The organism is Brevundimonas sp. T2-11 (genome assembly GCF_055397675.1).
On sequence record NZ_AP027920.1, the window covers coordinates 228,549 to 445,278 of the forward strand.

212 protein-coding genes, 2 tRNA genes, 1 other RNA gene and 1 riboswitch (2 of these 216 only partly in view) are annotated in these 216,730 nt (G+C 68.3%); of the genes, 124 read left to right on the forward strand and 91 right to left on the reverse strand.

Annotated elements, in window-relative coordinates; translation table 11 throughout:
* The 6 genes in view from addA to ACZ5XO_RS01095 are tightly spaced (each overlapping or abutting the next) and all read right to left on the reverse strand, a layout consistent with a single transcriptional unit that may run on beyond the window.
* A protein-coding gene (gene addA, locus ACZ5XO_RS01070) for a double-strand break repair helicase AddA (protein ID WP_464163493.1) crosses the window boundary here: on the reverse strand, positions 1-1,778 show its 5' portion. Its footprint begins 1,675 nt before the window's first position; the window shows 1,778 of its 3,453 coding nt (coding positions 1-1,778); the start codon lies at positions 1,776-1,778; its stop codon lies off the left edge, out of view.
* Positions 1,775-4,855, reverse strand: coding sequence for a double-strand break repair protein AddB (addB, locus tag ACZ5XO_RS01075; protein WP_464163494.1), 3,081 nt, complete (start codon positions 4,853-4,855; stop codon positions 1,775-1,777). The genes addA and addB overlap by 4 nt, the downstream gene beginning before the upstream one ends.
* Entirely contained in the window at positions 4,855-5,568 is a 714-nt protein-coding gene (murU, locus tag ACZ5XO_RS01080) for an N-acetylmuramate alpha-1-phosphate uridylyltransferase MurU (RefSeq protein WP_464163495.1), read from the reverse strand. The genes addB and murU overlap by 1 nt, the downstream gene beginning before the upstream one ends.
* Entirely contained in the window at positions 5,565-6,653 is a 1,089-nt protein-coding gene (amgK, locus tag ACZ5XO_RS01085; RefSeq protein ID WP_464163496.1) for an N-acetylmuramate/N-acetylglucosamine kinase AmgK, read from the reverse strand. Before amgK ends, murU begins: the two co-directional genes overlap by 4 nt.
* Complete coding sequence (gene tsaE / locus ACZ5XO_RS01090; RefSeq protein ID WP_464163497.1) at positions 6,646-7,149, reverse strand: tRNA (adenosine(37)-N6)-threonylcarbamoyltransferase complex ATPase subunit type 1 TsaE; 504 nt, start codon at positions 7,147-7,149, stop codon at positions 6,646-6,648. The genes amgK and tsaE overlap by 8 nt, the downstream gene beginning before the upstream one ends.
* Positions 7,146-7,985 (reverse strand): GNAT family N-acetyltransferase, encoded by an 840-nt coding sequence (locus tag ACZ5XO_RS01095; RefSeq protein WP_464163498.1) that lies wholly within the window; start codon positions 7,983-7,985, stop codon positions 7,146-7,148. Before ACZ5XO_RS01095 ends, tsaE begins: the two co-directional genes overlap by 4 nt.
* Here ACZ5XO_RS01095 and ACZ5XO_RS01100 point away from each other — a divergent pair.
* Positions 7,984-10,179 carry a dipeptidyl-peptidase 5 gene (locus ACZ5XO_RS01100; protein WP_464163499.1) on the forward strand — a complete coding sequence of 732 codons (2,196 nt, stop codon included), beginning with the start codon at positions 7,984-7,986 and terminating at the stop codon, positions 10,177-10,179. The two genes, ACZ5XO_RS01095 and ACZ5XO_RS01100, sit on opposite strands and share 2 nt — an antisense overlap.
* Before the next feature lie 71 nt (positions 10,180-10,250).
* Positions 10,251-12,356, forward strand: a complete 2,106-nt coding sequence (locus ACZ5XO_RS01105) for a dipeptidyl-peptidase 5 (protein ID WP_464163500.1) — start codon at positions 10,251-10,253, stop codon at positions 12,354-12,356.
* Positions 12,357-12,425: 69 nt separating this feature from the next.
* Here ACZ5XO_RS01105 and ACZ5XO_RS01110 read toward each other — a convergent pair whose 3' ends face one another.
* Positions 12,426-12,758 (reverse strand): hypothetical protein, encoded by a 333-nt coding sequence (locus ACZ5XO_RS01110; protein WP_464163501.1) that lies wholly within the window; start codon positions 12,756-12,758, stop codon positions 12,426-12,428.
* Between the two features lie 203 nt (positions 12,759-12,961).
* Here ACZ5XO_RS01110 and ACZ5XO_RS01115 point away from each other — a divergent pair, with 203 nt between their 5' ends.
* The 3 genes from ACZ5XO_RS01115 to ACZ5XO_RS01125 all read left to right on the forward strand — a co-directional run bounded on the left by ACZ5XO_RS01115 (position 12,962) and on the right by ACZ5XO_RS01125 (position 16,981).
* Positions 12,962-15,130 carry a TonB-dependent receptor gene (locus ACZ5XO_RS01115; protein ID WP_464163502.1) on the forward strand — a complete coding sequence of 723 codons (2,169 nt, stop codon included), beginning with the start codon at positions 12,962-12,964 and terminating at the stop codon, positions 15,128-15,130.
* On the forward strand, positions 15,130-16,218 hold the full coding sequence (locus tag ACZ5XO_RS01120; protein WP_464163503.1) for a PepSY-associated TM helix domain-containing protein: 1,089 nt from the start codon (positions 15,130-15,132) through the stop codon (positions 16,216-16,218). The genes ACZ5XO_RS01115 and ACZ5XO_RS01120 overlap by 1 nt, the downstream gene beginning before the upstream one ends.
* A 112-nt stretch (positions 16,219-16,330) precedes the next feature.
* Entirely contained in the window at positions 16,331-16,981 is a 651-nt protein-coding gene (locus tag ACZ5XO_RS01125; RefSeq protein ID WP_464163504.1) for a hypothetical protein, read from the forward strand.
* On the opposite strand, the gene ACZ5XO_RS01130 is transcribed toward ACZ5XO_RS01125, so the two are convergent.
* Positions 16,978-17,505 carry an SRPBCC family protein gene (locus tag ACZ5XO_RS01130; protein ID WP_464163505.1) on the reverse strand — a complete coding sequence of 176 codons (528 nt, stop codon included), beginning with the start codon at positions 17,503-17,505 and terminating at the stop codon, positions 16,978-16,980. The two genes, ACZ5XO_RS01125 and ACZ5XO_RS01130, sit on opposite strands and share 4 nt — an antisense overlap.
* Before the next feature lie 111 nt (positions 17,506-17,616).
* On the opposite strand from ACZ5XO_RS01130, the gene ACZ5XO_RS01135 reads away from it, so the two are divergent.
* Positions 17,617-19,062: an AMP nucleosidase gene (locus ACZ5XO_RS01135; RefSeq protein WP_464163506.1), complete on the forward strand. Its 1,446-nt coding sequence runs from the start codon at positions 17,617-17,619 to the stop codon at positions 19,060-19,062.
* Positions 19,063-19,207: 145 nt separating this feature from the next.
* Here the strand turns inward: ACZ5XO_RS01135 and ACZ5XO_RS01140 are convergent, their stop codons facing one another.
* Positions 19,208-19,954 carry an SAM-dependent methyltransferase gene (locus ACZ5XO_RS01140; protein ID WP_464163507.1) on the reverse strand — a complete coding sequence of 249 codons (747 nt, stop codon included), beginning with the start codon at positions 19,952-19,954 and terminating at the stop codon, positions 19,208-19,210.
* 101 nt (positions 19,955-20,055) lie between these two features.
* On the opposite strand from ACZ5XO_RS01140, the gene ACZ5XO_RS01145 reads away from it, so the two are divergent.
* The 4 genes from ACZ5XO_RS01145 to ACZ5XO_RS01160 are packed head-to-tail and all read left to right on the forward strand — an operon-like array spanning position 20,056 to position 23,142.
* Positions 20,056-20,682 (forward strand): hypothetical protein, encoded by a 627-nt coding sequence (locus ACZ5XO_RS01145; protein ID WP_464163508.1) that lies wholly within the window; start codon positions 20,056-20,058, stop codon positions 20,680-20,682.
* A 1-nt stretch (position 20,683) separates the two neighbouring features.
* The gene (locus ACZ5XO_RS01150) at positions 20,684-21,001 is read left to right on the forward strand and encodes a winged helix-turn-helix domain-containing protein (RefSeq protein WP_464163509.1); all 318 of its coding nucleotides are present in this window, start codon (positions 20,684-20,686) and stop codon (positions 20,999-21,001) included.
* A 33-nt stretch (positions 21,002-21,034) separates the two neighbouring features.
* Positions 21,035-21,811, forward strand: a complete 777-nt coding sequence (locus tag ACZ5XO_RS01155; protein ID WP_464163510.1) for a tyrosine-protein phosphatase — start codon at positions 21,035-21,037, stop codon at positions 21,809-21,811.
* Positions 21,808-23,142, forward strand: a complete 1,335-nt coding sequence (locus tag ACZ5XO_RS01160; RefSeq protein ID WP_464163511.1) for an anthranilate synthase component I family protein — start codon at positions 21,808-21,810, stop codon at positions 23,140-23,142. Before ACZ5XO_RS01155 ends, ACZ5XO_RS01160 begins: the two co-directional genes overlap by 4 nt.
* On the opposite strand, the gene ACZ5XO_RS01165 is transcribed toward ACZ5XO_RS01160, so the two are convergent.
* Genes ACZ5XO_RS01165 through ACZ5XO_RS01175 form a run of 3 tightly spaced genes read right to left on the reverse strand, consistent with a single transcriptional unit; the run spans position 23,139 to position 24,673 of the window.
* Entirely contained in the window at positions 23,139-23,711 is a 573-nt protein-coding gene (locus ACZ5XO_RS01165; protein ID WP_464163512.1) for a TadE/TadG family type IV pilus assembly protein, read from the reverse strand. The two genes, ACZ5XO_RS01160 and ACZ5XO_RS01165, sit on opposite strands and share 4 nt — an antisense overlap.
* Positions 23,708-24,259, reverse strand: coding sequence for a TadE/TadG family type IV pilus assembly protein (locus ACZ5XO_RS01170; RefSeq protein ID WP_464163513.1), 552 nt, complete (start codon positions 24,257-24,259; stop codon positions 23,708-23,710). Before ACZ5XO_RS01170 ends, ACZ5XO_RS01165 begins: the two co-directional genes overlap by 4 nt.
* Before the next feature lie 15 nt (positions 24,260-24,274).
* The gene (locus ACZ5XO_RS01175; RefSeq protein WP_464163514.1) at positions 24,275-24,673 is read right to left on the reverse strand and encodes a pilus assembly protein N-terminal domain-containing protein; all 399 of its coding nucleotides are present in this window, start codon (positions 24,671-24,673) and stop codon (positions 24,275-24,277) included.
* A 283-nt stretch (positions 24,674-24,956) separates the two neighbouring features.
* Between ACZ5XO_RS01175 and ACZ5XO_RS01180 the strand changes: the two genes are divergently transcribed.
* The 10 genes from ACZ5XO_RS01180 to ACZ5XO_RS01225 all read left to right on the forward strand — a co-directional run bounded on the left by ACZ5XO_RS01180 (position 24,957) and on the right by ACZ5XO_RS01225 (position 34,463).
* On the forward strand, positions 24,957-25,154 hold the full coding sequence (locus ACZ5XO_RS01180; RefSeq protein WP_464163515.1) for a Flp family type IVb pilin: 198 nt from the start codon (positions 24,957-24,959) through the stop codon (positions 25,152-25,154).
* Between the two features lie 116 nt (positions 25,155-25,270).
* The gene (locus ACZ5XO_RS01185) at positions 25,271-25,459 is read left to right on the forward strand and encodes a Flp family type IVb pilin (protein WP_464163516.1); all 189 of its coding nucleotides are present in this window, start codon (positions 25,271-25,273) and stop codon (positions 25,457-25,459) included.
* 65 nt (positions 25,460-25,524) lie between these two features.
* Positions 25,525-26,031, forward strand: a complete 507-nt coding sequence (locus ACZ5XO_RS01190; protein WP_464163517.1) for an A24 family peptidase — start codon at positions 25,525-25,527, stop codon at positions 26,029-26,031.
* Between the two features lie 97 nt (positions 26,032-26,128).
* Positions 26,129-27,067, forward strand: coding sequence for a Flp pilus assembly protein CpaB (cpaB, locus tag ACZ5XO_RS01195; protein ID WP_464163518.1), 939 nt, complete (start codon positions 26,129-26,131; stop codon positions 27,065-27,067).
* 11 nt (positions 27,068-27,078) lie between these two features.
* Complete coding sequence (locus ACZ5XO_RS01200) at positions 27,079-28,623, forward strand: type II and III secretion system protein family protein (RefSeq protein ID WP_464163519.1); 1,545 nt, start codon at positions 27,079-27,081, stop codon at positions 28,621-28,623.
* 5 nt (positions 28,624-28,628) lie between these two features.
* The gene (locus ACZ5XO_RS01205) at positions 28,629-29,321 is read left to right on the forward strand and encodes a CpaD family pilus assembly protein (protein ID WP_464163520.1); all 693 of its coding nucleotides are present in this window, start codon (positions 28,629-28,631) and stop codon (positions 29,319-29,321) included.
* 6 nt (positions 29,322-29,327) lie between these two features.
* Entirely contained in the window at positions 29,328-30,872 is a 1,545-nt protein-coding gene (locus tag ACZ5XO_RS01210) for an AAA family ATPase (RefSeq protein WP_464163521.1), read from the forward strand.
* Positions 30,873-30,875: 3 nt separating this feature from the next.
* The gene (locus ACZ5XO_RS01215) at positions 30,876-32,462 is read left to right on the forward strand and encodes a CpaF family protein (protein WP_464163522.1); all 1,587 of its coding nucleotides are present in this window, start codon (positions 30,876-30,878) and stop codon (positions 32,460-32,462) included.
* A 5-nt stretch (positions 32,463-32,467) separates the two neighbouring features.
* Positions 32,468-33,451, forward strand: coding sequence for a type II secretion system F family protein (locus ACZ5XO_RS01220; RefSeq protein WP_464163523.1), 984 nt, complete (start codon positions 32,468-32,470; stop codon positions 33,449-33,451).
* Positions 33,452-33,476: 25 nt separating this feature from the next.
* Positions 33,477-34,463 (forward strand): type II secretion system F family protein, encoded by a 987-nt coding sequence (locus ACZ5XO_RS01225; protein ID WP_464163524.1) that lies wholly within the window; start codon positions 33,477-33,479, stop codon positions 34,461-34,463.
* Here the strand turns inward: ACZ5XO_RS01225 and ACZ5XO_RS01230 are convergent, their stop codons facing one another.
* On the reverse strand, positions 34,464-34,895 hold the full coding sequence (locus ACZ5XO_RS01230) for an SRPBCC family protein (RefSeq protein ID WP_464163525.1): 432 nt from the start codon (positions 34,893-34,895) through the stop codon (positions 34,464-34,466).
* A gap of 28 nt (positions 34,896-34,923) precedes the next feature.
* Positions 34,924-35,298, reverse strand: a complete 375-nt coding sequence (locus tag ACZ5XO_RS01235; RefSeq protein ID WP_464163526.1) for a hypothetical protein — start codon at positions 35,296-35,298, stop codon at positions 34,924-34,926.
* 82 nt (positions 35,299-35,380) lie between these two features.
* Here ACZ5XO_RS01235 and ACZ5XO_RS01240 point away from each other — a divergent pair, with 82 nt between their 5' ends.
* The 4 genes from ACZ5XO_RS01240 (at position 35,381) to ACZ5XO_RS01255 (ending at position 37,491) form a co-directional block, all read left to right on the forward strand.
* The gene (locus ACZ5XO_RS01240) at positions 35,381-36,700 is read left to right on the forward strand and encodes an amidohydrolase (RefSeq protein ID WP_464163527.1); all 1,320 of its coding nucleotides are present in this window, start codon (positions 35,381-35,383) and stop codon (positions 36,698-36,700) included.
* A 66-nt stretch (positions 36,701-36,766) separates the two neighbouring features.
* Positions 36,767-36,910, forward strand: coding sequence for a hypothetical protein (locus ACZ5XO_RS01245; RefSeq protein ID WP_464163528.1), 144 nt, complete (start codon positions 36,767-36,769; stop codon positions 36,908-36,910).
* Positions 36,911-36,940: 30 nt separating this feature from the next.
* Positions 36,941-37,282 carry a RidA family protein gene (locus tag ACZ5XO_RS01250; protein ID WP_464163529.1) on the forward strand — a complete coding sequence of 114 codons (342 nt, stop codon included), beginning with the start codon at positions 36,941-36,943 and terminating at the stop codon, positions 37,280-37,282.
* Positions 37,282-37,491: a hypothetical protein gene (locus ACZ5XO_RS01255; protein ID WP_292085260.1), complete on the forward strand. Its 210-nt coding sequence runs from the start codon at positions 37,282-37,284 to the stop codon at positions 37,489-37,491. The genes ACZ5XO_RS01250 and ACZ5XO_RS01255 overlap by 1 nt, the downstream gene beginning before the upstream one ends.
* Here the strand turns inward: ACZ5XO_RS01255 and ACZ5XO_RS01260 are convergent.
* The 3 genes from ACZ5XO_RS01260 to dapE all read right to left on the reverse strand — a co-directional run bounded on the left by ACZ5XO_RS01260 (position 37,488) and on the right by dapE (position 40,116).
* On the reverse strand, positions 37,488-38,393 hold the full coding sequence (locus ACZ5XO_RS01260) for a sigma-70 family RNA polymerase sigma factor (RefSeq protein WP_464163530.1): 906 nt from the start codon (positions 38,391-38,393) through the stop codon (positions 37,488-37,490). The two genes, ACZ5XO_RS01255 and ACZ5XO_RS01260, sit on opposite strands and share 4 nt — an antisense overlap.
* Positions 38,380-38,844 (reverse strand): carboxymuconolactone decarboxylase family protein, encoded by a 465-nt coding sequence (locus ACZ5XO_RS01265; protein WP_464163531.1) that lies wholly within the window; start codon positions 38,842-38,844, stop codon positions 38,380-38,382. Before ACZ5XO_RS01265 ends, ACZ5XO_RS01260 begins: the two co-directional genes overlap by 14 nt.
* 78 nt (positions 38,845-38,922) lie before the next feature.
* Positions 38,923-40,116: a succinyl-diaminopimelate desuccinylase gene (gene dapE, locus ACZ5XO_RS01270; protein WP_464163532.1), complete on the reverse strand. Its 1,194-nt coding sequence runs from the start codon at positions 40,114-40,116 to the stop codon at positions 38,923-38,925.
* Positions 40,117-40,165: 49 nt separating this feature from the next.
* Between dapE and ACZ5XO_RS01275 the strand changes: the two genes are divergently transcribed.
* Together ACZ5XO_RS01275 and ACZ5XO_RS01280 are read left to right on the forward strand one after the other, a co-directional pair.
* Entirely contained in the window at positions 40,166-40,642 is a 477-nt protein-coding gene (locus tag ACZ5XO_RS01275) for a cupin domain-containing protein (protein ID WP_464163533.1), read from the forward strand.
* A gap of 47 nt (positions 40,643-40,689) precedes the next feature.
* Entirely contained in the window at positions 40,690-41,943 is a 1,254-nt protein-coding gene (locus ACZ5XO_RS01280; protein WP_464164844.1) for an MFS transporter, read from the forward strand.
* A gap of 181 nt (positions 41,944-42,124) precedes the next feature.
* On the opposite strand, the gene ACZ5XO_RS01285 is transcribed toward ACZ5XO_RS01280, so the two are convergent.
* On the reverse strand, positions 42,125-43,159 hold the full coding sequence (locus ACZ5XO_RS01285; RefSeq protein WP_464163534.1) for a 2'-deoxycytidine 5'-triphosphate deaminase: 1,035 nt from the start codon (positions 43,157-43,159) through the stop codon (positions 42,125-42,127).
* A 104-nt stretch (positions 43,160-43,263) separates the two neighbouring features.
* Here ACZ5XO_RS01285 and apaG point away from each other — a divergent pair, with 104 nt between their 5' ends.
* On the forward strand, positions 43,264-43,671 hold the full coding sequence (apaG, locus tag ACZ5XO_RS01290; RefSeq protein WP_404619709.1) for a Co2+/Mg2+ efflux protein ApaG: 408 nt from the start codon (positions 43,264-43,266) through the stop codon (positions 43,669-43,671).
* A 182-nt stretch (positions 43,672-43,853) separates the two neighbouring features.
* Here apaG and gcrA read toward each other — a convergent pair whose 3' ends face one another.
* Entirely contained in the window at positions 43,854-44,396 is a 543-nt protein-coding gene (gene gcrA / locus ACZ5XO_RS01295; RefSeq protein WP_464163535.1) for a cell cycle sigma 70 cofactor GcrA, read from the reverse strand.
* A gap of 231 nt (positions 44,397-44,627) precedes the next feature.
* Here gcrA and ACZ5XO_RS01300 point away from each other — a divergent pair, with 231 nt between their 5' ends.
* The 4 genes from ACZ5XO_RS01300 to argF all read left to right on the forward strand — a co-directional run bounded on the left by ACZ5XO_RS01300 (position 44,628) and on the right by argF (position 48,675).
* Positions 44,628-45,464, forward strand: a complete 837-nt coding sequence (locus ACZ5XO_RS01300) for an ABC transporter permease (protein WP_464163536.1) — start codon at positions 44,628-44,630, stop codon at positions 45,462-45,464.
* 48 nt (positions 45,465-45,512) lie between these two features.
* Positions 45,513-46,409: a M28 family metallopeptidase gene (locus tag ACZ5XO_RS01305; protein WP_464163537.1), complete on the forward strand. Its 897-nt coding sequence runs from the start codon at positions 45,513-45,515 to the stop codon at positions 46,407-46,409.
* A 130-nt stretch (positions 46,410-46,539) separates the two neighbouring features.
* On the forward strand, positions 46,540-47,715 hold the full coding sequence (locus ACZ5XO_RS01310) for an acetylornithine transaminase (RefSeq protein ID WP_464164845.1): 1,176 nt from the start codon (positions 46,540-46,542) through the stop codon (positions 47,713-47,715).
* A gap of 42 nt (positions 47,716-47,757) precedes the next feature.
* Positions 47,758-48,675, forward strand: a complete 918-nt coding sequence (gene argF / locus ACZ5XO_RS01315; RefSeq protein ID WP_464163538.1) for an ornithine carbamoyltransferase — start codon at positions 47,758-47,760, stop codon at positions 48,673-48,675.
* Between the two features lie 102 nt (positions 48,676-48,777).
* Here argF and ACZ5XO_RS01320 read toward each other — a convergent pair whose 3' ends face one another.
* Entirely contained in the window at positions 48,778-48,990 is a 213-nt protein-coding gene (locus ACZ5XO_RS01320; RefSeq protein ID WP_464163539.1) for a hypothetical protein, read from the reverse strand.
* A gap of 222 nt (positions 48,991-49,212) precedes the next feature.
* On the opposite strand from ACZ5XO_RS01320, the gene ACZ5XO_RS01325 reads away from it, so the two are divergent.
* From ACZ5XO_RS01325 to ACZ5XO_RS01335, 3 genes are all read left to right on the forward strand, one after another.
* Positions 49,213-52,068, forward strand: coding sequence for an SEL1-like repeat protein (locus tag ACZ5XO_RS01325; protein ID WP_464163540.1), 2,856 nt, complete (start codon positions 49,213-49,215; stop codon positions 52,066-52,068).
* A 117-nt stretch (positions 52,069-52,185) separates the two neighbouring features.
* Positions 52,186-53,109, forward strand: coding sequence for a sulfite exporter TauE/SafE family protein (locus tag ACZ5XO_RS01330; RefSeq protein WP_464163541.1), 924 nt, complete (start codon positions 52,186-52,188; stop codon positions 53,107-53,109).
* Complete coding sequence (locus ACZ5XO_RS01335) at positions 53,109-53,942, forward strand: TIGR02186 family protein (protein ID WP_464163542.1); 834 nt, start codon at positions 53,109-53,111, stop codon at positions 53,940-53,942. The genes ACZ5XO_RS01330 and ACZ5XO_RS01335 overlap by 1 nt, the downstream gene beginning before the upstream one ends.
* Positions 53,943-54,132: 190 nt before the next feature.
* Here the strand turns inward: ACZ5XO_RS01335 and ACZ5XO_RS01340 are convergent, their stop codons facing one another.
* The 3 genes from ACZ5XO_RS01340 to ACZ5XO_RS01350 all read right to left on the reverse strand — a co-directional run bounded on the left by ACZ5XO_RS01340 (position 54,133) and on the right by ACZ5XO_RS01350 (position 58,987).
* Positions 54,133-56,304, reverse strand: coding sequence for a 3-hydroxyacyl-CoA dehydrogenase NAD-binding domain-containing protein (locus ACZ5XO_RS01340; protein ID WP_464163543.1), 2,172 nt, complete (start codon positions 56,302-56,304; stop codon positions 54,133-54,135).
* 16 nt (positions 56,305-56,320) lie between these two features.
* Positions 56,321-57,526, reverse strand: a complete 1,206-nt coding sequence (locus ACZ5XO_RS01345; RefSeq protein ID WP_464163544.1) for an acetyl-CoA C-acetyltransferase — start codon at positions 57,524-57,526, stop codon at positions 56,321-56,323.
* Between the two features lie 234 nt (positions 57,527-57,760).
* Complete coding sequence (locus ACZ5XO_RS01350) at positions 57,761-58,987, reverse strand: PQQ-dependent sugar dehydrogenase (RefSeq protein WP_464163545.1); 1,227 nt, start codon at positions 58,985-58,987, stop codon at positions 57,761-57,763.
* Between the two features lie 195 nt (positions 58,988-59,182).
* On the opposite strand from ACZ5XO_RS01350, the gene ACZ5XO_RS01355 reads away from it, so the two are divergent.
* Together ACZ5XO_RS01355 and ACZ5XO_RS01360 are read left to right on the forward strand one after the other, a co-directional pair.
* A tRNA-Met gene (locus ACZ5XO_RS01355) sits at positions 59,183-59,259 on the forward strand.
* Between the two features lie 242 nt (positions 59,260-59,501).
* The gene (locus ACZ5XO_RS01360; RefSeq protein WP_464163546.1) at positions 59,502-59,810 is read left to right on the forward strand and encodes a hypothetical protein; all 309 of its coding nucleotides are present in this window, start codon (positions 59,502-59,504) and stop codon (positions 59,808-59,810) included.
* A gap of 23 nt (positions 59,811-59,833) precedes the next feature.
* On the opposite strand, the gene ACZ5XO_RS01365 is transcribed toward ACZ5XO_RS01360, so the two are convergent.
* Together ACZ5XO_RS01365 and ACZ5XO_RS01370 are read right to left on the reverse strand one after the other, a co-directional pair.
* The gene (locus ACZ5XO_RS01365) at positions 59,834-60,052 is read right to left on the reverse strand and encodes a hypothetical protein (protein ID WP_464163547.1); all 219 of its coding nucleotides are present in this window, start codon (positions 60,050-60,052) and stop codon (positions 59,834-59,836) included.
* A gap of 84 nt (positions 60,053-60,136) precedes the next feature.
* A complete protein-coding gene (locus ACZ5XO_RS01370; protein ID WP_464163548.1) occupies positions 60,137-60,721 on the reverse strand; it encodes a manganese efflux pump MntP in 585 nt (194 codons plus the stop codon).
* Positions 60,722-60,802: 81 nt separating this feature from the next.
* Positions 60,803-60,897: riboswitch (yybP-ykoY riboswitch) on the reverse strand.
* A gap of 114 nt (positions 60,898-61,011) precedes the next feature.
* Between ACZ5XO_RS01370 and rlmN the strand changes: the two genes are divergently transcribed.
* Positions 61,012-62,187, forward strand: coding sequence for a dual-specificity RNA methyltransferase RlmN (rlmN, locus tag ACZ5XO_RS01375; protein WP_464163549.1), 1,176 nt, complete (start codon positions 61,012-61,014; stop codon positions 62,185-62,187).
* Positions 62,188-62,589: 402 nt separating this feature from the next.
* Here rlmN and ACZ5XO_RS01380 read toward each other — a convergent pair whose 3' ends face one another.
* Positions 62,590-63,501 carry an acyl-CoA desaturase gene (locus tag ACZ5XO_RS01380; protein WP_464163550.1) on the reverse strand — a complete coding sequence of 304 codons (912 nt, stop codon included), beginning with the start codon at positions 63,499-63,501 and terminating at the stop codon, positions 62,590-62,592.
* 90 nt (positions 63,502-63,591) lie between these two features.
* On the opposite strand from ACZ5XO_RS01380, the gene ACZ5XO_RS01385 reads away from it, so the two are divergent.
* The 3 genes from ACZ5XO_RS01385 to ACZ5XO_RS01395 all read left to right on the forward strand — a co-directional run bounded on the left by ACZ5XO_RS01385 (position 63,592) and on the right by ACZ5XO_RS01395 (position 65,320).
* Positions 63,592-63,912, forward strand: a complete 321-nt coding sequence (locus ACZ5XO_RS01385) for a metalloregulator ArsR/SmtB family transcription factor (RefSeq protein WP_464163551.1) — start codon at positions 63,592-63,594, stop codon at positions 63,910-63,912.
* Positions 63,913-64,038: 126 nt separating this feature from the next.
* Positions 64,039-64,482 (forward strand): DUF350 domain-containing protein, encoded by a 444-nt coding sequence (locus ACZ5XO_RS01390; protein ID WP_464163552.1) that lies wholly within the window; start codon positions 64,039-64,041, stop codon positions 64,480-64,482.
* A gap of 10 nt (positions 64,483-64,492) precedes the next feature.
* Positions 64,493-65,320, forward strand: coding sequence for a S1 family peptidase (locus ACZ5XO_RS01395; protein ID WP_464163553.1), 828 nt, complete (start codon positions 64,493-64,495; stop codon positions 65,318-65,320).
* Between the two features lie 41 nt (positions 65,321-65,361).
* Here the strand turns inward: ACZ5XO_RS01395 and ACZ5XO_RS01400 are convergent, their stop codons facing one another.
* Positions 65,362-68,220 (reverse strand): M16 family metallopeptidase, encoded by a 2,859-nt coding sequence (locus ACZ5XO_RS01400; protein ID WP_464163554.1) that lies wholly within the window; start codon positions 68,218-68,220, stop codon positions 65,362-65,364.
* Positions 68,221-68,337: 117 nt separating this feature from the next.
* On the reverse strand, positions 68,338-69,219 hold the full coding sequence (locus tag ACZ5XO_RS01405; RefSeq protein ID WP_464163555.1) for an isoaspartyl peptidase/L-asparaginase family protein: 882 nt from the start codon (positions 69,217-69,219) through the stop codon (positions 68,338-68,340).
* A gap of 110 nt (positions 69,220-69,329) precedes the next feature.
* Between ACZ5XO_RS01405 and ACZ5XO_RS01410 the strand changes: the two genes are divergently transcribed.
* Together ACZ5XO_RS01410 and ACZ5XO_RS01415 are read left to right on the forward strand one after the other, a co-directional pair.
* Entirely contained in the window at positions 69,330-70,331 is a 1,002-nt protein-coding gene (locus ACZ5XO_RS01410; protein ID WP_464163556.1) for an NADPH:quinone oxidoreductase family protein, read from the forward strand.
* Positions 70,328-71,053, forward strand: coding sequence for a 2OG-Fe(II) oxygenase (locus tag ACZ5XO_RS01415; RefSeq protein WP_464163557.1), 726 nt, complete (start codon positions 70,328-70,330; stop codon positions 71,051-71,053). Before ACZ5XO_RS01410 ends, ACZ5XO_RS01415 begins: the two co-directional genes overlap by 4 nt.
* On the opposite strand, the gene ACZ5XO_RS01420 is transcribed toward ACZ5XO_RS01415, so the two are convergent.
* Positions 71,050-71,454: a YkvA family protein gene (locus ACZ5XO_RS01420; protein WP_464163558.1), complete on the reverse strand. Its 405-nt coding sequence runs from the start codon at positions 71,452-71,454 to the stop codon at positions 71,050-71,052. The genes ACZ5XO_RS01415 and ACZ5XO_RS01420 overlap by 4 nt on opposite strands.
* A gap of 55 nt (positions 71,455-71,509) precedes the next feature.
* Here ACZ5XO_RS01420 and ACZ5XO_RS01425 point away from each other — a divergent pair, with 55 nt between their 5' ends.
* The 6 genes from ACZ5XO_RS01425 to ACZ5XO_RS01450 all read left to right on the forward strand — a co-directional run bounded on the left by ACZ5XO_RS01425 (position 71,510) and on the right by ACZ5XO_RS01450 (position 78,885).
* Positions 71,510-72,292: an SDR family oxidoreductase gene (locus ACZ5XO_RS01425; RefSeq protein ID WP_464163559.1), complete on the forward strand. Its 783-nt coding sequence runs from the start codon at positions 71,510-71,512 to the stop codon at positions 72,290-72,292.
* 262 nt (positions 72,293-72,554) lie between these two features.
* A tRNA-Gly gene (locus ACZ5XO_RS01430) sits at positions 72,555-72,629 on the forward strand.
* A 224-nt stretch (positions 72,630-72,853) separates the two neighbouring features.
* A complete protein-coding gene (locus tag ACZ5XO_RS01435; protein WP_464163560.1) occupies positions 72,854-75,163 on the forward strand; it encodes a TonB-dependent receptor plug domain-containing protein in 2,310 nt (769 codons plus the stop codon).
* Positions 75,164-75,351: 188 nt separating this feature from the next.
* The gene (gene lpdA / locus ACZ5XO_RS01440; protein ID WP_464163561.1) at positions 75,352-76,761 is read left to right on the forward strand and encodes a dihydrolipoyl dehydrogenase; all 1,410 of its coding nucleotides are present in this window, start codon (positions 75,352-75,354) and stop codon (positions 76,759-76,761) included.
* Positions 76,762-76,910: 149 nt separating this feature from the next.
* Positions 76,911-77,993, forward strand: a complete 1,083-nt coding sequence (locus ACZ5XO_RS01445) for a DUF5694 domain-containing protein (RefSeq protein ID WP_464163562.1) — start codon at positions 76,911-76,913, stop codon at positions 77,991-77,993.
* Positions 77,994-78,093: 100 nt separating this feature from the next.
* Positions 78,094-78,885 carry an SDR family oxidoreductase gene (locus ACZ5XO_RS01450; RefSeq protein WP_464163563.1) on the forward strand — a complete coding sequence of 264 codons (792 nt, stop codon included), beginning with the start codon at positions 78,094-78,096 and terminating at the stop codon, positions 78,883-78,885.
* Here ACZ5XO_RS01450 and ACZ5XO_RS01455 read toward each other — a convergent pair.
* The 4 genes from ACZ5XO_RS01455 to fsa form a co-directional block, all read right to left on the reverse strand.
* Complete coding sequence (locus tag ACZ5XO_RS01455; RefSeq protein ID WP_464163564.1) at positions 78,831-79,832, reverse strand: aspartyl protease family protein; 1,002 nt, start codon at positions 79,830-79,832, stop codon at positions 78,831-78,833. The genes ACZ5XO_RS01450 and ACZ5XO_RS01455 overlap by 55 nt on opposite strands.
* 65 nt (positions 79,833-79,897) lie before the next feature.
* Complete coding sequence (locus tag ACZ5XO_RS01460) at positions 79,898-80,827, reverse strand: tyrosine recombinase XerC (RefSeq protein ID WP_464163565.1); 930 nt, start codon at positions 80,825-80,827, stop codon at positions 79,898-79,900.
* Complete coding sequence (locus tag ACZ5XO_RS01465; protein WP_464163566.1) at positions 80,809-81,510, reverse strand: DUF484 family protein; 702 nt, start codon at positions 81,508-81,510, stop codon at positions 80,809-80,811. The genes ACZ5XO_RS01460 and ACZ5XO_RS01465 overlap by 19 nt, the downstream gene beginning before the upstream one ends.
* A gap of 25 nt (positions 81,511-81,535) precedes the next feature.
* Positions 81,536-82,189 carry a fructose-6-phosphate aldolase gene (fsa, locus tag ACZ5XO_RS01470; RefSeq protein WP_464163567.1) on the reverse strand — a complete coding sequence of 218 codons (654 nt, stop codon included), beginning with the start codon at positions 82,187-82,189 and terminating at the stop codon, positions 81,536-81,538.
* Positions 82,190-82,395: 206 nt separating this feature from the next.
* Here fsa and ACZ5XO_RS01475 point away from each other — a divergent pair, with 206 nt between their 5' ends.
* Positions 82,396-84,558: a primosomal protein N' gene (locus tag ACZ5XO_RS01475; protein ID WP_464163568.1), complete on the forward strand. Its 2,163-nt coding sequence runs from the start codon at positions 82,396-82,398 to the stop codon at positions 84,556-84,558.
* 195 nt (positions 84,559-84,753) lie between these two features.
* On the opposite strand, the gene ACZ5XO_RS01480 is transcribed toward ACZ5XO_RS01475, so the two are convergent.
* Both ACZ5XO_RS01480 and ACZ5XO_RS01485 read right to left on the reverse strand, forming a co-directional pair.
* The gene (locus ACZ5XO_RS01480) at positions 84,754-85,551 is read right to left on the reverse strand and encodes a glutaminyl-peptide cyclotransferase (protein ID WP_464163569.1); all 798 of its coding nucleotides are present in this window, start codon (positions 85,549-85,551) and stop codon (positions 84,754-84,756) included.
* Positions 85,552-85,553: 2 nt separating this feature from the next.
* Positions 85,554-86,381 carry a TerC family protein gene (locus ACZ5XO_RS01485; RefSeq protein ID WP_464163570.1) on the reverse strand — a complete coding sequence of 276 codons (828 nt, stop codon included), beginning with the start codon at positions 86,379-86,381 and terminating at the stop codon, positions 85,554-85,556.
* Positions 86,382-86,693: 312 nt separating this feature from the next.
* On the opposite strand from ACZ5XO_RS01485, the gene ACZ5XO_RS01490 reads away from it, so the two are divergent.
* The 5 genes from ACZ5XO_RS01490 (at position 86,694) to ACZ5XO_RS01510 (ending at position 91,603) form a co-directional block, all read left to right on the forward strand.
* Positions 86,694-87,248, forward strand: a complete 555-nt coding sequence (locus tag ACZ5XO_RS01490) for a F0F1 ATP synthase subunit delta (protein WP_464163571.1) — start codon at positions 86,694-86,696, stop codon at positions 87,246-87,248.
* Between the two features lie 67 nt (positions 87,249-87,315).
* Positions 87,316-88,848: a F0F1 ATP synthase subunit alpha gene (gene atpA / locus ACZ5XO_RS01495; RefSeq protein WP_105563148.1), complete on the forward strand. Its 1,533-nt coding sequence runs from the start codon at positions 87,316-87,318 to the stop codon at positions 88,846-88,848.
* Positions 88,849-88,878: 30 nt separating this feature from the next.
* Positions 88,879-89,757: a F0F1 ATP synthase subunit gamma gene (locus ACZ5XO_RS01500; RefSeq protein WP_312781212.1), complete on the forward strand. Its 879-nt coding sequence runs from the start codon at positions 88,879-88,881 to the stop codon at positions 89,755-89,757.
* A 37-nt stretch (positions 89,758-89,794) separates the two neighbouring features.
* Complete coding sequence (gene atpD / locus ACZ5XO_RS01505; protein WP_464163572.1) at positions 89,795-91,330, forward strand: F0F1 ATP synthase subunit beta; 1,536 nt, start codon at positions 89,795-89,797, stop codon at positions 91,328-91,330.
* 3 nt (positions 91,331-91,333) lie between these two features.
* Positions 91,334-91,603, forward strand: coding sequence for an ATP synthase F1 subunit epsilon (locus ACZ5XO_RS01510; protein WP_464163573.1), 270 nt, complete (start codon positions 91,334-91,336; stop codon positions 91,601-91,603).
* Positions 91,604-91,879: 276 nt separating this feature from the next.
* Here ACZ5XO_RS01510 and ACZ5XO_RS01515 read toward each other — a convergent pair whose 3' ends face one another.
* Complete coding sequence (locus tag ACZ5XO_RS01515) at positions 91,880-92,362, reverse strand: RNA pyrophosphohydrolase (protein ID WP_464163574.1); 483 nt, start codon at positions 92,360-92,362, stop codon at positions 91,880-91,882.
* 76 nt (positions 92,363-92,438) lie between these two features.
* Between ACZ5XO_RS01515 and ACZ5XO_RS01520 the strand changes: the two genes are divergently transcribed.
* Positions 92,439-92,840 (forward strand): Tat pathway signal protein, encoded by a 402-nt coding sequence (locus ACZ5XO_RS01520; protein ID WP_464163575.1) that lies wholly within the window; start codon positions 92,439-92,441, stop codon positions 92,838-92,840.
* Positions 92,841-92,894: 54 nt separating this feature from the next.
* Here the strand turns inward: ACZ5XO_RS01520 and ACZ5XO_RS01525 are convergent, their stop codons facing one another.
* Positions 92,895-93,869: an ABC transporter ATP-binding protein gene (locus ACZ5XO_RS01525; protein WP_464163576.1), complete on the reverse strand. Its 975-nt coding sequence runs from the start codon at positions 93,867-93,869 to the stop codon at positions 92,895-92,897.
* A 186-nt stretch (positions 93,870-94,055) separates the two neighbouring features.
* On the opposite strand from ACZ5XO_RS01525, the gene ACZ5XO_RS01530 reads away from it, so the two are divergent.
* The 5 genes from ACZ5XO_RS01530 (at position 94,056) to ACZ5XO_RS01550 (ending at position 96,484) form a co-directional block, all read left to right on the forward strand.
* Positions 94,056-94,361, forward strand: coding sequence for a hypothetical protein (locus ACZ5XO_RS01530; RefSeq protein ID WP_464163577.1), 306 nt, complete (start codon positions 94,056-94,058; stop codon positions 94,359-94,361).
* A 58-nt stretch (positions 94,362-94,419) separates the two neighbouring features.
* Positions 94,420-94,656: a zinc-finger domain-containing protein gene (locus tag ACZ5XO_RS01535; protein ID WP_464163578.1), complete on the forward strand. Its 237-nt coding sequence runs from the start codon at positions 94,420-94,422 to the stop codon at positions 94,654-94,656.
* A 3-nt stretch (positions 94,657-94,659) separates the two neighbouring features.
* The gene (locus ACZ5XO_RS01540) at positions 94,660-95,100 is read left to right on the forward strand and encodes a VOC family protein (RefSeq protein ID WP_464163579.1); all 441 of its coding nucleotides are present in this window, start codon (positions 94,660-94,662) and stop codon (positions 95,098-95,100) included.
* Between the two features lies 1 nt (position 95,101).
* Positions 95,102-95,719, forward strand: coding sequence for a DUF6655 family protein (locus ACZ5XO_RS01545; RefSeq protein WP_464163580.1), 618 nt, complete (start codon positions 95,102-95,104; stop codon positions 95,717-95,719).
* 189 nt (positions 95,720-95,908) lie between these two features.
* Positions 95,909-96,484 carry a nicotinate-nucleotide adenylyltransferase gene (locus ACZ5XO_RS01550; RefSeq protein ID WP_464164846.1) on the forward strand — a complete coding sequence of 192 codons (576 nt, stop codon included), beginning with the start codon at positions 95,909-95,911 and terminating at the stop codon, positions 96,482-96,484.
* 49 nt (positions 96,485-96,533) lie between these two features.
* On the opposite strand, the gene ACZ5XO_RS01555 is transcribed toward ACZ5XO_RS01550, so the two are convergent.
* The gene (locus ACZ5XO_RS01555) at positions 96,534-98,075 is read right to left on the reverse strand and encodes an arylsulfatase (RefSeq protein WP_464163581.1); all 1,542 of its coding nucleotides are present in this window, start codon (positions 98,073-98,075) and stop codon (positions 96,534-96,536) included.
* A gap of 292 nt (positions 98,076-98,367) precedes the next feature.
* Here ACZ5XO_RS01555 and rsfS point away from each other — a divergent pair, with 292 nt between their 5' ends.
* The 5 genes from rsfS (at position 98,368) to ACZ5XO_RS01580 (ending at position 103,226) form a co-directional block, all read left to right on the forward strand.
* Positions 98,368-98,796 carry a ribosome silencing factor gene (gene rsfS, locus ACZ5XO_RS01560; protein WP_312781196.1) on the forward strand — a complete coding sequence of 143 codons (429 nt, stop codon included), beginning with the start codon at positions 98,368-98,370 and terminating at the stop codon, positions 98,794-98,796.
* Positions 98,797-98,817: 21 nt separating this feature from the next.
* A complete protein-coding gene (gene rlmH, locus ACZ5XO_RS01565) occupies positions 98,818-99,282 on the forward strand; it encodes a 23S rRNA (pseudouridine(1915)-N(3))-methyltransferase RlmH (protein WP_312781195.1) in 465 nt (154 codons plus the stop codon).
* Complete coding sequence (locus ACZ5XO_RS01570) at positions 99,282-100,376, forward strand: murein hydrolase activator EnvC family protein (protein ID WP_464163582.1); 1,095 nt, start codon at positions 99,282-99,284, stop codon at positions 100,374-100,376. Before rlmH ends, ACZ5XO_RS01570 begins: the two co-directional genes overlap by 1 nt.
* A 133-nt stretch (positions 100,377-100,509) precedes the next feature.
* Positions 100,510-101,895: a S41 family peptidase gene (locus ACZ5XO_RS01575; RefSeq protein ID WP_464163583.1), complete on the forward strand. Its 1,386-nt coding sequence runs from the start codon at positions 100,510-100,512 to the stop codon at positions 101,893-101,895.
* 128 nt (positions 101,896-102,023) lie between these two features.
* The gene (locus ACZ5XO_RS01580; RefSeq protein WP_464163584.1) at positions 102,024-103,226 is read left to right on the forward strand and encodes a divergent polysaccharide deacetylase family protein; all 1,203 of its coding nucleotides are present in this window, start codon (positions 102,024-102,026) and stop codon (positions 103,224-103,226) included.
* Positions 103,227-103,595: 369 nt separating this feature from the next.
* Here ACZ5XO_RS01580 and ACZ5XO_RS01585 read toward each other — a convergent pair whose 3' ends face one another.
* Complete coding sequence (locus ACZ5XO_RS01585) at positions 103,596-104,033, reverse strand: SufE family protein (RefSeq protein WP_464163585.1); 438 nt, start codon at positions 104,031-104,033, stop codon at positions 103,596-103,598.
* A 167-nt stretch (positions 104,034-104,200) separates the two neighbouring features.
* On the opposite strand from ACZ5XO_RS01585, the gene ACZ5XO_RS01590 reads away from it, so the two are divergent.
* Complete coding sequence (locus ACZ5XO_RS01590; RefSeq protein WP_464163586.1) at positions 104,201-105,889, forward strand: sensor histidine kinase; 1,689 nt, start codon at positions 104,201-104,203, stop codon at positions 105,887-105,889.
* Positions 105,890-105,892: 3 nt separating this feature from the next.
* Here ACZ5XO_RS01590 and ACZ5XO_RS01595 read toward each other — a convergent pair whose 3' ends face one another.
* On the reverse strand, positions 105,893-107,377 hold the full coding sequence (locus ACZ5XO_RS01595) for a globin-coupled sensor protein (RefSeq protein WP_464163587.1): 1,485 nt from the start codon (positions 107,375-107,377) through the stop codon (positions 105,893-105,895).
* A 224-nt stretch (positions 107,378-107,601) separates the two neighbouring features.
* On the opposite strand from ACZ5XO_RS01595, the gene ahcY reads away from it, so the two are divergent.
* Complete coding sequence (gene ahcY / locus ACZ5XO_RS01600) at positions 107,602-108,993, forward strand: adenosylhomocysteinase (protein ID WP_464163588.1); 1,392 nt, start codon at positions 107,602-107,604, stop codon at positions 108,991-108,993.
* A gap of 190 nt (positions 108,994-109,183) precedes the next feature.
* On the opposite strand, the gene ACZ5XO_RS01605 is transcribed toward ahcY, so the two are convergent.
* Complete coding sequence (locus tag ACZ5XO_RS01605) at positions 109,184-110,305, reverse strand: hypothetical protein (RefSeq protein ID WP_464163589.1); 1,122 nt, start codon at positions 110,303-110,305, stop codon at positions 109,184-109,186.
* Positions 110,306-110,409: 104 nt separating this feature from the next.
* On the reverse strand, positions 110,410-112,836 hold the full coding sequence (locus ACZ5XO_RS01610) for a TonB-dependent receptor domain-containing protein (RefSeq protein WP_464163590.1): 2,427 nt from the start codon (positions 112,834-112,836) through the stop codon (positions 110,410-110,412).
* A 148-nt stretch (positions 112,837-112,984) separates the two neighbouring features.
* On the opposite strand from ACZ5XO_RS01610, the gene ACZ5XO_RS01615 reads away from it, so the two are divergent.
* Positions 112,985-113,188: a twin transmembrane helix small protein gene (locus ACZ5XO_RS01615; RefSeq protein WP_464163591.1), complete on the forward strand. Its 204-nt coding sequence runs from the start codon at positions 112,985-112,987 to the stop codon at positions 113,186-113,188.
* Between the two features lie 24 nt (positions 113,189-113,212).
* On the forward strand, positions 113,213-113,785 hold the full coding sequence (locus tag ACZ5XO_RS01620; RefSeq protein WP_464163592.1) for a cob(I)yrinic acid a,c-diamide adenosyltransferase: 573 nt from the start codon (positions 113,213-113,215) through the stop codon (positions 113,783-113,785).
* Positions 113,786-113,803: 18 nt separating this feature from the next.
* Here ACZ5XO_RS01620 and ACZ5XO_RS01625 read toward each other — a convergent pair whose 3' ends face one another.
* Positions 113,804-114,145: a hypothetical protein gene (locus ACZ5XO_RS01625; protein WP_464163593.1), complete on the reverse strand. Its 342-nt coding sequence runs from the start codon at positions 114,143-114,145 to the stop codon at positions 113,804-113,806.
* 124 nt (positions 114,146-114,269) lie between these two features.
* On the opposite strand from ACZ5XO_RS01625, the gene ACZ5XO_RS01630 reads away from it, so the two are divergent.
* From ACZ5XO_RS01630 to arfB, 8 genes are all read left to right on the forward strand, one after another.
* Positions 114,270-115,034, forward strand: a complete 765-nt coding sequence (locus ACZ5XO_RS01630) for an electron transfer flavoprotein subunit beta/FixA family protein (protein WP_464163594.1) — start codon at positions 114,270-114,272, stop codon at positions 115,032-115,034.
* Positions 115,034-115,963 (forward strand): electron transfer flavoprotein subunit alpha/FixB family protein, encoded by a 930-nt coding sequence (locus ACZ5XO_RS01635; RefSeq protein WP_464163595.1) that lies wholly within the window; start codon positions 115,034-115,036, stop codon positions 115,961-115,963. Before ACZ5XO_RS01630 ends, ACZ5XO_RS01635 begins: the two co-directional genes overlap by 1 nt.
* Before the next feature lie 94 nt (positions 115,964-116,057).
* On the forward strand, positions 116,058-116,459 hold the full coding sequence (locus ACZ5XO_RS01640; RefSeq protein WP_464163596.1) for a hypothetical protein: 402 nt from the start codon (positions 116,058-116,060) through the stop codon (positions 116,457-116,459).
* A gap of 46 nt (positions 116,460-116,505) precedes the next feature.
* The gene (locus ACZ5XO_RS01645; protein ID WP_464163597.1) at positions 116,506-116,787 is read left to right on the forward strand and encodes a DUF167 family protein; all 282 of its coding nucleotides are present in this window, start codon (positions 116,506-116,508) and stop codon (positions 116,785-116,787) included.
* A 99-nt stretch (positions 116,788-116,886) separates the two neighbouring features.
* Positions 116,887-118,380, forward strand: coding sequence for an amidohydrolase (locus ACZ5XO_RS01650; protein WP_464163598.1), 1,494 nt, complete (start codon positions 116,887-116,889; stop codon positions 118,378-118,380).
* Between the two features lie 3 nt (positions 118,381-118,383).
* Positions 118,384-119,727, forward strand: coding sequence for an amidohydrolase family protein (locus ACZ5XO_RS01655; RefSeq protein ID WP_464163599.1), 1,344 nt, complete (start codon positions 118,384-118,386; stop codon positions 119,725-119,727).
* 179 nt (positions 119,728-119,906) lie between these two features.
* Positions 119,907-120,365, forward strand: coding sequence for a YaiI/YqxD family protein (locus ACZ5XO_RS01660; RefSeq protein ID WP_464163600.1), 459 nt, complete (start codon positions 119,907-119,909; stop codon positions 120,363-120,365).
* Complete coding sequence (arfB, locus tag ACZ5XO_RS01665) at positions 120,362-120,763, forward strand: alternative ribosome rescue aminoacyl-tRNA hydrolase ArfB (protein ID WP_464163601.1); 402 nt, start codon at positions 120,362-120,364, stop codon at positions 120,761-120,763. Before ACZ5XO_RS01660 ends, arfB begins: the two co-directional genes overlap by 4 nt.
* Here arfB and ACZ5XO_RS01670 read toward each other — a convergent pair.
* Genes ACZ5XO_RS01670 through ACZ5XO_RS01680 form a run of 3 tightly spaced genes read right to left on the reverse strand, consistent with a single transcriptional unit; the run spans position 120,760 to position 123,616 of the window.
* On the reverse strand, positions 120,760-121,239 hold the full coding sequence (locus ACZ5XO_RS01670) for a hypothetical protein (RefSeq protein WP_464163602.1): 480 nt from the start codon (positions 121,237-121,239) through the stop codon (positions 120,760-120,762). The two genes, arfB and ACZ5XO_RS01670, sit on opposite strands and share 4 nt — an antisense overlap.
* 23 nt (positions 121,240-121,262) lie before the next feature.
* Positions 121,263-122,846, reverse strand: a complete 1,584-nt coding sequence (gene ubiB, locus ACZ5XO_RS01675) for a 2-polyprenylphenol 6-hydroxylase (protein WP_464163603.1) — start codon at positions 122,844-122,846, stop codon at positions 121,263-121,265.
* Positions 122,834-123,616, reverse strand: coding sequence for a class I SAM-dependent methyltransferase (locus tag ACZ5XO_RS01680; RefSeq protein WP_464163604.1), 783 nt, complete (start codon positions 123,614-123,616; stop codon positions 122,834-122,836). The genes ubiB and ACZ5XO_RS01680 overlap by 13 nt, the downstream gene beginning before the upstream one ends.
* 324 nt (positions 123,617-123,940) lie before the next feature.
* Between ACZ5XO_RS01680 and ACZ5XO_RS01685 the strand changes: the two genes are divergently transcribed.
* A complete protein-coding gene (locus ACZ5XO_RS01685) occupies positions 123,941-124,237 on the forward strand; it encodes a 4a-hydroxytetrahydrobiopterin dehydratase (RefSeq protein ID WP_464163605.1) in 297 nt (98 codons plus the stop codon).
* Positions 124,234-125,016, forward strand: a complete 783-nt coding sequence (locus ACZ5XO_RS01690) for an SDR family oxidoreductase (protein ID WP_464163606.1) — start codon at positions 124,234-124,236, stop codon at positions 125,014-125,016. Before ACZ5XO_RS01685 ends, ACZ5XO_RS01690 begins: the two co-directional genes overlap by 4 nt.
* 54 nt (positions 125,017-125,070) lie before the next feature.
* On the opposite strand, the gene thrS is transcribed toward ACZ5XO_RS01690, so the two are convergent.
* From thrS to ACZ5XO_RS01710, 4 genes are all read right to left on the reverse strand, one after another.
* A complete protein-coding gene (thrS, locus tag ACZ5XO_RS01695) occupies positions 125,071-127,011 on the reverse strand; it encodes a threonine--tRNA ligase (protein WP_464163607.1) in 1,941 nt (646 codons plus the stop codon).
* Positions 127,008-127,256 (reverse strand): membrane protein insertion efficiency factor YidD, encoded by a 249-nt coding sequence (gene yidD, locus ACZ5XO_RS01700; RefSeq protein WP_121481541.1) that lies wholly within the window; start codon positions 127,254-127,256, stop codon positions 127,008-127,010. Before yidD ends, thrS begins: the two co-directional genes overlap by 4 nt.
* Positions 127,257-127,337: 81 nt before the next feature.
* Complete coding sequence (locus ACZ5XO_RS01705) at positions 127,338-127,808, reverse strand: iron-sulfur cluster assembly scaffold protein (protein WP_464163608.1); 471 nt, start codon at positions 127,806-127,808, stop codon at positions 127,338-127,340.
* A gap of 185 nt (positions 127,809-127,993) precedes the next feature.
* A complete protein-coding gene (locus ACZ5XO_RS01710) occupies positions 127,994-128,818 on the reverse strand; it encodes a tetratricopeptide repeat protein (protein ID WP_464163609.1) in 825 nt (274 codons plus the stop codon).
* Between the two features lie 94 nt (positions 128,819-128,912).
* Here ACZ5XO_RS01710 and ACZ5XO_RS01715 point away from each other — a divergent pair, with 94 nt between their 5' ends.
* Positions 128,913-130,298 (forward strand): leucyl aminopeptidase family protein, encoded by a 1,386-nt coding sequence (locus ACZ5XO_RS01715; protein WP_464163610.1) that lies wholly within the window; start codon positions 128,913-128,915, stop codon positions 130,296-130,298.
* Between the two features lie 79 nt (positions 130,299-130,377).
* Entirely contained in the window at positions 130,378-131,190 is an 813-nt protein-coding gene (locus ACZ5XO_RS01720) for a C40 family peptidase (protein ID WP_464163611.1), read from the forward strand.
* 103 nt (positions 131,191-131,293) lie between these two features.
* Here ACZ5XO_RS01720 and ACZ5XO_RS01725 read toward each other — a convergent pair whose 3' ends face one another.
* Positions 131,294-131,974, reverse strand: coding sequence for a c-type cytochrome (locus ACZ5XO_RS01725; protein WP_464163612.1), 681 nt, complete (start codon positions 131,972-131,974; stop codon positions 131,294-131,296).
* Positions 131,975-132,119: 145 nt separating this feature from the next.
* On the opposite strand from ACZ5XO_RS01725, the gene ACZ5XO_RS01730 reads away from it, so the two are divergent.
* A complete protein-coding gene (locus ACZ5XO_RS01730) occupies positions 132,120-132,842 on the forward strand; it encodes a 3-deoxy-manno-octulosonate cytidylyltransferase (RefSeq protein WP_464163613.1) in 723 nt (240 codons plus the stop codon).
* A gap of 141 nt (positions 132,843-132,983) precedes the next feature.
* Here ACZ5XO_RS01730 and nudC read toward each other — a convergent pair whose 3' ends face one another.
* Complete coding sequence (nudC, locus tag ACZ5XO_RS01735; protein ID WP_464163614.1) at positions 132,984-133,907, reverse strand: NAD(+) diphosphatase; 924 nt, start codon at positions 133,905-133,907, stop codon at positions 132,984-132,986.
* A gap of 73 nt (positions 133,908-133,980) precedes the next feature.
* Here nudC and ffs point away from each other — a divergent pair.
* The 3 genes from ffs (at position 133,981) to ACZ5XO_RS01750 (ending at position 136,540) form a co-directional block, all read left to right on the forward strand.
* Positions 133,981-134,076, forward strand: an RNA gene (gene ffs, locus ACZ5XO_RS01740) — signal recognition particle sRNA small type.
* A 164-nt stretch (positions 134,077-134,240) separates the two neighbouring features.
* Complete coding sequence (locus ACZ5XO_RS01745; RefSeq protein ID WP_464163615.1) at positions 134,241-134,642, forward strand: DUF3597 domain-containing protein; 402 nt, start codon at positions 134,241-134,243, stop codon at positions 134,640-134,642.
* 56 nt (positions 134,643-134,698) lie between these two features.
* Entirely contained in the window at positions 134,699-136,540 is a 1,842-nt protein-coding gene (locus ACZ5XO_RS01750; RefSeq protein WP_464163616.1) for a DNA polymerase III subunit gamma/tau, read from the forward strand.
* Between the two features lie 133 nt (positions 136,541-136,673).
* On the opposite strand, the gene ACZ5XO_RS01755 is transcribed toward ACZ5XO_RS01750, so the two are convergent.
* On the reverse strand, positions 136,674-137,288 hold the full coding sequence (locus ACZ5XO_RS01755) for a malonic semialdehyde reductase (protein ID WP_464163617.1): 615 nt from the start codon (positions 137,286-137,288) through the stop codon (positions 136,674-136,676).
* A 159-nt stretch (positions 137,289-137,447) separates the two neighbouring features.
* Here ACZ5XO_RS01755 and ACZ5XO_RS01760 point away from each other — a divergent pair, with 159 nt between their 5' ends.
* The 7 genes from ACZ5XO_RS01760 (at position 137,448) to ACZ5XO_RS01790 (ending at position 143,044) form a co-directional block, all read left to right on the forward strand.
* Positions 137,448-137,777, forward strand: a complete 330-nt coding sequence (locus ACZ5XO_RS01760) for a YbaB/EbfC family nucleoid-associated protein (RefSeq protein ID WP_464163618.1) — start codon at positions 137,448-137,450, stop codon at positions 137,775-137,777.
* Positions 137,777-138,379, forward strand: a complete 603-nt coding sequence (gene recR / locus ACZ5XO_RS01765; RefSeq protein WP_464163619.1) for a recombination mediator RecR — start codon at positions 137,777-137,779, stop codon at positions 138,377-138,379. The genes ACZ5XO_RS01760 and recR overlap by 1 nt, the downstream gene beginning before the upstream one ends.
* A 245-nt stretch (positions 138,380-138,624) precedes the next feature.
* Entirely contained in the window at positions 138,625-139,842 is a 1,218-nt protein-coding gene (locus ACZ5XO_RS01770; protein WP_464163620.1) for a DNA recombination protein RmuC, read from the forward strand.
* 72 nt (positions 139,843-139,914) lie between these two features.
* Positions 139,915-140,373 carry a hypothetical protein gene (locus tag ACZ5XO_RS01775; RefSeq protein WP_464163621.1) on the forward strand — a complete coding sequence of 153 codons (459 nt, stop codon included), beginning with the start codon at positions 139,915-139,917 and terminating at the stop codon, positions 140,371-140,373.
* Positions 140,374-140,383: 10 nt separating this feature from the next.
* Positions 140,384-140,578 (forward strand): helix-turn-helix transcriptional regulator, encoded by a 195-nt coding sequence (locus tag ACZ5XO_RS01780; RefSeq protein WP_105562535.1) that lies wholly within the window; start codon positions 140,384-140,386, stop codon positions 140,576-140,578.
* Positions 140,579-140,632: 54 nt separating this feature from the next.
* Complete coding sequence (locus tag ACZ5XO_RS01785) at positions 140,633-141,574, forward strand: TraB/GumN family protein (RefSeq protein WP_464163623.1); 942 nt, start codon at positions 140,633-140,635, stop codon at positions 141,572-141,574.
* Positions 141,575-141,784: 210 nt separating this feature from the next.
* Positions 141,785-143,044, forward strand: a complete 1,260-nt coding sequence (locus tag ACZ5XO_RS01790) for a dicarboxylate/amino acid:cation symporter (RefSeq protein ID WP_464163624.1) — start codon at positions 141,785-141,787, stop codon at positions 143,042-143,044.
* Positions 143,045-143,153: 109 nt separating this feature from the next.
* Here the strand turns inward: ACZ5XO_RS01790 and ACZ5XO_RS01795 are convergent, their stop codons facing one another.
* The gene (locus ACZ5XO_RS01795) at positions 143,154-145,967 is read right to left on the reverse strand and encodes a M14 family metallopeptidase (RefSeq protein WP_464163625.1); all 2,814 of its coding nucleotides are present in this window, start codon (positions 145,965-145,967) and stop codon (positions 143,154-143,156) included.
* A gap of 209 nt (positions 145,968-146,176) precedes the next feature.
* On the opposite strand from ACZ5XO_RS01795, the gene ACZ5XO_RS01800 reads away from it, so the two are divergent.
* Complete coding sequence (locus tag ACZ5XO_RS01800; protein ID WP_464163626.1) at positions 146,177-146,644, forward strand: peptidase S1; 468 nt, start codon at positions 146,177-146,179, stop codon at positions 146,642-146,644.
* A gap of 13 nt (positions 146,645-146,657) precedes the next feature.
* Here ACZ5XO_RS01800 and ACZ5XO_RS01805 read toward each other — a convergent pair whose 3' ends face one another.
* From ACZ5XO_RS01805 to ACZ5XO_RS01825, 5 genes are all read right to left on the reverse strand, one after another.
* Positions 146,658-146,939: an HPr family phosphocarrier protein gene (locus ACZ5XO_RS01805; RefSeq protein ID WP_464163627.1), complete on the reverse strand. Its 282-nt coding sequence runs from the start codon at positions 146,937-146,939 to the stop codon at positions 146,658-146,660.
* On the reverse strand, positions 146,936-147,340 hold the full coding sequence (locus ACZ5XO_RS01810) for a PTS sugar transporter subunit IIA (protein ID WP_292035039.1): 405 nt from the start codon (positions 147,338-147,340) through the stop codon (positions 146,936-146,938). Before ACZ5XO_RS01810 ends, ACZ5XO_RS01805 begins: the two co-directional genes overlap by 4 nt.
* Positions 147,341-147,448: 108 nt before the next feature.
* Positions 147,449-147,880: an HPr kinase/phosphorylase gene (locus tag ACZ5XO_RS01815; RefSeq protein WP_464163628.1), complete on the reverse strand. Its 432-nt coding sequence runs from the start codon at positions 147,878-147,880 to the stop codon at positions 147,449-147,451.
* The gene (locus ACZ5XO_RS01820) at positions 147,877-149,487 is read right to left on the reverse strand and encodes an ATP-binding protein (protein ID WP_464163629.1); all 1,611 of its coding nucleotides are present in this window, start codon (positions 149,485-149,487) and stop codon (positions 147,877-147,879) included. The genes ACZ5XO_RS01815 and ACZ5XO_RS01820 overlap by 4 nt, the downstream gene beginning before the upstream one ends.
* A complete protein-coding gene (locus ACZ5XO_RS01825) occupies positions 149,456-150,160 on the reverse strand; it encodes a response regulator transcription factor (RefSeq protein WP_207823731.1) in 705 nt (234 codons plus the stop codon). The genes ACZ5XO_RS01820 and ACZ5XO_RS01825 overlap by 32 nt, the downstream gene beginning before the upstream one ends.
* 222 nt (positions 150,161-150,382) lie before the next feature.
* Here ACZ5XO_RS01825 and ACZ5XO_RS01830 point away from each other — a divergent pair, with 222 nt between their 5' ends.
* Entirely contained in the window at positions 150,383-152,095 is a 1,713-nt protein-coding gene (locus ACZ5XO_RS01830) for a hypothetical protein (protein ID WP_464163630.1), read from the forward strand.
* A gap of 13 nt (positions 152,096-152,108) precedes the next feature.
* On the opposite strand, the gene ACZ5XO_RS01835 is transcribed toward ACZ5XO_RS01830, so the two are convergent.
* The 6 genes from ACZ5XO_RS01835 to obgE form a co-directional block, all read right to left on the reverse strand.
* Positions 152,109-152,453: a TFIIB-type zinc ribbon-containing protein gene (locus tag ACZ5XO_RS01835; RefSeq protein ID WP_464163631.1), complete on the reverse strand. Its 345-nt coding sequence runs from the start codon at positions 152,451-152,453 to the stop codon at positions 152,109-152,111.
* Between the two features lie 140 nt (positions 152,454-152,593).
* Positions 152,594-153,808, reverse strand: coding sequence for a BaiN/RdsA family NAD(P)/FAD-dependent oxidoreductase (locus ACZ5XO_RS01840; protein WP_464163633.1), 1,215 nt, complete (start codon positions 153,806-153,808; stop codon positions 152,594-152,596).
* A gap of 38 nt (positions 153,809-153,846) precedes the next feature.
* Complete coding sequence (locus tag ACZ5XO_RS01845; protein ID WP_464163634.1) at positions 153,847-154,155, reverse strand: GNAT family N-acetyltransferase; 309 nt, start codon at positions 154,153-154,155, stop codon at positions 153,847-153,849.
* An 82-nt stretch (positions 154,156-154,237) separates the two neighbouring features.
* Positions 154,238-156,964 carry a TonB-dependent receptor plug domain-containing protein gene (locus ACZ5XO_RS01850; protein WP_464163635.1) on the reverse strand — a complete coding sequence of 909 codons (2,727 nt, stop codon included), beginning with the start codon at positions 156,962-156,964 and terminating at the stop codon, positions 154,238-154,240.
* 133 nt (positions 156,965-157,097) lie between these two features.
* The gene (polA, locus tag ACZ5XO_RS01855; protein WP_464163636.1) at positions 157,098-160,013 is read right to left on the reverse strand and encodes a DNA polymerase I; all 2,916 of its coding nucleotides are present in this window, start codon (positions 160,011-160,013) and stop codon (positions 157,098-157,100) included.
* A gap of 185 nt (positions 160,014-160,198) precedes the next feature.
* Complete coding sequence (obgE, locus tag ACZ5XO_RS01860; RefSeq protein ID WP_464163637.1) at positions 160,199-161,254, reverse strand: GTPase ObgE; 1,056 nt, start codon at positions 161,252-161,254, stop codon at positions 160,199-160,201.
* Between the two features lie 96 nt (positions 161,255-161,350).
* Between obgE and ACZ5XO_RS01865 the strand changes: the two genes are divergently transcribed.
* On the forward strand, positions 161,351-162,106 hold the full coding sequence (locus tag ACZ5XO_RS01865; RefSeq protein ID WP_464163639.1) for a hypothetical protein: 756 nt from the start codon (positions 161,351-161,353) through the stop codon (positions 162,104-162,106).
* Here ACZ5XO_RS01865 and ald read toward each other — a convergent pair.
* From ald to nepR, 5 genes are all read right to left on the reverse strand, one after another.
* Entirely contained in the window at positions 162,103-163,221 is a 1,119-nt protein-coding gene (gene ald / locus ACZ5XO_RS01870; protein WP_464163640.1) for an alanine dehydrogenase, read from the reverse strand. The two genes, ACZ5XO_RS01865 and ald, sit on opposite strands and share 4 nt — an antisense overlap.
* Positions 163,222-163,362: 141 nt before the next feature.
* Entirely contained in the window at positions 163,363-163,500 is a 138-nt protein-coding gene (locus ACZ5XO_RS01875) for an entericidin A/B family lipoprotein (RefSeq protein WP_105564547.1), read from the reverse strand.
* A gap of 44 nt (positions 163,501-163,544) precedes the next feature.
* Complete coding sequence (gene phyK / locus ACZ5XO_RS01880; protein ID WP_464163642.1) at positions 163,545-165,227, reverse strand: sensor histidine kinase PhyK; 1,683 nt, start codon at positions 165,225-165,227, stop codon at positions 163,545-163,547.
* An 84-nt stretch (positions 165,228-165,311) separates the two neighbouring features.
* On the reverse strand, positions 165,312-165,920 hold the full coding sequence (locus ACZ5XO_RS01885) for a sigma-70 family RNA polymerase sigma factor (RefSeq protein ID WP_464163643.1): 609 nt from the start codon (positions 165,918-165,920) through the stop codon (positions 165,312-165,314).
* On the reverse strand, positions 165,917-166,123 hold the full coding sequence (nepR, locus tag ACZ5XO_RS01890; RefSeq protein ID WP_464163644.1) for an anti-sigma T factor NepR: 207 nt from the start codon (positions 166,121-166,123) through the stop codon (positions 165,917-165,919). The genes ACZ5XO_RS01885 and nepR overlap by 4 nt, the downstream gene beginning before the upstream one ends.
* Positions 166,124-166,318: 195 nt before the next feature.
* On the opposite strand from nepR, the gene phyR reads away from it, so the two are divergent.
* Complete coding sequence (gene phyR / locus ACZ5XO_RS01895) at positions 166,319-167,110, forward strand: anti-anti sigma factor/receiver protein PhyR (protein ID WP_464163645.1); 792 nt, start codon at positions 166,319-166,321, stop codon at positions 167,108-167,110.
* Between the two features lie 55 nt (positions 167,111-167,165).
* On the opposite strand, the gene ACZ5XO_RS01900 is transcribed toward phyR, so the two are convergent.
* Positions 167,166-167,426 (reverse strand): hypothetical protein, encoded by a 261-nt coding sequence (locus ACZ5XO_RS01900; RefSeq protein ID WP_464163646.1) that lies wholly within the window; start codon positions 167,424-167,426, stop codon positions 167,166-167,168.
* A gap of 283 nt (positions 167,427-167,709) precedes the next feature.
* Here ACZ5XO_RS01900 and ACZ5XO_RS01905 point away from each other — a divergent pair, with 283 nt between their 5' ends.
* Together ACZ5XO_RS01905 and ACZ5XO_RS01910 are read left to right on the forward strand one after the other, a co-directional pair.
* Positions 167,710-168,732 carry an NADP-dependent oxidoreductase gene (locus tag ACZ5XO_RS01905; RefSeq protein WP_464163647.1) on the forward strand — a complete coding sequence of 341 codons (1,023 nt, stop codon included), beginning with the start codon at positions 167,710-167,712 and terminating at the stop codon, positions 168,730-168,732.
* 12 nt (positions 168,733-168,744) lie between these two features.
* Positions 168,745-169,152: a MaoC family dehydratase gene (locus ACZ5XO_RS01910; RefSeq protein WP_464163648.1), complete on the forward strand. Its 408-nt coding sequence runs from the start codon at positions 168,745-168,747 to the stop codon at positions 169,150-169,152.
* A 94-nt stretch (positions 169,153-169,246) separates the two neighbouring features.
* Here the strand turns inward: ACZ5XO_RS01910 and ACZ5XO_RS01915 are convergent, their stop codons facing one another.
* Complete coding sequence (locus ACZ5XO_RS01915) at positions 169,247-170,041, reverse strand: SapC family protein (protein WP_464163649.1); 795 nt, start codon at positions 170,039-170,041, stop codon at positions 169,247-169,249.
* 153 nt (positions 170,042-170,194) lie between these two features.
* Here ACZ5XO_RS01915 and ACZ5XO_RS01920 point away from each other — a divergent pair, with 153 nt between their 5' ends.
* Genes ACZ5XO_RS01920 through ACZ5XO_RS01930 form a run of 3 tightly spaced genes read left to right on the forward strand, consistent with a single transcriptional unit; the run spans position 170,195 to position 172,095 of the window.
* Positions 170,195-170,689 (forward strand): Fur family transcriptional regulator, encoded by a 495-nt coding sequence (locus ACZ5XO_RS01920; RefSeq protein ID WP_464163650.1) that lies wholly within the window; start codon positions 170,195-170,197, stop codon positions 170,687-170,689.
* Positions 170,690-170,694: 5 nt separating this feature from the next.
* Positions 170,695-171,579, forward strand: coding sequence for an alpha/beta fold hydrolase (locus tag ACZ5XO_RS01925; RefSeq protein ID WP_464163651.1), 885 nt, complete (start codon positions 170,695-170,697; stop codon positions 171,577-171,579).
* Between the two features lie 57 nt (positions 171,580-171,636).
* Entirely contained in the window at positions 171,637-172,095 is a 459-nt protein-coding gene (locus ACZ5XO_RS01930; RefSeq protein ID WP_464163652.1) for a hypothetical protein, read from the forward strand.
* A gap of 4 nt (positions 172,096-172,099) precedes the next feature.
* Here the strand turns inward: ACZ5XO_RS01930 and ACZ5XO_RS01935 are convergent, their stop codons facing one another.
* Positions 172,100-173,263, reverse strand: a complete 1,164-nt coding sequence (locus tag ACZ5XO_RS01935; RefSeq protein WP_464163653.1) for an aminotransferase class V-fold PLP-dependent enzyme — start codon at positions 173,261-173,263, stop codon at positions 172,100-172,102.
* 223 nt (positions 173,264-173,486) lie between these two features.
* Positions 173,487-176,339: a preprotein translocase subunit SecA gene (secA, locus tag ACZ5XO_RS01940; protein WP_464163654.1), complete on the reverse strand. Its 2,853-nt coding sequence runs from the start codon at positions 176,337-176,339 to the stop codon at positions 173,487-173,489.
* A gap of 275 nt (positions 176,340-176,614) precedes the next feature.
* On the opposite strand from secA, the gene ACZ5XO_RS01945 reads away from it, so the two are divergent.
* The 4 genes from ACZ5XO_RS01945 to ACZ5XO_RS01960 are packed head-to-tail and all read left to right on the forward strand — an operon-like array spanning position 176,615 to position 180,118.
* Entirely contained in the window at positions 176,615-177,553 is a 939-nt protein-coding gene (locus ACZ5XO_RS01945) for a peptidylprolyl isomerase (protein WP_464163655.1), read from the forward strand.
* Entirely contained in the window at positions 177,550-178,929 is a 1,380-nt protein-coding gene (argJ, locus tag ACZ5XO_RS01950) for a bifunctional glutamate N-acetyltransferase/amino-acid acetyltransferase ArgJ (protein ID WP_464163656.1), read from the forward strand. The genes ACZ5XO_RS01945 and argJ overlap by 4 nt, the downstream gene beginning before the upstream one ends.
* The gene (locus tag ACZ5XO_RS01955; RefSeq protein ID WP_464163657.1) at positions 178,929-179,708 is read left to right on the forward strand and encodes an FkbM family methyltransferase; all 780 of its coding nucleotides are present in this window, start codon (positions 178,929-178,931) and stop codon (positions 179,706-179,708) included. Before argJ ends, ACZ5XO_RS01955 begins: the two co-directional genes overlap by 1 nt.
* Positions 179,705-180,118 (forward strand): (deoxy)nucleoside triphosphate pyrophosphohydrolase, encoded by a 414-nt coding sequence (locus ACZ5XO_RS01960; protein WP_464163658.1) that lies wholly within the window; start codon positions 179,705-179,707, stop codon positions 180,116-180,118. Before ACZ5XO_RS01955 ends, ACZ5XO_RS01960 begins: the two co-directional genes overlap by 4 nt.
* Here the strand turns inward: ACZ5XO_RS01960 and ACZ5XO_RS01965 are convergent, their stop codons facing one another.
* Positions 180,119-181,003: a methyltransferase domain-containing protein gene (locus tag ACZ5XO_RS01965; RefSeq protein WP_464163659.1), complete on the reverse strand. Its 885-nt coding sequence runs from the start codon at positions 181,001-181,003 to the stop codon at positions 180,119-180,121.
* Here ACZ5XO_RS01965 and ACZ5XO_RS01970 point away from each other — a divergent pair.
* The 6 genes from ACZ5XO_RS01970 to ACZ5XO_RS01995 all read left to right on the forward strand — a co-directional run bounded on the left by ACZ5XO_RS01970 (position 181,002) and on the right by ACZ5XO_RS01995 (position 184,400).
* On the forward strand, positions 181,002-181,808 hold the full coding sequence (locus ACZ5XO_RS01970; protein WP_464163660.1) for a phosphoribosyltransferase family protein: 807 nt from the start codon (positions 181,002-181,004) through the stop codon (positions 181,806-181,808). The two genes, ACZ5XO_RS01965 and ACZ5XO_RS01970, sit on opposite strands and share 2 nt — an antisense overlap.
* 32 nt (positions 181,809-181,840) lie before the next feature.
* Complete coding sequence (gene grxC / locus ACZ5XO_RS01975; protein ID WP_207823671.1) at positions 181,841-182,098, forward strand: glutaredoxin 3; 258 nt, start codon at positions 181,841-181,843, stop codon at positions 182,096-182,098.
* Complete coding sequence (locus tag ACZ5XO_RS01980; protein WP_464163661.1) at positions 182,098-182,937, forward strand: carbon-nitrogen hydrolase family protein; 840 nt, start codon at positions 182,098-182,100, stop codon at positions 182,935-182,937. Before grxC ends, ACZ5XO_RS01980 begins: the two co-directional genes overlap by 1 nt.
* Positions 182,934-183,368 (forward strand): DUF1178 family protein, encoded by a 435-nt coding sequence (locus tag ACZ5XO_RS01985; protein WP_464163662.1) that lies wholly within the window; start codon positions 182,934-182,936, stop codon positions 183,366-183,368. Before ACZ5XO_RS01980 ends, ACZ5XO_RS01985 begins: the two co-directional genes overlap by 4 nt.
* A gap of 85 nt (positions 183,369-183,453) precedes the next feature.
* Positions 183,454-183,912, forward strand: coding sequence for a DUF6265 family protein (locus ACZ5XO_RS01990; protein ID WP_464163663.1), 459 nt, complete (start codon positions 183,454-183,456; stop codon positions 183,910-183,912).
* The gene (locus tag ACZ5XO_RS01995) at positions 183,867-184,400 is read left to right on the forward strand and encodes a GNAT family N-acetyltransferase (RefSeq protein ID WP_464163664.1); all 534 of its coding nucleotides are present in this window, start codon (positions 183,867-183,869) and stop codon (positions 184,398-184,400) included. The genes ACZ5XO_RS01990 and ACZ5XO_RS01995 overlap by 46 nt, the downstream gene beginning before the upstream one ends.
* On the opposite strand, the gene ACZ5XO_RS02000 is transcribed toward ACZ5XO_RS01995, so the two are convergent.
* The 3 genes from ACZ5XO_RS02000 to ACZ5XO_RS02010 are packed head-to-tail and all read right to left on the reverse strand — an operon-like array spanning position 184,387 to position 185,856.
* Complete coding sequence (locus ACZ5XO_RS02000; RefSeq protein WP_464163665.1) at positions 184,387-184,932, reverse strand: AAA family ATPase; 546 nt, start codon at positions 184,930-184,932, stop codon at positions 184,387-184,389. The two genes, ACZ5XO_RS01995 and ACZ5XO_RS02000, sit on opposite strands and share 14 nt — an antisense overlap.
* Positions 184,929-185,747: a bifunctional 2-polyprenyl-6-hydroxyphenol methylase/3-demethylubiquinol 3-O-methyltransferase UbiG gene (gene ubiG / locus ACZ5XO_RS02005; RefSeq protein WP_464163666.1), complete on the reverse strand. Its 819-nt coding sequence runs from the start codon at positions 185,745-185,747 to the stop codon at positions 184,929-184,931. Before ubiG ends, ACZ5XO_RS02000 begins: the two co-directional genes overlap by 4 nt.
* The gene (locus ACZ5XO_RS02010; RefSeq protein ID WP_255413100.1) at positions 185,734-185,856 is read right to left on the reverse strand and encodes a hypothetical protein; all 123 of its coding nucleotides are present in this window, start codon (positions 185,854-185,856) and stop codon (positions 185,734-185,736) included. Before ACZ5XO_RS02010 ends, ubiG begins: the two co-directional genes overlap by 14 nt.
* Between ACZ5XO_RS02010 and ACZ5XO_RS02015 the strand changes: the two genes are divergently transcribed.
* The 5 genes from ACZ5XO_RS02015 to ACZ5XO_RS02035 all read left to right on the forward strand — a co-directional run bounded on the left by ACZ5XO_RS02015 (position 185,804) and on the right by ACZ5XO_RS02035 (position 192,355).
* Complete coding sequence (locus ACZ5XO_RS02015; RefSeq protein WP_433949360.1) at positions 185,804-187,078, forward strand: aspartate kinase; 1,275 nt, start codon at positions 185,804-185,806, stop codon at positions 187,076-187,078. The two genes, ACZ5XO_RS02010 and ACZ5XO_RS02015, sit on opposite strands and share 53 nt — an antisense overlap.
* Before the next feature lie 116 nt (positions 187,079-187,194).
* Positions 187,195-189,399 (forward strand): phosphoenolpyruvate--protein phosphotransferase, encoded by a 2,205-nt coding sequence (gene ptsP, locus ACZ5XO_RS02020; protein WP_464164848.1) that lies wholly within the window; start codon positions 187,195-187,197, stop codon positions 189,397-189,399.
* Between the two features lie 103 nt (positions 189,400-189,502).
* Complete coding sequence (locus ACZ5XO_RS02025) at positions 189,503-190,558, forward strand: helix-turn-helix domain-containing protein (protein WP_464163667.1); 1,056 nt, start codon at positions 189,503-189,505, stop codon at positions 190,556-190,558.
* 64 nt (positions 190,559-190,622) lie between these two features.
* A complete protein-coding gene (ispG, locus tag ACZ5XO_RS02030) occupies positions 190,623-191,756 on the forward strand; it encodes a flavodoxin-dependent (E)-4-hydroxy-3-methylbut-2-enyl-diphosphate synthase (RefSeq protein ID WP_464163668.1) in 1,134 nt (377 codons plus the stop codon).
* 2 nt (positions 191,757-191,758) lie between these two features.
* On the forward strand, positions 191,759-192,355 hold the full coding sequence (locus ACZ5XO_RS02035; RefSeq protein WP_464163669.1) for a glutathione S-transferase N-terminal domain-containing protein: 597 nt from the start codon (positions 191,759-191,761) through the stop codon (positions 192,353-192,355).
* 5 nt (positions 192,356-192,360) lie between these two features.
* On the opposite strand, the gene ACZ5XO_RS02040 is transcribed toward ACZ5XO_RS02035, so the two are convergent.
* Together ACZ5XO_RS02040 and ACZ5XO_RS02045 are read right to left on the reverse strand one after the other, a co-directional pair.
* Positions 192,361-193,143: a sulfite exporter TauE/SafE family protein gene (locus ACZ5XO_RS02040; protein ID WP_464163670.1), complete on the reverse strand. Its 783-nt coding sequence runs from the start codon at positions 193,141-193,143 to the stop codon at positions 192,361-192,363.
* 61 nt (positions 193,144-193,204) lie between these two features.
* Complete coding sequence (locus tag ACZ5XO_RS02045) at positions 193,205-193,813, reverse strand: response regulator (protein ID WP_464163671.1); 609 nt, start codon at positions 193,811-193,813, stop codon at positions 193,205-193,207.
* A gap of 186 nt (positions 193,814-193,999) precedes the next feature.
* On the opposite strand from ACZ5XO_RS02045, the gene prfA reads away from it, so the two are divergent.
* Complete coding sequence (prfA, locus tag ACZ5XO_RS02050) at positions 194,000-195,067, forward strand: peptide chain release factor 1 (RefSeq protein ID WP_464163672.1); 1,068 nt, start codon at positions 194,000-194,002, stop codon at positions 195,065-195,067.
* A gap of 4 nt (positions 195,068-195,071) precedes the next feature.
* Here prfA and ACZ5XO_RS02055 read toward each other — a convergent pair whose 3' ends face one another.
* Entirely contained in the window at positions 195,072-196,307 is a 1,236-nt protein-coding gene (locus ACZ5XO_RS02055; protein WP_464163673.1) for a YihY/virulence factor BrkB family protein, read from the reverse strand.
* Between the two features lie 90 nt (positions 196,308-196,397).
* Between ACZ5XO_RS02055 and prmC the strand changes: the two genes are divergently transcribed.
* The 4 genes from prmC (at position 196,398) to ACZ5XO_RS02075 (ending at position 200,765) form a co-directional block, all read left to right on the forward strand.
* Positions 196,398-197,294, forward strand: a complete 897-nt coding sequence (gene prmC, locus ACZ5XO_RS02060) for a peptide chain release factor N(5)-glutamine methyltransferase (RefSeq protein ID WP_464163674.1) — start codon at positions 196,398-196,400, stop codon at positions 197,292-197,294.
* Between the two features lie 283 nt (positions 197,295-197,577).
* A complete protein-coding gene (locus tag ACZ5XO_RS02065) occupies positions 197,578-198,525 on the forward strand; it encodes a DUF4167 domain-containing protein (RefSeq protein ID WP_464163675.1) in 948 nt (315 codons plus the stop codon).
* Positions 198,526-198,607: 82 nt separating this feature from the next.
* Positions 198,608-199,951 (forward strand): hybrid sensor histidine kinase/response regulator, encoded by a 1,344-nt coding sequence (locus tag ACZ5XO_RS02070; protein ID WP_464163676.1) that lies wholly within the window; start codon positions 198,608-198,610, stop codon positions 199,949-199,951.
* Positions 199,952-200,057: 106 nt separating this feature from the next.
* Entirely contained in the window at positions 200,058-200,765 is a 708-nt protein-coding gene (locus tag ACZ5XO_RS02075; RefSeq protein WP_464163677.1) for a DUF4893 domain-containing protein, read from the forward strand.
* Here the strand turns inward: ACZ5XO_RS02075 and ACZ5XO_RS02080 are convergent.
* Positions 200,695-201,933, reverse strand: coding sequence for an ATP-binding protein (locus ACZ5XO_RS02080; protein WP_464163678.1), 1,239 nt, complete (start codon positions 201,931-201,933; stop codon positions 200,695-200,697). The two genes, ACZ5XO_RS02075 and ACZ5XO_RS02080, sit on opposite strands and share 71 nt — an antisense overlap.
* Positions 201,934-202,129: 196 nt before the next feature.
* Between ACZ5XO_RS02080 and ACZ5XO_RS02085 the strand changes: the two genes are divergently transcribed.
* On the forward strand, positions 202,130-202,534 hold the full coding sequence (locus tag ACZ5XO_RS02085) for a hypothetical protein (protein WP_464163679.1): 405 nt from the start codon (positions 202,130-202,132) through the stop codon (positions 202,532-202,534).
* A 10-nt stretch (positions 202,535-202,544) separates the two neighbouring features.
* Here ACZ5XO_RS02085 and ACZ5XO_RS02090 read toward each other — a convergent pair whose 3' ends face one another.
* From ACZ5XO_RS02090 to ACZ5XO_RS02100, 3 genes are all read right to left on the reverse strand, one after another.
* Complete coding sequence (locus ACZ5XO_RS02090; protein WP_464163680.1) at positions 202,545-203,975, reverse strand: serine hydrolase domain-containing protein; 1,431 nt, start codon at positions 203,973-203,975, stop codon at positions 202,545-202,547.
* A gap of 23 nt (positions 203,976-203,998) precedes the next feature.
* Positions 203,999-205,651 carry a serine hydrolase gene (locus ACZ5XO_RS02095; RefSeq protein WP_464163681.1) on the reverse strand — a complete coding sequence of 551 codons (1,653 nt, stop codon included), beginning with the start codon at positions 205,649-205,651 and terminating at the stop codon, positions 203,999-204,001.
* Between the two features lie 74 nt (positions 205,652-205,725).
* Positions 205,726-207,636, reverse strand: coding sequence for a BCCT family transporter (locus tag ACZ5XO_RS02100; protein ID WP_464163682.1), 1,911 nt, complete (start codon positions 207,634-207,636; stop codon positions 205,726-205,728).
* A gap of 152 nt (positions 207,637-207,788) precedes the next feature.
* Here ACZ5XO_RS02100 and clpB point away from each other — a divergent pair, with 152 nt between their 5' ends.
* On the forward strand, positions 207,789-210,377 hold the full coding sequence (gene clpB, locus ACZ5XO_RS02105) for an ATP-dependent chaperone ClpB (protein WP_464163683.1): 2,589 nt from the start codon (positions 207,789-207,791) through the stop codon (positions 210,375-210,377).
* A gap of 5 nt (positions 210,378-210,382) precedes the next feature.
* On the opposite strand, the gene ACZ5XO_RS02110 is transcribed toward clpB, so the two are convergent.
* Positions 210,383-211,189: a hypothetical protein gene (locus ACZ5XO_RS02110; protein WP_464163684.1), complete on the reverse strand. Its 807-nt coding sequence runs from the start codon at positions 211,187-211,189 to the stop codon at positions 210,383-210,385.
* Positions 211,190-211,431: 242 nt separating this feature from the next.
* Here ACZ5XO_RS02110 and ACZ5XO_RS02115 point away from each other — a divergent pair, with 242 nt between their 5' ends.
* A complete protein-coding gene (locus ACZ5XO_RS02115; RefSeq protein WP_464163685.1) occupies positions 211,432-211,761 on the forward strand; it encodes a GIY-YIG nuclease family protein in 330 nt (109 codons plus the stop codon).
* A 3-nt stretch (positions 211,762-211,764) separates the two neighbouring features.
* Here the strand turns inward: ACZ5XO_RS02115 and ACZ5XO_RS02120 are convergent, their stop codons facing one another.
* From ACZ5XO_RS02120 to ACZ5XO_RS02140, 5 genes are all read right to left on the reverse strand, one after another.
* On the reverse strand, positions 211,765-212,121 hold the full coding sequence (locus tag ACZ5XO_RS02120) for a hypothetical protein (RefSeq protein ID WP_464163686.1): 357 nt from the start codon (positions 212,119-212,121) through the stop codon (positions 211,765-211,767).
* Positions 212,122-212,356: 235 nt separating this feature from the next.
* A complete protein-coding gene (gene lpdA / locus ACZ5XO_RS02125) occupies positions 212,357-213,754 on the reverse strand; it encodes a dihydrolipoyl dehydrogenase (RefSeq protein WP_464163687.1) in 1,398 nt (465 codons plus the stop codon).
* Complete coding sequence (locus ACZ5XO_RS02130; protein WP_464163688.1) at positions 213,751-214,257, reverse strand: hypothetical protein; 507 nt, start codon at positions 214,255-214,257, stop codon at positions 213,751-213,753. The genes lpdA (ACZ5XO_RS02125) and ACZ5XO_RS02130 overlap by 4 nt, the downstream gene beginning before the upstream one ends.
* Positions 214,257-215,900 carry a 2-oxo acid dehydrogenase subunit E2 gene (locus tag ACZ5XO_RS02135; protein ID WP_464163689.1) on the reverse strand — a complete coding sequence of 548 codons (1,644 nt, stop codon included), beginning with the start codon at positions 215,898-215,900 and terminating at the stop codon, positions 214,257-214,259. Before ACZ5XO_RS02135 ends, ACZ5XO_RS02130 begins: the two co-directional genes overlap by 1 nt.
* Before the next feature lies 1 nt (position 215,901).
* A protein-coding gene (locus ACZ5XO_RS02140; protein ID WP_464163690.1) for an alpha-ketoacid dehydrogenase subunit beta crosses the window boundary here: on the reverse strand, positions 215,902-216,730 show its 3' portion. The gene runs 197 nt beyond the window's last position; 829 of the gene's 1,026 nt are visible here — the last part of the coding sequence; the start codon falls outside the window, past its right edge — the gene reads right to left on this strand; it ends in the stop codon at positions 215,902-215,904.

Genomic DNA, 216,730 nt, shown 5'->3' on the forward strand with positions numbered 1-216,730 from the left:
ACCAGAATGAGGAAGTCGCCGTAACCGCTGGCGCGCGGCTGGCGGGTATTGCGGTCATAGACGGTCGCCCCGGTCTCGACCTGACGTTTGATCTCCTGGGCCAGGGCGGCGGCCATGCGTTTCCTCGCGCCAGCGACGCTCTCCTGATCTACCGGATCGTCCCAGGCGTCGCGCTCGGGAGGGGCCTCGTCCATGAACAGGGGCCAGAGATCGACGCTGCCGCGCTGCCCGACGCGGGCGGGAAGGTGGCGGGGGATGTCGCCGGCCGCGCCTACAAGGGCGCGGGTGCGCTCGGGATCATTGAAGGCGTGATCGACAAAGGCGAGGACGTCCTCGGTCGAGCGATAGGAGGTCTCCAGCGGCACGCCCTCGAAGGCCGAGCCGGAGGCGGTGATCAGGGCGTCATAGACCTGGGCTTCCTGACGCAGGCGCTCCGGCCGGGCGCCCTGGAAGGAGTAGATCGACTGCTTCTCGTCGCCCACGGCGAAGACGGTGCGGTCGGTCGCCTCGCCCGAGAAGAACTCGCCGGTCAGGGCGCGCATGATGGCCCATTGCTCGGGCGCCGTGTCCTGGGCCTCGTCGATCAGGACGTGGTCGATGCCGCCGTCCAGCTTGTAGAGCACCCAGGCGGCGGTCGAGCGCTCCGTCAGCAGGTCGACGGTCCTGGCCACCAGATCGGAGAAGTCCAGCGCCCCGCGCTCGGCCTTGGCCGCCTCGTAGAAGGCGGCGTGGGCCACGGCCAGGGTCAGCAGTTTGACCGTGTCGGCGGCGACCTTGGCGGCGCGCACCACGTCCAGCGTGGCCAGATACTTGTCCTGCAGATCGCTCAGCCAGCCGCCAGCGTCGGGCGGGGCCTGCTTGGTCGCCATCGACTTGCGCGGCGAGCCTGAGCCGGTGAGGAAGACGACGCCGAGGCCGTGGAAGCTCCACTCATGATCCAGCGCGTGGATCAGTTCGGCGGCGCGATCCTTGTCGGTCTTGCCGCCGGTCGCCATCAGCTCGGCCATGCGGCGGACCTCGCCCCGGTCCAGCCAGCGGATGAAGTCGGCCTCGATCTCGTCGGGCGTCTGGTCAGGGTAGGCGCCGGTCAGGGCGTGGGGGCCGGGGGCCGCGCCGTCGCCGACACGGGCGACATAGTCGGTCAGATCGGCGCGTCGGGCCTCGATCATGGCCAGCAGGCTCTCGAACCGGCCCCAGTCCAGCTCGACGGCGAAATGGCTGTAGGCCTGACCGACGGGACCGTCGGGATCCTTCAGCGCGGCGCGGGCCAGCTCTTCGCGCGCGGCGTGGCTGAGGGCGATGGCGGCCTCGTTCTCCAGCACGGTGAAGCGCGGCGAGACGCCCGCCTCGATGGGGAAGCGGCGCAGCAGTTTTTCGCAGAAGGCGTGGATGGTCTGGATCTTCAGTCCGCCGGGCGTCTCCAGCGCGCGGGCGAACAGACGCCGGGCCTCGGACAGGCGGGCCGGGTTGAGGCCGGCGGGATCGCTGGCGTCCAGCTTGGCCAGTTCGGCCGACAGGGCGGCGTCGTCCATGACCGCCCACTTGCCCAGGGTCTCGAACAGGCGGGCCTGCATCTCGGCGGCGGCGGCCTTGGTGTAGGTGACGCAGAGGATGGCCGAGGCCCCGGCCCCGCCCAGCAGCAGGCGGGCCACGCGGCTGACCAGGGTGGTGGTCTTGCCCGATCCCGCGTTGGCGGTGACGAAGACCGACAGGGCCGGATCGGCGGCGCGGATCTGCGGGTCAGGGCGGGAGGTCATGTGCGGAGTGGCGATGTTCATTCGCTGTCGCCTTCCTCGCCGCTGACGACGTGCCATTCCCAGACGCGGGCCAGATGGTCGTAGTTGCCGCCGTAGTTGCCCATGAACTGGGGCGCGGCCCAGGAGACATAGGGGGTGTCGGGATGGTCGAAGCGGGCCACCCGTTTCTTCAGCCCCTCCAGCGCCGCTTCGCCCAGCGCCGCCGCTTCGGGACCGGAGGCGCGCACGGCCACCTCGCCCGCCTTCTTGCGGCCGACGACGCGGACATAGGTCAGTTCGTCGGCGGGGACGGGGCCATTGGTGTCCTTGAAGCCGCCGTCGGCGAGGATGGCGGCGGTCAGGGTCAACTGGGGCGCGAAGCCCGCCTTGACCTGCTTGCCCGACGGGACGCCGCCGGTCTTGAAGTCCATGATGGCGGCGCCGCTTGCGCCGACCTCGATGCGGTCGGCGTAGGCCTTCATGGTGAAGGGCCCGGCCGGGGCGTCGAAGGTCATGGTCCCCTGCTGCTCGATCAGCAGATTGACGCCGCGCGCCCGGCGTTCGGCCTCGAACCCGGCCAGCCAGCGGGCGCAGTTGCGCGCCAGCGGGGTCTCGCGGGCCATGGCGGCTTCTTCGAAGCCGTGGGCGGTCAGCTCCTCGATCAGCAGTTGCTCGATCTGGGCCTCGCAGTCGTCGGGCAGGACGTGGGGCCACATCAGGGTCATGCGCTCGATGGCCTTGTGCACCGCATTGCCGCGCGCCATCGCCTCGGCTGAGGCGCCGGGGCGGTCCATGATGTTCAGGCCCAGCACCCACTGGGCGTAGATGGCGTAGGGGTCGCGCACCCAGCGCTCGATGCGGGTGACATAGAGGCTGCGCGGGCGGCGCTCGACCGGCGGGCGCGGCATGGGGCGCGGGGCGAAGCGGGCGGCGCCGGGCGGCGGGGCGTCGAGCGCGCGGGTCCAGTCGGCCAGACCTTCGGGGGCTGGGATGGCGACGGGCGTCTTCTCGGCATTAGCGCCGCGCGTCAGCATCTCCAGACGCCACAGCCAGCGCGAGCGCACGGCGGGCTGGCCGCCGCGCCGTTCGCAATGGATCAGGATGGCCTCGTCGGCGCAGGCGGCCTGGACGAAGTCCTGCGCGGTCTGGCCCAGACGCCGCTCGGGCGTGGGCAGGCCGAGGGCCTTGCGCATGGGGCGCGACAGGAAGGGGTCGACGGGGGCGGGGCGAGGCCAGACGCCTTCCTCCAGCCCGGCCAGTATCATGCGGTCGGCGCGGGTCAGGCGGGCTTCGATGGCCCCCAGAATGCGCAGACGCGGATGGGTGGCGCCGCCGGTGCGCACCGTTTCCTCGCCCAGCAGACCGGCGACCAGGGCGGCGAAGTCGGCGCGGCTGACGGCGCCCAGCGACCCGCCGCCGTCGATCAGGGCGGACAGCAGGGAGGCGGCGGCCTCGCCGTCGGGACCGGCCCAGGCGTTCTGACCGGCCAGCGCCTCGATCAGGGCGGTCAGGGCGCGGGCGGCGGCGTCGGGGGCGGCGGTGGGCGTGAAGACGGACAGGGCTTCGGCGGCGAGGGCTTCCAGGCGCGCGGCCAGGGCGCGGGCGCCGGACAGGCGGGCGGCCTTCCACTCGGGCAGGGGCTGGCCGCCGCGACCGGGTTCGGCGGCTTTGAGCAGACGTTTCTGCACCTCGGCCCAGTCGCGCGGGCGCGGGCCGCGCAGGGCGTGCTCCTCCAGCGCCGATGCGGCGTCGGCCAAGGATGTGTCGTCGAGGTCGAGGCGGGTCAGCGGATGCTTGATCAGGCCCAGCAGGGTCTGGGGCTTCAGCGGCGTCTCGATGAAGCGGGCGGCGAGATCGACCAGAACCCCGGCGCTCATCCGCGACAGGGGGGCCCCGGTCGAGGCGTCGGGGATGATGCCCCAGCGCGCCAGCCGGGCCTCGACGCGGCGCGACAGGTCCAGATCTGGCGTGACGAGGGCGCAGGTTTCGCCGGGGCGCTCCAGCGTCTCGCGCATCAGCAGGGCGATGGCGGTCGCGGCCTCTTCCTCGGCGCGGACGGACAGCGCCGACAGGCCCTTCAGGCCCTCGTTGATGGGATCGGCGGCCTGACCGGCCTCGGCGGCGTCGGCGCGCAGGCGGGCGATCTCGGCGCGCCAGTCGTCGGTGGCCTCGGCGGGGCGCAGGGCCTCGTTGATCAGGCGCTGGCGAGCCAGACCGCGCGCCTCGATGCGGGGCTCGACGGCGGGCTTGAACCAGGGGCGGACCTGATCGCGCGAGATTTGGGCGCGCTCCAGCAGGGCCTTCAGCGCCGCCTGGGGATGCTGGTCGTCGATACGGTCCCAGACCCCGTCGGCCAGATCAAGGTCGAGGCCGGGCAGGACGACCACGCCCTGGGGGCTGCGGGCTACGGCGGCCAGAACGTCGGCGGCGGCGGGGACGGTGCCGGTCGAACCGGCGGCGATGACCGGCTGTTGCGGCGGGCGGGTGTCCCAGGCCTCGGCCAGACGGCGCAGCAGGGCAGCGCGGCGCCAGGCCGGATCGACCAGACCCAAGGCTTCCAGCCGTCTGGGCCAGGCCTCGACCGCGAGGCCGAGGAAGCGGGCGCTGTCCTGCCAGTGGGCGGCCAGATCCTGCTCGGCCAGCCCGGCGATGCGCGACAGGTCCGGGACCTCCTCCAGCTGGCAGGAATCGAGGAAGCCGCCCAGCGCGTCGGCCATTTCCAGCGCGCGCAGGGGCTTCATCCCCGGCTCGAATTCCTCGGCGATCATCCGCGCCATCTCGAAACGGCGCGTCAGGGCGGGGATGGCGGGGGGCAGGTCCAGACCCAGTTCGCCGGGGGCGAAGGGCGGTTCGTCCTCCTCCAGATCGCCGAGCGGGCGCACCTGGGGCAGCAGGACAGGGCGGTCGCCGGCCAGTTTGCCCAGCGCCGAGGAGAAGGCGCGGGCGGCGCGGCGGTTGGGCAGCAGGATGACAGCGTCGGTCAGGGTCTCGGGCGTCTGATCGCCCAGCCAGTTCAGCACGCCGGCCGCGAGGTCTTCGAGGAAGGGCCGCCAGGCGGGGACGGCGCGCCAGCGCGGGCCGGTTCCGGCGAACGGATCGAAGCGGCCCCCCGTGGACATCAGGCTTCTTCTTTCAGCCGCGCTTCGGCCTCGTCGCGGGCCTCGGGGTCGCCGACGTGCATCCAGTCGCCGTCCAGCACGCAGCCGAACAGGCGGCCCTCGGCGGCGGAGGCGCGCCACAGGGGGCTGAGCGAGAAGGGGCCGTCGGGGCCGTGGTCGGCGTAGCCGGGCCGGGTGATGTGGACGCCCATGTAGGCGAAGGGGGCGTGGGCCGCCTCGCCCCGGAAGGTCAGGCGGCCGTCGTCGCCGAAGAAGAAGTCGCCGCCGCCCTCGAAGCCGATGGAGCCTTCGCGTTTGGCCAGCAGCAGGGCGGCGTCCATGCGTTCGGGGTCCCACAGATGGATCAGGTCTGCGAGGGCGTCGCCCCGGTCGATCCAGACGCTGTCGATATTGGCCACGAAGACGGGATCGTCGCCGAGCAGGGGGCGGGCCTTCTTCAGGCCGCCGCCGGTCTCCAGCAGTTCGGCGCGCTCGTCAGAGATGGTGATGGCGGGGCGGGTGCGGGCGGCCAGATGGTGTTCCAACCGGTCGGCGAACCAGTGGACGTTGACCACGGCCTTCTCGACGCCTGCCTTGGCCAGCCGGTCGAGGACGTGGTCGATCAGGGCGCGGCCGCCGACTTCGACGAGGGCCTTGGGGCGGTCGTTGGTCAGGGGGCGCATCCGCGTGCCGAGCCCGGCGGCGAGAACCATGGCGGTCTTGGGGGGGCTCATCGACGGAGATCCTCGGGCACGTGGCGGTCCATCCAGCCGACGACGGCTTCGAGGCCCGGCGCCTTCAGGTTGGCGTTCAGGTGGGCCCACATGCGGGGCATGAAGGCGGCGTATTTCGGCTTGGCGTCGCGGGCGATCAGGCGGGCGAAGATACCGAGGATGCGCGCCTCGTTCAGCGCCGCCAGCCCGGCGTAGGCGGCCATGAAGGCTTCGCGGTCGGTTTCGGGGCGCAGGGTGAAATAGTGGTCGAGCGCCAGGGCTTCCAACTCGGGCGCCACGTCGCGGCGGGCGTCCTGCAACAGGGAGTGGAGGTCCCACGAGGGATGGGCCTTCACCGCGTCCTGGAAGTCGATCATGCCGACCGAGGCGGCGCCGGTCTTGCCGTCCAGCCGGATCAGGTTCTCGGCGTGATAGTCGCGGTGGGCCATGACGGCGGCGCCCGCCTCGCCCGCCGCCGTGATCGGGGCCCAGACGGCGCGCCATTCGGCGATGGCGGCGTCATCGAAGCTGAGCGACGGGACCAGTTTCGGCAGCCAGTCGACGAACAGGTCGGCCCCGCCCTGCAGCGCGGTCTGGTCATAGGTCAGCAGGGGCCAGTCGCCCGCCGGGCCGGTCAGGACATCGGGCGTCGGGGCGGCGTGCAGGACGGCCAGGGCCTCGACGGCGGCGCGATAGAGGGGGGCGGGATCGGCGCCGTCCTCGATGACGCGGGCGAACAGGGCGTCGCCGAAGTCCTCGATCACGGCCAGGCCGTTGGGGGCGTCGACGGCGATGATTTCGGGCGCCGACAGGCCCAGCGACTTCAGATGGGCGGCGACGGCGGCGAAGGCCTCGATGCGTCCGGCCGACAGGCGGGCGACGGCGTTCCAGCCGTGGGCGTGGCGCTGCTGCGGCGTCCACGACGGATCGCAGGGGCGGCTTTCGGCGGCGGGGGCCTGATCCATCAGCATCAGGGAGGCGCCCGAGGGCGTCGTCAGGCGCTCATAACGCCGCGTCGAGGCGTCGCCGGGCAGGGGCGCGCGGACGGCCCCGGCCAGGCCGGCCGAGCGCAGGAAGTCGAGACGGAGGGCTTCGCGGTCAGACATGGAGTTCCTTCAATTTGGCTTCCCACGATCCTGCGCCAGATACGGTCGCAACTCTTCCAGAGAGGCCCCTATCGCCGCCCTCGCGGAGGGCGGCTGCTTGAGGGGCGGGTTCCGAGATTTCGACCGTCAGCCGGTCGGGGCCGAGCATTTGACCGGGGTCGTCGCCCAGACGTTCGGGCCATTCGATCAGGGCGCAGCCCTCGTCCAGCGCCTCGTCCAGGCCGACCTCGAAGGCTTCTTCGGGACGGCTGAGGCGATAGAGGTCGAAGTGGGCGACGGGCGGGTCGCTCTCGTAGAACTGCACCAGGGTGAAGGTCGGGCTGGGCACGTCCTCGTCGGGCGAGGTCAGGGCGCGGATCAGGCCGCGCGCCAGCGTCGACTTGCCCATGCCCAGCGGGCCGTAGAGCAGGACGGCTTCGCCGGGCTCGAGCAGGGGGGCGATGGCCTGACCCAGACGGGTGGTGGCGTCAGCGTCAGAGAGTTCGAAAGTCGTCATGCGAACACCGCGTCGGGGTCGGCGGCCAGGGTGCGTTCGACGAAGGTCTTCAGCGCCTCAGTGGCGCGGGCGGCGTCCACGTCGAGCCGGTCGGGGGCGATGGGCAAGCCGACGCTGAGGTCGAACTCGCGGCCCTGCTTGTTCAGCAGTTCATGGAAGAGGGTGATATCGCGCAATTCCTGGGAGAAGCGGTCGAACAGGTGGAACAGGCGGCTGGTCGGCCCGGCGACGTGGATCGGGATGACCGGGGCCTCGTACTTGCGCGCCAGAGACGCCGCCGTGGTGGCCCATTCGGGATCGGTCAGGCGGCCCTGCTCATCCACGCGGGCCAGTCGCCCGGCGGGGAACATGACCACGCAGCGCTCGGCCTCGAAGGCGTCTTTCGCCGATTGCAGCGTGGCGCGGGTCTTCTCGCGGGTGCGCTTGGCTGTGACCCATTCGACCGGGACGACGGTCTCGGCCAGGCGAGGCGAGACCCGCAGAGCGTCGGCGTTGGCGAAATAGATCAGATCGTCGCGCACGGTGCGCAGGGCGTCGTGGACGGCCAGTCCGTCAGCGATGCCGGTCGGGTGGTTGCAGATCACCAGGCAACGGCCTGTGGCGGGCAGGCGGTTCAGGTTCTGCGTCTCAACCGTCAGTTCCAGCAGGTCGGACACATAGTCCAAGGCCTGACGCCCGCCCATCGGCCCGATGGCGTCGGCCATGCGCCGCGCCTTGGCGTAGTCCAGCAGGCCGTAGAGGGCGGGGCGGACCAGCGGCCAGGCGGCCGACTGCGTCAGGCGCGGCGCGCGCTCGGCGATCAGGACGTCGACGATATGGGGCGAGGCGGGACTCATGCCCCTGCTTGTCGCCGCTCCGGGCGACGGCGGCAAGCGGCTTGGCGCTGCGGATTCGACGGCCTATCAATCCAGCGATGCTGTTTCAGGGATGGGTTTGAAGATGCAATCACGCTGGATGCTGGCCGCCGCCTTCGGCGCCTTGATGACGGCGGCTTCGCCCGCCCTGGCCTTGAGCGAAGCGGTCCAGACCGCCGCTGCGCCGGCCGCCGAGGCCCCCGCCGCCCGCGTCGGGCTGGGGGTCAAGGAGCTGGCCATGATGGAGCGGGTCAGCGATCCGCGCGTCTCGCCGGACGGCCGCCGCATCCTCTACGCCGTGCGCACGACCGACTGGGACGGCAATAAGGGCGTCAACGCCCTGTGGTTGGCCGAGGTCGACGGGACGCCGCCGCGCAAGCTCGCGATTTCCGAGGGCGGCGCCTCGGGCGCGCGCTGGGCGCCGGACGGTCAGGCCATCTATTTCCTGTCCTCGCGCGGGGGCTCGAACCAGGTCTGGCGCGCTGACCGCGAGGGTATGGCGGCGGCCCAGGTGACCACCCTGCCGATCGACGTCTCGGGCTTCCGCATCGCCGAGGACGGGCGTTCGCTGATCCTGGCCGTCTCGGTCTTCACCGACTGCGCCACCCTGCAATGCGTCAAGGATCGACTGGCCGAGCGCGCCAGGAGCGGGCTGCAGGGGTATGACCGCCTGCCGCTGCGGGTGTTCGACCACTGGGCCGACGGGCGCCGCACCCACCTGTTCAGCCAGCCGCTGAACGGCTCCGGTCTGGCGGGCGGCGAGGCGCGCGACCTGATGCCAGGTCTGGACGCCGACGTGGCGGCGGGCGACGGCGACTTCACCCTGTCGCGCGACGGCAAGACCCTTATCTACAGCACCCAGAAGCAGGGCGCGGGCGAGCCCTTCACCAACAACAGCGACCTCTACCGCGTGTCGCTGGACGGCGGGGCCCCGGTCAATCTGACCGAGGGCAACCGGGGCGCGGACGGCAATCCGGCCTTCTCGCCCGACGGCCGTCGCCTGGCCTGGCTGTCTTCGCCGCGCGAGAACGTCGGCGGGGATCAGGCCGTGGTCATGATCGCCGACGCCAGCGGCGCCAATGCGCGCCAGTTGACCAACTGGGATCGCGGACCATCGGGCCTGACCTGGCGATCGGACGGCCGGGCGCTCTACGTCACCGCCTCGGACGAGGGCCAGAACCGCCTGTTCGAAATCGACGCCCGCACCGGCGCGGTCAAGGCCCTGTCCGGCGACGGCGCGGTCAACGCCTTCGACGAGGCGGCGGGCGTGGTGGCCTACGCCCACGACAGCTTCACCGCCCCGACCCAGGTCTTTGTATCGAGGAACGGCGGCGCGGCGCGTCAGGCGACGCAGCACAACGCCGACCTTCTGGCCCGGCTGGACCTGCCGGAAGCCGAGGCCATCAGTTTCGCCGGCTGGAACAACGAGACGGCGCATGGCTGGGTGTTCAAGCCCGCCGGCTATGTCGAAGGTCGCAAGTATCCGGCCGTCTATCTGATCCACGGCGGGCCAAAGTCGCCCTGGACGGAGAGCTGGTCCTATCGCTGGAACCCGCAGGTCTATACGGCCGCAGGCTATGCGGTGGTCATGGTCAACTTCCACGGCTCGCCGGGTTACGGTCAGGCCTTCACAGACGCGATCAACGACCACTGGGGCGACCGCCCGCTGGAAGACCTGCAGAAGGGCTGGGACGCCGCCCTGGCGGCCAATCCGTGGATCGACGGCGACCGGGCCTGCGCCCTGGGCGCCTCCTACGGCGGCTATATGGTCAACACCATCGCGGGCAAGTGGAACGGGCCGTGGCGCTGCCTGGTCAACCACGCCGGGGTGTTCGACGTGCCGCAGCTGATGAACGCCATGGACATCGGCAACTTCATTCACGAGTTCGGCGGCCCCAGCTGGACGCGCAAGGACCTGTACGACGCCTTCAACCCCGAGACCTATGTCGCGGACTGGAAGAAGCCGATGCTGGTGCTGCACGGGTCCAGGGACTTCCGCGTGCCGATGGAGCAGGGGCTGGCCACCTTCTCGGCCCTGCAGCGCGAGGGCGTTCCCAGCCGCTTCGTCCACGTCCCGGACGAGAACCACTGGGTGCTGAAGCCCCGGACCTGGGTCGACTGGCAGCAGGAGATTCTGGACTGGACCGCGCGCTGGACGGCGGAGGGGCAGGACTAAAACGGGACTTTGCGGGCGGCGCATGGGGGTATAGGCCTTCGGGCAGATCGAAATCCGCTTGAGGAGCGCCCATGCGCCGTCTGTCCCATCTTCTGTCCGGCCTGAGCGCCGTCGCCCTGCTGACGGCCTCGGCCCTGCCGGCCCTGGCCGAAGCGCCCGCGCTTGCCGCAGTCTCGGCGCCGGCGGCGTCGAACGCCTTCACCTATCAGGACATGATCTCGGCCAACCGCCTGGGCGATCCCCAGGTGTCGCCGGACGGCGAGTGGGTGGTCTATTCGCTGACGCAGACCGATGTGGCGGCCAACCGCCGCTCCAGCGCCCTCTACATCCTGAGCCTGAAGGGCGAGGGCGAGGCGCAGAAGCTGGCCATCTCCGAAGGCGGCGCCAACACGGCGCGCTGGGGCGCCGACGGCAAGCTCTACTTCCTGTCGGGCCGTTCGGGGTCGAGCCAGGTCTGGGTCTCCGCCGACATGGGCGCGACGGCGATCCAGGTCACCAGCCTGCCGACCGACGTCAACGCCTACCGCATCAACGCCGCGGGCGACGCGGTGGCCGTGTCGCTGGCCGTCTATCCCGAAGCCGCCGACCTGAACGCCTCGGTCGAGCGCGCCAGGGCCGCCGCCGAGGTGAAGTCGACGGGTCAGGTCTATGACCGGATGTTCGTGCGTCATTGGGACACCTGGAGCGACCACACCCAGAACCACCTCTTCGTCCAGACCATCGGCGCGGACGGCAAGGCGGGCGGCGATCCGGTCTGGGTCACCAAGGGCTTTGACGGCGACACCCCCTCCAAGCCGTTCGGCGACGAGAGCGAGTTCGTCTTCGCCCCGGACGGCCGTTCACTGGTCTTCTCGGCGCGCGAAGCGGGCAAGAGCGAGCCGTGGAGCACGGACTTCGACCTCTACAGCGTCGCCGTTTCGGCCCCGGGCCAGCTGACCAACCTGACCGAGGCCAACCCGGCCTGGGACACCGGCCCGGTCTTCTCGCCGGACGGCCAGACCCTGGCCTATCGCGCTATGGCCCGCCCGGGCTTCGAGGCGGACAAGTATTCGATCTTCCTGCGCGACGTGGCGACGGGCCAGACGCGCCAGATCGCGGCCAACTGGGATCGCTCGGCCGACGGCCTGCAATGGTCGGCGGACGGCAAGACCCTCTACACCACGGCCGGTGACGTCGGTCAGACCCGCCTGTTCGCCATTGACACGCGCAACGGCTCGGTCATGCCGCTGACGGGTGAAGGCCATGTCGGCGCCTTCCAGCAGACGCCCTCGGGCTTCGTCATGGCGGTCGACACCCTGACCTCGCCCAGCGATCTCTATTTCAAGACCTGGCGCGGTCGCGAGATGCCGCGTCGCCTGACCAATGTGAACCCGCAGCTGGCCGGCAAGGCCTTCGGTCAGTTCGAGCAGTTCAGCTTCCCCGGCTGGAACGACGAGACGGTGCACGGTTTCGTCATCAAGCCGGCTGACTATGTCGAGGGTCAGAAATACCCGGTCGCCTTCCTGATCCACGGCGGCCCCCAGGGCTCGTTCGGCAATAGCTGGTCCTACCGCTGGAACCCCGAGACCTATGCGGGCGCGGGTTATGCGGTGGTGATGATCGATTTCCACGGCTCGACCGGCTACGGCCAGGAGTTCACCGACGCCATCAGCCAGCACTGGGGCGATCGTCCGCTGGAAGACCTGCAGAAGGGCTGGGCCTTCGCTCAGCAGAAGTACGGGTTCCTGGACGGGGCCAACGCCTGCGCCCTGGGCGCCTCCTACGGCGGCTACATGATCAACTGGATCGCCGGCAACTGGTCTGACGCCTTCAAGTGCCTGGTCAACCATGACGGCGTCTTCGACACCTTCGGCATGGGCTATTCGACCGAGGAGCTGTGGTTCACCGAGTGGGAATACGGCGGCACGCCGTGGGAAAACCCGGAGGGCTATCAGAAGTTCAACCCGGCCAACCACGTCCAGAACTGGAAGACGCCGATGCTGGTGGTCCAGGGCGACCTCGACTACCGCATCCCGACGGCCCAGGGCCTGTCGACCTTCACCGCCCTGCAGCGTCGAGGCATCGACAGCCGTCTGGTCTTCTTCCCCAACGAGAACCACTGGGTGCTCAAGCCGGCCAACAGCCTGCAATGGCACAACGAGGTGTTCGGCTGGCTGGACAAGTATCTGGCCAAGTAGGCCGGTCATTCGACCATGAAGAAGGGCGCGGCCAGCGATGGCCGCGCCCTTTGTCGTTCCGGAACGGGGTTAGTGGGCGGCGTAGGCCTGGGTCAGCTGGACATAGCGGCCATGTTCGCGCTCGGTCATGCAGCGCGGCGTGGTCCAGGTTTGACCGGCCGTCTTGGCCTCGACGGCTTCGCGTGCGGTCAGGAAGACCGGCTCGGCGCCGTACTGGCGGGTGAAGGCGGTGCGAGTGGCGGCGTCGCTCTCGCAGATCAGCACCACGCGTTGCGGCTGCACGGCCGAGACGCGCGTCGGCTGCGGCCTTTGGGCCTGCGGACTCTGCTCGGGGCTCTGGGCCAGAACGGGCGCGGCTCCGGCGAGCAGCAGGGTCGAGACGGCGACGGCGATCAGGCGCATGCGGTATCCTCCCTTGGCCGGAATTCGCTCCGGACTCAGAGCGAATTATGCGCTCAATTTTTTCAATGTAAATATTTTACGACAAATTGGTGAGTGAAGTGTGACGAACGGGATGTTTCCACGTCTCCAGTCGGGCGGAATTGTATTGCAAGTCGCTCGCAATTGCATTTAAGCGCGGGGCCTTCTTCTGGAGCCTCCCCCTCATGCCCTTCGCCTCGCCCGTCTTGTCGCTGCGCCGATCGTCCGGCCTTGTCGCTGTTTCGGCCCTGCTGGCCGGGACCGCATTCGCCTCGACCGCCGCCGCCCAGGCGACGCGGCAGGAGCCCGAGGTCAGCACTGTGGGGGAGGTCGTGGTGACGGCGGCGCGCACGGTCCTGCCGGCCAGCGCCCTGCCGATGACGGTCGATGTCATCGATCGCAAGGCCCTGTCGGAACAGGTGGCTATCAGCGGCTCGGTGATCGACGCTGTCGCGACCCTGTCGCCGTCCTTCTCACCGACGCGGCAGAAGCTGACTGGCTCGGGCGAGAGCCTGCGCGGTCGCTCGCCGCTGTTCGCCATCAACGGCATCCCGCAGTCGACCCCGATCCGGGACGGGTCGCGCGACGGCTATACGATCGACCCCTTCTTCGTGGACCGGGTCGAGCTGATCTACGGCTCCAACGCCCTGCAGGGCATCGGCGCCACCGGCGGCGTGGTCAATCAGGTGACGGTAGGCGCGCCGACCGAGGACGGCCTGACGGGGCGGATGCTGGCCCAGGTGTCCAGCTCGGGCGGACCGGAAGGCGACGGGATCGGGGCCAAGCTGGGCGGTCTGGCCGCCTATCGCCACGGTGATTTCGACGGCGTCTTCGGCGTGGCCTATGATCAGCGCGGCGCCTTCTATGACGCCAACGGCCGCCGGGTCGGCGTGGACAACACCCAGGGCGAGGTGCAGGATTCCAAGGCCCTGTCCTTCTTCGGCCGCTTCGGTTGGGATCTGACGGACACGGTGCGCCTTGATCTTCTGGCCAACCGTTTCGAACTTAAGGGCGACGGCGACTATGTCCGTATCCCTGGCGATCGCACCATCGGCCGTCCGGCCAGCAGCGAGCGCGGCCAGATCGAGGGCGAGCCCGCCGGCAACCGCGTCGAGACGGTTTCGGCCTCTTTGACCGACAGCGATCTGTGGGGCGGCGACTTCAGCGCCCAGGTCTTCTTCAACCGCACGCGCGACACCTTCGGCGGCGACCGTTCCGCCACCATGCAGGACGCCAGCATCGCCCCCATCGGCACCCTGTTCGACCAGTCGTCGAACCGCTCGCGCAAGCTGGGCGCGCGCGCCAGCTATGAGCGCGCCGTGCCGGGCGTTCCGGGCCTGACCGCCACCCTCGGCCTGGACACTCTGAAGGACCGCACCGAACAGCTTCTGATCGCCACCAACCGCGCCTGGGTGCCGCCGACCGAGTTCCAGAGCGTCGCCCCCTTCGTTCAGGCCAACATGCGCCTGTTTGACGGCAAGGTGCGTCTGGCGGGCGGCGTGCGTCAGGAAAACGTCGAGCTGTCGGTCAACGACTTCACCACCCTGGCCTCCTACGGCTCGCGTCGTGTGAAAGGCGGCACGCCCAAGTTCGAGGCGACGCTGGTCAACGGCGGGGTGGTCTATGAGCCGATGGACGGCGTGCGCGCCTACGCCAGCTACGCCGAGGGCTATACCGTGCCGGACGTCGGCCGCATCCTGCGCTCGATCAACGTGGACGGCGTCCAGGTCGACAGCTTCCTCGACATCAGCCCCGTGGTCTCGGACAATCAGGAGATCGGTCTGGAGGTGAAGCGCGGACCGTTCGAGGCCGGGGCGACCTATTTCTGGTCCTCGTCGGACCTGGGGCAGTTCCTCGTTCGCAACCCTGACGGCGTCTATGACGTCCAGCGTCAGGCGGTGGAGATCGAGGGGCTGGAGCTGAACCTGCGCGCCCGCACCCCGATCGAGGGGCTGACGGTCTCGACCGGCTATGCGCGCCTGCGCGGCCAGACCGACACCAATGACGACGGGCGGGTGGATCAGGATCTGGACGGCGCCAACATCTCGCCGGACCGGATCAATGCGGCGGCGATCTACGCCAATGGTCCGCTGTCGGCGCGCCTGCAGGTCCAGGCCTATCTGGCGCGGGACTTCGAAGGCGGCGACGTGCGCAACAATTTCGAAGGCTACACCGTGGCCGACGCCTATCTGCGCTACGACTTCTCGTTCGGGGGCGTGTCGCTGGCGGTGCAGAACCTCTTCAACGAGGACTATGTGACCTATAGCTCCGACACCAGCAATCCGACCGACAACCTGCGCTACTTCGCCGGCCGGGGCCGCTCCTTCACCCTCGGGTGGGACCGTCGCTTCTGATGCGTCTGGTCCGACTGGCGCATCGCTGGACCGGGGGGCTGATCGGCCTGCTGCTGTTCGTCCTGGGGCTGACCGGAACCGTTCTGGTGTTCAAGGACGACTGGTTGCGCGCCGTCGTGCCCCACGCGACCGAGGCGCGGGTTTCGGACCCCCAACTCATCGGCGCGGCGCTGGATCGGGCCTTCTCGGCGCCTGAACGGCCGCGTTCGGTCATCCTGGCGGACGAACGGCTGGGCGTTCACCGTTTGAACTATGAGGACAAGAAGCGCGGGGCCTATGCGACCCAGTCGGGTCAGGTCGTGGCGCGCTGGGACAGCCTGTGGGCGCGGCCCGAACTGTGGCTGTTCGACCTGCACCACTATCTGCTGATCGGCGATGTCGGAAAGACCATCGCCGGGGTCGCGGGCCTGGCCGGTCTGGGCTTTGTCATCACCGGGGTGATCCTGTGGTGGCCGACGCGGCGGACCTTCGTCTTCGCCGTCCTGCCCAGGACCTGGAAGCGGGCCGGGATCGTCAAGCATCACCGCGACATGGGGGTGTGGAGCGCGCCAGTGCTGGCGGTGGTCCTGACGACGGGCGCCATCCTGGCCCTGCCGCTCTACGAGGGTCTGGCCGTGGCTCTTTCGCCGGGCAAGGACCTGAAGGCGATCATGGCCGCACCGAAGCATGAAGGCGGCGCCCTGTCGTCCGATCTGGACTGGCCCGCCATGATGGCCGAGGCGCAAGGCCGCTTTCCTGACGCCGAGTTGCGCATCCTGTCCCTGCCGACCAAGCCAGGGGGATTGATCAGCCTGCGGATGCGGCGCGCGGCGGAGTGGCTGCCCAATGGCCGGACCCAGGTCTGGTTCGACCCGGGGGACGGCCGCATCGTGGGCGCGCGCGACGCCTTGACCCTGCCGCTCGGCTTGAGGGTCGCGAACGCCCAGTATCCGATCCATGCCGCCAAGGTCGGGGGCCTGGCCTATCGGTTGGTGGTCGCGGCTTCAGGCGTGGCCCTGACCCTGCTGGGTTCGCTGGCGGTCTTCACCTTCTGGGGCAATCCCAGCGGCCTGCCGAAACGGCGACGGCCGGCGGTGCGCAAGGCCTGAGGACGAAGCGGGGCGGTTGAGCGGTGCGCGGTCTGTGGCGATAAGGGTCTTCCCTTTTCGCCGGAGCGTCATGACCCGACGAGGCCTGTTTCTCTCCCTGTTCGGCGGTCTCATGGCCGCGCCGTTCGGCGACGCATGGGCGGCCGGGCGCAAAGGCGCGAGGCTGGGTTATGGCCCCGATCCGCGCCAGACGGTCGAGATATACGCCCTTCAGGGTGCGACGGGGCGGCCGTTGCTGATGCTGTTCGATGACGGGCGCGGCGAGGGGCGTCGGACTGCGCGGCGGCTGGCGCGACGCGGCTTCGTCCTCGCCCTGGCGGACCTGCGGACGATGCGCGGCTCGGAGGCTCTGGTGATCGCGGACGCCGCCCTCGCGACCGCTTGGGTCGCGGACCGGGCGGCGGGGTTCGGTGGTGATCCGACGCGGTTGGGCGTTCTGGGGCTGGGGGAAGGCGCGAACGTCGCCCTGATGCTCGCACTGGATCGGCGCTACATGGCCGCCTTGGGGCGGTCCGATCTGATCCGGGCGGCGGGCGCGCTGGAGCGGAGGCCGGCGACAAGGCCCGACCTGACTGCGACCCGACCCGAGGCCTATGTCCGGGCTGACGCCGCGCCGCTCTGGCTGGGCGGACGGGGTCAGGCCGCGACCATGCTGACACCCCGGATCGAGGCCGCTGGCGGCCGGGTCCAGAGCCTGGTCGAGTCCCGCCAGGCGAGGCTGACGGAGGCAGCGACAGCCTTCTTCAGCCGCGAACTGGTCTAGTCGGCGGCCTCGACGCGCGTTTTCAGATTGGCCAGTTGCGCCGACAGAACGCCATCGACTGGCGTGGCCCAGTTCTCCAGACCGCCCGGCGTGTACCCGCCCACGATGTAGGACCAGTTCAGGACGCTGCCTTCGCCTTCGGCCTTGACGTCGAAGGTCAGGCCGCCGCTTGCGCCCTGACCCTGGAGCGGTCCCAGTCCTCCGCGCAGGACCAGTTTCGATCCCGGTTCGACCAGGGATGTTTCCAGATGACGCGAAACGCGGCCGTCCGCCGCCGTTTCGCACCAGCAGCCGCCGGGAGCGAGGTCGAGCGACAGGGTCGAGTTCCTGAACCAGCGGTGGTCGCGGCTCCACCAGTCGTCAGGAGTGGTCAGCACGGCCCAGACCCGCGCGGGCGGGGCCTTGACGGCGATTACGCCGCCAACCTCGAACCCGCCGGGCGTCGCCGACTTCACCTCGGCGAAGGCGGGCGCGGCGGTCAGCGCCGACAGGGTGGCGGCGGCGCAGATCAGGCGTCTCATCATGGGCGTGTCCTCCTGACGACAGCGGAACGCCAACCGCCGGTTCCGGTCAACAGTCGTGTCCTTGTGTTTCCCCCGTCTCGCCATGGTCACGGTTTTCCGCTAGAGGAAGTCATGACAGACAAGATGACCCCCCAGGCGGCGCTGGACCGCCTCGAAACCCTCTACAATCAATCCGTCGCCAATCTGCGAGCCGCAGTGAAGCGCTTCCTCGAGACCGGCGAACGCGCCGATCCCGAGGCCAGGGCCGCCGGCCTGTTCGCCTATCCCAGGCTGACCGTCAGCTGGTTCGGCGACCGTCCCCAGGACCTTGAGACGCGGGCCTTCGCCCGCCTGTCCCGCCCTGGCGTCTATACGACCACCGTCACCCGTCCCGACCTGTACCGCGACTATCTGCTGGAACAGCTGACCCTTCTGGCGACCGAATACGGCGCGACGATCACGGTCGAACCGTCGGATCAGGAAATTCCCTTCCCCTATGTGCTGGACGGCTCCGGCGTGGCGCTGGACAGCTCCATGACGGCGGCCATCGCGCGCTGGTTCCCGACCACGGACCTGGCCCATATCGGCGACGAGATCTCGGACGGCCTGTTCGCGCCGGGCGAGGACTTCCCCCTGGCCCAGTTCGACGGCCTGCGCACCGACTTCTCCCTGGCCCGCCTGCGCCACTACACCGGCACGCCGGTCGAGGACGTCCAGTCCTACGTCCTGTTCACCAACTACCATCGCTATGTCGATGAGTTCGTGCGCTGGGCCTGCGCTCAGCTGGCCGATCCGGACAGCCCCTATGAGACCCTGTCCTGCGCCGGCGGCGTGGTCATCGACCGCGCCACGCCGAACCCGGAAGTCGCCATCATGGACGCCGCCTGGCGTCGCCATCAGATGCCGGCCTATCACCTGACGCGGCCGGACGGTCAGGGCATCACCCTGGTCAACATCGGGGTCGGACCGTCGAACGCCAAGACCATCTGCGACCACCTGGCGGTCACGCGTCCCCACGCCTGGATGATGATCGGTCACTGCGGCGGCCTGCGCGCCAGCCAGACCATCGGCGACTACGTCCTGGCCCACGCCTATCTGCGCGACGACCACGTGCTGGATGCGGTTCTGCCCGCCGACATTCCGGTGCCGAACATCGCCGAGGTGCAACGCGCCCTCTATGACGCGACCAAGCTGGTCTCGGGCGCGCCGGGCGAAGAGGTCAAGAAGCGGCTGCGCACCGGCACCGTGGTCACCACCGACGACCGCAACTGGGAGTTGCGCTATTCCAAGTCGGCCCTGCGCTTCAACCAGAGCCGCGCCGTCGCCATCGACATGGAATCCGCCACCATCGCGGCCCAGGGCTATCGCTTCCGCGTGCCCTACGGGACCCTGCTGTGCGTCTCGGACAAGCCGCTGCACGGCGAGATCAAGCTGCCGGGCCAGGCCAACCGTTTCTACGAAGGTTCGATCTCGGAGCACCTGCAGATCGGCATCCAGGCCGTCGACCTGCTACGGGCCGAGGGCGCACGACTGCACTCGCGCAAGCTGCGCGCCTTCGACGAGCCGCCCTTCCGGTAAGAAGAAGGGCGCTATCGCTCGCCGCGCGGCGGCTCGCTCATTCTGAGCGGGCCTACCGCGCTTCGCGCTACTTGAGGCCATGGGCCGCCAGGTTGACGACTGATGATGAAGGCGCTCGGGGGATGTCTCCGGGCGCCTTTTTCTTTCAGCCCTTGCGGAACAGGTAGAGGCCGAAGCCGAGGTAGTCGGCGCCGAAGTCGAACATCATCTTGATGCGGTGGGCGGTGGCGGCGACGCCGGGCGCGTCGGGGTGGTCGGGATGGCCGTCCAGCCAGTCGGTGATCGCCGTCTCCATCGTCGTGCGATAGACGGCCCATTCGTCCCCGTCGCTGATTTCGGCGGTGACGACGGTCAGTCCTGCCGTGCGGGCGGCCGCCTGCCATGCCTCGTGGCTGACATAATAGCCGCCGGTTTCGACCAGTTGACGCAAGGGCGCGGGCGGTTCCGCCTTCCAGAACAGGTCGCCCCAGATCAGGGCGCCGCCCGGCGTCAGGTGGGCGGCCAGGGCGGCGAAGACGTCGGCGGGTTCACGTAATCCCTTGCCCGCCGGCTCGGTCGAGCCGATGGCCAGGATCAGGTCGAAGGCGGGCAGGGCCGCGAGGGCCGCCGCCGAGGTCTCGCGCCGGACCTGGATCCGCCCCGACAGCCCTGCGGTCTGGATGCGCTCTTCGGCGCCTGCGGCCATGACCGGGTCCAGTTCGACCGCTGTGACGCGGGCGTCGAAGGCGCGGGCCAGATGGATCGACACCTCGCCATAGGCGCAGCCGATGTCCATGATCGCCGCGCCGGAGGGCGGGCCCGCCCTTCGCATGGTCGCCTCCAGTCGGTCGATCGACAGGGCGTTGCAGACGCTCAGGGGCTGATAGGCGATGTGATGAAAGGCGACGCGCATGGCCAAGGCCTGCCACGCAGCGCGTGCTTCGTCTCAGAAAAAGAACTTTACAACATAAAGTTCTTGATGCACTGTCCTCTCAACAGGCAGGGAGATACGCCATGACCCGCGATCAAGTGCAGTCCGTCCAAGACGACATCGCCTATATGAAGGCCCTGGCCCAGGAGGGGCGGCAGGGGCCGCTGCTGGGCGGATCTGTTCTGGTCGCCGCCGCTGTGATCTTCGGCGCCGCCACGGTCGGCCAGTGGATGATGGAACTGCGTCGCATCCCCAATGGAGGCTGGGAAAGCCTGTCGTTGTGGCTGAGCGCGGCCGTGGTGTTCGTGATCGTTCTGGTCGTGCTCATCCGCCGGATCGAAAGCGCCTGTGCGGGCGCGAGCGGCATGAACCGGTCGGTCGGCGCGGCCTGGTCGGCCATCGGCTACGGTATTTTCGTCACATGGGTGGCGCTGATGGTCTTCGGTTGGCGCACCGGAGAGTGGAGCGTGATGGCGCTGATGCCGACGGTGGTTATGGGCGCCTATGGTTCGGCCTGGATGGTGGTTGCAGCCATCAGCCGCAAGACTTGGCTCAACCTCGTGGGCTTGACGTCCTACCTCGGCGCCGTGGTCCTGGCCGGTTTGGGCGATGCCCTGCTCATCTATCCCGTCTATCTGGCCCTGCTGATCGCCGTGGCCCTTGTGCCTGGCCTGGTTCTGGTGCGGGGCGCGGCCAGGAAGGCGGGCTGAAATGGACGTTGAAGATGAAGCGCCGGACTTCGACATCGGCCGTATCGACGAGGTCATCCATGGCCGAGTGCGCCTGGGGATCATGGCCTATCTTTCGGGCGTCGGTACCGCCGACTTCAACGAGTTGAAGGCTCGGCTGCAGGCCACGGACGGCAATCTTTCGGTGCATTTGAGGAAGCTGGAGGAGGCGGGCTTCGTCGAGGTGGCCAAGACTTTTCAGGGCCGCAAGCCCCTGACGCGGGCGACCATGACGAACGCCGGGCGCGACGCCTTCGTCGCCTATCTGGACGCCATGTCCGGTCTGGTCGGCGCCCGGTAGCCTTGATTGGTGAATAGTCTAAGGAAGGCGGTCATGAGCGACCGCCTTTCGCCTTTTCAGGCCATCGACAACTTTCGCGACTACGGCGGCTACGCCGTCGGAGACAGCCGGATGGCGCGCGGACGCCTGTATCGCTCGGCCCATCAGGCCAGGGCGACCGAGGCCGATCTGGCGCAGCTGTCGGCGTTGAACCTGGCGGTCGTGGTCGACCTGCGCCGCCCCGGGGAGAGACGCGATCAGCCGTCGCGCCGACCCGCCGGCTGGGCCGGTCAGGTGATCGAGAGCGCCCATGACGACGGCGGCGAGGCCCCGCACATCACCTTTCTGAAGACGGCCGACCTGACCGAGGCGTCGGGCCGCGCCTTCATGACCGACACCTATCGCCGTCTGCCGTTCGAGGACGCGCACGTCGATCTGTTCAGCCGCTATTTCCGGGCCTTGGCCGACAATGACGGCCCGGTCCTGATCCACTGCGCGGCGGGCAAGGACCGCACCGGCCTGCTGGCGGCCCTGACCCACAGCCTGATGGGCGTGTCGCGCGAGGACATCATCAGCGACTATCTGCTGACCAATGTCGCCGTCGATCTGGAGGGGCGGGCCGAGGGGATCGCCAGGAAGCTGACCGAGATGACCGGCCGCCCGGCCTCGCACGGCGCGGTGGTCGCCTTTCTCGGCGTCGAGGCCGACTATCTGGACGGCGCCTTCAAGGAAATCGCGTCGCGGCACGGCTCGATTGCAGCCTATCTGGAGCAGGCCCTGGGCGTGGACGCTGTCCTGGCCGAGCGCATCCGGGCGCGGCTGACGGCATGAACCTGCCCGTCGTGCGCATCCAGAAGCTGGACTGGCGCGAGCCCTTGGCCGTCATCGCGGGTCTGAACCGGCGAGAAGGCGCTCTGGCCCTGCTGGCCGGGGCGGGCGATCCCGGCGTACACGGCGGACGCTGGTCCTTCGTCGGCTGCGAACCGGACCGGGTGCTGGTCGGCCCGGTCAACGACAGGGCGGCCTTCGAGGCCCTGCGCCATGCGGATTTCGCGGGCGGCGGGGTGGTCGGCCTGATGAGTTATGACGCCGGAGCGCGACCGGCGACCGGACGCCGGACAGAGATCTGGCCCGATCTAATGCTGGCGCGCTATCCCGCCCTGCTGGCCTTTGACCATCTGGCGGCCGAGCTCTTCGCCGTGGGACGAGGCGCCGACGCGGAGGATGCGCAGGCTCAGGTCCGGCGTGCGACGGACTGGCTGGTCGCGGCGACGGCGCCCGTGATCCCGTCCGCGCCCGCCAGGGATTTCACCGGCGAGGCGGAGCCCGGGGCCTATGAGGCCGCGGTGGCCGACGTCGTGGCGCGTATCGCCGAGGGTGAGTTGTTCCAGGCCAATATCGCGCGCGCCTGGAGCGGTCGGCTGGAGGCGGGGCGTGATCCGTTCGAGGTCTTCCTGAGGCTGTCAGCTGAGCGCGGCGCGGCCTATGGCGCCTTCTGGCGGCTGGAAGACCGGGCCCTGGTGTCGAACTCGCCGGAGTTGTTCCTGACCCTCGACCCGGCGTCTGGTCGCATCGAGACCCGGCCGATCAAGGGGACGCGCCCGCGTGATCCTGATCCTGCGCGCGACGCCGAATTGGCCTCCGCCCTGGCCGCCAGCGCCAAGGACCGGGCCGAGAACCTGATGATCGTCGATCTGATGCGCAATGACCTGGCGCGGGCGGCGATGCCCGGCTCCGTGCGGGTCGATCGTCTGTTCGAGGTCGAGAGCCACCCCACGGTGCATCATCTGGTCTCGACCGTGACGGCCACCGCCCGCTCCGACGTCGGCGCCGCCGAGGCGCTGGAGGCGACCTTTCCGCCGGGCTCGATCACCGGGGCGCCAAAGCATCAGGCCATGAAGGTCATCGCCGGCCATGAGGCGCCGCGCGGGCCGTGGTGCGGCTCCCTGTTCGGTCTGGGGCTGGCGGGGCGCGAGACAGGGGAGGGGGCGCTGACGGCCTCGGTGCTGATCCGAACGGCGTCGTTCGATCGGGACGAGGCGGGCTGGCGCTGGCGCGCCCTGGCCGGAGCGGGAATCGTCGCCGACAGCGACCCGCACGGCGAGCGTCTGGAGACGGAGGCCAAGATCAGGGCCTTGCGGGAAGCCCTGGTCGGCGCCTAGCAGTCCGAGCAGGTCACCTGGTTCACGGTGCGGGGGCGCAGATAGTATTTGCGGCTGAGGACGATGTCCTTGGGCATCATCTTGGCGAGGCCCGAGGGGTAGGTGTAGCGGGTTTCGCCGACGATCAGACTCTCGCCCGGATCGACCAGGCCAGCCGGCAGGTCGCTGTAGACCGCTTTCTTGGTCAGGGGCGGCAGGCCGGCGCCGCGGTTATGGCTCCAGTCGACGCGCGCCACCTTGTTGGCGTCCACGGTGACGCTGGTGACGCGCACGTTCAACGGGGCCTGGGGAAAGGGCCTCATGATCAACTGACCGATGGCGAAGACACGCTCCAGCTCGACCTTCTTTGTCGTCTCGGTCTGGGCCACCAGGTCCGCGACCATGGCGGCGGTGTGGCCGGTCCGACGTTCGGCCATGTAGATCTGGCAGATCTGCGTCAGGCCGAAATAGATCAGGATCATCAGCGGGGCGATCAGGGTGAATTCGATCGCCGAGACGCCGCGGCGGTCCTCGACCAGCCGGGTGATGAAATGTGCGGCCGAGGCGCCGATGGCCCGAACACGGCTCATTGGTATGGCTCGTTGCGGAAGGACATGGTCGTGGTCAGGAAGACGTTGCCGTCGCCCATCCGGGACATGGCCTGTTGCAGGAAGGGCGTCACCACGGGGTGAGCGTACCAGATCCTGACCAGGACCAGATCGCCCGGACCACCGGGCTGGAAGGTCAGGCTGGACGGATCGAACACGCCCGAGGCGGTGGGGTCCGGCACCAGGGGTTCGGTGAAGGTGTTGATCACTCGCACGTCGAGATAGGCCCGTGTCGAGCAATCCTTGGCGAAGACGCTCATCCGCTCGCAGAACTTCTGCTTCATGACCTGGGGGGTGACGGCCTGCTGCTGGGCCTGGCCGGTGCGCACCAGGCGACCGGTGTCCGCCACCGCGGTCTCGACCACGGCGTCGAGCAGAAGGATCAGGCCGATCTCCAGGATGGCGAACAGCAGGACGAAGAAGGGCAGGGCGATCATGGCGAACTCGACCACCGCCGAGCCTTCGCGCGCGCGCGCCGGCCGTCGGGGGGACGGGCGAGGCGACAGGCCCTGGCGGAAGAGGCGCATCATCGAGCCGTTCCGGGATCAGGGAGTCGGCGTGGCGCGTACGCTGGGCGAGCAACTGGCGCCGCACGCCATTTCCGTGACCTGGGCGCCGCGCCAGACGCGGACAGATCCGGACGATCCGGCGCTGACGACGACCTGGCTCTGGAACAGGGGGCGTCCGATGGCGTCCACGGCCACGATATCGGTCACGCCGTAGCCCTTGCCCGTGATGAACAGGGTGTTGGCGTCCACCACCGTGACGTCGGCGATGCGCGGGTTGGCGACGATGACCGAGCCGGCGGGAGCTCGCAACTGAACCCGGGTCGAGCTGTCGATGTCGATGTGCATGGGGCGGGTCTGCGCCGCGGCGCCGCCGGCGCCGAGGATCATGGCGGCGACGCCAAGGATCGCTGTGGTTCGAATGGGGTTCCGGGGCATGGGCGGCGGCTCCATAGGCATTAAAAGGGCGCGCGCGCGAGCGCCAGACCCGCAAGCTCGTCCCTAAAGATCAAGATTTCCTGAAGGCTGTTTTTCGGCGTCTGCCAGCTGAAAGTTTAGTAAACGCGCAGTAACCAACAATAAGTTCGAGAAGGTGTTTTCGTTTTACTCGCCCTTAATGAACGTCGGCGCATCTTGCTCATGCAAACGGGGGTCAAGCGGGCAAAGCCGGTGACCCTGGTGGTGGAACTGTTGCTCGCTTAGAAAACAAGGACGAAACATCATGCGTAACTTCATCAAGAACTTCGCCAATGACGAATCCGGCGCCACGGCTATTGAATATGGCCTGATCGCTGCTCTGATGGCTGTCGCCATCATCGCCTGCCTGACCGCCTTTGGTCCGCAGATGAAGGCCGCCTTCACCGGCATCGGTGACACGATGGAAGGCTCGAAGGACGTCGACATCACCGCCGGCGGCTGATCGTTTCGACTGAATGATCGATAAGGGGGTCGGGACGTGCGTCCCGGCCCCTTTTTTCTGAAGAACCCTGGCGCTTCGTCCCAGACGCAGCGCCGGTCGATGGACGGAGGGCGAGGGTGATCCGGCACTGCAAGGATTTCGATCGCGACGAGAGCGGCGCGACCTCGATTGAATATGGTCTGATGGCCGCCCTGATGGCGGTGGTCGTGATCGCCTGTCTGATGGCCATGGGGCCGCAGATGAAGGCGGGCCTGACCAAGATCGGCTCCGAGATGTCGACCCCCCAGGACGTGACGGCGGGCTGACGTCCCGATCCGTTTGCTCGGCAACCTGGATTTAACGGTCGTCGTCCTAGGTTTCGATCATGGACATGCTGATCTTGCTTTCTTTGGCCGCGATGCCGGCCCTGATGATCGTCGGCGGTCTGCATGACCTGACGACCATGAAGATTCCCAACTGGGTGTCCCTGGCCCTTCTGGCCGCCTTCCTGCCGGCGGCCCTGCTGGCGGGCCTGTCCTGGACGGCGTTCGCACTCCATCTGGCGGTCGGCGTGGCGGTCCTGTTCGTCGGCGCCGGCCTGTTCGCTCTGCGCTGGGTCGGCGGGGGGGACGCCAAGCTGATGGCGGGAGCCGCGCTCTGGCTGGGGCCGGGCGCCTTGCTGCCCTTTCTGGTGTTCGTGGCGCTGGCGGGCGGCGTCTTCTGTCTTCTGTTGATGTCGGCGCGCACCTGGTGCCAGCCCTATGCGGCGTCCGCGCCGGGATGGGCGGCGCGCCTGATTCAGCCCAAGGGCGACGTTCCCTACGGCGTGGCCATCGCGATCGGGGCCGTCCTGGCCTTTCCTTCCAGCGCTCTGGTTCTGGCCTATGCAGCGGGCTGAGGCGCTTAGGGCCGCGTTAACCGGACATCGCCATTATCGTTAACGGCAGGGGGCGAGAAAACCCGATTTGTGTCGCCGCGCCTGCCGGAGACCGTCGATGAAGCCCGCCAAGATCGCCGTCATCTGTATCGCCGCCGTATCCGCCATCGGCCTGGCCCTGGTGGTGCGCGCCATGGGTTCGTCCGGCGCGCCCGCCGCTACGGCCGTCGCGGCCGTCGAGGCGCCGCCCATGGCCAAGGTGCTGGTCGCCGCCAAGGATCTGGAGCCAGGCAAGCGCCTGACCGATTCCGATCTGACGTGGAAGGACTGGCCCGTCGCCGAGGTCAATCCGGTCTTCATCACGGACGGCAGCGTGCCCATTCCAGGGGCGGCGGCGGCCGAGAAGCCCGAGGACGCCAAGGCTGAAACCGTCAGGAAGGCCGAGGAGGCCGCCGCTCGCGTGACGCGTGCGGCCGCGGAGCTTCAGACCGGGGGCGCCAAGGCCGACTATATCGGCGCCGTGGTCCGCGAACCCATCCTGGCTGGAGAGCCCATTGTCGCGCGCAAGATCGTTCGCGCCGGCGACAGCGGCTACATGGCCGCCTATCTTGAGCCGGGCATGCGGGCCATGGCCATCGGCGTCACGGTCGAATCCGCTGCCGGGGGCTTCATCCTGCCGGGCGACCGCGCGGACGTGCTTCTGACCCGCGAGGTCAAGACGCCTTCGGGAAGCGCCGGAGGAGAGAATGCGAAATTCGTGTCCACCACGGTGATGCAGAACGTCAAGGTGCTGGCCATCGACCAGAACACCCGAGCCGCCGAGGACGCCCAGGCCGTGGTCGGCGCCACCGCCACCCTGGAGGTCAGCGGCCGCGACGCCGAGGTCCTGGCCCTGGCCAAGTCCGAAGGAGAGCTGTCGCTGGTCTTGCGCTCCTACGCCGACACGGCGGGCCCGTCGGGTCGAACCGCCGCGGCGACCGCCCGCGGAGGCGCGACCGCTGCGAACGTGGTGCGCGTCTATCGCGCCGGAGAAGCCGAGACGGTGACCGTCCCATGAGGAAATCGGGCATGACACGACTGACGGCGGCGGCATGCGCCTCGCTTCTGGCGCTGCTCGCGGCCGCCTCGGCGCCCGTGGTCTCCGCACAGACGAGGGCCGCCGTTTCCACCGGCGCCGCGCCGCAGATGGTGAACCTGCCGCGCGGCACCTCGTTCGCGGTGGATCTTCCGGCTGACGCACGCGACGTGATCGTATCCAATCCGCAGGTGGCCGAGGCCGTTCTGCATACGCCGCGGCGCATTACGGTGATCGGGCTCGCGGGCGGTGAGACCGACGCGGTCTTCCTGGATGCTTCCGGCCGCACCATCCTGGCGCTGCGGGTTCGCGTGGACGCCGGCACCAGCGCCTTGCAGGACACTCTGGGGCGGGTCCTTCCGGGTTCGAACGTACGCGCCGAGGCTGTCAACGACAGCATCATCCTGACCGGCGTCGCGGCCAGTCCGGCCGAGGCCGACCGCGCGGCCCAGGTCGCTCGCGCCTTTGTCTCGGCGCCGGAAAAGGTCATGAACCTGATCAGCGTGGCCGGTTCGGACCAGGTCACGTTGAAGGTTCGCGTGGTCGAGGTTCAGCGCTCGGCGATCAAGCAACTGGGCTTCGACACCCAGGCGGTGATCGGTCGGATCGGCGACACCCAGTGGCTGCTCGGCAACGCCGCGACCTGGGGCATCAATGGCGAATTGATGGGCGGCATCACCGGCGGCGTCTCGCGCGACACGACCAAGAATTATCAGATGCAGGCGCCGTGCGGAGGCGCTTTCCCGGCGGGGGCCATGTGCCCCATCACCGTGGACGGCAGCCCTGGCGATCCGCCCAACTGGGACACCGCCCAGCCCGGCACCGGCCCCGGTTCCGACGGTCTGAACAAGGGCAACGCCACGATCAAGGCCTTCGAGCGAGTCGGCCTGATCCGCACCCTGGCCGAACCCAATCTGACGTCAGTGAACGGCGAGGCGGCCAGCTTCCTCGCGGGCGGCGAATTCCCCCTGCCGATCGGTCGCGATCGCGAAGGACAGATCTCGGTCGAGTACAAGCCCTATGGCGTGAGCCTGTCGTTCCGTCCGGTCGTGCTGTCGGAGGGTCGTATCTCGCTGCAGGTCAAGGTCGAGGTGTCCGAATTGACGCCGCAGGGCGGTCTGACCATAGGCGCGGGAACGGCGTCGGCCATCTCCTTGCCGGGGCTGACGGTCAGACGCAGTGAAAACACGGTGGAGTTGCCCTCCGGCGGGTCGATGATGATCGCCGGCCTGCTGCAGGAATCGACCCGGCAGACGGTGGATTCCCTGCCCGGCGTCACCAATCTTCCGGTCCTGGGCTCCCTGTTCCGATCGCGCGACTACCTGATGGGCGAGACCGAACTGGTCGTCATCGTCGAGCCCTATATCGTCAGCCCGACCTCGCCGGGGCGGATGCAGACGCCGGCGGACGGCCTGCGCATCGCCCAGGACGCCCAGACCATCTTCTTCGGCCAACTGAACCAGGCCTACGGCTCGCCCGCTCCGACCGCCCGCCCGGGCGCCGGGTGGCAGGGGCCGGTCGGCTATGTGATCGAGTGACCGCCATGACCCGTCGTTTCCTGTCTCTTCCATCTCTCGCCGCCGCCCTGACGCTGGGCGGTTTGGCGGTGTCCGGCTGCATGGGCGGCCCGGCCAGCCTTGGCGGCGAGCCGCCGCTGACGCCCCTGTCGCGCTACAGCCTTCAGGTCGAACCTGGTCTGGATCGCATCGCCCTGGCGGTTCACGAGAACGGTCTGTCGGCGAACCAGCAGTCGGCGCTGTCGGACATGGTCAGTCGCTTCGCGGTGGAAGGCGCGCCGACCCTGGTGGTCGAGGCGCCGGCGGGCGGCGATCCCGTGGCCAATCAGGCGGCCTGGGACATCAAGGCGGCCCTGGTGGCGGCGGGCGCTCCGGACCATAGGGTGCGACTGGTCAGCTATACCGGTCCCGATCCGCGTGCGCCGGTTCTGGTCGGCTTTGAAACGGTTCGCGCCGTCGTGCCGCAATGCGGGACGGCGTGGGGCAACCTTGGCCGCACTGGCGATAACCAGTCCGCGTCCAACTTCGGGTGCGCCGTGAACGCCAATCTGGCGGCCCAGATCGCCAATCCGCGCGACATCATCGCCCCGCGTGCGATGACGCCGAGCGACGTCGCACGCCGCAGCGTGGTGTTCGATGATTACCGCAAGGGCACGCAGACGGCCGCCGAGCGAGAACAGATGATAACCGGGGCGCGCCTGTCCCGCGCGGTGGACTGACAGACCATGACCCAACCCTTCGCCACGCGGGAGTTTGACGCTCTGGACGGTTTTGATCTGGACGACGAGTTCATCGATGTCGGTTTGGCGTCGCCGCGAGACGCAACGGCTCCGATCGGGGGCGAGGACGTCTATAATCCGGTGGGACGTCTGGTCGAGGAAACGGAGAGCGCCGTCTCGGCCATGATGCCCGTCGAGCATCGCGTGATCGACGCGGCGCCGGAGCCTGTCGTCCAGCCTGTCGCCGAGACCCTGGTTCCGGCGGCGGCCGTATCCGCCGGCTTGCCGGTCGCCGCCGGCGCGACGGTCGAGGTGTCGATCCCCCGCATCGCCGTCCACGTCTTCGCCGAGCGTCAGGACACGCTCGCCGCCGCCGAGCGCGCGGGTCAGGACCGGCGCATGTCGCGCGCCACCACCCAGATCCGTATCGGCGGCGTCGCCGCAGCGGTGGAAGCCTATCATTCCGAGCCGACGCCGCCTCTGATCGTGGTCGAGTGCCTGAAGGACCCGCAGACCCTGCTGTGGGAGATCGACCAGCTGGCCGAGGTCTGCGACGCGGGCACCAAGGTGGTGGTCATCGGCGCGACCAACGACATCCTGCTGTTCCGGGAACTGATGCGGCGCGGGGTCAGCGAATATCTTGTGGCGCCCTTGCAGCCGCTGCAGCTGATCGCGGCCATCGGCGGCCTGTTCGCTGACCCGGCCCAGCCTTTCGTCGGCCGTTCCATCGCCTTTGTCGGCGCGCGTGGCGGGGCCGGAGCTTCCGCTGTGGCCCACAACACCGCCTATGCGATGAGCGAGCGGATCGGCGTCAACACCGTCATCGTCGACTATGACCTGCCGTTCGGCACGGCGGGGCTGGACTTCAACCAGGACCCGCTGGGCGGCGTCGCCGACGCTCTCAGCCAGCCCGATCGTCTGGACGCCACCTTGCTGGACCGGATGATGGTCCGCTGCACGGACAAGCTGAGCCTGTTCGCCGCGCCGGCCACCCTGGACGGCGACTGGGACATCCAGCCGGACGCCTTTGAAGAGGTGACCAGCCGGATCCGCTCGACCGCCCCCTTCGTGGTGCTGGACCTGCCGCACCTCTGGTCGGGCTGGATGCGCAAGACCCTGATCTCGGCTGACGAGGTGGTCATCGTGGCCACGCCGGATCTGGCGAGTCTGCGCAACGCCAAGAACATGATCGATCTGATCAAGCAGGGCCGCCCGAACGACGCACCGCCGCGCCTGGTTCTGAACCAGGTCGGCGTGCCCGGCCGCCCCGAGATCCCGGCCAAGGATTTCGGCGCCGCCCTGGGCGTCCATCCCAGCCTGATCATTCCCTTCGACGCCAAGGTCTTCGGCTCGGCGGCCAACAACGGTCAGATGATCGTCGAGGCCGGCGCCAAGACGAAATCGGCCGAGGCGTTCGAGACCCTGGCCCAGATCGTGTCCCGACGCGAACTGCCGGTCGCGACCGCGAAGGGCAGGGGCGCGCAGCCGTCTGCCGCCATGCCCCGCAAGAGCTATTCGCTGTTCGCCTCGCTGTTCAGCAAGAAGCGCTGACGCATGTTCGGCAAGCGCACCGTCCAGCCTGGCGTCGCGGTCGCCCCGCGGCCCTCCGCGGCGCCGCCTCCTGAGCCGTCGCCGGCGGCGCGTGCGTTCGAGCCCGTCGACGCCTTTCCAGCCGAGGAACTGGAGCCGGCGCTCGCGCCCCGCCCCGCTGCTGCCGAGGGGACGGATCGTCTGGACGCCCTGTCCGCCCGCACGCGCACGGAAATTCCGTCGCCGACGCCCGGCGGGCCGGTCAAGGGACCGCGCGCCACCGCCGGCCTGGAACAGCTGAAGAAGGCCCAGGCGGTCGCCGAGATCGTCCGCGAACAGTCCGACTATTATCACGCCACGAAGACGACCATCTTCAACGCGCTGATGAACACCATCGACCTGTCGCAACTGGCCCAGCTGGATCAGAAGGCCGCGGCCGAGGAAATCCGCGACATCGTCGCCGAGCTGGTGGCGATCAAGAACGTCTCCATGTCGGTGGCCGAGCAGGAACACCTGGTTCAGGACATCGTCAACGACGTCCTGGGCTACGGCCCGCTGGAACCGCTGCTGGGCCGCGACGACATCGCCGACATCATGGTCAACGGCGCCGGACGGGTCTTCATCGAGGTCGGCGGCAAGGTGCAGCTGACCAATGTCCGTTTCCGCGACAACACCCAGCTGATGAACATCTGTCAGCGGATCGTGAGCCAGGTCGGCCGCCGGGTCGATGAATCCAGCCCGATCTGCGACGCCCGTCTGCCGGACGGCTCGCGCGTCAACGTCATCGCCCCGCCCCTGGCGATCGACGGTCCGACGCTGACCATTCGTAAGTTCAAGAAAGACAAGCTGACGATGAAGAACCTGGTGGAGTACGCCTCCATCAGTCCCGAGGGGGCCCGCGTCCTCGGCGTCATCGGCGCGTCGCGATGCAATCTGGTCATTTCAGGGGGTACGGGTTCGGGCAAGACCACGCTGCTGAACACCCTGACGGCCTTCATCGACCCGACCGAGCGCGTCATCACCTGCGAGGACGCCGCCGAGCTGCAACTGCAGCAGCCGCACGTGGTGCGTCTGGAAACCCGTCCGCCGAACCTGGAAGGCCAGGGCCAGATCACCATGCGCGACCTGGTCAAGAACTGTCTGCGGATGCGCCCTGAACGCATCATCGTCGGCGAGGTCCGGGGGCCTGAGGCCTTCGATCTGTTGCAGGCGATGAACACCGGCCACGACGGCTCGATGGGCACCCTGCACGCCAACTCCCCGCGCGAAGCCATCAGCCGGATGGAGTCCATGATCACCATGGGCGGCTACGGCCTGCCGTCCAAGACCATCCGCGAGATGATCGTCGGCTCGGTCGACGTCATCATCCAGGCCGCGCGTCTGCGCGACGGCTCGCGTCGCATCACTCACATCACCGAGGTGGTCGGGCTGGAAGGCGACGTCATCGTGACTCAGGACCTGTTCGTCTATGAGATCACGGGCGAGGACGCCCACGGCAAGATCACCGGCCGTCACCGTTCGACCGGCATCGCTCGTCCCCGCTTCTGGGACCGCGCTCGCTACTATGGGCTGGAGCGTGAATTGGCTGAAGCTCTGGACGCGGCGGAGTAGGGGCGATGTTGCTTCCCATCCTGGCGGCGGTTCTGGCCTTCATCACCATCGGCGGGGTCGGCTGGGTGCTGGTCGGGGGCGACGACGCCTCGGCTCAGGCGGTCAAGCGGGCCAAGGCCCTGGGCGGCGCGCCCGCCGCCGCGGCGGCCAAGCGCACGGCGGCGGCGGCGGCCAACACGCCCGAAGCGCGGCGCAAGCAGATCATGAGCCAGCTCAAGGACGTGGAACGCCGCGAGCGCAAGGCGCGCATGACCATGACGGCCAAGCTGAAGCAGGCGGGCCTGTCGATAAGCCTGCGCACCTTCGTCATCATCAGCGTGGTTGCGGGGGTCCTGGGCTTCCTGATCGCCCTGGTCCTGGGACTGCATCTGTTGCTGGCCCTGGGCGTCGGCGTCGCCGCCGGTCTGGGCTTGCCGCGCTGGATCGTCGGTCATCTGGGCAAGAAGCGGATGGCCAGGTTCTCCCTGGCCTTTCCTGACGCGGTCGACATCCTGGTGCGGGGCATCAAGACCGGTCTGCCGGTGCATGATTGCTTCAAGATCATCGCCCGTGAAAGCCCCGAGCCCCTGGCCGGAGAGTTCCAGCGTCTGGTCGAGGGCATGGGGGTCGGCCTCTCCCTGGGCCAGTCTCTGGACAAGATGTACGAGCGGATGCCGACATCCGAGCTGAACTTCTTCGCCATCGTCATCGCCATCCAGCAGAAGAGCGGCGGGAACCTGGCCGAAGCCCTCAGCAACCTGACCACGGTCTTGCGTGCGCGGCGTCTGATGGGGGAAAAGATCAAGGCGCTGTCGTCGGAAGCCATCGCCTCGGCCGGGATCATCGCGGCCCTGCCGCCGGTGGTCATGATCCTCGTGACCCTGTTCAGCCCCAGCTACATGATGGTCCTGTTCACCGACATGCGGGGGCAGGTGCTCATGCTCGGGTCGCTGTTCTGGATGGCCTGCGGCGTCTTCACGATGAAGCGCATGATCTCGTTCAAGTTCTGAGGCGGGGGACGCAATGAACGGCTTCATGCATTTCATCACCGATCCGCAGAACCTGCTCAGCCTGGGCGTGGGCGTGGCTGTATTCGCCAGCGTCCTGACCCTGCTCAGTTCCTTCACGGGCGGGGCGGCGCTGACGAAACGGATGCAGGCGGTTTCCGAGCGTCGGGAAGAGCTGAAACGGCGCTCCCGTCAGGCCATGAAGGCCGGGCCCGCTTCGGCCGGTCCGAGCCTGCGACAGAGCGACGAAGGCTTCAAACAGCGCGTCGTCGAACGCTTGAACCTGACCAAGTTGCTGGAAGATCCTAAGCTGGCCGAGAATATGGCGCAGGCCGGATGGCGCGGGCCCAAGCCCCGCAACACCTTCTATTTCTTCCGTTTCGCCATGCCCTTCGTCTTCATGGGAGTGGTGGTCTTCTACCTGCTGGTCGTCAATGATTTCGGGTTGCCGCCCACCATTCTGATGCTGCTCGGCGTAGGCGCCTTCGTGGGCGGCTTTTATGCGCCCAATGTCTATCTGACGAACCGGATCGCCAACCGTCGGCAGTCCATTGTCGCGGCCTTCCCCGACTCGCTGGACCTTCTGCTGATCTGCGTCGAATCCGGCATGTCGATCGAGGCTGCGATCCAGAAGGTCAGCCAGGAAGTCGGCAGTCAGTCGATCGAACTGGCTGAAGAACTGAGCCTTCTGTCGGCCGAGTTGTCCTATCTGCCCGAACGACGCATGGCCTATGAGGGCATGGCCAAGCGGACCAACCATCCGGGCATCAAGTCGGTGGCGACCGCCATGACCCAGGCGGAAACCTACGGAACGCCGCTGGGCGCCGCCCTGCGAGTGATGGCCAAGGAAAATCGCGATCTGCGCCTGTCAGCGGCCGAGAAGAAGGCGGCGGCCCTGCCGGCCAAGCTGACCGTGCCGATGATCGTCTTCTTCCTGCCGGTCCTGTTCGTCGTCATCCTGGGGCCGGCCATCATCAACATCATCGATATGATGAAGGGCGGCGGAGCCGGTTGATCAGCTCTCGGCCGCGCGCTTCAGGGCCTCGGCGATGTCGTCGTAGGCGCTGCGGATCGTCTTGCGGTGCTTGTCGTGGAAGAGTTCGCCGCGCAAGCCGGAGAAGATGACGCCGTTGGCGACGATGCAGGCGCCGCGATCCAGCTCCTCGATCTCGTAGTAGCGGATGGCGTTGAACATGAAGCCGCGCTTCTCGACCCACACCAGTTGCGAATAGGGTTGCCAGTCGCCCAGGCGCGCCTGGACCTGACGCTCGGCCATGCCGGGCAGGGCCTCGGTCAGGCTGATGCCCGCGCCAAAGGCGAGAGCGCCGGTCAGGCCGGTCTCATAGGGATTCCAGACGTGCCAGTTCTCGAGATCGCTGAGGATCTCCCATATGCGGTCCGACGGCGCGTTCACGCCGACACGTTTCTCGATGCGGGTCGTGTCCATGATCTGCCTCTGACACGGCTTTTCGACTTTAGGAAGTCGTCTCGGCAGGACCCGTGACGGACAATCGGGGCTTGAGCCGGCGGCCGTCGTCCAGACCCAGCCGCGCCTTGACCTCGAACAGGTCGGCGCCCGCAGGCACGATCAGCAGCTCTTCGGGGCGACGGGCGTTGACCGCCACCACTGCATTCTTTGGGCAGACGTCGAAACAGTCGGCGCCGACCACGGCCAGGTCGGCCTTGCGCCCCTTGCCCGCGTGCAGATAGCGCCTCAGCGCCTTTTTCAATGTCTTGTCGCCGTCGGGGCCGAAGCCGCCTTCCAGCTTCTTCGAGCATTTGCGACAGACCAGAACCACCTCGTTCCAGCGGGTCTTGGACACCTTGAAGGGTTTGGGCGTCTTGCTCATGCGCCGGAAGATCGGTGTTCGCGACGGCTTGCACAAGCGGCGTTCGCGCGCGCAACATGATCTTCACAAAGGGGAGTTCGCCATGACCATTCGCTGTCGCCTGACCGTCGCCGCCGTCGCCGCCGCGATCCTGTCGGGGGCGAGCGCCGCCGCCGCCCAGGTCCCCTCGGCTCGTGTCGAGGCGGCGGTGGATCGGGTCATGCCCGAGGTCGTGGCCTGGCGTCGCGACCTGCACCAGCACCCTGAGCTGGGCTTCGCCGAGACGCGCACGGCGGGCGTGGTCGCCGATCATCTGCGCGCCCTGGGGCTGGAGGTGCGCACGGGCGTGGGCAAGACCGGGGTGGTGGGCGTCCTGCGGGGCGCAAGGCCTGGTCGCACGGTCGCCCTGCGGGCCGACATGGACGCCCTGCCGGTCAAGGAGGCGACTGGCCTAGCCTTCGCCTCGACCGCCACGGGAACCTATATGGGCGAAACCGTGCCGGTGGCCCACGCCTGCGGCCATGACGCCCACGTCGCCATGCTGATGGGCGCCGCCGAGGTTCTGGCCGGAATGAAGGACCAGATCAGCGGCACGGTCGTCTTCATCTTCCAGCCGGCGGAGGAGGGGGCCCCTCCGGGAGAGCCCCTGGGCGGGGCCGCCCTGATGATCCAGGAGGGCGCGCTGAAGGATCCGGCGCCCGAGGCCGTCTTCGGCCTGCACGTCGTGCCGGGCGTTCCGGGCGCCATCTTCTATCGACCGCAGGGCTTCATGGCGGCGTCTGACCGCGTGGACATCGTCCTGCACGGCAAGCAGACGCACGGCGCCTGGCCCTGGAAGGGCGTTGATGTGATCGCCGCCGCCGCCAATGTGGTGCAGACGGTCAACACCCTGACCGCGCGCACCATCGACCCGACGACCACGCCGACCGTCTTCACCATCGCCACGATGGACGCAGGCGTGCGCTACAACATCATCCCCGACGAGGCGCGTCTCAGCGGCACCCTGCGCACCTTCGACGTGGCCCAGAGGGACGCCCTGGTGGCCCGGGCCGAGGCGGCCGTCGATCATGTGGCCGAGGCCTATGGCGCGACGGCCGAATTCGCGGTCAGGCAGAACGCGGCCCTTGTGTTCAACGACCCGGCCCTGTCGGCCTGGCTGGCGCCGGTGCTGGAAGAGGCGGCGGGCGCGGGCCAGGTCAATCCGGCCACGCCCCCGACCACGGTGGCCGAGGACTTCAGCTATTTCCAGCGGGTGGTTCCCGGTGTCTTCTATCACCTGGGCGGCAGCCCCGACGGCGTCGATCCGGCGACGGCGGCGCCCAATCACTCGCCCCAGTTCGACGTGAACGAGAAGGTTCTGCCCCTGGGCGTGAAGGCCCACGTCTTCAGCGCTCTGCGTTTTCTGGAACGTGCTGAAAACTGATTGTTTCTGTTTATCAAGGGGTAAGCATGGCGGCGCATCCTCTCGGTTCCTGACGAGGGTTCGCCGATGTCACGCCTGCCGATCAACCTGCCGTCCGCCGCACCGGCCCGTCCCGCGCGCAATCGCCTGCGTGACGCGGCCTTCTTCTGCATTTCGTTCGCGGCGGTCTTCGTCGCCGCCCTGCTGGTGATGGACATGCTGCTGGGGTAAGCCGGAGGTCCGATTTCAGGAGGCCTCCCCATGATCACCCGCATCCAGCCCGGCGCCCGCATGAGCGAAGCCGTCATCCACGGGAACACCGTCTATCTGGCCGGCCAGGTCGGCGAGCCGGGCGACGACGTCACGACCCAGACCAGGACGACCCTGGCCGAGATCGACGCCCTGCTGGCCCAGGCCGGCACCGACAAGTCGAAAATCCTGATGGCCACCATCTGGCTGGCCGATATCGCCGACTTCGACGCCATGAACGCGGTCTGGGACGCCTGGGTCGACAAGGCCAATCCGCCCGCCCGCGCCACAAGCGAAGGCAAGCTGGCCTCGCCTGAATACCTGGTCGAGATCATCGTCGTGGCGGCGCTCTGATGGCCCTCGACAAGGACAGCGAACTGGAGCGGTTCAAGGCGACCCGCGTCACCGCCCTCTATCGTCTGGACCTGATCGAGAAGGGCGCGCAACTGACCTATGAGGACGGCACGCCGGTCGACATGGCCTCGGAGAAGCAGCGTCTGAAGGACCAGGTCGCCGACATGGACCGCCGCATCGCGCGTCTGGAGGCGGCGGGCGAGGCCTAGTTCGCCGTCTCGCGGCCGGGCAGGTCCAGCAGGGCGGCGATGCGCGCCAGCTTGTCCGGGTTGCGGGTGATGAAGATGTCGATGATGCGCCCGTCCTCGATGGCCAGGGCCGTCGTCTGCAAAATCCGGCCCCTTTCGCGGCTGATGTAGCCGGGCAGGCCGTCGATCCAGACGGGGCGTATGAACTCGTGGGCGTGCGACCCGTATTTGCGATGCAGCCCCGCGCACAGGCGTAGCAGTTTCGGGGCGCCGTGGATCGCGTTGTAGAAGGCGATGACCTTGCCGCCACCGTCGGACTTCAGTGTCACGCCTTCGGCCACAAGCGCGCTCAAGGCGGTGAGGTCGCCTGTTCGCGAGGCCTCGAAGAAGGCGCGGGCAAGGCGTTCGCCCTCCTCGCGTTCGACGGCGTAGCGGGGGCGGGCGGCCTGGATATGGCGGCGGGCGCGGCTGGCCAGCTGCCGCACGGAAACGGGGTCGCGTTCAAGGGTCGTCGCCACCTCGTCGAAACCGACCTCGAAGACGTCGTGCAGCAGGAAGGCGGCGCGCTCCAGCGGCGACAGCCGCTCCATCGCCGTCATCAGCGACAGGGTCAGGTCGTCGGCGAAGGCCTCGGCGTCCGCCTCCGGGCCGGTGATCAGGGGCTCGGGCAGCCAGGAGCCGACATAGGTCTCGCGTCGGGCGCGGGCCGATTTCAGCAGGTCCAGCGCCAGCCGCGTCGTGGTCCGTGTCAGCCAGGCGGCGGGCTCGCGGATCTCGGCCGGATCGACCCGGCTCCAGCGGAGCCAGGCCTCCTGCATCACATCCTCGGCCTCGGCCAGCGAACCCAGCATGCGGTAAGCGAGGCGCGCCAGCCGGGGGCGGTGCGCCTCGAAGACCTCGGTGGCGGGGTCAGGCCGCGACACGCGCCGGTTCCGCCGGATGGGCCAGACGGAAGCCGACGGCCAGCCGGTTCCACACATTGATCGCCCCGATGGCGAAGGTCAGGTTCACCTGCTCGGCCTCGCTGAACTCGGCCTTCAGCGTCTCATAGTCGGTGTCCGGGGCCTGGGTTTGTTCGATGCGGGTCAGGGCCTCGGCCCAGGTCAGGGCGGCGCGCTCGCGCGGGGTGTAGAGCGAGGACTCGCGCCAGGCGGCCAGCAGGTGCAGCCGCACCTCGCTTTCACCAGCCTTGCGGGCGTCGGCCGTGTGCATGTGCAGGCAGAAGGCGCAGCCGTTGATCTGCGAGACGCGGGTCTTCAGCAGCTCCAGCAGGCTGTGCTCCAGGCCGCAGGCGCCGATGGTCTGCTCCAGCTTGATCATGGCCTGATAGGCGTCGGGGGCGGCCTTGAAGGGGCTGGCGATACGCGGGGTCATGTCGTCTCTCCTCAGCGCCTGATTGCGCGTCGCACTCATGACGAGACAGACCGACTGACTGTGACATGGCCCGTCGAATTATGTTTCCAGCCGCTCGAACACGGTCGTGATGACCGCTTGATAGGCGTCGGTCAGGGCGCGCAGTTCGGCCTCGGGCACGCGCTCGTCGACCTGGTGCATAGTCTGGCCGACCAGGCCCAGCTCCAGCACCGGGCACAGGGCGCGGATGAAGCGGGCGTCGGAGGTGCCGCCGGAGGTCGAGGCCTCGGGGCGACGGCCCAGCGTCGCCTCGACCGCGTCCTGCACGGCGGTGACGAAGACGCCCGGCTCGGTCAGGAAGGCCTCGCCCGAGCACATGTGCTCCAGCTCGATGCGCAGGCCGGTCTCGGCCTGAAGCGCGCCCGCCTCGCGGTTCAGCCAGTCGATCAGGCCGTCGCCGGTGTGGGTGGGGTTGAAGCGGATGTTCAGCCGGGCCTTCGCCTCGGCCGGAATGATGTTGGTCGCCGGATTGCCCACGTCGATGGTGGTGATTTCGAGGTTGGACGGCGGGAACTCCGGGTAGCCCTCATCCAGAACATGGGCGTCGAGGCGCGCCAGCAGCCTGGCCACGACCGGGGCCGGATTGGCGGCGCGGTCGGGATAGGCCACGTGGCCCTGCTTGCCATGGACGGTGATCCAGGTGTTGAGCGAGCCGCGCCGTCCGACCTTGATCATGTCGCCGAGGTGGTGGGCCGAGGAGGGCTCGCCGACGACGCAGGCGTCGATGACCTCGCCCTCGGCGGCCAGGGTCTGGACCACCCGTTTGGTGCCGTGCAGGGCCGGGCCTTCCTCGTCGCCGGTGATCAGGAAGGAGAGGGAACCGGGGAGTTCGCCTTCGGCCAGAATGCGCGAGACGGCGGCGACCCAGGCGGCGATGCCGCCCTTCATGTCCACGGCGCCGCGGCCGTAGAGGACGCCGTCGCGGGTCTCGCCCTCGAACGGGCCGGCGCTCCAGGCCTTCAGGTCGCCGATCGGCACGACATCGGTGTGACCGGCGAAGCAGAGGTTGGGCGAGGCCGTGCCGCGCCGGGCGTAGAGGTTCTCGATACGGGCGTCATGACCCTCGCCGGTCGGGCCCTCGAACACCATGCGGCGGCAGGCGAAGCCCAGGCCGGTCAGGGCGCGCTCCAGCACGTCCATCGCCCCTTCGTCGGCGGGGGTGACGGAGGGGATGCGGATCAGGTCGCGGGTCAGTTCGACAGGATCAATGACGGAATGTGATGCGGCGCTCATGGGCTCTATGCTTTAGGCATATCCCGCACCCGCGAGAAGGCCCGAAACCGTGCCGAAGATCGACATTGAAACTGCGCCGACCGTCCACGGGACCGGATACCCGGAAGAATTCGCCGCGCCGTGCAAGCCGCGGCGCCGCTGGCGGCTGGGGGATGCGGTCGGTCTGGACCAGTTCGGGATCAATCTGCTGCGCCTGCCCGCCGGGGCGTGGTCCAGCCAGCGGCACTGGCATTCGGCGGAAGACGAGTTCGTCTGGGTGGTCGAGGGCGAGGTGGTTCTGATCGAGGACGACGGCGAGACGGTGCTGGCCGCCGGTGACTGCGCCGGCTTCAAGGCGGGCGTCCCCAACGGCCACAGGATCGAAAACCGCAGCGCCTTTGATGCCGTGCTGCTGGAGGTCGGCTCGCGTCGTCCGACCGAGGACGCCTGCGACTATCCCGACATCGACATGATCCTGCCCACGGGAGCCGACCGCTATTTCCATCGCGACGGAACCCCCTATCCGAAGACGCCCAGAAGAACGTGACCACAGACAGTATCGACACCGCCCCGACGGTCCCGCCCCAGCCGCCCTTGCCGCCCGAGTCTGACGACGGGGGGCCTTCCAGCCCGTGGGCCATCCGGGATTTCCGCCTGTTGTGGGTCGGGCGCGTCGCGGCGGTTCTGGGCATCCAGATCCAGTCCTCGGCCCTGCTGTGGCAGGTCTATGAGATCGCCCGCCGGGATCATCCGATCGCCGAGGCCAGCCTCTATCTGGGACTGGTGGGCCTGTGTCAGTTCCTGCCGCTGCTGGCCTTCACCCTGCCCGCCGGGGCCATGGCCGACCGGCGCGACCGCAAGCACACCGTGACCCTGTCCATCGTGGTCGAGAGCCTGTGCGCCCTGGCCTTCCTCGCCATGGCCGTCCACGGCTCGCCGCCGTTGTGGGGGTTGCTGGCGGTGGCCGCCGTCTTCGGCGCGGCGCGCGCCTTCCTCGCCCCGGCCAGTCAGGCCTTCCTGCCCATGGTGGTGGGACGCAAGGCTCTGCCGCCGGCGATCGCGGCCCAGTCCATCGCCTTCCAGACGGGGGCCATCGCCGGCCCGGCGCTCGGCGGCGTAATCGTCGGCTTCGCCGTGCCCTGGGCCTACGCCTCGGCCATGGCGCTCTTCTTCGTCGCCATCGGCTGCTTCCTGCTGATCCGCACCAGGGGCAAGCCGCAGTTCGTCGAGACGGGCGTGGGGCCGCTGGAACTGGTCAAGGAGGGTCTGGCCTATGTCTGGAGGACCAAGATCGTCCTGGGCGCCATTTCGCTGGATCTGGTGGTCGTGCTTCTGGCGGGCGTCGCCCTGCTGACGCCGATCTTCGCGCGCGACATCCTGCATGTGGGGCCGCAAGGGTTCGGTCTGCTGCGCGCCTCGTTCGGCGTCGGGGCGTTGCTGGTGGCGCTCTATCTGAGCCGCTTCCCCATCGTGAAGCATGGCGGTCGCTGGATGTTCGCGGCGGTGGCGGTGTTCGGCCTGTCCACCCTGACCTTCGGCCTGTCGCACTGGGTCTGGCTCAGCGCCCTGGCCCTGTTCGTCGGCGGCGGCGCGGACATGATCAGCGTCAATATCCGCCAGACCCTGATCCAGTTGGCCACGCCTGATCACATGCGCGGGCGGGTGTCGTCCGTGTCCATGCTGTTCATCGGCGCGTCCAATGAACTGGGCGAGGCCTACTCCGGCGTCATGGTGCGGTTGCTCGGTCCCGTGGGGGCGGCCGTGTTCGGCGGTGTCGGGGCTCTGGCCGCGACCGGCATCTGGGCCAGGGTCTTCCCCAGCCTGAGGAAGGCGGACCGGTTGACGTAGCGTCCTTCTCCCCTTGAGGGAGAAGGTGTCGTGCGAAGCATGACGGATGAGGGGTGACGGCGGCGCCGTTTGCCGTAGGGCGCATAAAGGGAAAGCGCCGCGATCGGCTGACCGCGGCGCTCACACCCCTCATCCGAGCGCCTGCGGCGCCCACCTTCTCCCTCAAGGGGAGAAGGAAAAGTCAGCCCCAGGGGCGGAAGTGTTTCGACAGCTTCAGGCCCTGGCTCTGATAGTGGCTGCCGCCTTCGCCGTAGAGGCGGGTCGGGCGTTCGGTCAGCGGCTCATAGACCAGGCGGGCGACGATCTGGCCGTGTTCCAGCAGGAAGGGGGTGTCGTGGGTACGGACCTCCAGCACGCCTTTCGAGCCCGCGCCGTGTGCTTCATCCGTGCCGAAGCCGGGATCGAAGAAGCCGGCGTAGTGGACGCGGAACTCCCCGACCGAGGGGTCGATCGGGGTCATCTCGGCGGCCTGATCGACCGGAATCTCCACATCGTCCGACGAGGCCAGGATGTAGAACTCGCCCGGATCCAGCAGCAGCTCGCCGCGACGCAGCGTCAGCGGCTCCCAGAAGTCGCGCGGGTCGTGGCCGTCGATGTGGTCCATGTTGACCACGCCTGCGTGACGGCGGCCGCGATAGCCGACGACGCCGTTGTCGCCCGCGCGCAGGTCGACGCCGACGCTGCGGGTCTCCAGCTTGGGCGGCTCGCCCGCCTTGAGGCGCAGCTGGTTCAGCCGCGTGCCCGGCTTGACCAGGATGGAGAAGGTCTGGGGCGCGATCTCGAGATAGAGGGGGCCGTCATAGCCCTCGTCCACGTCGTCGAAGCTGCCGCCCTGATCCGTCAACAGACGCACGAAGACATCCACGCGACCGGTCGAACTCTTCGGATTGGCGCGGGCGTTCAGGCCCTTCGGCAGACTGAGGCGCTCTTGCAGGCGGGCGATGTAGACGCAGCCCTTTTCCAGAACCACGCCGCCCGACAGGTCGATGGCGTGTATCTCCACGTCCCTGATCCGATCCTCGACCTTGCGCTGGCCGGGCAGGAAGGAGGCGCGCACGCGCCAGGCCTGGTTCGACAGGCGCAGGTCCAGGCTGGCGGGCTGCACCTGATCAGGGTCGAAAGGGGTGTCGGACTTGATCGCGCCGACGGCGATCAGGGTCTCGATGCCCTGGAAGGGCAGAATGCCGGGCTGGGCGGGAATCTCGAAGATGCTCATGCCGTCCTGTCTCACACGGATTTTTCCACCTGTCTCCCATCGGATTGCGACGGTTGCGACAACAGGCGGGTTGAACCCCGAGGTCGGCGGGCTGCATATAGCGCATGCACGCCCCTCCTGCCTATACCGCCGAAACCGAAGGCGTCGTCGTTCGCGTCCGCCCCTCCTATCTGGCGGCCCAGTCGGACCCGGCGGCGGGGCGCTGGGTCTGGGCCTATCAGATCGAGATCGTCAACCTGACCGGATCGCCGGTGCAGCTGGTGGCGCGACGCTGGACCATCACCGACGCCTACGGCCATGTCGAGGAAGTGCGCGGTCAGGGCGTGGTCGGCGAGCAGCCGGTGATCGAGGCCGGCGACAGCTATTCCTACGCCTCGGGCTGCCCGCTGGGCGCGCCGTCCGGTTCGATGGTCGGCGCCTATTACATGACCGACGTCGATGGGCGGATGTTCGAGGCGGCCATCCCGGCCTTCAGCCTGGACGTGCCGGACGCGCGGCGGACGCTGAACTAGCCCTCAAGCAGCATGAAGCGGGTCCATAAAAAACCCCCGCCGAGAGGCGAGGGCGATAGGGCTGCGTCAACCCGGATGAACCGCAGCCCCAGCCTTGTTCCCGTCCGGCGAACCGGACGGGAGAAGGTCGGTCACGCAATGCGCTCAAGCAGCGAGCGACCGCGTCGCGAGCAATAGCGCCCTTAAATGTAGCGCCGCAGGCTGCGCGCCAGTTCGCTGGCGCCGTCCTTGGACGCGCCCTTGCGGACCTGGGGCTGGTAGGCGACGCGGGCATGTTCGCCGCAATAGACGCCTTCCGAGGCGCGACGACCGCAGAAGCTGAACTCGCGCGAGGACGGGTCGCCGATCGGCCATTTGCACATGTGGGCGCCGAGGGTCAGCACCGTGGCCGTGCCCGGCAGTTCCGGCATGGGCGCGGGGGCGACGGGCTGGGCGGTCATGACCGGACGCGGGGCGGCGGCCTCGATGCGGCGCGGGGCCGAGGGGGCCTGGACCGGGGCGGCCGGAGCGGCGGGACGCGGACGGGTGGCGGCGCGGAAGGTGGTGCGCGCCGGTTGCGACGGCGCGGCGCGGCCCGACAGGCCCAGGCGGTGCACCTTGCCGATCACGGCGTTGCGGGTCACGCCCCCGCCGAGGGTCTTGGCGATTTGGCTTGCCGACTGGCCTTCCAGCCAGAGCTTCTTCAGCGCGCCGACGCGGTCTTCAGTCCAGCTGGCTGTGGTCATGGCCACCCTCCCGGGGATCGGATTCAATATCTTGGGCCGCCGACGAATTTCTCCGTCTCGACCTGCTACTAATCGTAAAGCAGGCCTTAAAACACGCAAGATGTGGCAATTCGGCTGTCCACAGAAACCAGATGTGGTGTGGTTAATGTCCCGTTTTGACTCAGTTTTAAGTCGGCTCGGCGAACGTCGGGCGCCTTGCGAAACCAGCTTTGCGGGCGCATCTGGGCGCCTATGAAGACCGATCTCGCCTCTACTCGCCCCCTGCAACGCCCTGGCGGCCTGCCCCAGCCGCGTCGCTATGACGGGATCAACTGGGTGGGTCTGCGCACCCTCTACCTGCGCGAGGTGCGCCGTTTCTGGAAGGTGGGCGCCCAGACCGTGGCGGCGCCGGTGGTGACGACCCTGCTCTACATGCTGGTCTTCGTGGTGGCCTTGAAGGGCGCGCGGCCGCCGCTTCACGGCACGCCCTTCGCCGAGTTCGTGGCGCCCGGCCTGATCATGATGGCCATTCTTCAGAACGCCTTCGCCAACGCCTCGTCCAGCCTGATCCAGGCCAAGATCATGGGCACGGCCACCGACTTCCTGACCCCGCCGCTCAGCCCGCTGGAGCTGACCATCGGCTTCACCCTCGGCGCCGCCACGCGCGGGGTGGCGGTCGGTCTGGTGACGGCGCTGTGCGTCCTGCCGTTTGCGAAGCTGGGTCTGGCCAATATCGCCCTGATCGTCTGGTTCGGCCTGATCGCCTCGCTGCTGATGGGGATGACGGGGGTGCTGGCGGGTCTGTGGTCCGAGAAGTTCGACCACCTGTCGGCGGTGCAGAACTTCGTCGTCATGCCGATGACCTTCCTGTCGGGCACCTTCTACCTGATCGACAGTCTGCCTGAGCCATTTGCGAGCATCAGCCGCTTCAACCCCTTCTTCTACCTGATCGACGGTTTCCGGGCCGGCTTCATCGGTCACGCCGAGGGCGATCTGATGATCGGCGTGGTCATGAGCGCCGTGCTGACGGTGCTGATGGGCGCGGCCTGCTGGCTGGTGTTCCGTTCGGGCTGGCGCCTGAAGAGCTGAGCCGATAGGCAGGACCGAACGCCCCGGGGAGGGGCAGGGAGGTCCTTCATGCTGTTTCGTTCTGTTCTGGCGTCGGCTGTCGCTGTCGCCGCGCTTCTCTCCACGCCGGCGACCGCTCAGGACGCGGAGGCCCTGAAGGCCCAAGTCGGCGCCTATGTTCAGCCGTCGAACGCCGAGCGGATGAACGTCCTGCTGACCCAGCTGCGCGCCGCCGGCTTCACCCCGACCGTCGAGACCTTCGAGGGCGGCGGTCGCGCCGAACCGATGCAGGGCTCCAACGTCGTCGTCACCATCGGCGACGGTCCGAAGGAAATCTTGCTGACCGCCCACTATGACGCGGTGAAGCTGCGCGACGGAACCATGTCCCAGGGCGTGATCGACAACGCCGGGTCGGTGGTGGCCCTGATCGAGGCGGCCAGGATCCTGCGCGACAAGCCTCTGGACCACCGCGTCCGCGTCATCTTCTTCGACCAGGAAGAACTGGGCCTGATCGGCGCGCGCAAGTGGATCGAGGCGCACGGCATCGCCAATGTCGCCGCCGTGGTCAACTCGGACGTCGCCGCCTATGGCGACACCATGATGTACGGCCAGAACAACGGGGCGCAGTCGGCCTTCGTCACTCGCGCGGTTCAGGAACTGTGCGCCGAGCGGGCCATGCAGTGCGTCGGCTTCCCCGAATATCCGCCGTCCGACGACCGCGCCTTCTCGGCGGCGGGCGCGCCGGTGGTGTCCCTGGGCTTCCAGGATCAGGTCGGCGCCCACCAGATGTGGCTGGCCTTCAATGGCGGCGAGGCCAATGGTCTGGCCGAGGGCTTCGTGCCTCAGGTCTTTCGCGTGATCCACTCCAAGGACGACGCCATCGAAGCGGTTGAAGGCGCGACCATCGCTACCGCCGGCGCGACCTATGCCGCCCTGATCCAGAAGCTGGACGCACAACTGCGCTGACAGCGGTCGGCATGGTGTTGACTAAGGGCAAATAGCGCCCGACAAGTCCTCACCCTTTCTTGAAGCGGTCCCGTCGCAGGTGCGTCGGGGCCGTCTCGCTTTATGGAGTCTGCCTGTGTCCGGTCATCTGATGGGTGTCTACAATCGCGCGCCGCTGGAAGTGGAGCGCGGCCAGGGCGTCCGCCTGTGGGCGACCGACGGCACGGAGTACCTGGACTGCGTCTCGGGCATTTCGACCAACGCCCTCGGCCACGCCCACCCCAAGCTGGTTCAGGCGGTCAAGGATCAGGCTGAAAAGCTGTGGCACGTCTCCAATATCTTCAAAATCCCGGGTCAGGACGCCCTGGCTGACGCCCTGTGCGAGAAGTCCTTCGCCGACGTGGTCTTCTTCACCAACTCGGGCACCGAGGCGGTCGAGTGCGCCCTGAAGACGGCGCGCAAGTTCCACTCGGCCAACGGCCAGCCGGAACGCATCGACATCTACGGCTTCGACGGCTCCTTCCACGGCCGCACCTATGGCGCGATCAACGCCGCCGCCAACCCCAGCTACACCGAGGGCTTCGGCCCCAAGATGGAAGGCTTCCATCAGCTGACCTGGGGTGACAAGGAGGCCCTGACGGCGGCGTTTGAAAACCCGACCACGGCTGCCATCATTCTGGAGCCGGTGCAGGGCGAGGGCGGCTGCCGCGCCACGCCGGACGCCGACCTGCGCTGGATGCGCGAGATGGCCGACCAGTACGGCGTCCTGATCATCTTCGACGAGGTCCAGTGCGGCATGGGCCGGACCGGCAAGCTGTGGGCCCACGAATGGGCCGGCATGACGCCGGACATCATGGCGGTCGCCAAGGCTCTCGGCGGCGGCTTCCCCATCGGCGCCTGCCTGTCGACGGCCGAAGCGGCCAAGGGCATGACGGTCGGCGCCCACGGCTCGACCTTCGGCGGCAACCCCCTGGCCATGGCGGTCGGCCAGGCCGCCTTCGCCGAGGTGTCGTCGGACGCGATCATCGCCAACGTCAACGAGGTCGCCGGCTATCTGAAGCAGCAGCTGCACGGCCTGGCCGAGCGCTTCCCCGACGTGATCGTCGAGGTGCGCGGCAAGGGTCTGCTGGTCGGCGTCAAGCTGGTCCCCAACAACCGTGAATTCATGGGCTGGGCCCGCGACGAAGCCAAGCTGCTGGTCGCCGGCGGCGGCGACAACCTGGTCCGCATCCTGCCGCCGCTGAACATCACCCTCGAAGAGGCCCGCGAGGCTGTCGAGAAGTTCGAAACCGCCTGCGAGTTCGCCCGGACGAAGCTGGCGGCCTGATCGCCCCGGCCCGGCTGACGCCTTTGACTACGGAGACCTGAGATGGTCCGTCACTTCCTCGATATTCACCGGCTGGACGCCGCCGATCTGCGCGCGATCTTGGACGACGCCCACGCCCGCAAACAGGCGCGCAAGGGCTGGCCCCAGGGGCGCCCCGACGCCGATGCGCCGGGCAAGGACCGCGTCCTGGCCATGATTTTCGAGAAGAACTCGACGCGCACCCGTTTCAGCTTCGACGCGGCCATTCGTCAGCTGGGCGGCTCGGCCATCATCGCCACCGCCTCGGACATGCAACTGGGGCGTGGCGAGCCGGTCGAGGACACGGCCAAGGTCCTGTCGCGCATGGTCGACGCCGTGATGATCCGCGCCAACAATCACGAGGACGTCGAGCGCTTCGCCCGTGTCTCGACCGTGCCGGTGGTCAACGGCCTGACCGATCGCAGCCATCCGTGCCAGATCCTGGCCGACCTGCTGACGATCGAGGAGCATATGGGCCCGGTGACGGGCAAGACCATCGCCTGGGTTGGCGACGGCAATAACGTCTGCCACAGCTTCATGCATGCAGCGGCGACGTTCGGCTTCCGCCTGAACGTCGCCTGCCCGGCGGAATACCATCCCGACCTGCGCGATCTGGAGAAGGGCGGCGCCCACGTCCACCTGACCTCGGACCCGCGCGAGGCCGTGGTCGGCGCCGACGTCGTCGTCACCGACACCTGGGTGTCGATGGGCGATCAGGACTATGAGGCGCGTCTGGCCGCCTTCGAGCCCTACACCGTGGATGAGGCCCTGATGGGTCTGGCCAACGCCGACGCCGTCTTCCTGCATTGCCTGCCGGCGCACCGCGGCGAGGAAGTCACCGACGCCGTCATCGACGGGCCGCGCTCGCTGATCTGGGACGAGGCCGAGAACCGCATCCACGCCCAGAAGGCGGTCCTGGCCTGGTGTTTCGGCGGCGAGTGAAACTCGCCTTTCCTTGAAGTAGGGGCCCTAGCGCCTCGCCCGCGGGGCGAGGCTGCTTGAGGGCTTTCTTCTCGTGCGGGGAGAGGTGGCGCGGGCCCCGCCTTAATAGGGCGTCGGGAAGGTGCGTCCGCCCAGCACCGAGGCCAGGTGGATCAGCAGCAGGAAGCTGAACGCCCCCGCCACCAGCATGATGAAACGCCACGGCATCATGCGCGGACCCTTCGACAGGTCCGGCGGACGGGCCCCGCGCCAGCCGGAAAAGGCGGCGATGGCGATGGCGGCGGCCAGCAGGGTCAGGGTCAGCAAAGGGCTCATGCCGAGGGCAGGTGGCGTTTGCGGCGCGGCTTCGCAAGCCGGAAATCCGCGAGAAGATGAATCTAAACGCGACGTTAACCATGTCGGGCTGAAAAGCACGAAATCGCGATCAAGCGCTGCCGGTGATTCTGTCGCCTCAGGCGCCAGATATTGCGGTTAACGACACGTTTACACGCTTGATCTGGAGCGGTAGCGTCCCACAAAGACTCGGGAGGCGAATCAGTGAGCGCAGCAGCGCCGTGGAGCGTAAAGGGCATCGACCCCAAGGCTCGCGAGATCGCCAAGGACCTTGCGCGTCGCTCCGGCATGACGCTGGGCGAGTGGCTGAATTCCATGATCATGGACGAGCCGGACGAGGATGAGGGCGTCACGCCCCTGCCGCGTCGCACGCCCATTCCCGATCCCTATGACCGTCGCAGTCGTTCGCGCCGACTGGACGACGTCTACGGCTATGAAGACGATCGCGCCGGGCGCATCGGCGCCTCGCTGGAAGTCATCGCCGAGCGTCTGGAGGCTGTCGAACGGCGCTCGACCGTCGCCATCCAGGGCGTGGATCAGGCCGTGGCCGGTCTGGTGCGTCGTCTGGAGAAGCAGGACGAGATCGGCCTGGGCTACGCCCGCCGCATCGACGACATCGCCGACGAGCTGCGCGAGGGCCACAAGCGTCTGCGCCGCTTCGAGCAGGAAACCGGTCCAAAGAGCGAGGAAGGCTTCGCCCGACTGGACGCTGCGCTCGGCGCGGTTTCCAGCCGCCTGTTCGACCTGGACGAACGTCAGCGCAACACCATCGGCGACCTGCGGGCGCGGATGGAGGCGGTCGAGAAGGCCGCCGGTCCCGGCCCCGGTACGGATGTCCTGGCGCAGGTCGGCGTCCGTCTGGACGAAGCGCAGGAGCGCACGTCGGAGGCTCTCAAGGGGCTTGAGCGATCCTTTGCCGCTCTGGATCAGCGCCTGCGCGACGCCGAGGGACGGATCGAACCTGAGCACGCGCGCGAGGCCGCACGCTTCGAGAAGCTGGCCGAAACCCTGACGCGTCAGGTCGAGGGCAGCCGCGTCGAGATGATGCGTCGTCTCGAGGTGGCCGAGACCGAAAGCCGGGTCGACCGCATCGAGCGCGCCCTGGCCGTTGTCGGCGACCAGACTCGCGCCGCCGAGCAACGCTCGGCCGACGCCGTGGAAGCCATGGGCCGTGAGGTCATGCGCATCGCGCAGAATCTGAACGGCCGTGTCGAGAAGGTTGAAACCGGCGGCGCGGCTGCGGATGTCGAAGCGCTTGGTCAGACTCTGGGCCGCGAGTTGAACGAGCGCCTGGATCGCGAGATGCAGCGCCACGCCCAGGCCGTGGACCAACGCATCACCCGGTCCGACGACCAGCACGCATTGGCGCTCGAGCGACTGGGCGGCGAAATCACCCGCATTTCGGATCGCCTCAGCGAACGCATCGCCCAGTCGGAGCGCCGTTCGGCGCAGGCCCTGGACGATATCGGCCGACGTCTCGCCGAGACCGCCGACAAGAGCGAGCAGCGGCATGAGCGCGCCTCGGGTGAACTGGGCGAGCGGATGCGGCAGAGCGAGGAGCGCACCGCGCGCCTGCTGGCGGAGGCCCGCGACAGCATCGAGCAGCGCGAGGCTCGCGCCGTCCGTCGGGAAACGCCGCTGGAAAGCCCTGAGCCGACCCCGTGGAGCCCGACCGAGGGTTCGAGCGGCGACTGGCGTGCGGCCGCCTTCGCCGATCCGGCGGCCGATCTCTGGTCTCAGGACACGATGGGCGGCGTGCTGGACGCCGCGCCCTTCCCGTCGCCGACGGTCAGCGATCCGGAGCCGGTCTTCACGGATCCCCTGGAAGCGGAACTCAACGCCTTCGCCCCGGACCCCGAGGCTGAGGCGACGCCGAGCGCCCTGTTCGGTTCCGCACCCGAGCCCGCACGTTTCGGCGTTGTATCGACCGAGGCGGCGGATGAGGGCGAGAGCATCATCGCCTCGATGTTCGATGATGCGGCGACGGCTGACTTTGGCGGGGCGGACGTCAGCGATGTCCTGGGCGGGTCCGATAGCCGCGCGCTCGGCGGTCTGCCTCCCCTGGTGGATGGTCCGGATGGCGAGGATGACGGCTTCTCGGGCGATGTCGACTTCATCGATCCCGCCGCCCTGAAGGCCGGCGCCGCTGCGGGGCGGGCCTCGACCCGCGACACCCTGGATGCGGCGCGCGCGGCCATGTCTGGCGGCGATGAGGCTCCGCGCAAGGGTTTTGGATTGAAGCGGGGCGGCAAGTCCAAGCTGCAGGAGCGTCTGGACAAGCAGGCCAGCCGCGAAGGCTCGACCATGCGCAAGACCCTAGGCGCCATGGCTGTGGCGGCCCTGGCCACCGGCGGCGGCTACGCTTCCCTGCAACTGGCGGAAGGGTCGGGTTTGATTCTGCCTGACTTGGCGACTCTGACCGGCGGCATGGTTCCTGCGGCCGAGACGGAAACGGCGCCCATCGCGGCCGTGGCGCTGAGCGCGACGCCGACTGAGGCTGTGCCTTCGCCCGACATCGCGGCGACAGAGGGCGCAAACCTCTATGTGCGCGGCGTGCAACTGATCGACAACGGCGACGACAGCGGCCTGGGGCCGCTGAAGCGCGCGGCCGACCTGGGCTATGGTCCCGCCCAGATGCGCCTGGCCGGCCTCTATCAGGAAGGCGGCGCCGGTCTGACCCCCGATCCGGTCGAGGCGCGAACCTGGGCGCGGCGTGCGGCCGAGGGCGGCGAGCCGCGGGCCATGCACTATTACGCCATGCAGCTGTATGAAGGCGAAGGCGGCGCGCGGAACCGCGTCGAGGCCCTGGCCTGGCTCAAGAAGGCGGCCGAGGCCGGTCGCGTCGACAGCCAGTACAATGTGGCGCGTCTCTATGAGAAGGGGGATGAGGGCGTCGCGCCGAACGCGACCGAGGCCTTCAAGTGGTACATGATCGCGGCCCGCCGCGGCGACCAGCAGGCCCTGGCGGCGGTGCAGCGGCTGACGCCCCTGACCTCGGCCGAGGCTCGCCGCGTCGCGCGCGAGGCCGCCGACGCCTTCACGGTCGAGCCGGTCGCGTAACGAAGCGCGTCGAAGCAGCGGCGGGGGTGGCGGTTCGTCGCGGCCCTCGCTAAGACCAGAAGCCTGATCGCCTTACCGGCGCTGTTCTGCGTTCCCTTCCAGCCGAAGGCGCGTGCCGTGGATATTTACCTGCCGATCGCCGAGGTTTCGGTGAACTGGCCGTTCCTGGTGATGCTGGGCGCGCTGGTGGGCTTCGTCTCGGGCCTGTTCGGCATCGGCGGCGGCTTTCTGATGGCCCCCGTTCTGGTCTTCATGGGCATCCCGCCGACGGTGGCCGTGGCCAGTCAGGCCAGCCACGTCGTCGCCTCCTCGACTTCAGGCGTGATCCGATACTCTGGCATGAAGGCGGTCGATTATCGCATCGGCGGCATCATGGCTGTGGGCGGGGCGCTCGGCGCCCTGGCGGGTGTCGAACTGTTCCGCTACCTGCGCCTGCTGGGTCAGGCCGATCTGGTCGTGGCGGTGTCCTACCTGGTCTTCCTCGGCGCCATCGGCAGCATGATGCTGTACGAAAGCCTGACGCAGATCCTTCACCGTGTGCGGGGCGAGACCCCGCCAAGGAAAGAGCGCCGTCGTCCCATGTGGCTGTACGGCCTGCCGTTGCGCATGCGTTTCCCGCGCTCGGGCCTCTACATCAGCGCCATCCCCCCGTTTGGGCTTGGCGTCTTCGCAGGGATCCTGTCGGCCATCATGGGGGTGGGCGGCGGCTTCATCCTGGTGCCCGCCATGCTCTATGTCCTGCGGATGCGGGCCAATGTCGTGGTCGGGACCAGCCTGTTCCAGATCATCATCACCACGGCCATCACCACCATCCTTCAGGCCGGGCGCAACCAGACGGTGGACATCGTCCTGTCGACCATCCTGCTGCTGGGCGGGGTGGTCGGGGCCCAGTTCGGGGCGCGGCTGTCGGGCCGCTTCCGGGCCGAGGAGATGCGTGCGGCCCTGGGGCTGATCGTTCTTCTGGTCGGCATCCAGATGGGGCTGGAGCTGTTCGTGCGGCCCAGCGACCTCTTCCTGCTGGCGCCGGGGGTGTCGGACTGATGTTCCAGGCCCTGCCGCCCGAACCCGCGCCCGTCATCGCGCCCGCGCCAGCGGTGGTCGCGCCGGGGACGATCGAACGCTCGGTCGCCACCGAGGGCGAGGTGCGGGTCGCCGCCGCCCTGACCGACGCTCAGGTGAAGGTCGACTCCAGCTTCCGCGGCGCCTCCATCGTCCTCTATGGCGCGGTCTTCAATCCGACCGACACGCCCGCCGACGTGGTGGTGGTGGTGCGCGGGCCGGATGCGCCCGTGCGTCTGGTCAAGAAGACCCGCAACATGGGCGTCTGGCTGAACAGCCGCCCGGTTCTGTTCGAGGGCGCGCCCGGCTTCTACATGACCGCCTCGACCCGGCCGTTGTCGGACGTGGCCGACTTCGGCCAGCTGCGCCGCCTCGGCGTCGGGGTCGATCACCTGCGCATCGACGCGCCGCAGGAAAGCCGCACCGTCACCCGCTACGGCGTGCGCGACGTGGTGGTCAGCCGTCTGGGCGAGGACTACCTGGATTGGCGCCGGGCCGTGATCCGACTGAAGGAGGCGGCGGCCCTCTACAACACCGATCCCGCCGGCGTGCAGTTCGTCGACAAGGGCCTGTTCCGGGCCGAGGTCGAGCTGCCGACCGTGGCTCCGACCGGCAAGTACTACGCCGAGGTCTGGCTGTTTCAGGAGGGCGCGCCGGTCTCGGTGTCCAACCTGACGCTGACGGTCGAGAAGGTCGGGCTGGAGCGCGACATCTACGAGTTCGCCCATCGGCGGCCGTGGTCCTACGGCGTGCTGTGCGTCATCCTGGCGGCCCTGACGGGCTATGCGGCCTCGCGGGTGTTCAGGAGCAGGTAAACCACCGCTCATCCCGGCGGACGCCGGGACCCAGTCCTTTGGACGACAGGCGTTGCCGCTGAAGGGGCGTGTGGGGCTCTCACTGGGTCCCGGCGTCCGCCGGGATGAGCGGGAAGTGAGGTGCAGCCTCAAAAGAAAAGGGCGGCCCGCGAGGAGCCGCCCTTTCCGTTTCAGTCCGAAGTCAGCCTGATCAGGCCACCTTCTTCTCCGGGGCGAAGCGGCCGTAGAAGGTCTCGTCCTTGGCGGCCATCTCGCGCAGCAGCTCCGGCACCTTGAAACGGTCGCCGTAGGTGGCGGTCAGGCGGTCGGCGGTCTCGACGAAGGTCTTCAGGCCGGTCTGGTCGATCAGGGTGATCGGGCCGCCCGACCAGGGGGCGAAGCCCCAGCCGAGGATGGCGCCCAGGTCGGCTTCACGCGGGTCGTCGATGACGCCCTCGGCCCAGCAGCGGGCGACCTCGACGGCCTGACGATAGAGCAGGCGCGTCTTCAGCTCGTCGACCAGTTCCGGGGTCGAGTCGTCGAACTTGACCGGGGCCAGTTCCGACAGACCCGCCCACAGGGTCTTGGGCTTGCTGTCGTAGTCGTAGAAGCCCTTGCCGTTCTTGCGACCGTAGCGCCCGCCCTCGACCATTTTCGCGACGATGTCGGCGCCTTCGGACGGGACATAGGCGTCGCCCAGGTCGATCGCCGTCTGCTTGGCGATCTTGTAGGACAGGTCCAGGGCGACGTCGTCGTGCATTTCCAGCGGGCCGCGCGGCATACCGGTCATGCGACCGACGTTGTCGATCAGGGCCGGAGCGTAGCCTTCCTCGAGCATGGCCATGCCTTCCATCAGGAAGGTGGAGAAGCAGCGCGAGGTGTAGAAGCCGCGGCTGTCGTTGACGACGATCGGTGTCTTTTTGATCTTCAGGACGTAGTCGATGGCCTTGGCGATGGCGGCCGGGCCGGTCTTCTCGCCGAGGATGATCTCGACCAGCATCATCTTGTCGACGGGCGAGAAGAAGTGGATGCCGATGAAGTCCTCGGGGCGGACCGAGGCCTCGGCCAGACCGGTGATCGGCAGGGTCGAGGTGTTGGAGCCGAAGACGGCGCCTTCAGCCAGCTGGGCCTCGGCGCGCCTGGTCACGTCGGCCTTGATCTCGCGGTTTTCGAACACGGCCTCGATGACCAGGTCCGAACCCTTGATGTGATCATAGTCGGTGGTGGCGGTGACCAGGGCCAGGGTGGCGTCGAACTTCTCCTGGGTCATCTGGCCGCGCGACAGACGCTTCTTCAGCAGCTCCTCGACGTGGGCCTTGCCCTTGTCGGCGGCTTCCTGGGTCTGGTCGATCAGGACGGTCTCGATGCCGGCCATGACCTGCACATAGGCCACGCCCGCGCCCATCATGCCGGCGCCCAGCACCGTGACCTTCTTGGCGTCCGACTTCGGCACACCCGCCGGACGCACGGCGCCCTTGTCCAGTTCCTGCTTGGACAGGAAGAGGCTGCGGATCATGGCCTGGGCCTGCGGCGTCATCAGGGTCTTGATGAAGTAGCGGGTCTCGATGCGCAGGGCGGCGTCCATCGGCACCTGAACGCCTTCATAGACGGCCTTCATCAGGTTGGTCGCGGCGGGATAGTTGCCGTAGGTCTGCTTGCGGATCATCGCATTGCCGACCAGGAAGTTCTGGATGCCGGCCGGGTGGTAGGGGCCTCCGCCGGGCAGTTTGAAGGACTTGTCGTCCCACGGCTGCACGGCTTTGCCGCCGTTCTTGATCCAGGTCTTGGCGGCCTCGACCGACTGACCCTTTTCCGCGATCTCGTGGACGATGCCCGCGCCCTTGGCGTCGTTGGGACGGAAGGACTTGCCCTCGGTCATGGCCATCATGGCGGCCTGGACGCCGACCAGGCGGGTCAGGCGCTGGGTGCCGCCGCCGCCGGGGAAGAGGCCGACCTTGATCTCGGGCAGGCCCAGCTGGATCCTGTTGTCGTTCTCGACCACGCGATAGTGGCAGGCCAGCGTCAGTTCCAGACCGCCGCCGAGCGCCAGGCCGTTGATGGCCGCAGCCACCGGCTTGCCGCAGGTTTCCAGCGCGCGCAGGGCGCCGTTCATCTTCCAGCCGGCGTCATAGGCGTCCTGCAGGCTGGCGCCGCCGATCATGCCGCCGGCGATGTCACCCAGATCGGCCCCGGCGCAGAAGCCCGAAGCCTTGCCCGAGGTGATGACGGCGCCCTTGATGGCGTCGTCGGTCTTGATGCGTTCCACCAGCTGCGGAATCTCGGCCATGACGGACGAGGTCAGGGTGTTCATCGAACGTCCCGGGACGTCGAAGGTGATCAGGGCGACGCCGTCGGCGTCGACGTCGATCTTGAAGTTTTCCATGGTCAGTCGCTCCCGATCAGACGCGTTCGATGACGGTGGCGGTGCCCATGCCGCCGCCGATGCACAGGGTGATGAGGGCGGTTTCCTTGTCCGAGCGTTCCAGCTCGTCCAGCACCACGCCGGTGATCATGGCGCCCGTGGCGCCCAGGGGGTGGCCCATGGCGATGGCGCCGCCGCAGACGTTGATCTTGTCGTGCGGGATGTCGAGCGCCTGCATGTAGCGCAGGACGACGGCGGCGAAGGCCTCGTTCAGTTCGTAGAGGTCGATGTCGGTCGACTTCATGCCCAGCTTGCCGAGAAGCTTGTTGGTCACGAACTCCGGGCCGGTCAGCATGATCGACGGCTCCGAGCCGATCGAGGCGGCGCCGCGGATCTTGGCGCGCGGCTTCAGGCCCAGGGCCTTGCCGGCTTCCAGCGAACCGATCAGGACGCCCGCCGAACCGTCGACGATGCCCGAGGAGTTGCCGGGGGTGTGGACGTGGTTGACGCGCTCGACCTCGGGGTAGCGCTGGTTGATGACGCTGTCGAAGGCCATCTCGCCCATCATGGCGAAGGACGGATTCAGCGCGCCGAGCGTTTGCATGTCCGTGGTCGGGCGAATGGTTTCATCGCGGTCGAGGCGCACCAGACCCAGCTGATCCAGAACCGGCACGACCGACTTGCTGAAGCGGCCTTCGGCCCAGCTTTGCGCCGAACGCTTGTGGCTCTCGACGGAGTAGGCGTCCACGTCGGCGCGGCTGAAGCCCCACTTGGTGGCGATCATGTCGGCCGAGACGCCCTGGGGCACGAAATAGGTCGAGAAGGCGCTGGACGGATCGACTGGCCAGGCGCCGCCGTCCGAGCCCATCGGCACGCGGCTCATGGCCTCGACGCCGCCGCCGACGGCGAAGTCGGCCTCGCCGGACTTCACCTTGGCGGCCGCCATGTTCACGGCTTCCAGGCCCGAGGCGCAGAAGCGGTTGATCTGGACGCCCGCCGTGGTCTGGGCCCAGCCGGCGTTCAGCACGGCGGTGCGGGCGATGTCGGCGCCCTGCTCGCCCACCGGCGAGACGCAGCCCAGGATGACGTCGTCCACCTTGGAGGTGTCCAGGCCGTTGCGGTCGCGGATCGCCTCCAGCACCTGGGTCGCCAGCGACAGGGCGGTGATCTCGTGCAGCGACCCGTCCTTCTTGCCCTTGCCGCGCGGGGTGCGCACGGCGTCGTAGATGTAGGCGTCGGCCATGAAAGATCTCTTTTGTTAGGTCCCTACCGCTCGCCGCTCGGCGGGTCGCTGCATGAGGGACAGGTCGAACTTCTAGGGTCCCGGTCGTTCGGTGCGTGGCCCCGAGCGGCCTGAGGGACGGGTCTGGAATTGAAACTTGGTGCGTAGAAACCCGACGTTTACGTCAACGTCAAGTAACAAGGCGCGTGAGGGCGTCGACGGACGGAGGAAGCGCTTCCGTCCGTCGCGGGTTCCTTATGGCCTGGCCAGTCGCACCAGCTTGCCGTCTTCCTCGTCGGTGACGACCCAGACGGCGCCGTCGGCGGCGACGGCCACGTCGCGGATGCGTTCGTTCAGGCCGGTCAGCAGGCGCTCCTCGCCGACGACGCGGTTGTTCTCCAGCACCAGTCGCGCCAGCTGCTTGCCGCCCAGGCCCGTCACCAGCAGGTTGCCTTGCCAGCCGGGGAACATGGCGCCGCTGTAGAAGGTCATGCCGCCCGGCGCGATCACCGGGTCCCAGTAATAGACGGGCTGTTCCGTGCCCTCGCGCGCGGTCATGGCCTCGGGAATGGCCTGGCCATTGTATTCGATGCCGTAGGCGACGCCCGGCCAGCCATAGTTCTTGCCGGCCTGATCCAGGTTGATCTCGTCGCCGCCGCGCGTGCCGTGTTCGACGGTCCAGATGGCGCCCGTGCCCGGCTGGACGGCGATCCCCTGCATGTTGCGGTGGCCCAAAGACCAGATCTCGGGCCGCGCTCCCGCCTGGCCGACGAAGGGGTTGTCGGACGGGACGCTGCCGTCGGCGTTGATGCGGATGGTCTTGCCCATGTGCGAGCCCAGGTCCTGGGCCTGGGGCCGCATCGGCTTGTCCGAGCGCTCGCCCAGGGTGACGAACAGCTTGCCGTCCGGCGCGAAGACCAGGGACGAGCCGAAATGCTTGTCGCCGTCATAGGTGGGCTGGGCCTGGAAGATGACCTGGACGTTCTCGACCTTGGTCAGGTCATCGGACAGGCGGCCGCGCGCGACCGCCGTGCCGTTGCCGCCGTCACGGGGCTGGGCGTAGGACCAGTAGATCAGTCGATCCTGCGCGAAGCTCGGGCTGAGGATGACGTCCAGCAGTCCGCCCTGACCCCGCGCCGAGACGGCGGGCAGACCCGCGATCGGCGCGCCGACCTGGCCCTGTGCCGAGATGATCCGCATCCGGCCCGGCTTCTCCGTCACCAGCCACTGGCCGTCCGGCAGCAGGGCCAGCCCCCAGGGGTGGACCAGGCCCGAGGCGATGGTCTCGTGGCGCAGGGTTCCGGCGGTCTGGACGCCCGGCGCGCGCGTCTGCCCCTCAAAGGCGGGCCTCTGGTCAGGATTGTTGGCGGGGCGGGTCTCGACGGGCGAGCCCGGGGCTGCGGGCGCATCCTGTCCATTGGCGCCGCAGGCGGCGGCGAGCACGAGAAGCGAGGCGGAGGCGGCGAGGACGATCGGGCGCATGGAGCTCTCCTGAACAGCAGATGTCGCCCGCCAGAATGGAGCCTCGCCGCTTCGCGCGCGAGCCGAAACCGCCCGCGACCGATCGTCCCGCGCGATTTCCGTGCTGAACCGGCTTGAACCCGACCGAAGGCGGCGATATACGCACGCCTCTCGCGCGCTCCTGTCGTTATCGATCTGGCGCGAGGTCCCGTAAGGGGTTGGGTAGCTCAGATGGTTAGAGCGGTGGATTCATAACCCACAGGTCGGCGGTTCGATCCCGCCTCCAACCACCACGGATTTTCCGATCAAGTCAGTGGCGCGGGCTTTCGGGTGCTGTGGCGTTGCGCCAGGGCAGGCCGTTGTGCGGCGAGGCGCGCCGAATAGCGCATGCTTCAGACGGAAGTCCGCCAATCGAGGCGGTCGCTGCGCGCATGCTTCGGGGCGGCGGTTTTACCGTGACGCTTACGAGAGTTTAACTGGCGTCAGAAGCCGCCGTCAGGGCAACAAGGCGACAGTGAAGCCTTGGGGTCGGTCGATGTTGAAACCTGTCTGGATTGTCGTTGTGGCTTGGTGTCTGCTGGCGTCCGGATGCGGGATCGCTCGCTATCCGGTCCTGCCGGCCTGGTCGGCGAACGAAGAGAGCGCGCTGACTTGCGATCAGCTGGCGCAGGAGCGCGAAGCGGCCCAGGCGACCCAGCGCCGGATCGCGGAGATCGCGGCTCGCGGGGATGGTGGTGAACGGCCTCAGCTCTATTCCACCGCCAGACCCGACGCGGACCGTGCGGTGCAGGCGCGGCTCGCCGCCGTTGAGGCGGCCCTGCAGGTCAAGAGGTGCGCGGCCTGATCGGGCCGCGCGACCGAGCCGGCTCAGGGGATGCGCGATGCGCCCCCGGTGATCTTGCAGACATTGTCGGCCTGGGGGCGCCCCGTCGTGACGCCGCTCGGGGTCAGGATGCCGCCGCGAGCCGTGCATTCCGCACTCAGCTTGTCGAGTTCTTCCTGGTAGCTGGGGAAGGTCTTGCCGGTGGCGCAGGCGCCCAGAGCCAGGGGCGCGACGAGGGCGGCGAGAATGAAGGGGGCGCGCATGACAGGATCTCCTTGCGACTGACGGCTTAACGGTTGGCCGAGGGGCGACGTTCCGTCAGCCGTTCTCGTGAAGCAAGCCGATCTTCAGAACGCCAGTACGCCGAGGTGTTCCAGCAGGATCTTGAGCCCCAGGCCGATCAGGGCGAGGCCGCCGATCAGTTCGACGATCTTGCCCAGCCGCGCGCCCGCAGCCTTGCCGATCAGCAAGCCCAGGGTGGCGAGAGCGAAGGTCGTGGCGCCGATACAGGCGGCGATCAGCCAGATGTTGGCGCCGAGCAGGGCCAGCCCGACCCCGACCGCGCCCGCGTCGACGGAGGTGCCGATGGCGGTGGCGACCAGCGCCAGCAGGCCGCGCGAGCCGGCCTTGCCGGCGTCGGCTTCGGTGTCTTCATCTTCGCGCTTCAGGGCTTCCCAGATCATCTTGCCGCCGACGGCGCCCAGGAGGCCGAAGGCGATCCAGTGGTCGACCGCCTCGACGAAACCGGCGGCGGCGACGCCCAGGGCGAAGCCGATCAGCGGCGTGATGGCTTCGACAACGCCGAAGACCAGTCCGGAGCGCAGAGCCTGGGGCAGGGTGGGCCGGTGCTGCGCGCCGCGACCGATCGCGGCGGCGAAGGCGTCGGCGGACATGCTGACGGACAGGACCGCGATGGAAAGGGGGGTGATCATGGGGATACGCACTCAGCCGGTCGCGTGACAGCGCGCCCCGAGCGCAGGCCGGCTCGGCCCCCAGGGTGCGCTGGTCTCGCTAGGCGGAACAATCCGCTGGTCGCACCATGCCCGCGACGGGCAAGTGTGTTGACGCGACCCCGGCTGGGCTATGCCGGAAGCTACTCCCCAACGGGCGCTCCACTAGCGGTTGGGACGGCGAGGTTCAACCCCGGAACTGGCCGGAGGCGACAAGAGGTCCCATCTGTGCTAGACGCCGCGCCTTCACCCCCGCCGCAGGATATTCAGCCTTGAGCATCACGCTCGACCTTTCGCGTGCTTCCGCCGCAGCTAAAGCCCCCGTCAACCTGTCCGGTCTGACGCGCGAGGGCCTGCGCCAGGCGCTGATCGAAGCGAAGATCTGCCCGCCCGAGAAGGCCAGGATGCGCGCGTCTCAGGTCTGGCGCTGGATCCACCACTACGGCGTCACCGACTTCGCCCTGATGAGCGACATCGGCAAGGAGACCCGCGCGGCTCTGGCCGAGGCCTTCACCCTGGCCCGCCCCGAGATCGTCGAGCGCCAGGTGTCGAAGGACGGCACCCGCAAATACCTGATCCGCACCGCGCCCGGCATCGAGGTCGAGGCCGTCTATATTCCCGACGTGGGCCGGGCCGGCGCCCTTTGCGTTTCGTCCCAGGTCGGGTGCACCCTGAACTGCACCTTCTGCCACACCGGCACGCAAAAGCTGGTGCGCAACCTGACCGCCGCCGAGATCGTGGCCCAGGTCCAGGTGGCCCGCGACGACCTGGGCGAATGGCCCTCGCCCAAGGAAGACCGCCAGCTGACGAACATCGTCTTCATGGGCATGGGCGAGCCGCTCTACAACCTGGACAACGTCGCCGACGCCATCGACATCATATCGGACAACGAGGGCATCGCCCTGTCGCGCCGCCGGATCACCGTCTCGACCTCGGGCGTGGTGCCGCAGCTTCAGGCCCTGGGCGACCGCACGGCGGCCATGCTGGCCATCAGCCTGCACGCCACCAACGACCCCCTGCGCGACGTTCTGGTGCCGCTGAACAAGAAGTATCCGCTGGAACAGCTGATGGCCGGCATCCGCGCCTATCCGGGTCTGGCCAACACCCGTCGCGTGACCTTCGAATACGTCATGCTCAAGGGCGTCAACGACAGCCCCGACGAGGCCCGGGCCCTGGTCAAGCTGATCGAGGGCATCCCCTCCAAGGTCAACCTGATTCCGTTCAATCCCTGGCCCGGCACGGACTATGAGTGCTCGGACTGGAAGACCATCGAACGCTTCGCCGCCATCCTGAACAAGGCCGGCTACGCCTCGCCCATCCGCACCCCGCGCGGCCGCGACATCCTGGCCGCCTGCGGCCAGCTGAAGTCCGAGAGCGAGAAGCAACGGGCCTCGGCCCGGATCAAGGCCGAGCGCGAGGCGGATGCGGAGACGTCGAACGCGGCCTGACCGATCTATAGGCGAAGGCGCGGACGATTAGCGCAGCGACGGCGCCAGGCAGAGCGAGGCCGAGCGCGCTCAGCGTCAGCGCCGACCATCCTCCCTGCGCAGTTAGAGATATGCCGGTGATCGAGGCAGAAAGCGCTCCTGTGGCGGCGGCGATCAGGCGAGACGTCTTTCCGCATCCGTAGAGCGTCAGCCAAATCGGAATGCCGGGAAATATCAGGCCTATGAGAAAGCCGATACTCGCAATGCTGCCTGCTAACAGGCCAAATGGTATGGCTCCATCGGAACTCGATCCTTCAAGGAGGCTGCAGATCCAAATGGCGACGCCAAATTCCAGGCCGACGAATCCGCCCGCCGTCAATGCGGCAACGCAGGTTCCCAGCGCGATCCAAGGCCAACTGCGGATCATGCGTTAACCTCCGCCAATGCCGCTCGTCGTTCCGACATCGTCTCCGGCGTCCGCACGTTCCACGCCAGACCCAGCCGCTCCAGCAGCTGGATGAAGCGGAAACCCCAGTCGCTCTGGCCGGGGTAGAGACCGATGCGGGCGGAGCCGGGCCAGGCGTGGTGGTTATTGTGCCAGGCCTCGCCCATGGTCGGGATGGCGGCCCAGGGCACGTCGTGGGCCTGAACGCCCGCCTCGCGCACCAGCCAGGTCTGGGGGCCGCGCCGGTGGGCCAGGTGGCCGACGAACCAGTGACCGATGACGCTGATCGAGACGCGGGCGCAGACGCCCCAGACCACGAAACCCCAGCCGCCGACCAGCCAGAGGGCCGCCGCGACGGGCGCCTGTTGCAGCATCCAGGTGCGTTCCAGAAACCGATAGAAGGGGTCGCGTCCGATGCGGCCCAGATCGAAGGTCGGCGGATGATCCAGCACCAGCCGGCCGTGCATCTGCCAGACAGCATCGACTGCCATGGGGCGTCGGTGCGCCAGATAGTCGTGGCAGTCGGTCTGGCGTTGGGCCCAGTCGCGCAGGTCGTGGGTGCGGATCATCCAGAAGGGGCCGCTCATGCCCACCAGGGTCCCGAACCAGACCAGCGTCCGCTCCAGCCACAGCGGGCAGTCGAAGCTGCCGTGGATCAATCGCCGGTGAAATCCGACCGAATGGCCCAGCAGCAGGGTGGCCCCCGTGGTGATGACGAAGACGGCCAGGGCGCCGAGGCTGAAGGTCGTGGCGCCAAGGGCCAGCGCCGCCGCCAGCATCCCGCCGTTCCATAACGAATGGATCGGGTCCCAGACGACGCGACCCGTCACGGGGCTGGCGTCCGGCGTTTCGATCAGGCTGTTAACGGCGCAGGGATCATGCTCGTGCATCGGATCGCTCCGAGAAGGTATTTAAGCAATAACTTAAACACTGAATGGTCGGGCTGGCAAGCCGTTAGCAAATCCCTTAAATACCGAACCATGCAGCGCGTGTTCGAAGCCCTTTCCAGCCCTGTCCGGCGCAAGATTCTGGCCTATCTGGCCCATGCCGACCTCACGGCGGGCGAGATCGCGGCCAAGTTCGAAATCTCCAAGCCGGCGGTGTCGCAACATCTGTCGGTGCTGGAGGTCGCCGGTCTGGTGACCAGCGAGAAGAAGGGCCAGTACGTCCACTACAGCCTGGCGCCGGATCATCTGGCCAATACCCTGAACGGCTATGTTCAGGAGGTCTGCCCGGTGTCCAAGCCGTTGAAGCGCGAAAGCGCCGAGATCGCCAAGGGGCGACGAACCGACGGATCCTGATGCTTGTCTAACGCTGTTTTCCTGATCGGGTGTGGCTCCGGCGCCCTTGCGGAAGGGGCGGGGGATCGGGCAAGGCTTGTTTTGCTTTCGTTCCGTTTTCAGCAGGGGGCTGCGGGCTCGCACATCATGGACGCGTCGTCTTTGCCCAGCGTGCTGTCGAGTCCCGAGGTTCAGGCCTTCGCCACCGGATTTCCGATCCTGGTCCTGCATCTTGTCGTGACCTTCGGCCTGCTGGCCATGGGGGCGACCGTTTATGCCCTGCTGACGCCGTGGCGCGAGGTGGCGCTGATCCGTCAGGGCAATCCCGCCGCCGCCGTGGCCTTCTCCGGGGTGCTGGTCGGGCTGGCCATTCCCCTGGCCGTCTCCCTGTCGATCTCGACCTCGATCCGCGACATCGCCATCTGGGGCGTGGCGACGGTGGTGCTGCAGCTTCTGGCCTTCCGCGTCGTCGACCTGCTGCTGACCGGCCTGCCGCAGCGCATCGAGAAGGGCGAGGTCGCCGCCGCCGTGGTTCTGGCGGGCGCCAAGCTGGCCACGGCCCTGATCCTGGCCGCCGCCCTGACGGGCTGAGGGCGGCGCCGTGCGCTTCCCCCATCTTCCGGACTGGACCATCTATGCGGCGGTGATCGGCGCCCTGCTGATCGTGTCGCTGGGCCGTCGTGAAAAGGCCGACGCGCCCCATCTGCCCGAGGATGACGAGGCGCACGGTCCCCTGTTGGGGCCGGTGACGCCGTTCGACCCTTCCGTCACCGTCATCGCCCCTGACATTCCCTTCCAGCCTTCGTCGGGCACGGCCTTCTCCATCGCCGGAGACGGTCGCTGGGTCACGGCGCGCCATGTGGTCGAGGGCTGTCCGCGTCCGGCCCTGGTGATCGGCGGCGGGCGGGCCCTGGCCGCCGACGTGCGGCTGGCGGCGCGGGCTGACGTGGCCTTGTTGCTGACCGAGGGCGGGCCGCCGGCCCTGCCGGTCGCGGCCTCGACGCCGTTGCGCAAGGGCCAGCGCGCCTTCCATCCGGGCTTCCCCCAGGGGCACCCCGGCGAGGTGGCCTCGCGTCTTCTGGGGCGTGAGACGCTGAAGATTCGGGGGCGCGGCGAGCGCGACGAGCCGGTCCTGGCCTGGGCCGAGGCCGGGCGCACCAAGGGCTTGAAGGGCACGCTGTCGGGTCTGTCGGGCGCGCCGGTGCTGGACCGGCGAGGCCGTGTCCTGGGCGTGACCATCGCCGAAGCTCCGCGTCGGGGCCTGATCTACACCACGGCCCCCGACACCTTCGTGCCCGCGATCCGGGGCGAACAGCGCGCCGACGAGAGGGCTCTGGGCGAGGCCGTCAACACCGACAACTACGGCCAGGTCGCCGACCGCCTGCGTCGGGACCTGCGCGTGGCCCAGGTGGTCTGCCTGACGGCTTGAGCCTCCCCCGTCGCGAGGCGACAGGGGAGAACAGAAGCGCGCTAGCGCAGGGTCGCGCTGTTCAGGTTCAGCTCGGTCAGGGGGATGACCTCGACGTTGGGGTATCTGGCCCGCAGGCCGTCGATGAACTTCGATGCATCGCCGACGATGACCAGGCTGGCCTGATCGGTGGGCAGGTGGTCGGCGAAGGCGGCCTCGACCTGTTGCGGGGTGACCGAACGGACGCGCCCGGCGTAGTCGGCCAGATCGCTCATGGGCAGGTCGTAGAGGGCCAGGTTGGCCACCAGTCCGCCCAGACCGTCCACCGTCTCCAGCGAGCGGCCGAAGCCGCCGATCAGGGTGGCGCGACGCGGGGCCAGTTCGGCCTCGGTGGCCTGGGTCGTTCCCAGCCTGCCGACCTCGGCCAGGATCAGGTCGGCGACTTCGGTCGCCGTCTCGTTCTTGGTCTGGGTCGAGGCGGTGAAGACGCCGACGTCCTGCTGGGCGCCGACCGAGGAGCGGGCGCCGTAGGACAGGCCGCGCTTGATGCGGATTTCCTGATTCAGCCGCGACGAGAAGCCGCCGCCCAGCAGGGTGTTGCCCAGGGTCAGGGGGAAGTAGTCGGCGTCGGTGCGGCTGACGCCCCGGATGGCGGCGATGACGGCGGCCTGGCCGGCGCCCGGCTGATCGATGACCACGACGCGGGGCGGCAGGGCGTGGCCTGCCTTGTCGATGGCGGCCGGGGCGGGGCCGGCGTCGCGCCAGTCGCCGAAGGCCTCGTCGGCCAGGGCGCGAGCCTCGGCCGGGGTCACGTCGCCCGAGAAGACCAGGGTCGCCTGCGACGGACGGAAGCGATCAGAGTGGAAGACCGCCACGTCATCGCGCGTCAGCGCGGGGATGCTGGTCAGGGTGCCGCTGCCCGGCGCGCCATAGGGGGCGTCGCCATAGACCACGCGGCCGACCGACTGGGCGGCGATCGAGCCGGGCTGGCTCAGCGCCACGCGCAGCCCGTCCAGAGTCTGGGACTGCTGGCGCTCAAGCTCTTCGGCGGCGAAGGCCGGGTGGCGCACCAGATCGGCCATCAGGGCCAGCGAGCGGCCGAACACGTCCTTGGGCGCATTGGCGTAGACATTGGTGAAGTCCGCGCCCGAGCCCGCGCCGATATTGGCCCCCAGCTGTTCGATGGCGGTGGCGATCTCGGGGGCTGACTTGGTCGTCGTGCCCTGGGTCAGCAGGCTGGCCGTCATGGAGGCGACGCCCGGCTTGCCCGCCGGGTCGTTGGCCGAACCGGCGTTGAAGTTGAGGCGCGCCGAGACCAGGGGCAGGCCCTCGGTCGGGGCGACCAGTACCCGCATCCCGTTGGCCAGACGGAAGTCGGCCACGGCGGGGGTGGTCGGCGCCACCTCGGCGCCGGGCTGGGGCAGGCGGGCGCGCTCGGCTTCGGGCAGCAGGACGGCGACCGGACCGGCGGGGGCCAGTTCGGCCACGGTGACGGGGGCGTCGACGTTCATCTTCTGCACGCTGGCGGGGTGGGCCTCGTCGGCGGGCAGGTAGTTGATGGTGATCTGGCGCTGCGGCGTCAGATAGCGGCGGGCCACGCGCTGCACGTCGGCGGCGGTCACGGCCTGGATCTCGGCGATCTCGCGGTCGGCGGCGGTGGCGTCGCCGGTCATGATCAGGGCCATGCCGAGCGTCGTGGCGCGGTCGTCGATGCTTTCGCGGCCGCGCAGGGCGTTGGCGACCAGTTCGTTCTTGGCCTCGCTCAGTTCGGCGGCGGTGACGGGGGCGTCGCGCAGGCGGGCGATCTCGGCCTCCAGCGCGGCCTTGCCGGCGTCCACCGTCTGGCCGTCGGCCATGATGGCGTAGGCGGTCAGGTTTCCGGCTTGCTGGGCGAAGTCGGGGTTGGAGCCGGTCGAGGCGGCGATCTGCTTGTCATAGACCAGCGAGCGATAGAGGCGGCTCGACTCGCCGGTCGACAGCACCCCGTCCAGCACCGTCAGGGCGGCGCGGTCGGCGTCGCGATAGGCCACCGTGTTCCAGGCCAGGACCACGGCGGGCAGGGGCACGTTGGGCGCGTAGTAGGTGGCGGTGCGCGGGCCGGTCGGCTCGGGCTCTTTCACATCATTGACCGGCATCGGCGTGGCCGGGCGCTTCAGCGGCGCGAAGTATTGATCCACCCAACCGTCCAGCTGGGCCTGATCAAAGTTCCCCGCCACGATCAGCATGGCGTTGTCGGGGCGATAGTAGGTGGCGTGGAAACGCAGCACGTCGTCCAGGGTCGAGGCGTTCAGCTCCTCGATCGAGCCGATGCCCGGACGGCGATAGGGATGGTCCTGATAGATGGTCTCGGGCGTGAACAGGCCGAACAGGCGGCCGTAGGGGCTGGCCAGAATGCGCTGGCGGTACTCCTCCTTCACCACGTCGCGCTCCGAGACGAAGGTCGCCTCATCGACCACCAGCGAACCCATGCGGTCGGCCTCGGCGAACAGGATGCGCTGCAGGTGGTTGGCGGGGACCACCTCGTAATAGGCGGTGACGTCGTCGGCGGTGAAGGCGTTGTTCATGCCGCCGACGTCCTCGGTCAGACGGTCGAACGTCTCGGAGGGCATGTTCCTCGTCGCCTTGAACAGCAGGTGTTCGAACAGGTGGGCGAAGCCCGAACGGCCCGCCGGATCGTCCTTGGACCCGACGCGATACCAGACCTGGACCGTGACGTTCGAGGTCGAGGCGTCGCGGGCGGTATAGACCTCCATCCCGTTGGCCAGCACGCGCTTGTTGAAGCCCAGCGGCGGCACGGCGACCCCGCCTTGAGCGGCGGTGGCGGTCGCGACTGCAGACGGCGAGCCCTCGGCGAAAGCGGCGGCGGGCAGGCCCAGCAGAAGGGCCGAGGCGCAGGCGGTCAGGATCAGGCGGGTCTTCATGGGCGTCAGGTTCCGGTCGCCCGCCGGCCGCGCCGGGGGCAGGTCGGCCGGACCCTATCAGCGTCAAATCCCGCCGCGCACCTTACGGTGCTGTAATGAAGCGCGGCGGGCAGGACCTCAGGCGGGCTGGTCGAAGACCTGAACCCCGATCTCGCCGTCGGTGGTCAGCCAGGCCCGCTTCATGCCCTGGCTGTTGTAGGGTTGGGCGATGTTGCCCTCGCGGTCGAGCGCGATCAGGCCGCCGTCGCCGCCCAGACCGCCGATGCGGTCGATGGTCGCCTGCGCGGCTTCATTCAGCGACTGACCGGCGGCCACGCCGAAGGCGGTGCGGGCGGCGGCGGCGACGCGGATGAAATACTCGCCCTGACCGGTGCAGGAGACGGCGGCGTGGCCGTCGGCCCAGGTGCCGGCGGCGGGAATGGGGGTGTCGCCGACGCGGCCCGGCATCTTGCCGAAGACGCCCGCCGTAGAGGTGGCGGCGGCCAGACGGCCCTGGCTGTCCAGCACGCAGCAGCCGACGGTGCCGTGGCTGAGGCCGCCGGGCGGATGGTTGTCCTCGCCCTTGCCGGCGCGGGTGAACCAGGCTTCTTCGTCGCCGATCGGCTCCAGCCCCTGATCATGGGCGAACAGGGCGGCGCCTTCGCCGGCCAGCATGACGTGGGGGGTGCGGTCCATGACGGCGCGGGCGGCCACGACCGGGTTGCGGAAGCCCTGCAGGGCGGCGACGGCGCCGGCCTTGCCGCTCGCGCCGTCCATCAGGCTGGCGTCCAGCTCATAGGCTCCGGCCAGATTGGGCGATGCGCCGCGACCGGCGACATAAAGACCCGAATCCTCGAGCATGACCACGGCCTCGACCGCTACGTCCACGGCCGAGGCGCCGGCGTCCAGCCGCGCCTTCATGGCCTCGACCACCTGGCGCATGTGCACGACCTCGGCGTCGTAGTTGCGCTCGCGTCGGGCCCCGGCGCCGCCGTGGAGGATGAGGGCGGTTCGCGCCATGCTTGTCTCCTGAAAGTCCGTTCGGCCTCTTTGCATCGGGCCGCGCGCTGATTAGCGTCGCAATCGTGTCGGCGCCATGGCCCGACGGGGGATCACGGAAAGAAACCAGCATGCGCGCAGTCCTGTCCAAGGCCGTCGGCGGCCCTGATAGCCTTGTCGTCGAGGAGGTCATGGACCCTACGCCCAAGGCGGGCGAGGTGGTGATCGAGGTCAAGGCCGTGGGGATCAACTACCCCGACACCCTGATCATTGAGGACAAATACCAGTTCAAGCCCGAGCGCCCCTTCTCGCCGGGCGGCGAGGTGGCGGGCGTGGTCGACGCCGTGGGCGAGGGCGTCAAGGGCGTTTTCCGGGGCGACCGCGTCATCGCCGTGCCCGGCTGGGGCGGCCTGGTGGAGCGGCTGGCGGTCCCGGCCACCAGCCTGATCCCCATACCCGAGGGCATGAGCTTCGAGGAAGCCGCCGCCCTGACCATGACCTATGGCACCAGCTACTACGCCCTGAAGGACCGGGCGAAGCTGCAGCCGGGCGAGACCTTGCTGGTGCTGGGCGCGGCCGGGGGTGTCGGCGCCGCCGCCGTCGAACTGGGCAAGGCCATGGGGGCGCGGGTCGTCGCGGCCGCCTCGACCAACGACAAGGTCGAGTTCGCCCTGGAACTGGGGGCCGACAACGGCCTGATCTACCCGTCCGGCCCGATGGACAAGGCGGCGCAGAAGTCGTTGTCGGGCGAGCTGAAGCTGGCCACGGGCCGCGATGGCGCCGACGTGGTCTATGACGCGGTCGGCGGCGACTACACTGAACCCGCGCTGCGGGCCATGGACTGGAACGGCCGCTATCTGGTGGTCGGCTTCCCGGCGGGCATCCCGTCCCTGCCGCTGAACCTGACCCTGCTGAAGTCGGTCTCGGTGATCGGGGTCTTCTGGGGCGCGGCGGTGGCGCGCGATCCCAAGGCCCACGCCGCCAACATGGCCGAGCTGATGCAGCTGTGGAAGGACGGCAGGATCAAGCCGCGCGTCAGCCGCACCTACCCGCTGGAGGACGCCCATGAGGCGATCAAGGCCCTGGGCGACCGTCAGGCGCTCGGCAAGATCGTCGTGACGACCGACGAATGAGCCTCTTGACCCTGGCGGCGGCCGAGCCTGACATCGAAGTCGCCTCCCGGCGTCTGGCGGCGACGGGGCGCACCCGGGTGCCGGCCCTGCTGGGCGAGGGGGCCGAACGACTGCATGCCCTTTTGGCGGATCCGGCGCATGAGTGGTCGCGCGCGATACGCAATCCGTTCGACATGGACGTGCCTGCCGCCGCCTTTGACGCCCAGGCGGAGGCCGATCGACAGGCCGCGTTGCAGCGAATCTACGACGAGGCCCGCGAGGGGTTTCACTTCATCTACGATCGACTGCTGATCCGCCGCTCAGGCGCGGGCGCCGAGCTGACGCCCGCCTTGCTGAAAGCCGCCGCCGACCTGTTCAACAGCGAGGCCTTTTTGACCTTCGCGCGTCGCCTGACGGGCGATGATCGCATTGTTTTCGTCGACGGCCAGGCCACGCGCTATCTGCCGGGACATTTCCTCAACCGTCACACCGACGCCAACGAAGCCTCGGGTCGGCTCTACGCCTATGTGCTGAATCTGACCCCGCGCTGGCGGGCGGAATGGGGCGGTCAGTTGCAGTTCCTGGATGCGAACGGCGAGGTGACGGAAAGTCTGATCCCGGTCTTCGACGCCCTCAACGTCTTTCGGGTGCCGCAGTCTCACGCCGTCTCGGTGGTGGCGCCTTTCGCGGGGGCGCCGCGATACTCGATCACCGGCTGGTGGCGGTCGCAGGCGCCGGTCTAGTCAGCGTCCTCGCGGACACGCTTCAGCGCCGCCTCGGCCTGTTCGTGGTGCTTGCGCTTCACATGGGCGCCGAGCGTGGCCAGGACGGCGGCGATCACCGCCGCGTCGTCGGTGAAGCCGATGCCGGCGAAGATGTCGGGAATGGCGTCCACCGGCATGACGAAATAGGCCAGGGCGCCCAGCATGACCCCCTTGGCCGCCATCGGGGTCTTGGGGTCTTGGGTGGCGTACCAGGCGGCGAGGGCCTGACCCGCGAAGGGGATGCGCGAGGCGGTGCTGCGCAGCTTGGGCCAGAAGCCCTTTCTGACGCGCATCTCATTGACCCTCTGCACCGTGGGGACCAGAGCCTTTTCGGGGTCGATGGCCTCGGCAGGGGAAGCAGGTTTGGCTTTGGCGGTCATGGCCGCTAAATCCTCGCGCAGACACTCGGTTCACCAGAATATAGGGACGATCTTCATGAAACTCGACGGTTCGATTGCGGCGGTGGTGACGGGCGGGGCTTCGGGCCTCGGCGAGGGCACGGCGCGCGCCCTGGCGGCCAAGGGCGTCAAGGTCGCCCTGTTCGACCTGAACGAGGAACGCGGGGAAGTCATCGCCAAGGAAATCGGCGGCGTCTTCTGCAAGGTGGACGTGACCTCGGACGAGAGCGTCGCCGCCGGCTTCGCCAAGGCCCGCGCCGCCCACGGCCAGGAGCGCCTGACCGTCAACTGCGCCGGCGTCGCCACCGGCCAGAAGACCGTGTCGCGCAACCGCGAGACACAAGAACCGCGCGCCCACGACATGGCCCAGTTCGAGCGCACCGTCTCGATCAACCTGTTCGGCACCTTCCGCGTCCTGTCGCAGTCGGCGGCGGGCATGGTCACGCTGGAGCCGATGGACGACGGCGAGCGCGGCCTGATCGTCAACACCGCCAGCGTCGCGGCCCAGGACGGCCAGATCGGCCAGGCGGCCTATTCGGCCTCCAAGGGCGGCGTCTACGCCATGACCCTGCCGGTCGCGCGCGACCTGATGAACGAAGGCGTGCGGGTCAACACCATCCTGCCGGGCATCATGTGGACGCCGATGATGGCGGGCATGGATCAGAAGGTGCAGGACGCCCTGGCCGCCATGATCCCCTTCCCCAAGCGTCTGGGCACGCCGGCCGACTACGCCGCCCTGGCCCTGCACCTGGCCGAGAACACCTATATCAACGGCGAGTGCATCCGTCTGGACGGGGCCATTCGTCTGGCCCCGCGCTGATCCTCAGCGCGGCTGAGGCCGCTATCGCTCGCCGCGCGGCGGCTCGCTGCTTGAGCGGGTTGGCGCGTAGCGGTCATTTTGAACGGCCCTCGCAGCCTTCCTTTCCGGGATGTTGCGGGGGCCGTTTGCGTTTGAAATTTCAGGGCTATTCCAAAAAAAGCAGCAGAAGAGCGGAAAATGAAAAAAGGGGGTTGCGCCTTCTGAGATGGGTCGGCTAAAAGCCCCTCCTCGACGGGGCGCAGCACACTGTTCCCTACGGAGTGCGGGCGTAGCTCAGGGGTAGAGCACAACCTTGCCAAGGTTGGGGTCGGGCGTTCGAATCGCCTCGCCCGCTCCATGTCGAGACTGGAACACGGGGTCCGATCGCAAGATCGGGCCCCGTTTCGCGTTTCAGGGCCCCTTTTCAAAACAATCAGTTTTCAGACGATTTGTCGTCGGACGGTCCGCAAACTGGCGAATCCTCTTCGCGAAATCGTCGCGTCCGCGTCGCCGCGTTTCGTTAGCGAGCGCCCTCGATAACCGCAGTCTGATCGCAGACCGGTTTCATCGGGGAACAAACAAATGAAGCTGGGTCTTCTGCTGGGCGCCGCCGTCGCCCCTCTCGCCATCGCCGGCGCTGTGAGCGCTGAAGAGGTCGTCCGCGCGCCGGACTATAATGAAGGCCCGGTCACGGCCCTGTCGGAGGTCATCGTCACCGGTGAACCGGCGATGCGCAATCGCACGGACGCGGTTGTGCCGACCCTGTCCTACGACCTCGACTACTTCCAGCGTTTTGAACCGCTGACCGCCGGCGACGCCTTGAAGCGCGTGCCTTCGGTGACCTTCCTGTCGGACGTTCTGGAATCCGACGGCGTGCGGATGCGCGGTCTGGATTCCGCCTATACGCAGATCCTGATCAACGGCGAGCGCGTGCCGGGCGCCAATCTGGACCGGTCCTTCTTCGTCGATCGCATCCCCGCCGAATTGATCGAGCGGGTCGAGGTGGTCCGTTCGTCGTCGGCCAATCGTTCGGGCGACGCTGTGGCCGGCGCCATCAACATCGTGCTGCGCGACGCCCTGGCGCTTGACGGCGGCTATGTGCGCCTCGGCGCCTTGAACTGGGACGACAGCGCGTATGGCCAATGGGGCGGGACCTATGGCGCCGTCTGGGGCGGTCAGGTCGGTCCGGGTCGCCTGCTGATCGGCGGCAATATCCAGGATCGCCGCAATCCCAAGCAGAAGTTCAGCGAGCGCTTCAAGGAGCCGAACGGCGAACTGACCGATACCGAAGCTCAGAGCGACGTCCGCGACGGCACCGACTATTCGGCCAATCTGTCGTATGACATGCCGCTGGCCGGCGGCGAGCTGAAACTCGACGGCCTGTTCGTCCGCACCGACCGGGTCCAGGACGAGAACTCGATCGAATATGATGAAGGCAATGTCGACGACATCGCCAAGATGAGCCGCAACCCGCTCGACATCCTGACCGACAACTGGGCGGTGAACGGCCGCTATCGTCGCGACATGCTGGGCGGGCAGACCACCTTCAAACTGGGCTACGCGGCCATCGACGACGCCCAGGACGAACTGGAAGAAGAGATCGACATCGGCGACGAGGTCATCGAGGGAACCAAGGTCCGCAGCCGCATTCAGGACAATGAGTGGCAGGCGGCCCTGGAGCACAAGATCCAGCTGTCGGCCGTCCAACTGGAGTTCGGCCTGCAGTATGCCCGCAAGGACCGCGACACCTCCATCCACGAGGCTGAGGCCGAGGTCGAGAACGAGACTGTTCTGCGTCCCCTGGCTGACAGCGATTACGGCGACTTCGAAGCCGTGGCGGGCGGCCTCAGCACCATCGAGGAAACGCGTCTCGACCCCTATGTCATGCTGTCGGGCGAGACCGGCGCCCTGAAATGGGAAGCGGGTCTTCGCTACGAGACCACGGACGTCACGATCACGGACGAAACCGTCGCCGCCGCCGATCGCGTGCAGAGCAAGGACTACGGCGTCCTGTTGCCGTCGGCGAGCGTTCGCTGGGCGTTCAGCGACGCGGACCGGATCACGGCCTCGGTCGCCCGCACCGTGCGTCGTCCGAACTTCGACTTCATCTCGCCGGCCGTTCTGGAAGGCGAATATGGCGACAACGACTTCCTGGGCAACCCGAACCTGGAGCCCGAAAAGGCCTGGGGTCTGGACCTTGGCTACGAGCGTCGTCTGGGGCGTCGCGGCGTGGTGGGGATCAACTTCTTCTACCGTGACGTCACCGACCTGATCGAGATCACCAATACCGGTGCCTATTCGGAGCAGGCTCAGGACGACTATGACGACGCCATCGACGACGGCGCGACCGAGGAGGAAGCCGCCGAGGAGCTGGTCTCCTATGTCCTGACCGCCAGCAACGTCGGCGACGGCCAGGTCTGGGGCGCCGAGTTCGACCTCTCCACGCCGCTGGACTTCATCGGCATGGAAAACACCGGGGTCTTCCTGAACTACTCCTGGCTGGACAGTTCGGTGGACGACTTCATGGGCAAGCGTCGCTTCAACGCTCAGTCTGACTATGTCTTCAACGTCGGCTTCACCCACGACATCCCGACCTGGGGCGCGGCCTTCGGCGCCACCTATCGCAAGCAGGGCGACGCCAAGAGCCGCATGGTCGGCGAGGAAGTCGTCACCATCTATGGCGGCGATCTGGAGGTCTTCGTCGAGAAGCAGATCGGCGAACGCGTCGTGGTCCGCCTGACCGGCTCGAACCTGCTCGACTCGTCGAAGGACGAGATCTTCGACAAGTTCAACACCATCGAGGACCAGATCGGTCGCGACTACGACGAGTATGAGCTGGAGACCGAGACCGCCGGACCCTGGTTCCAGCTGGTCGCCCGCATGGCCTTCTGAGGCTGCTGGCATCGACATGGAGGGGCCGGGCGGCGACGCCCGGCCCTTTTGCGTTGAGCTTTGGCTTTGGTCGGCATGGCCCCCGGCGCAATCCGGGCCTATATGGAGCCTGGCGGTTGACCCCGCCGGGGTCGGCGCTAGTGTCCGCGCCGTTTCCTTCCCAGCGCCAGACCGATCAGAGGAATTCCATGGCCGACGCCCCCCAGACCTACGACGTGGTGATCATCGGGGGCGGGCCGGGCGGCTATAACGCCGCCATCCGCGCCGGCCAGCTGGGCCTCAAGGTCGCCTGCGTCGAGATGCGCTCGACCCTGGGCGGCACCTGCCTGAACGTCGGCTGCATGCCTTCCAAGGCCCTGCTGCACGCCTCGGAGCTGTATGAGGCGGCCGGCAAGGACTTCGCCGGCATCGGCATCGAGGTGAAGCCCAAGCTGAACCTGCCCCAGATGCACAAGGCCAAGGACGACAGCGTCGAGGCCCTGACCAAGGGCATCGAATTCCTGTTCAAGAAGAACAAGGTCGACTGGCTGAAGGGCCGCGGCCGCATCGCCGGCCAGGGTAAGGTCGAGGTCGAGGCCGCCGACGGCGCCAAGACGACCTACGACGCCAGGAACATCATCATCGCCACCGGCTCCGAGCCGACCCCGCTGCCGGGCGTCGCCTTCGAAGAGGGCAAGGTCATCGACTCGACCGGCGCCCTGTTCCTGCCCAAGGTGCCCAAGCATATGATCGTCATCGGCGCGGGCGTGATCGGCCTGGAGCTAGGCTCGGTCTGGCGCCGCCTGGGCGCCGAAGTCACCGTGGTCGAATACCTGGACAAGGTCGGCGCCGGCATGGACGCCGAGGTCGCCACCGCCTTCCAGCGCGGCCTGGCCAAGCAGGGCATGACCTTCCGCATGGGCACCAAGGTCACGGGCGCCAAGTCGGTCAAGGACGGCGTCGAGCTGACGGTCGAACCCGCCGCCGGCGGCGCTGCTGAAACGATCAAGGGCGACGTCGTCCTAGTCGCCATCGGCCGTCGTCCCTACACCGAGGGCCTGGGCCTGGAGACAGTCGGCGTCACGCCGGACCAGCGCGGCTTCATCGGCCACGACCACTTCAAGACCTCGACGCCGGGCGTCTGGGTCATCGGCGACGTGACCCACGGCCCGATGCTGGCCCACAAGGCCGAGGAAGACGCCGTGGCCGCGGTCGAGCTGATCGCCGGCAAGCCGGGTCACGTCGACTACGACCTGGTGCCTTCGGTCATCTACACCACGCCGGAAGTGGCCTGGGTCGGCAAGACCGAGGAGCAGCTGAAGGCCGCGGGCGTCGCCTACAAGAAGGGCAAGTTCCCCTTCGCCGCCAACAGCCGCGCCAAGATCAACCACGAGAGCGAGGGCTTCGTGAAGGTCCTGGCCGACGCCACGACGGACAAGCTGCTAGGCGTCCACATCTATGGTCCGCAAGCCGGCGAGCTGATCAGCGAAGCCTCGATGACCATGGCCTTCGGCGGCTCGTCCGAGGACATCGCCCGCACCTGCCACCCGCACCCGACCCGGTCGGAAGCCGTCCGCCAGGCGGCCATGGGCGTCGAAGGCTGGACCATGCAGGCCTAAGGCTTTTCAGCTTCTCGCTGGACGCCAGAACGGCGCGCTCCGCACGGGGCGCGCCGTTTTCGTTTGCTGCGTATTGCCGAATCTTAACTTGCCCGGTTGCCGCCCCGACCTCAGCTTCGCCCCGGTTTCGCAAGAGCGAGGGTGAGGCGATGCGTGTGGGAGTCTGGCTGGCGGCGGCGTGGGTGGCGATCGGTTCGGCCGCTTCGGCGCAGGAGTATCGTCCCTCGTTTCAGCCGGATCAGCTGAAGGGACCGCCGGCGGGCGCTCTCAATGAGGTGCTGGTGCTGGGTTCGCCTCACCTGTCCGGCCTGCCGGACAGCTTCCGGCCCGAGCAGCTGGAGCCCTTGCTGGCGCGGCTGGAAGCCTGGCGTCCGACGGCGGTCGCCATTGAAAACCTGTCCGGCCTGCAATGCGACGCCATGCGGCGCTATCCCTCGCGCTACGCCGAGTCGGTCGAAACCTTCTGCTATGATCCGAGCGCCGAGGGGCAGGCCCTGGGCCTCGACGTGCCTGCGGCCAACGCCGAGGTCGAGCGCCTGCTGGCGGACTGGCCCGCCGCCCCGTCGGCGACCCAGCGACGACGACTGGCGGCCCTCTTCCTCGCGGCGGGCGAGCCGTCCTCGGCTCTGGTCCAGTGGCTGCGCCTGCCCGAGGGCGAGCGCCAGGCCCAGGACGGCCTGACAACGGACATGGCGGCCAAGCTGAACCAGCGCATGACGCGCAAGAACGAGTCGAGTCTTCTGGCGGCCGTCCTGGCGGCGCGGCTGGGGCATGAGCGTCTGTGGGCGGTGGACGATCACACGGCGGATTCCGCGACCCGTCCCGAAGAAGAGGCGGCGCAGGCCAAGGCGATCATGACGGCCTGGGACAATCCCCATGTCCAGGCCCGCAAGGACCTGGATCAGCCCCTGTTCGAAAACCTGGCCCAGGCCGACGGCCTGCTGAACGTCTACCGCGCCTACAACACGCCGCAGAACCAGATGCTGGCCTATCGGTCGGACTTCGGGGCGACCCATGTCGAGCCCTCGCCCGAGGCGTTCGGGCGGCGCTACCTCGGCTATTGGGAGACTCGCAACCTGCGGATGGTCGCCAATATGCGCGATGTGCTGGGCCGCTATCCGGGCACGCGGATGCTGACCATCGTCGGCGCCTCGCACAAGGGCTACTACGAGGCCTATCTGAACCAGATGCACGACGTGCGGCTGGTCAGCTCGGACGAGGTTCTGCGCTAGTCGGCGTTTCCTGCCCGCGACTTTGGTCGACGGGTCTCGCAATCGGCCGCGCCTGCGCCCATGTCAGCGGCGTAAGCTTCCTGAGGCAGGGGATAACGGCATGGACCTTCAACTCACCGGCAAGCGCGCCCTGATCTGCGGCGGATCCAGCGGCCTGGGACGCGCTGTGGCGACGGCCCTGGTGGCCGAGGGGGCGCATGTGGCCCTGCTATCGCGCGATGCGATCAAGCTTCAGGCCGTGGCCGACGAGCTGAACGCCATGGGGTCGGGCAGGGCGGTGATCGCCCCTGCCGATCTGGCTGACCATGAAGGGCTGCTGAAAGCCGTCGATTCGGCCGAGGCCGCCCTGGGCGGGCCGATCCAGATCCTGCTGAACAACACCGGCGGGCCGCCGCCGTCGGGCGTGAACGGGCTGGACCCTTCGCTCTGGCGCGATCATTTCGAGTCCATGGTGCTGTCGGTCTTCCGCCTGACGGACCGGGTGCTGCCGGGGATGCGGTCCATGGGCTGGGGGCGGATTTTGAACGTCGCCTCCATTACGGTGATTGAGCCGGTCGGGACCCTGGGCGTGTCCAACACCCTGCGCGCCTCGGTGGCGGCCTGGGCCAAGACCCTGGCGGGCGAGGTCGCGGCCAATGGGGTGACGGTCAACACCCTGCTGCCGGGGCGGATCGACACTCCGCGCATCGAACGCCTGGACGCGGCCCGCGCCGCCGCCACCGGGACCAGCGCGCAAGAGGCGCGTGCGGAATCGGTCAAGACCATCCCGGCCGGACGCATCGGCACGACCGAAGAGTTCGGCGCCGTCGCCGCCTTCCTGGCCAGTCCCCTGGCCGGCTATGTCACCGGGTCGCTGATCCGCGTCGACGGCGGGGCGGTCAAGGCGATCTGAGGCGGCCGCAGTCGCCCGCCGAAGGTCATCTGGCCTCGTCCGTAGTCCAGGACCACGTCGGAAAAACGGGTCAGGATGTCGGCGCCGACGATGATGGCCGGGATCTGCGACAGCCCCAGCATGGCGAAGGCGTGAAGGTCGGCGAACAGCAGGGGCGTCGGCCCGAGGCGGCGGCCGCCCAGCACAAGATCGGTCAGCCGACCGGCCCTGGCCGTCGCCTCCTGCCCCACGACGCCATAGATGGGAATGGGCGCGCTGGAGCGGTCCAGGGCTCCGACAGCGCGCGCCAGGGCCAGATTGCCGATCGAATATTGAGCGCCGCTGTCGACGAAGGCGGCGGCACGGGTCGAGCCGATGTCGATTCGGGCCAGCAGCAAGGGGCGAGGTTCGTCCGTACCGAGAAAGTCCCTGCGGATACGGGATCCGGCGACGATGCCCACGCCCTGGGCCAGATGATCCGCCGACGCGGTCATCGTCACGCGTCGCCTCAGCAGATCGAACCGCAGACGAAAGCGTGACAGGACATCGAGCCCCAGCAGGCCGTCCGCGCCCAACTGGGCGCGCGCGAACACAGGCGCGTTCAGGTCGGCGAAGCGGCGTCCCGAAAAATCCAGCCAGTTGATGCGCACCGTAGGCGACAGCTGGGCGCTGGTGATGCCGTGGACCATGACCGGGCGGTCGGGGATCAGATCAAGGCCGCGCGCCACGGTGTCCGAGATCGCGCTGCGTTCGGCCCCGGTGTCGATAACGAAGACATGGCGTTCGCCGTTCACCCGTACGTGGGTGGCGATGCGTGTGAACAGGTTGGTCAGCAATACGGCGTCGGTGACGGCCGGCGCGGGCGCGGTCGGGTCAACGGTCTGCAGCGGCGCGGCGCCGATGCCGATCAGGCCGGCCATCATGCAGCGACGGGTCGGAAGCGACAGCGACATGCCGGAAGAACGCACGCGGTTTCTCCACCCAGAGTCCGACCCCAGTAGGCGCGCGTCATGGCCGGGATGCAAGAGAGGGGTCAGGCCTTGGGGTGGGCCTCGGCATAGGCGGCCAGCAGGCGGGCGGCGTCGACCTGGGTGTATTTCTGGGTGGTGGACAGGCTGGCGTGGCCCAGGAGCTCCTGAATCGAGCGCAGGTCGGCCCCGGCCCCCAGCAGGTGGGTGGCGAAGCTGTGGCGCAGGGCGTGGGGCGTGGCCGAGGCGGGCAGGCCCAGACGCCCGCGCAGGCGCTGGACCGTGGCCTGGACGTGACGCGGGCTCAAGGAGCCGCCGCGTCTGGCGCGGAACAGGGGCTGGTCGGCTTCGAGGATGAAGGGCTGCACGGCCAGATAGGCGTCCACGGCCTCACGCACCTGGGGCAGGACCGGGGCCAGCCGCATCTTGCCGCCCTTGCCGGTGATGCGCAGGGCCTCGGGCAGGGGGGCGTCGGAACGCTTCAGCGACAGGGCCTCCGAGATGCGAAGCCCGCAGCCGTAGAGCAGGGTCAGGACGGCGCGGTCGCGCGCGGCTTCCCATGGCTCCATGTCGGGATCGGCCTCGGGTTCGTGCAGCAGGCCGCGGGCCTGGTCCTCGGTGACCGGGCGGGGCAGGGACGGCTTGACGCGCGGGCCGCGCACCAGGGCCAGTTGCGGCGCGGGCGTCCCGCAGCGCCGGTCTAGGAAGGCGTGGAAACCCCGTATGGCGGCCAGGGTCTGGCTGAGCGAGCGGGCGTTCAGGGGATGGTCGCCGCTGCGGCGCTCGGCCAGATGGGCGCGGACCTCGGCGGCGGTGACGGCGCCGAGATCAGCCAGCGACTGCTGCCCGCCGCGATGGCGTTCGAGGAAGGCCACATAGAGCCGGCCTATGTGGCCATAGGCCTCCAGCGTATGGGGCGACAGGCGACGCTCGTGCGCCAGATGCTCAAGCCAGGCGAGGAGGGCCTGGTCTGCCGTCAAGCCTGTGTCGGCCATCGCTCGGCCATGCGTTCGACCACGCGAGTGATGAAGGCCACCAGTTCGCAGCCCATGGCCGGGGTGAAGCCGTCGTCCTCATGCGAGCCGAAGGCGCACAGGGCCGGGCGGGCGCCGTCGGCGCCGGGCAGATGCAGGCTCATCCGCACCAGGGCCACCGACTTCACCTCGCCCTCGGCGGGGCCGAAAAGGTCGAGGCCGGTGAAGTTGGGGCCGAGCCATTCCAGACCGTCGTCGCCCAGCAGGGCGTCGACGCGGCCCGGCTCCAGCGCCTTCCAGCCGAAGGGCACGACGCCGGGCTTCTCGAGGGCGATGGCGCCGCCGGCCAGTCCGAAACGAGCTTGGGCCGTGGCGTCCAGCTGACGCGACAGTTCAGCGTGGGTGGTCGCCTCCATCAGGTCCAGGGCCGAGACGTGGGTCTGGGTCTGGGCGGCGAAGTTGGCGCGGGCGATCTCTTCGATCTGCTTGCGGGCGCCGGCCTCGCGCTGGACCACGGCCTCCAGCCGGGTCAGGGCCGCGCGGCCGAAATCGACCACGTTGCGGCCGGTGGCGCGCAGGCCCAGTTCTTCCAGCAGGGTGCGGTCGTCCAGCAGACGATCCGGGTGGGCGTTCAGCCAGGCCCGCACCTCGGGCCAGTGAAGGCCCTCGGCGGCATCGGAAGAGAGGTCCAGGGAAGTGCTCAAGCGGACCTCTTTTGCGGGTCGGGATTTACAGGATCGACTGACCGGTCTTGCCCCAGTCGGCCAAAAACGCATCAAGCCCCTTGTCGGTTAACGGGTGCTTGACCAGGGCCTTGAAAGTGTCGGCCGGCAGGGTGGCGGCGTCGGCGCCGGCGATGGCGGCGGCGGTGACGTGGTCAGGGTTGCGCAGGGACGCGGCCAGGATCTCGGTGTCGAAATCGTGGATGTCGTAGAGGGCGCGGATTTCCTCCAGCAGGCCCACGCCGTCGGCGCCGACGTCTTCCAGACGCCCGACGAAGGGTGAGATGAAGGTGGCGCCCGCCTTGGCGGCCAGCATGGCCTGTGCGGCGGAGAAGCACAGGGTGACGTTGGTCCTGATGCCCTTGTCGGCGAAGGCGCGGGTGGCGCGCAGGCCGTCCCAGGTCAGGGGCAGTTTGACGACCACGTTCGGAGCGATGGCGGCCAGCTTGTCGCCCTCCTTGACCATGGTCTCGAAATCGGTCGCCACGGCCTCGGCGGAAATCGGCCCCTCGACGAGGGCGCAAATCTCAGCGATGACCTCGGCGATGTTCCGACCCGACTTGGCGATCAGCGACGGATTGGTGGTGACGCCGTCCACCATCCCGGTGGGCAGCATGTCCTTGATGACGGCGACGTCGGCGGTGTCGAGAAAGAGTTTCATGAGACCAGTTTTAGCGCCGAGTTGTGACGGAAGCGACCGTCTTTCGCGGTCAGGGAGGTTTCAGGCCCCGTGACCGAAAAAACAGAGTCCAATTCGTCTGAATCGTCTGAAATCGTCCCGTCGAACCGGGTGGAAGGCGGCGATCATGGCAGGGCGCGACGTCGGGATCGGACGTCGGCGTCGTTTCAGTCGCGCGAGGGCGTACGGTGAAGGTCGCCTCTGTCCTCATTCCCCTGCCGGTGCCCGAAGCCTTCGACTATGCGGTTCCAGAGGAAGTGGCGGTCGCACGCGGCGATCAGGTCGCCGTGCCGCTGGGGCCGCGTCTGATCCGGGGCGTGGTGGCCGAGGTGTTCGAGACGACCGGCTCCAACCGCAAGCTCAAGGCGGTCGAGCAGGTGCTGGCCGATCCGCGCCTGCCGGAGCGGACGCTGGACTTCGTCGAATGGGCGGCGCGCTGGACCCTGAGCCCCCCGGGCGAGATGGCGGCGACGGCCCTGAAGGGATTGCGCGCGCCGCGCCCTCGGCCCGAGCGAAGAGTGAAGCGGGTCGAGGGCCGCAGCCCGACCCGCCCCACGGCGACGCGGACGGCGGTGCTGGAGGCCCTGGGGCAGAAGTCGATGACGGCCGCCGATCTGGCGCGGGCGGCCAGTGTCTCGGCCGGCGTGGTCAAGGGGCTGGTCGACGAGGGGGTGCTGACGGTGATCGAGATCGAGGCGGTCGCCGCCTTTGACCCGCCCGATCCCGACCATGCGCCTGCGACCCTGAATCCGGATCAGGCGGCCTCGGCCACGGTCATAGCCGACGCCGTGGCCAGGGGCGGGTTCGCCCCCTTCCTGCTGGACGGGGTGACGGGGTCGGGCAAGACCGAGGCCTATCTGGAGGCGGCGGCGCGGACGCTGCGGCATGATCCGACCGCGCAGATCCTGATCCTGCTGCCGGAAATCGCCCTGACCCAGGCGGTGATCGAGCGCATTTCCGCCCGCTTCGGCGTCACGCCCGCCGAATGGCATTCGGGCGTCGCCCCGCCCAAGCGCCGTCAGGTCTGGGAGGCGGTGGTCGCCGGGCGCTGCAACATCGTGGTCGGGGCGCGTTCGGCCCTCTTCCTGCCCTACGCCAACCTGAGGCTGGTGGTGGTGGACGAGGAGCACGACGGCTCGTTCAAGCAGGAAGAGGGGCTGGTCTATCACGGCCGCGACCTGGCCGTGGCCCGCAGCCGGATCGAGGGGGCGACCGTGGTCCTGGCCTCGGCCACCCCGTCGCTGGAGACCCTGTGGAACGCCCGGCAGGGCCGCTACGGCTGGCTGAAACTGGCGGCGCGGCACGGGGCGGCGGTGCTGCCGGACATCGAGCTGGTGGACCTGCGGACCTGTCCGCCCGATCCGCAGACCTGGCTGTCGCAGCCGCTGCGTGACGCCATCGGCGAGACCTTCGCCAGGGGCGAGCAGAGCCTGCTCTTCCTCAACCGGCGCGGCTACGCCCCCGTGGTTCTGTGCCGCGCCTGCGGGCATCGACTGACCGCGCCGGACACGGATTCATGGCTGGTCGAGCATCGCTACACCGGACGACTGGTCTGCCACCTGACCGGCTTCTCGATGGCCAAGCCCAAGGCCTGTCCGTCGTGCGGGGCCGAGGATTCGCTGGTGCCGGTCGGGCCCGGCGTCGAGCGGGTCGAGGAGGAGGTGCGCCGCCTCTTCCCCGAGGCCCGCACCGCCATCTTCAGCTCCGACACCGTGCCGGACGGCCAGTCAGCCCGCGCCCTGATCCAGTCGATGGCCGAGGGTGAGATCGATATTCTGGTGGCGACCCAGGCGGCGGCCAAGGGCCATAACTTCCCCCGGCTGACGCTGGTGGGGGTGGTGGACGCGGACCTCGGTCTGCGTGGCGGCGACCTGCGCGCCGCCGAGCGCACCTATCAGCTGCTGGCCCAGGCCACGGGCCGGGCGGGGCGGGCGGACAAGCCGGGCCGGGCTCTGTTGCAGACCTGGACGCCGGAACACCCGGTGCTGATGGCGCTGGCGGCGGGCGACCGCGACGCCTTCGTCGAGGCCGAGATGGGCGAGCGCGAAGCGGCGTCGCTGCCGCCGCACGGCCGTCTGGCGGCGATCATCCTGTCCAGCGAGAACGCCATGGCGGTGGAAAAGGTCGCCCGCGATCTGGCCGAGGCCATCCCCAACGCCGAGCGGCTGGAGGTCTATGGCCCCGCCGACGCGCCCCTGGCCCTGGTGCGGGGGCGGCGTCGCAAGCGCCTGCTGGTCCGGGCCGATCGGGATGTGAACCTGCAGGCCTTCCTGCGCGCCTGGCTGGGACGGGTGAAGGTCCCGGCCTCGGTGCGGCTGACGGTGGACGTGGACCCTTATAGCTTCCTTTGAAAGTCTTCCCTTCTCCCGATGGGAGAAGGTGGCGCGAAGCGCCGGATGAGGGTCGAGGTTATCCGTCGGCGCAAGCCGTCGCGCCGGGCGATGAAACGGCTTGCGCCGAAGGTCAGGTCAGCCCCTCACCCTTTCGCGCAGCCGCTCGCTACGCTTGCGGGCGCTCAAGCCCTCTCCCGGCGGGAGAGGGGAAAGTCAGCGCGGCCCGGTCAGCCTGATCTCGAACAGGCTGGGCCAGTTCTTGCCGGTGACGAAGAGGCGGCGGTTCGTCGCGTCCCAGGCGATGCCGTTCAGGACGTCGTCGGCGGGGTCTTTCACCACGCCCGCGGGCAGCAGGCCGCTCAGGTCGATGATCCCGACCACATGGCCGGAGGCGGGGGCGATGCGAACGATGTAGTCGGTCTGCCAGACATTGGCCCAGACCTCGCCGTCGATCCATTCCAGCTCGTTCAGCTGGCGCACCGGGCGGCCGTTCAGGGTGACGGCGACGCGGCCGATCTCGGCGAAGGTCGCGGGGTCGAGGAAACGCAGATTGGGCGAGCCGTCGGACAGGATGAGCCGCGATCCGTCGTGGGTCAGGCCCCAGCCCTCGCCGGCGTAGGCGAAGCGCGAGACGGGGCTCAGGTCGTCGGCCTTCCAGACGAAGCCGACGCCGTTGTTCCAGGTCAGGGTGACGAGGCGGCCGTCGATCTCGGTCAGGCCCTCGCCGAAATACTCGGGATCGAGTTCGCGCTTCTGCAGCACGACCCCGTCCTCCAGCCGCACGCGGCGGACGCTGGACGGGGCGCGGCCCGTGCTTTCCAGCAGGACGCCGTCGCGGACGACCAGGCCCTGGGTGAAGGCGGTCGGATCATGGGGGAAGGTCCGCACCACCTCATAGTCATAGACCGGGACGGCGGCGGGAGAAGAAGAGGCGGCCGGCCCCGACGCCTGCGCCCCCGCCGACGCGGGAAGCGCCAGCAGAAGCACCGTCAGGACCGGCCAGAGACGCACGATCAGACGCCGGGCTCGGCGGTTTCGGCCTTGTTCAGCGCGGCTTGTGCGGCTTCCTTGGCCTGGTCCTTTTTGATCTGGGCGTTGCGCGACCACATGTTCAGGCCCTCGACCAGGGCCGAGAAGGCCATCGCGGCGTAGATATAGCCCTTGGGCACGTGGACGCCGAAGCCGTCGGCGATCAGGACGGCGCCGATCATCAGCAGGAAGCCCAGGGCCAGCATGACCACGGTCGGGTTCTTGTCGATGAAGTTCGCCAGGGGGTCCGAGGCCAGCAGCATGACGACGACGGCCACGACGACCGCGACCATCATGATCGGCACGTGATCGGTCATGCCGACGGCGGTCAGGATGGAGTCGATCGAGAAGACCAGGTCCAGCATGATGATCTGGATGATGGCCGAGCCGACGTTGTTGATGACGACGTCCTTCTTGTCCTTCTCCAGCATGTCGTTCGACGGGGTGACGTCGACGGCGTGGTGGATCTCCTTGGTGGCCTTCCAGACCAGGAAGAGGCCGCCGGCGATCAGGATCAGGTCGCGCCAGCTGAAGGCGGTGTCGAAGGTCTCGCCGTGGAAGCCCAGGTCGAAGACGGGGGCGGTCAGGCCGACGATCCAGCCGATCGTGGCCAGCAGGCCCAGACGCATGATCAGGGCCAGGCCGATGCCGATGCGACGGGTGCGCTGGCGATGCTCGGGCGGCAGCTTGTTCGACAGGATCGAGATGAAGATCAGGTTGTCGATGCCGAGGACGACTTCCATGACCACCAGGGTCACGAGGGCCGCCCAGGCGGCCGGATCGCTCAGCAGGGGAGTTATGCTTTCAAGCATCGGGGTTCCAGAATGTGATGATAGCCCTAAGCGGTAACGGGACCGTGAGGTTGCAGCAAGCGTCCGGGCGCGGCCTTGTCGTCGCACCTGGGCCTCTCTGGCGCTCAAAACAGCGCGGGTGCGACCTTATCGTTCCGTTCCCGTCGGTTGCGACCGGGGACCTTGCATGCTATCAGCCGCGCGGCTTTAGCGAAGGATGCATCGAAAGATGTGTCCCAAGCGTGCTTTCCATAAGCAAATCAAGCCCTTGTCTGGCGCGGGCGACTGCAGCCGGATTCGACCCAAACGCTTCAAATCGCGGACCTTTATTACGTGGCGGACGATTTCAGAACGACGGAAGTCGGCGAACGGTATGCTCAGGCGCTGTTCGACCTCTCGCAAGAGACGGGGGCGCTCGACGCCGTGCGCGGCGATCTCGCCTCGCTGAAGGCCGCCTGGCTGGACAGCGCGGACCTGCGCCGCCTGGCTCAGTCGCCGGTCATTTCGGCCGAAGACCAGGCCAAGGGCCTGGCGGCCATCGCCGACAAGGCGAAGTTCAACGCCACGACCAAGAAGTTCCTCGGCCTGCTGGCCCAGAACGGCCGCGCGCGCGACCTGCCCGGCGTGATCGCCGGCTTCCAGGCCCTGTACGCCAAGGCGACCGGCGTCGTCGCGGCCGAGGTGGTTTCGGCCCTGCCGCTGTCGGCGGCCCAGACCAAGAGCATTCAGTCGGCCCTGCGCGCGTCGCTGGGTCGCGATCCCGAACTGACCGCCCGCGTCGATCCGTCGATCCTGGGCGGGCTGAAGGTCAAGGTGGGCTCGAAGCTGTTCGACGCCTCGCTGAAGACCAAGCTCGACCAGATGAAGTTCGCGCTGAAACGCGCTTAAGCCCCGAATTCCAAGTTCAAGCCGGGCCAGCGGGTCCGCACCGAAGACGAAAGCCAGAGAGCCCACCATGGACATCCGCGCCGCCGAAATCTCGGCCATCCTCAAGTCGCAGATCGCCAACTTCGGCGTTGAAGCCGACGTTTCCGACGTCGGCCAAGTGCTGTCGGTCGGCGACGGCATCGCCCGCATCCACGGTCTGGACAACGTCCAGGCCGGTGAAATGGTCGAGTTCCCCAAGGCCGGCGTGAAGGGCATGGCCCTGAACCTCGAGCGCGACAACGTCGGCGCCGTGATCTTCGGCGCGGACGCCGCCATCGCCGAGGGCGATGAAGTCCGCCGCCTGGGCGAGATCGTGGACGTGCCGGTCGGCAAGGGCCTGCTGGGCCGCGTCGTCAACCCGCTGGGCGAGCCGATCGACGGCAAGGGTCCGATCCAGTTCACCGAGCGTCGCCGCGTGGACGTCAAGGCGCCGGGCATCATCCCCCGCAAGTCGGTTCACGAGCCGATGCAGACCGGCCAGAAGGCGATCGACACCCTGATCCCCGTCGGCCGCGGCCAGCGCGAGCTGATCATCGGCGACCGTCAGGTCGGCAAGACCGCCATCGCCATCGACACCATCCTGAACCAGAAGAACGTCAACAAGTCGGAAGACGAGTCGGCGAAGCTGTACTGCATCTACGTCGCCATCGGCCAGAAGCGCTCGACGGTGGCCCAGATCGTGAAGACGCTCGAGGAGTCGGGCGCTCTGGAATACACCATCGTCGTCGCCGCCACGGCTTCGGAACCGGCCCCGCTGCAGTTCCTGGCGCCGTTCGCCGGCACCGCCATGGGCGAGTTCTTCCGCGACAACGGCATGCACGCCCTGATCGTCTATGACGACCTGTCCAAGCAAGCTGTTGCCTATCGTCAGATGTCGCTGCTGCTGCGCCGTCCGCCGGGCCGTGAAGCCTATCCGGGCGACGTCTTCTACCTGCACAGCCGCCTGCTGGAGCGTTCGGCCAAGCTGAACGAAGACAATGGTTCGGGCTCCATGACGGCTCTGCCGATCATCGAAACCCAGGCCAACGACGTCTCGGCCTACATTCCGACCAACGTGATTTCGATCACCGACGGCCAGATCTTCCTGGAATCGGACCTCTTCTACCAGGGCATCCGTCCGGCCGTGAACGTCGGCATCTCGGTGTCGCGCGTGGGTTCCTCGGCCCAGATCAAGGCCATGAAGCAGGTCGCCGGTTCGATTAAGGGCGAGCTGGCCCAGTATCGTGAAATGGCCGCCTTCGCGAAGTTCGGCTCGGACCTGGACGTTTCGACCCAGAAGCTGCTGGCGCGCGGCGCCCGCCTGACCGAGCTGCTGAAGCAGCCGCAGTACTCGCCGCTGGCCGTCGAGGAGCAGGTCGTGTCGATCTACGCCGGCACGCGCGGTTACCTGGACAACGTGGCGGTGTCGGACATCGGCCGCTTCGAGAGCGAGCTGCTGGCCCGCGTCCACTCGAACCACGCTTCGCTGCTGGAAGGCATCCGCACCAAGAAGGCCCTGACGCCGGAACTGGAAGCCGAGCTCAAGGACGTCCTGGCCGCCTTCGCCAAGACCTTCGCCTAAGATCTGACCAGAGAGCGAGAGTAGCGCCGGATGGCCAGCCTTAAGGAAATGCGCAATCGGATCGGAAGCGTGAAAGCCACGCAGAAGATCACGAAAGCCATGCAGATGGTCGCCGCGGCCAAGCTGAAGCGCGCCCAGGAGCAGGCCGAGAACGCCCGCCCCTATGCGACGCGGATGGCCTCGGTCATCGCCAACCTGGCCGCCGGCGTCTCGGGCGACGGCGCGCCGAAGCTGCTGGCCGGCACGGGCGCCGACCAGCGTCACCTGATCGTGGTCGCCACGGCGGACAAGGGTCTGGCGGGGGGCTTTTCGTCCAACGTCGTCCGCGCCGCTCGCGACCGGATCAACAGCCTGATCGCCCAGGGCAAGGACGTTCGCGTCATCGCCGTCGGCAAGAAGTCGCGTGATCCCCTGACCCGCCTGTTCGGCGACAAGGTGGTCAAGTCCTTCGAGCTGAGCGAGCACAAGGTCCTGGGTCTGCCGGCCGCGCAACCGATCGCCGAACTGATCGCCGAGAGCTTCGAAGGCGGGCAGGCTGACGTGGTCACCCTCTTCTACAGCCAGTTCAAGTCGGTGATCTCGCAGGTGCCGACCGCCAGCCAGCTGATCCCGGCCGTCGTCGAAGGCGACGCCGAACCGATCGATCTGAACGGCGCGGTCTATGAGTATGAGCCCTCGGAAGAGGAAATCCTCGAGACCCTGCTGCCGCGCAACCTGACGACGCAGATCCTGGCCGCTCTCTACGAGAACCAGGCCGGCTTCTTCGGCGCGCAGATGGCCGCGATGGACAACGCCACGCGCAACGCGGGCGACCTCATCAACAGCCTGACCCTGCAGTACAACCGTAAACGCCAGGCCCAGATCACCACCGAGCTGATCGAGATCATCGCCGGCGCTGAAGCGCTCTGATCCCGACCGACACGACATTCCGAACCGGACGCACCCCATGACCGACGCCACCGCCACCAAGAAACCCGCCGCCAAGAAGCCGGCCGCTCCCAAGAAGGCCGCCGCTCCGAAAGCCGCCGCCGTCGCCGGCTCGGGCCGTATCGCCCAGGTCATCGGCGCCGTCGTCGACGTTGAGTTCGACGGCGCCCTGCCGGCCATCCTGAGCGCCCTGGAGACGCAGAACGTCGACCAGAAGACGGGCGAGCCCTTCACCCTGGTTCTGGAAGTCGCCCAGCACCTCGGCGAGAACATGGTCCGCGCCATCTCGATGGACACGACCGAAGGTCTGACGCGCGGCCAGCCCGTCGTCGACACCGGCAAGTCGATCATGGCGCCGGTCGGCCCGGGCACCCTGGGCCGCATCATGAACGTCGTCGGCCAGCCGATCGACGAAGCCGGTCCGATCCAGACCACCGAATACCGCCCGATCCACAAGGAAGCCCCGACCTTCGACGAACAGTCGACCTCGGCGGAAATCCTGGTCACGGGCATCAAGGTCATCGACCTGATCTGCCCCTACACCAAGGGCGGCAAGACCGGCCTGTTCGGCGGCGCCGGCGTGGGCAAGACCGTGACCATGCAGGAGCTGATCAACAACATCGCCAAGGCTTACGGCGGTTACTCGGTTCTGGCCGGCGTGGGTGAGCGCACCCGCGAAGGCAACGACCTGTACCACGAGATGATCGAGTCCAACGTGAACGTGGACCCGGCCAAGAACAACGGCTCGACCGAAGGCTCCAAGTGCGCCCTGGTCTACGGCCAGATGAACGAGCCGCCCGGCGCCCGCGCCCGCGTCGCCCTGACCGGCCTGTCGATCGCCGAGTACTTCCGCGACGAAGAAGGCAAGGACGTGCTGCTGTTCGTCGACAACATCTTCCGCTTCACGCAAGCCGGTTCGGAAGTGTCGGCTCTGCTGGGCCGCATCCCCTCGGCCGTGGGCTATCAGCCGACGCTGGCCACCGAGATGGGCAACCTGCAAGAGCGCATCACCTCGACCAAGAAGGGCTCGATCACCTCGGTCCAGGCCATCTACGTTCCCGCCGACGACCTGACCGACCCGGCGCCCGCCGCCTCGTTCGCTCACCTGGACGCGACGACCGTTCTGAACCGCGACATCGCCGCCCAGGCCATCTTCCCGGCCGTGGACCCGCTGGACTCGACCTCGCGCATCATGGACCCGCTGGTCATCGGTGAAGAACACTACACCGTCGCCCGCCGCGTTCAGGAAATCCTGCAGCAGTACAAGGCGCTGAAGGACATCATCGCCATCCTGGGCATGGACGAGCTGTCGGAAGACGACAAGCTGGTCGTGTCGCGCGCCCGCAAGATCCAGCGCTTCCTGTCGCAGCCCTTCTTCGTGGCCGAGCAGTTCACCAACTCGCCGGGCAAGTTCGTCGAGCTGAAGGACACCATCCGCTCGTTCAAGGCCATCTGCGACGGCGAATACGACCACCTGCCGGAAGCCGCCTTCTACATGGTCGGCGCCATCGAGGAAGTCGTCGAGAAGGCCGCCAAGATGGCCTCGGAAGCCTAAGTTATGGCCGGTAAGCTGAACTTCTCCCTCGTCGCCCCGGAACGCGAAATTTTCGCCGGTTCGGTCGATCAGGTCGATGCGCCGGGCGTCGAGGGCGACTTCGGCGTCCTGCCGGGCCACGCGCCCTTCATGACCACCCTGCGCGAGGGCGTCGTGACCGTCTATGAGGGCGCTTCGCGCCGTCAGTTCGCGGTCAAGGGCGGTTTCGCCGACGTCAACGCCCAGGGGCTCAGCATCCTGGCCGAAGAAGCCTCGGAGATCGTCGAAGCCTGAGGCTTCCGCGACGCGAACAAGATCAGGGCCCCTCGCTTCGGCGGGGGGCCTTTTTCTTTAGCTGACTTAGGTCGAGTGTTTGGAGACGATCAGGTCTCCCTTCCCCCTCGAGGGGGGAAGGGTCGGGGATGGGGGTGTAGAACGCGACATGGCGGATGGAGCGCATGAGGCGATACCCGCCGGTCTCGGGAGCTCCATGGGACAGGATCTGCCAACACCCCCACCCAACCCTCCCCCCTCGAGGGGGAGGGCTACTTGGAGCGCTAACGGCTATGGTCAGCTCTTCGGCAAGTCCTCAAACGCCGCCACCACTTGCTGATAGACCTCGCGCTTGAACGGCACGATCAGGTCGGGGGCTTCCTCCAGGGCGCCCCAGCGCCAGGCGTCGAACTCCGGCTCGCCGTGGGCGGCCAGGTCGAACTCGCTGTCCTGGCCGGTGAAGCGGAAGGCGAACCAGACCTGCTTCTGGCCCTTGAAGCCCTTCCAGGCCTTGGGCCCGCCCATGCCCTCGGGGAAGTCGTAGACGATCCAGCCCCCTGTGCGGCCCAGCAGTTCGACCGAGCGGACGCCTGTCTCCTCCTGAAGCTCGCGCAGCGCGGCGGCTTCCAGATTCTCGCCCTCGTCGACGCCGCCTTGCGGGAACTGCCAGTTCCACGGCTCGGGCGTGTTCGCCCGGCGCCCCAGCCAGACCTGACCGGCCTGGTTGAACAGCACCACCCCGACATTGGGACGATAGGCGGAAAGATCGCTCTGGGTCATCCGTTCCGATTACGCCGCGCCGCGACGACCCGCCAGCCGTAACCGGGCCTTAAGCCGCGGCGGGGCAGGGTAGGGCATGGATCGTCGCGCACTGATCGGCCTTGCGGCCCTGAGCACCGCCCTGGCCGCCGAGGCCGAAGCCTCGGGCAAGAGCGAGGGCGGAGGCGCGCCCGCCAACGCCTATATTCCCCTGCCCACGGCCACGGCCACCATCTTGCGTCGCGACGGGCGGCGGGGGGTGATGACGGTCGAGGTCGGGGTCGATGTCGCGGACACGGCCCTGCGTGCGCGCGCCGACCAGTCCAAGCCGAGGCTCAGCGCCGCCTTCAACGAGGTGGTGCGGCTGGCGGGCGAACGCCTGCTGCCCGGCGCCCCGCCGGATGTGGAATGGTTGAGCCGCGCCCTGCAGGCGGCCACGGACCGCGTGCTGGGCCGGGCCGGAGCGAAGCTGCTGCTCGGCACGGTGATGGTGGTTTAGGGGCGTCGAATCGTCTTGATCCTCCCCCCGTTTCGCAGGGGAGGATCGAAAGCGTCAGTCCTGCGTCGGACTGGGTCGGCTGGCGTCGCCGTAGGTCATGGCCAGGAAGACGTCTTCCAGATCCGGGTCCTCGGTGGCGATGTCCTTGATGGTCACGCCCGCGGCGCGCACCGCCGCCAGCACCTGTTCGACGCTGGACTCGCCCGTCCGGTAGGTGACGACGAAGGCGCCGTGCGGGCGCGGGGCGACCGTAAAGCCGTTCAGCGTGGGCAGAACGTCTTGAGGCGTCTCGGGCGTGACCACCACGTTGCGGGTGTCCAGGCGCTTCAGCAGGGTCTGTGTCGGCTCGCAGGCCACGACCTCGCCCCGGTTGATGATGGCGATGGTGTCGCACAGCTCCTGGGCTTCTTCCAGGTAGTGGGTGGTCAGGATGACGGTGACGCCTTCCTCGTTGATCTTGCGCACATAGTCCCACAGCTGACGGCGCAGCTCGACGTCCACGCCCGCCGTCGGCTCGTCCAGGATCAGGACCGGCGGGTTATGGACCAGGGCCTTGGCCACCATCAGGCGGCGCTTCATGCCGCCGGACAGGGCGCGGACATAGGCGTTGGCCTTGTCCGACAGGCCGAGCGCGGCCAGCAGTTCGTCGGAGCGCCGCTCGTCGGCCGGCACGCCGTAGAAGCCGGCCTGGACCTCCAGCGCCTCGCGAGGGGTGAAGAAGACGTCTGCGACGATCTCCTGCGGCACGACGCCGAGCGCCGCGCGGGCGTCGCGCGCCTCATGGTCGATGTCGCGGTCCCAGATGCGCACCGTGCCCTCGGACTTGTTCACCACCCCGGCGATGATGTTGATCAGGGTCGACTTGCCCGCGCCGTTGGGGCCCAGCAGGCCGAACATCGAGCCGCGCGGCACCGTCAGATCGACGCCGCGCAGAGCCGTCTTGGCCGGCGACTTCTTGTTGCCCGCATAGGTCTTCTTCAGGCCCCGCACCTCGATGGCGTTGACGGGCAGGGCAGGGGTCTCGGTCATGCGGAGGTTCACTCGGGCGGCGGAAGCGTGCGGCATAGGTAGGGGGCGAAGGCCGGTTCGCCAAGGCGCAGTTCCGCGTGGTTCGGACAAGCGTACGCGTCTTTGTGTAAATGATGCTTGACGTACGGTTCTGTCATGTCTAGGTTGCTTGTCATAAAGACAACCTGCCTTGATGGAGAGACGCTCATGACCGCCCTGCAAGCCCAGCTGAAGAAGCCTCTGACCAAGACCCGCCTGATCGGCTTCGCCGCCCTGGGCGTCTGCGCCGTCGGCTATACCGGCATGGGACTGGCCCTGCTGGCGGGCAAGCTGGACTATCTGGACATGACCCATGCGGCCCTGCTGGCCGCCGTCGCCGCCCTGATCGGCGAGATCGGCCTGTGGGTCGGCGCCGGCTGCCTGGGCCTGACCCTGTTCAAGAAGCGCAAGGCCATGCTGGACAGGCTGTTCGGCCGCGCGTCCAAGCCCGCTGCGCCCGCCGCCGAGGTTTGACCTAGAGGGCCGGTCCTTCTAGGAACGGCGCAAGCCTTTCCCGACTGGACCGGACCCCATGCCTCCCCGCCATACCGACGCCGTCATCCCCGCCCCCGAAGAGATCGTGGTCTCGTCCAAGCGCGTCGCCTGCGACGGCGGCGGCGTCCTGGGCCACCCACTGGTCTATCTGGAGATGGGCGAGGAGAGCTTCATCGAGTGCGGCTATTGCGACCGCCGCTTTGTCCTGTCGGCCGATGCGCATCCCGAAAGCGAATACCTGGACCCGGCGGCCCGTCCGCCCGAGGTCCACTGAGGCATGCGCTATCTGCACACCATGGTCCGCGTGAAGGACCTGGAGGCGTCGCTGCACTTCTATCGCGACCTGCTGGGCCTGGTGCAGACGCGCCGGATGGACAGCGAGGCCGGTCGCTTCAGCCTGATCTACCTGGCCGCGCCGCAAGACACGGCGCGCGCCGAGGCCGAGAAGTCGCCCGAGGTCGAGCTGACCTTCAACTGGGATCCCGAGGACTATCAGGGCGGCCGCAACTTCGGCCACCTGGCCTTCGAGGTCGAGGACATCTACGCCGCCTGCCAGCGCCTGATGGACGGCGGGGTGACGATCAACCGCCCGCCGCGCGACGGCCACATGGCCTTCATCCGCTCGCCCGACGGCATCTCGATCGAGCTGCTGCAGGGCGGCGAGCGTCTGGCCCCGGCCGAGCCCTGGGCCTCCATGCCCAATATCGGAGCCTGGTGATTTGACCACGGCGCGTTTGATCGTCCTGTTCGCGGCGACGGCCGTTCTGGCCGGCTGCGCCTCGGTGACCGAGACCAATCCGGCGCGGACGGCCACGGACATGCTGCTGGTCAACCGCGCCGCCGACCGGGCGGTCGAGGGGCTGACCCTGCCCATCCCGCAGGGCGCGCGCGTCTTCGTCGACGAGACCTATTTCCAGGCCGAGAACGCCCGCTATGCGCTGAGCGCCATCCGCGCCGCCCTGTCGGACGCCGGCTACGCCATCAGTCGCGACCGCGACAGCGCCGACGCCATCTTCGAGGTTCGCGCCGGCGCCCTGTCGCTGGAGCAGATGCGCCGGGTCTTCGGCATCCCCGACATGAGGGTGCCGATCAACGAGAGCCTGAACGTCGTCTCCATTCCCGAGCTGTCGATCTATTCCAATCGCGACCGGATGGGCGTGGCCGAGTTTTCCGGCTTCCTCTACGACGGCCGCACCGGCCTGCCCCTGGGCGCGGTCACGCCTATGATCGGCCAGTACAAGATCCGCAGCCACAAGGCCCTCATGGTCGTGACCTGGGGACAGCAGCTGGCCCAACCGGGCGAGCGCGATCCGGGTTCGAGCTGGAAAGAGTTCTGAGACTTTCGTCCGTCCGCTGACGCGAGACAGAGCCGTTGCGGCGTGTTAGGGCGCGGGTGAGCATAAGTCCGCCCTCTCGTCGTCGCCGCCAAAGAGCCGCCCTTGTCCTTCTTTCACGCCGGTCCCGCGCCGAAAGGCCTCGGCCCTCGACCCGGCGCCCTGCGTGACGGTCTGGGGCTGCAGCCCGGCATGAAGGTCGGCCTGTTCGGCGGCTCCTTCAATCCGGCCCACGACGGCCACGCCCATGTGGCCGAGACGGCGATGCGGCGCCTGGGACTGGACCGGGTGGTCTGGCTGGTCTCGCCGCAGAACCCGCTGAAGTCCAACCACGAGACGGCGCCCCTGTCCGAGCGCATGGCCTCGGCCCGCGCCGTGGCCAGAACCGTCGGTCCGGCGATGATCGTTTCGGACTTTGAAACCCGGTCCGGGGTGCAATGGACCGTCGACACCCTGCGCCTGCTCAAGGCCCGCTATCCCGGCGTGCAATTCGTCTGGCTGATGGGGTCGGACAATCTGGCCAGCTTCCATCGCTGGAGAGGCTGGACCGACATCATGCACCTGATGCCGGTGGCGGTGATCGCGCGACCCGGCAGCCAGCTGGACAGCCGCACGGCGCCCGCCGCCTCTCGCTATGCGCGTTTCCGCATCCCGGCGGCCCAGGCGGGGCTGCTGGCCAGCCTCGAGGCGCCGGCCTGGACCTATCTGACGGCGCCGCTGAATCCCCGCTCGTCCACCGCCATCCGCGCCACGCGCACGGCGCGGTGAGGGTGCGCGCTGAGCTTCAGCGCGCACCCCCTCCCTGTGATCGGGTTGCTCAGTTGGAGCCCATCGCCCCGTCCATCGCCGAAATGGCGTCGTCGATGGTGAAGGTGTTGGGCTTCTGGACCGGCGGGAAGTCCTTGAAGCTGTCGGCGAAGTCCGTGGCTCCAGCTTGTGCGCCGTACAGCAGGAAGGTGTTTTTCAGCACCCAATCGTAATAGGTGTTGGAGGTGATGTCGGCGAACTCGTACGGGTCCGTCCGCAGGTTGTACAGCTTGGGGATGCGCAGCCTTGTGAAGGGTTCGCCCCACACCTTCATCGTCCCTTGGCAGCGTTGTTCCAAGAAGACGCACTTCCAGTTGTCATAGCGCAGAGCCAGGATGTCGCCGTCGTCGCTGATGTAGAAGAAGGAGGTGCGGGGGCTGTTTTCGTCCTTGCCCGTGATGTGGTTAACGAGGCTGACGCCGTCGATGTGGTTCTTGTAGGTGCGACCGATGGCCTTGTAGCCCTTCTTCACCTTCTCGACGATGTCGGGTTCGCCCGCGATTTCCAGGAAGGTCGGCAGCCAGTCGTGATGCTGGACGATGCCGTTGGACACGGCGCCCGCCGGCACCTTGCCTGGCCAGCGCACCATCATCGGAATGCGGAAGGCGCCTTCCCAGTTGGTGTTCTTCTCGCTGCGGAAGGGGGTCGTGCCGCTGTCCGGCCAGGAGTTCCGGTGCGGCCCGTTGTCGGTCGAATACTGGACGAAGGTGTCCTCGGCGATGCCCAACTCGTCCAGCAGGTCCAGCAGCTGGCCGACGTTCTTGTCATGGTCGATCATGGTGTCGTGATAGGCTGACTGCCAGCGACCGGCCTGGCCCTTGCTTGACGCCTTGCTGTGGGTGAACATGTGCATGTGGGTGGTATTGACCCACACGAACCAGGGCTTGCCGTCGGCTTCGGCCTTCTTGATGAAGGCGGAGGCGCGTTCGACGAAGTCGTCGTCGCAGGTCTCCATCCGTTTGGCGGTCAGCGGGCCGGTGTCCTCGATCTTTTGTTTGCCTACCTTGCCCCAGCGCGGCATCTCGGTGGGGTCGTCCGTATCCGTCGCCCAGGAATGGATCACGCCGCGGGGGCCGAACCGCTCCTTGAAGTTCGGCATGTCGGGTTCGTTGAGCGGATAGTTCTCCATCTCCGGCTCTTCCTCCGCATTCAGGTGGTAGAGGTTGCCGTAGAACTCGTCGAAGCCGTGATTGGTCGGCAGCATGTGGTTCAGGTCGCCCAGGTGGTTCTTGCCGAACTGTCCCGTGGCGTAGCCCTGCTCCTTCAGCAGGGCGGCGATGGTGACCAGCCTGTCGGTCATCCCCACCGGGGCGCCCGGAATGCCGACTTTCGACAGCCCGGTCCGCAGAACGCTTTGACCGGTGATGAAGGACGAACGCCCGGCGGTGCAGCTCTGCTCGCCATAGCTGTCGGTGAACTTCATCCCCTCATTGGCGATCCGGTCGATGTTCGGCGTGCGATAGCCCATGACGCCGTCGGTGTAGCAACTGAGGTTCGAGATCCCGATGTCGTCGCCCCAGATGACCAGGATGTTCGGTTTCTTGTCGGCCATGACGCTTTCCTGCGGTGATGGTGGAGCGCCCAATTCATCGGAGAGCTGGAACTCTTCCATCCGTCGAAACCCCTAGGCGCCCCGGTCGGATTTCTTCGCGCCGTTTGCCATCGGCCGTGCGTCCTGCGGACGGGGTATTCCGGCTGATTCGCCGCATGCGCCCGGACGGGATGACCTTTCGGAGGGAACGTGCTAGGCTGCCGCCTTTAGTAACCTCCCCTGGAGCCCTCCGCTGACCCCCTCGCCCGCGCACGATGCGCAAGACGCCGCCGTTTCCAACGCGGCCCATGAAATGGACCCGATGGATTCCGTCCATTCCGAAGATGGTCAGGCCGAAGGCCCCAGTACCGGCGATCAAGCTCCGCTTCCGGTCGGCCTGACTGACCTGGAACGCGCCATCATCGCCAAGCTCGACGAAGACAAGGCCCAGGACATGGTCCTGATCGACCTGCGCGGCAAAAGCCCCATGTCCGACGCCATGATCGTGGCCTCGGGCCGGTCGCACCGCCACGTCGGCGCCCTAGCCGACCACCTGCTGCGCCTGTTCAAGGACCTTGGCCTGGGCAAGGTCAAGGTCGAGGGCCTGCCGCACTGCGACTGGGTGCTGCTGGATGCGGGCGACGTGATCGTCCACCTGTTCCGCCCCGAAGTGCGCACCTTCTACAATATCGAGAAGATCTGGGCGATCGACAGCGCCCACCGCGGCGCCGGCGCCGCCTGATCCCCGGACCGAGCTGACCCCATGAAGCTGGCGATCGCGGCCATCGGCAAGCCGGGCCGCGGTCCCGAGGCCGCTCTGGCCGACGACTACGCCCGGCGGGCGACCCTGGCGGGGCGGCCGCTGGGACTGGGGCCGCTCGAGCTTCTGGATCTGGAACCCCGCAAGTCCGGCAAGGCCCCCGAGGCCGAACTGATCCTGGCCGCCGCCGAGGGCGCGCACCTGATCGCCTGCGACGAACGGGGCAAGACCTATTCGTCCCGCGCCTTCGCCGACCACGTGGCGACCCTGCGCGATCAGGGCGAGCGGCGTCTGGTCTTCGCCATCGGCGGAGCGGACGGGCTGGACGAGAGCGTGCGTCGCGCCGCCCGTTCGACCCTGGCCTTCGGACCGCAGACCTGGCCCCACGCCCTGGCCCGCGCCATGCTGGCCGAGCAGCTCTATCGCGCCGTGACCATCCTGTCCGGCTCGCCCTATCATCGCGACTGATGCGCCGGGGGGCGGGGCTTCTTCTGCTGACGTCGGGGCTGGCGCTGGTGCTGGCGGGGCCGGCGTCCAGCCAGCGCGCGGCCGCGCCCAATCCTGAACTGACCCGGCTTCAGGCCGAGTACCGCGACGAGACGGCCCGCGCGCGGCGCTTGCGCGCCGAGGCCGCCGCCGCCGGCGACGAGGTGGTCGATCTGGACCGGCAACTGGCCGAGTTGCGTCGGGCCGAGGCCGCGGACGACGTGCAGATGGAATCCCAGCGCGCCCGCCTCAAGGAACTGGGCGACCGCGAGGCGGCTCTGGTGGCCTCGCTGTCGCGCGAACGGGCCGGGCAGGGGCGCCTGCTGTCGGCCCTGCAGATGATGAGCCGCAAGCCGCCGCCGCCCCTGTTGATCCCGGCGGACAAGGCGGTGGACACGGTGCGGGCCTCCATCCTGATCCGCGCCATGACGCCGGAACTTCAGGCGCGGGCGAAAACCCTGGTCGAGCGCCAGGCCGAGGTCATTCGCATCCGCCGCCTGGCCGCCCTGTCCAGCGAGCGCCTGTTCACCGTCGAGAGCGCCCAGGGCGACCGCCGCGCCGAGATCGAGAGCCTGTCGGCGCGCAAGACGGCCCTGCGCGCTGTCCTGCGGGCCGAGGCCTCTCGTGCGGAGCGAGCGACCCGATCGCTGGAGGCGCGCATCCGCGAACTGGGCGGCCAGGCGCCGGTCGTCGCCGACGCCGTGGTTGAAGCCCCCGCCGCCCGCCTGCCCGCCGGGCGCAGCCGCCTGACGGCCCCGGTTCAGGGCGCGCCGTCGCAAAGGTTCGGCGGCGGATCCAGCGGCTGGCGCTGGCGCTCCAGCCATGAAGTCATCGCCGCGCCCGCGCCCGCCCGCGTCGCCTACGCCGGGCCGCTGAAGGAATGGGGCGAGGTGGTCATTCTTGACCTCGGACCCGGCTGGCGCGTCGTTGTCGCGGGTCTGGACCAGTTGTCGGTCGATACTGGCCAGCGTGTCGCCGACGGTCAGGCCCTGGGCCGCACGGGCGAGGACGGCGAGGCCTATTTCGAACTGCGCCGCGACGAACGCCCCATCGACCCCGCGCCCTGGCTGCAATAGGCCGCGTCTCAGCGCGAAAGTCCTTTCAAATCCGCGCCGAGGCTGATTGTATCGACCCATCTGACGTCGGCGTCTGACGCCTGCGCCTCCCTGGACGACCGGAGCCCGCGCGGGTCCGATGGAAAGACACCGAATGCGTAAACTGCTTCTCATCGGCTGCGCCGCCCTGGCCCTGGGCGGATCGGCGGCGGCTGTCGCCAGCCAGACCCCGCGCAACGAGACCTTCCGCATGCTCCAGATGTTCGGGGACGTCCTGGGCATCGTCGAGCAGGCCTATGTGGTGCCGGTCGACAACAAGAAGCTGATCGAGGCCGCCCTGTCGGGGATGATGACGGCCCTGGACCCGCACTCCAACTATCTGCCGCCCAAGTCCTATGGCGACCTGCGAGAGCGGACCACGGGCGAGTACTCCGGCGTCGGCCTGACCATCACCTCCGAGGGCGGGCTGGTGAAGGTCATTTCGCCGATGGACGACAGCCCCGCCGGTCGCGCGGGCGTTCAGGCCGGCGACGTCATCAGCGCCATCGACGGCCAGAACGCTTCGGGCCTCAGCGTCTCGGAGGTGTCCGACAAGCTGCGCGGCGCCATGGGGACCAGCGTCACCGTCACCTTCCTGCGCGACGGCGAGGAGCCGCGCGAGGTCAAGCTGACGCGCGAGGTGATCAAGGTCGAATCCGTCACCGGTCGACTGGAAGGGGACTTCGGCTACCTGCGTATCTCGACCTTCAACGAGAACACCGGCCGCGAACTGACCGAGACCATCGAACGGCTGAAGCGCGAGAAGCCCGGCATCAAGGGCTATGTGCTGGATCTGCGCAACAACGGCGGGGGGCTGCTGACGGCGGCCATCGACGTGTCCGACGCCTTCCTGGAGCGTGGCGAGATCGTCAGCCAGCGCGGGCGCAAGCCCGAGGACATCGAGCGCTACGCCGCCAAGCCGGGCGACCTGACCGGCGGCCTGCCGGTGGTGGTCCTGATCAACTACGGCTCCGCCTCGGCCTCCGAGATCGTGGCGGGCGCCCTGAAGGATCAGGAGCGGGCGACGGTCGTCGGCCTGACCAGCTTCGGCAAGGGGTCGGTGCAGACGGTCATCCCGCTTCGGGGCGGCCAGGACGGCGCCCTGTCGATCACCACGGCGCGCTACTACACGCCGTCAGGCCGTTCCATCCAGAAGATCGGCATCGAGCCGGACCTGGAGGTCGCCCGCTCCGAGGCCGAGGCCCGCATCGTCTCGCGTTCCAGCTTTATCTATTCCGAGGCCGCCTACGCCACGGCTCTGGATTCCTCCATCGGCGCCGAGCGCAAGGGGCCTCATGTCCCGCATGAGGCGCCGGGCGAAGGCTTCGACAAGACCAAGGACTATCAGTTGCAACGGGCCCTGGACGTCCTGCGCGCCGGGGGCGATCTGAGCAAGCTGGCCGCCGCGCCGGAGACCGTCGTGGTCACCGCGCCTGGAACCCGGCCGCTCGAGACCGCTGAAGCGGAGCCGACCCAGCCGGACGACGCCACGCCCGATTGACGGCCGGGCAACGTGGTGAACGGGCCGTTAGGGTTTCTTAACCGGCCTTGGGGATAAGTGAGGATCGAGGAGGGCCGTGTCGTGCGGGTCTCCAGTCCCGCCCCTGTCGTCCGAGCGCCGCCCTGTCCATGTTCGCCAAGCGCCAGTCCGCCCTCGCCGCCACCGCCGGTCTGCCGCCGGAGGCCCGCTCGCGCGCCGGCCTCGAGGCCGTCGTCGCCGTTCTGAAGAAGCCGCCGGTCGCCGTGGCGGCTGCGGGCGCCTTTCTGCTGACGGCCGGGGTGCTGTTCGTCGCCGTGCTGGGCGATCCGCGCGCGGGCGCGCCGTCCGCGCGGGCGTCGCTGCAACGTCCGTCCGCCGTCGAGACGGCGCCGACCGGCGCCGACGCCTTCGCCATGAGCGGCCTGGACCTCTATCAGGACATGGCCGGCGGCGATCCGGCCCTGCTGGACCCCAACGGCGCCGCCGGGGGCGAGGCCCTGATCACCCTGCCGGACGGCGCCAGCGTGGCGGGCGGTTCGGCCATCGCCGCCCCGGTGCGCGCGCCCTCCAACCCCCTGCCCAAGGCGCCGATCGCGGGTCTGTTCTCGCCCGGCCCCAACGGCGCCCTGCCGCGCATCGCGCCGGACGGCCGCGTCCCGGCCCAGGCCTACGCCCGACCCTTCCGCTCGAACGGCAAGCCCATGGTGTCGCTGGTCGTCGGCGGTCTGGGCCTGAACGCCGTCACCACCCGCGCCGCCATCGAGCGCCTGCCCGCCGAGGTGACGCTCAGCTTCGTGCCCTACGCCGAGGGCCTGCAGGCCTGGATCGACATGGCCCGCGCCCAGGGCCACGAGGTGATGATCGAACTGCCGATGGAGCCGACCGGCTATCCCGAGAACGATCCCGGCCCCTACACCCTGCTGAGCAGCGGCGGCGCCGACGACGTCGAGGCCAAGCTGGACTGGTTGCTGGGCCGCGCTGTCGGCTATTTCGGCGTGACCAACTATCTGGGCGACCGTTTCGCCACCTCGGACGAGGGCATGGGCGCCATGCAGGCTGTGCTGCGTCAGCGCGGCCTGGCCTTCCTCGACGACGGCTCGATGCGCCGCAAGCCCGGCGCCTTCGCCCGCGCCAGCGCCGACCGCATCATCGACGAGCAACAGAGCCCCGCCGCCATCATGGGGCAGCTCAACGCCCTGGAAGCCGCCGCCAAGACGCGCGGCGCGGCTTTGGGCACAGGCTTCAGCTATCCCGTCACCGTGGAGGCCGCCGCTCGCTGGTCGGCCGGACTGGAGGCGCGAGGCCTGCAACTGGCGCCCGCCTCGGCGATGACGCGCCGCCCCGGCCGCTAGTCGGGACGCCTAGACCAGGGTCGTCGACAACCAGGCGGCCCCGAAGGAAGCGGTCGCCAGGATCAGGAGCAGGCCCTCGAAGGGAGAGAGGGCCCAGGCTGAGCGTCTGCGGCGGGTTCTGCTGTCCATCTATGCCTCTCGCACTTGAGTATGACCTCGAGGGCCAGGGCCGGCGCGCCACGGATCGGCAGCGGCTGGCCGTAAAGGCCGCGCCACAAGAGGTCCATCACGCGATCAGCTTGCCCCAAGGGTTCCATGCGCGCATTGGCCACGACGTCGGGCGCGCCGTCCCCATCATATGTTAGGCGCTGTGGACAACCGTGGTTTTTGTGTTCAACGGCAAAGCTCTGGCGCGGCGGCACCTGGGGATCATTGCCGCGCGGCGGCTTCGCGAATCCTGCCGACCATGCTGTTCAGCCCGTTGGCGCGCTGACGGGTGAGGGCGGCCGGCAGGCCCAGGCGGTCCAGCGCCGCTCGAGCGTCGAAGGCCAGGATCTCTGCTGGAGTCCGACCGGAGTAGAGCTTGAGCAACAGGGCGATATTGCCCTTGGACAGGGCGCTGTCGCTGTCCGCGTCGAAGAAGAGCCGGCCGTGGGCGCTTCGGGTCGACAGCCAGACCTGGGCGGCGCATCCGGGCACCTTGTTGGCTTCGATACGGGCGGCCTCGGGCAGGGGCGGCAGACCCTTGCCCAGGTCGATCACGTATTCGATCCGGCCTTCCCAGTCCCCGAGCAGGTCGAACTCCTCGACCAGTTCGGCCAGGGTGTCGTCGAGAGGCAGGGCGGGAAGGGCGTCGGTCGAGCTCATGGAAGGCGACATAGGCCCCGCCGGCCGGATCGACAACCGCGACGCGTCTTCATGAGGTCATGGTCTGCGCCGTTTTGGCACAATCGCCCGCAAGGCGAGCGGCCTTTGGTCGGCCTTGGTGGAGGTCTAGACTCACGGGTTGAATCAACCCGTTTCAAAGGCTCGGATTGAAGCCGTCGCCCGCCCTGTTCGAAGCGATCCGTTCCTCCGACGCGTCAGACGCGTCGGACGGCGCCGCCGTCGCCGCCTGGCATGCGGGCTGGGCCACGGCGGTGGGTCTGATCGCCCTGTCCGGCGCGGGGCTGGGGCGCGGAGGCGTCGGCGGGCTGGGCCTTTCGGCCGCCCTGATCATGGCCGCGCCCGGGCTTCTGGGGCTGGTCCTGCTGATGCGGGACGGCCGCATGGCGAGGGCGGCCTTGCTGGCGGCCTGGGGACTCGCCACGATGGCGGCGGCGGGCCTGACGGGCGGCGTCGCCGGGCCGCTGGCCGGTTTTGTCTTCATGCCCCTGGCGGCGGCGATCGCACTGGCCGGGGCGCGCTGGACGACGGCGGGCCTGCTGGGAACGGCCCTGACCGTGGTGGTCGGCCTGACCGCCTCGAGCGTGAACGGCGCGCAGCCGGTTGCGCCGGGGATGGCGACGGCGTCGGCCCTGCTGGCGACCGGGGCGCTCGCGCTTGCTTTTCGCATGAGCGCCGGCGCGCAGACGCGTCGTCTGAAGGCGGTCGAGGGCGCCGTGGCTCAGGTCGAGACGGTTCTCGCCGGTCAGCCGGGGCTGACCCTGGTGCTGGACGCATCGGGCGGCGCCCTGGCGGCCTATGGCGCCGCGCCGGCGGCCCTGCCGGTGGACGTCCTGTTCGACGAAGGCCTGGCGTCCGCCGTCCATGCGCCGGACCGTCCAGCCGTGCTGGCGGCCCTGGCCAAGGCGGCGGCCGGCGCTGAGGCCCAGGTCCGTTTCGCGCCGCGCCTGGCGCTGGATCGACGCATCCTGCTGGTGTTGCGACGCCAGGAGAGCCGGGCGGGCGAGCCGGTTCGATTGATCGCGGTGGCGCTGGACGCCACCTTGCAGCACGCCCGCGAGGAAGAGTTGGATGCGGCGCGCGTCGAGGCCGAGGTTCAAAGCGCGGGCAAGACCCGATTCCTCGCGCATATGAGCCACGAGTTGCGCACGCCGCTGAACGCCGTGATCGGATTCTCGGACATCATGCGCCAGCGGCTGTTCGGGCCCGTGCCGGAGCGGTATGCGGAATACGCCGAGTCGATCCACACCGCGGGCGGGCACCTGCTGGCCCTGATCAACGACGTGCTGGACGTCAGCCGCATCGAGGCTGATCGCTATGAGTTGAACATCGAAAGCTTCGACGCCCGCGAAGCCGTTTCAGCCGCCCTGGCCCTGGTGCGGGTTCAGGCCGACGACAAGGGGGTCGAGCTGGCCGCCGTCCTGCCGCCCGAAGCCTTGATCGTGGCGGCGGACCGGCGAGCCTTGAAGCAGATTCTGCTCAACCTGCTTTCCAACGCCGTGAAGTTCACGCCGTCAGGCGGGTCGGTCACCGTGACCGCCGAGGCCCTGGGGAGCATGCTGGAGCTGACGGTCGCCGACACCGGCGTCGGCGTGGCCGCCGAGGACCTGATGCGTCTGGGACGCCCGTTCGAACAGGCGGGCGACGCGGCGCAGCGGGCGCAAGGCACGGGGCTGGGCCTGTCCCTGGTGCGATCGCTCGCCGAACTGCATCAGGGCGCCATGACGATCGAGAGCACGCCCGGCGAGGGGACGGCGGCCAGCGTTCGTCTGCCCGTTCTTGTCGCGGGTCCCGCCGCCGCCGACGCCCAGGTCGCTCCGCTGAGCCGTCGCGCCTGACGATCAGCCGACCGCGCGCAGATGCGGAGCGCCGGATGCGCCGCGATCCAGACGGAAGCGGCCGACCTGCTGATTCAGGCTGACGGCTTCGTTGGCCAGTTGGCGGGCGGCGGCGGTGGCCTCTTCGGTCATGGCCGCGTTCTGCTGGGTGATGTCGTCCATCTCGCCCATGGTGCGGCGGACGCGGGCCAGGCCTTCGGCCTGATCCTGGGCCGAGCCGGCGATGCCGCCGGCCAGACCATCGATGGCCACCACGCGGCCGCCGATCCGCTCCAGCGCCTCGCCGGTGCGTTCAACCAGATCGACGCCGCGCGCCACCTGGGCCGAAGAGGTCGAGATCAGGGTGCGGATCTCGCCCGAGGCTTCGGACGAGCGCTGGGCCAGGGCGCGGACTTCCTGGGCCACGACGGCGAAGCCGCGACCGGCGTCGCCCGCGCGGGCGGCCTCGACCCCGGCGTTCAGGGCCAGCAGATTGGTCTGGAAGGCGATCTCGTCGATCAGGCTGGTGAAGCGGGCGATGCCGGTCGAGGACTCGGCGATGGCGTGGATGGCGGCGACGGCCTCGCCGACCACCTGGCTGCTTTCCTCGACGTCGACGCGGGCGGCTGCGAGCGCTTCGGCGGTCTGGCGGGCGTTGTCGGCGGTCGAGGCCACGGCGCGGGCGATGGCGTCGGCCTCGTTGACCGTGCGCTCCAGGTTGGCGGCCTGACGCTCGGTGCGGCTGGCCAGGTCTTCGGAGGCGGTGGCCAGCTGGTTGGAGCCGGCGCTCAGGCTCTGCACGCTGTCAGCCACGGCGCGGACGGCGGTGCGCAGGGCGCGCGTCGCGGCGTGGAAGTCGTTCTGCAGGCTGCGGTATTGTTCGGGGAAGACGCCCGGAATGGTCGTCGACAGGTCGTTCTCAGCCAGGTCGTGCAGCGCGGCGCCCAGGGCGCGGACCACCTCGGTCTGACGGGCCTCGGCCTCGTCATGGGCGGCCTGGACCTTGTCGCGCTGCTCCTGCAGCACGTCGAGGTAGATGGAGATGGCCAGGTCCATGTCCAGCATGACCCGCTGGGTCAGCTCGGACACGGCCTCGGCGGTGATGCGGTCGTGCTCGCGCCTGTTGGCCCAGAACTTCCGGGGGCGGGCGGCGATGGCGCGGGTCAGGTGGGCCAGGATGACGCTGTAGCCGCCGATGTACCAGCGCGGCTCCAGCCCGATGCGGGCGTGGACGTGGCCGATGGTGCGCACGGACTTGGCGTAGTCCTCGTCGGCGCGGCCGTCGATGATGGCGTCCCAGTGGCGCTCCTGCGCCTTGCTGGCGGCGGTGATGTGGGCCTCTTCGCGGAAGAAGCGACGGGTGGTCGGCTCGGCGCGCACCCGGTCGTAGAAGGCGGCCAGGGCCAGCGGGGTTTCACGGCGCAGCAGCGGCCCCATGGCGCGATAACCGCTGGAGGCCTGTCCCAGACCCATGAAGCCCATGCGGAGGCCGATGTTTTCGCCCGCCATGATGTCGTCTCGCTACCTACGCCGGCGCAGGGGAGCGCGCCTGCTTATCCCTTTGAACCTTAGGGGTATTGCGCCCCTTAAGAGGGGGCTGCGTAGAAACACGTAAGCGCGACGGTTCGTGTCGGGGCGTAGGTCATATAAAGACATCCTTATGGCTTGATTGCCCCGGCGGGCCGGGCGCGCTATAGCGGCGCCTTGAAAATCCCCGCCGCGAGAACCCCTTCATGACCGACTATATCGTTCGCGACATTTCCCTGGCCGAATTCGGCAACAAGGAAATCGCCATCGCCGAAACCGAAATGCCGGGCCTGATGGCGCTGCGCGCGGAATACGGCGCGTCCCAGCCGCTGAAGGGCGCCCGCATCGCCGGCTCCCTGCACATGACCATCCAGACGGCGGTGCTGATCCAGACGCTGGAAGCCCTGGGCGCCGAAGTGCGCTGGGCCTCGTGCAACATCTTCTCAACCCAGGACCACGCCGCCGCCGCCATCGCCGCGTCGGGCACGCCGGTCTTCGCCTTCAAGGGCGAGACCCTGGTCGAGTACTGGGACTACGCCCACAAAATCTTCGAATGGGCCGACGGCGGCTATCCGAACCTGATCCTCGACGACGGCGGCGACGCCACCTTGCTGTGCGTGCTGGGTCCGAAAGCCGAGAAGGACGCCTCTGTCCTCGACAATCCGCAGAACGAGGAAGAGGAAGCCCTCTTCTCGGTCATGAAGCGCTATCTGAAGGAAAAGCCGGGCTTCTACTCGGCCATCCGCGACGCCATCGGCGGCGTGTCGGAAGAGACGACCACGGGCGTCCACCGCCTGTACCAGATGGCCGAGCGCGGCGAACTGCCGTTCCCGGCCATCAACGTCAACGACAGCGTCACCAAGTCGAAGTTCGACAACCTGTACGGCTGCCGTGAATCGCTGGTCGACGCCATCCGTCGCGGCACCGACGTCATGCTGTCGGGCAAGGTCGCGGTGGTCTGCGGCTACGGCGACGTGGGCAAGGGCTCGGCTGCTTCGCTGCGTAACGGCGGCGCCCGCGTGATCGTGACCGAGATCGATCCGATCTGCGCCCTGCAGGCCGCCATGGAAGGCTATGAGGTCCAGACCCTGGAAGACGTCGCCGACAAGGCTGACATCTTTGTCACTACGACGGGCAACAAGGACGTGATCCGCCTCGAGCACATGCGGGCCATGCGCAACAACGCCATCGTCTGCAACATCGGCCACTTCGACTCGGAAATTCAGGTCGCCGCCCTGAAGAACTTCAAGTGGGACAAGATCAAGGATCAGGTCCACCATGTCGAATTCCCGGACGGCAAGAAGATCATCCTGCTGTCGGAAGGCCGTCTGGTGAACCTGGGCAACGCCACGGGCCACCCGTCCTTCGTGATGAGCGCCTCCTTCACCAACCAGACCCTGGCCCAGATCGAGCTGTGGACCAACGCCAAGGCCTACGAGAACTCGGTCTACACCCTGCCCAAGCATCTGGATGAGAAGGTCGCCTTCCTGCACCTGGCCAAGCTCGGCGCCAAGCTGACGACGCTCAGCAAGGACCAGGCCGAATACATCTCGGTGCCGGTCGAGGGTCCGTTCAAGCCGGAACATTACCGCTACTAGGACCTGATGGTTTGAAAGCAGGAACCCCGCGTCGGCGACGACGCGGGGTTTTTCATTTCCTCCCCATGCAATGGGGAGGTGGATCGGCGGCGCAGCCGACGAGACGGAGGGGCCGCTTTGTTAAAGCGTAGAAGCCCCTCCACCGCTTCGCGGTCCCCCTCCCCATGCCATGGGGAGGAAAGTCGCTTGCTTAGGCCGCGTCGCGCGGATCGTAGGCGTCGGTCTCGCGGCCCATCAGGCCGGTCTCGAAGTCCATGAAGATGTCGATCAGTTCGTCGACCCCGACCGGCGGGGCCTTGGGACCGAAGCGGAAGCGCCAGAAGCTGACGATATGCTGCACAGCCCCCAGCTGGTCGCCCAGCCGCGCGAACAGGGTCGGGGCTTCCAGCAGGAAGTCGCGGAAGGCCAGGGGCTTGCCGTCGCGCGTCAGCCCGGCGTAGGCGTCGTCATAATAGCGCAGGGTGCGGCTGACCTCTTCGCAGGTCTTCATGATCCGCCCGCGCAGGACGCTGCGCCCCCGGTCGATGTATTCCTTGGCCGCCCGGTCGCTGGGCCCCACGGGCTGGACCGACCCCACCTCGTCGGCGACGTTGACGATGTCGGCCATCAGGCTGGCCAGGGTCCACTTGTAGTAGAGGAAGCCCTTCCAGCAGAAGACGCCTTCCTGGTACTGTTCGGGCTCCAGCCGCAGGGTGGCGCGCAGGGCCTCCAGCCGGTCTCCCGGGGCGTTCGACAGGATCTTCGACGCCATGCGGGCGGTCGAACCGACCGCCGCCACGCCGTCGCCCATGCTCAGCGTCACCAGAGGCTCGATCTCGCTCTGGACGAAGGTCAGCATCCGTTCCAGGTCGGCCTCGCTGAGAGCGAAGTAGCAGGGGGCCGCGTCCACCTCGCCGCGCCGAAGTTGTTCGCGAAGCAGGAAGGGGTCCAGCGACGGCAGCTGGTCCATCAGCCGCAAGGTTTTCAGATCGGGGTGATCGGCGGCGATGCCGAAGGCCTCCTGCATGGCGCGCTCGAAGCCGATCTGGTTGACGAAGACGAAGCGGCCCCCGGTCTTCAGATCGGTGCTGTCGATCGGCACCACCACCTTGGTCGCCACCTGGCGGCGGCCGGGGAAGGAGTCGGTCTCGTTGCGCCGCAGCCGGTGCTTGATGATCAGGGCGGTGTTCAGCGCCGGGGTGCGGAACATGGGGCGGTCGTGCCAGTCGTCGGTCTCGCCATGCTCGTCATAGACCTTGAGCAGGTTCAGGACCCGCGCCGTCGAGGCGGTGCGGCGCAGGTGTTCCAGATTCCGGACGGCGCGATCACTCATGGACGCGACATTGCCCGCCAAAGATGACTAACGGCTTAGCTGGCAAGAAAGAGGGCCGCCTCATCAGAGACGGCCCTGTTCAGTTTGGGGAGGAAGGAGAGGGATCAGAAGCGGGCGTTGACGCTCAGCCAGAAGCTGCGGGCCTTGTCCTTGTTGTTGTAGTGATCGAGGAAGGCGACCTCGCCGGTGGACTGGTAAAGGCCGTCGCCGTCCAGATCGACGAAGGCGGTGTCATAGGTCGTGAAGTCCTCGTCGAGCAGGTTGTTCACCCGACCGTTGAAGGTCAGCCAGCTGTTCACCTCATAGGAGGCGGCCAGGTGGAACACGGTGTAGCTCTTGTAGAACAGCTCCCTGGCGTTGACCGTGTCATAGCTGCGGTAGCGCTTGGAACGCATCTCGCTCGACAGCAGGAAGTTCAGCCTGTCCGTCGCCTGCCAGTCCAGCGAGGCGTTGGCCATGTGCCGGGCGCTGTTGCCCAGAGGACGGCCGGCGTTCTGGCCGCTCTTCTGTTCGCTGTCGGTGAAGGTGTAGTTGCCGCGCAGGCCGACGGTGTCGAGGATCTGCCAGCGACCGGCGATCTCGGCGCCGCGGATCACGACCTCGTCGATGTTGGTGGCGCGGCTGCTGCTGCCGTAGCCGATGTCCGCAAACTCGCCGGACGAGGCGCAGGGCAGGTCCGTTCCCACGCCGCAGGGCTGGTTGGCGATCTTGTCTTCAAAGGTGTTGTTGAAGATGGTCGCATTGAAGTTGTGGCGGTCGGGGTGGCGCCAGTAGACCGCCAGTTCCGTGCTGACGCTGGTTTCCGGCTGCAGGTTCGGGTTGCCGAACATGGGCGAGGTGCCCTGACCGCCGAAACCGGTCACGCCGTCATACAGCTGGGTCGTCTGCGGGGTCTTGAAGCCCGTGCTGACGCCGCCCTTGACGGTCCACTGGTCGTTGACCGTGTAGACGCCGTACAGACGCGGGCTGAACTGGCTGCCGAACATTTCATGGTCGTCGTAGCGGATGCCGGCGGTCAGGGCGAAGGCGGTGGTGGCCTGCCAGGTGTCCTCGGCGAACAGCGAGAACATGTTGTGTTCCTGCTTCTGGTTCGGCTTGCCGCTTTCCATGCCGAAGACGCCGTCCGTCAGCTCGCCGCGAATGACCTGCCCGCCCAGAACGGCGACGTGGTCGCCCGCGAACTGGAAGGGAATGTCCATCTGGGCGTCGAGGGTATACTGGGCGCTTTCCAGGGTGCGCTTGGGACGCGGCAGGAAGGTGGCTTCAGCCAGGGCGCGCCGGTCGGCGAGGTTCATGCCGGCGTACTGGCCCGTGCCGTCGAACATGGCCAGCAACTCGGTGCGTTCGGCCACGGTGAAGGGCATGGTGCGGCCGTCGTTATTGGTCGCGACGTGCGACAGCGACACGCGGCTGTTGCCGAAGCTCCAGCGGCCTTCGTGGGTCAGGGCCCAGCTGTCGCGGGTGAATTCCTGCGTCGGGCTGTAACCCACGCGCGGGTTGGCGCGACGCGACCAGACGCCGCCGTTGTTGGCGCAGGCGGCGGCGTTGGCGCCCGTGGCTCCCAGGCAGAAGTTCCCGGCCGTCCAGATGCTGGCGATATTGTCGACGGTGCCCACGGGGTATTCCGGCTGGCCTGCGTCGTTGGTGCGGATCTTGTTGTTATATTCCTGCTGCGACGTGTCGTAGTCGAGCGTCAGGGTCTGGTTGGCGGTCGGCGTGAAGGTCAGGGTCAGGCCGCCCGAGATGTTGGTGTTGTCCACCGTCTTGCCGCCGCCGCCGAAGCCCAGGGAGCGGTTGTGGGTGTCGCCGGCGGGATCGGTCACGGGCGAGAAGACAGGGTTTGATGCGCTGCGGTCGTACCAGCTGCCGCGGACGCCCAGATTCAGCAGGCCGCGGATCAGGGGGCCGGTGGCGTAGAGGTCGACCGTGGTGTCGTCGCCGTAGGCGTCGTCTTCCTGCAGGGTGCGGCCCACGCTCATCGAACCGCTCCAGCGATCCATCGTGCGCTTGGTGATGATGTTGATCACGCCGCCCATGGCTTCGGCGCCGTAAAGGGTGGAAGCCGGGCCGCGAATGATCTCGATGCGTTCGACGGCGTCCATCGGCGGGATGTGGTTGAACTGGTTGCCGCCGAAGTCATTGGGGTAGATGTTGCCGTGGTTGTTCTGGCGACGGCCGTTGACCAGGATCAGGGTGTAGTCCGAACCCATGCCGCGCATGGAGATGGTGCCCTGGCCGGTCTTGTCGCGGGTTTCGCCGACGTCCACGCCTTCCAGGTCGCGCACGGCGTCCAGCAGGGTGATGTAGGGGCGGCGCGTCAGGTCTTCCTGGGTGATGACGCTGATGCTGGCCGGGGCGTCGGTGAGCTTCTGCGAGAAGCCGGCGGCGGTGACGACGACATCCTCGACGGTGGTGGCCTGGCTCTGGTCGACGACGACCTCTTCCGCCGTTGCGGTCTGACCCGTGACGAGGACGGCCAGGGCGGTGGCGGCCAGAAGCGACGAACGGCGAGAGACGGCGAAGGAAGACATGAATAGCCCCGGTTGATTTGCGAGCGCCTCTCAACAGCAATGGATGTTGTGTGACAACCGGGGTGTGCGAATAGGTCGCAATTGCGCGCAGGCCTGGCTCGATGTCGCGACGCTGGCGCGGCGCGAGCGGCGGGCCTAGAAGGCGGACATGGAAATCTTCGACATCCTGATCCTCGTCGCCATCGCGGCTGTGACCATCACCCTCGGTTTCGGCGTCTACACCCTGTATCGCGGCGGCGACTTCGCGCGCTCGAACTCGAACAGGTTGATGCGGTTGCGCGTGGTTCTGCAGGCCGTGGCGGTGATGCTGCTGATCGGCGGCATGTGGTGGAAGTCCACGCACGGCGGTTGAATTCAGAGCGAGGGGGCTCAAACCATGGTCACGCTGAACAAGATCTACACCCGCGCCGGCGACGGCGGGAAAACCCGCCTGGCCTCAGGCGCGCCGGTGTCCAAGACCGACCTGCGCGTCGAGGCCTACGGGGCGGTCGACGAGCTGAACGCCGTGATCGGCGTGGCCCGTCTCAACAGCGGCCAGAACGACCGCATCGACGCCATGCTGGGCCGTATCCAGAACGAGTTGTTCGATCTCGGCGCCGACCTGGCCACCCCTCTGGACCCGGCCCCGAAGTGGGAGGCCCTGCGCATCCTCGCCTCGCAGGTCGAGCGGATCGAGACCGAAATCGACTGGATGAACGAGAGCCTGAAGCCGCTGGACAGTTTCATCCTGTCGGGGGGCTCGCCCCTGTCGGCGCATCTGCATCTGGCGCGCACCGTTTGCCGTCGTGCCGAGCGCGACGCCATCCGTCTGACGGAATCGGGCGAGCAGGTGAATCCGGACGCGATCCGCTATCTGAACCGGTTGTCGGACCACCTGTTCGTCGCGGCCCGCCGCGCCAACGCCAATGGCGCCGCCGACATCCTGTGGAAGCCCGGCGCGACGCGCTGAGGCCGAGCCCGGCCTTTCCTACTGCTGGCGCAAGGCCTGAACCCGGGCGCGTTCCGCCTCGGTCGCCGCGTCGCGGGCGCGCTTCTGGGCGTTCAGCTGATCCTCGATCTCGATCAGCTCCTTGTTCTTTTCGGCGGAAGCCTCGGCGCGGCTGACGCCGATGGGGCGGCCGGTGATTTCGGCGATGGAGATGGGTTGGGCGCAGATACGGCTTTCCATGTCGTACCACTTGCCTTGCGCCTCGCAGCGCTCGCCCGGCTCCATCCAGTAGCGCTGGAACACGAAGACCCCGGCCATCATCAGGCCGAAAATGCCGAAGAAGAGGACGCTGAGGCGGCGGATCGTCAGAAAGCGTTTCATACGGGTCTCATAGTGCAAAATTGGGCCGCGGACACGAACAGAGTTCACGTAGCGTTACGTTGACAGGCCGGTTTCGTCGGTCCAATCCCTCGGGCCACATTTCGATGACCAAGTGGATAGGCTCATGAAGGTACTCGTCCCGGTGAAACGGGTGATCGACAGCAACGTCAAGGCTCGCGTCAAGGCGGACCAGACCGGCGTCGACCTGGCCAACGTCAAGATGAGCATGAACCCCTTCGACGAGATCGCCGTCGAAGAGGCCGTGCGCCTGAAGGAAGGTAAGGAACACCATGCCGCAGGCACGGCGACGGAAATCGTCGTCGTCTCCATCGGCGTGACCCAGGCCCAGGAAACCCTCCGCACGGCCCTGGCCATGGGCGCCGACCGCGGCATCCTGGTGCAATCCGACGCCGACCTGGAGCCGCTGGCCGTCGCCAAGCTGCTGAAGGCCGTGGTGGACGAGGAGAAGCCGGACCTGGTCCTGCTGGGCAAGCAGTCGATCGACGGCGACAACAACGCCGTGGGTCAGATGCTGGCCGCCCTGCTGGACTGGCCGCAAGCCACCTTCGCCGGCAAGCTGGTCATCGACGGCGGCAAGGCCGTGGTCACCCGTGAAGTCGACGGCGGTCTGCAGACTGTGGCGGCGGAACTGCCGGCCGTGGTCTCGGTCGACCTGCGCCTGAACATCCCGCGCTACGCCTCCCTGCCCAACATCATGAAGGCCAAGAAGAAGGAGATCGCCATGAAGGCGGTCGCCGACTACGGCGTCGATGTCGCGGACCGTCTCAAGGTTCTGAAGGTGACGGAGCCGCCGAAGCGTTCGGCGGGCGTCAAGGTCGCCGACGCGGCCGAACTGGTTTCCAAGCTCAAGTCCGCGGGGGTCCTGTAATGGCCGTTCTCGTCATCGCCGACCACGACGGCTCGGCCGTTCGCGACACCACCCACAAGACGGTGACGGCGGCCCTGGCCCTGTCGTCGGACGTGGATGTTCTGGTCCTGGGCAAGGGCGCTCAGGCCGTGGCTGACGCCGCCGCAAAAATTTCGGGCGTGCGCAAGGTCCTGCTGGCCGAGGGCGACGCCGTCGCTCACGGACTGGCCGAGGCTGTCGAGGCCACCGTCCTGCCGTTGGCCGCTGGCTACGACGCCATCCTGACCCCGGCCAACACCGACGGCAAGAACTTCGCGCCGCGCATCGCCGCCAAGCTGGACACCGCGCCGATCTCGGACATCGTCGAGGTCGTCTCGGCCGATACCTTCGTGCGCCCGATCTACGCCGGCAACGCCCTGGAGACCGTCCAGTCGGCGGACGCCAGGAAGGTCATCACCGTGCGTCCGACGGCCTTCGCCGCCGCCGCTGAAGGCGGTTCGGCCCCGGTCGAGACCGTCGCTGCGGGCGAAGCGCCCAAGACCGCCTTCGTCTCCGAGGAAATGGTCAAGTCGGATCGCCCCGAACTGGGCGCCGCCAAGATCATCGTCTCGGGCGGCCGCGCCCTGGGCTCGGCCGAAGAGTTCCACGCCGTCATGGAGCCCCTGGCCGACAAGCTGGGCGCCGCCATCGGCGCCTCGCGCGCCGCGGTCGATGCGGGCTACGCCCCCAACGACTATCAGGTCGGCCAGACCGGCAAGGTCGTCGCCCCGGCCCTCTACATCGCCATCGGCATCTCGGGCGCCATCCAGCACCTGGCCGGGATGAAGGACTCCAAGGTCATCGTCGCCATCAACAAGGACGCCGACGCTCCGATCTTCCAGATCGCCGACTATGGCCTGGTCGCCGACTACAAGACCGCCGTGCCGGAACTGATGGCCGCTCTGGGCTAAGCCGTCGGTTAACGGATCGAGAAGGGCGCGGTGCCATCAGGTCCGCGCCCTTTTTCGTGAAGGGGAGTGCAGAGGAATGGCAGTCAGTCTCAGCATGGAAAACACCTACCGGCTGCTCAAGGGGGCTTGGCAGGCGGGAGACCGCGACCGCGAACACGCCCTGCACCTTCTTTTTCTGGCTTGGATGCACTGGGCGGAGCCGGAATTCCTGACGGGATTGACGGAAGATGCAGATGAGAGGGAGCTCTGGCATTCCATCTACCGGCACTTTGGCGGAGAGGCGTCGTCAGACGCCGAGTTCCTCTTCGTAGCTTCGCTCATGATTAACCTCTTCCCATGGGTGCTGGGTGATGTGGCGGAATGGGAAGCTCGCGCGCAGAGAATGGCGGAGCGGTCTCTTGGGTTGAGGCCTGAGGGCTTTTCGACGAGAGCGTTCGAGGGACGCGGAGATTACGGAGAGTATTTTACTATCAACGCTCGGGGGGAAACCGCATGACGCGCCAACGTCCACAATGGATCAAAGCCTCTCCATCCATGAGCCATTGACCGCCCGCGTTCCCATCAAGCTGACGCCCCGCGCCGCCGCCGACCGCATCGACGGCTGGGACGTGGACCCCGACGGTCGCCCGGTGCTCAAGGTCCGGGTCCGCGCCCAGCCGGTCGAGGGCGAGGCCAACGCCGCCCTGACCGTCTTTCTGGCCAAGACCCTGGGCGTGCCGAAACGGGCGGTGACCCTGGCGCGCGGCGGGCAGTCGCGACTGAAGATGGTCGCGGTCGAGGGGCTCAGCGAGGCCGAGGTCCGGGAACGATTGTCTGGCGTCTGACAAATCGTCTGACATTTCCCCTTTACGACCGGGGGGAACCCCCATTCTATGTCGTCCCATTGTCTGCCCGCCGTATGCGGGCGCGAGGGGGTCTCGCTCATGTTGCTTAACCGTCTGCGGGGCCCAAGCCTCGCTGTCCTCACCTGCGCGCTGGGCGCCCTCAGCCTGTCGGCCTGCGCCACGACCGGCGACGCCGCGCCCAAGACCGAGACGGCCTTGGCGTCGTCGTCCCGGGACCGCACCATGGCCCCCGGCCTGGACGGCTGGGCCAATACGGACCCCTATCCCTCGACCTATCGCGGCCTGCCGCGTGAAAACCTGGCCCTGGTCGGCGCCACGGTCCTGACCGGGACGGGCCAGAAGATCGAAGGCGGCGTGGTGATCGTCACCGACGGTCGCATCGCCGCCGTCGGCGGCGCCGACACCCCGGTCCCGGCGGGCCACAAGGTCATCGACGCGCGCGGCCGCTACGTCACGCCCGGCGTTATCGACATCCACAGCCACCTCGGCGTCTATCCCTCGCCCGGCGTCATGGGCATGAGCGACGGCAACGAAGCCACCAACCCGAACACGGCCCAGGTCTGGGCCGAGCATTCGATCTGGCCTCAGGACCCGGGTTTCAACACCGCCCGCGCCGGCGGCGTGACCACGCTCCAGATCCTGCCTGGTTCGGCCAACCTGTTCGGCGGCCGCGGCGTGACGGTGCGCAACGTGCCCTCCGTCACCATGCAGGGGATGAAGTTCCCGGGCGCCCCCTATGGCCTGAAGATGGCCTGCGGCGAGAACCCGTCGCGCGTCTATGGCGGCCGCAACCAGTCTCCGGCCACCGGCATGGGCAATGTCGCCGGCTATCGCGCCGCCTTCATCGCCGCCCGCGATTACAAGGCCAAGTGGGACAAGTGGCGCGAAACGGGCGAGGGGTCGCCCCCGACCCGCAACCTGCAGCTTGAGACCCTGGCGGGCGTTCTGGACGGTTCGATCCTGATCCAGAACCACTGCTACCGCGCCGATGAGATGGCGGTCATGCTCGATGTGGCCAAGGAGTTCGGCTACAAGGTCACCACCTTCCATCACGCGGTCGAGGCCTACAAGATCGCGCCGATGCTGGCCCGTGAAGGCGTCTGCGCCGCCATGTGGACCGGCTGGTGGGGCTTCAAGATGGAAGCCCTGGACGGCATCGAGGAAAACGCCGCCCTGACCGACGCGCCCGAGGGCTCGTGCGCCGTCATCCACTCCGACGACGCCGAACTGATCCAGCGCCTCAATCAGGAAGCCGCCGCCGCCCTGTCGGCCGGCCGTCGCGCCGGGCTGAACATTTCCGAGGAACACGCCATCAGCTGGATCACGCTGAACGCGGCCCGGGCCATCGGTATCGACAAGGAGACCGGCTCGCTGGAGCCCGGCAAACGCGCCGACGTGGTGATCTGGAGCGCCGATCCCTTCTCGATCTACGCCCGCGCCGATCAGGTCTTCATCGACGGCGGTCTGGCCTTCGACCGGTCCAACCCCGCCTACCAGCCCGTATCCGATTTCGAACTGGGTCAGCCCGGCTTCGGCCAGTCCGCCGCCGGCGTCGCCCAGGGAGCTCGCTGAACCATGCGTATCCAAACCCTTCTCGCGGGCGCAGTCGCGGCCCTCGCCCTCGTCGGTCCCGCAGCGGCCCAGGATGTCGCCATCACCGGCGGCCGCGTCCTGACCGGAACCTCGGTGATCGAGAACGGCACCGTGGTCGTGCGCAACGGCCGGGTCGTCTCGGTCGGAACGGGCGCGGCCCCGGCCGGTCTGCGCACCGTCGATGCGCGCGGCAAGATCGTGACGCCGGGCTTCGTCGCCGTGGATTCCGGCCTCGGCGGTTCGGAAGTCGGCTCGGTGCGCGGCTCCAACGACCTGTCGAACAACGCCAACAGCCTGAGTGCGGCCTTCGACCTGTCCTATGGTCTGGACCCCTGGTCCTTCACCCTGCCGGTCGCCCGCCTCGGCGGCGTCACCCGCGCCGTGGTCACGCCCCAGCATGCCGGTTCGGGCGGCGGTCACAGCCATGACGACAGCGATTTCGCCGGGGCCGGTCACGGCGGCTATCAGCCGCCGGGCCTGTTCGCCGGGCAGGCGGCGGTCATCAAGCTGGGCGGCGCCGACATTCTGGTGAAGCCGCGCGTGGCCATGGTTGCCCCCTTCGGCGAGGCCGGAAAGGGCGTCGCCGGCGGCGCGCGCGGGGCCGAGTTCGTCCTGTTCAAGGAGACCCTGGCCGAGGTTCGCCTCTATGCGCGCAACAAGGCCGCCTATGACCGCGCCGCCCTGCGCGACCTGTCGCTGTCGCGCGCGGACCTGGAAGCCCTGATCCCGGTGGCGAACGGCTCCATGCCGCTGATCGTCAGCGTCAACCGCGCCTCGGACATCCAGCAGGTCCTGCGTCTGGCCCGCGAGGAGGGCGTCAGGGTCATTCTTGACGGCGCCGCCGAGGGCTGGCTGGTCGCCGACGAGATCGCGGCGGCTCGCGTGCCGGTACTGCTGCACCCGATCACCAACCTGCCCGGCAATTTCGAAATGCGGGCGGCGCGGATGCAGAACGCGGCGGCGCTGAACGCGGCGGGCGTGGTCATCGCCATCAAGGGCAATGAGGGTTCGACCCACCGCGCCCGCGACATCCGCTACAACGCCGGCAACGCTGTCTCGCACGGCCTGCCCTTCGCAGCGGCCATCCAGGCGATCACGGTCAACCCGGCGCGCATCTTCGGTTTCGACGGCCAGTTCGGTGAGCTGAAGCCGGGCGCGGCGGGCGACGTCGTGGTCTGGTCCGGCGACCCGCTGGAGCCCCTGACCCAGCCCTCGGCCGTCTTCATCGACGGCGTGGAGCAGCCGCTGCAGGCCCGCAACCTGTTGCTGCGCGACCGCTACCGCACCGGCGGCGAAGGGGCCATGCCGGTGGCCTATCCGCAGTAGGGCATAGTTTTCCTCCCCACTCTGTGGGGAGGGGGACCGCGAAGCGGTGGAGGGGCTTCTCGCCAAGCTCGACCGAGCCCCTCCGTCTCGTCGGCTGCGCCGCCGATCCACCTCCCCACAAAGTGGGGAGGAGAAAGCGCTCTCTTCTCGCCGCCAGCGCGACACGTCATAAGACGTCCATGCCCACCACCCTCTACATCGACGCCGACGCCTGCCCCGTGAAGGAGGAGGTCTATCGCGTGGCTCGCCGCTACGGGCTCAAGGTCTTCGTCGTGTCGAACGCCTGGATCAACGTCCCGCGCGAGGCCCTGATCGAGCAGGTGGTGGTCGACGCCGGTCCTGACGTGGCCGACGACTGGATCGCCGAGCGCGCCGCAGCCGGCGACATCGTCGTCACCGCCGACATTCCTTTGGCGGACCGATGCCTGAAATCGGGCGCCCAGGCGCTGAAATCCAATGGTCAGCCCTTCACCCCCGACTCCATCGGCTCGGCCCTGGCCGGGCGCATGGTGGGCGAGCATCTGCGTTCCATCGGCGTGGCCACCAGCGGCCCGCCGCCCTTCTCCAACGCCGACCGGTCGCGCTTCCTGCAAGCCCTGGATACGGCGGTCGTCCGTGCACGGAAGACGGCGCCATGAGCCGCATTCCCGAGGACGAGCTGGAGTTCCGCTTCTTCCGCGCCGGCGGGCCGGGGGGGCAGAACGTCAACAAGGTCGCGACGGCCCTGCAGATGCGGTTCGACGTGAAGAACTCGCCCAGCCTGACCGAGTCGGTCAAGGCGCGGCTGATGAAGCTGGCGGGCAGCCGGCTGACGCTGGACGGGATCATCCAGATCACCGCCGTCCGCTTTCGGACGCAGGAGCGCAACAAGGCTGACGCCATCGCGCGGCTGGACGAGATGGTGGCCGAGGCCTCGATCAGGCCGGTCTATCGCGTGCCGACGCGGCCCACGCGAGCGTCGAAGGAACGGCGGCTGCAGGCGAAGTCCAGCCGCGCCTCGATCAAGAGCGGACGCGGCAAGCCTTCGCTGGACTAATCGCCCTGGGCCGGACGGAAGAGCAGGGCCGCGATCTGGTCCTGTTCGTCGAAGGCGATGACCCAGTCGGTGGCCTGTTTGTCGAAGACGACGCGGAACAGGTCGGCCCCGTCCTGCTGGCCGCGATGGGAAACGCTTTTCAAGGCGCCGAACTGCTGGACCATGGGCATGACCTGCGGCGCCTGGGCGCGAATCTGGGTCGCCAGATCGTCGCTGAACACGGAGTAGTCCACCTCGCCGGACTGGAAGGAGGCGATGGCGGCGCGCAGGGCCTCTTCGGAACGGGCGATGTCGGGCGCTTCGGCGACCGGCGCCTGACGGGGCAGGGCGGGGCGCTCGGGCGCAGGCGTCTCGAAGGCGTTCGGCAGGGTGGCCGCCGCGCCGCCTGTGGAGGCAGGAGGCGTCGTCTGGGCCGCGACGGGCAGGGCCAGGAGGCACGCGCCCAGCAGGGCGGCGGCGAAGGTCGGGGTCTTCATAGGCGGCAGGCTCCGAAGAAACGTCAGGCGACGATCATCGGCCAGAGTGTCAGGACCAAGGCGGCGACCGACGCACAGACGGCGACGGTGACGGCGGCGACCACCCAGGGCCGGGTTCCGGCCTTCTCGATCACCAACGTCTGAGCTTGCGGAGGGTTCTGCGCCAGATGCGACAGGGCCTTCAGCGTGGCGAGGGCTTCTTCGACCGTCTCCCGGATCTGGGCCTGCGGCCCCAGCTCGCGCTTGATCCAGCGCTCGACCACGGGCTTGGCCGCCTCCCACAGGTCGTGGTCGGGGTTGAGGCGGCGGGCCACCCCCTCGACCGAGACCATGGTCTTTTGCAGCAGCACCAGTTCGGGCCGCATGTGCATGTCGAACAGGGCGGTGATCTCGAACAGCTGGCCCAGAAGACGGCCCATCGAGACCTGGCTGGCCTGACGGCCGATGACCGGCTCGCCGACCGCGCGTAGGGCCTGGGCGAAGGTGTCGACCGAATGGTGCGGCGGCACGTAGCCGGCCTCGAAATGGACGCGGCTGATGCGGTCGTAGTCGCGGCTGATGAAGCCCCACAGGATCTCGGCCAGGTAGCGACGCTCGGCCGGACCCAGGCGGCCGACGATGCCGAAGTCGATGGCGGTGACCTGAGCCGGAGCGTCTGCGAACAGATTGCCCTCGTGCAGGTCGGCGTGGAAGACGCCGTGGTCCAGGGCCTGGACCAGGAAGCCGCGCACCACCTTGTCGGCCAGGGCGTCCTTGTCGAGGCCGGGCAGGGTCTCCAGCGCCGGGTCGGTCATGGGCAGGCCGTCGGCCCACTCCAGGGTCAGCACGCGCTTGCCCACCCCGTCCCAGACGATGGCGGGGGCCGACATATAGCCGTCCTTGGCCATGACCTCGGCCAGTTCCGAGGCGGCGGCGGCCTCCAGCCTCATGTCCAGCTCCAGCGACAGGGCGCGGGCGATGATCTCGACGAAGGCCTGGGGCTCCAGCCGCCGGGCGGGCTCGACGAACTTCTGCACCAGCTTGGCGCCCAGACGCATGGAATCCAGACCGCGCGCCACGCGGCGCTCGACGCCGGGGCGCAGCACCTTGACCGCCACCTTGCGGCCGTCGGCCAGCCAGGCCGGATGGGCCTGGGCCAGGGAGGCGGCGGCGACCGGTTGGCCCAGATCACGGAACAGGCTCTCGACCGGGCGGCCCAGCGAACGCTCGATCTCGGCGCGGGCCTCGTCCAGCGGGAAGGGGGGCAGCTTGTCCTTCAGCCGGCCCAGATCCTGGGCGAACTGGATGCCGAAGATGTCGGCGCGGGTGGCCAGAACCTGACCCAGCTTGATGGCTACGGGGCCGAGGTGTTCGAAGGCCTGACCGACGCGCTGGCCGGGGCGACCGGCGCGGTGCTTGCGGCTGGCCGTCATCTGCACCAGCCGCGCGAACGGGCGGGTCCAGGCGGGCAGCAGGGGATTGACCTCGCGCGGGATCAGGGCGTCGTGGCGCGCCAGCACCCAGCCCCAGCCGATCAGCCGCAGGGTCGCGCCCAGAGGATCGCGGACGGGTTCCGGCGTCGGCGCGGGCGGCGGGGTCTTGACGGACAGCCGGCTCAGATCGCCCACCCGTGGTGGATGGCCGCGATCCCGCCCGACAGGTTGGTGACGCTGACGCGGCTGAACCCGGCGTCCTCGATCATGCGCTTGAAGGTCGCCTGATCGGGGAAGCGGCGGATGCTCTCGACCAGGTACTGATAGCTGTCGCGATCCTTGGCGACCCATTCGCCGATGCGCGGAATGGCGTGGAAGGACCAGGCGTCATAGGCCTTGCGCAGGGCGCCGGTCGTGGGGTGCGAGAACTCCAGGCAGATGAAGCGGCCGCCGGGCTTCAGCGCACGCCGCGCCTCTTTCAGCGCGCCCGCCACGTCCGACACGTTGCGGATGCCGAAGCTGATCGAATAGGCGTCCAGACAGGCGTCGGGGAGGGGCAGGTTCATGGCGTCGCCGACGCCCCAGGCCATCTCGGGCTCGCCGCCCTTGGCCACGCCGTTCAGGATCATCTCGGCGTTGTAGTCCATGACGATGACGGTGGCGTCTTCGCCGCCGCGACGCTGCTGGGCCGCGCGCGCCATCTTGGAATAGCGCCGCGCCATGTCGCCGGTGCCGCCGGCCATGTCGAGAATGACCTCGCCGGGCCGGGCGTTCAGCTTGGCGGCCGTGGCGTCCTTCCAGAGGCGATGCACGCCCGCGCTCATCAGGTCGTTCATCAGGTCGTAGTTGGACGCGACGGAGTCGAAGACGCCGCGCACCATCTGGACCTTTTCCTTCGCGTCCACGTCGCGGAAGCCGAAGGAGGAGGTCTTGCCGGAGGAGGGGGAGGGATCGGCCTGGGTCATGACAGGGGGTGTAACGCCTCATGCGGGCGGCGTCATCCGGGGAAGCGTTCTTGTCGCGGCTAACGCCAATCCTCCCCTGCGCAGCGGGGGAGGGGGACCATGCGTAGCATGGTGGAGGGGGCGAGAGCTGGTTGCTCGTGTTCGGATTATGACGGAGAGCGTGATGAAATGGGTTCGAGGTTGCGCGTGCATCCGCCCCCTCCACCGCTTCGCGGTCCCCCTCCCCCGCAGGCGGGGGAGGATCGACATTTGTGCTGACGCGGCGTCACGGCTTGTCGCCTCCTCGGGGCCGCGATACGCCTGAACAAAATCAAGGAGACGCCCATGACCGCCGCTCTCGACGTCAACGCCGTGCTTCAGGGGCTGCCCGACTGGCGTCGCGCCGACGACCCGCGCCCGGCTATCGCCCGCTCGCTGACGTTCGCCGACTTCAACGCCGCCTTCGGCTTCATGACCCGCGTCGCCCTGCTGGCGGACAAGGCGGACCACCATCCCGAATGGTCGAACGTCTACAACCGGGTCGAGGTCCTGCTGACCACCCATGATGCGGGCGGGGTGACCGAGCGGGATGTCGCGATGGCCCGCTTTATCGATGAAGCCGTCAAGGGGCAGGTTGAATGAGCGGCCGCGTTTCGGGCAAGGCCGCTCTCATCACAGGGGCGGCGGGCGGTCTGGGGCAGGCCATGGCGCGGATGCTGGTTCGGGAGGGGGCCAGGGTCGCCGTCTCCGATCGCGACCTGAACGGCGCGCGCGCTCTGGCCGATAGCATCAACGCCGAACATCCCGGTTCGGCCTTCGCCTATGAGCACGACGTGACGCGCGAGGACGACTGGGTTCGCGTGGTCGCCGCCGCCGCCGAGGACATGGGCGGCCTGTCCATACTGGTGAACAACGCGGGCATCGGCGGCTGCCTGGCCTGGGCCGAGCAGGACACGCTGGAGAACTGGCGGCTGGTTCAGGCGGTGAACCTGGAATCGGTGATGCTGGGCTGCAAGCACGCCATGCCGCACCTGCGGGCGTCCGGCGCGGGCTCCATCGTCAATATCTCGTCGATCGCCGGCCTTGCGGCGGCGCCGGGCATGGGGGCCTACAACGCCACCAAGGCGGCGGTCTGGCTCTACACCAAGACGGTGGCGCTGGAGGCGGCCAAGGCGGGGTGGAACGTGCGCGCCAACTCGGTCCACCCGGTTTTCATCAAGACGCCCATCCTCGACCCCTTCGTCGCCATGGCCGGCGGCGACGAGACGACGGCCCACGAAAAGCTGGCGCGCGGCATCCCGCTGAAGCGCATCGGCGAGCCGGACGACGTGGCCTACTGCGTTCTGTATCTGGCCTCGGACGAGTCCAAGTTCGTGACCGGGGCCGAGTTCAAGATCGACGGCGGCCTGACGGCGCAGTGATCTCAGAGGGCCAAAGAAAAACGCCCCGGCCTTGCGACCGGGGCGTTGTCATGTTCAGGCCTGACCGTCGCGGAGGCGTTTCAGGTCCGGGGCCAGGGCCTCGTCGGTCAGGATGGCGATGGCCTCCTCGACGGTGACGATGGTCTGGGCCTGGCTGCCGAGACGGCGGATGGCGACCTTGCCTTCTTCGGCCTCCTTGCGACCGACGACGGCGATGGCGGGCACCTTGCCGACCGAGTGCTCGCGGATCTTGTAGTTGATCTTCTCGTTGCGCAGATCGATCTCGGTGCGCAGACCCGCGGCGCGGAACTTGGCGACGACCTCTTCGGCATAGCCGTCAGCATCCGAGGTGATGGTGGCCACCACGGCCTGGGTCGGCGCCAGCCACAGCGGGAAGGCCCCGGCGTAGTTCTCGATCATGATGCCGATGAAGCGCTCGAACGAGCCGAGGATCGCGCGGTGCAGCATGACCGGGCGGTGCTTCTGGCCGTCCTCGGCGATGTAGGTCGCGTCCAGGCGGTCGGGCAGGACATAGTCCAGCTGGATCGTGCCGCAGGTCCATTCGCGGCCGATGGCGTCCTTGACGATGAAGTCCAGCTTGGGCGCGTAGAAGGCGCCGTCGCCCTCGGCGATGACCACCTCGACCCCGGCGTGGCGGGCGGCTTCGGCCATCTGGGCCTCGGCCTTGTCCCAGAACTCGTCAGACCCGGCGCGGACGTCGGGACGGGTGGCCAGGTTGATGTAGGCCGTCTCCATGCCGAGGTCGGCGTGGACCGACTGGGCCAGCTTGATGAACTCGGCGGTCTCGTCGACGATCTGGTCTTCGCGGCAGAAGATGTGGGCGTCGTCCTGGGTGAAGCCGCGCACGCGCATCAGGCCGTGCAGCGAGCCCGAGGGCTCATAGCGGTGGCAGGCGCCGAACTCGGCCATGCGCAGCGGCAGTTCACGATAGGACCGCTGGCCTTGGTCGAAGATCTGCACGTGGCCGGGGCAGTTCATCGGCTTGAGGGAAAGGGTCTCGCCCTCCACCGTCTCGCAGACGAACATGTTGGGACGGTACTTGTCCCAGTGGCCCGAGGCCTCCCAGAACTTGCGGTCCAGAACCTGCGGCGTCTTGACCTCGACATAGCCGGCGGCGTCCAGACGGCGGCGCATATAGGCCTCCAGCACGCGCCACAGCACCCAGCCCTTGGGGTGCCAGAAGACCATGCCGCGGCCCTCTTCCTGCATGTGGAAGAGCTCCATGGCGCGGCCCAGCTTGCGGTGGTCGCGCTTCTCGGCCTCCTCGATGCGCAGCAGATAGGCGTCCAGATCGGCCTGGGTCGCCCAGGCCGTGCCGTAGATGCGCTGCAGCTGGGCGCGGTTGGAATCCCCGCGCCAGTAGGCGCCGGCCAGCTTGGTCAGCTTGAAGGCCTTGCCGACGAACTTGGTGGTCGGGAAGTGCGGCCCCCGGCACAGGTCGGCCCATTCGCCCTGCTTGTAGACGGTGATGGTTTCCGTGCCCGGCAGGTCGCGGATCAGTTCGGCCTTGTAGGTCTCGCCGATCTTCTCGAAGTGGGCGATGGCGGCGTCGCGCTCCCAGACCTGACGCTCCAGCGGCGCGCCCCGGTCGATGATCTCGGCCATCTTCTTTTCGATTTTGGCGAAGTCGTCGGTCGAGAAGGGTTCGTCGCGGGCGAAGTCGTAATAGAAGCCGTCCTCGATGGCCGGGCCGATGGTGACCTGGGTGCCGGGGAAGAGCTCTTGCACGGCCTGGGCAAGGACGTGGGCGGCGTCGTGACGGATTGTCTCCAGCGCCTCGGGATCGTCGCGCATCAGCAGGCGGAAGTCGCCGTTCCCGTCGATGACACGGTCCAGGTCGCGCTGCTCGCCGTTCCAGACGACCAGGGCGGCCTTCTTGGCCAGCGAGGGCGAGATGGCGGCGGCCACGTCGCGGCCCGTCGAGCCGGCCGGATACTGACGCACGGCGCCGTCGGGGAATTTCAGTTCGATCATGACGGTCGTTCTTTTTCGGTCTTGGCGGGCGGCACGGGATCATAGCCCGAACCGCCGAAGGGATGGCATTTACAGAGACGGCGCACGGTGAGCCATCCCCCCCGAACCGGTCCGTGCTGGAGCAGGGCGTCGCGCCCGTAGTCCGAACAGGTCGGCAGGAACCGGCACGACTGGCCGAAGAAGGGGGACAGCGTCACCTTGTAGCCCCGATGGGCCGCGCGGACGCTGCGTTCGTAGAGAGACATCTGTCCCTTCGCCGGGGGCTCTGTTTCGGGTTCGCGCCGCTTATCCCTCTTCATCGCAGGGGGATCAACCGGACGAAGCCTTCAGGCCGCGCCGGCGAGGCGAGTTCGCGTATCGCTGTGGTGCTTGGCCAACGCCTGATTGACGGCGTCCAGCGTGGCTTCCAGCGCCACCATGGTCGAGGCGTGCCGCGCCGGATAGTCGGCGACCTGTTTCAGCACCCGCAGGCCCTCGAAGCGGCCCTCGGGGCCGTCTCCGCCGGATTTCAGCATGGCCAGCATGGCGTCGCGGGCCTCGACGATCTCCGCCGCCGTCGCGCCGAGGATGCTTTCGCCCACCACGCCCGCCGCCGCCTGACCCAGGGCGCAGGCCTTCACCGTCTGGGCGAAGTCCGTGACGCGGCCTTCGTCGTCCAGCACCACGTCCACGATGGCTTTCGACCCGCACAGCTTGGCCACGCGCTCGGCGGTCCCTTCAGGCGCAGCCAGCCGCCCGCTGTGCGGCAGGTTGGCCGCCAGCGACAGGATGCGCGCGCTGTAGAGGTCGTCGATCATGGGCGGAAGATAGGCGCGATGGGGGCAAGAATGAAGATGCGATCCTCCCCTGTGAGCGAAGCGAAAAGGGGGAGGGGGACCGCGAAGCGGTGGAGGGGGCGAGCTTCAAGCGCCGTCGCTCGTCTTCGCCCCCTCCACCATGCTGCGCATGGTCTCCCTCCCTCGCTGCGCAGGGGAGGATGAAGTCAGCCGCCTTGTACCGAGGACCAGGTGCGGGCCGATCCGGCGGTTTCAGCCGCCGCCACGGGCGCGGCCGCCGCCGTCCGCTCGGCGAGCCAGCGCAGGTTGGCGTCGGCGACTTCCGGCGGCAGGTCGCGGCGGAGGATCTGTTCGGCCTCGGCGGTCTTGCCCTGCAGGCCCAGCGACAGGGCCAGGTTCTGACGCACCTTCAGGGTCGCGCCCGGCTGGGCGGCGGCGCGGCGAAGCAGGATTTCCGCCGAGGAGGCGTCGCCTTCGCCCATGCGGGCGAGGGCGGCGTTGGTCAGGACGTCCGGATTGTCGGGCGACAGACGCAGGGCCTCGTTCCACGCCGTCTTGGCGTCGTCGGGGCGGCGCACCTGCTGATAGGCCACGCCCAGCAACGAGAGCGGGCGCCAGTCGCGCGGCGCGGCGGCCCTGGCCTGCTCCAGCGCCGTGATGCCATAGAAGGCCTGACCGCGCGCGATATGGGCGCGGCCGACCTCCAGCATGGCCTCGAGATTGGCGGGCTGGACGGTCAGGACGCCCTGGGCCGTCTCGGCGGCCTGATCGAACTGGCCCAGTTCGCGCAGGGCCTGGGCCGTCTTGACCCCGGCGACCGGGTCCATCGGATTGATCTGCTGTTCCTGAGACCAGAAGACCGAACGGCTGAGGGCGTCGGCGCGGTCGTAGCTGGCCCGCGTGGCGGCGTCGGCGGGTTGGCGCGCGGGGGGCGCGCTCGCCGTCGGGGCGGCGGTCTGGGCCTGAACGGCGCCCGACAGGCCCCAAAGAGCCAGCGTCATGGTTGCGGCGGCGACGGCGGTGCGCGACATGGAGAGGGTCCGGACGGTTTCCTGCGGCTTCAGCGTCGCGCCTCCGGGTCAAGGTTTGGTTAATCGGCCTTTAAGGGCCGGAAAGGCTCGCCCCATGTCCGTGGTTCATTCCGACCTGCTGATCTCTGCCTCCGACGCCGCCCGCCCGGTGCGTGTGGTCGGAGCCGGGCAGGGGCTGACCGGCAAGGCTGCCGTCTGGGCCGAGGCCAACGGCTTCACCGGCAAGGCGGGCCAGTTGCTGATCGTGCCTGGCGACGACGGCGCGGCGGTCGAGGCCCTGTTCGGCGCCGGCGAGGCCTTCGAGCCGATGAGCGCCCGGTCCCTGCCGACCCGTCTGCCCGCCGGCGACTGGCGCCTCGACGGCGTCGAGGGCGAAGCCGCGCAGCAAGCCGCCCTGGCCTTCGCCCTCGGCGGCTATCTGTTCGACCGTTACAAGGCGCGACCTGAGCGCGGTCGCGCCCGCCTGGTCGCGCCCGCCGGTCTCGATCTGGCCGAGACCCTGAATATCGCCGGCGCCGCCGCCCTGGCCCGCGAAATGGTCGACACCCCCGCCGCCGACATGGGGCCGCTGCAGATCGAGACCATCGCGCGCGAGATCGCCCAATCGGCGGGCGCAAGCCTGACGGTTACGGCCGGCGACGCTCTGCTGGAGGATAACTACCCCGCCGTCCACGCCGTCGGCCGCGCCGCCGCCCCGCACCGCGCCCCGCGCGTCATTGAGATCGGCTGGAAGCTGGACCAGACCGATCTGCCCCTGGTGGCCCTGGTCGGCAAGGGGGTGGTGTTCGACACCGGCGGTCTGGACCTGAAACCCGCCGCCGGCATGCGCAACATGAAGAAGGACATGGGCGGCTCGGCCCATGCGCTCGCGCTCGGCCGCCTGATCATGCAGGCCGACCTGCCGGTGCGGCTGGTGGTGCTGGTCGCAGCCGTCGAGAACGCGGTGTCCGCCGACGCCTTCCGTCCCGGCGACATCCTGAACAGCCGCAAGGGCCTGACCATCGAGATCGGCAACACCGACGCCGAAGGCCGTCTGATCCTGGCCGACGTCCTGACGCGGGCGAGCGAGCATGAGCCGGACCTGACCCTGGACTTCGCCACCCTGACCGGCGCCGCGCGTATGGCGCTGGGACCCGAGCTGCCGCCGCTTTACACCGACGACGAAGCCCTGGCCGAGGGCATCCTCGGCGCCGGGCGGGCCGTGGGCGATCCCCTGTGGCGGATGCCTTTGTGGGCCGGCTATCGCGCCTCGCTGGACAGCGAGATCGCCGACGTCAGGAATGATTCCGCCGCCTGGGCCCAGGCCGGGTCGGTGACGGCGGCCCTCTTCCTGCAGAAGTTCGCGCCGACGACGGGTTCGTGGGCCCACATGGACATCTTCGCCTGGAATCCGCGCGCCCAGCCGGGGCGCCCGGAGGGCGGCGAGGCCCAGGCCCTGCGCGCCTGCTATCGCTATCTGCGCGACCGATTCGCCAAATAGCCAAGGCTGTTAACGCCCGATTTGGCTTCGGCGTTTACAAACGGCGGTTCACCCGTGTGAACAGCCGCCGAGTCCCTGTTTGTCCGACGCCCTCGACCTGATCCCGCCCGGCGCGCCCTTGATCCTTCGGGACGGGGATCGCATCGTGCTGGCTGAACAGGCGCTGGAAGGTCTGATGCGGGCCGAGGCCTATGTGCGGCCCGAGGCCATGCATTGCCGGGTTCCGGTCGCCGACATCCTGTCGGACGCCGATCAACGCACGGATCAACTGCTGTACGGCGAGGTCTTCGACGTCCTGCATCGTCAGGGCGCCCCTGGCGAGATGCGGGCCTGGGGCCGCGCGCGCCGCGACGGGATCGTCGGCTGGGTGGCGCTGGACGTGCTGTCGCCCGGCGCGCCCCTGGCCCGTCGGCGCGTTTCTTCCGTATCCGCCGCCCTGCCGCTGAACGCCCTGGTGGACGAGACGGCCGAGGGGGTGAGCCCTGATGATCTGCAGCCGGTCGGCGACTTCGAGCGCGAGCCGGTGGCCGTGGCCGAGCGACTGCTGGGCCGCCCGCACGCCCTGGGCGCCCGTTCCTCGGTCGAGACCGATTGTTCGGGTCTGGTGCAGCAGGCCCTTCTGGCCTGCGGTCTGCCCGGCCCGCGTCGTTCCGACGCCCAGGCCGACCTGGGCCGTCCCATCGCGCGCGCAGAGGCCCGGCGCGGCGATCTGGTCGTCTGGATGGCCCCGGCGGGGGACGACTGGACGGGCCATTCGGCCATCATGGTCGACACCGATCAGGTCATCCACTCCACCGGCGCGCGCGGCGGCGTGGTCATCGAGACCCTGGCCGAGGTCGAGGCTCGACTGACGGGCGAAGGTTTCGCCACGGCCGTTTTCCGGCGCATCTAAATTCGCAATCCTCCCCTGCGAAGCGGGGGAGGATGCAGAGGCCCAAACACAGAAAAGGCGGCCCGAAGACCGCCTTTCCAAGTCATTCGACTGTCCGTCGCCCTCAGGCGGCGGGAGCCGCTGCAGGGGCTTCGGCCGGAGCCGCGCCTTCAGCCGCCGGAGCAGCAGCAGCGGCGTCGGCGGGCGCCGCAGCCGCATCAGCCGCCGGAGCGGCGGCCGCACCGGGCTGACGCGCCGGATCAGAAGCCGGGATGGCGAAGCCGCCCGAGCCCTGGGTGCGCAGCCAGGCGATCAGGTTGATGCGGGTCTTCTCGTCGCGGATGCCGGCGAAGGACATCTTGGTGCCCGGGACATAGCGGCCCGGGGCGGTCAGGAAGTGGTCGATCTCGTCATAGCCCCAGGTCGGCGCCTCGGCCTTGTGCTTGGACATGGCGTCCGAATAGGCGAAGCCGGCGCGGTGCATGACCGGGCCGCCGAGGACGCCGTTCAGGTTCGGACCGATGCCGTCGGCGCCGCCCGCGTTGGCGGTGTGGCAGGCCTGGCAGCGCGCGAAGGCGGCTTCACCGGCGGCCAGGTCGGCGGTCGGCAGGACCGTGCCCCAGTCGATCGGCAGGGCGGCGGGCTCGGCGCCCGCGGATTCTTCCGGCGCGTCCACGAAGTAGCCCATCTTTTCAGGCTGCTTGGTGTGATAGACCATGCCAGACACCTGCTGGACCACCAGGATGACAAAGGCGGTGCCCAGGCACGCGCCCATAATCTTGTTCCACTTCAGATCGCCGCTCATGCGCGTCGTCGCTTCCCGTCTCTAATGAGCCCCCCAACCGCGAAGCGGCCTCAGGCATATTCTTGCGTCGGCGTCTCTGACACGCTAGCGCGACCTTCGCAACCGGCCCGGCCGCTTCCGGGCGCCTCTGGACGTCGTCAAGCCGATGAATCCGCTGATAATGATACCCGCTCGCATGGCGGCGACCCGTTTGCCGAACAAGCCCCTGGCCGATATCGGCGGCAAGCCCATGATCGTGCGCGCCTGGGAACAGGCCGCCCTGTCCGGTTTCCGCGTCGCGGTGGCGGCGGGCGATCCCGAGATTGTCGAGGCTGTCGAGGCGGCGGGCGGTCTGGCGGTCCTGACCGATCCGGCCCTGCCCAGCGGTTCTGATCGCATCCGCGCGGCGGTCGAGGCGGTCGATCCCGACGGCGCCCACGACCTGGTCATCAACATCCAGGGCGACATGCCCTTCGCTTCGCCGGACCTGGCGCGGGCCTGCGCCGACCTGCTGGCGCGCGAATCAGCCTGCGACATCGCCACCCTGGTGGCGGCCGAAGCCGACGTCTCGGACCGGACCAACGCCGATGTGGTGAAAGCCGTCCTGGCCCTGCCGGAAGGCGAGACCAGCGGCCGCGCCCTCTATTTCACGCGCTCGACCCTCTATGGCGACGGCCCTGTCTGGCGCCACGTCGGCATCTACGGTTACCGCCGCGAGGCCCTGATGCGCTTCTGCGCCGCCCCGCCGTCGCCGCTGGAGCAGCGCGAGAAGCTGGAACAGCTGCGCGCCCTGGAAATGGGCCTGCAGATCTGGGCCTCGGTGATCGACGAGGCGCCGCTGTCGGTGGACAATCCGGCGGACCTGGAAGCGGCGAGAGCGCTGGCCTGACGCCTTCTCCTCCCCATGCAATGGGGAGGTGGATCGGCGGCGTAGCCGACGAGACCGAGGGGCTGCTTGATCCAGCGCGACCAAGCCCCTCCACCGCTACGCGGTCCCCCTCCCCACGCGTGGGGAGGAGAAGGCGTCGCTCTACGACGCCTCGTTCGCCCAGGCCTCCAGCAGCCGCCGCGCGATGGCGAAGGGCGGCGGGGCGTGGATCGTGCCGTGCGTGCCCGCCAGCACCGCCCGCGCCTCGGCCCGCGTCAGCCAGGCCACGGCTTCCAGCTCGGTCTGGTCCGGCGCGGCGTTGTCGTGGGTGACCTCGGCGATCAGGCCGATCATCAGCTGGGCCGGGAAGGGCCAGGGCTGGCTGGAGTGATAGGCGACGTTCGAGACGGTCAGACCCGCCTCCTCCATCACTTCGCGGGCGCAGGCCTCCTCGATGGATTCGCCGGGCTCCATGAAGCCGGCCAGGGCCGACATCCGGCCTTCGGGCCAGGCGGCCTGACGCCCCATCAGACAGCGCGGTTCCGCGCCTCCCTGATAGACCGGCAGCATGATGACGACTGGATCGACGCGCGGGAAATGCTCGACCCCGCAGGCCGGACAGACGCGCCGCCAGCCGCCCGAGGCCTGATCCGTGGCCTTGCCGCAGGCGGCGCAGAAGCCGTGACGGCGGCGCCAGTCGAACAGGCTCTTGGCCGTGCCGGCGATGGCGACATCGGCTTCCGGCAGGGCGGCGGCCGCCGCGCGCATCTCGATGAACTGGCCCAGCCCGCCGGCCGGTCCCGTCGTCGGATCGATCGAGCTTTCGAACTCCACGGCGAAGACCGGCGCCCCCTTCCACAGGCCCAGGAAGACGTCGCGGTCCGGGACCAGGTCGCGACCGTGGCTCAGCGCCAGCCAGACCAGCCGCTGTCCGCCCTCATGATCCTCCACCAGGGGTCGCCCCTCCCACAGCACCATGGCCAGGGCCTCGGGATTGGCCTCCTGCTCGCCCAGCCAAGCGGCGTCGTTGCGAAGGTCGCCCGAGCGGTCGAGCGGATTGCCGGAGAAGACGTGGGTGTGGGGCATGGCGCTTCCATACCCCCGACAAGACGACGCGGGGAGGGGTCTTGATTCCCGCGTCGCCAACCGTCATATCCCTCCTCGGAGATCGCGGGCGAAGGCTTCGCCAACCTGGTCAGGGCCGGAAGGCAGCAGCCACAACGAATTCACCTTCGGGTCGCGGTCTCTACCTCCTCATTTTTCAAGAGCGCTATCGTCGATCACGCGGTGATCGACTGCTTGAGCGCGTTTGGGCGCTGTGACGCTTTTTTGCGATTGAGCGGTCAGCGTCGTGCAAGCTTCACGGAACCGGAATCGCTCTGGCTCGCTGAAAGGGCTTCACCTTTCAGGAGCAGGCGAATGAGCATTCTCGGGTCCATCCTCGGCGGCATCTTCAAGAAGAAGAAGGAAGAGGCGGCCCCCGCCGCCCCGGCGGCGCCTGCGCCGACCGCCGCCCCCGCGGCGCCTCAGGCGGCGCCCGCAGCCCCGGCCGCCGTCGCGCCTGCGCAGGAAGTCGATGTCGCCGGCATCCTCGACTTCATGAACGACCAGCGGGCTCAGAAGCTGAACTGGCGCACCTCCATCGTCGATCTGATGAAGCTGGTCGGGCTGGAATCCTCGCTGGCCGAGCGCAAGGAGCTGGCCGACGAGCTGGGCTACACCGGCGACAAGTCCGACAGCGCCAGCATGAACATCTGGCTGCACAAGCAGGTGATCCAGAAGATCAAGGACAACGGCGGCCGTCTGCCCACCGATCTCTGAGCCATGCCTCTCGCGAGGGGGTGCGCGAACGCGCCCTCTCGCGCTAAGACAGGATCATGAGCGACGTCGATCCGAGTCTTGATGGCCCTCCGTGGGAGGAGGACGTTCCCGAGCGGGACGAGAACACCGACGACATGTTCGGCGCGCCTGCGGCTGCGCCTGAACCCGTCGCTGCGCCGGTCGCCGCGTCGACGCCTGCTCCGACCAGGGCCGAGCCCTTCGCCGACGAGCCCGCCGGCGACGGCGCCTATCAGGTTCTGGCCCGTAAATACCGCCCGCGCGCCTTCGAGGACCTGATCGGTCAGGAGGCCATGGTCCGGACCCTGACCAACGCCTTCGCCACGGGCCGTATCGCCCACGCCTTCATGCTGACCGGGGTGCGGGGCGTCGGCAAGACGACGACCGCCCGCCTGCTGGCCCGCGCCCTGAACAATGAGACGGACACGATCGACAAGCCGTCGCTGGCCCTGTCGGCGCACGGGCGTCACGACGCCGCCATCATGGCCGGCCAGCACATGGACGTCATGGAGATGGACGCCGCCTCCCATACCGGCGTCAACGACATCCGCGACATCCTGGAAAGCGTCCGCTACGCCCCGGTCGAGGCCCGCTACAAGGTCTATGTGCTGGATGAGGTCCACATGCTGTCGACGCAGGCGTTCAACGCCCTGCTGAAGACGCTGGAGGAGCCGCCGCCCCACGCCAAGTTCATCTTCGCCACCACCGAGATCCGCAAGGTCCCGGTGACCATCCTGTCGCGCTGCCAGCGCTTCGACCTGCGTCGCGTCGAGCCCGAGGTCCTGGTCGGGCATCTGGGCCGCATCGCCGACCGCGAAGGCATGAAGATCGAGCAGGAGGCCCTGGCGCTGATCTCCCGCGCGGCCGAGGGCTCGGTGCGCGACGGCCTGTCCCTGCTGGATCAGGCCCTGGTTCAGGCCGAGAGCGGGGCGACGGTGCAGACCGCCACCGTGCGCGACATGCTGGGTCTGGCCGACCGGACCCAGACCATCGCTCTGTTCGAATCGATCATGGCCGGGCGCACCGCCGAGGCGCTGGAAAACTTCCGCACCCTTTACGGCTTCGGCGCCGATCCCGTGCAGGTGACCAACGACCTGCTGGAGCACTGCCACGCCGCCTCGGTCGCCAAGATGCTGGGCCCGAACGCCACCCGTCTGCCCAATGATCAGGCGCAGAAGCTGACGGCCCTGGGCGCGGCCATCTCGGCCGGGACCCTGTCGCGCACCTGGCAGATGCTGCTGAAAGCCCTGGACGAGGTGCGGCGCGCGCCCAACCCGGCGGATGCGGTGGAAATGGCCATCGTCCGTATGGCCTACGCCGCCGACCTGCCGGGACCGGAAGAGGCGCTGAAGGCCATCCAGTCGGGCGGAAGCCTGCCGAGCGGCGGCGGCGCGGGCGGCCCGCGCGGCGGGGGCGGGGGCGGCGGCGCTTCGGCCATGCTGGCGGCGCGGCCGGTGGCCCAGCCGGCCTTTCCCGATCCCCAGACCTTCGAGGCCGTGGTCGCCCTGATCGGCGACAAGCGTGAAATCACGCTGCAGATGGACGTCGAACGCTATGTGAAGCCGGTGTCGTTCAAGCCCGGCGCCATCGTCTATGAACCGGCGGCGGGTTCGCCCGTCGATCTGGCGCGGCGCCTGGCCTCGCGGCTCAAGGAATGGACCGGTCGCACCTGGCTGATCGCCGCCAATGGTCAGGGCGGCGGCGAGACCCTGATCGAGATCGAGAAAAAGGCCCGCTCCGCCCGCCGTGCGGCGGTCGAGGCGGACCCCTTTGTCGTGTCCATCATGCAGGCCTTCCCCGGCGCCGAGATCAAGGAGATCAAGACCCTGGCGCCTGCCGTCGAGATGCCGGCGATCCCGGAAGACGACGAGGAAGACTGATCCTTTCCTCCCATCTCATGGGGAGGCGGATCGGCGGCGCAGCCGTCGAGACGGAGGGGCTCGGTTGAGCCTGACGCTGCCGGCCCCTCCACCGCTATGCGGTTCCCCCCCCACTGCGTGGGGAGGAAAACGCTTACAGGATCTGCGCGGCTTCCTCGAAGTCGAGTCGGGGCGAGCGCGGGAACAGGTTCTCGTCGGTGCCGTAGCCCAGGTTCATGATGAAGTTCGGCTCGACATTGCTGTCGGGGAAGAAGTCGGCCTTCACGCCGGCGGCGTCGAAGCCCGACATCGGCCCCACGTCCAGACCCAGGGCGCGCGCAGCGATGGTCAGGTAGCCGCCCTGCAGGGAGGCGTTGCGGAAGGCGGCTTCCCGACGACCCGCCTCGTCCAGGAACCAGTCGCGGGCGCCGGGCGCATGCGGGAACAGCTTGGGCAAGGTGTCGTGGAAATCTATGTCCTGGGCGATGATCAGGTTGACCGGCGCGGCCAGGGTCTTGGCGCGGTTGCCCTCGCTCATGTGGACCGACAGACGGGCCTTGGCCTCGGGCGAGGTGACGAAGACGAAGCGGGCCGGGGTCATGTTGACCGCCGTCGGGCCGAACTTGGTCAGGTCGTAGAGCTTGCGGATGATGTCTTCCGACACGGGGCGGTCGCTCCAGCCGTTGCGGGTGCGCGCCTCGGTGAACAGCTGGGCCAGAACGGCGTCAGAAACCGGAAGGTCGCGGGCGGGAAGGGCGTCGAAGGCCATGGGAAGAGCTCCTGAACAGGATCGGTAACTTCAGTTGTGGCGAATATGGCCCGGCGCACGTCTGCGTCAAGGGGATTGCTACAAAATCTGTTGCTGATTTGAATCGTCGTTCTGCAAGAGGGTCTGGAGCCCGGCTGCGGATCGCCCTATCTAGGGGGCATGAAAGACCTCAACGCCCTGATGCAACAGGCCCAGGCCATGCAGCAAAAGCTGCAGGACGCCCAGGCCAGGATGGCCGAATCCACCGCCGAGGGCACCTCGGGCGGCGGCCTTGTCTCCATCGCCCTGAAAGGCCCCGGCGAGATCACCTCGGTGAAGATCGACGACAGCCTGATGACGCCCGGCGAGGCCGAGATCCTGGCCGACCTGATCGTCGCCGCCCACGCCGACGCCAAGCGCAAGCTGGACGAGGTCAACAACGCCCTGATGCGCGAGGCCGCCGGCCCCATGGCCGGGATGAACATCCCGGGAATGCCGAAACTCTTCTGATGGCCGCCTCCGCCGGGCCGGAAATCGAACGGCTCATCAGCCTGCTGGCCAAGCTGCCGGGCATGGGGCCGCGTTCGGCCCGACGCGCGGCCCTGGCCCTGCTGAAGCGGCGCGAGCAACTGCTGGTGCCGCTGGCGGCGTCCCTGGCCGAGACGGCGGACAAGGTGGTCAACTGCTCGGTCTGCGGTTCGCCTGACACGCGCGACCCCTGCTCGGTCTGCTCGGACCAGAGCCGCGACAACGCCCTGATCTGCGTGGTCGAGGAGGCCGGCGCCCTGTGGGCCATGGAGCGGTCCGGCGCCTTTCGCGGCAAGTATCATGTGATGGGCGGACTGCTGTCGGCGCTCGACGGCGTCGGTCCCGAACAGTTGCGCATCGCCGAACTGATCGGCCGCGCGAAAGGCGGTGAGGCGAGGGAGGTCGTTCTGGCCCTGCCCGCCACCGTCGACGGCCAGACCACGGCGCATTATCTGGCCGAACGCCTGTCCGCGGCGGGCGTCGAGGTCACGTCTCTGGCGCGCGGCGTCCCCGTCGGCGGCGAACTGGACTGGCTGGACGACGGCACCATCGTTCAGGCGCTGCGGGCGAGACGGCCGGCCTGAAATTTCCCTCTCCCGATGGGAGAGGGCTTGAGCGCACGAGAGCGTCAGCGAGCGTTCTTGCGCGAAAGGGTGAGGGTTCGCGGGCGAAGTCGGCCAAGGGCCGTTGTGCGGCGGCTGACGCCGACTGGAAAGACAAACCCCTCACCCTTTCGCCTGACCAATCGCTTCGCTCTTGGAGGCTCAAGCCCTCTCCCATCGGGAGAGGGTAACTTCCAACGGCCTGCGACTCCGGCTAGGAACGGAGCATGAACACGCTCGAACTCATCCTGCTGGTCGTCGCCGTGGCTGCTGTCGCCGGCTTCTTCTGGGCCTTCATGGGCTGGCAGAAGGCGAAAGGCGCGCTGGACGCCGCCGACGCCCGGCTGGAGTTGATGGAGGAGAGCCGCGACTCCATGGCCGAGTTCCTCAAGGCCCAGGCCTCGCAGTCGGCCGAGGCCGTGGCGACCAAGCTGGTGGCCCGCGCCACCGAGACCTTCCAGGCCCAGGACCGTGTCGCCCGCGAACGGATGGAGGCCCAGCTGAAGCCGGTCTCGGAAACCCTGGCCAAGTTCCAGGAACACGTCGCCGCCCTGGAGAAGACCCGCGCCGAGGACACCGGCGGCCTGAAGGAGCAACTGGCCGCCCTGATGACCGCCTCGACCGCCACCCGGGACGAGGCGCGCCGCCTGACCGAGGCCCTGAAGGGCAATACCGGCCGTCGCGGCCGCTGGGGCGAGCAGACCTGCCGCAACGTGCTGGAAGCCGCCGGCATGGCGGGCCGTTTCGACTTCGAGGAGCAGAACTCCTCGGCCAATGACGAAGGCCGTCAGCAGCGCCCGGATTTCATCGTCAAACTGCCCGGCGGCGGCATGTTCGTCATCGACGCCAAGGTGTCCCTGGCCTTCGCCGACGAGGCGGACGGCGACGACGAAGCCCAGGCCCAGGCCATGTCGCTGCGCACCGCCGCCAGCATGAAGACCCACGTCCGCCAGCTGTCGTCCAAGGCCTATCAGGACCAGTTCAAGCCCAGCCCCGACTTCGTCGCCATGTTCGTGCCCGGCGACGCCTTCTTGGCCGCCGCCCTGGATCATGAGCCGGACCTGATGACCCAGGCCATGGCTTCGCGCGTCGTCATCGTCACCCCCACGACCCTGTTCGCCCTGTGCAAGGCGGTCGCCTACGGCTGGAGGGCCGAGGAGCAGGCGCGCAACGCCGAGGACGTCGCGAAGCTGGGCAAGGAGCTCTACAAGCGCCTGTCGGTCATGGGCGGCCACGCCGCCTCGGTCGGCAAGGCGCTGGATGCGGCGGTCGGCCGCTACAACCAGTTCGTCGGTTCGCTGGAAAGCCAGGTCATGGTCTCGGCGCGCCGGTTCGAGGACCTCAAGGTCGACCACGAGGGCAAGGACCTGCCCGAACTGCCGCCCGTCGAACAGTCGCCCCGCACCCTCAGCCGTCCGGAACTGCTGAACGCCCCGACAGAGTAGGCCGCGCTGACAACCTTGCTTGACGGAGCCGGGCGACGCTGTAAAACGTCCTTGTCAACTCGGGAGGGCGTCGTGGCCGGCAAGCGTAAACTCTACATCCAGTCGGCGGTCGCCCTGGGTCTGTTCCTGATCGCGACCTTCGTCACCGGCGGCGTCATCGGCTACCTGAGCGTTGACGACAAGGACGTGCTGGCCAACCCGGTCGCCCTGGCCGCGGTCGTCGCCTTCGCGGCCGTCTCCATGCTGATCGCCATGTGGATCAGCCTGAAATGGATGAGCTCCATCGACGAGGCGGCCCAGGAGGCCCACAAGTGGTCCTGGTTCTGGGGAGGCTCCAGCGGCATGGCCGTCGGCGGCGTCTTCGTCATTCTGGCGGCCCTGCCCCAGGCGGCGACGATCAATATCCCCGCCTGGTATTCGGATCGGACCGATCCCGCCGCCTACGCCGCCACGGGCGCCTTCGCCATGCTGACGCTGATGCTGATCGGCTACGCCGTGGCCTGGGCCTGGTGGTGGCTGGGTCGGCGCTGAGGAGGGCGGCATGAACAACCGCCTCAAGGTCCTGCGCGCCGAACGCGACTGGAGCCAGGCCCACCTGGCGACCGAACTGGGCGTCTCGCGCCAGACCGTCAATGCGCTGGAGACAGGGCGCTACGACCCCTCCCTGCCTCTGGCCTTCAAGATCGCGCGCCTGTTCCAGTTGCCGATCGAATCCATCTTCTCGGACGAAGAGTAGCCCGGCGTTCGTCGCGGCGATCTCCTGTTTTCTGCCTGTGAAAGGACGCCTGCCATGCCTATCGCTCAATTGACCTCACGCCTCCGTTCGAGCCTTGCGGTCGGCGCGGCCTTGCTGGCGTTGACCTCGGCTTCGGGCAGCCTGGCCCAGCCGGCCGAACCCGTGGCTGTCGTGCCGGCTCCGGCGGGATCCGGCCCCGGCCTGTGGGTGGTGAAGGACGAGGATTCAACGATCTATCTGTTCGGTACGGTCCATGTGCTGAAGCCGGAAACCCCCTGGGGCACGGCCCGTGTCGATCAGGCCTTCGCCAGTGCGGACGAGTACTGGTTCGAGATCGCCGATCTGAACGACGCATCGGGCGCCATGCCCATTATTCAGGCCAAGGGCGTTTCGCCCCAGCGCCCGCTTTCCAGCCTGCTGACGCCCGAAGAGATGGCCGACCTGGATGTGGCCGCTCGCGCCATGGGCGCCAGCGCCGCCCAACTGGACCCGCTGAGGCCCTGGCTGGCCAGCCTGCAACTGGCGATCGCTTCGATCACCAAGGCCGGCTACGTGGCCGAGAACGGCGGCGATCAGGTCCTGCACGCCCGCGCCGCCGCCACCGGCAAGCCGATCAAGGGCTTTGAGACCATGCCGCAGCAGATCGGCTTCATCGCCGACATGCCGGAAGAGGCGCAACTGGCCATGTTGCGTTCCGGCCTTAAGGAGTTCGACAAGGCCGAGACTGTTCTGGGTCAGATGGTGACGGCCTGGTCCACCGGGGATGTCGACGGGCTCGACACCCTGATCGGACAGGAGATGAAGGCGCAGTCGCCTGAAATGTACGCCGTCATGCTGACACGTCGGAACGAGAACTGGGCGGATCAGATCCAGACCCTGCTGTCCGGCTCGGGCACGGCCTTCATTTCGGTGGGCGCGGGTCACCTGGCCGGGGCCGACAGCCTGCAGGCGAAGCTGGCCGAGCGAGGCGTGCGCGCGTCGCGCGTCGTCGACTAGCGCCGCAGGCTGACGAACCGTGATCGGCGGAGACCAGAGGAATTCTGATCTAGGCGTGGACGGCGATTGCCTTTAGCAAAGATATGAACGAGGCGGGGCAGCGGGCGTTTCAAGCGTCCGCCGCCCCGCTTTTGTATGAACGGACAAGGCTTGGACGGTCGGGGGGACGTGTTCCGACGGGGTGAGCCGAGTGCAGTTGGAACATTGAATATGAACCGAATATTCGCCTACCTCATCATCGGCGCCATGATCCTCGGCGTGCTGGTCGGCTGGGGCGTCAACCAGTCGCTCAGCGCCGATCAGGCCGCCGCTGCGGCCAAGAATCTGTCGCTGATCACCGATGTCTTCCTGCGTCTGATCAAGATGATCATTGCGCCCCTGGTCTTCACGACCCTGGTGGCGGGCATCGCCCACATGGAGGACGCGGCGTCCGTCGGTCGCATCGGCGTCAAGACCATGACCTGGTTCATCGGCGCCTCCGTGGTGTCGCTGCTGCTGGGCCTGGTCATGGTGCAGATCCTTCAGCCGGGCGCCGGCATGCACCTGCCGCAGGCGGCGCTGGCGACGGCTCCGGCCGCCTCGACCGACGCCTTCTCGCTGCACGGCTTCGTGACGCACCTGGTGCCGACCTCGATCTTCGACGCCATGGCCAAGAACGAGATCCTGCAGATCGTGGTCTTCTCCCTGTTCGTCGGCACGGCCGTCGCGGCCCTGGACGACAAGGCGCCGGCGGTGCTGAACCTGGTCGAACAGGCCGCCTCCATCATGCTGAAGGTGACCGAGTTCGTGATGAAGCTGGCCCCCCTGGCCATCTTCGCCGCCCTGGCCTCGACCATCGCCACGCAAGGCCTGGAGATGCTGGCGGTCTACGCCAAGTTCGTGCTGGGCTTCTACGGCTCGATGGGCATCCTGTGGGGGCTGCTGTTCCTGGCCGCCGCCCTGGTGCTGGGGCGTCGCGTCCTGCCCCTGTTCAAGGTGATCCGCACCCCGGCCCTGCTGGCCTTCTCGACCGCCAGCTCGGAAGCCGCCTATCCGCGCATCCTGGACGCCCTGCCCACCGTCGGCGTACGCCGTCGCATCGTCAGCTTCGTCCTGCCGCTGGGCTATTCGTTCAACCTCGACGGCTCGATGCTGTACTGCACCTTCGCCACCATGTTCATCATGCAGGCGCACGGCGTGCACCTCAGCGTCTCGCAGCAGGTCTTCATGCTGCTGCTGCTGATGGTGACGTCCAAGGGCATCGCCGGCATCCCGCGCGCCTCCCTGGTCGTCATCATGGCCACCCTGACCTACTTCGGCCTGCCCGAAGCCTGGATCGCCATCGTCCTCGGCGTCGACCATCTGCTCGACATGGGCCGCTCGGCCACCAACGTCGTCGGCAACTCCGTCGCCGCCGCCGTGGTCGCCAAGTGGGAGGGCGAGCTGGAGGACATCCCCGAAGGGGACACGCCCAAGCCCGCCGCCGCCTGAGACGTCAGGCGCTGAAAATGAAACGGCCGCCCCGGCGATGGGGCGGCCGTTTTGCTGTGTGACGATGGTCAGGCTGGCGACGACCCGAGGGGCGCCGCCGGGGTTGGCCCTATTCCTCGGCGCTGACCGCCGGCCCGTAGAAGAGGGCGTTGAACAGCAGGCGGACCGAGGACCGGGCCTGGGCGCGGTTGACCACGTCGGGGCCGAGCACGATGACCCGACCCTCGCCGTGCGGCAGGTCCAGAACCGCGTCCGACCCGGACAGCTTCTGCGGGCCGATGGCCCAGCCGCTGGCGACAGCGACCTGTTCCGGGTAGCGGACGATGGAGCCGGTTTCGCCGGTGTGGCGGAAACCCGAGTTGCGGTTGAAGAAGACGTTCATCCGGGCCGGGGCGCCGAAGGCCAGGGGCTGACGGTTGTCGACCTCGGTCTTCAGGACGGCGCCGGGGATGAAGAAGTCGGTCGAGGCCGGAGCCTTGCCGTCGGCGCCCAGCAGCACGTCCTGAACCGGCGCGCCCATGGCCGTGGCCAGACGGTGCGACGAGCCGATGGTGACGAGGCTGCCGCCGCCGCGGACGAAGGCGTCGAGTTGCGGCACGGTTTTCTCGGCCGTGATGTGGCCTAGCCAGCCGCGGTACTCGGCCGGGATGGATTCCGGCGCGGGCTGGTCACGCTGGGCCGCCGCCGACAGGTCCGCCGGGATCATGTCCGAGGCGAAGACCAGGACGTCGAAGTCCCTGGCCAGGTCGCCGGCGTCCAGACGCTGAGGATAGACGACTTCGAACGGATACTCGAACTGTTCCAGCATCCAGCGGGTCCAACCGGAGGCCATGGAGCCGCCGTAGCGGTCGACCAGGCCGACGCGGACGGGCTTCAACGCGATCCTGTCGCCGCCCGGCGCACGCGCAACGGCGTGGGCGTTCAGGCCCAGATCGCGCACGGCCGCCTCGACGATGGGACGGGCCGCGTCGCCGGCCGGAATCCATAGGGCGCCGGGAGCGAGCGTGGCGCGGCCCGCGCGCGTCTCGTCTTCCTGCCAGAAGACGGGCACGCCCGCCTTCAGCAGGCGGTTCGACAGGACATAGCCGTTGATCGGCGCGTGATCGATCAGCCAGCCGGCGCGGCCCGAACCTTCGATCCTGCCGGGCGGCGGGGCCATGACGTCGGCGACGCGCTCGGTCGGGGCCTCGAAGCCGTCCAGGACGCGGTCGAACTTGACCCCCATCTGCAGCGCCAGGGTATAGCCGGTGGCGTCATAGGGCAGGGCGGGCGGGCCGCCCGGATACTGCAGGTCGTGGGGGTGGTCCTGCGGCTCGAACATGTCCAGCACGTGCGGGCGATAGGCCTGGGCCGTCTTCACCACATAGGAACCGGCGGGATAGGTCGTGCCGCCCACGGTGAAGGCGCGCGTGGCGCGGTCCACGTCGACGCCCGTCTTGATCAGGCTGTTCAGGAAGGCGACGGCGTTGGGCAGGTCGGCCTGATCCGCCGGGATGACATAGCCACGCGGATCGCGGCGGGCCGGATCGCGCAGCACTTTGTCATAGAGGGCCGGATCGACGCCGCGACGGCCAGCGACGTTTTCGCCCGCCGCTTCGACCAAGGCCTCGACGCCGGTCGGCGTGACGCGCCAGGTGTCGGTATTGCCCTTGTCGATGGCGTTCTGGCCCATGCGCCAGATGTTGAACAGCAGCCGGTCCTTGTTGCGCGAGGCATAGTTCAGCACGGCGCGGTTGATCGACTGCGAGTACTCGATCGACTGGGCGAAACGCCAGGTCTGGGGCGCGACCGGCATGGGCAGGTCGTTGCGGGCCAGCTGGTTCTGCGGGATCAGGCTGATCTGGCTGGGCGTCGGGTGGCCGGTGATCTCGGTCAGCAGACCCACCGCGTTGTGGAAGTAGGTGATGGAGCGCTCCATCCCGTTGTTCCACGTCGAATAGCTGGCGCCGCTGCGCATGGTCGAGCCGGGCTTGCCCTCTTCGATCAGGCGGCTGTGCATGGCCGCGCCGACTTCCGACAGGGTGCCCATGACCAGCGGGTCATAGTTGTAGTTAAACGGATCGCGGAAGGGCGGCATGAAGACCACCGTCCCGGCGGGCGCCGTCTGGTGGTGGTTGTAGATGATCTGCGGGAACCACTCGCGGAAGAACTGGCGGTTGACGTTGGTCGTCTCGGCCATGGCCGACAGGTAGTAGTCGCGGTTGTTATCGTGGCCGACGTACTTTTGGTACAGCACCGGGATCGAGGCGAACTCGCGCTTCAGCGGGTCCTCGTTGCGCATGTACCAGTTGGAGACCAGCTCCATACCGTCCGGGTTCAGCGGCGCGAACAGGATGATGGTGTCGTTCAGGACGCGCAGGGCCTCGGCGTCTTCCGCCGTGAGCCATTCATGCACGGCGGCGATCAGGGCCTGGGGCGGGACGGTCTCGGTCGAGTGCAGGCCGCCGTCGATCCAGACCACGGCCTTGCCCTCGGCGGACATGGCGCGGGCCTCATCCTCGGTAACGCCCTCGGCCTTGGCCAGGCGACGCGCGATCTCCTGATAGCGGTCCAGATGGGCCAGGTTCTGCGGCGTCGAGACGATGGCGATGTACTGGGTGCGGCCTTCGGAGGACTTGCCGATCTCGACCAGCTTCATCCGGTCCGACTGGCCGGCCAGGGTCTTCAGATAGGCTTCCCACTGGGTGTAGTTGACCAGGTGATAGTCGGCGCCGATCGCGTGGCCGAAGGCTTCCTGAGGCGAGGTGATGTGCGAGGCCGTCGCCGCAACCGCCGCCGGCTGTTCCGTCAGCGCCGCCTCATAGGCCAGGGCGCTGGTGCTGTTGAGTGTCAGGGCGAGGAAGCCCAGGCCGGCCAGCACTCGCAGGGAGGGGCGGCGGGGGACGCCGCGTCTGGCGGCGACGGGCGAGAGCGATCGGTTCATGGCGTTCCTGTCAAAGCTACTGATCGGATTCGGCGCGTGGGCGGACGACGCGTTTCGGAGGGTTTCATGATCCGGTCGCCGCTCCAAACCTTCTCGCCGAGCTTTGCAACAGGGTGTCTTCTTTGTGTCTGTTCTATGGCGACTTGACGGCGTGTTCGGCGAAGCGCACCTGTTGCAAGCTCGGCCGGACGAGCCTGGGAGATCGGATGATGAAGACTGTGCTGTTTTCGGGCGTGGCCGCTCTGATGCTGGCGACGCCCCTGGGGGTGATGGCGCAGGACGCCGGCAAGACCGCCACCTATGGTGAAATCGCGCTCAGCGCCGGGTTCACGCCGGATCCCTATCGGGTCTCGGTGACGGCGGGGGGCTCCATCGACGCCTATCAGGACACGCCTTTGCCGGCCGCGTGCGTCGGCAAGGTCGCCGATGCGCCGGATTTCGAAGTCACCTATACGGCCGGACGCCTGCCTCTGGTGTTCCGCACCCTGTCGTCGCAGGACACCACCCTGATCATCAACGGCCCTGACGGCCGCTGGCACTGTGATGACGACAGCTATGGCGACGGCGACGCCCAGGTGCGTTTCGAAAAGCCGCGCAGCGGCACCTATGATATCTGGATCGGCACCTTCGGCGAGGACATGGCCAACGCCACCTTGCTGATCACCGAGACGCCCTGACGACGCTCCGGATCTACTGATCCTCGTCGAATTTGCGGGCGACCAGGTCGCTGAGGGCCTCGACGGCTTCGGTGGCGTCGGGGCCTTCGGCTTCTATGTCGACGCCGCAACCGATGCCGGCGCCCAGCATCAGCAGGCCCATGATCGAACGGGCGTCCACGGTGACGCCGTCACGCGTGACGCGGATTTCGGATTCGAAGCTGGAGGCCAGCTTGACGAACTTGGCCGAGGCGCGGGCGTGCAGGCCGCGCTGGTTGCAGATGTTGACGGTGGCCTGAACGGGCGCGTCGGTCATTTTTCCCCCGCCAGAACCCAGGACGCCACCGAGATGTATTTGCGCCCGGCGTCCTGCGCATGGGCGACGCAGGTCTCGAGGCTTTCGCGGCCGCGCACGCTGGCCAGCTTGATCAGCATGGGCAGGTTCAGGCCGGCGATGACCTCGGCGTGGGTCTGCTCCATCACCGAAATGGCCAGGTTGGACGGCGTGCCGCCGAACATGTCGGTCAGCAGGATGACGCCGTCGCCGTCGTTCACGGCGGCGGCCGCATCGACGATGTCGCGGCGGCGCCGCTCCATGTCGTCTTCGGGGCCGATGCAGATCGCGGCCACGCCCCTTTGAGGGCCGACCACGTGCTCCATCGCCGCCAGGAATTCCGAGGCCAGTCCCCCGTGGGTGACGATCACCAGCCCGATCATGAAGGCTTCACCAAGACAATACGCCCCGCGCTTCTGCTCTCAGCGAACGCCCCTGGGGCGCCCGGACTGATCTGCAAGCCGGCCTTCATAGGCCAATCGTGCGCCGGTTCAAAGAGCGGCCAGCGCGGTTGCGACCACCTGACCCGCCGAGGCCGGGCGCGGGTCGAGCCGCAGTTGCGGAATCGTCACGCCTTCCCAGGCCCAGACCGCCGGTTCGGGCAGGCGTTCGATCGCCTCATGGGTGCAGTCGACAGCGAGGGCGATGCGCGCAAGCGGGCGCACAGGGGTCGTGGCGATGCCGAGGCCCCGCACCTCGATCTTGCCGGTGATCGTTGCGGGAGCCGCAGCGTAGAGGGCGCCGTCAGAAGCCCAGAGACAGGTCCAGTCGTCGGCGACCAACCGCCAGCCCTGCCCGATGAGCCGCAGGGCCAGATCGCTCTTGCCGACGCCGGAAGGTCCCTGGATCAGCACGCCGCGCCAGCCCTCAGGCGTGACGCGGGCCACCGCGGTGGCGTGAAGGGGCTGGATCGAGGGGGTCATGGGCGACGTCCGGCAAGCGGCAGAAGCACTTCGAAGCGGGCCCCGACGACGGCGCCGGTCTCGTCCTTGCGGTTGTCGGCCTGCACCCGTCCGCCGTGGGCGTCGATGATCTGGCGGACGATGGACAGGCCCAGGCCCGAGTTGGCGCCGAAGGCCGTGCCCTTGGGCCGCGAGGTGTAGAAGCGCTCGAACACGGTTTCCAGGTTGTCGGGCGGAATGCCGGGTCCGTCGTCCTCGACGCGGATGCGCAGGGGCAGGTCGGGATGGCTGTCGTCACGCTCCAGCCGCACCCGGACCTCGCCGTCGGCCGGGCTGAACGATCGGGCGTTGTCGATCAGGTTGCGGAACACCTGGCCCAGAGGAATGTCGCGGCCCAGAACCTTGGCGGCCTCGGCGGTCGAGGCGAAGCGGACGCTGGCCTCGCCAAGCTTCTGGCCGCCCTCATAGACGGCCACGATATCGCCCAGCAATTCGTTGAGGTCGATCAGGCGCGGCCGGTCGCGCGACAGTTCGGCGTCCAGACGCGAGGCGTTGGAGATGTCGGTGATCAGCCGATCCAGGCGCCGAACGTCCTGTTGCAGCAGATTGGTCAACCGCGCCCTCTGTTCGTCGGTCTTGACCAGGGGCAGGGTTTCCAGCGCCGAGCGGATCGATGTCAGCGGGTTCTTGATTTCGTGGCTGACGTCGGCGGCGAAGCGTTCGATGGCGTCCATGCGCGTCGACAGGGTGTCGGTCATGGATTCCAGGGCGCGGGCCAGGTCGCCGATCTCGTCCTTGCGGTCCTCCAGATCGGGCAGGGAGATGGCGCGGGCGCGCTGCAGACGCACCTGGTCCGCCGCCGCCGACAGCCGCATGACCGGCCGCGCCACGAACATGTGCAGCACCAGGGCCGACAGCAGGTTCACCGCCAGGGCCACCAGGGCGAAGGGGGTCAGGGCGCGGCGCTGGGCGGCCAGGGTGTCGTCCACGTCGCCGGCTTCCAGGGTCAGGACGCCCAGCACCTGCTGGACGTGCCGCACGGGCAGGGAGACCGAGACGACGCGATCGCCGTTCTCGTTGCGGCGAATATCGGCCTGGGGCGCGCCCTGCAGGGCGCGTTCGACCTCGGCCGACAGTTCGGCGTTGGCGCGGCTCTGACGGGCCTCCTCGCGCGGCGAGGGCTCGGTCGGCGCAAGGGCCGTGCCCGCCGGGCTCGCCGGGGGCAGGGGTTCGCCGGGAATGGCGTCGGTGACGGCGTAGCTGTCCGACACCAGCAGCCCGTCCTGGTCGTACAGGCGCGCGCGCTGGCCTTCGGGGATGAAGTTGTCGCGCAGCCACAGACCCGCCGCGCGCGGATCCAGCATCGGATAGGGCTCGCCCTGGGTGATGCCGAGCTCGCCCAGCACATTGGCCAGAAGCTTGGCCTGGACCGACAGGGATTCCTGACGCGCCTCGATCAGCCCGCGCTGCCATTCATTGAGGGCCAGGGCCCCGCCGAACAGGATCAGCAGGCTGAGCAGGTTGAGCGCGAGAATGAAGCCGCCGAGCCGCGAGCCGCCGAAGCGGAAGCGGCGCTTCGGCGCTGCGTCCTCGATCTCAGCTTTCGCGGTAGCGGTAACCGACGCCATACAGGGTCTCGATTGCGTCGAACTCGGGATCGACGACCCGGAACTTCTTGCGCATGCGTTTGACGTGGCTGTCGATGGTGCGGTCGTCGACATAGACCTGATCGTCGTAGGCGGCGTCCATCAGGCTGTCGCGGCTCTTCACGAAACCGGGGCGCTGGGCCAGGGCCTGAAGCAGCAGGAACTCGGTGACGGTCAGCTTGACCGGGCGACCGTCCCAGGTGCTTTCGTGGCGGGCGGGGTCCATCGACAGCTTGCCGCGCTTGATGGCCTTGCCGGCGGCCTCGGCCGCCGTCTCGACTTCGCCGCCGTCGGCGCCGGTGCGGCGCAGCAGGGCCTTGACCCGCTCGATCAGCAGGCGCTGGCTGAAGGGCTTGTGGATGTAGTCGTCGGCGCCGAGGTTGAAGCCGAGGATCTCGTCGATCTCCTCGTCCTTGGACGTCAGCATGATGACCGGAATCTGCGAGGTTTGACGCAGGCGGCGCAGCACCTCCATGCCGTCCATGCGCGGCATCTTCACGTCCAGGATCGCCAGATCCGGAGGCGTGGTCTCCAGGGCCTCCAGGCCCGAGGCGCCGTCGTGATAGGCCGTGACCTTGTGGCCATGGCTTTCAAGGGCCAGGGACACGGAGGCGACGATGTTTTCGTCGTCGTCGACCAGGGTGATGTTGGCCAAGGGCTTCTCCTTAGTGCGGGCGGCGGCGGTCGTCCGATCGGCCGTCGCGGGTCGATTGCTCAACGCGCGACAAGCGTAACCGTTCTATTCCATGGTGGTGACATTACGGCCACAGCAAATGGTTCGCCAGAGCCTGTCTTTCAACCTTGGCGGGGAAATGGCGAAACCTCGCCTTAAAGCCTCCGGGCGCAGGGTGTCGGGCTGATACGCGCGAAAGACGCCATGGCCGGTCCGGTTCACTACGAAATCTACATCCGCAAGACGCCGCCGGCGTCCTGGTCGCTGTCCATGGCCACCGAGGACCGCAAGACGGCGATCGAGACGGCCGAGGACCTGATGCGCGACGGCCAGGCCTGCGCCGTGCGGGTGACCAAGGAGACCCTGGACCCCGACACCATGGAGTTCGCCAGCGTAGTCGTCCTGACAAGGGGCGCGCCTGAAGTGAAGCGCAAGTCCCCGGTCCGCGAGGAAAATCGCGGTCCCAGCTGCCGCGGCGTGCAGGATCTCTACGCCCCCCACGCGCGCGACCTGATCGGACGGGTGCTGGAAGACTGGTTGAACCGCCAGGGGGCGACAGCTTTTGAGCTGCTTCACAGACCGGATCTGGCGGAACGGCTGGAGGCTTCGGGCGTCGAACTGCAGCATGCGATTCAGAAAATCGCCGTGCCGGAGGCGCAGCATACCGGCCAGCCTGTCCATGATCTGGTGCGCCACTATCAACGGTTGGCCGAGCAGGCGATCGAGCGTCTGCTGCAGGCGGGACGGCGCAAGCAGTTTCCGAGTCTGGCGGAGCGTTCGGTCGCGGATGTGGCCCATCGGCTGAACGGCTCGCCCGATCGCGCCTTCATCATGGGCGGGGTCGTCGCCGGAGCTTTGAAGGGCCTGACCAGCGCGCGGGCGCGTCTGGATCGTCTGATGGACCTGTGTGATCGCGCGCCGTCCGACGGTCAGCCGCGCGCCCTTGTCCTGGTGCCGGTCGAGCAGATTTTGTGCGAACTGCTGGCCTCTCGGCACAGTCTGGCCCAGATCGTCGGCCCGGCTCTGGACCAGGGCTCCAGCCTGGCGGCGGTGGTGCGCATGGTGGCCCCGCGCGAGATCGCGGCCCTGGTCGCCCACGACCCACGGCTGGCGATTCTGATCCCCCCGGTCGAAGGCGGACCGACACGTCTGGGCGAGCGTCTGGCGGCGGGCGAGTTCCCCCTGCTGGCGGCGGCCCTGGCGCGGATGGTGGTGCGTGAACTGATGAGCCAGCGTCGCCTGCGGCCTGGTGATCCCGAGGGCGAGATCGACATCCTGCGCGCCCTGGCCATGACCCTGACGGCCACGGCCGGGCGCCTGCTGACGCTGGAGGAGGTACAGGCCGCCTTCGTCGAGCGTTCCAAGAGCCTAGTCACCGCCGACTTCGTCGCCGCCTACGTCAAGGGATGCCCCAATATCCTGTGCGAGGTCGAGCGCCTGGCGCGCCTGTGCGAGAATGTCACCGGCGGGGCGAACAAGCGGGCTGCGGCGCGCTGGCTGGACGCCTGCGTCACCTCCCTGCGGTTCGAGACCGAGATGCGGGCTTCGGGGCAGACGCCGGGGCAGAAGCTGCTGGCCCTGGCGGGCTTGCAGCGCGCCGTGCGCAACGCCGCTCTATCCGAACGGGACTGCGAGGCGGTGACGACCGCCCTGGGCGTGGTCGGCGGATCGGTTGAGGCGGACGCCCGCCTGACCGCCCAGATCGTGCGCGCGCCCGCGCCGGCGTCCCAGAAGCTGGGCGCCCTGCTGCGTCTGGCGGCGGCCGAGACGGGACCGACCGGCCCCGTGGCGGACCGGGCCAAGGCCGAGGCGATCAAGCTGTTCCGCGCCCCGGAGGTTCGGGCAGCGTTGAGCGCGACGCCCGAGGCGGTGCAGACCTTGCGTCCCTTGATGAAGGCCGTCGGTCTGGCCGCCTAGGGGCTTCTGCGCCTCAGTCGAAGATGTCGAAGATATCCATCCGCTTCTTTTTCTTGCGGTAGTGGTAGTCGTCGTCGCGGTGACGGTCGTCCTTGTAGCGAGGCGGTTCGCGGTAGCCCTGGGGCTGGCCGCCCCACGGTTGTTGCATGGGTTGTTGCGGGGGCTGCTGATAGGTCGGCTGGGGCGCGATCTGGGGCGCGGCGGCGCGGCCTTCCTCGGCGGCGCTGGCCATCAGCTTCTCCAGTTCGCCGCGATCCAGCCAGACGCCGCGGCAGGTCGGGCACATGTCGAACTGGACGCCGCCGCGATCCAGGGTCTGCATGGCGGCGTTGTCATTGGGGCACATCAACAGGGGCATGGGGTCCTCGTCATCGAATGATGCGGTCCGACATCACGCCGCCGAAGCGCCGCCAGAGGGGCCCGTCCCGCTGAGGACAGAGTTAGGGTCGCGCCGAGCCTGCGACAACGTGCGCAGACGCCGCAGGGGCAGGTTCCAGCCTAGCAGCTTTGCCCGGCGGCCCAGCCCGACGACCAGGCCCATTGGAAGTTGTAGCCGCCCAGCCAGCCGGTGACGTCCACCACCTCGCCGATGAAGAAGAGGCCGGGGATCGTCCTGGCCTCCAGGGTCTGCTGGTCCAGGGCGGCGGTGTCGACCCCGCCAAGCGTCACCTCGGCGGTGCGATAGCCCTCGGACCCGACCGGCTTGACGGTCCAGGCGTTGACCGTTTCGGCCATGGCCCGCAGCTTCTTGTCGCCGATCTCGGCCAGCTTTCCGGCCAATCCCTCGCGGGCGCAGACGACCTCGGCCAGACGGCGCGGGATCACGTGGCCGAGCGCGGTGTGCACCGCCTGCTTGCCGTTCTCGGTCTTGGCGGCCAGCAGGCGTGCGGCGAGATCCTCGCCGGGGGCCATGTCGACCGTGATCGCCTCGCCCTCGCGCCAGTAGGAGCTGATCTGCAGGATCGACGGCCCGGACAGGCCCCGGTGGGTGAACAGCATGGCTTCTTTGAATTGGGGCCTATCGCCCTTCGGGCTGCTTGAGGCCGGAAGCGCCTTGACCACGGCGTCCACGGCCACGCCCGCCAGGGGTTTCAGCTGTTCCAGCAGGCCGGGCTCGAAGGTCAGGGGCACAAGCGCGGGCCGCGTCTCGGTGACCCGCAGGCCGAACTGGCGCGCGACTTCATAGCCCCAGCCGGTCGCGCCCATCTTGGGGATGGACTTGCCGCCGGTCGCCACCACCAGAGAAGCCGTCGAGACGCGTGTCCCGTCGTCCAGATCGACGCTGAAGCGCTCGCCGTCGCGGGCGATTGCCTTGACGCCGAGGCCCAGCGACAGGGTGACGCCTGCCGCCTTCATCTCATCTGTCAGCATGCGGATGATCTGTTTGGCGCTGTCGTCGCAGAACAGCTGGCCCAGGGTCTTTTCGTGCCAGGCGATGCCGTGGCGTTCGACCATTTTCAGGAAGTCGTGCTGGGTGAACCGCTTCAGCGCCGACAGGGCGAAGCGCGGGTTCTCGCTCAGGAAATTGGCGCCGCCGGTCCCCAGGTTGGTGAAGTTGCAGCGACCGCCGCCCGAGATGCGGATCTTCTCGCCCGGCGCGCGGGCGTGGTCGATCACTCGCACGCGGCGGCCGCGCTTGCCCGCCTCGATGGCGCACATCATGCCGGCCGCGCCGGCGCCGACGATCAGGACGTCGAGATCTGAAGACTTCATCGCCCCGCCCTAGCAGGCGCGGGCGCTTGAGGCGACCGTTAGAGACCGAGGGCGGCCCGATAGCCCGAATGCACCAGCTCGGCGTATTCGGGATGCTTCTTCAGATAGCCGGCGAAGAAGGGGCAGGTGGGAAGGATGACCAGACCGCGTTCCTTCAGGTCGGCCAGGACGTGTTTGGCCATGCGGCTGGCGAGGCCGCGCCCTTCCAGCGGGATCGGCACGATGGTCTCGGTGATCAGCAGGCCGCCGGCGACCGGGTTGTAGATCACCACGGCGGTCTGGCCCTCGACCTCCAGCTCGTAGCGCTTGGCTTCGGCGTTGTCGCGGATGTCGGGATCGAGGCTCATGCTTGGCTCCTGCGGCAAGGCCGATCAGCCTAGCCCGGACACCGGGAAAAGGGGAGGGGGCGTCGCCGCCCCCTCCGTCGCATCAGAAGCTGTAGTCCAGCTGGACCCAGGTCTGACGGCCGTAGATGTCGTACCAGCCGATCGAATAGTTCGGCCAGCCGCCGGTGCGGTCCTCGGGATAGCGGTCGGCGATATTGTTCATGATCACCGAGACCGAGGCCTTGTCGTTGACGCGATAGCGGACGCTGGCGTTGAACACGGCGTAGGGATCGCGCTCGGACGCATAGTCATTGGTCGGAATGGTCCCGTAGCGGACGCCGTAGAGGGTGGCCGTCCACGGTCCGACGTCCCAGGTGACGCTGCCGGACATGCGGTCGCGCCAGTCGGATTGACGCGACAGGTCGCGCAGATAGTCGAAGGTCGGGTCGCCCTCGAACTGCTGGTATTCGTGCTCCAGGACCTTGGTGTAGGTCAGGCTGCCGCTCACCAGGCCCCAGCGCTCGAAATTGCGACGGGCGTTGACGGTGGCGTCGAAGCCGCGCGTCGTCTCGCTGGCCGCGTTGATCGGATTGACCGTGATGCGCGTGACCTGGTTCGGGTTGATCGCCGCGTCGCCCGGGTTGCGCGTCACCCGCCCGACATAGTCCAGGCACAGGGCCGAGTTGGGATCGACCGTTCCGCCGCTGGGCGTGCGGCCGATGCGGCAGTCCGCCTCGGTGCGCAGGATGATGTCCTCGCTCAGCGAGGTCACCTGCTGGCTGATCTCCAGATCGTAGTAGTCGAACTGGATGTCGAAGGCCTTGCTGGGCGTCCAGACAAAGCCCGCGGTGAAGGACTTGCCCTTCTCCGGCTGCAGCTCGGCGTTGCCGCCGCGCGTGAAGTCCATGTTGTACTGGATGTCGCAGCTGGAATAGTCCTGCCCCTCCAGCCGGCACTGATAATAGTCCGTCACGCCGGGGTAGTAGCCGCGCGTTTCGGTGGCGAAGATGTAGTTCATGTCCGGCGCGCGGAAGCTGGTCGAATAGCTGGAGCGCAGCATCAGGCTGGGGATGGGCCGGTACTGCAGGCCCAGGCTGTAGGTCGGGCTGTCCACCGACTCGCCGCGGTATTCGTAGCGGTCGTAGCGGCCGGCCACGGTGGCGGTCAGCTGGTCCAGGATCGGCACGCGCAGCTCCAGACCCGCGGCCTGACGCTTGCGCTCGCCGCCCGAGGGTTGCGAGCCCGTGACGTTCCAGGCGGCGCCGTTGTTCAGACGCGCGTCGGGTTCGTTCTTGTAGCCCTGCTCGCCGATCTCGACGACGGCGGCGGCCTGCAGGGGGCCGGCGGGCAGTCGCCACAGGTCGCCGTCCACCGAGAGGGTGAAGTCCTGCAGCCAGGAGGTGTTGTGGTCGGTGAAGCGGTCGGCCACCGTGCCGAACTCGCCCGGCGTCAGGGGCGTGTAGAGGCGGTCGGCGGCGGGGGCGTAGACGGGCTGGGTCGTGCCGGACACGTCGCGCGTCCCCTGCTGGGCGCCGAGGAAGAAGGCGTCGATCCCGGTCAGCAGGCGCACCCGGCTCTGATCGCTGACATATTCCGAGCGGTTGAAAGCAGCCTCATAGCGCCAGTCGCCGATATGGCCGCGCACGCCCAGGACCGCGTTCCAGTTTTCCTCGTCGTAGCGGTTGCCGACGCCGAAGGCGCCGCCCGTCTCTTCCGGCGTCAGCACCCGGTTCCAGGTCTCCAGCCGCCCGGCCGTGTCGTTCCAGAAGGTCTTGTTCCAGCTTAGCGAGCGCACGACGTTGTCGACCTGGGTCTTGCCGTACAGGAATTCGCCGAAGACCTCGGTATCGTCATTCAGGTGCCAGGTCAGGCCCAGATAGGCGTTGCCCGACTCCTTCTGCGTCTGGATCGTGCGGGTGCTGTAATAGGCGTCGCTGCCGCAATAGGAGCCGCCGCTGGCCGCGACGACGCGCTCGATCGTGCCGCCCTGCAGCGAGCCCAGGCCCTCGCACAGACCGGCGGGCGGGTCGTAATAGGCGCGGGTGATCGGGTTGCGGTTCGAGAATATGGCCGGCGGAACCGCGCCCGGCTCGGCGTAGCGGGTGTAGGACTCGCTGATCTCCCGGTCGCCCCAGAAGATGGCGTCGCGCTGGCTGTATTCCAGGCTGCCGACCACATCCAGACGGTCCCAGCTGCGGCCGCCCGACAACTGGGCGCGCCAGTTCTCGCCGCCGCCCTGTTCGGTGCCGCCATAGCGCAGGGAGGCGTCGAAACCGTCGGTCTTCTGCTTCAGCTTGATGTTGACCACCCCGGCGATGGCGTCCGAGCCGTAGATGGCCCCGGCGCCCCCGGTCAGGACCTCGATCCGGTCGACCACGGCGTTGGGCAGGTTGGCCAGGTTCACGGCGTTGACCGAGCCGTTGTAGGCCGACGGATATTCCGCCACCCGCCGCCCGTTCAGCAGGACCAGGGTGTGGTTGGGTCCCAGCCCGCGCAGGGAGATGACATTGGCCGCCGGGGTGAAGGTGGCGCCGAAGTCCTCGCCCTGGACCGAGCCGGTGTTCTGGGTCGCCTGGCTCAGGGCGTCGAAGACGCTGCGGAAGCCGTGCGTGTCGATGGCCTCGCCGGTGATGACCGAGACGGGGGCGACGCCCTCCAGATCGACGCGGCGGATGCGCGAGCCGGTGACGACGATCTCGTCGACCGTAGAGGCGGCCTCGGGTTCGGGCGTCTCGGCCTGGGCCGGGGCGGGCGTGGTTTGGGCGAAGGCGGGGGCGGCCGCCGTCAGGGCGATGGCGGCGACCGACAGCCGCAGCAGACTCTTTTTCACAACTGAACCTTGTTCTTGGAGGGGAGTTCCAAGCGGTCAAGGTTTAGGCGAAATTTTTACCCCGAACAGCCGTGATCGCTGCGCATTTCATTTAGAAGTTTGCAGCAATCCGAGAGAAAATCTCAACGGCCGGTCAATGGGCGTCGTCCCAGTTGGCGGCGGCCTTGGCCTCGACCACCAGGGGGACGCTGAGGGCGACGGCGGGGTCGGCGGCGCCTTCCATGACCTTGCGGACCAGGGTCAGGGCGCGTTCGGCCTCGGCCTCGGGGGCCTCGAAGATCAGTTCGTCGTGGACCTGCAGCAGCATGCGGGTCTTCAGGCCCGCCTCAAGCAGGGCGTCCGGCATGCGGATCATGGCGCGGCGGATGATGTCGGCGGCGGCGCCCTGGATCGGGGCGTTGATGGCGGCGCGCTCGCCGAACTGACGCTCGGCGCCCGACTTGGAATGGATGGCCGGGATGTGGATGCGACGCCCGAAGACGGTGGTGACGAAGCCGTGCTCCTTCACGAAGGTCTTGGTGCGGTCCATGTAGGCGCGGATGCCGGGGAAGCGCTCGAAATAGGTCTTGATGTAGGCCGCGGCCTCGCCCTGATCGATGCCCAGCTGGGCGGCCAGACCGAAGGCCGAGATGCCGTAGACGATGCCGAAGTTGATGGCCTTGGCGCGACGGCGCGTCTCGCTGGGCATGCCCTCTACGGGGACGCCGAACATCTCCGACGCCGTGGCGGCGTGAATGTCGAGGCCGGCCTTGAAGGCGCGCTTCAGCTCGGGGATGTCGCCGATATGGGCCAGCAGCCGCAGCTCGATCTGGCTGTAGTCGGCGCTGATCAGCACATGGCCGGGCGAGGCGATGAAGGCCTGACGGATCAGGCGGCCGGTCTCGGTGCGGATCGGGATGTTCTGCAGGTTGGGATCGGAGGAGGCCAGACGCCCCGTCGTCGCCGCCGCCAGCTGATAGGAGGTGTGCACCCGGTGGGTGGCAGGATCGGCCGCGGCCACCAGGGCGTCGGTATAGGTGCCCTTCAGCTTGGACAGCTGGCGCCAGTCGAGAATGGCGCGCGGCAGGTCGTGGCTCAGAGCCAGCTCTTCCAGCACGCTGGCCTCGGTGCCCCATTGGCCCGACGCGGTCTTCTTGCCGCCGGGCAGGTTCATCTCGCCGAACAGGATCTCGCCGATCTGGCGCGGGCTGCCGACGTTGAAGGGGCGGCCCGCCAGCTTGTGCGCCTGCTCTTCCAGCTCGGCCATGCGCTGGCCGAAGGTCGAGGACAGGGAACGCAGACGGTCGGGATCGACCCGCACCCCGTTCAGCTCCATGTCGGCCAGAACGGCGGGCATGCCGCGTTCCAGGGTCTCATAGACGGTGGTCAGGCGCTCAGACGCCAGGCGCGGCTTCAGCAGTTTGTAGAGACGCAGGGTCACATCCGCGTCCTCGGCGGCGTAGCAGGTCGCCGGCTTCAGCTCGACGTGCTTGAAACTCTTCTGGCTCTTGCCCGTGCCCGCCACGCTCTTGAACGGGATGGGTTCGTGGCCGAGGTGCAGGCGCGCCAGCTCGTCCATGCCGTGGCCGTGCAAGCCGCCTTCGAGCACGTAGCTGATCAGCATGGTGTCCTCGATCGGGGCCACGCGAATGCCGCGCCGGGCCATGACGGCGAGGTCGTATTTGATGTTCTGGCCGACCTTCAGCACCGCCGGGTCTTCCAGCAGGGTCTTGAGGCGTTCCAGAGCGGTGGGCTTGTGGATCTGCGTCAGCGGCTCGCGCGGGGCGCCGCCGCCGAGGTCGAGACCGAAATCGAGCCCGCCGTCGCCGGTCGGCTCATGGTCGTGGGTCAGGGGGATGTAGCAGGCCTCGTTCGGCCCGACGGCGAGCGAGACGCCGCACAGGCCGGCGTGGGTGGCCGACAGGGCGTCGGTCTCGGTGTCGAAGCCGATGACGCCTGCGGCGCGGGCGCGGGCGATCCAGCGGTCCAGATCCTCCAGCGTCTGCACGCACTCATACTTGTCGCGGTCGAAGGCGTGGACTTCGTCGGGCGTCGCCACCTCAGCCGGGGCGTAGCGCGGGCTGGCGACCGGGGCCGAGGGCTGGCGGGCGAAGGCCGAGCCTTCCTTTTGCGGGGCCTTGCCGTCACCGACGCGGCGCAGCAGGGAGCGGAACTCCATCCGCTCCAGGAACTCCGACAGCACCGCCGGATCGGGATCGCGGATCAGGAAGTCGTCGACCGGCTCGGGCGCCGGGGCGTCGCAGGTCAGTTTCACCAGTTCGCGCGACAGGCGGATCTGGTCGGCGAAGTTGATCAGGGTCTCGCGGCGCTTGGGCTGCTTGATCTCGTCCGCGCGGGCCAGAAGCGTGTCGAGGTCGCCGTATTCGTGGATCAGCTGGGCCGCCGTCTTGGGACCGATGCCGGGGGCGCCGGGGACGTTGTCGACGCTGTCGCCGATCAGGGCCTGAACCTCGACCACCTTGTCCGGGGTGACGCCGAACTTCTCGAACACGGCCTCTTCTTCCAGGCGGCGGTCCTTCATCGGGTCGTACATGACGACGCCGTTCCCGATCAGCTGCATCAGGTCCTTGTCGGACGAGACGATGACCGCCTCGCCGCCCATGTCGCGGACCTTGCAGGCGTAGGTGGCGATCAGGTCGTCGGCCTCATAGCCGGGCAGCTCGACGCCGTGCACGCCAAAGGCGGCGGTGGCCTCGCGCACCAACGGAAACTGCGGCACCAGATCCTCGGGCGCCGGCGGGCGGTGGGCCTTGTACTGATCGTAGAGATCGTTGCGGAAGGTCTTTTCCGAGTGGTCGAAGACGGCGACCAGATGGGTCGGGCCGTCCTCGCCCTTCATGTCGCGGATCAGCTTCCACAACATGTTGCAGTAGCCCTGGACCGCGCCGACGGGCAGGCCGTCCGACTTGCGCGTGAGGGGCGGCAGGGCGTGATAGGCGCGGAAGATATAGGCCGAGGCGTCGATCAGCCACAACCGGGGCGGCGGTCCGTCCTGCGTGAGGGGGCGGGCGGCGGTGTCGGCGGCGGATTCGGCGGGCGCGTCGGTCATGGCGCGAACATAGGGGGCCGAGGGTTCGCCGTCATCTGCGCTTCCGCTTTCCTCCCCACTGTGTGGGGAGGGGGACCGCGAAGCGGTGGAGGGGCCCTGCGCCTGAATGAAGCGGCCCCTCCGTCACGGGCGCTGTGCGCCCGCGCCACCTCCCCATGAAATGGGGAGGAGAGCAGATCGCGCGTTTACGGCTGCCAGCCGCCCGGCGTCTCGGGGATGGAATCCTCGCCGTCATCGGCGATCTCGCCGCGGGTCTTGCGGACCTCGGCCCAGGCGGCGCGCAGCAGCTCGGTCACGCCCTCGCCGGACACGCCCGACACCAGATAGGGGGTCTTGCCCGAGGCGGCCTTCAGCGCCGCGACCTTGTCCGCGCGTTCTTCCGGCGACAGGGCGTCGATCTTGTTCAGGGCCAGAAGCTCGGTCTTGTCGGCCAGGCCCTCGCCATAGGCGTCCAGCTCGCCGCGAATGATGCGGTAGGCCTCGGCCACGTCCTCCTGCGTGCCGTCGATCAGGTGGATCAGGCTGGCCGAGCGCTCGACGTGGCCCAGGAAGCGGGTGCCGAGCCCTGCGCCTTCATGGGCGCCCTCGATCAGGCCGGGGATGTCGGCGATGACGAAGCGCTCCGAGGGGCTGAGGTCCACCATGCCGAGGTTGGGCGTCAGGGTGGTGAAGGGATAGTCCGCCACCTTGGGCCGCGCCGCCGAGACCGCCGCCAGGAAGGTCGACTTGCCGGCGTTGGGCAGGCCCGCCAGACCGATGTCGGCGATCAGCTTCAGCCGCAGCCAGATCCAGCGCTCCTGGAACTCCTGACCGGGGTTGGCGTAGGCCGGGGCCTGATTGGTCGGCCCTTTGAAGCGGGTGTTGCCCCAGCCGCCGTTGCCGCCGCTGAGCAGCTTCACCTTCTCGCCGGCCTTCTCCATGTCGACCAGGACGGTTTCCTTGTCCTCGTCCAGCACCTGGGTGCCGACCGGAACGCGCAGGACCACGTCGTCGCCCTTGCCGCCATGCATCTGGCGGCCCTGGCCGTGGTGGCCGGTCTGAGCCTTGAAATGCTGCTGGTAGCGATAGTCGATCAGGGTGTTCAGTCCGTCGACCGCCTCGATCCAGACGTCGCCGCCCTTGCCGCCGTCGCCGCCGTCGGGGCCGCCGTTGGGGATGAATTTCTCGCGTCGGAACGAGACGGCGCCGGCGCCGCCCGCGCCCGAGCGAATGTAGATCTTGGCCTGGTCGAGGAACTTCATCGCGGGCTTATGCCAAAACTCGAGCCAAAGGGCGAGGGTCACGCGGTTCGGCGGCGTTTACCCGCCGTTAGGCGAGGCGGACGACCCTGCCTGGCCATGAACATCGGCTCCCTGTTTCCTGCGCTCCAGACGGCCAAGCCCGAGGCGCGATCCGAGGCGACCTCGGCGCGCGAGGAGCGTCGGCAGGCCCTGGCCGACGCCCGGCTGAACGACGCCCGCGCGGCGGTTGAAAGCCTGAAACAGCGCACCAGCAACGCCTCCGAAGAGAAGAAGGCGGCGGCCAAGAAGAAGATCGAGGAGATCAAGGCCCGGCTGCAGATGTTGCAGATGGCCATGATCGGCGACCCCAAGGGCGCGGCTCGCATGGCGGCGGCTCTGGCGCGGGAACTGGGCGCGGCGGTCAAGGCCTACGCCGCCGCCGGTGGCTCGACCGCCGGTCTGGGCGCGGCGAGCGGCGCGCCGGCGACGGGCGCGCTTGAAGCGGGTGGGGCGGAAGCCGCGCCGGAAGCGGAGTCGGGCGAGGTCGCGGCGGAGACGTCGCCCCCAGAGGCGTCGGCCGAGGCGACGGCCGAGGAGGCCGAGGCCGCCAAGGCCTCCAACCCCTATCAGCAGGCCATCGACGCGGCCCAGGTCCGCATCAACGAACAGGCCCGCCGCAGCGGCGAGCGTCAAGCCGACCGCGACACCATGGACGAGGTCAAACGCCTGGCCGCCCGGATCAAGGCCATGGCGCAGAGGGCCAAGGACACGCCGGAAGGCGACGAGGCCGAGCGGGCCGTGGCCGGAATGGATCGCGAGGTTCAGGCGGCCATGCGGGCCATGCCGGACGTCGGGGTCGCCCTGACGGTCTAGCCCCGCGCCCAGACGCCGAAGGGGTCGCTCCACGGCAGGCCGAGCGCCTCGGCCACGGCGGGATAGGTGATTTCGCCCTTCAGCACGTTCAGGCCGCGCGCCAGATGGGGGTCCTTCTTCAGCGCCTCCAGCCCCTTGTCCGCCAGGGCCAGGCCGAAGGGCAGGGTGGCGTTGTTCAGAGCTTCCGAGCTGGTGCGCGGCGCGGCGCCCGGCATGTTGGCGACGCAGTAGTGGACCACGCCGTCGACGACATAGGTCGGGTCTTCGTGCGTCGTAGGCTTCGAGGTCTCGAAACAGCCGCCCTGGTCGATGGCCACGTCGATCAGGACGCTGCCCGGCTTCATCGACTTCAGCTGGTCGCGGCGGACCAGGGTCGGGGCCTCGGCGCCGGGAACCAGGACGGCCCCGATCACCACGTCGGCCTTGACCAGTTCCTCCTCGATGGCCCCGATCGAGGAATAGCGGGTGATGACCCGGCCGCCGGTCAGCTCGTCGATCTCGCGCATGCGGGGGATGGAGCGCTCCAGCACCACCACCTCGGCGCCCAGGCCCATGGCCATGCGCGCGGCGTTCAGTCCCACGACTCCGCCGCCCAGGACCAGAACGCGCGCGGGCGCCACGCCCGGCACGCCGCAGAACAGCAGGCCCATGCCGCCGTTGTGCTTCAACAGGGTTTCGGCGGCGGAGAAGACGGCGATGCGCCCGGCCACCTCGGACATGGGCGCCAGAAGGGGCAGGCCGCCGTTCCGGTCGGTCACCGTCTCATAGGCGATGGCGGCGCACTTGGAGGCCAGCAGGCCCTTGGTCTGCTCGGGATCAGGGGCCAGGTGCAGATAGGTGAACAGGATGTGGTCCGGTCGCAGCCGCGCCCATTCGACGGCCTGGGGCTCCTTGACCTTCACGATCATGTCGCTGTCGGCGAAGACGGTCTCGGCGTCGGCGACGATGGCGGCGCCCGCCTTGACGTAGTCGGAGTCGGTAAAGCCCGCGCCCAGCCCGGCGCCGGTCTCGATGCGGACCTCATGACCGTGGGCGACGTATTCGCGCGCGGCGGTCGGGGTCAGGCCTACGCGATGTTCGTTGGTCTTGATTTCGCGGGGTACGCCGACACGCATGGGTCTGTTCCTGATCCGTCCGCTCAGTGGCGGGCGGGGCGGACGCTAAACCTGCACAGGAGATGTCGCCAGACGAAACTGATGAAATCAGGACATAAAAAACCCTCGCGGCCCAATGGACGGCGAGGGTTCTGCACGATTTTAGTTCTTGGCGTCGCGGGCGGCGCCTTCGACGGCCGAACCGGCTGCCTGGGTGTCCTTGCCCACGCCGGCGATGGTGTTACAGGCGGCGGTGGTCAGCAGGGCGGCGGCGGCGGCAAGTACGAACAGTTTGCGCATGATCGTCTCCTGAATGGCGGGGGCCGGAAAGGCCCATCGTCAAATCAACGCGGCGCGCGCGGCGCGGTTCCTGTCAAGCTGTCGCTTGCGGTGGGCGAGGGCGCTTCCGGCGTGGCGAACGTCAGGCGGGCGATGGAGCCTCCGCCGGGCGCTGCGATCATTTCCGCATGACCGCGAAGCTGCTTGGCGAAGGCGTTCATCAGGGTGCGTCCCACCCCCGCCGCGTCGGCGTCGCCCATGCCGGGCCCGTCGTCCTGCACCTCCAGAACGCTGGTGTCGCCCAGGACGCGGAACCGGACCTGCAGGTCGCCGCCGCGCCCGGCGAAGGCGTGCTTCTGGGCGTTGGAGACGGCCTCGACCAGCCACAGAGCGACGGGCGCCAGCCGGTCCGGGTCGATGATCAGGTAGTCGGCGTCGACCGAACTGGTGACCAGGGGGCCGCGCATGGCTTCGCCGGCGATCAACTGCCCCACCAGCTCGGTCAGGAAGGTGCGCGAGTCGGCCTCGCGGATGTCCTCGCTCTGGTAGAGGGTGCGGTAGATGAGGGCGAGGGCCGTGATCCGCTGGCGGGTGTCGCCGAGCGCGGCGCGCGCCGCCGGGTCGGCCACCGCCCTCTGCTGCATCGACAGCAGGGACGAGATGATCTGCAGGTTGTTCTTCACCCGGTGGTGGATCTCGCGCATCAGCGCGTCCTTCTCGTCCAGCGAGTCCAGCAGGGCCTTGTCGCGGGTCGTGATGGTCTCGCCCAGGGTCCCCAGGGCGCGGGCCAGGGTGCGGATCTCGGCGGGGGCGTGCTCGGCCTGGACAGGGCGAACCGAGAAGCGGCCGCGGGCGTAGATGGCAGCCACCCGTTCCAGATAGCCGAGCCACCGGATGATGATCCGTTCCGACAGCAGCATGACGGCCAGAAAGGCGGTCAGCCAGGCCGCCAGCGGCAACAGGAAGGTTCCGATGGGGTTCAGTCGGGCCCAGGACAGCAGTCCGGAAGTCGGCGCCGACAGCAGGACGAAGAGGTCGCGTCCCGCCAGCGGGGTCGCGGCGTAGACATGTCTGCGGCCCTGAGCGTCTCGCCCCTCGAAAAGGGCGGCCCGTCCTTGCTGGGCGGTCCGGACCCAGGCGGCGACCGCGTCCTGGCCGTCAACCGCGAAATCCGAGGCGTCGCTGGAGACCAGGATGCGGCCGTCGGCGTCGGCGAGCGCGGACTGGGACCCGGACGGCAGGGCCGGATCCTGGATGTCGGGTTGAAGCGCGGTCAGGGGGATGGCCGCCGCGACCGCCCCCTGGAAGGCGCCGAGCGGGCGTTCCGAACGGACCGCGACGATCAGGGCCCCGGGTTCGCCGGTGGCGCGCGCCATGACCACGTCCTCGCCGTTGCGCAGACGTTGATACCAGTCCTGGTCGCGCACGTCGGCGTAGGCGGCGGTCGCGCCGTCTTCGGAACGCGAGGCGCAGACGGTCTCTCCGGTTGCGCTGACGCGCTGCAGCGCTGAAATGGCGTCCAGGCGCGACACCAGGGCGGTCAGGCGCGGCTCGCAGTAGAAGCCGCCGGCTTCGGGCGAGAGGGCCTGAAGCAAGACCACGGTGCTTTCGATCCGGGCCTTGGCGTCTGCGGCGCTGCGTTCCGCCGCCAGTTGCAGGTCGATTCGACGATCTTCGGCCTGGCGGCGGAATCCGGCCTGGGTCTGGGCCGCGCTGAGGGCGAGAATGGGCAGGAGGGCGATGGCCATGGCCAGCCCCATGCGAAAGCGAATGCCCTGAACGTTCGACCGCCCCAGCTTGCGGCCCCATGCGCGGCCGAACCGCCCCACGCGTCAGTCCTGCCTGGCGCCGCTCAGCCTGTCGGCGTCGGCCAGGATGGAGCGCATGGCGTCGCCGGCGGCGGCGCCGTCGCGACCGTATCCGCCGCGTTCCAGCGTCGCCTGCAGGGCCTTGCGGGCGCGTGAAACACGGCTCTTCACCGTGCCGACCGCACACTGGCAGATTTCGGCGGCTTCCTCGTAGGCGAAGCCGCCTGCGCCGACCAGGATGAGGGCCTCGCGCTGTTCCTCGGGCAGGGTCTTCAACGCCTGGCGCAGTTCGTCCAGGGCGACGGGCGCCTCGGGATCATCGACCGCCACCAGGGTCCGTTCTGCGGCTTCCTGATCCAGCTGGGTCTGGCGCCAGGACCGGCGCTTCTCCGAATAGAACTGGTTGCGCAGGATCATGAAGGTCCAGGCCTTCATGTTGGTGCCCATCTGATAGCTGGCCCGGGCGTCCCAGGCCTTCATCATGGCTTCCTGGGCCAGGTCGTCGGCGGCGGTGGGGTCGCCGGTCAGGGTGCGGGCGAAGGCGCGCAGGTGAGGGATGAGCGTCACCAGTTCCTTCTTGAAACCGGCGTCGTCGGCGGAGGGCGGTTTGGGCGGTGCGCCGATGCTGCTCACTGGCCCTCCTTGGTCGACGACCGCTCGTCGGCCCGCCGCAGGATGTCCAGGAATTCGTCGGGCACAGGCTCGTTGACCACCTGGTCGAACATGTGGCGCAGTTTCACGCCGATGGCCTGCTGGCGCAGACGCACCTCTTCCAGCCCGTGTTCCTTCGACGCTGGCGCGTCAGGACGCGGGGTGGGGTCTTTGGATTCAATCATGGAGTACGGCCGCCGCCCAAAGCCAGGAAGTAGGGTTCATGGAAGCGGAAAACGCTCCCTTGCCCTTAGAGTTCCTAGACGGATGCAAATTTATGCTCAAGCTTGTGAAGGGGGTGTGGAACTCTCGTCTGCTCAGGACGTTGACAGAGGCTGCGCGTCTCCCTTCGGAGGCGCATGATTGTCGGGGAAAATTGCATGAGTCTCTTGGCCAGGCTGGCGCCGCATCTGCCCTATGTCCGTCGTTATGCGCGGGCGTTGACCGGCGATCAGACCACGGGCGACAACTATGTGCGCGTCGCCTTGGAAGCCCTGGCGGCAGGCGAGCGCCAGCTGCCGGCGGACATGACCCCGCGGGTGGCCCTCTATCACGTCTTCCACACCATCTGGTCCTCCACGGGCGCCCAGCTCGAGGATGGCGGGGTTGACGGCGGGGATGACGCCGCGCGCCGTTTGATGCGGATTTCGCCGCGATCGCGCCAGGCCTTCCTCCTGACGGCGCTGGAAGGGTTCACGCCGTCCGAGGCGGCGCAAATTCTGGGGGTCGATCCGCGCTCGGTCGAACGTCTGATCGCCGAAGCCCAGTCCGACATAGACGCCGAACTGGCCACCGATGTTCTCATCATCGAAGACGAGGCCATCATCTCGGCCGATATCGAGAGCCTGGTGAAGGAGCTGGGCCATCGCGTGACGGGCACGGCCACGACCCACGATGAGGCCGTGGACGCCGTGGCGCGTCACACGCCGGGTCTGGTGCTGGCCGATATCCAGCTGGCCGACGGGTCGTCGGGCATTGATGCGGTCAAGGACATCCTCAAGCGTTTCGACGTGCCGGTCATCTTCATCACCGCCTTCCCCGAGCGTCTGCTGACCGGCGAGCGGCCGGAGCCGACCTTCCTGATCACCAAGCCCTTCCAGCCGGAGACGGTGAAGGCGGCGATCAGCCAGGCGCTCTTCTTCCATCCCTCGCGCCAGAAACAGGCGGCCTGAGCGCGGTCTCGCTTCCGCTTCGACCCCGACGGTTCGCCGTCGGGGTCTTTTCAATTCAGCTCGGTTGCGAGGGCGCCGCCGCATCATAGGCGGCGGTGTCGGCGGGGCGTGCGCCCGCGTCGGGATTGACGCTCTGGAAGCCTCCATTGCTGAGCAGCCACATGCCCAGCAAAAGGACGGCCGCCGCCCCGCCCGAGACGATCAGCAGCCACAGGATGCGGACGCCGCCCCGGCCCTGACGGACATACTGGGCCTCGATCGGGGTGTGGCCGGCCACGGCGTCGGCCGAATGGGAATGGGGATCCTGATGAGTCATCGCGGTCTCCTTCATGCTCCAGCAACGCAAGGCGGGCGGCGACGTTCCGGCCCGTCGATCCGCCGACGCCTATGGAACCGTCCTCAATCCGGGCCGTTAGACGCAAGCGGAGGCAAAGACGCCCCCGACTTGACCGGTTCGCCGGTCCGCCTCCGCACCTCATTCTCGATGATGCCACCTGAAGCGGACCCGAAACGGTCCGCTTTTTCTTTGGAAGCCTCTCGACACAGCCCCGGCATCCACGCCTAATAAGTTCTCAAAGAAAACGCATTGGAGATGCGCCATGAGCCTTCGCAATCGTCAGTGGGTTCTTCGCCAGAGGCCTCAGGGCCTGATCCAGGACGGCGACCTGGAACTGATCGAGACCCCGGTGCCGGACCTGAAGGACGCCGAGGTCCTGGTTCGCACCATCTATCTGTCGCTGGACCCCACCAACCGCACCTGGATGAACGACAGCCAGGGCTATCTGCCGCCGGTCGGTCTGGGCGAGGTCATGCGCGGCCTGACGCTGGGCGTGGTCGAGACGTCGAAGTCCGAACGATTCAAGACTGGCGACATCGTCACCCCCCTGTCCGGCGGCTGGGCCGACTATGCGGTGGTGCACGAACAGGGGCTGCGTCCGGTGCACCGCGCGCCGGGCATGCCGCTGACGGCCAATCTGTCGGTGCTGGGGATGACCGGCCTGACCGCCTATTTCGGTGTCACCGACGTGCTGAAGGCCAAGGCGGGCGAGACCCTGGTGATCTCGGCGGCGGCGGGGGCGGTCGGCTCCATCGCCGGTCAGGTCGCCAAGCAACGCGGCGCGCGCGTCATCGGCATCGCCGGTGGTCCTGACAAGTGCCGCTGGCTGACCGAGGAGCTCGGCTTCGACGCCGCCGTCGACTACAAGAACGAGGACGTGGGCGAGGCGCTGGACCGTCTGGCGCCGAACGGGATCGATCTGAATTTCGAGAACGTCGGCGGCGACATCATGATCGCCGTGTGGAACCGGCTGAACATCCACGCTCGCATGGCCGTCTGCGGCCTGATCTCAAGCTACAATGCGACCCGCATGCCGCCGTCGCCGAACTTCAGCCGGATCATCACCCATCGCCTGAACGTCCAGGGCTTCCTGGTGCTGGACTACGCCCACCGCGCCCGGGAAATGGTCGAGGAGATGGGGCCGTGGTTGGCCGATGGCCGGGTCAAGTGGAAGGTTCACGTCGACGATGGCCTGGAAGGCGCGGTCACCTCGCTGAACCGCTTGTTCACCGGCGACCATGACGGCAAGCTGCTGGTTCGGGTGTCGGAAGAGCCCGCCGCCTGAGGAGCCTGCCGGATGACCGAACCGCTGCACGTCCATTTCGAGGATCTCGAGATCGGCCAGGTCATCCCCCTGGGGGCTTGCGCGGTGGACGCAGGCGCGATGGATGTCTTCGTCGAACGGTTCGCGCCGGGGTGGGACGTCGCCTACGGCGCGCCCGACGCCCTGGTCTACGCCCTGTGGAGCCGGCTTTCCGCCGAGAAGGCCGGGACCTGGGCCGGGACGAAGACCCTGGCGATAGACGGCCTGCGTTTCCTGCGCAATCCGCCGCCCGGCGAACTGCTGCGCGGCCGGCTGACGATCATGGGCAAGGACCCCGTGGGGGATGAAAAGGGCATCGTCATCGCCCAGCAGGATCTGCTGGACGAGGCCGGCCGGCTGGTCTTTTCCTGCCTGACCCGCGCCCTGGTCGCCCGCCGGTAGACAAAAAACGCCCCGCCGGTTTCCCGGCGGGGCGTTTTCATTTCCACCTTCTGGCGGCTTCAAGTAGCGCGCCAGGGCGATAGGCTTCTTAAGATCAGGCGTTGGCGGCGGTCGGCGTCGCGGCGGCGCGAGCGAACGCCATGGCGATCAGGCGATCCCAGCCCAGCAGCGACACCAGGTGGGCGTAGATCTGGCCCAGGGCGCCGTTGTCGCGCAGTTCGGCCAGCTTCTCGATCGGCAGGGCCTTCAGCTTGTCTTCCGAGACGGCGTAGTACTCGGCCAGTTTCTGGACCGGCGCGAGCGTGCCGTCGGCGTTACGCGGGTTGAAATTGGCTTCGCGGACTTCGAACAGGTCCAGGTCCGTCAGCAGTTGGACGAAGGCTTCGGTGCGCAGGCGCTCCTGCTCGAAGTTGTTGCAGAACTCCATCGCATTGTTGACGTAGGCGCTGGGCTGGCCGTTGTCGAACAGGGGCGTCTCGCCGCCCTCGACCAGGAAGGACGCGGCGCGGTCGATGCACAGGATCAGGCGCTTCTCGGCGTCGTCGTTGGCGAAGACGAAGGGATAGCGACGCACATAGGCGGGCAGATAGGCCTCGGGACGAACGTCGCCGTTCGCTTCGATGAACAGGTTCTCGCCCGGACGCAGGCCCATGGCCACGACCGGCTGCTTGGTGTCGCCGACAAAGATGATCGGATAGGACAGGGCGGCCGGCGCGAACTCGGTCACGGTCAGCGGCACGATGTTGGCCTGTGCGATGAAGGCGTAGGGCTTGTCGGCAGGGGTCACGCCCAGCTTGCCGTGAGCCTCGAACGAGATCGGTTCCGGCTGTGCGTAGAACAGGACGTTGCCGGAGAGGGGGCCGGACGCTTGGGTCGTGGTGTCGGTCATGATGGTCGGATCGGCTCTGAACAGGATGGACGGGCCTTCTAGCCCATGGCCGGGCGCGCCGCAAACGCGTTGGTTCGACGAACGTCGGCCTTCGGAACGGGCGCGGTGTCGCAGCCGGTTGCGGTGGAGCGCGCGACCCCTTAGCTGTGAGAAATGGGCGCCGCTTGCGATCACGATCATTCCGACAGTCGACCCGGTCCCGCCGAGGTCGAGCGGGCGCTCGTCGCTGTCGAGACGCTTTGCGCCGCCGAAGGCGAACGCATGACCGCGCCGCGCCGTCGCGTGCTGGAACTGCTGCTGGCGGCGGGCGAACCGGTCAAGGCCTATGATCTGATCGCGCGCTACGGCGCCGACGGTCAGGCCGCCAAGCCGCCCACTGTCTATCGCGCGCTCGAGTTTCTGGAGCGGCGCGGGGTCGTGCACCGTATCGCCTCCATCAGCGCCTATGTGGCCTGCACCGCCGATGTCGATGACGGCCGGGGTCACGCCGCCGCCTTCCTCATCTGCGATTGCTGCGGCGCGACGGAAGAGGTCGCGGTGGCGGGAGGCGAGGCTTTCGCGGCGGCCGCATCTTCGGCGGGTTACGCTATCGAGCGCACGACCATCGAAGGGCATGGCCGCTGTCCCGCCTGCCGGGTGGCGGCCTGATCGGCATGGACGCCCTGGCTCTTTCGGCGCCGCGACGCCTGAGCGTCGCCATCGACAACCGCTGGGGCGGCGGCGACATGTCGGTTCTCGATTTCGGCGACCCGGCGCGGCCGGTGGATCTGATCTTTGTCCACGCCAATGGATTCAACGCCTACACCTATCGTTCCCTGTTGCAGCCTCTGTCGGGCGCCTTGCGCATCTGGGCGCCCGATCTGAGGGGGCATGGGCGCACCCGTCTGCCGGCGCAACCGCAGGGGCGGCGCAGCTGGAAGGATCACCGCGACGACCTGATCGCCTTGCTGGACGCTGTCGATGGCCCGCCGGTGGCCCTGGCGGGCCACTCCATCGGCGGAACCAGCGGATTGCTGGCGGCGGCCGAACGGGCCGAGCGGGTGTCGCGGCTGCTGCTGCTGGACCCGGTGATCTGGCGCCGGGAGATGGTGCTGGCCATGAACCTGCCCCTGATCGGACGCCTGGCCCAGCGCTTTCCGATCGTTCAGGGCACCTTGAAGCGGCGCGCCCTGTTCGACAGTCGCGAGCAGGCCCTGGCCGCCTACCGCGGTCGCGGCGCCTTCAAGGGCTGGTCGGACATGATGCTGGCCGATTATCTGGTCGATGGTCTGATCGAGACGGATCAGGGGCTCCAGCTGACCTGCAGCCCGGCCTGGGAGGCTTCCAACTACGCCGCCCAGGCGCATGATCCCTGGCGCGCGCTGCGACGCTATCCGGGGGCGACGCGCATCTTCAGGGCGGAGAGCGGCAGCCTGTGCGCCGTGTCCGGGCATGGCCCGGCGGCGCCGCAGGTTGAAGCGATCAGGGGCGGTGGGCATCTCTTTCCCATGACTCATCCCGAGCTTGTGCGCGACGCCCTGCTGGACCTGGGTGTGTGACCAGGGGCGGGCGCGGGCTGGCCTGGCGCCGGGGTTGGATGTTACCCCTGTCGGGTCATGAGTTCGTCCGACGCCAATGATCTGAACCGCATCCTGCTGGGCTCCGCCATCGGGGCCGGGATTGGTCTGATGCTGCTGGCCCTGGGCGTGGCAATCCTGTGGACGGCGGCGGATCAGAGAGGGGCGGAGACGCCCGTCGTCGCCGAAGTCGCCGTCGCTCCCGTCCCGTCCGACCGGCCCACGACAACGACAGGTTCGCCGGTCCCCTATCCGGCCGTCGCCGCGCCGCCTGCGGCGCCGGTGCGGGAGGAACCCAGGCCTTCCGCAGCGACATCAGTCTGGCGATCGGTCTTTGACGACGACAAGCCTGAGGCGACGACCGAAAAGGCCGCCGCCCCCGCTCCTGCGCCCGGCGCCGCGCCTCGGGCCGCTCCGGCTCCGCGTCCGGCGCCGCGCCCGTCAACGCCGCGACGCCCGCCGGAGGCCCAGCGTCAGGACGACAGCCTCTTCTTCTGACGCCTCAGGTCAGGCGGGCGCAGGCGTGGATCAGCCGCTCCACGTCCTCCTCGGACTGATACAGGCTGAAGCCGAAGCGGATCACGTCGTCGCGCACGTCGGTGACCACGTTCATGTGCTGCAGGTCGGCTTTCCAGCGCGACGCCTCGTCGGAACGCAGGGCCAGGAAGCGGGCGCGCGGCGCCTCGCCCTCGACCGGGTTGAGGATCTCGGCTTGCGACAGGGCGCCCGCCTCGCCGTTCCGGACCGCCGCCTGGAAGCGGGCCTGAAGGCCGCGCGCATGGGCGGCGATCTCGGTCGTGGTCAGGCCCTGTTCGTCCAGCATCCGGCGCACGGCGTTGAGGCGATAAAGGGCGCTGACGTCGAAGGTGGCGCCCCAGAAGCGACCGCCGTCGGTGCGGTACTGGACCCCGCCGGGCGGGCCTTCCAGATGGCCGAACTCGGCGAACCAGCCGGTGATGACCGGGCGCGGGCAGAAGCCGGGCGGGGAATGCAGGAAGCAGGCGCCTTCGCCCGCCATGGCGTATTTGTAGCCGCCCGCCAGGTAGAAGACCTTGTCCGCCACCGCCGACAGATCGGTCGGGGTGGCCATGAAGCCGTGATAGCCGTCGATGACCACCCACGGCCCCGCAGGGTCGGCCAGTTTCGCCAGCTCGGGGATGGCGTCGAACAGCTGGCCGGTGCGGAAGAAGACCTGGCTGACCAGGATCAGGTCGTGCCCGCCCGCGCGCGCCGCCGCGACGAAACGCTCGGCGAAGCTGGCGAAGGGCTGCAGCGGCACGCGGGTCACCACGGCCTCGCCGGCCTCCTCCCAGCGCTCGGACTGACGACGGAAGGAGTGGAATTCGCCGTCAGTGGACAGGATGCGGACCGGCTTCTTCTCGACGCCGGACACCAGGCGGATCAGCAGGTCGTGGGTGTTGGAGGTGAAGATCAGGCTGTCGGGCGAGGGCAGGTTCAGCTCCCGCGCCACATGCTTCTGGGCCTCGGGGATGACCTCGCCGAAGACCAGATCCCACTTGCGGTCGGCGAAGCGGTTGGCCTCGGCCCAGGCCTGGACCTGGGCGTCGAAGCTGGCGTCGGGCCACAGGTGGTGGCTGTGGGCGGCGAAATGCAGCCGCTCGGGATCCAGACCCAGGGCGCGCGAGAAGAGGGGCTTGTAGCTCATGGCGACAGGCTAGCGGGCCTGTGTAGCGGCGTCACGCGCTCGCTTTGCACTTCGTCATCCTCGGGCTTGACCCGAAGATCGGGTCGTCCGCCTGCGCGACGTAAGCAGGTCGAGCACGCCGCTTTGCTCGATCCTCGGGTCAAGCCCGAGGATGACGGCGGTTTGGCAGGCGCGGGGGGCAAAGAAAAAGGCGGGCCGCCTTCGCGAACCCGCCTCATCATTCTCAGATCAAACTACCGTGGCAGTGCTTGAACTTGCGGCCCGAACCGCAGGGGCAGTCGGCGTTGCGGCTGGTGCGTTCCCAGCCGACGGGCAGGGCCTCGACCGGCAGCTTGGAACGGTCGTCGCCGGTCAGCTGACCTTCCGGGTTCTGGGCCATGGGGTTGGCCATTTCGTTCTCGCCGGTACCGGGGTTCAGGTGGATTTCCTGGAACTCGGGCATCTCCATGGCCGGCGGGGCCTCGAAGCGGAACTCGACCGTCATCAGCCAGCGGGTGACGTTGTGGCGCAGGTCGTGCAGCAGCGTCTCGAACAGGTTGAAGGCTTCGGTCTTGTACTCGTTCAGCGGGTCGCGCTGGCCGTAGCCGCGCAGGCCGATCACGCCGCGCAGGTGGTCCAGGTGGACCAGGTGCTCGCGCCACTGCATGTCGATCATCTGCAGCATGAACTGCTTTTCCAGACCGCGGGTCTGGTCGGCGCCGATCATTTCCAGACGCTCGGCGGCGCGGGCGTCGGCGGCGGCGTTGATGCGCTCCTCGATCTCCTCGTTCGAGACGCCTTCCTCGGCGGCCCAGTCCTTGAGCGGCAGCTCCAGGCCCAGGGTCGAGCGGACCTTCTCGTCCAGGCCGTCGATGTCCCACTGCTCGGCGTAGGCCTTGGGCGGCATGTAGCGCTCGACCAGGTCGGAGACGACGTCGAGGCGGAAATCGGTGACCAGTTCCGACAGGTCCTCGGAGTCCATGAACTCCTGACGCTGTTCGAACACCGCCTTGCGCTGGTCGTTCACGACGTCGTCGTACTTCAGCACGTTCTTGCGCATGTCGTAGTTGCGGGCTTCGACGCGCTTCTGGGCGGTCTCGACGGCGCGGTTCAGCCAGGGGTGGCTGATGGCCTCGCCCTCGGCCACGCCGAACTGACGCATGATGGCGTCCAGACGGTCGCCGGCGAAGATGCGCAGCAGGTCGTCTTCGCACGACAGGTAGAATTTCGAGGTGCCGGGGTCGCCCTGACGACCGGTGCGGCCACGCAGCTGGTTGTCGATGCGGCGGCTTTCATGGCGCTCGGTGCCCAGGACGAACAGGCCGCCGGCGAGCAGGGCCGTCTCGCGGTGGACGGCGATTTCGGCCTTGAACTCGGCTTCCTTGGCTTCCAGGGCTTCCGGCGTGACCTCGACGGCCATGTTGCGCTGTTCCTGGGTCCAGCGCTGAAGACGCATCTCCAGGTTGCCGCCCAGCTGGATGTCGGTGCCGCGGCCGGCCATGTTGGTGGCGATGGTCACCGCGCCCGGCAGGCCGGCGTCGGCGACGATATAGGCCTCCTGCTCGTGCTGGCGTGCGTTCAGGACGTTGTGAGGAATGCCGCGGCCCGAGACGTAGGTCACGTCGTAGGCGTCGTCGCCGGCCTTCTGGGCTTCCTTCTCGCGTCCGGCGTATTCGGCTTTCAGCGTGCGGCCGGTCTCAACCTTGTACTCATAGGTCTTCAGGACGTCCGACAGCTCCTCGGACTTCTCGATCGAGACGGTGCCGACCAGGATGGGCTGACCCTTGACGTGGCACTCGGCGATCTGGGCGGCGATGGCCGCGTTCTTCTCCTTGAAGGTGCGATAGACCTCGTCGTCGTAATCCTTGCGCTGGATCGGACGGTTGGTCGGCACCTCCAGGACGTCCATCTTGTAGATGTCGAGGAATTCCTGGGCCTCGGTGGCGGCCGTGCCGGTCATGCCGGACAGCTTCTCGTAGAGGCGGAAATAGTTCTGGATGGTCACCGAGGCCAGGGTCTGGTTCTCGGGCATGATCTTGACGTCTTCCTTGGCCTCGATGGCCTGGTGAAGACCTTCGGACAGGCGACGGCCGGTCATCATGCGGCCGGTGTATTCGTCGATCAGGACGATCTCGCCAGCCTTGATGATGTAGTCCTTGTCGCGCGTGTACAGGGTGTTGGCGCGCAGGGCCTGGTTGACGTGGTGGACCAGGCTGACGTTGGCCGGGTCATAGAGGTCGGTGGTGTCCTCGGCGAAGTGGCCGCCGGCCTCCAGCATCTCCTCGATGCGTTCCGAGCCCAGCTCGGTCAGCAGGGCCTGGCGCTGCTTTTCATCCAGGTCGTAGGTGGCCTTGTCGACGATCAGCTCTTTCACCACGGCGTCGACGATCTTGTAGAGATCCGAACGGTCCTCGGTCGGACCCGAGATGATCAGGGGCGTGCGCGCCTCGTCGATCAGGATGGAGTCGACTTCATCGACGATGGCGAAGTGGTGGCTGCGCTGCACCATCTCGCGCCGATCATAGACCAGGTTGTCGCGCAGGTAGTCGAAGCCGAATTCGTTGTTGGTGCCGTAGGTGATGTCTGCGTTGTAGGCCACCTGACGCTGGCCCTGAGACAGGCCGTTGACGATGACGCCGACTTCCAGGCCCAGGAAGCGATAGACGCGACCCATGGTCTCGGCGTCGCGGCGGGCCAGGTAGTCGTTGACGGTGACGACGTGGACGCCCTTGCCCGACAGGGCGTTCAGATAGACGGGGGCCACGGCGACCAGGGTCTTGCCCTCGCCCGTCCGCATTTCGGCGATGCCGCCCTCGTGAAGGATCATGCCGCCGGCCAGCTGCACGTCGTACTGACGTTGGCCGAGAACGCGCTTGGAGGCCTCACGCGCTACGGCGAAGGCCTCGTTCTGAATCTTGTCCAGGCTTTCGCCGGCCTCGATGCGATCCCGGAAGGTCTGCGTCATCATGCGCAGTTCGTCGTCCGAGAAGGCCTCGAACCTGGCTTCCAGGGCGTTGATCTTTTGCGCCTGGGCCTGGAAGGCCTTGACCTTGCGGTCGTTGGAGGAGCCGAGGATTTTCTTGGCGAAGCCGAGCATGGGCGATCCGGTAAAGGCGGTCGAGCGGCTGAAGGCTCTGAAACAGGAAACGCCGTGATCTGAAGGCCCGGATCGACGTCGGTCCCAGCGATCCCCGAAATACGAGGCGTGCGCAGGGGCCGCGCAGACGATCGAAAACCCCTCGACTTGGGCGCAGCCGGGACTTAAGCACCGCCCTAACCCCTGTCAACGCGAGGGGCTTTCAACGGCTTGTCGCGACCGGCCTTCCGGTTCCTGTTTTTCGCTTCTTTCGCGCCTTTTGGCCGGAGCGCCTGATGCGTCTTTCGCGCCCCTCATTTCGAACCCTGCGGCCGGTTCTGGCGTCGGCTCTGCTGGTCCTGACGCTGACGGCCGCCTGCGGACGCGGCGATGCCGAAGCTCCGCCGGAAAAGAATGATCTGGTCGTGGCCCGGGTGCTGGACCGTTCTGTCTGGGCCTCGGACGTTCGTCGTGAGGCGGTGGCGCAAGGGCTGATCGGCGAAGGCGAGCCTCTGGACGTCAAGTCCGAGCTGTTCCGTCGCGTGCTGGACGAGGTGGTCGACCAGAAGCTGCTGGCCGCCGAGGCGCGCCGTCGCGGTCTGGACAAGAGCGCCGCCGCCCAGCGTCGACTGGAAGCGGTGCATGAACGCATCCTCGGCGACATGCTGGTGGAATCCGTGGTCAGCGGCGCGGTGTCCGATCAGGCGGTGGAGCGCCTCTATCAGGAACAGCAGCGCCGGGCGCAGACCACCGAGGAGGTCCGCGTCCGTCTGATCCTGTCCCACACCAGGGAACAGGCCGACGCCGTGGTCGGCGTCCTGGGGCAGGGCGCCGCCTTCGAGGCCGTCGCCGCCCAGCGCTCGGTCGACGACGCCACCCGCTATTCCGGCGGCGACCTGGGCTATTCGACGCTGGACGTCCTGCCCGACGCCTACGCCGCCGCCCTGCGCGGCCAGGCCCCCGGCGCCGTGGTCGGCCCGGTCCAGGGGGAGGGCGGCTGGGCCGTCCTGCGCATCGAGGACCGCCGTCTGGAGACCCCGCCGACCCTGGATCAGGCGCGCCCTCTTATCGTCCGCTATCTGACCTACGAAGGCGTGCGTCAGCTGCTGGAGCAACTTCGTGGCAAGGCCCAGGTCGAAGTTTTCCTCAATCCCGCCAAACCGGCGGCGCAAGCCCCCGCCAAGCCTGCGCCTGTCTCTCCCGCCGTCCCTCCCGCCGGAACCGTCGCCTCATGAACCGCCCGCCCGCCTCCAAGTCCGGCTCGACCGGCCAGATGATCGAATCCGCCATTGAAAAGGCGCTGGATCCGCTGGCTACGGCCCTGAAACGGGCCACCCAGCCCTCGGGCGCCAAGGCGGCGCCCGGCAAGCCCGGTCTGATGATCTCGCCCCTGGCCGTGCCCTTCCCGACCATTCCGCCGATCGGCGGGGTCGAGATCGCGACGGCGCGTGCGGGCTTCTACAAGCATGAGCGCGACGATCTGGTGGTCTTCCGCTTCCCGCAGGGTGCGTCCTGCGCCGGGGTTTTCACCCGGCACAAGGTGGGCTCGGCGCCGGTCGACTGGTGCAAGCGTCACCTGGACGCCGACAAGGGCGGCGAGGGGGTCAAGGCCCTGGTCGTCAACGCCGGCTGCGCCAACGCCTTCACCGGCAAGGCCGGCGCCGACGCCGCGCGCCGTACGGCCTCCGAGGTCGCCAAACGCTTCGACTGTCGCCAGCGCGACGTCATGCTGGCCTCGACCGGCGTCATCGGCGTGGTGCTGGACGACAAGAAGATCACTGTCCGCCTGCCTGAGGTCGAAGCCGGTCTGAAGGCCGACGCCTGGGCTCGGGCGGGCTTGGGCATCATGACCACGGACACCTTCCCCAAGGGCTCCTACGCCGAGTGCGAGATCGAGGGCGTCAAGGTCAAGATCGCCGGCATCGCCAAGGGCTCGGGCATGATCGCGCCGGACATGGCCACCATGCTGGCCTTCATCGTCACCGACGCGAACATCGCCCCGCCGGTGCTGAAGGCCCTGTTGAACCTGCATGTCCGCACCACCTTCAACTCCGTGACGGTGGACGGCGACACCTCGACCAACGACACCGCCCTGCTGTTCGCCACCGGGGCCTCGGGCGCGCCGCGCATCGGCCGCGTCGGTGACCGCCGGCTCAAGGATTTTTCGGCGGCCCTGGACAAGGTCATGCTCGACCTGGCCCACCAGCTGGTCCGGGACGGCGAGGGCGCGACCAAGTTCGTTCGCGTCACCGTGGACGGCGCCGCCAGCCCCGCCTCGGCGCGGAAGCTGGCCAAGTCGATCGCCGACAGTCCCCTGGTGAAGACCGCCATCGCCGGCGAGGACGCCAACTGGGGCCGCATCGTCATGGCCGTGGGCAAGACGGAAGAAGCCGTGGATCGCGACCGTCTGGCCATCCACTTCGGCCCGCACGTCGCCGCTGTCGACGGGGCTCCGTCGCCGACCTACGACGAGGCGAAAATGAGCGCCTATATGAAGAACGCCGAGATCGACATCACCGTCCATGTCGGTTCGGGCCGGGCCTCGGCCACGGTCTGGACCTGCGATCTGACCAAGCGCTACATCGAGATCAACGGGGATTATCGCTCCTGATGTCCCGCCTCAGCACCTTCTTCAAGGACGCCGGACGTTTCGGCCTGCGTTCCGCCTTCCAGGCCGTGACCGCCCGCTATGCCTCCGCGCCCGCCGTCATCGACCTGCCGCGCTTCGGCCGGTTCCATGTCCGCGGCCGCGACAGCGACATCGCCACCCTGCGTCAGGTGTTCGGCGAGCAGGAGTACCGGCTGAAGGTCCCGGCCGTCGAGGCGCGACTGGAACGACGCTATCGCCAGATGCTGGCCGCCGGTCAGGTTCCGGTCATCATCGACGCCGGGGCCAATGTCGGCGCCGCCGCGCGCTGGTTCCATCAGGCCTTTCCCGAGGCTCGTGTGATCGCGGTCGAGCCGGACGCCGCCAACGCCGCCATGCTGCGTCTCAACACCGAGGCCTTCGCCGCCATCTCGGTGGTCGAGGCCGCCATCGGGGCCGAGGCGGGCTTTGTCTCCCTTATCCCTGGCGACGCCGCCTGGGGCGTTCGCACCGAGCGCGCCGAGACGGGCCTGTCGATCGTCACCATTCCCGAACTGGTCGCAGGCGTCGAGAACGGCGCGCTCTTCCTGGCCAAGATCGACATCGAGGGCTTCGAGGAAGACCTGTTCGCCAGTGCGACGACATGGGTGGGCGAAAGCTTCTGCGTCATCGTCGAGCCGCACGACTGGATGCTGCCGGACCAGCACACCAGCCGCACCTTCCAGAAGGTCATGGGCCAGCACGACTTTCAGGTGCTGATCCAGGGTGAGAACCTGCTCTACGTCCGGCCGGAGGCGGCATGACCGAGGTCAGCGTTCCGACCGTCCTGGTCGTCGCCGTGGCCCTGGTCGATCCCGACGGCCGCGTCCTGATCGCCAAGCGGCCCGAGGGCAAGCAGTTGGCGGGGATGTGGGAATTTCCGGGCGGCAAGGTCGAGCCGGGCGAACGGCCCGAACAGGCCCTGATCCGCGAGTTGAGGGAAGAGCTGGGCATCGACGTGAACGAGGCCTGCCTGGCCCCCTTCGTCTTCGCCAGCCACGCCTATGAGAGCTTCCACCTGCTGATGCCGCTCTACCTGTGCCGCCGCTGGTCGGGCGTGGTCACAGCCAAGGAGCACGCCGGTCTGGCCTGGGTGAAGCCGAACAAGCTGGGCGACTATCCCATGCCGCCCGCCGACGAGCCCCTGGTCGCCTGGCTGCGCGACCTGCTCTGACTATTCCCCGGTCTGTTCCCTGACGCCGAGCGCATCCGCCAGCCGCGTTCTGGCCGAGCCGCGCCGGGCCGGCTTCTGCTGGCTCTCGTGCGGCGCCCAGCCGGCCAGATGCACCATTTCGAAGGTCGCCGGAATGCGTCCGTCCGCCTCGGCGTGGCGCTCGGCGTAAAGTTGCGCCGCGCGCGCCAGAACGGCCCGGCTCAGCGGCCTGATCGGCCCGGCCAGCACATTGGTCTCGCCCATGGCCCTCAGGTCGCGCATCAGGGCGAAGGGGTCGCCATAGCGCACCGTCACCCGGTCCACGTCGCTGACCGGCAGGGCGAACCCGGCCCGTTGCAGCAGGCCTGCACCGTCGAAACCGTCGGCGAAGGGCGAGACGCGGGCCTGGGCCCCGCCCTTGACCTCCAGTTCGGCCTCGGTCAGCACCCCGCGCAGCTCCTTCAGCGTCGCCGCGCCGAACAGGCTGGCCACGAAAAGGCCGTCGGGCCGCAGCGCGCGCCGGATCTGGCTGAGCGCGCCCGGCAGGTCATTGGCCCAGTGCAGACCCAGCAGGTTGACGATCAGGTCGGCGGACTGATCTTCCAGCCCCAGAGGCCCGGCTCCCGGCGCCGCGCGCTCGGACACCGACCCCACGGCGCGCACTGCGGCCACGCGGTCGCGCGCCGAACTGTCGGCGACGGCGCGGGCGAAGACGCCCGGATGGGGCGACAGGTCGACGGGGGCGTGAAACTCGCGCAGGATCACCTCCAGACTGTTCACCGCGTTTTCGGCGGCGCGAACGTGCAGGAAGTCGGCGTCGGGGAAGCGTCGGGCGGCGCGGCTCAGGCGCGCGGCGCGGCGGGCGGCGTCGAAGATGATCGGGGGACCGGAGGAGGGGGCGCTCATGTCGGTTCAGGATGGGGGCTGGAAAGGTCGATTAAAAGGCGTGACGGCGCCTATAGCATCCGGCGCGCGCGATGCGGGGCGCGGTCTGCTGGATATTCTGCTGCCGCCCATGGCCCACGACAGCCGCGAGGCCACGGCCTCGGCGGGCTTGACCCCCGACGCCTGGAGCCGGGTGGCGTTCCTCGAAGCCCCGGTCTGCGACGGCTGCGGCGCGGCCTTTGAATACGACGGGGGTGACTTCGCCTCCGATCGCTGTCTGGCCTGTCAGGTCCAGCCCTACGCCTTCGCCCGCGCTCGCGCGGCCTGCGTCTATGACGAGGCGTCGCGCGGCCTGATCCTCAAGTTCAAGCACGGCGATCAGCAGCAGTTCGCCCCCCTGTTCGCCCGCTGGATCGCCCGCTCGGCCGCCGACGTGGTGGCCGAGGCCGACGCGGTGGTTCCCGTACCCCTGCACCGGTCCCGCTTGCTGGCGCGGCGCTTCAATCAGGCCGCCGAGGTGGCGCGTCCCCTGGCTCGTCATGCCGGCCTCGACTACCTGCCCGACGCCCTGATCCGCAGCGCCCCGACCGCCAGCCAGGGCGGCAAGTCGGCGCGCGGGCGGAGGCTGAACGTGAAGAAGGCCTTCGCCGTCACCGAGGGCGGGCGTCGCCGGATCAAGGGACGGCGTATCCTGCTGATCGATGACGTCCTGACAACCGGAGCCACGGCCGAGGCCTGCGCGCGGGTTCTGATGGAGGCCGGCGCTCGCGCCGTGGACCTGGCGGTGATCGCGAGGGTGCGAACCGCGCGCGAACCGCCTAAGTAGGGGCCTAGCCTGCAGTTCAAGGAGTTCCTGAGTTGGCCGAAGTCGTCATCTACACCAAGCCCGGTTGCCCCTATTGCGTCGCCGCCATGGGCCTGCTGACCCGCAAGGGCGCCGAGTTCACCGAGATCGTCGCTTCGAACGACCCGGAAAAGAAGGCCGAGATGGTCGCGCGTTCGGGCGGCAAGGCCACCTTCCCGCAGATCTTCATCAATGGTCAGCATGTCGGCGGCTCGGACGACATCCACGCTCTGGATCGCAAGGGCGGTCTGGACCCCCTGCTGGCGGCCTGATGGTCGAGCGGCTCGAGGTCGCGCTGATCCAGACGCGGACGCCGGCGACGGCGGCTGCGGGGCTGGCCCATGTCGAGCCGCTGATCCGCCAGGCGGCGGCGGGCGGGGCGCAAATGATCCTGACGCCCGAGGGAACCAACTTCCTTGAGCAGCGGCGGGGTCTGCGCGACGCCGCCCTGTCGACCGAGCACGCGGACGCCGCCGTCCTCGGCCTGCGGGCTCTGGCGGCGGAACTGGGCGTCTGGCTGCTGATCGGTTCGGCCATCGTGCGCTCGGATGCGCCCGGCGACGCCCGTGCGGCCAACCGCTCCCTGCTGATCGACCCGACAGGGGCGATCACCGCCCGGTATGACAAGCTGCATGTCTTCGACGTCGATCTGGCCAATGGCGAGACCTATCGCGAGAGCGCCTCGGTGCGACCTGGCGAGGCGGCGCGTCTGGCCGACACCCCCTGGGGCGGTCTGGGCCTGACCATCTGCTACGACGTCCGCTTCCCGCACCTGCATCGCCAGCTGGCCCAGGCCGGGGCGGCCATGATCGCCGTGCCCGCCGCCTTCACCCGCCCGACCGGCGAGGCCCACTGGGAGACCCTGTTGCGCGCCCGCGCCATCGAGACGGGCGCCTTCGTCCTGGCCCCGGCCCAGGGCGGGACGCACGAGGATGGTCGCCAGACATGGGGCCGCTCCCTGATCATCGGCCCCTGGGGCGAGGTCATCGCCCGCGCCGATCACGACGAACCCGGCGTCCTGCACGCCTCGCTGGACCTGAGCGCCGTGGAGCGAGCGCGGGCGTCCATCCCGGCCCTGCGCCACGACCGCGAATTCGATCCGCCGCAATGATCCGCTACGCCCTGTCCTGCGACCACGACCACGGCTTCGAGGCCTGGTTCGCCTCGTCGTCCGACTATGACGATCAGGCCGCGCGCGGTCTGGTGGAATGCCCCTTCTGCGGTTCGACGGCCGTGCGCAAGCAGATCATGGCCCCGTCCGTATCGGGCACGAAAAAGACCGCGCCCGCGCCGGACGCCATGAAGCAGATGCAGGCGATGATGATGCAGGCCGCGCGCGAGGTGCGCGAGCATGTCGAGCAGAACTTTGACTACGTCGGCGACGCCTTCGCCCGCGAGGCCCGCGACATCCATGAAGGGCGGAGCGAAAAGCGCGAAATCTACGGCGAGGCCACCCCCGCCGAGGTCAGGAAGCTGAAGGACGACGGCGTCCCCTGCGCGCCGCTGCCCAGCCTGCCGCCGGATCCCAAGAAGGCGAACTGAGCTACGGCCGGGAGTCTCGCAATCCCGCAAGCCTAAGGGCCGGGTTGGCGCTAGAGTTTCTCCTGAACCTGGGAAGGAGACATCTATGGCCATGTTGACCGCGCTCTCGGCCGCCGCCTTGCTGCAGGCGGCGTCGGCGCCCGACCTTTCGTGGCTGGCCGGCTACTGGCTGGACTGTTCCGGCGGGCGCGAGGCGTCCGAGACCTGGAGCGACCCGCGTCAGGGTCTGCTGGTCGGCCATACTGTGACTGTGCGCAATGGCCGCAGGGGGTTCGAGTTCGCCCGCATCGGGGCCATGCCGGACGGCGTCCTGGCCTATTTCGCCCAGCCGGGCGGGGCCGCCCCGACCCCGTTCCGCCTGATCGAAAGCGGACCGCAGCGGGTGGTCTTCGCCAATCCCGCCAACGACTTTCCGCACCGCATCCTCTATTCACGCGCGGGGGATGTGCTGACCGCCCGCATCGAAGGGGCGGATGACGACGAGACCCGGAGTGCGGAATGGACCTTCAACAAGGCGCAACTGAACGCGCGGTGCCCCAGCTGACCTGGCGGCCGATGACGCCCGACGACGTCGATGGAGTCGTGGCGGTGGCTCGACTGTCCTTCCCCGACCATTTCGAGGCGCGCGAGTGCTTCGCCGAGCGTCAGGCCCTGGCGCCCGAGGGCTGTTTCGTCCTGGCCGACGCCGCCGGAACCGTCATGGGCTATCTGATGGCCTATCCGTGGAAGCGCGACGCGGCCCCGCCGCTGGACAGCCTGATCGGAGCCGTGCCCGAGGACGCCGAGGTCGTCTATCTGCACGATCTGGCCGTCCATCCTGACACGCGCGGCGGCGGCCATACCCGCGCCATCGTCGAACGCCTGGCCGAACAGGCGAAGGCGGCGGGCTGGCCCGAGATCGCCCTGGTGGCCGTCAATGAGGCGACCGCCTTCTGGGAGCGCAACGGCTTCGTGGTCCAGAACCCGCCCGGCATGGCCGAAAAACTGGCCAGCTACGGCGCCGACGCCCGCTACATGATCAGGCCGCTCTGATTGTCTCCAGCACGAAGGCGAGGCGCTCGGCCACGGGCGCCTTCGGCAGTTCGATCAGATCGTAGCCGAGGCGCGGATAGACCGCAGCCATGGCGTCGAAGGTGCGACGGGCCTCGTCCAGATCCTGTCTGCGTTCGGCGTCCTGAGCGAAGATCTCGGGCCAGACCGGGGCGATGAAGACCTGCCGATCGTAGCGGATTTCGCGGGCCGCCCGTTCGACATGGGCCGGAACCGGCAGGCCGCACAGGGTCAGGTAGCCGACCAGGTCGGGCAGGCCGCGATCGAAGAAGACCGGACCGGTCGCTGTCCCGGCGCGAGCGTGGGCTTCCAGATCGTGGTCCAGCATCAGTTCGGCGAACAGGGCGCGGTCGCGCCAAGGCAGGGCCTCGCCCTCGATCATTTGCTGGCGGCGGATGATCGCACGTCCGGCCTCGGGCGAGGTCGCATGGCCCGCCGCCGCCAGCGCCGCGATCAGGCTGGTCTTGCCCGAGCCCGGCCCGCCGGTGACGACGATCCGCCGCAGCGCCGTCATGCGTCCCGTGTCGCCATCATCATGTAGTTGATGCCCACGTCGTCGCCCTCGCTCCAGCGGTCGTTGAGCGGGTCGTAGGCCAGGCCATAGGGACCGGTGACGGTCAGGGGCTCGCCGTCCAGCATGGCGCGCAGCTCCTCGGGCTTGAGGAACTGGCGCCAGTCATGGGTGCCGGCGGGGACCCAGCGCAGCACGTATTCGGCGGCGAACTTGCCCAGCAGCAGGCCCTTCAGCGTGCGGTTCAGGGTGGCGACGATCATCAGACCGCCCGGCTTGATCAGTTTCGAGCAGGCGCGAACGAAGGCCTCGGGATCGGCGACGTGCTCGATCACCTCCATGGTCAGGACCACGTCGAAGGGGCCCGCATTCGCTTCCACCATCTGCTCGACGGTGGCGGCCCGATAGGCGATGTCGAGACCGACCTGTTCGGCGTGGGCGCGGGCCGTGCCGATGTTCTCGGACGAGGCGTCCAGGGCCGTGACCTCAAAACCCATGCGCCGCATCGGCTCGGCGATCAGGCCGCCGCCGCAGCCGATGTCGATCAGGCTGAGACCCTTGAAGGGCGCGCGCGTCCGAACGTCGCGGCCGAAATGTTCGGCGGCGCGGTCGCGGACGAATTTCAGCCGCGCCGGATTGAAGCGGTGCAGGGGCGCGAAGGGGCCTTTCGGGTCCCACCATTCGGCCGCCTGGGCCGAAAAGCGCGCCACGTCGGCGGGATCAATGCTGGGCCCCTCGGCACGATCGGTTGCAAAGGGTGAAAAACCCTCTTCGCTTTGGGGTTTGCGCGGCTCAAGGCTGTCGTTAGAAGCGGACATGGCCGCAGGCATGAACCGCCTTGGCCGCCCATGCAAGCAGGGGACGAAACGCCACGATGACGCGGCCCGAAACGACACGACTGGTGATGAAGTTCGGGGGGACCTCCATGGGGGACCTCGAGCGTATTCGTCGTGCGGCGCGAATTATCGCCGCCGAGGCCGCCAAGGGCAAACAGATCGCCGTGGTGGTCTCCGCCATGGCCGGCAAGACCAATGAGCTGGTGGCCTGGACCGACGGCGCGGGTCCCGCTGCTGCGGGCCTGCCCCTGTCGGACGACGAATACGACGTGGTGGTCGCCTCGGGCGAGCAGGTGACGTCGGGCCTTCTGGCCCTGACCCTGCGCAACATGGGCCTGAACGCGCGCAGCTGGATGGGCTGGCAGATCCCCATCATCACCGACGACGCCCACGGCCGCGCCCGGATCGAGGACGTGCCCGGCGATGTTCTGGGCGCTGCCGTCGACAGCGGCCAGATCGCCATCGTGCCGGGCTTCCAGGGCGTGACCCGGGACGGACGCATCACCACCCTGGGCCGCGGCGGCTCCGACACCTCGGCGGTGGCGGTGGCGGCGGCGCTCGGCGCCCCTTGCGACATCTACACCGACGTGGACGGCGTCTATACGACCGACCCCCGCATCGAGAGCCGCGCGCGGCGCCTGGAAAAGGTCTCCTACGAGGAGATGCTGGAAATGGCCTCTCTGGGGGCCAAGGTGCTGCAGACCCGCTCGGTCGAGCTGGCCATGGCCAAGCAGGTCCCGGTTCGGGTCCTGTCCAGCTTCATCGAGCCGGATGAGAATGGAAATCTGCCGGAAAACGCCGGCACCCTGATTTGTGACGAGGATGAGATCGTGGAAAAGCGCATCGTTTCCGGCGTGACCATGAGCCGGGACGAAGCCCGGATCACGCTGCTGGGTCTGGCGGACCGCACCGACGCCCCCGCCGACGTCTTCACGCGTCTGGCCGAGGCCAACGTCAATGTCGACATGATCGTTCAGAGCCAGGCCCGCACCGAAGGCGCGGTGAACCTGACCTTCACGACCGGTCGTCGCGACGCCCAGCGCGCCGCCGAGATGATGACCGCGGCCAAGGCCGAGCTCGGCTTTGAGGAGCTGCGCATCGACGCCGATGTGGCCAAGATCTCGGTCATCGGCGTGGGCATGCGCAGCCATGCGGGGGTGGCCCAGACCATGTTCCGGGCCCTGGCCGACAAGGGCGTCAAGTTCCAGGCCATCTCGACGTCCGAGATCAAGATCAGCGTCCTGATCGAGGACGCCTATTCCGAACTGGCCGTGCGGGCGCTTCACTCGGCCTACGGGCTGGACGCCCTATAGGAAAACAGCAACGCCGCCCTATCTGAGCGAGGGGCGGCAAGGCGGGAGGCGACATGGTGAAGGGCGGATTGACGACGAGGGGGCCTCGCAACCTCCTGCGCCAGATCCGCGAAGCCATGGCCGGCGGCGGCCCGGCGCAGGACCGGCTGGACATGGTGGTGCGCGTCATCGCCCAGTCCATGGTGGCCGAGGTCTGCTCCATCTATCTGCGCCGCGCCTCAGGCGAGCTGGAGCTGTTCGCCACCCAGGGCCTGAACCCCGGGGCCGTTCATAACACCCGCCTGCGTCCCGGCGAGGGTCTGGTCGGCGAGGTGGCGCGGCTGGCCCAGCCGATCAGCCTGTCGGACGCCCCGTCCCATCCCAGCTTCTCCTATCGCCCCGAAACGGGCGAAGACCCCTTCCACGCCTTCTTGGGCGCGCCCCTGCTGCGCGGCGGCCGGGCCATCGGGGTTCTGGTCGTCCAGAACCGCGTCGCCCGTCGCTATGACGAGGAAGAGGTTGAGGACATCCAGACCATCGCCATGGTCCTGGCCGAGACGGTCGCCTCGGGCGAGCTTCTGGCCCAGGATGAACTGCGCGACGTCGAGGTGGCGCCCCACCGCCCTGAGCGGCTGAAGGGTCAGAAGTTCGCCGAAGGCCTGGCCTATGGCGTCGTCGTCCAGCACGAGGCGCCCCTGGCCCCTGAACAGCTGCTGTCCGACGATCCGGCCGCCGAGGAGAAGCGCCTGGCCGAGGCCCTGTCGGCGCTGAAGGCCGGCATCGACGACATGCTGGAAGGCGGCCAGGGCAAGCTGGGCGGGACCTCGTTCGAGGTGCTGGAGACCTATCGCATGTTCGCCGACGACCGGGGCTGGAACCGGTCGCTGGAGGAGGCGGTGCGTTCGGGCCTGACCGCCGAGGCCGCCGTCGACCGGGTCCGCAACGAGCACCGCGCCCGCTTCGCCAAGGCTCGAGACCCCTATATCCGCGAGCGGCTGCACGACTTCGAGGACCTGGCCAACCGTCTGCTGCGGGTGCTGGCGGGCGACAATCCCGGCCAGCGCGACCTGCCCGACGACGCCATTCTGGTGGCCAGAAACCTCGGCCCGGCCGACCTTCTGGAATATCCGCGCCACAAGCTGCGCGGCCTGCTGCTGGAAGAAGGCTCGGCCGCCAGCCACGCCGCCATTGTCGCCCGCGCCCTGCAGATACCCTGCGTCGGCCGCCTGCAGGGCCTGCGCGACCGCCTGTCTGAAGGCGATCAGGTCATCGTCGACGGTGAGACGGGCGAGGCCTATCTGCGGCCGCGCCCCGACATGCTGGCGGCGGTCCAGACCCGGATGGCGGTGCGCGAACAGCGCCGGGCCGAGTTCGACCTGCTGCGCGACACGCCCGCCGTGACGAAGGACGGCACGCGGATCACCATCCTGACCAACGCCGGTCTGGCCGTGGACCTTGAGAATCTGGACGCGACCGGGGCCGAGGGCATCGGCCTGTTCCGCACCGAGTTCCAGTTCATGGTCTCGGACGAGTTGCCGCGCCTGGACGCACAGACGGCGCTCTACAAGCTGGTGCTGGACGCGGCGGGCGATCGGCCCGTCACCTTCCGCACGCTCGACATCGGCGGCGACAAGGTCCTGCCCTATCTCGACAACGAGCGTGAAGAGAACCCGGCGCTCGGCCGTCGCGCCATCCGTCTGGGGCTGGACCGTCCGGCCTTGCTGCGGATGCAGGTGCGGGCCCTGCTGGCCGCCGCCGCCGGACGCGAGCTGCGCGTCATGTTCCCCATGATCGCCACGGTGGACGAGTTCCGCGCCGCCCGCGAAATGGTCGATGTCGAGTGCGACTGGGCGCGGCGTCGCGGACGGCCCCTGCCGTCCCTGCTGCGCGTCGGAGCCATGATCGAGTGCCCCAGCCTGCTGTGGCACCTGGACGCGCTTCTGCCTTTGACCGACTTCGTCTCGATCGGCACCAACGACCTGTTGCAGTACATGTTCGCGGCTGACCGGACCAATCCCCTGGTGTCGGACCGCTATGATCCCCTGTCGCCGCCGGCCCTGCGCGCCCTGGCCGAGATCCAGCAGAAGTGCGCCGACAGCGCCACGCCGGTGTCGGTCTGCGGCGAACTGGCCGGGCGTCCGCTGGAAGCCTTCGCCCTGATCACCCTGGGCTACACGCGTCTGTCCGCCCCGGCGGGCGGGGTGGGGCCGGTCAAGCGGATGATCCTGTCGGCCGACCTGTCCGCCGCCCGGCGCGGCATGGCGGTCCTGCTCGGCTCATCGGCCGGATCTGTGCGCGGCGAGATCGAGTCCCTGGCGCGCAAGCTGAACGTCATCGTCTGAGGCATAGACTGAAGCGGGGCCGCTTTTCCCGCGTTGCCCGCATCAAGCGCGTCGTCTAAGCGAAGGGCAGGGCGCCTTCGCGTCCGCACCAACGGAACCCCGCATGGATCAGGATCGGCAGGACGCGCCGTCCCTCGAGGACGCCGAGACGCTGGGCGAGGCCCTGCGCGCGGCCCGTCTCGCCTCGGGCCGCTCCATGGCCCAGCTGTCGACCATGACGCGGGTGCATCCGCGCTATTTGACGGCCCTGGAGCAGAGCGAGTTTTCCGTCCTGCCGTCGCGTATCTTCTCCATGGGTTATGTCCGGGCCTATGCGGGCGCTCTGGGTCTGGACGAACTGACCGCCGTCGAACGCTTCAAACGCGAGTTCCCGGAGGCCGCCGTGCCGCTGCAGGCCCCGACCGGGGCGGCGCTGCAGCAGATGCGCCAGACCTCGCCCAAGATCCTGGCGGCGCTGGGCGTTCTGATCGTGGCTGTGGTCGGCTGGAATGTCTTCCAGCGCGTGGTCCGCATCGAGCCGCCCCATCCCTCGGACCTCGTCGCTGTGCCCAAGAACTGGGCCGAGGAGGCGGATTCGGAGGTCGAGCGGGCTCTCTATCTCGGCGCGCCGCGCGCGGCTCCGCCGGATCAGACCACTCCGGCGCTCTACATCACGCCGGGGCTGGAAGCCCAGCTGACCGGGGTCGATCCCGACGATCCCAATGCGATCGTCGCCCCCGCGCCGCCGGTGCAGGCCGCCTTCAACCCGCGCGGCGCCGTCTATGGCGCCTCGGCCACGACCTCGCAGGTCATCCTGCAGGCGAAGAAGCCCGCGACCCTGGTCGTCCGTCAGGGCGACGGCCGCATCCTGTTCGCGCGTCAGTTGGCGGCCGGCGAGGCCTGGCGTGCGCCGCCGAACGTTTCGGCCACGGTGGATGTGTCGGACCCTGCCGCCTTCGACGTCTATCTGAATGGCGAGCACGGCGGCGTTCTGCCCGCGCCGCAATCATCACTGGGGCAGTTGAACAGCCGCGCCCAGGCCGAGGCGCGTCAGTCCGAGGCGCGCGCCGCCGCCGCCGCCGAAGCCCAGGCGCGCGCCCGTGCGGCGCAGGCCGCCGCCGTCCAGGCCGCAGCCGCCGCTCCGACGGCGCCCGTGGCGGCGCCGTCTCCGGCGGGATGAATCGTCGCGACCCGCGACTGATGTCGTGGTTTTGCCGTCGTTCCTCGCCTATGTTCCCCGCGACATGAGCGATCATTCCGAACTCGGCCACATCCGTCCCTGGCGCCACATCGAGCGTCGCAAGAGCCGCCAGATCATGGTGGGCTCCGTCCCGGTCGGCGGCGACGCCCCGATCAGCGTCCAGTCCATGACCAATACGCCGACGACCGACGCGGCGGCGACACTGGAGCAGATCCGTCAGCTGGAAGAGGCCGGGGCCGACATCGTCCGCGTCTCCTGTCCGGACGTGGAGTCGACGGCGGCCTTCAGGACCATCGCGCGCGAGGCCCGCGTGCCGCTCGTGGCCGACATCCACTTCCACTACAAGCGCGGCATCGAGGCCGCCCAGGCGGGCGCCGCCTGCCTGCGCATCAATCCCGGCAACATTGGCTCGATGGACCGGGTCAAGGAGGTCGTCCAGGCCGCCCGCGACCACGGCTGCTCCATGCGCATCGGCGTCAACGCCGGGTCGCTGGAGAAGGAGCTGCTGGAGAAGTACGGCGAGCCCTGCCCGGACGCCATGGTCGAGAGCGCCCTGAACCACGCCCGCATCTTGCAGGATCTGGACTTTCACGAGTTCAAGATCTCGGTGAAGGCGTCCGACCCCTTCCTGACGGTGGCCGCCTATCAGCAGCTGGCCGAGGCCATCGACTGCCCCCTCCACCTGGGCGTGACCGAGGCCGGGCCGCTTCGCACCGGCACGATCAAGTCGGCCATCGGCATGGGGAACATGCTGTGGGCTGGCATTGGCGACACCATCCGCGTCTCCCTGGCCGCCGACCCGGTGGAAGAGATCAAGGTCGGCTTCGACATCCTCAAGTCGCTGGGCCTGCGTCACCGGGGGGTGAACATCATCGCCTGCCCGTCCTGCGCCCGTCAGGGCTTCAACGTCATCGAGACGGTGGCGATCCTGGAAGAGAAGCTGGCCCACGTCTCGACGGCCATGTCGCTGTCGATCATCGGCTGCGTCGTCAACGGCCCGGGCGAGGCCCTGTACACCGACGTCGGTTTCACCGGCGGCGGGGCGGGCTCGGGCATGCTGTATCTGAACGGCAAGATCGCCCACAAACAGGCCAACGACGGCATGATCGACGAGATCGTCGCCCAGGTCGAAGCCAAGGCCGCCGAACTGGACGCCGCCCGCAAGGCCGCCGAGTAATCATGAAGCTCTACATCACCACCCCTTCGCCCTTCGCGCGCAAGGTCCGCATCGTCGCCCGCGAGAAGGGGCTGTCCGACCGCATCGAGGAGATCGCGGTCGATCCCTACGCCAATGCGCCGGAGCTGCTGGCCACCAATCCGGTGGTGCAGGTGCCGACCCTGATCGCTGAAGACGGCCTGCCGCTGACCGACAGCCCGGTCATCGCCGAATATCTGGACGTCATCGGCTCCGGCCCGCGTCTGCTGCCTGTCGAGGGGGCGGAGCGTCTGCGCGTCAAGCGGCTGGAGACCCTGGCCAACGCCACGCTGGAGATGGGGGTCAAGCTGGTGCTGGAGAAACGCCGGCCCGAGCACGAGCGCTCGCCGTCGTGGATGGAGCGCTGGACCTTCAACATGGGGCGCGCGCTTGATGCGCTGGAAGAAGCCGCGCCCGACGCCGAGGACTTCAACATGGGCGTGCTGAGCGCCGGTATCGCCGTCAGCTGGATCAGCTTCCGTCACCCCGACTACGACTGGAAGACGGGTCGTCCCAAGCTGGTCGCCCTGCAGGCCGCGCTGGAACAGCGGCCCAGCTTCAAGGCCACCGTCCCCGTCTGACGGGTCTATCTTCCGAACAGTCCGGCCAGTTGCGCGCCCTGGAAGGCGGCGAGGAAGAGCAGCAGGAAGCCGACGGCGTAGGCCAGGACCTTGCGCGGCGCCATCTTGACGATCAGGCCCGCGAAGGGCGCGGCGATCAGGCCGCCGACCACCAGTCCGGCGACGGCGGCGGCGTGGTTCTCCAGCGCCCCGGCCTCTTCCCAGTGACCCGTCACCAGGGCCCAGACGAAGGTGGCCGAGATGGCGACCGTCAGGAAGAACTCCGCCGTGTTGACCGTGCCGATGGCCTTGCGCGGATCATGCCCGGCGCCGACCATGGTCGAGGACACCGTCGGTCCCCAGCCCCCGCCGCCGACTGCGTCCAGAAAGCCGCCGACCACGCCGATGGGGGCGGTGATCCAGGCGGGCAGGTGGCGATGCGGGACGTCATGCCCCGCCCGCCACAGGATCCAGACCCCGATCAGGGCCAGATAGCCGATGATGAAGGGCTTGATGACAGCCCCGTCGATTCCCGTCAGGACATAGGCGCCCAGAACCCCGCCTATCACCCCTGCGATCGCCAGCGGCAGGAACAGCCGCCATTCGACATTGCGGTGCCAGGCATGGCTGCCCGCCGAGGCGGCGGTGGTGAAGACCTCGGCCGCATGGACGCTGGCCGAGGCCGTGGCCGGCGGCACGCCGAAGGCCAGCAAAACCGAGGACGAGATGACGCCATAGGCCATACCCAGGGCGCCATCGACCGCCTGGGCCAGGACGCCCACCAGCAGGAACAGGAAAAAGGTGTCCATTCAGCCCTCAACCTCGCCCTGCATCAGGCGCATCGCGCGATCGACTTGGCAATGGTGTGAATCAGGCGGCGGGCTCCAGTCGCGCCAGGGCGTCCAGCACGTCGCGGCCGGTATAGGGCTTGATCACCATGGCGGCGGCCAGTTCGGCGTTGGCGGCGGCCGCGCTGACGTCGCCCGACAGGAAGATGACCGGGGTGCCCCAGCGCGCCTTCAGGCTGCGGGCCAGGTCGACGCCTGTGGCTTCGCCTGACAGGTTGATGTCCAGCAGGGCCGCGTCGATGGGGTGCAGGGCGGTAGCCGCTTCGGCCGCTTCGGCGCTGTGGAAGGGGCCGACGATCCGGTGTCCGGCGGCGTCCAGCGCCTCGGTCAGGGCGGCGGCGGCTTCGGCGTCGTCCTCGACCAGCAGCACGGTCAGGGGGGCGACCTGGGGCGCGGCGGCGGGCGCTTCCGCCGGCGCCTGACGCACCAGGACGGCGCGCAGCAAGGGCCACAGCTCGGCGACGGGGCGTTCGGCGTCCAGGTCGAAGATCTTGGCCAGGGCCCTCAGTTCGGTCTCGGCCTCGGCGGACACGACGGCGTCCGGCCGTTCCAGCAGCCCGTCGTAAAGAGCGCAGAGCCGCGCCACATTGGCGTCCGCCCCGACGCCGGAACCCGCGTTTCCATCGAACATGCCTGTCTCCTGTCAGTTTCAGCCCAGGTGGAGCTAGGGGGTTTGCAGGTGCGAAGAAACCGGCCTGACGGGCTTGTGACGACTGTTCACAATCGCTCCATCTGCGCGTGTTCGGGCCTTTTCATCGACAGAAGGCGGCCCGGCGGCTATGGCTCCGCGCTCGATTTTCCTTCGAAGGACGCTCCCTTGCGACTGCCCCAGGCCCGGCTCGATCAGGTGCTCGACCGCTTCCATCAGGTGGAGGCCCGCATGGGCGCGGCGTCGGACGGCGCCGAGATCGTACGCCTGTCGAAGGAGCACGCCGAGATGAAGCCGGTGGCCGACGCGGTGCAGACCCTGGCCCGCGCCCGCGCCGAGGTCCAGGACCTGCAGGCCATGGCCTCGGACCCGGAAATGGCCGCCATGGCCGCCGATGAGCTGGAGGCCCTCAACGCGCGCCTGCCCGAGCTGGAGCGCGAGGTCGCCCTGCTGCTGGCCCCGCGCGACGCCGATGAAAACGCCTCGGCCGTGCTGGAAGTGCGCGCCGGCACCGGCGGGGACGAGGCCGCCATCTTCGCCGGGGACCTGTTCCGCATGTATTCGCGTTACGCCTCCTCGCGCGGCTGGCGGGTCGAGGTCGACAGCGCCACCGAGGGCGAGGCCGGGGGCTACAAGGAAATCATCGCCACCGTCACCGGAGAGGGCGTCTTCGGGCGTCTGAAGTTCGAATCCGGCGTCCACCGCGTCCAGCGCGTCCCGGCGACCGAGACCCAGGGCCGCATCCACACCTCGGCGGCCACCGTCGCGGTCCTGCCCGAGGTCGAGGACGTGGAGATCGAGATCCACGACAAGGACATCCGCATCGACACCTTCCGCGCCTCGGGCTCGGGCGGGCAGCACGTCAACAAGACCGATTCGGCGGTGCGCATCACCCACTTCCCGACGGGGATCGTGGTGACCTCGTCCGAGAAGTCGCAGCACGTCAACCGCGACAAGGCGATGAAGAACCTGCGCGTGCGCCTCTATGACATGCAGCGCCAGATGAAGGACGCGGCCCGTTCCGACGCGCGCAAGTCGCAGGTCGGCTCGGGCGACCGGTCCGAGCGCATCCGCACCTACAACTACCCGCAAGGCCGGGTCAGCGATCACCGCATCAACCTGACCCTGCACAGCCTGCCCCAGATCATGGAAGGCGACATCGACCCCCTGCTGAACGCCCTGATCGCCGAGGATCAGGCCGCCCGCCTGGCCGATCTGGAAGCCGAGTTCGGCTGAGGGTCTAGCGGCGCTTGACGCGTCGCTTCAGCACCCGATCCCCCAGGGCCTCCGCGTACTTCAGGGTGAAGGCCAGGGCGGCGGGATTGCCCCGGCGCGGGCCGACCGAATCCGCCATGATCGCCCCGCGCTCGCCGATGGGCCGGGGCGCGCCGGTGGTGGTGTCGATGGCGGTCTGATGCTCGATCTCGGCGTTCAGCCGGGCGCCCATCAGGATCACCTGCACGGAAAACCAGGTCCATAGCAGGAAGCCCATGGCCGCCGCGAGCGGACCATAGGAATCGGTGCGCACGAAGTTGGTCAGGAACCAGCTGAACAGGAAGGACACCAGCAGGCTGAGCGCCGCCGCGAACAGGGCGCCTGGCGTCAGCCAGCGCCAGCGCGCCTGCGCCCGACATGGCCCGATGCGATAGATCAGGGTCAGGGCCGCGACATAGCCGAGGTAGAGCAGGGGCCAGCGCAGGGGCGCCAGATGGGCCCATTCCTCTTCCAGCCCGAACACGGACAGGACGACCGGCACGCCGACCACCAGGGCCGAACTGAGCAGCACCGCCAGAAGGCCCGAGACGGTGATCCCCATGCACAGCAGGTTGTAGGTGATGATGTTGCGCCGCTCGACCTCATGATAGGCGAGGTTGAGGCCGTAAAAGAGGGTCTTCACCCCGCCGTTGGCCGCCATCAGCGACAGGGCCAGGGTCCAGACCAGGGTGAAGGTCAGCTGCCCGGTCGAGCCGCCCGCCAGGCGGGTCATCTCGGCGCCCAGGAACTGGGCCACGTTCGACGGCAGGACCTCGTAGAGGAAGCTCAGCTGGTTCCAGGCGTCGGCCGGATCGGCGAACAGGCCGTAGATGGTGACGAAGGCGCCGAGCGTCGGGAACAGGGCCAGAAGCATGAAGAAGGTCACGCCACCGGCGACGAAGCCGACCCGGTCGCCGAAGTAGCCCATGGTCGTGCGCCAGGCGATGTCGATCCAGCCCTTGCGCGGGATATGGGTCGGGTGTTGCGCCAGACGGCCGCGGCCGGGCTCCTCGGCGTCATAGTCCTCTGGCGTGGGGTCGCGCGGGGGCAGGGGTTCGGGCCGCTTGGGGCGCAACTCGACGCCGTACTTGTGGCCTTGGGTATAGAGCAGGTGCGCCGCTGTAGCCCCCGCCGCCAGTCCGCCCGCCGCCGCGCCCAGATAGCGCCAGATCGCACCGCCGTTTCCACGCCGTCGTTCAGGCCGTTTCAGAAGGTTCTGCATCCCCATCCGCCCCACAACGGCCACGCTGACCGCCCGTTCCCGGACCGCTTGCGTCTTGAATTCCCGTGCGGCAATCGCCAATCAGCCTTCATGTCCGAAAACGCCCCCGCCGCCCCGACCCTGCTGACCGCCTGGAAAGGCGCTCAGGCCCGCCTGAAAGCCGCCGGGATCGACAGCCCGTCGATCGACGCCCGCCTGCTGCTGGAGGCCTCGACCGGGGCGGGCCGCATCGACATCCTGACCGATCCCTACCGCGTCGTCGACGCCGACAAGATCGCCGCTCTGGAGGCCATGATCGAGCGTCGGCTGAAGCGCGAGCCGGTGTCGCGCATCCTGGGCAAGAAGGGCTTCTGGAAGATCATGCTGAACGTCACCCCCGACGTGCTCAGCCCGCGCCCGGACACCGAGACCCTGCTGGACGTCATCGTCCGCGCCTTCCCGCCGCATCGCGCCTTCGAGATGGTCGATCTGGGCACAGGCTCGGGCGCCATCCTGCTGGCGACCCTGATGGAGCGCGCCGGGGCGCGCGGCGTCGGCACCGACATCTCGACCGAGGCCATCGCCGTGGCGCGTGAGAACGCCGCCAACCTGGACCTGAACGGCCGCTGCACCTTCATCCGCACCGACTGGGCCGCGGGCTTCGCCGACGACAGCTTCGACCTGGTGGTGTCCAATCCGCCCTATATCCCGACGGGCGACATTCCCGGCCTGGACCCGGAGGTGCGCGAGCACGACCCGCACCTGGCGCTGGACGGCGGTCCCGACGGCCTGCAGCCCTATCGTGACCTGGCCCCCGAGATCGCCCGCATCCTGCGCCCCGAAGGCGTCTTCGCCGTCGAGATCGGCTGGGATCAGGGCGAGGCGGTCAAGGCCCTGTTCGAGGCGGCGGGCTTCACCGGGGTCAAGGTGGTCAAGGACCTGGGCGATCGCGATCGCGTCGTCACCAACGGCCCCGACCCGCGCGTCGACCCCCTTCCGGAAGCGTGACCGGACGGCGCGCGGCGCCGTGCAACAAAACCCTTGGAAACCGCTTCGCCGCGCGCTAAGTCGTTTCTTGTCTCCCACTCAAACGCAGTCTTTTCGAGCCGGTCTGCTCGCTCAAGCGCGTCTGGGCCAGTGACGGTCGGGCCGATCGGTTCGGCGGACCACAGGGCGGCGAACGGTTTTCCGAGCACATCGATACGGGGATTGGCCCCGACCGAACGGAACGACGAACTGGGTCCTGCCCGTCCTGAACCGACGGCGGCCCGCACCAGCACGGTAAGCTCCGATGAGAGATTTCAAGGGCATGAAGCGTCAGCGCGGACGCAACCGGAAGCCCGGTGGCGGCGGCAACAACGCCAACGCCACCAACCCGAACCGGTCGTGGGATTCGCAAGGCCCCGAGAACATCAAGGTCCGCGGCAACGCCCAGACCGTCTATGAGCGCTACATGCAGCTGGCGCGCGACGCCGCCGCCGCCGGCGACCGGGTCCTGGCCGAGAACTACACCCAGCACGCCGAACACTATTTCCGCGTCCTGCGCGCCCTGCAGCCGCAACGTCCGGTGAGCGAGATCGCCCAGCGCGAACTGGCCGGTCAGGGCTTCGACATCGACTTCGAGGACGAGTCGGGCGCCCAGGCCGCCGCCATCATCGCCGCCGCCGCCGCCGAGCAGCAGAAGGCCGAGGACGAGGCTCGCCGCCAGGCTGAACGCGCCGAGCGCGACGCCAACCGCGACCGGGATCGTGACTACAATCGTGATCGCGACAACAACCGGGATCGTGAACCGCGCGAGCCGCGTGACAATGACCGCGAGCCCCGCGCCGAGGGCGAGGCCCGTGAGGGCGGCCGCCGCGAGTCGCGTCGGGAACGCTGGGAGCGGCGTCGCGAGGAACGCAACCGTCGGTTCGAGAACGGCGAAGCCACGCCCGAGGATGAAGCCCGCGTCCTGACCGAGGCGGAATATGTTCCGGAACCGTCTTCGGAAGACGCGCCCGTCGTCGCGACGGAAGAAGCCGAGGCCCGTCCCGCTCGCGCCCCGCGCCGTCCTCGCGCCGAGCGCGCCCCGGTCGAAGCGCCGGCCGAGGCCGAGGTTAGCGACGGCATGGGCCTGCCCGGCTTCCTGACCCGCCCGTCGGCGTCGTCCCCGGAAGCGGCTGAAGCTTCGGATGAAGCGCCGGCGCCCAAGCGTCGCGCCCCGCGTCGCAAGGCTGAGTCCGCCGCCGACGAAGGCTGATCCGTCGCGCACAACCCTAGCGCGTATTTTTACATAACGGCAATCTATAGGCGTCATTCTCGAGACATCGGGAGGACGTGCGATGGAACTCGTTCTGGTGGTGGTCGCCCTGGCTCTGTCCGGCTGCTGGGCGGGGCTGCGGCTCGCGGTAAAGGCTCGACGCGAGGCGATGACCTTGCGACGGATCAACGCCACGCTGGAGGCGCGGGCTGAGCAGCGCGCGCGAGACTTGCAGGCGGCGCTGGCCGCCGCCGAAGGGCAGGCGGCCCAGGTCGAGGCCGCCCACCGCGCCAAGGCCGAGTTCCTGGCCAGCATGAGCCATGAACTGCGCACGCCCCTGAATGCGGTCATCGGCTTTTCCGACCTGATGCGGCTGAATGAGGATCAGGAACCCCTGACCCACCGCCAGCACCAGGCGGTCGAACAGATCCGTTCGGCCGGCGCCCGGCTGCTGACCCTGGTCGATGAGGTGCTGAGCCTGGCGGACATCGAAGGGGGGCGGCTGGCTCTGAACCTTGAACGGGTGGACCCTCTGCTGATCGTGCGTCAGGTCTGCGAAACCCTTCGCCCCATGGCCGAGGCGGCGGGGATCGACCTGCGTGAACCTCCGCCTGTCGCCGGCCTGGCCGCTCGCGCGGACCGTGAGCGTCTGCGTCAGGTGCTGACGGCGCTGCTCGTCAACGCCGTGCAGTATAATCGCCCGGGCGGCATGGTGTTGATCGAGGCGAGGCAGACTTCCGACGGGGTCAGTCTCGGCGTCCATGACACCGGCCCGGGCCTGCCGCCAGACCGGCTCGAAGGTCTGTTCCAGCCTTTCAACCGCATGGGCCGCGAGGCGTCCAGCGCGCCGGGCGCCGGTCTCGGACTGGCGGTGGCGCGGCGTCTGATCGAGGCCATGGGCGGGCGACTGGAGGCCGAAAGCCGCAAGGGCGAAGGTGCGAGCTTCACCTTGCGCCTGCCGATCGCGTCCGATGCGCCGCGTGCCGTCGCCGTCTCTTCGGTGCCTCAGACCGATCTGCCTGAGGCGACCCTGCTCTACGTCGAGGACAACCCCTCCAACATCGTCCTGATGCGCCATGTGGCGGCGGCCTTGCCGGGAATCCGCCTGCATGTGGCCGAGACCGGCGGAGAGGGGCTGACCCTGGCGCGCGACCTGCGTCCCGACGCCATCATCCTGGATATCAACCTGCCGGACATGAACGGTTTCGACGTCAGGGCGCGCCTGGCCGAAGATCACCTGACGCGGCATGTGCCCGTGATAGCCCTGTCGGCCAGCGCCGCCTTCGCCGACATCCGGCGCGGCCGTGAGGCGGGCTTCTGCGAATACCTGACCAAGCCTCTGCAGATCCCGGCGCTCGTCGAGGCTCTCTCGCGGGCTCTGGCGGCGGATGGGCGCGTCCCGAACGCGGGGGTTGACGCCGCCTGACCCCTGGCCCGGCCAAGGGTGAAGCGCTCGCCCGGGGTTGACGTAGGGCGCGCAGAGGGCTTCCTGTAGAAACAGGGGCTTTTCGACCCTGCGCCAGGGAGAGCCCATGTCACCTTCGTCGGCCATTTCGTGCATCAAGTCGGGGCTTTCCCGCCTCCTGATTCCGAGCCTGGCCGCGACCTTGGCGGCATGTGCGACCACGCCTCCGCCGCCGCCTCCACCGCCGCCGCCGCCGCCAGGAGATGCTTCGGCGTCGGGCGCCGTCCTCAGCGACTGGCGCGCGGTGATCACGCCAGGCGACCGGGATCGTTATCAGCGTCGCGACGCGGCCTGGGCCCTGGCCCTGCAGCAGGCGAAGCGCCAGCCCGGATCAGGCGACCTGTCCTCCCTGGGCGAATTGATCGAGCCCGGCGCCGCGCGGCCCTCGGTCGCGCCGCCCGCCGGCGACTACCGCTGCCGCACGGTCAAGCTGGGCTCCCAGGGCGGCGAGCAGGGCCTGGGCTATGTCGTCTACGGCTGGTTCGCCTGCCGCGTGGAGCAGACCTCCGCCGGCTTGAAATTCACCAAGCTGACCGGATCGCAACGCCCTGGCGGCCTGCTCTATCCCGAGGACGACCGGCACATGGTTTTCCTGGGCTCCATGGCCCTGGCGTCCGAACCCGCCGTCCGCGCCTATGGTCAAAGACAGGAGCGCGACATGGTGGCCGTGATGGAGCGTATCGGCGAGCGTCGCTGGCGCCTGGTCATCCCCTGGCCGGCGAACGAGTCCAATCTGGATCTGATCGAGCTGGTTCCCGCGCCGGCGCGTCGCTGATGGGAACCCAGCCCGGCTGATATTCCGGGTGGCGTCTCCAGCGCTTGATCAGGATGTTGCCATAGGTGCCCAGGGCCGGCAGAGGGTCCAGGGGATCGAAGATGGCGTGGGCGCACTGGACGGCGTCGATTCCGATCTGCGTCAGTCGCCGCAGCGCCTCGCCCGGGCTTACCTGTCCGCGTCTGAACTGCTTGCCCAGCAGGGTCAGGTCGCCCTTGGTCCAGACATAGCGCACGCCGCGTCGATAGACGGCCCAGGGATCGGCGGGCGCCGTGATCGCCTGATCGGTCGCCAGCTTCAGTCCCCAGACGCTGTGCGGCAGGCCCGCGCATTCCGCGATCCGGCCCAGGCTGACACGCGGATTGATCTCCATGAAGGTCACCTCGCCGGTCGCGGGGCAGACGATGAACTGGGCGCAGCCGGTCGATGAATAGGCCAGGTGCGCGACCAGTTTTTCCACGCCCTCGCGCACCAGAGGCGTCGGCTCCACGGTCACGCCATAGGTCGTGTAGCCGGTGCCGTCGTACTCGTGAGTGCGGGCGGCCTTGATCTCGACCGCGCCCAGCAACCGTCCCCTGTCCGCGCTGAAGATGACGCTGTGGCGCGGCCCGGCGACGTATTTCTGGACGATCAGTTCGGGATGGATCTCCGGCCAGTGAGGCATGGCGACGGCCAGCTGGTCCGCGTCGGCGATGATCAGGGCCTTGCGCTCGAACAGTTCGGCGTCGACCACGGCCGGTTTGACGATCAGGGGGTAGCCGATGGCGGCGGCCGCGACGTGCAGGCCCGCCATGTCCCGCACGCGACGGTGGGGCGCCAGGGCGACCCCCAGGGTCTCGCACAGTTCGAACATCGCCGTCTTGTTCATGCAGGCCTCGACCGTATCGGCCTGGGGCATGATCAGCCGTCCGCGGGTCTCGAAGGCGGCGCGGTGGCGGGTGATGAAGCGTGATCCCGCTTCGCTGACCGGCTGGATGACGTCGACAGGGTTTCGGTCCAGCCAATCCAGGATGACCGGCAGGGCCTCGTCCGTCCCCGGCTCCAGCGGCGAGTGGCGGAAGGAGCCGCTGACGTGGCGCGACCATTCCAGGTAGTTGCTGGACGTCGAAACGCCCGCGAAGACCCGGTGCCCGGCCTGGTCCAGGGCCTTGGCCACCGGGAAGGCCATGCGCGCGTCGCCGACCAGAAGGACGCGTAGCGAGGACGGTCGAGAACAATGTTCTATGGTCATCGCGCCTGACTAGGCTCGGGGTATTGGGCGGTAAATCGAATACACCTGCGGCGCGATGTCGCGGCGCCGCGCTTGACCGGAACCACAGGCGGCGTTCACCCTGATCGCTGTTCAGATTTCAGGGGAGGCGCGAATGCGCGGCGTGGGTTTCACTATCGGTTCGATCATCGCGATCGGCGTATTGGTCGCCGTCGTTCTGGTCGGCTTCCCGACCTACAACGTCTATTCCAAGCAGATGGCCGGCAAGGCGGCCTATGAGGAGGCGGTGCAGAACCGTCGCATCCGCGTGCTGGAAGCCCAGGCGGCCCTGGATTCGGCCAAGCTGACCGCCGCCGCCGAGATCGAGCGCGCCAAGGGCGCCAACGAGGCCAACCGCATCATGGCCGAGGCCCTGGGCGGTCCCGAGGCCTATCTGCGCTGGTCCTACATCAACATGCTGCAGGAAACGGCCGGCAAGGAAGGCCGTCAGACCATCTACATCCCCACCGAGGCCGGCATGCCCATCCTCGAGGCCGGACAGCGTCCGGGGGCGCGCTAGCCCGTCCTGGTCAGCGCAAGGTCAGTTCCAGAGTGCGGTTCAAGGCGCCGCCGAAGCGCGCCTCGTACCGCCCTTCGCCCAGGCTGCGCAGGTCGTAGGCGCCGGTCGGCGTGACCAGGGCCGCGCGGCTCAGGCCATGGTCGGGGGTGACGCTGATGACCGGCAGGCTGGCGGCGTCCTTCTGCGGAAACTCGTTCAGCCACTTCGCCAGCAAGGTTCCGCCGTCCAGGGACAACTGGCCGACGCAGAGGCCGTCTTCCAGGGCGAAGCGGGCGGCGCCGTTCAGCGGCTCGCCGCCATAGCTTCCGTCGTAGGCCGTCGTCGCGACCGGGCAGGCGACGAAGGCGGCGTCGCCAGGGGCGGGCGTGAACGGCGCGGCCAGCATCTGCGCCGTCTGTTCGATGGCCGAGACCCAGGGCGCGTTCGACAGGACGCTGACGCTGGTCGCCTGATCGGGATAGAGCAACAGGGCGCTGCGCGCGCCGACCGTGACGCCGGCGTGGTGGAACAGGCGTCGGCCGTCGCGATCGCTGGCGACCCGCCAGCCGAAACCGACCTTGTAGGCGCCCTCGTCCACTTCGGCGCCGGTGTCCAGTCGGGCCGGCGTCGTCATCCAGGCCAGGGTTTCCGGCTGCACGACTTCGCCGGACAGCACGCGACCGCCCCAGCGGGCCAGGTCAGGCGCTGTCGCGGCCATCCCGCCCCCGCCCCAGGTGTAGCTGAGGTCATGGGGCGCGGCCCGCACCAGAACGCCGTCCGCATAGTCATAGGCGGTCGAGGCGTCGAGGTCGCCGCTGTCGGTCTGGTCAGGGCCGATCCGCAGGCCGGGCGTGATGGTCTCGCGCACATAGTCGAGATAGGGGCGTCCGGCGCTCTCCTCGACCACGGCGGACAACAGGGTGTAGCCCCAGGAGGAGTACTGGTATTTCTGGCCGGGGGGCGTCAGCAGGTCGCGATCCTGGAAGATGCCGACGGCCTCGCGGACCGAAGCGTAGCGATGGCCGCCACGGCCCATATCCATGATCTGATAGTGGGGCAGGCCCGAGATGTGGGCGGCGATCTGGCGACTGGTCAGCGTCGGCCAACGGTCGGGCAGCCAGGTCAGGCGGCTGCGCACCGATGCGTCGACATCCAGCCGCCCCTCCTGTTGCAGGCGTCCGGCGGCTGTGGCGGCCAGGAGCTTGGACACGCTGGCCAGGCGAAAGACCGTATCGGCGTCGACTGGACGACGAGCCTCCGCATCGGCGTAGCCGGCTGACCCGGACCAGACCAGTTCACCGTCCTGCCAGACGGCGGCGCCCATGCCTGGCACGCCGTTGACCTCCACCAGGGCCGTCAGGATCCGGTCCGACGCGATGGCCGCCTGCGTCTCGGCTGACGTCGATGCGCTGTGAAGGCCGGGAAGAGATATGAGAAGCGACGCACAGGCTAGTGGGATCATGGTCGTTTCCGCCAGGTGAGAGCCTAGATCCGCGTCAGCCGCAGATCCTGATAGTCGTAAGAGAAGTCGATGTCGGGCGAGACGCCCTTGACCGTGGCGGTCGCAGGCTTGGCCGTGGCGATGCTGAAGGTGATGAAGGCGTCTTCCTCGCGCTTGTCGGGGAAGCGGGTGCGGAAGGTCTCGCCGTCATAGGGCTCCAGCCAGCCCTGCAAGGCCGGGGTGTGGGTGAAGCGCAGCCACAGGCCCGACTTGCGGTTGCGGCCGCGTCCCTCGGTCTTCGGCTCGATGACGATGTCGCCGTACCAGGGATCGCGCCAGGTTCCGGCATAGGCCTCCAGCGGCATGGAGGGCGCCGCGCCCGCCGCCTGTTTGGCGTCGATCTCGACGGCGGCCTTCAGCGACTTCTCGGTCCCTTCGGCCTCGATCCGCTTGGAATCGGCGATCCAGTCGACGTCGACCTTGTTCATGGCGATGTCCGACAGGCCGGAGCGCAGGGCGCGCAAGAGGAAGCTCTCCTCGGCGTTGGTGAAGACGCTGAAGCCGATCTTGCGGCCAGGGATCAGAACCGTGGCCGAGATGCCGCCGGGCGAGCCGCCGCCGTGGGTCGCCAGCCGCTCGCCGCGATAGTCCTGCACCTGCAAGCCCATGGCGTAGGTCGAGGCCACGGCCCGGTTGGGTAGGGCCGCCGTCGGCCCGTTGGACGAGGAGACGACGATGTTGGGCTTGTACATCTCGCGCGCGGCGGCTTCGGAGAACAGGCGCGTCCCGTCGGCCAGCTTGCCGTCGTTCAGGCGCACGGCGATCCACTTGGCCCAGTCGTGGGCGCTGGCGCAGATGCCGCCCGCCGCCGCCGCCGAATCCCAGTTCCAGACCTCGACGATGGACTCGGCGATCTGGGTCATCGCCCCCTGATAGCGCAGGGGCGGGCCGACGCGGCCGTGCGGCAGGGCGGACTTCTTCGGATCGGCCAGACGCGCCAGGGGCACGCTCTCGCCCATGCCCACCTTGTCGAAGATGCGGGTCTGGACGAAATCCTCCCACGACAGGCCCGACACCTTCTCGATCACCGCGCCCGCGACCACGAACATCAGGTTGCAGTAGTGGTAGTCCTCGCGGAACCCGTCCTCGATCGGCACGAAGGCGGCCTGGGCCAGAACCTCGGCCCGCGTCCGGTCGCTGTTGGGCCAGAACAGCAGGTCGCCGGCGCCCAGACCGAACCCGGCGCGGTGGCTCAGCGTGTCGCGCACGGTGATGCGCTCGCCCACCATGGGGTCCGACAGGGTGAAGCCGGGCAGATAGGTGCGGATCGGCTCGTCCCACTTCACCTTGCCCTCGTCGACCAGGATGGCCAGGCAGGCGGCGGTGACGTTCTTGGAGTTGGAGGCGATGGCGAACAGGGTGTGTTCGTCGGCCGGTTCGGCCTTGCCCTGACGGCGCACGCCATAGCCCTTGGCCAGCACCGTCTTGCCGTCGCGGACCAGGGCCAGGGACACGGCGGGCTGTTCGGGCCAGGCCGTCATGCAGCGCTGCACCCAGGCGTCGGCGGCGGCGGCGATCTCCTCGTCGGTGCGCGTGTCGGCGCTGGTCTGGGCCCAGCCGGTCGCGGGAAGGGCCGCGCCCGAGGCGGCGACGGCGGAAGAGATCAGCGCGGCGCGGCGCGACAGGCGGATGGACATCAAGGACGCTCCCGGAGACTGAACGGCGACGCTAACGCCGCCTGTCCTCCGGGCCAAGGGGGGCGTAGCGCCTTCTAAGCCGCCAGCCGCCACCTTTGCAGATGCTCCAGCACGTCGGCGACGATCTGGGCGCGGGTGAAGCCGGTCACGTCACGCGGACGCGTGCCGTCGCCGGTCACGGCGCTGAGGCGCCACTCCAGGGCGCGTCGGCTTTCGGGGGCCTCCAGCGCGGTCAGGGCGGGCAGGGGCCGCGAGCGCGCGCCCAGCCGATACAGGAAGTCCCGCCCGTTGGCGTGTTCGACCCGCAGCCAGACGCCGTTGTCGTCGCTCTGGACCTCGCTGTTCTCCAGTCCCTCGGCGGCCACGGCGGCGCGCACCTCTTCCAGGGCCGGGGCGCCGTGACGGGCGATCTGGCGGTCGATGTCGCGGCGGCTGGCGGGCGCCAGGATGCGCTTGAGCTGTTCACGCAGGGGCGGGGCCTCGGTCTCCACCGTCTCGCCGCGCAGGTCGGCGTTCATCTGCCGCGCCAGACCGAAACAGGCCAGGATCATGATGACGGCGAAGGGCAGGGCCGCCACCAGGGTCGCCGCTTGCAGGGCGCCCAGGCCCCCGGCCAGCAACAGAAGCGCCGCCGCCAGCCCCTGCATCACGCACCAGTAGATCCTCTGCCAGCGCGGCGTATCCTCCGCCCCGCCGGAGGCCAGGGTGTCGATCACCAGCGAGCCGGAATCCGCCGAGGTGACGAAGAAGACCGCCACCAGGGCGATGGCCAGGACCGAGGTGATCGCCGTGCCGGGCAGGTATTCGAAGAAGTGGAACAGGGCCGTCGACAGGTCCGTCTGGACGGCGTCCGAAATGGCGCCCGCCGCCACGCCCAGGTCCAGGCTCATGGCCGTGTTGCCGAAGACCGTCATCCACAGGAAGGTGAAGCCCGACGGGACCAGCAGCACGCCGATCAGGAACTCCCGCACCGTGCGCCCGCGCGAAATGCGGGCGATGAACATGCCCACGAACGGCGACCACGAAATCCACCAGGCCCAGTAGAGCAGGGTCCAGTCCGCCATCCAGGCGCGCGGCTCATAGGCATAGAGGGTGAAGGTGCGCTCGAAGAAGTGGTCCAGATAGAGGCCGAAATTCTGCACATAGGCCCGTAGCAGGAACAGGGTCGGCCCGACGATCAGCACGAAGAGCATCAGGCAGACGGCGATGAACAGGTTCAGCTCGGACAGTCGCCGCACCCCCTTGTCCACCCCGGTCAGGACCGAGATGGTCGCCGCGCCCATGACGACGACGATCAGCCCGACCTGCATGATCACGTCGTTGGGCAGGCCGAAGACGTAGTTCAGGCCCGAGGTCATCTGCGCCACGCCGTAACCCAGGGAGGTGGCGATGCCGAACAGGGTCCCGCAGATGGCGAAGATGTCGACCAGGTCGCCCAGCCGGCCGTTCACCCGCCTGCCCAGCAGGGGATAGAGGCTGGACCGCATGGTCAGGGGCAGGCCCTTCCTGTGCGCGAAATAGGCCAGGCTCAGGCCCACCACGGCGTAGATGGCCCAGGCGTGCACGCCCCAGTGGGTATAGGTGATGACCATGGCCTCGCGCGCGGCGTCCAGCGTGCCGGGCTGGGCCTCGGGCGGGGCGATGTAGTGCTGCACCGGCTCGGCCACGGCGAAATACATCAGGCCGATCCCCATGCCCGCCGCGAACAGCATGGCCAGCCACGAGACATAGGGGAAGTCCGGCTCGGCGTCGTCCGGCCCCAGCTTCAGCCGCCCCGTCGGTCCGACGGCCAGCGCCGCGACGAACAGCATGAAGCCCGCCACGGAAGCCACGTAGAACCAGCCGAAGGTCTCGACCACCCAGGCCTGGGCGCGCCCGAACAACAGGTCGGATGTGGCGGGGGCCATCATGGCGAGCAGCAGCAGCCCGCCCGCGATGGCGCTGGCCCCCCAGAAGACGCGGGGGTTCATCTTGGTCGTCAGCATGGGGCCCTAGCGCACGGCGACGCTTAAGGTTCCATGCCGCGCCCCTTGCGTGTCATCCAGGCCACACCCACCTCCTTTGCGACAGCTCAAGGCGTCGCTTCGTGTAAGGGCGCATTGAGTCGAAATCCGCCTCCCGAGGGGAAACCAACGACATGAATCTCGACCTCTATTCCGACCGCGCCAAACAGGCCGTTCAATCCGCCCAGTCGCTGGCGCTGGCTCGTCGTCACCAGCAGTTCGCGCCCGAGCACCTGCTGAAGGTGCTGCTGGAAGAACGCGACGGCCTGGCCCGCAAGCTGATCGATCAGGCCGGGGGCGATCCGTCCGCCGTGGAACTGGTGACCGAAGGCCTGCTGAAGAAGCGGCCCCAGGTCGAGGGCGGCTCGGGCCAGCTCTATCTGGACGGCGACACCGCCCGCGTCTTCAACGCCGCCGAGGAGGCCTCGAAAAAGGCCGGCGACGCCTTCGTCACCACCGAGCGCCTGCTCGCCGCCATCGCCAAGGAAGGCGGGGCCGCCGCCGAGGCGCTGAAATCCGCCGGCGTCACGCCGAAGAAACTCGATGAAGCTGTCACCGAGATGCGCAAGGGCAAGATCGCGGACAACGCCTCGGCCGAGGACAGCTACGACGCCCTGAAGCGCTACGCCCGCGACCTGACCGAGGCCGCGCGCGACGGCAAGGTCGACCCCGTCATCGGTCGCGACGAGGAAATCCGCCGCACCATCCAGGTCCTGGCGCGTCGCACCAAGAACAACCCCGTCCTGATCGGCGAGCCCGGCGTCGGCAAGACCGCCATCGTCGAAGGTCTGGCCCTGCGCATCGTCAACGGCGACGTGCCCGAAAGCCTGAAGGACAAGAAGGTCCTGTCGCTGGACATGGGCGCCCTGATCGCCGGGGCGAAGTATCGCGGCGAGTTCGAGGAGCGGCTGAAGGCCGTGCTCAACGAGGTCGCCGCCGCCGAAGGCCAGATCGTCCTCTTCATTGACGAGATGCACACCCTGGTCGGCGCCGGCAAGGGCGACGGGGCCATGGACGCCTCCAACCTGCTCAAGCCCGCCCTGGCGCGCGGCGAGCTGCACTGCGTCGGCGCCACCACGCTGGATGAATACCGCAAGCACGTCGAGAAGGACGCGGCCCTGGCCCGTCGCTTCCAGCCGGTCTTCGTCTCCGAGCCCACCGTCGAGGACACGGTGTCGATCCTGCGCGGCCTCAAGGAGAAGTACGAGGTCCACCACGGGGTGCGCATTTCCGACAGCGCCATCGTCGCCGCCGCCACCTTGTCGAACCGCTACATCACCGACCGCTTCCTGCCCGACAAGGCCATCGACCTGATCGACGAGGCCGCCTCGCGCGTCCGCATGGCTGTCGATTCCAAGCCCGAGGCGCTGGACGAGATCGACCGCCGTCTGGTCCAGCTCAAGATCGAGCGCGAGGCCCTGAAGAAGGAGAGCGACAGCGCCTCGCAGCAGCGTCTGGAGAAGCTGGAGGACGAGATCGCCGATCTGGAGGGCCAGTCGGACGACATGACCGCCCGCTGGAAGTCGGAAAAGGACAAGGTGGGGCAGGGCGCCCAGCTGCGTGAAACCCTCGACCGTCTGCGCGCCGAACTGGCCGCCGCCCAGCGCGCGGGCGACCTCGGCCGCGCCTCGGAAATCGCCTACGGCCAGATCCCGCAGCTGGAACGCCAGCTGGCTGAGGCCGAAGCCGCCGAGAAACCGGCGGAAGGTCCCCTGACGCCCGAGGTGGTCGACGCCGAGCAGATCGCCGCCGTGGTCAGCCGCTGGACCGGCGTGCCCGTCGACAAGATGCTGGAGGGCGAGCGCGAGAAGTTGCTCAAGATGGAAGAGGAGCTCGGCCGCCGCGTGGTGGGCCAGAACGAGGCGCTGGAGGCCGTGTCCGACGCCGTCCGCCGCGCTCGCGCAGGGCTCAACGATCCCAACAAGCCGCTGGGCAGCTTCCTCTTCCTTGGACCGACGGGCGTGGGCAAGACCGAGCTGACCAAGGCCCTGGCCGGCTATCTGTTCGACGACGACAACGCCATCACCCGCATCGACATGTCCGAATACATGGAGAAGCACTCGGTCAGCCGTCTGATCGGCGCCCCTCCCGGCTATGTCGGCTATGACGAGGGCGGCGCCCTGACCGAGGCCGTGCGTCGTCGCCCCTATCAGGTCGTCCTGTTCGACGAGGTCGAGAAGGCCCACCCCGACGTCTTCAACGTGCTGTTGCAAGTGCTGGACGACGGCCGCCTGACTGACGGTCAGGGCCGCACCATCGACTTCAAGAACACCCTGATCATCATGACCTCCAACCTGGGCAGCCAGTATCTGGCCGACCAGCCGGAGGGCGAGGACGTCGAGGCCGTCCGCCCCCTGGTCATGGAACAGGTCCGCGCCCACTTCCGGCCCGAGTTCCTGAACCGCATCGACGAGATCATCCTGTTCCACCGCCTCGGCCGCGAACAGATGGGCGGCATCGTCCGCATCCAGCTGGCGCGTCTGGAGAAGCTGATGGCCGACCGTCGCCTGACTCTGGCCCTGGACGACAGCGCCCTGACCTGGCTCGCCGACAAGGGCTACGATCCCGTCTACGGCGCCCGCCCCCTCAAGCGCGTCATCCAGAAGGAACTGGTCGACCCCATGGCCAAGAAGCTGCTGGCCGGAGAGATCGAGGACGGCAGCGTGGTGGCCGTGTCAGCAGGCGCCGACGGGCTGGAGATCGGCAAGGCGCGGGTGCATTGACAACTTCAATGTAAGCCTAGCTTCAGCGGCCATCCATCTCCGATGGGGGTTAGGGTTTTCCAACTTGAAGTGTGGTCAAGGTGCTCCATTTCAGTGCCGTTGAAAGCTGCCCACGCATCAAACATTTGACCCATCATGGCACGGTCAATGTCCGGTCGGCGGTTTGCTCGCCATATTCCGAGTTCTGGAAAACCTAGACGCCCGTCTGGTAAGCGTATCTTGTGGGCCTCAATTGATATCCAAACGAAGTCGATCTGATCGAGCAGCGGTTCTCCGGCCCTCAAAGCTTCGCGAACAGCATGGGCAGCAATCGCTGCCTCCACCTTCTGTGGTTTATCGATCAGAACAATCGCAAGACCTGCTGCTTCCGGTATCCCTAGTTTGGCGCGGGTGTCGGCAATCTGTGGGTTGGCCTGTTTGAGTAATTTCCTAATTGGCCGCCCTCCGATGTTGACCATCAGTCGGTTCACCTCGGCACCATTGTCTCTGGTCGATAGAATGCGCTGGATGCCCACCTCTCCAAAAACGACCATACGAGGTTCGCTTCGCAACTCCTCATCGATCAGACGTTCAATGCGTTCCGTGGGGTATCCATTGACGGTCTTCATTTCTGCGATGAATTTTTTGTTCCAAAGCAAATAGTCAGCGATCTGGCCAGTTTTGTGGAACGAGGAGAATGCTTTGGTATCTAGGCACTCGCTTCCGTCCCCAGTTTTGAGGAAGGATTTCATCCGTTTTTCAAGTCCTAAAATTGTCGAGGTATCTGTTGGCCTCACAAAAACTAAAAGGCGGATGTCGTCGTGATCATTCATCATTCTATTTGCACATCTTTCTCATTTGAAGATCAAGAGAAGCGCATGAGGAATCCCCCTTCCGTCATCCTCCGGCAAGCCGCGTCAGCGGCGCAGACCGGGGGACCCAGCGGCGCGCGGGAGCGCGAAAGATTCACGCTCGGCGGCCGCCGAAGATCGCCTTCGGCGCCGCTGGGTCCCCCGGTCTCCGCTTCGCTTCGCCGGAGGATGACGAAAGAGGGAGTGCGGGTTAGCGTGGCCGCATGGCGACCCATCGCACCTTCATCGCGACCTACATCATGGCGAGCGGGCGGAACGGGACGCTCTACACCGGCTCGACCTCCAATCTCGAAAGCCGCGTGTGGAAGCACAGGACGCGCGCCTTTCCCGGTTTCACCGACGAGAACGACTGCACCCGTCTGGTCTGGTTCGAGCAGCACGCCCTGATGCTGGATGCGATCCGGCGCGAGCGGCGGATCAAGAAATGGCTGCGCGACTGGAAGCTGGCCCTGATCGAGCGGGATAACGCGGACTGGCGCGACCTCGCGGCCGACTGGTTCCCGGACCCGGACTGTACGCCGGGCGCCGACTGAGCCTCACCCCAGCACCGGCATCACCTCCACCCCGTCGCAGACGAAGATGCTCATGTGCGGGTGGTTCTCGAACAGGCGGGCGGCGGCATCAAAGCTGTCGGCGCGCACGACCATGAAGACGGTCAACAGGTTGACCACGTCGGTCACGGCGCCGTCGTCGCCGATGCGCTTGGTTGGGCCCAGCGGGCCGCCCTGAAAGACGATGGAGTCGCGGTGCTTCGCCTCCCATTCGGCGACGGCGGCCACGCCGAGGCGGGCCGTCTCGGCCTGCTCGGCCTCGCTCATGGCGCGCCAGGCCCGCCACTTGGGGCCGGTCTTGTCGCTGGTGAAGACGGCCAGATAGTGGGTCTCGGCGCTCATCGAAGCCTCCCGTTTGCGGGAGGGTCGGTCTTTCGTAGGCGTGAGGCAAGCGTAAGCGGTTCCTTCTCCCCTTGAGGGAGAAGGTGGGCGCCGGAGGCGCTCGGATGAGGGGTGTCAGCGCCGGTCTGTCAGGAAGAAGAACATCGGCGCCGCCTGAGCGATCAAGCGGCGCCGTCGTCACCCCTCATCCGTCATGCTCCGCACGACACCTTCTCCCTCAAGGGGAGAAGGGGACTTAGATGTGAATGGCGTGGCCCAGAGCGCGCAGGCTGGCCTCGTGGAAGGCTTCGCCCAGGGTCGGGTGGACGTGGATGGTGCCGGCCACGTCTTCCAGCACGGCGCCCATTTCCAGCATCTGGGCGAAGCTGTTGGACAGTTCCGAGACGTGCTGGCCGACGGCCTGAATTCCGAGCAGACGGTGGTCCGACTTGGAGGCGATGACGCGGACGAAGCCGCCGTCTTCGCCGGCTTCGATGGCCAGGGCGCGGCCGATGGCGGCGAAGGGGAAGACGGCCTGGATCACGTCGTCGCGGCCCTTGACGTCGTCGACGCCGAGGCCCGCCGAGACGATTTCCGGCTCGGTGAAGCAGACGGCGGCGATGGTGACCGGGTCGAAGACGCGGTCATGGCCCGCGATGATTTCGGCGACGACCTCGCCCTGGGCCGAGCCCTTGTGCGCCAGCATGGGTTCGCCGGTCAGGTCGCCGACGGCCCAGACGTTCTTCATGCTGGTGGCGCAGCGCTGGTCGACTTTCACGAAGGGGCCGTCCATGGCCACGCCCATGGTCTCCAGACCCCAGCCCTGGGTGCGTGGACGGCGGCCGACGGTGACCAGCACCTTGTCGGCGTCCAACTGCATCGGATTGCCGTCCTTGTCGGTGACGTTCAGCTTGCCGTCGCCGAAACCGCCCGCGCGGGCGCCGAGCAGCATCTGCACGCCGTGGCTCGTAAGCCACTTGGCGACCGGGTCGGTCAGGGCCTTGTCGTAGAGCGGCAGGATGCGCTCGGCCATCTCGACGATGGCGACTTCGGCGCCCAGCTTGCGGAAGGCGATGCCCAGCTCCAGGCCGATATAACCGCCGCCGACGACGACCAGCTTCTTCGGCACTTCCGGCAGGCTCAGGGCCTCGGTGGAGGAGATGACGTCGCCGCCGAAGGGCAGGAAGGGCAGTTCGACCGGCTCCGATCCCGTGGCCAGGATGACGTGCTCGGCGGTGATGCGAATGTCGCCGTCATCGGTCTTCACGGTGCAGGTCTTGGCGTCCGAGAACCCGGCCCAGCCCTTGATGACCTTGACCCTGGCCTTCTTCAGCAGGGCGGCGACGCCGGCGTTCAGCTTGCTGACGATGCCGTCCTTCCATTCGACCGTCTTGGACAGGTCGATGGCCGGGGTCGAGGCGGTGATGCCCAGGGTGCCGTCGCCGGCGGCCTTGGCCACCGTCTCATACTTGCCCGCCGCGTGGATGATGGCCTTGGACGGGATGCAGCCGACGTTCAGGCAGGTGCCGCCAAGGCCCGGCGAGGCGTCCACCAGCACGGTCTCCAGCCCCAACTGGCCGCAACGGATTCCCGCCACATAGCCGCCGGTCCCGGCGCCGATGATCAGGACTTTGGTCTTGAGGGTCTGGGTCATGGGATTGGCCTATAATCTTCAAGGATTTCCCGCACCTTCGAAAGATCGTCGGTGTAGGGGTAAACAATCACTTCTTCGAGGTAGTCATCGGGACTGAGGGCTGGCAAAGCGCTAAGCGGGTCACCCGCTTCTTCAGAGCTAGCCAGCATGTCGATGTAGCTCTGTCTGGCGGCCACCGGATCTCTCTCCAGCAACAACCAGACATGCTGGCCTCGCTTGACGGGGGAGGCTGGATCACAGTCATCGTTTCTGTCCCAGCGATAAATCGGCACCACACGAGGACGAACAGGTCCTATCAGCCTGAATTCGGCTTCGTAGACCCGACCCAGACGGCGCTGCGAACGATCGGGCCACCAGATACGGCGAACTTTTGTCACTTCGGCCTCATAGGCCACAGGCGATGTTCTGAACGTTGCCTCTAGTGGGAAGAGGGAGCAGGCATTTGCCGCATCTGCCGCCAACAGCGCGGCTATCGCCAGAGCTATAGCCGCGCTGTGCTTCACTAGTGCATCCAGAGCGTGGCCGGGTTCTCCAGCAGGCCCTTGATGCGCTGCACGAAGACCGCGGCGTCGTGGCCGTCGACGATGCGATGATCGAAGCTGGAGGACAGGTTCATCATCTTGCGCACGACCATCTGGCCGTCCTTGACCACCACGCGTTCGGCGATCTTGTTCGGACCGACGATGGCGACCTCGGGGTGGTTGATGATGGGCGTGTGAACCACGCCGCCCAGCGTCCCCAGCGAGGTGATGGTGATGGTCGAGCCGGACAGCTCCTCGCGCTTGGCCGAGCCGTCCTTGGCGGCGCCCGAGACGCGGGCGATTTCCAGGGCGGTGGCGTAGGGGTCAAGCGCCTCGGCGTGGCGGACGACCGGGACCATCAGGCCGTTCGGCGTCTGGGCGGCGATGCCCAGATGGACCGGGGCGTGCTGCGTCAGGACGCCGGCCTCGTCGTCATAGGTGGCGTTGATCTGCGGCTGGTCGCGCAGGGCCACGACGATGGCGCGGGCGATGAAGGGCAGGACGTTCAGCTTGGGCTGGTCCTTCGACTTCGTGGCGTTGAGGTGGGCGCGCAGCTCCTCCACGGCCGTCATGTCGATTTCCTCGACATAGGTGATGTGCGGGATGCGACGGACGCTCTCGGCCATCTTCTCCGCGATCTTGCGGCGCAGGCCGATGATCTTGACCTCGGTGGCGCCCTCGGCGCGGGCGTAGGTCGAGGAGGCCGTGCCGGTCGCGGCGGGCAGCGAGCCGCCGCGCGCGACGTAGACGTCCAGGTCTTCATGCTGGATGCGACCCGCCGGACCCGAACCGGGCACGAAGGCCAGGTCGACGCCCAGATCACGGGCGCGGTTGCGCACGGCGGGCGAGGCCAGGGCGCGTTCGCCCGGCTGGCGGCCGGTCATGGCGGGGACGGGCCTGGCGTCGGCCTTGGGTGCAGCGGCGGCGGGCTTGGCGGCCGGAGCCGGCGCGGCCTTTTCGGCCTTGGCGGCGACATTGCCCGCGCCTTCGACCTTGAAGCTGACGAGGGGACCGCCGACGGGGACCTGTTGGCCCGCCTCGCCGTGCAGGGCGACGACCACGCCGTTGACCGGGCTGGTGATCTCGACCGTGGCCTTGTCGGTCATGATGTCGGCGAGGATCTGATCCTCCTCGACCGCGTCGCCGACCTTGACGTGCCAGCCGACCAGTTCGGCCTCGGCCGTGCCTTCACCCACGTCGGGCAGCTTGAAGACATGGTTGGCGCCGGGAGCCGGATTGGACTCCTTTGAGCCCTCCCCCTTGATGGGGGAGGGTGGGGTGGGGGTGACTTCAGCGGAAACGGTGACGACGGCGGCGGCTTCACCCCCATCCCCAGCCCTCCCCCCATCAAGGGGGAAGGGAGCCTCTTCGGCATTGCCCGCGCCCTCGACCTCGAACTCGACCAGGGGGCCGCGCACGGGCACCATCTCTCCGGCCTGACCGTGGATGGCCAGAACCTTGCCGCTGACCGGGGCGGTGATTTCCACCGTGGCCTTGTCGGTCATGACGTCGGCGACGATCTGGTCTTCCTCGACCATGTCGCCGACCGCGACGTGCCAGGCGACCAGTTCGGCCTCGGCGGTGCCTTCGCCCACGTCGGGCAGCTTGAAGACGAAACGACCCATCTTAACGGCCTCCCGACATGACGGCTTTCAGGGCGTCGGCCACGCGTTGCGGGCCGGGGAAGTATTCCCACTCGAAGGCGTGCGGGTAGGGGGTGTCCCAGCCGGTCACGCGCGCGATGGGCGCCTCCAGATGATAGAAGCAGCGCTCCTGAACCAGGGCCGACAGCTCGCCGCCGAAGCCCGAGGTCTTCGGCGCTTCGTGCACGATGACGCAGCGACCGGTCTTCCTGACGCTGGCCTCGATGGTCTCGATGTCCAGCGGCACCAGGGTGCGCAGGTCGATGACCTCGGCGTCCACGCCGGCGTGCTCGGCGCCGGCCAGGGCGACCCAGACCATGGTGCCGTAGGCCAGGATGGTGACGTCGGACCCTTCCTTCATCACGCGAGCCTTGCCGATCGGCTCGACGTACTTGCCGGTCGGGACCTGGGCCAGCTCCTGGGTTTTCCACGGCGAAACCGGCTTCTCGTGCCAGCCGTCGAAGGGACCGTTGTAGAGGCGCTTGGGCTCGAAGAAGACGACCGGATCGTCGTCCTCGATGGCGGCGGTCAGCAGGCCCTTGGCGTCATAGGGGGTCGACGGAATGACGACCTTCAGGCCCGCGATGTGGGTGAACAGGCTTTCCGGCGACTGGCTGTGCGTCTGGCCGCCGAAGATGCCGCCGCCGTAGGGGCTGCGGATGGTGATGGGCGAGGTGAACTGGCCGCCCGAGCGGTAGCGCATCTTGGCCGCTTCGGAGACGATCTGGTCGTAGGCCGGATAGATGTAGTCGGCGAACTGGATCTCGACGACCGGGCGCAGGCCATAGGCGCCCATGCCGATGGCCGTGGCG

Excerpts from the sequence above, each read along its gene's own strand:
- ubiG (WP_464163666.1), bottom strand. The coding sequence starts at position 185,747 with ATGTCCGCTTCTAACGACAGCCTTGAGCCGCGCAAACCCCAAAGCGAA.
- addB (WP_464163494.1), bottom strand. The coding sequence starts at position 4,855 with ATGTCCACGGGGGGCCGCTTCGATCCGTTCGCCGGAACCGGCCCGCGC.
- ACZ5XO_RS02090 (WP_464163680.1), bottom strand. The coding sequence starts at position 203,975 with ATGATCCCACTAGCCTGTGCGTCGCTTCTCATATCTCTTCCCGGCCTT.
- ACZ5XO_RS01785 (WP_464163623.1), top strand. The coding sequence starts at position 140,633 with ATGCCTATCGCTCAATTGACCTCACGCCTCCGTTCGAGCCTTGCGGTC.
- ACZ5XO_RS01730 (WP_464163613.1), top strand. The coding sequence starts at position 132,120 with ATGAATCCGCTGATAATGATACCCGCTCGCATGGCGGCGACCCGTTTG.
- ACZ5XO_RS01585 (WP_464163585.1), bottom strand. The coding sequence starts at position 104,033 with ATGAGCTCGACCGACGCCCTTCCCGCCCTGCCTCTCGACGACACCCTG.
- ACZ5XO_RS01235 (WP_464163526.1), bottom strand. The coding sequence starts at position 35,298 with ATGAGCAAGACGCCCAAACCCTTCAAGGTGTCCAAGACCCGCTGGAAC.
- ACZ5XO_RS01285 (WP_464163534.1), bottom strand. The coding sequence starts at position 43,159 with ATGAGCATCTTCGAGATTCCCGCCCAGCCCGGCATTCTGCCCTTCCAG.
- lpdA (WP_464163687.1), bottom strand. The coding sequence starts at position 213,754 with ATGACCCAGACCCTCAAGACCAAAGTCCTGATCATCGGCGCCGGGACC.
- ACZ5XO_RS01525 (WP_464163576.1), bottom strand. The coding sequence starts at position 93,869 with ATGACCGAGACCCCTGCCCTGCCCGTCAACGCCATCGAGGTGCGGGGC.
- ACZ5XO_RS01410 (WP_464163556.1), top strand. The coding sequence starts at position 69,330 with ATGCGCGCAGTCCTGTCCAAGGCCGTCGGCGGCCCTGATAGCCTTGTC.
- lpdA (WP_464163561.1), top strand. The coding sequence starts at position 75,352 with ATGGCCGACGCCCCCCAGACCTACGACGTGGTGATCATCGGGGGCGGG.
- ACZ5XO_RS02075 (WP_464163677.1), top strand. The coding sequence starts at position 200,058 with ATGTCACCTTCGTCGGCCATTTCGTGCATCAAGTCGGGGCTTTCCCGC.
- ACZ5XO_RS01630 (WP_464163594.1), top strand. The coding sequence starts at position 114,270 with ATGAAGGTACTCGTCCCGGTGAAACGGGTGATCGACAGCAACGTCAAG.
- ACZ5XO_RS01360 (WP_464163546.1), top strand. The coding sequence starts at position 59,502 with ATGTTGAAACCTGTCTGGATTGTCGTTGTGGCTTGGTGTCTGCTGGCG.
- atpD (WP_464163572.1), top strand. The coding sequence starts at position 89,795 with ATGACCGACGCCACCGCCACCAAGAAACCCGCCGCCAAGAAGCCGGCC.
- ACZ5XO_RS01400 (WP_464163554.1), bottom strand. The coding sequence starts at position 68,220 with ATGAAGACCCGCCTGATCCTGACCGCCTGCGCCTCGGCCCTTCTGCTG.
- ACZ5XO_RS01610 (WP_464163590.1), bottom strand. The coding sequence starts at position 112,836 with ATGTCTTCCTTCGCCGTCTCTCGCCGTTCGTCGCTTCTGGCCGCCACC.
- ACZ5XO_RS01570 (WP_464163582.1), top strand. The coding sequence starts at position 99,282 with ATGCGCCGGGGGGCGGGGCTTCTTCTGCTGACGTCGGGGCTGGCGCTG.
- ACZ5XO_RS01215 (WP_464163522.1), top strand. The coding sequence starts at position 30,876 with ATGTTCGGCAAGCGCACCGTCCAGCCTGGCGTCGCGGTCGCCCCGCGG.
- ACZ5XO_RS01810 (WP_292035039.1), bottom strand. The coding sequence starts at position 147,340 with ATGATCGGGCTGGTGATCGTCACCCACGGGGGACTGGCCTCGGAATTC.
- ACZ5XO_RS01615 (WP_464163591.1), top strand. The coding sequence starts at position 112,985 with ATGGAAATCTTCGACATCCTGATCCTCGTCGCCATCGCGGCTGTGACC.
- ACZ5XO_RS01335 (WP_464163542.1), top strand. The coding sequence starts at position 53,109 with ATGTTCCAGGCCCTGCCGCCCGAACCCGCGCCCGTCATCGCGCCCGCG.
- atpA (WP_105563148.1), top strand. The coding sequence starts at position 87,316 with ATGGACATCCGCGCCGCCGAAATCTCGGCCATCCTCAAGTCGCAGATC.
- ACZ5XO_RS01750 (WP_464163616.1), top strand. The coding sequence starts at position 134,699 with ATGAGCGACGTCGATCCGAGTCTTGATGGCCCTCCGTGGGAGGAGGAC.
- ACZ5XO_RS01910 (WP_464163648.1), top strand. The coding sequence starts at position 168,745 with ATGACCGAACCGCTGCACGTCCATTTCGAGGATCTCGAGATCGGCCAG.
- ACZ5XO_RS01230 (WP_464163525.1), bottom strand. The coding sequence starts at position 34,895 with ATGGACACGACCCGCATCGAGAAACGTGTCGGCGTGAACGCGCCGTCG.
- nepR (WP_464163644.1), bottom strand. The coding sequence starts at position 166,123 with ATGATTGAATCCAAAGACCCCACCCCGCGTCCTGACGCGCCAGCGTCG.
- ACZ5XO_RS01145 (WP_464163508.1), top strand. The coding sequence starts at position 20,056 with ATGACCCGCGATCAAGTGCAGTCCGTCCAAGACGACATCGCCTATATG.
- ACZ5XO_RS01220 (WP_464163523.1), top strand. The coding sequence starts at position 32,468 with ATGTTGCTTCCCATCCTGGCGGCGGTTCTGGCCTTCATCACCATCGGC.
- clpB (WP_464163683.1), top strand. The coding sequence starts at position 207,789 with ATGAATCTCGACCTCTATTCCGACCGCGCCAAACAGGCCGTTCAATCC.
- ACZ5XO_RS01350 (WP_464163545.1), bottom strand. The coding sequence starts at position 58,987 with ATGCGCCCGATCGTCCTCGCCGCCTCCGCCTCGCTTCTCGTGCTCGCC.
- argF (WP_464163538.1), top strand. The coding sequence starts at position 47,758 with ATGGTCCGTCACTTCCTCGATATTCACCGGCTGGACGCCGCCGATCTG.
- ACZ5XO_RS01900 (WP_464163646.1), bottom strand. The coding sequence starts at position 167,426 with ATGACTCATCAGGATCCCCATTCCCATTCGGCCGACGCCGTGGCCGGC.
- ACZ5XO_RS02015 (WP_433949360.1), top strand. The coding sequence starts at position 185,804 with ATGACGCGGCCCGAAACGACACGACTGGTGATGAAGTTCGGGGGGACC.
- ACZ5XO_RS01660 (WP_464163600.1), top strand. The coding sequence starts at position 119,907 with ATGCCCACCACCCTCTACATCGACGCCGACGCCTGCCCCGTGAAGGAG.
- ACZ5XO_RS01155 (WP_464163510.1), top strand. The coding sequence starts at position 21,035 with ATGAGCGACCGCCTTTCGCCTTTTCAGGCCATCGACAACTTTCGCGAC.
- ACZ5XO_RS01445 (WP_464163562.1), top strand. The coding sequence starts at position 76,911 with ATGCGTGTGGGAGTCTGGCTGGCGGCGGCGTGGGTGGCGATCGGTTCG.
- obgE (WP_464163637.1), bottom strand. The coding sequence starts at position 161,254 with ATGAAGTTCCTCGACCAGGCCAAGATCTACATTCGCTCGGGCGCGGGC.
- ACZ5XO_RS01405 (WP_464163555.1), bottom strand. The coding sequence starts at position 69,219 with ATGGCGCGAACCGCCCTCATCCTCCACGGCGGCGCCGGGGCCCGACGC.
- apaG (WP_404619709.1), top strand. The coding sequence starts at position 43,264 with ATGCACGCCCCTCCTGCCTATACCGCCGAAACCGAAGGCGTCGTCGTT.
- ACZ5XO_RS01770 (WP_464163620.1), top strand. The coding sequence starts at position 138,625 with ATGAACACGCTCGAACTCATCCTGCTGGTCGTCGCCGTGGCTGCTGTC.
- ACZ5XO_RS01515 (WP_464163574.1), bottom strand. The coding sequence starts at position 92,362 with ATGACCCAGAGCGATCTTTCCGCCTATCGTCCCAATGTCGGGGTGGTG.
- ACZ5XO_RS01640 (WP_464163596.1), top strand. The coding sequence starts at position 116,058 with ATGGAAAACACCTACCGGCTGCTCAAGGGGGCTTGGCAGGCGGGAGAC.
- ACZ5XO_RS01670 (WP_464163602.1), bottom strand. The coding sequence starts at position 121,239 with ATGAAGACCCCGACCTTCGCCGCCGCCCTGCTGGGCGCGTGCCTCCTG.
- ACZ5XO_RS01755 (WP_464163617.1), bottom strand. The coding sequence starts at position 137,288 with ATGGCCTTCGACGCCCTTCCCGCCCGCGACCTTCCGGTTTCTGACGCC.
- ACZ5XO_RS01435 (WP_464163560.1), top strand. The coding sequence starts at position 72,854 with ATGAAGCTGGGTCTTCTGCTGGGCGCCGCCGTCGCCCCTCTCGCCATC.
- ACZ5XO_RS01170 (WP_464163513.1), bottom strand. The coding sequence starts at position 24,259 with ATGATGCGCCTCTTCCGCCAGGGCCTGTCGCCTCGCCCGTCCCCCCGA.
- ACZ5XO_RS02095 (WP_464163681.1), bottom strand. The coding sequence starts at position 205,651 with ATGTCCATCCGCCTGTCGCGCCGCGCCGCGCTGATCTCTTCCGCCGTC.
- ACZ5XO_RS01915 (WP_464163649.1), bottom strand. The coding sequence starts at position 170,041 with ATGACCGACACCACGACCCAAGCGTCCGGCCCCCTCTCCGGCAACGTC.
- ACZ5XO_RS01425 (WP_464163559.1), top strand. The coding sequence starts at position 71,510 with ATGAAACTCGACGGTTCGATTGCGGCGGTGGTGACGGGCGGGGCTTCG.
- ACZ5XO_RS01580 (WP_464163584.1), top strand. The coding sequence starts at position 102,024 with ATGTTCGCCAAGCGCCAGTCCGCCCTCGCCGCCACCGCCGGTCTGCCG.
- ACZ5XO_RS01535 (WP_464163578.1), top strand. The coding sequence starts at position 94,420 with ATGCCTCCCCGCCATACCGACGCCGTCATCCCCGCCCCCGAAGAGATC.
- ACZ5XO_RS01745 (WP_464163615.1), top strand. The coding sequence starts at position 134,241 with ATGAGCATTCTCGGGTCCATCCTCGGCGGCATCTTCAAGAAGAAGAAG.
- ACZ5XO_RS01685 (WP_464163605.1), top strand. The coding sequence starts at position 123,941 with ATGACCGCCGCTCTCGACGTCAACGCCGTGCTTCAGGGGCTGCCCGAC.
- ACZ5XO_RS01105 (WP_464163500.1), top strand. The coding sequence starts at position 10,251 with ATGCGCCGTCTGTCCCATCTTCTGTCCGGCCTGAGCGCCGTCGCCCTG.
- ACZ5XO_RS01840 (WP_464163633.1), bottom strand. The coding sequence starts at position 153,808 with ATGAAGTCTTCAGATCTCGACGTCCTGATCGTCGGCGCCGGCGCGGCC.
- ACZ5XO_RS01370 (WP_464163548.1), bottom strand. The coding sequence starts at position 60,721 with ATGATCACCCCCCTTTCCATCGCGGTCCTGTCCGTCAGCATGTCCGCC.
- ACZ5XO_RS01305 (WP_464163537.1), top strand. The coding sequence starts at position 45,513 with ATGCTGTTTCGTTCTGTTCTGGCGTCGGCTGTCGCTGTCGCCGCGCTT.
- ACZ5XO_RS02135 (WP_464163689.1), bottom strand. The coding sequence starts at position 215,900 with ATGGGTCGTTTCGTCTTCAAGCTGCCCGACGTGGGCGAAGGCACCGCC.
- prmC (WP_464163674.1), top strand. The coding sequence starts at position 196,398 with ATGTCCGAAAACGCCCCCGCCGCCCCGACCCTGCTGACCGCCTGGAAA.
- ACZ5XO_RS01980 (WP_464163661.1), top strand. The coding sequence starts at position 182,098 with ATGGTCGAGCGGCTCGAGGTCGCGCTGATCCAGACGCGGACGCCGGCG.
- ACZ5XO_RS01555 (WP_464163581.1), bottom strand. The coding sequence starts at position 98,075 with ATGGCCGACAAGAAACCGAACATCCTGGTCATCTGGGGCGACGACATC.
- ACZ5XO_RS02120 (WP_464163686.1), bottom strand. The coding sequence starts at position 212,121 with ATGAGCGCCGAGACCCACTATCTGGCCGTCTTCACCAGCGACAAGACC.
- ACZ5XO_RS01310 (WP_464164845.1), top strand. The coding sequence starts at position 46,540 with ATGGGTGTCTACAATCGCGCGCCGCTGGAAGTGGAGCGCGGCCAGGGC.
- ACZ5XO_RS01690 (WP_464163606.1), top strand. The coding sequence starts at position 124,234 with ATGAGCGGCCGCGTTTCGGGCAAGGCCGCTCTCATCACAGGGGCGGCG.
- ACZ5XO_RS02080 (WP_464163678.1), bottom strand. The coding sequence starts at position 201,933 with ATGGCCTTCCCGGTGGCCAAGGCCCTGGACCAGGCCGGGCACCGGGTC.
- ACZ5XO_RS01160 (WP_464163511.1), top strand. The coding sequence starts at position 21,808 with ATGAACCTGCCCGTCGTGCGCATCCAGAAGCTGGACTGGCGCGAGCCC.
- ACZ5XO_RS01245 (WP_464163528.1), top strand. The coding sequence starts at position 36,767 with ATGTCACGCCTGCCGATCAACCTGCCGTCCGCCGCACCGGCCCGTCCC.
- ACZ5XO_RS01960 (WP_464163658.1), top strand. The coding sequence starts at position 179,705 with ATGACCGAGGTCAGCGTTCCGACCGTCCTGGTCGTCGCCGTGGCCCTG.
- ACZ5XO_RS01300 (WP_464163536.1), top strand. The coding sequence starts at position 44,628 with ATGAAGACCGATCTCGCCTCTACTCGCCCCCTGCAACGCCCTGGCGGC.
- ACZ5XO_RS01450 (WP_464163563.1), top strand. The coding sequence starts at position 78,094 with ATGGACCTTCAACTCACCGGCAAGCGCGCCCTGATCTGCGGCGGATCC.
- ACZ5XO_RS01905 (WP_464163647.1), top strand. The coding sequence starts at position 167,710 with ATGAGCCTTCGCAATCGTCAGTGGGTTCTTCGCCAGAGGCCTCAGGGC.
- ACZ5XO_RS01925 (WP_464163651.1), top strand. The coding sequence starts at position 170,695 with ATGGACGCCCTGGCTCTTTCGGCGCCGCGACGCCTGAGCGTCGCCATC.
- ACZ5XO_RS01845 (WP_464163634.1), bottom strand. The coding sequence starts at position 154,155 with ATGAGCCTCGATCCCGACATCCGCGACAACGCCGAAGCCAAGCGCTAC.
- gcrA (WP_464163535.1), bottom strand. The coding sequence starts at position 44,396 with ATGACCACAGCCAGCTGGACTGAAGACCGCGTCGGCGCGCTGAAGAAG.
- dapE (WP_464163532.1), bottom strand. The coding sequence starts at position 40,116 with ATGAGCGCCGCATCACATTCCGTCATTGATCCTGTCGAACTGACCCGC.
- ACZ5XO_RS01100 (WP_464163499.1), top strand. The coding sequence starts at position 7,984 with ATGCCCCTGCTTGTCGCCGCTCCGGGCGACGGCGGCAAGCGGCTTGGC.
- ACZ5XO_RS01830 (WP_464163630.1), top strand. The coding sequence starts at position 150,383 with ATGGCCGGTCCGGTTCACTACGAAATCTACATCCGCAAGACGCCGCCG.
- ACZ5XO_RS01575 (WP_464163583.1), top strand. The coding sequence starts at position 100,510 with ATGCGTAAACTGCTTCTCATCGGCTGCGCCGCCCTGGCCCTGGGCGGA.
- yidD (WP_121481541.1), bottom strand. The coding sequence starts at position 127,256 with ATGTCTCTCTACGAACGCAGCGTCCGCGCGGCCCATCGGGGCTACAAG.
- nudC (WP_464163614.1), bottom strand. The coding sequence starts at position 133,907 with ATGCCCCACACCCACGTCTTCTCCGGCAATCCGCTCGACCGCTCGGGC.
- ACZ5XO_RS01955 (WP_464163657.1), top strand. The coding sequence starts at position 178,929 with ATGTCCCGCCTCAGCACCTTCTTCAAGGACGCCGGACGTTTCGGCCTG.
- ACZ5XO_RS02110 (WP_464163684.1), bottom strand. The coding sequence starts at position 211,189 with ATGAATGATCACGACGACATCCGCCTTTTAGTTTTTGTGAGGCCAACA.
- ahcY (WP_464163588.1), top strand. The coding sequence starts at position 107,602 with ATGACCGACTATATCGTTCGCGACATTTCCCTGGCCGAATTCGGCAAC.
- ACZ5XO_RS01120 (WP_464163503.1), top strand. The coding sequence starts at position 15,130 with ATGCGTCTGGTCCGACTGGCGCATCGCTGGACCGGGGGGCTGATCGGC.
- ACZ5XO_RS01385 (WP_464163551.1), top strand. The coding sequence starts at position 63,592 with ATGCAGCGCGTGTTCGAAGCCCTTTCCAGCCCTGTCCGGCGCAAGATT.
- ACZ5XO_RS01725 (WP_464163612.1), bottom strand. The coding sequence starts at position 131,974 with ATGAGCGGCGATCTGAAGTGGAACAAGATTATGGGCGCGTGCCTGGGC.
- ACZ5XO_RS01540 (WP_464163579.1), top strand. The coding sequence starts at position 94,660 with ATGCGCTATCTGCACACCATGGTCCGCGTGAAGGACCTGGAGGCGTCG.
- ACZ5XO_RS01865 (WP_464163639.1), top strand. The coding sequence starts at position 161,351 with ATGAACATCGGCTCCCTGTTTCCTGCGCTCCAGACGGCCAAGCCCGAG.
- arfB (WP_464163601.1), top strand. The coding sequence starts at position 120,362 with ATGAGCCGCATTCCCGAGGACGAGCTGGAGTTCCGCTTCTTCCGCGCC.
- ACZ5XO_RS01225 (WP_464163524.1), top strand. The coding sequence starts at position 33,477 with ATGCATTTCATCACCGATCCGCAGAACCTGCTCAGCCTGGGCGTGGGC.
- ACZ5XO_RS02070 (WP_464163676.1), top strand. The coding sequence starts at position 198,608 with ATGGAACTCGTTCTGGTGGTGGTCGCCCTGGCTCTGTCCGGCTGCTGG.
- ACZ5XO_RS01420 (WP_464163558.1), bottom strand. The coding sequence starts at position 71,454 with ATGACCGCCAAAGCCAAACCTGCTTCCCCTGCCGAGGCCATCGACCCC.
- rsfS (WP_312781196.1), top strand. The coding sequence starts at position 98,368 with ATGGACCCGATGGATTCCGTCCATTCCGAAGATGGTCAGGCCGAAGGC.
- ACZ5XO_RS01115 (WP_464163502.1), top strand. The coding sequence starts at position 12,962 with ATGCCCTTCGCCTCGCCCGTCTTGTCGCTGCGCCGATCGTCCGGCCTT.
- polA (WP_464163636.1), bottom strand. The coding sequence starts at position 160,013 with ATGACCGACGCGCCCGCCGAATCCGCCGCCGACACCGCCGCCCGCCCC.
- ACZ5XO_RS02100 (WP_464163682.1), bottom strand. The coding sequence starts at position 207,636 with ATGCTGACGACCAAGATGAACCCCCGCGTCTTCTGGGGGGCCAGCGCC.
- ACZ5XO_RS01875 (WP_105564547.1), bottom strand. The coding sequence starts at position 163,500 with ATGCGCAAACTGTTCGTACTTGCCGCCGCCGCCGCCCTGCTGACCACC.
- phyR (WP_464163645.1), top strand. The coding sequence starts at position 166,319 with ATGAGTCTCTTGGCCAGGCTGGCGCCGCATCTGCCCTATGTCCGTCGT.
- ACZ5XO_RS01130 (WP_464163505.1), bottom strand. The coding sequence starts at position 17,505 with ATGATGAGACGCCTGATCTGCGCCGCCGCCACCCTGTCGGCGCTGACC.
- ACZ5XO_RS01620 (WP_464163592.1), top strand. The coding sequence starts at position 113,213 with ATGGTCACGCTGAACAAGATCTACACCCGCGCCGGCGACGGCGGGAAA.
- ACZ5XO_RS01790 (WP_464163624.1), top strand. The coding sequence starts at position 141,785 with ATGAACCGAATATTCGCCTACCTCATCATCGGCGCCATGATCCTCGGC.
- ACZ5XO_RS01210 (WP_464163521.1), top strand. The coding sequence starts at position 29,328 with ATGACCCAACCCTTCGCCACGCGGGAGTTTGACGCTCTGGACGGTTTT.
- ACZ5XO_RS01175 (WP_464163514.1), bottom strand. The coding sequence starts at position 24,673 with ATGCCCCGGAACCCCATTCGAACCACAGCGATCCTTGGCGTCGCCGCC.
- ACZ5XO_RS01110 (WP_464163501.1), bottom strand. The coding sequence starts at position 12,758 with ATGCGCCTGATCGCCGTCGCCGTCTCGACCCTGCTGCTCGCCGGAGCC.
- fsa (WP_464163567.1), bottom strand. The coding sequence starts at position 82,189 with ATGAAACTCTTTCTCGACACCGCCGACGTCGCCGTCATCAAGGACATG.
- ACZ5XO_RS01345 (WP_464163544.1), bottom strand. The coding sequence starts at position 57,526 with ATGGCCGACGCCTACATCTACGACGCCGTGCGCACCCCGCGCGGCAAG.
- ACZ5XO_RS01835 (WP_464163631.1), bottom strand. The coding sequence starts at position 152,453 with ATGCCCCTGTTGATGTGCCCCAATGACAACGCCGCCATGCAGACCCTG.
- ACZ5XO_RS01190 (WP_464163517.1), top strand. The coding sequence starts at position 25,525 with ATGCTGATCTTGCTTTCTTTGGCCGCGATGCCGGCCCTGATGATCGTC.
- ACZ5XO_RS01635 (WP_464163595.1), top strand. The coding sequence starts at position 115,034 with ATGGCCGTTCTCGTCATCGCCGACCACGACGGCTCGGCCGTTCGCGAC.
- ACZ5XO_RS01265 (WP_464163531.1), bottom strand. The coding sequence starts at position 38,844 with ATGACCCCGCGTATCGCCAGCCCCTTCAAGGCCGCCCCCGACGCCTAT.
- ACZ5XO_RS01680 (WP_464163604.1), bottom strand. The coding sequence starts at position 123,616 with ATGACCCAGGCCGATCCCTCCCCCTCCTCCGGCAAGACCTCCTCCTTC.
- ACZ5XO_RS01165 (WP_464163512.1), bottom strand. The coding sequence starts at position 23,711 with ATGAGCCGTGTTCGGGCCATCGGCGCCTCGGCCGCACATTTCATCACC.
- ACZ5XO_RS02035 (WP_464163669.1), top strand. The coding sequence starts at position 191,759 with ATGAAGCTCTACATCACCACCCCTTCGCCCTTCGCGCGCAAGGTCCGC.
- ACZ5XO_RS01985 (WP_464163662.1), top strand. The coding sequence starts at position 182,934 with ATGATCCGCTACGCCCTGTCCTGCGACCACGACCACGGCTTCGAGGCC.
- ispG (WP_464163668.1), top strand. The coding sequence starts at position 190,623 with ATGAGCGATCATTCCGAACTCGGCCACATCCGTCCCTGGCGCCACATC.
- ACZ5XO_RS01530 (WP_464163577.1), top strand. The coding sequence starts at position 94,056 with ATGACCGCCCTGCAAGCCCAGCTGAAGAAGCCTCTGACCAAGACCCGC.
- ACZ5XO_RS01990 (WP_464163663.1), top strand. The coding sequence starts at position 183,454 with ATGGCCATGTTGACCGCGCTCTCGGCCGCCGCCTTGCTGCAGGCGGCG.
- ACZ5XO_RS01655 (WP_464163599.1), top strand. The coding sequence starts at position 118,384 with ATGCGTATCCAAACCCTTCTCGCGGGCGCAGTCGCGGCCCTCGCCCTC.
- ACZ5XO_RS01200 (WP_464163519.1), top strand. The coding sequence starts at position 27,079 with ATGACACGACTGACGGCGGCGGCATGCGCCTCGCTTCTGGCGCTGCTC.
- murU (WP_464163495.1), bottom strand. The coding sequence starts at position 5,568 with ATGAGCCCCCCCAAGACCGCCATGGTTCTCGCCGCCGGGCTCGGCACG.
- ACZ5XO_RS02115 (WP_464163685.1), top strand. The coding sequence starts at position 211,432 with ATGGCGACCCATCGCACCTTCATCGCGACCTACATCATGGCGAGCGGG.
- ACZ5XO_RS01140 (WP_464163507.1), bottom strand. The coding sequence starts at position 19,954 with ATGCGCGTCGCCTTTCATCACATCGCCTATCAGCCCCTGAGCGTCTGC.
- ACZ5XO_RS01415 (WP_464163557.1), top strand. The coding sequence starts at position 70,328 with ATGAGCCTCTTGACCCTGGCGGCGGCCGAGCCTGACATCGAAGTCGCC.
- ACZ5XO_RS01595 (WP_464163587.1), bottom strand. The coding sequence starts at position 107,377 with ATGGCGGGCGAAAACATCGGCCTCCGCATGGGCTTCATGGGTCTGGGA.
- ACZ5XO_RS01970 (WP_464163660.1), top strand. The coding sequence starts at position 181,002 with ATGTCGGTTCAGGATGGGGGCTGGAAAGGTCGATTAAAAGGCGTGACG.
- ACZ5XO_RS01995 (WP_464163664.1), top strand. The coding sequence starts at position 183,867 with ATGGACCTTCAACAAGGCGCAACTGAACGCGCGGTGCCCCAGCTGACC.
- ACZ5XO_RS01710 (WP_464163609.1), bottom strand. The coding sequence starts at position 128,818 with ATGTCGCGCACCGCCGTCGCCGCCGCAACCATGACGCTGGCTCTTTGG.
- ACZ5XO_RS02025 (WP_464163667.1), top strand. The coding sequence starts at position 189,503 with ATGGATCAGGATCGGCAGGACGCGCCGTCCCTCGAGGACGCCGAGACG.
- ACZ5XO_RS01760 (WP_464163618.1), top strand. The coding sequence starts at position 137,448 with ATGAAAGACCTCAACGCCCTGATGCAACAGGCCCAGGCCATGCAGCAA.
- ACZ5XO_RS02000 (WP_464163665.1), bottom strand. The coding sequence starts at position 184,932 with ATGACGGCGCTGCGGCGGATCGTCGTCACCGGCGGGCCGGGCTCGGGC.
- ACZ5XO_RS01510 (WP_464163573.1), top strand. The coding sequence starts at position 91,334 with ATGGCCGGTAAGCTGAACTTCTCCCTCGTCGCCCCGGAACGCGAAATT.
- ACZ5XO_RS01795 (WP_464163625.1), bottom strand. The coding sequence starts at position 145,967 with ATGAACCGATCGCTCTCGCCCGTCGCCGCCAGACGCGGCGTCCCCCGC.
- ACZ5XO_RS01820 (WP_464163629.1), bottom strand. The coding sequence starts at position 149,487 with ATGGCGTCGGTTACCGCTACCGCGAAAGCTGAGATCGAGGACGCAGCG.
- ACZ5XO_RS01205 (WP_464163520.1), top strand. The coding sequence starts at position 28,629 with ATGACCCGTCGTTTCCTGTCTCTTCCATCTCTCGCCGCCGCCCTGACG.
- ACZ5XO_RS02040 (WP_464163670.1), bottom strand. The coding sequence starts at position 193,143 with ATGGACACCTTTTTCCTGTTCCTGCTGGTGGGCGTCCTGGCCCAGGCG.
- argJ (WP_464163656.1), top strand. The coding sequence starts at position 177,550 with ATGAACCGCCCGCCCGCCTCCAAGTCCGGCTCGACCGGCCAGATGATC.
- ACZ5XO_RS01460 (WP_464163565.1), bottom strand. The coding sequence starts at position 80,827 with ATGGCCGACACAGGCTTGACGGCAGACCAGGCCCTCCTCGCCTGGCTT.
- secA (WP_464163654.1), bottom strand. The coding sequence starts at position 176,339 with ATGCTCGGCTTCGCCAAGAAAATCCTCGGCTCCTCCAACGACCGCAAG.
- ACZ5XO_RS01255 (WP_292085260.1), top strand. The coding sequence starts at position 37,282 with ATGGCCCTCGACAAGGACAGCGAACTGGAGCGGTTCAAGGCGACCCGC.
- cpaB (WP_464163518.1), top strand. The coding sequence starts at position 26,129 with ATGAAGCCCGCCAAGATCGCCGTCATCTGTATCGCCGCCGTATCCGCC.
- ACZ5XO_RS01935 (WP_464163653.1), bottom strand. The coding sequence starts at position 173,263 with ATGAGCTACAAGCCCCTCTTCTCGCGCGCCCTGGGTCTGGATCCCGAG.
- ACZ5XO_RS01150 (WP_464163509.1), top strand. The coding sequence starts at position 20,684 with ATGGACGTTGAAGATGAAGCGCCGGACTTCGACATCGGCCGTATCGAC.
- ACZ5XO_RS01920 (WP_464163650.1), top strand. The coding sequence starts at position 170,195 with ATGGGCGCCGCTTGCGATCACGATCATTCCGACAGTCGACCCGGTCCC.
- ACZ5XO_RS01520 (WP_464163575.1), top strand. The coding sequence starts at position 92,439 with ATGGATCGTCGCGCACTGATCGGCCTTGCGGCCCTGAGCACCGCCCTG.
- ACZ5XO_RS01780 (WP_105562535.1), top strand. The coding sequence starts at position 140,384 with ATGAACAACCGCCTCAAGGTCCTGCGCGCCGAACGCGACTGGAGCCAG.
- ACZ5XO_RS01805 (WP_464163627.1), bottom strand. The coding sequence starts at position 146,939 with ATGACCGACGCGCCCGTTCAGGCCACCGTCAACATCTGCAACCAGCGC.
- ACZ5XO_RS01800 (WP_464163626.1), top strand. The coding sequence starts at position 146,177 with ATGAAGACTGTGCTGTTTTCGGGCGTGGCCGCTCTGATGCTGGCGACG.
- ACZ5XO_RS01135 (WP_464163506.1), top strand. The coding sequence starts at position 17,617 with ATGACAGACAAGATGACCCCCCAGGCGGCGCTGGACCGCCTCGAAACC.
- ACZ5XO_RS01095 (WP_464163498.1), bottom strand. The coding sequence starts at position 7,985 with ATGAGTCCCGCCTCGCCCCATATCGTCGACGTCCTGATCGCCGAGCGC.
- ACZ5XO_RS02010 (WP_255413100.1), bottom strand. The coding sequence starts at position 185,856 with ATGGAGGTCCCCCCGAACTTCATCACCAGTCGTGTCGTTTCGGGCCGC.
- rlmH (WP_312781195.1), top strand. The coding sequence starts at position 98,818 with ATGAAGCTGGCGATCGCGGCCATCGGCAAGCCGGGCCGCGGTCCCGAG.
- ACZ5XO_RS01240 (WP_464163527.1), top strand. The coding sequence starts at position 35,381 with ATGACCATTCGCTGTCGCCTGACCGTCGCCGCCGTCGCCGCCGCGATC.
- ACZ5XO_RS01365 (WP_464163547.1), bottom strand. The coding sequence starts at position 60,052 with ATGCGCGCCCCCTTCATTCTCGCCGCCCTCGTCGCGCCCCTGGCTCTG.
- ACZ5XO_RS01125 (WP_464163504.1), top strand. The coding sequence starts at position 16,331 with ATGGCCGCGCCGTTCGGCGACGCATGGGCGGCCGGGCGCAAAGGCGCG.
- ptsP (WP_464164848.1), top strand. The coding sequence starts at position 187,195 with ATGGCCGGCGGCGGCCCGGCGCAGGACCGGCTGGACATGGTGGTGCGC.
- ACZ5XO_RS01500 (WP_312781212.1), top strand. The coding sequence starts at position 88,879 with ATGGCCAGCCTTAAGGAAATGCGCAATCGGATCGGAAGCGTGAAAGCC.
- ACZ5XO_RS01965 (WP_464163659.1), bottom strand. The coding sequence starts at position 181,003 with ATGAGCGCCCCCTCCTCCGGTCCCCCGATCATCTTCGACGCCGCCCGC.
- amgK (WP_464163496.1), bottom strand. The coding sequence starts at position 6,653 with ATGTCTGACCGCGAAGCCCTCCGTCTCGACTTCCTGCGCTCGGCCGGC.
- ACZ5XO_RS01250 (WP_464163529.1), top strand. The coding sequence starts at position 36,941 with ATGATCACCCGCATCCAGCCCGGCGCCCGCATGAGCGAAGCCGTCATC.
- ACZ5XO_RS01815 (WP_464163628.1), bottom strand. The coding sequence starts at position 147,880 with ATGACCCCCTCGATCCAGCCCCTTCACGCCACCGCGGTGGCCCGCGTC.
- ACZ5XO_RS01485 (WP_464163570.1), bottom strand. The coding sequence starts at position 86,381 with ATGCTTGAAAGCATAACTCCCCTGCTGAGCGATCCGGCCGCCTGGGCG.
- ACZ5XO_RS01390 (WP_464163552.1), top strand. The coding sequence starts at position 64,039 with ATGGACGCGTCGTCTTTGCCCAGCGTGCTGTCGAGTCCCGAGGTTCAG.
- ACZ5XO_RS01605 (WP_464163589.1), bottom strand. The coding sequence starts at position 110,305 with ATGAGTGATCGCGCCGTCCGGAATCTGGAACACCTGCGCCGCACCGCC.
- ald (WP_464163640.1), bottom strand. The coding sequence starts at position 163,221 with ATGCGTGTCGGCGTACCCCGCGAAATCAAGACCAACGAACATCGCGTA.
- ACZ5XO_RS01650 (WP_464163598.1), top strand. The coding sequence starts at position 116,887 with ATGTTGCTTAACCGTCTGCGGGGCCCAAGCCTCGCTGTCCTCACCTGC.
- ACZ5XO_RS02065 (WP_464163675.1), top strand. The coding sequence starts at position 197,578 with ATGAGAGATTTCAAGGGCATGAAGCGTCAGCGCGGACGCAACCGGAAG.
- ACZ5XO_RS02085 (WP_464163679.1), top strand. The coding sequence starts at position 202,130 with ATGCGCGGCGTGGGTTTCACTATCGGTTCGATCATCGCGATCGGCGTA.
- ACZ5XO_RS01715 (WP_464163610.1), top strand. The coding sequence starts at position 128,913 with ATGTCCGTGGTTCATTCCGACCTGCTGATCTCTGCCTCCGACGCCGCC.
- ACZ5XO_RS02045 (WP_464163671.1), bottom strand. The coding sequence starts at position 193,813 with ATGTTCGATGGAAACGCGGGTTCCGGCGTCGGGGCGGACGCCAATGTG.
- ACZ5XO_RS01320 (WP_464163539.1), bottom strand. The coding sequence starts at position 48,990 with ATGAGCCCTTTGCTGACCCTGACCCTGCTGGCCGCCGCCATCGCCATC.
- ACZ5XO_RS01705 (WP_464163608.1), bottom strand. The coding sequence starts at position 127,808 with ATGATCGACGACCTCTACAGCGCGCGCATCCTGTCGCTGGCGGCCAAC.
- ACZ5XO_RS01945 (WP_464163655.1), top strand. The coding sequence starts at position 176,615 with ATGCGTCTTTCGCGCCCCTCATTTCGAACCCTGCGGCCGGTTCTGGCG.
- ACZ5XO_RS01180 (WP_464163515.1), top strand. The coding sequence starts at position 24,957 with ATGCGTAACTTCATCAAGAACTTCGCCAATGACGAATCCGGCGCCACG.
- ACZ5XO_RS01380 (WP_464163550.1), bottom strand. The coding sequence starts at position 63,501 with ATGCACGAGCATGATCCCTGCGCCGTTAACAGCCTGATCGAAACGCCG.
- ACZ5XO_RS01340 (WP_464163543.1), bottom strand. The coding sequence starts at position 56,304 with ATGGAAAACTTCAAGATCGACGTCGACGCCGACGGCGTCGCCCTGATC.
- tsaE (WP_464163497.1), bottom strand. The coding sequence starts at position 7,149 with ATGACGACTTTCGAACTCTCTGACGCTGACGCCACCACCCGTCTGGGT.
- ACZ5XO_RS01625 (WP_464163593.1), bottom strand. The coding sequence starts at position 114,145 with ATGAAACGCTTTCTGACGATCCGCCGCCTCAGCGTCCTCTTCTTCGGC.
- recR (WP_464163619.1), top strand. The coding sequence starts at position 137,777 with ATGGCCGCCTCCGCCGGGCCGGAAATCGAACGGCTCATCAGCCTGCTG.
- phyK (WP_464163642.1), bottom strand. The coding sequence starts at position 165,227 with ATGGCCATCGCCCTCCTGCCCATTCTCGCCCTCAGCGCGGCCCAGACC.
- thrS (WP_464163607.1), bottom strand. The coding sequence starts at position 127,011 with ATGATCGAACTGAAATTCCCCGACGGCGCCGTGCGTCAGTATCCGGCC.
- ACZ5XO_RS01550 (WP_464164846.1), top strand. The coding sequence starts at position 95,909 with ATGAAGGTCGGCCTGTTCGGCGGCTCCTTCAATCCGGCCCACGACGGC.
- ACZ5XO_RS01930 (WP_464163652.1), top strand. The coding sequence starts at position 171,637 with ATGAGTTCGTCCGACGCCAATGATCTGAACCGCATCCTGCTGGGCTCC.
- ACZ5XO_RS02055 (WP_464163673.1), bottom strand. The coding sequence starts at position 196,307 with ATGCAGAACCTTCTGAAACGGCCTGAACGACGGCGTGGAAACGGCGGT.